This is a genomic window from Streptomyces sp. V3I7, assembly GCF_030817495.1.
GTDB lineage: Bacteria > Actinomycetota > Actinomycetes > Streptomycetales > Streptomycetaceae > Streptomyces.
The window spans coordinates 6,072,242-6,298,635 of record NZ_JAUSZK010000001.1; the positions used below are offsets into that span (position 1 = coordinate 6,072,242).

Consider the following 226,394-nt stretch of genomic DNA (forward strand, 5'->3'; position numbering starts at 1 on the left):
GAGCAGGAACACCTCGTTCAGGCTGTCCGCGACGGAATGCGCGGCCTCCGAGAGCAGCGCGGGGGACCCGGCGACGAGTCCGGCGACCGCCTTGGCCGCGGCGATCAGCAGATTGGCGCCCAGTGCGACCAGGACGGTCACCCGGGTCCGTACGTCCCGGCCCCGGGAGTCCTGCCCATCCTCCTGCCCCTGCCTCCGGTCTTTCCGCTCGGCGCCGTGCGTCGTCACGATCGCGGCCCTCCAGCCTTCGGTCCGTCTACGCCCTCTGCGAGGTCCCGGCGGCCGCGCCGGGCCCGGGGACGATGTCCACCTCGAACCAGACCGTCTTCCCCTCGTGCCCGCCGGGTACGCAGCCCCAGCGCGCCGCTAGCCGCTGGACGAGGTACAGCCCGTGCCCCGAGGAGCGGGTGACGCGATGGCGGGCGGGTGGCCGGGGCGCCGCGGGGCTGGTGTCGCTCACCTCCACCCACAGGGCCCGTTCGGTCCCGGTGAGCCGCAGCCCGGACGGAACGCCGCCGTGCGTGCAGGCATTGGTGACCACCTCGGACACCAGCAGGACCGCGTCGTCGGCGGCTTTCCGTCCGGGCTCGCCTGCGGGCCCGAACCACTCGCGCAGCGCCTTCCGCGTCAGGGTGCGGCACAGCGCGATCACGCCATGTCCCCCGGGCAGTTCGTAGCGCACCGAGCGGTCACGGGTCGGCGGCTCCTCGGGCATGGCCATGCGCACCGGTTTACCGTGGTCGTACCGTGTCAAACCACCCTGAAGCGGGAATATGACCCGTGGATGCTTGACCGACGGACCCACCGCGTCCGGCGCGGTGCCGGCCCACCGCCTCCGTCGAAGGGGCCCTATGCCCAACCCTGAGAAGACCCTCACTGCCGGCCATGACACGGGCGCCGCCCTGCGTCACGAGGCCCTCGCCGGGCTGCCCGAGATCGCGCGGCCCGCCGAGGTCTCCACGGCCGACGCCCGGTCCCTGTCCACGGCGCTCTTCGCCCGCCTGCGGGAACTGGAGGAGGGCACGCCGGAGCACGCCTACGTGCGCAACACCCTGGTCGAGCTGAACCTCAGCCTGGTCAAGTTCGCCGCCCGGCGTTTCAAGGACCAGGGCGAGCCGCCGGAGGACACCGTCCAGGTCGGCACGATCGGGCTCATCAAGGCGATCAACCGCTTCGACCCCGACCGTGGGATCGAGTTCTCGGCCTTCGCCCTGCCGACGATCGTCGGCGAGATGAAGCGGTTCTTCCGGGACGCCACCTGGGCCGTCAGGGTGCCGCGCCGGCTCCAGGAACTGCGGATCGAGATCGCCAAGGCCGCCGACGGACTGGAGCAGCGCCTCGGCCGCCGGCCCAGCCGCGGCGAGCTCGCCGCCCAGCTGAACGTCACCGAGGAGTGCGTGGCCGAGGGCGAACGCGCCGCCAACGGCTACGTCTCCCGCTCCCTGGACATGCCGGTCGAGGACGACGACCCCGACTCGCTGCCGCTCGCGGCGCGCTGCGTGGCGACGGTGGAGGCGTCGTACGAACTCGTCGAGGACTTCGAGTCGTTGAAGCCGCTGATCGCCGCACTGGACGAGCGGGACCGGCTCATCCTGGCGCTGCGCTTCGGCGAGGAGCTCACCCAGACAGAGATCGGCGAACGGCTCGGGCTGTCGCAGATGCACATCTCGCGCCTGCTGAAGCGGATCCTGGGCGAACTCAGAGCGGGTTTGCTCGACGACGGTCCGCCGCCGTCCGAAGAGGGTCCGGCCCCGGCGGGCGCGTGATCTCCAGCCAGACGACCTTTCCGGGGGTGCCGTCCGGCTTGGCCTCGGACCCCCACGCGCCGGCCAGCCGGTCGAGCACCATCAGGCCGTGACCGCCGGGCAGCGCGGGGGAGCGGCGCGGCTGGGCATGCGGATGCTCGGGACTGGTGTCGGACACCTCGACGCGCAGCAGCGCGTCGGCGTACCGCAGGACCAGTTCCTCGGGGCCTCCGGCGTGCAGACAGGCGTTGGTGACCACCTCGGACACCAGCAGCAGTACGTCCTCCACGCGCTCGCGTCCCTCGGGAGTGGCAGCCGCTGGGAGCCAGCCCCAGTCCGCCAGCGCCGTCGCGGTGAAGTCCCGGCAGCGCGTCACCGGTCCGCTGATGCCGCGCAGAACGAGCCGCCTGACCTGCTCGCGGTCGGCGCCCTTCGTCGTCATGATGCCTCCGCCGGCTCCGGTCACCCGCGTGTCACGCATGCGCGTGCTCGTCCGTGAGCGCCGTCTCGACGTCCCTGTAGACCCGGAAGACCCGATCGGCGCCGGTGATCTCGAACATGCGGTCCACCGGTGGGCGCAGCCCGGCGAGGTCCAGGTGCCCGCCGCGGTCCAGCATCCGCAGCCGGGCCTTGAGCAGGACGTTCAGTCCGGTCGAGTCGCAGAACCGCAGTCCGGAGCAGTCGGCGACGACCCGTACCGCGTCTTTGACCCCCTCGCGCAGGGCATCCTTCAGGGGGTCCGCCGAGTCGTGGTCCACCTCTCCGGTGAGCGTCACCACGACCGTGTCCCTCCGGGCCTGGGGCCGCACCTCCACGACGAGCCGCTCCTGCCGGGCCGGGCCCGTCGCCTCATGCCCCGTCGCCTGCTCTTCAGCGTCCACGGAAAGTGCACCTCTTCCCCGCACCCGAGAGCCCCCGTGCTGAAAACGCGTCGATATGAGACGTATGCCCATATTGATCTCCCCTACCCCTTCCACGACATCAGACCGCGGCCGCGTGCCACCGCGCGGACCCCGAGGGCCGCGGCCGCCAACGCGCCTGCGGCCACCACGGGGTGCCGGGCGACCGCGGTGTACGGCGAGCGTCGGGCCGCCTCGGCATCGAAATCCCCGTGGGCACCGTGGTCGCGTCCTCCGGCGCCGTCCACGGGCTGCCACAGGTTGTACGGCGTCCCGGGCCGTGCGGGCGCGTCGGTCAGCTGGGACTCGTAGCCGGTCCGGGCCAGATACCGGTCCAGTACGGCGGGCGCGATCCGGTGCGCCAGGACGGAAGCCGTCGTCGAGAAGCCCACGAGGTACTCCCGGCGCCGCGGACGCAGGGCCGCGTGCAGCACGGCGCGGGCCGCCACCTCGGGCTGGTAGACCGGCGCCACGGGCCGCGGCCGGCGCGGCAGCCGGGACAGCACCCAGGAGAACTGCGGGGTGTTGACGGCCGGCATCTGGACGACGGTGACCGCCACCCGGCTGCGCTCGTGCAGCAGTTCCTGGCGGACGGAGGCGGTGAAGCCGTTGAGGGCGTGCTTGGCCCCGCAGTACGCCGCCTGGAGCGGCACGGACACCTCGCCGAGCGCCGAGCCGACCTGGACGACCGTCCCGCAGTCCCGCGGCACCATGCGCTTCAGCGCGGCGCGGGTGCCGTTGACGAACCCGAGGTACGTCACGGAGGTGACCCGCGCGAACTCGTCGGGCGTGACGTCGAGGAACGGGGCGAAGACCGAGGTGAACGCCACGTTCACCCACACGTCGACCGGCCCCAGTTCGCGCTCCACCCGGTCCGCGGCCTCCTCCACCCGCTCGGGGACGGCCATGTCCACGGGCACGACGAGCGCGCGGCCGCCCGCGCCCTCGACCTCCGCGGCCGCCGCCTCCAGACCGGTCGTCCCCCGCGCCAGCAGCGCCACCCGCGCCCCGCGCTCCCCGAAGGCCCGCGCCACGGCCCGCCCCACGCCGGCACTCGCACCCGTGACGACCACGGTCCGGCCGGCGAACGGCGACCCGGTGACGCGCCGCGCGCTCAGCGGCAGCCGTCCTTCCAGGCAGGAGACGACATCAGATGTCCTGGTCATGGTCATCCTCCTCGTCCTTGCGCGGTTGCCCCCTCGCGCCGCGAACATGCGCCCCGCGCCCGTACCGGGGCCCGCATGCCGGGACCGGAACCGGGCACTCGCGCGGTGACGCCGTCGACACGAGGGGAGCACACGGCATGCGTACCTCGGGCGAGAGGCCCTTGGGCGGGCGCGGATCACCGCCGTCGGGCGAAGTCCCGCGCGTCACGCCGGTGCCGGGCGGCCCGGTGCTGATCGAGGGACCCGTGGAGATCGTGCTGCCCGACGGGACGCTGCTGCGCTGCGAGCGCCCCGTCGTCGCCCTGTGCACCTGCCGCCGTACCCGCAGGCCGCCCTTCTGCGACACCAGCCATCGCGGGGGACGCTCCTCGTGCCGGCGCGATCACGGGACGGAGGGCCGGTCATGACACCGCACGCGCAGGCCGTCGCCGAGCGGCGCCCGCGGGAGCCGGAAACGCCCCCGCCACGCGGCGAGTTGTCCTCCGCGATCACGGCCTACCTGCACGGTGCCGCGCACACGCTCCCCGGCCGACGGACCGCCGCCCGGGCCGATCCTCTCGGCGAGGACGTGCAACTCGCGCTGCACCTCTGCTACGAACTCCACTACCGGGGCTTCGCCGGCGTACCGGACACCATGGAATGGGACCCCGGACTGCTGCGCCTGCGGGCGGAGCTGGAGGCGCGGTTCGAGGACACGCTGCGCGAGCGCCGCGGGCGGGCACGCGGCGTGGACGAGGCGTTCGAGGCGCTGCTCGCCGAACCGCCGGACGGGGACGGCACCGGGATCTCCCACTTCCTGTTCCGCCGCGGGGAGTTGTCGCACCTGCGCGAACACTCGGTCCTGCGGTCGGTCTACCAGCTCCGCGAGGCCGACCCCCATCTGTGGGTGGTCCCGCGGCTGGTCGGCCGGGCCAAGGCGGCGATGATGTCGGTGGAGTACGACGAGTTCGGCTGCGGCCGCGCCGAACGCGTCCACGCGCGCCTCTTCGCCGACCACATGCGCGACCTCGGCCTCGACCCGGCCTACGGCCACCACCTTCCCGCGGTCGGCGCCCCGGCCCTCGCCGCCGTCAACCTGATGTCGCTGCTCGGCCTGCACCGGCTGCGCCGGGGCGCCCTGGTCGGGCACTTCGCGACCCTGGAGGTCGTCTCCTCGCCCGCCTCCCGCCGGCTCGTGGCGGCACTGCGCCGACTCGGCGCCGGAGAGGCCGCGGTGCGCTTCTACGACGAACACGTCGAGGCGGACGCCGTGCACGAACAGGTCGTACGGCGTGAGGTCGTCGGCGGACTCCTCGCGGACGAACCCGGCCTGGCGGACGACGTCGTGTTCGGGATCGAGGCGACCATGCTCCTGGAGGACCTGCTCGCCGCGCAGGCGACCGGAGCCTGGGAGGCGGGCCGGACCGCGCTGCGCGTACCGCTCGACGCGCTCGGTGAGGTCACCGCGGCGGCGAGGTGAAGTCGACCTCCTTCGCCGTGACGATCCGAGCGCTCATGTTGCGCTCCATCATTTCGAGCGCCGCCCTCTCCAGATGGGGGTGGATGGAGGCGACGCCGTCCCTCGGCACGATGACGTCGAAGTGGCGGATGTGCGCGTCCAGCGCCGAGTACAGGACGCACTGTTCGGTGACCTGACCGCACAGCACCATGGCCCGGACGCCCAGCTGCCAGAGCAGGTAGGACATGGGCGTCTCGTAGAAGATGGAATGGCGAGCCTTCAGCACGAACAGCGAGTCCTCGTCGGGCCTGATCGGCTCGATCAGGTCGGCGTGCGGCCCGGCCAGCGCCGTCTCGACGAGCTCCCCGTGGTGGGAGCGCCACAGCCCCAGGTTGTCGTTCGCGTAGACCACCGGCACCTCCGCGGCGCGGGCGCGGCCGATCAGGTCCGCGACGACGGGCACGACCCGTGCGGCGGAGACGACGAGCGACTCGGCGTCCTCGTGGTCGTACCGGTTGATCATGTCGATCACGACGAGCGCCTTACCCGTCCGCCTGCCGGGGCCGTGTCCGGTTCCTCCGGGGTCGCTCACCATGTGCCGTCAACCGCGCAGCAGCGGCAGGACCTTGGTGCGGTAGAAGTCGAAGAAGCCCTGCTGGTCCTTGCCGATCTGGTTGACGTACACGGCGTCGAACCCGGCGTCCACGAAGGCCGCGAGGGCCTCGGCGTGCGCCTCGGGCTCGTCGCCGCACGGCACGGCCGCCGCCACCTGGTCCTCCGTGACCAGCTCCGAGGCCTGCTCGAAGTGGGCGGGCGTCGGCAGGACCTGCGGGAGTTCGCCGGGGAGCTGCTCGTTGGGCCACAGACGGTGCACGGTGCGCACGGCCTCGTCCCGGTCGGCGCTCCAGCAGACCTTGAGGCCGCCGGCGACCGGCTTGGTGCCGCCGCCCGCGCGCCGGAACCGCTCGACCATGTCGGCGTCCGGCGACATCGTGATCAGCCCGTCGCCGATACGCGCGGCCGACTCGACGGCCTGCGGGCCGAAGGCGGAGACGTCGACCGGGACGGGTTCGTCGGGCACCGTGTACAGGCGGGCGTTCTCGACCGTGTAGTGCTTGCCGCGATGGCTGGTCTGCTCCCCGGTGAGCAGCTTCCGGATGATCTGGACGGCCTCCTCCAGCATCTCCAGGCGTACCGAGGTCTCCGGCCACGCGTCGCCGAGGATGTGCTCGTTGAGCGCCTCGCCCGTCCCCACGCCCAGCCGGAACCGGCCGTCCAGCTGGACGGCACTGGTGGCGGCCGCCTGGGCGACGACGGCGGGATGGGTTCGCACCGTCGGGCAGGTCACGGCCGTCTCCACCGGCAGCGAGACGGCCTGGGACAGCGCGCCGATCACCGACCACACGAAGGGGCTCTGGCCCTGCTGGTCGTTCCACGGGTGAAAGTGATCAGAGATCCACAGGCGGTCGAAACCGGCCTGCTCGGCCATGCGGGCCTGTTCGACGAGCTCGGCCGGTCCGTGCTCCTCGCTCGACAGAAAGTATCCGAAGCTGGCCATGGGGTTTCCTCCTGGTCGCGTGTGCTTCCGGCGCGGTGTTCTGCCGCCGAGTACCCGGCGGGGCCCAGGTTTGCCCGCGGTGAGTCGCCCGGCCTTGGGTACCCGGCAGGGGAGCGCGATGACAGCGCCTTACCCGTGTGTGGAAGGGGTCGACATGACCAAGAACGTGCGCGACATCATGACCGGCGCGCCGACGGCCGTGGACGCCGGCGAGTCTGTGGCCTCGGTGGCCCGCACGATGCGCGACCAGAACATCGGCGTCGTCCTGGTGATGGACGAGGACGACGCGCTGGGACTGGTCAGCGACCGGGATCTGGCGGGTGCCGTCGCCGACGGTGCGGACCCGGGACTGATGACCGTGGCCCAGCTGGTCCGGGGCGATCTGCTCACCGTCGAGGCGGACGACGACGTCACGCACGCCGCCGGCACGATGCGTGAGCACGAGACCCGGCAGGTCGCGGTGGTCGAGAACGGCGAGCTGGTGGGCCTGCTCTTCCTCGACGATCCGGCCGTCCAGGGGCAGATCGGCAGCATCACGACGTCGACGCCGGACCCGCACGGAAGCCCCGGCCCCCGCCCCTGACCGCGCGGGACCGTGCTCACGACACCGAACCGTACGCACGACACCGGAGAGGAGAGTCGAGCGATCATGCGCATCGCCTTTCTGACCGCGCCCGAGGGCGTCGAACAGGTGGAACTCACCGAGCCCTGGCAGGCGGCCGTGAAGGCCGGGCACGAACCCGTCCTGGTGTCGACGAAGTCCGGCGAGGTGCAGGGCTTCGACCACCTCGACAAGGCGGACACCTTCCCGGTGGACGAGGTCGTCGGCGACACGTCCGCCGAATCCTTCGACGGCCTGGTGCTGCCGGGCGGTGTCGCCAATCCGGACTTCCTGCGGATGGACGACGAGGCCGTCGCCTTCGTCAAGGAGTTCTTCGAGCGGGGGCGCCCGGTGGCCGCGATCTGCCACGCGCCGTGGACGCTCGTCGAGGCGGACGTGGTGCGCGGCCGTGAGCTGACCTCGTGGCCGAGTCTGCGGACCGACATCCGCAACGCGGGCGGCACCTGGGTCGACGAGCAGGTCAAGGTCTGCGACCACGGAACCAACAAGCTGGTCACCAGCCGCAAGCCGGACGACCTGAAGGCGTTCTGCGAAACGTATCTCGACGTGTTCCAGGAGGAGGCGGCAGGCCGATGACCACGCCCGACCCCAAGGACGAACAGCTCGAGACGTACCGTGCGCCGGACCCCGCCTCGGGCCCCCTCACCACCGACCAGGCCGTCGACGTCGACCACACCGACGACTCGCTGACCGCCGGCGACCGCGGGCCGACGCTGATGGAGGACTTCCACGCCCGCGAGAAGATCACCCACTTCGACCACGAACGCATCCCGGAGCGCGTCGTGCACGCGCGCGGCTCGGGCGCGTACGGCTACTTCGAACCGTACGAGTCCTGCGCCGACTTCACCCGCGCCGCCTTCCTCCAGGAACCCGGCAAGCGGACACCGGTCTTCGTGCGGTTCTCGACCGTGCAGGGCCCGCGCGGCTCGGCCGACACCGTACGGGACGTACGCGGCTTCGCCACCAAGTTCTACACCGAGGACGGCAATTACGACCTCGTCGGCAACAACTTCCCCGTCTTCTTCATCCAGGACGGCATCAAGTTCCCCGACTTCGTCCACGCGGTGAAGCCGGAGCCGCAGAACGAGATCCCGACCGGCGCCTCCGCGCACGACACCTTCTGGGACTTCGTCTCCCTCCAGCCCGAGACGCTGCACGCCGTCATGTGGCTCATGTCGGACCGCGCGATCCCGCGCAGCTTCCGCATGATGCAGGGCTTCGGCGTGCACACCTTCCGGTTCGTGGACGCGGACGGGAAGGGCACCTTCGTGAAGTTCCACTGGAAGCCCAAGCTCGGCGTGCACTCGATGGTGTGGGACGAGGCGCAGGAGTGCCAGGGCCGCGACCCGGACTTCAACCGGCGCGACCTGTGGGACGCCATCGAGGCCGGCGACTACCCGGAGTGGGAGCTGGGCGTCCAACTCGTGCCGGAGGAGGACGAGTTCGCCTTCGCCTTCGACCTGTTGGACCCCACGAAGATCATCCCGGAGGAACAGGTCCCGGTCCGGCCGATCGGCCGGATGGTCCTCGACCGCAACCCGGAGAACTTCTTCGCCGAGACCGAGCAGGTCGCCTTCCACACCGCCAACATCGTGCCCGGCGTCGACTTCACCAACGACCCGCTGCTCCAGGCCCGCAACTTCTCCTACCTGGACACCCAGTTGATCCGCCTCGGCGGCCCCAACTTCAGCGAGATCCCGGTGAACCGCCCGGTGGCCGACGTACGCAACAACCAGCGCGACGGCTACCACCAGAGCACGATCCACCGGGGCACGAACTACTTCCCCAACTCCCTCGGCGGCGGCTGCCCCGCCCCGGCGGGCGCCGACTCCGAGGCGTTCACCCACTACGCCGAGCGCGTCGACGGCGCCAAGATCCGCCGCCGCAGCGAGAGTTTCAAGGACTACTACAGCCAGCCCGCGCTGTTCTGGAACAGCATGTCCGACTGGGAGAAGCAGCACATCGTGGCAGCCTTCCGGTTCGAACTCGGCAAGGTCGAGACCCCGGAGGTGCGGGCCCGCACGATCGAGCAACTCGCCCACGTGGACGGCCAACTCGCGCGTGAGGTGGCCGAGGGCATCGGCGTCCCCGCGCCGCCCGACGGGACGCAGACCGCGTCCAAGCAGTCCTCGCCCGCTCTCAGCCTTCAATCACTGACCGGCGACGGATCGATCCGCACCCGGAAGATCGCGGTGCCGGTCGCCGACGGGGCGGACGCCCGCCAGGTCGCCTCGATCCGCGAGGCACTGGAACCGGAGGGCGCGATCGTGGAGGTGCTGGCAGCGACGGACGGCACCGTAGCGTCGGCCGACGGCGAACCGCTGGAGGTCGACCGCGCGCTCCCGACCGTCGCGTCCGTCCTGTACGACGCCGTCGTCCTCCCCGGCAACACCGCGGACACCTCGCCGCTCACCGTCGACCCGGACGCCCTGCGCTTCGTCCGCGACGCCTACCGGCACGGCAAGCCCGTGGCGGCGCTCGGCAACGGCGTCGACGTCCTCGCGGCCCTGGAACCGGAGGGCATCCATCTGTCCATGGAGCCGCACCGCACGGTGACCGACCAGGGCGTGATCACGGACGTCGCCCCGGGCCCCGCGAGCGCGGAGTTCGCGAGGGCACTCGCGGCGGCCGTCGCGGCGCACCGCCACTGGGGCCGCCCGGCACCCCGCTGCTGAACATCCCCCGTCTCGAACCCAGTTGGAGGAACCATGACCCAGCACGTGCGCGACATCATGACCACGGACCTCGTCACGGTCGAACCGCTGACGTCGGTGACCGACGTCGCCCAGCTCATGCGGAACGAGGACGTCGGCGACGTCCTGGTCGTCGAGGAGGGGCATCTGCGCGGCGTGGTGACCGACCGCGACCTGGTCATCCGCGTCATGGCCGAGGGCGGCGACGCCGGCGAGCGCACCGTGGCCAACGCGTGCAGCGAGGAACTGGTCACCGTCACGCCCGACGACGACGTCGACCAGGTCATCGGCCTGATGAGGGAGAAGGCGGTGCGCCGGGTGCCGGTCGTCGAGGGCGACCACGCCGTCGGCATCGTCTCCCTGGGCGACCTGGCCATCGCCCGCGACCCCGGCTCGGCGCTCGGCGGCATCAGCGCGGCACGCGGCAACGAGTGAACACAACACCAACCCCCGACACCAACCCCCGACCCAAGGCGGGCCGTCCGGTGCGGACGGCCCGCCACTTGTGACCCCGGCGAGATCCTGCCCCAGGCCGAACGGCACCCTGCCCTTCCCGCGGCAGGTCGGCGGCGCCCGCACGGGTCGGGAGCCCCGTTTGACGGGGGCCGTTCAGTCGGCCTTGCCGCGTCCGCTCAGCCGGGGCCGTTCAGTCGGCCTTGCCGCGTCCGCTCAGCGCGTCGCGCAGCCGGTCGACCAGGCCCGCGCCCGGCGCCAGCAGCTTGTTGGCCGGCGGCTCGTCGGGGGCCGAGGGGTGGGGCCGCGTCGGTGCCACCTTCTTCGCCCGGCGCACCTTGTCACCCAGCTCGTCGAGTGCCTCGGGCGAGCAGACCTCGCGCAGCTTGGGGAAGAGAAACCCCTCCTCCTCGGCGATGTGCTCCCGGACCTCGGCGATGAGACTGCCGACCAGCCGGTCGAAATCGGCGTCGTCGGCGTCGAGCCCTTCGAGGTCCTTCATCAGCCGCTCGGCCGTGGAGTGGTCCTGGATCTCCCGGTCGGCGATGGCGTTCCCGTCCGGTACGTGCTCGCGCACGGCCGGGTACAGATACGCCTCCTCGGCGACGGAGTGGCGTACCAGCTCCATCGTGACCTGGTCCGTGTACAGCTTGCGATCCTTGTGACCGGGCGGCGACGCCTCGATCTTGCCGAAGAGTTCCTCGACCTCGCGGTGATCGGTCTCCAGCTCGTCGATGACATTCCCACCGTGTCCCATGGTGTCCTCCTCGCAGCCTCTCTTCGAACGTCGGCCATGTCGTGATGTACCGGTCTGCGATTACCCGAAGCGGTGGCGCTCAGTCGTCGGCCCGGGCGCCGATCGGCAGCCGTCGGCACCGGCGTCACCCGTCGACCGAGGCATCCGCGCTCCCACGTGGCATGCTCGGAGGATGGAGAGCGATCCCGCGCTCCAGGACGACGACGGCGTCGCCCCCGAGGTGCTGGCCCTGGCGAGGGTCGTGGCCCGGTTGCGCGCCGAGGTCGTGGAGCTGGAAGGCGTGACCGCCATGTCGGCGGTCGTGGAGCGTGCCAAGGGCGTCGTCATGGCCCGGGAAGGCGTGCCGGCGGACGAGGCCTGCGAGTTGCTGCGCGCACGGGCCGGGCAGGGCCGGCGCAGCCTGCTGGAGGAGTGCTGGATCACCCTGGGCCGCACCGGCAGCGGCCCGCTCCACACGCCGGCGACCGCGACGGAACCCCTCGGTGAGCGGCCCGGCGTCGCCTCGACGGCGTTCGGTTCCGGTCCTGATCCGGCCGGCGTCGCGCCGACGGTGTTCGGTTCCGGGCCTGACCCGGCCGGCGTCCCGCCAACGGCGTTCGGTTCCGGTCCGGACCCGGCCGCCGTCCCCCCGACGGCGTTCCGTTCCGGGCCTGACCCGGCCGGCGTCGCGCCGACGGCGTTCGGTTCTGGGCCTGACCCGGCCGGCGGCACGGCGGACAGTGGCCGGCCGGCCCTCCTGGCCGCGCTCGCCGCGGCCCTCGCCGGTGCGCGTACCCCCGACGACGTGGCCGAAGTGCTCCGGGCGACGCTCGCCGGCACCGAGGACGTGGACGCCGTCATGATCTACGCCGGTGCGGTCGACGGACACCTTGAACTGGTCGGGCACGCCGGGACCGGCGACGCCCTGGCCGAGCAGTGGAGTCATATCCCGCCGGTCAGCGGTGTCGCGCCACGTGAGGCCGTCACCGACGGCAAGGCGCTCTGGCTCGACGATCCGGAGCGGGACGCCTCCCGCCATCCGCTCATCGGCGACGGGCCCGAGCGCTGGCCCTCAAGCGCCTGGATCCCCGTACCGGGGAAGTGGCCGCCGGTGGTCGTCGGACTCTTCAGGACCCGGCACGCCCCGTTCGACGCCGGAACACGGCTCCTGCTGCGCCGGGCCGTCCGGCTGTGCGGCGGGCCCCTCGACGCGAGCGCGGGCCGCCGCCCTCCCCGGGCCGGCCAGGCGGACGAGGCCGTGGTCCAGCGGATCTTCGACGCCCTGCCCGGACCCGCGGCGCTCCTCACTCCGCTGCGGTCGCCGACGGGCGAGGTCGAGGACTTCCGCATCGACGCGGCGGCACCGGAGTCGGTCGACGTGGCCGGCCGCCGGGGCAAGGAACTGGTGGGCCGAAGGCTCCTGGAGACCTACCCGACCATGGCGGGCACCCCCGTCTGGGACGGATACCTGAAGACGCTCGCGACCGGCACGGCCTCCGAGAGCGGACCGTTCACCTACGAGCAGGTGAGCGCCGGGGCTCCCCGGCGCTCCACGTACTCCGTACGGGCGTCCCGGCTGGCGGACCGCCTGGTCGTCTCCTGGATCTGCCACGACACGGCCGAGCGCGAGGCCCGCCGCCTGGCCGACATGCAGCGGCTGGGCAACCTCGGCTGGGTGAGCTGGAACCTGGTCACCGACCGCGTCACCTGGTCGGACCAGGTCTACACGATCCTCGGCCGCGCCCGCGCCCACGGGCCGATGCCTTTGGACGAACTGCCCGGGCTCGTGGTGCCGGACGACCTGCCGCGCCTGGGGACGGCCGTACGACGGCTGCTCGACGACGGCGCCTCCATCGACGAGCCGTTCCGCGTCACCGTCGGGCACGGGCGCGGGGTGGTACGCCACCTGCGGATCGTCGCGGAGGCGCAGACGGACGCCGACGGCACCCCCGTCGAAGTCCACGGCTTCGTCCAGGACCTCACCGCGCAGCGCGATGCAGAGATCGCCCGAAGGGAGAGCGAACGCGCCGTCCTCGTGCAGCGCGGCATGCTCCAGGCCGAACGCACGCTCGCCGCCCGGCTCCAGGAGACCCTCCTGCCGATCCCGGAGCAGTCGCTGGAACTGGCCGGGGTGTGCGTGAGCGTCGCCTATGTGGCCGCCGACAGCGGGCTGAACGTCGGCGGCGACTGGTACAGCGCCATCGAACTGCCCGACGGCAACGCCCTGTTCGTCGTCGGCGACGTCGCGGGCCACAGCCTCGCCGCCGTCGGCACGATGGCCCAGCTCAGGTTCACCACGAAGGGCATGACCATCACCGGATCGGCGCTCCCCGACGTCCTGCGGCGCCTCAACGCCCTGCTGCTCCACACCCCGACGGGCTCACGCCGGTCCACCGCCACCATGGTCATGGGCCGCTACGACCCCCGCGACCGCCGTCTGACCTGGGTCAGAGCGGGGCATCTGCCGCCCCTGCTGGTCCGCCACGACGAGGCGAGGTTCCTGCCGCAGCCCGAGGGCATCCTCCTCGGCGCCGCCCGCGACTCCTTCTACGAGCAGGCCGAGATCGAACTGCTGCCGGACGACCACCTGCTGCTCTACACCGACGGCCTGATCGAGGACCCGGGCGAGGACATCGCCGAAGGCCTCGCGCGCCTCGCCGACACCGCGCTCCGGTTCGCACGGGACGGCCAGGGCGAGAACCTGGCCCCGGCCCTGGCCGCGTGGCGGCCGCACAACCGCGACGACATCTGTGTGCTGGACGTCCATGTGCCGGACAGCGCGTCCTGATCGCCCCGCGACACGGCACCGGGCGCGGGTCGTGGTTTCACATGCTGCAATTGTTCACATGCTGCAATGAAATATGTGCAGTAGATTGCTGACTTCTGCGGGCGAAGGCGGTCAGATATGACGGTAATGGTGCAGAGTCCGGTCATTCCGGCGTGGGGTCGTTCCTGATGTCGTCGCCCCTGGTCCCCGGTGCCCACGCCCCGGAGCCCCTCGTCCCGCCGGTCAGCTCGCACAACGAGTGGGACCCGCTGGAGGAGATCATCGTCGGGCGTCTGGACGGCGCGACGATCCCCTCCGGCCACCCGGTCGTGACCTGCAACCTGCCGCCCTGGGCCGCACGCATCCAGAAGCTCGTCGCCGGCTTCCGGTACCCGCGGACGCTGATCGAACGGGCCCAGCAGGAGCTCGACGAGTTCGTCACCCTCCTGGAGTCCCTCGACATCACCGTCCGACGCCCGGACAAGGCCGACCACCGGCACCGCTTCGCCGCCCCCGACTGGTCCTCACGCGGCTTCTGCAACGCCTGCCCGCGCGACAGCATGCTCGTGATCGGCGACGAGATCATCGAGACCCCGATGGCCTGGCCGTGCCGGTACTTCGAGACCCACCCCTACCGCGCCATCCTCAAGGACTACTTCCGGCGCGGCGCCCGCTGGACGGCGGCCCCGAAGCCGACGCTGACCGACGAGCTGTTCGAGAAGGACTTCCGTCCCCCCGCCGCCGACGAGCCCATGCGCTACGTCCTCACCGAGTTCGAGCCCGTCTTCGACGCGGCGGACTTCGTCCGCGCCGGGCGGGACCTCTTCGTGACGCGCAGCAACGTCACCAACCGTATGGGCATCGAGTGGCTGCGCCGCCATCTCGGCCCCGGCTACCGCATCCACGAGATCGAGAGCCGCTGCCGTACGCCCATGCACATCGACACGACCTTCGTCCCGCTCGCGCCCGGCAGGGCCCTGGTCAACCCCGAGTACATCGACGTCGACCGGCTGCCCGAGGTGCTGCGCTCGTGGGACATCCTGATCGCCCCCGAACCCGAGCCGATCGACGACCGCCTGCTCAGGATCACCTCGCTCTGCGGCAGATGGCTCAGCATGAACGTCCTGGTGATCGACGAGACGCGGGTCATCGCGGAGCGGCACCATGTCGACATGCTGCGCGCGCTGGAGAAGTGGGGCTTCGAGCCGATTCCCTGCGACCTGCTGCACTACGCCCCGTTCGGCGGCTCGTTCCACTGCGCGACGCTCGACATCCGGCGCCGCGGCACGCTCGAGTCGTACGTCGGCTGAGCGCCGTGCGGCGTTGAACCGGTGACCGCCATGACGAACAAGTCCGACAGCCCGTCCGACGAAGCGGTGGTGCGCGCCCTGCTCGACCGGCAGCGGCACACCTACCCGCAGCAGGCCGGCATCCGGCTGCGCGACACCCCCGCGCCGCTCTACCAGACCCTCGTGCTCGCGAACCTCCTCAGCGCCCGGATCAGGGCCGACACCGCGGTGGCGGCGGCCCGGGAGCTGTTCGACGCGGGGCTGCGCGACCCGCGGTCGATGGCGGACGCTTCCTGGCAGGCCCGCGTCGACGCCCTCGGCCGGGGCGGCTACCGCCGCTACGACGAGCGCACCTCCACCCTGCTCGGCAAGGGCGCCGAACTGCTCCTCGAACGGTACGGCGGCGATCTGCGCCGGCTGCGCGAGGAACCCGACCCGAGGAAGGCCCTGTTGGACGTGCCGGGGATCGGGCCGACGGGCGCCGACATCTTCCTGCGCAGCGTCCAGGGAGTGTGGCCGGAGTTCGCCCCGCACATCGACCGCAAGGCCCAGGAGGGAGCCGAGCGGCTCGGACTGCCGACCTCGCCCGACCGGTTGAGCGAACTCGTCGACGACCACGACCTGCCCCTCCTGGCGGACGGCCTCGTCCACGCGGCCCTCGACAAGCCACTGGCCGACGAGGTGCTCGCCGCGGCCGAGTCGGCGTGACGCCGGCGGCACCCGGCGCGCCGATGTTCTGACCGCCCGTCTCCCGGGGCCGGTGCGCTCCGCCAGTCGGGCTGTCCTGTGTGGGCCATCCGCAGGAGAGAACGTGAGAGCGGGATCCGGCGTGTGAAGGACTGGGTGCGAACGGCCGTGTGCCTCTCGCTGAACTGTGCGGACCGACCAGCCATGGCGGGCGGACGCCCATGCGTGGCCACGTGGCCACCGTCCCCTGTCTCAAGGAGTTCCCCACGTGAACATCAGACTCGCCTCGACCGCGGTCGCCGCCGCGGCCGGTGCCGTTCTGCTCGCCGTCGCCCCGACCGCCACCGCCGCCGCGCCGACGCTCACCACCCAGGTGGCGCCGGCCGCGCACAACCACCAGGTGGTCGACTTCCCGGTGACCGTCAAGGGCGCTCAGATCAACTACCGCGGCCAGGTGCTCAACCTCGACCTCACCGGCAAGGCCACGCTCACCGTCGACGCGCCGGCCCCTGGTTCGCTCAAGGCCGCGGCTTCCGGCACCCTCGAGGTCAGCGCCCAGCACCCCGACCTGGGCAAGATCACCGTGAAGAGCGAGGCCAAGGGCACCGCGTCCCTCAACAGCGTCCTGACGCCGCTGCCGGCCGACCTCAGCCTCACCACCACGGGCACCCTGACCATCGAGAACCCCGGCACCGCCCCGCGTGGCGCGGCCGTGGAGCCGCTGGTGCTCACGACCAAGAACCCGGCGCAGCTCGTCGGCAAGCTGACCCAGTTCCCGCCGAAGGGTGACCTCACCACGCTGGCGTCCCCGGTGGACCTGGTCGACGCCAACAACCAGGTCGGCGCGACCATCACCTCGTTCCCCGTCACTGTCGACCAGGTCTGACACGTCCTGATCGAGCAGTGAACGACGTGGCCGGCGGATGGAGTTCTCCCCCCGTCGGCCACGGCTATGGCGCCGGCTCGGCCACCTGACCGGCCCGACCCGTTGCCACCTGCCGGGCCGCGAGGCCGGTGAGCGTGGCCCGGCAGATCTTCCCCGTCGGCCCGAGCGGCATCCGGTCCACCAGGAGCAGCAGTTCGGGCAACTTACGTCGCTCCAGGCCTCGTTCGGCCTCCAGGAACTCGGTGAGCTCCGCGAGCGTGACCGCAGGGGACGTGGCCGGCTGGCGTACACAGGCACACATGCGTTCCCCGAGGTCCGCGTCGGGCACCGCCACGCAGCACACCTCCGCCACCGCGGGGTGGGCGCCCAGCTCGCGTTCCACCTCCGCCGGGCTGATGTTGAAGCCGCCGCGCACCACGATCTCCTTGATCCGCCCGAGGACGTGCAGGCGGCCGTGCGCGTCCAGCATGCCGCGGTCACCGGTCCGCACCCAGCCGCCGGACGCGGTCCGGTAGCGGGCGTCCAGCTCCGGGCTCGCGACGTAGCACAGCGGTGTCATCGGGCCCCGGGCGAGGATCTCGCCGGGCTCGCCGTCCGGCACCGGCCGTCCGGACGCGTCCGCGATCCTGATCCGCGCCACCGCCGGGTCGGGCAGTCCCGTGCCGGTCTCCGGGCCGAGTCCCGTGGCGGCGGTGTGGCAGTTCACGCCGTCGGACGAGCCGTACACGGTGACGACGGGGCACCCGAAGCGGGCCCGGCACGTACGCGCCGTCGCCTCCGGCAGCTCCGCGCCGCTGGAGACGAGGGCTCGCAGGAAGCTGAAGTCCTCGTCGGGCAGCGGTGGTTGCTCCGTCAGCCGGCGCAGCATGGTGGGCACCCCGAAGACGTGAGTCGGGCGGTGTTCGGCGCACATGCGCAGCGCGGTGGCCGGGTCGAAGGCACCCGGCAGGACGAGCGTGCCCCCGAGGGCGGCCACCGTCACCGACGTACCGAGCGAGCCGAACGACGATCCCAGTGGCACGAGCACCAGGTTCCGCATCGGCTCCGAGCCGTCGTGCAGGGCGCGTACGTAGGCGGCGCGGCCGCCGGCCATGGCGTTGTGCGCGTACGCGACCATCTTCGGCTCCGCCTCGGAACCGGAGGAGACGAGGATGCGGGCGGGGGCCTCGGGATCGACGGGGCGCGGTACGAAGCGGTGCGCGGTCGGCGTCGCGAGCGAGCGTTCCGGGTCGCTGTTCTCGCCGGTGGTGAGGATCTTCTCCAGGTGGGGGAGCGGCCGCGGGAACTCGGCGTCGCACGGCTCGGCGACGACGAGCGCGCGGGCCCGGGAGCGGCGGAGCAGACGGGTCGGCCCGCTGTGCCCGTGCCCCGGCGGGTAGGGCAGCGCCACGGCTCCGACGGCCGCCACGGCAAGCTCCACCGCCACGGCCTCACGCCCGTCGGGCAGCCGCACCGCGATGATGTCCCGCTCGCCGAGGCCGAGTTCGGCCAGCCGGGCCGCGTGGTGCCGGGCCGTGCGGTCCAGTGCGGCGTAGTCCACCGTGCCCGCGCGGTCGATCACCGCCGCTCGGTGCGGGTGGGCCCGGACCTGGTCCCGGAAGAGGGAGTACAGGTCACGGCCCGGGCAGAGGCCCTGGCGCACCCACTCGTGCCGCAGGACGGCGGGCACCAGGTCGTGGATGCGGATTCCGGCGTTCGAGGTCCAGACGGGCGTCACGTGAAGGTCCACGGTGAGAGGGGGCGGGTGTACATGTCGGTGGTCAACGCACCGGTGAAACAAGGGTCCTTGGCGAGTGCGGCGAGGTCGGTGCACACGGGCGTCGCCGTCAGACCGGCCTCGGCGAAGCGCGAACTCCAGAGTGCGGACGGCTTGTTGAGGAGACGGGACTCGACGGACGCGGCGCTGCCGAGCCCGGTCACCTGAGCGGTCCGGTGCGGATGCTCCCGGGCATCGGCACCCAGCAGCAGGTAACCGTCGGCCGTGGCCAGCGGCTTGTCCCACCGCTTCCAGGTCACGCGCCGCTGCGGCCGCGGAACGACACCGGCCGCGGAGAACAGGGAGGAGTCGACGCGGCGGCCCACTCTGCCCCGGGCCACGGCGAGCAGTGCCGCGAGGACGGCCTGGGCGCTCACCAGGCCGCCCAGAACATCGGTCAGCGTCATCAGCGACGGCGCCGGCCGCTCCTGCGCGGGCCGCAGCGCGGCGGCGAGTCCGCTGTGCGCCTGCACGAGGAAGTCGGTTCCCACGGGCGGTGTGGGTCCGAGCGCGTCGCCCCAGCCGGACGCCCAGGCGTGGACGAGCCCCGGACGGACGGCGGCCAAGTCATCGGCGTCCAGACAGAGTTGGGCGGCCTTGCCGGGAGCCCAGTTGTGCAGGAAGACGTGGGCGTCCGCGACCAGTTCGCGCACCGCGGCTCTGCCCGCCGTGGTGGTGATGTCGGCCTCGACGACGTCCTTGCCGTCGTTGAGCGCCCGGAACCGGGCCGAACAGGCCCCGGCCAGCGGCGGGATGCCGCGCATCGGGTCACCCCCCGGCGGCTCGACCCGCACCACCGACGCGCCCAGCAGGCGCAACAGATGCCCGGCAAGGGGGCCTTGGACGCGTCGCGTCGACTCGACGACCCGCACTCCTGCGAGGGGCCCCGACCGCGACGGCGTACCGTCATGCCGTGCGGGGGCCGCCGGTCCGGGCAGCGGGGTGAGTGACCAAGGGGGCGGGCAGGCAGGCGAGTTGGGCTCCTCCCGTACGGGGAGCACGTCGGCCCCCGCCTCTCGGGCAGCCGCCTTCACCACGTCGTACGACGCGGCCCGCGAGGCCCGGTGCAGTGCGGGAGGCAGCGCGCAGACGGCGGTCCCGAACCGCTCCTGAAAGGGACGCCACCCGCGCTGGATGTCGGCAGGCGGAGCCCCGAGCCGGCGCCAGAAGCCCAACCACCGTTCCGCGTCCAGGGCTTCCAGCTCGTAGCGCACCCCGTCGCCGGAGACCAGCGTGCCGCCGCCGCTGCCCGGCGCGGGCGCCTCCTCGCCCTCCGCCGTGGCCGCCGCGAGGTGCTGGGTCAGGCTGAGCAGCGCCGCCTGTGCGACCGAGGTCTGGACGGCTTCGTGTTCGGCGGTTCCGCGCGTGCGGGCGAGCAGCGCCGCGCACACGCCCTGGGCCGCCAGGACACCCGCCACCGTGGAGGCGTAGTCCACGGCGAGCGGGACGGGCTGCCCCGCCGCCCGCCCGTGCACCGCCATGATCCCGCAGGCCGCCTGCACCGCCGCCTCGTCCGGGAGCGGCAGGCCCACTGGTCCTGACCAGTCGATCCGGTACGGCACCGTGGCGGTGCGCGGGTCGTTTACGAGGTCGAGCATGCGGGACGCCACCTGCCCGGCCGTCGTGGGCGGTGCCGCGAGGTCGGGGGCGAGATCAGGGGCGGCGAGGCTCACCGCGTACCGTCCTGGAGCGGCCTGCGTCCCCGCACCGAGTACATGACGCTGGAGGCGGCGAGGAAGGACGGGTCGTCCATCAGCCGCCGGACTCCTTCGAGTTGGGCGTCCGTCATGCCGGCGGCGGTCAGCCGGTCGCGCAGGTGACGCGAGTGGTTGCGTTGCAGCAGGAGGCTGGGGGAGCCCGCGGAGCGCGATTCGATGTGCATGCGGACGTCGATGTCGACGAGACCGGCGGCACGCAGGGCGGCCGGGCTCTTGCGCCCCCACTCCGGGTCCGCGCCGGCATCGCGCAGCGCGGTGAGCTTGGCGTCGAAGAAGGTCCGGTAGAGGCGCTCCGACTCGGCGTCGGGGGTCAGCAGCGGCGGCTCGTACGACGCGTCGAACTCCTCGGACAGCAGCAGCCCGCCCGGCTTGAGGGACTGCACGAGCTTGCCGAGCACCGACTCGCGCTCGGGGAGGTGCTGGAGCACCAGCCGCTGCACGATGAGGTCGTAGGCCGCCGCGGGCAGCGGGTCCGCCACCACGTCGTGCCGCAGGACCGTCAGACAGGGCTGCTCGCCGATGTGGCGCGGGTCGAGGTCGGTCGCGGTGACATGGCCGTCCGGGGCGACGCGCTCGGCGAGCCAGCCGGAGACGGTGCCGCCGCCCGCGCCGACCTCCAGACAGCGCCACCCGGGGCCCACCCCCGACTCCGCCAGCCGGGCGCAGGTCCGGGCGTCGTACGCCGCGGACAGACACCGGTACTGCTCGCCGACGTGCGCGGTGGCGTCGGCGAAGGCGTAGTGGCCCTCGGCGGCCTCGGTGCGGTGCATGTCACTCCCTTGTCAGTCGTGCGGGGCGGGATCGGCGGGGCGGGGCGAGGCGGCCAGCCGCCGGAGCAGCTCCCGGCGGCGCACCTTGCCGGTGGCGGTGCGGGGCACCTCGTCCCAGGTGAGGATGATCGGCGGGTTCAGCGGGGGCAGGCCGCGCACCGCCATCTGCCAGTCACCGTCGTCCAGTGGGGCCTTCCCCGCGAGGACGATCACCGGCTGGGGGCCGTCCGGGGCGGCGAGGACGACGCACTCGACGACCTGCGGCAGCCGCTCCTCCAGCAGGTCCTCGGTCCGCAGGCAGCTCATCCGCGGCACCAGGTCGACCGCCCGGTCGAGCAGGTCGACGCTTCCGTCCGGGCGGCGCACGCCGACGTCACCGGTGTCCCACCAGCCGTCGGCACTGGTCTGCGCGGCCCACCGGTCCGATTCGCCGACGTAGTCCAGGGCGAGGGCCTCGGTCCTGGCGAGGATGACTCCCGCCCGCCCGCGCGGCACCGCCCGGCGCGTGCGCGGATCGACGACGCGCAGCCGTGTCCTGAAGGGAACCGGCCGTCCGACGTTCCGGCTGCCGGACCGGCCGGGGCCGGCCGAGGCGCGGGTGTGGACGCGGAAGGTGAGCGGCCCCGTCTCGGTCTGCCCCCAGCCCTGGAGCCACAGCGGGCTGCGGTGCCCGCTCGCCGTGAGGTAGGCGCGGATGGTCGGCGGGTGCATGGCGTCGTAGGTGCTGACGTACGTCCGCACGCGGTGGAAGGGATGGTCCAGGCGGCCGGTCAGCGGCAGGAGCCGTACGTACGAGGCGGGGGTCGCCTCCATGACGGTCGGCGGGTGGGCCCGGAGGAAGGGGTCCGCGAGCGCCGCGTCCTCGGCGGTGACGAACGTGACCTCGGCGGGACCCAGGCACAGGGTGCTCGCCGTCCAGCAGAACGTCCGGCCGTGCGCGTACGCGCTCATGTTGACCAGCGAGTCGTCCCGGCGCAGCCCGATGCGCGGCACGCGGACGGACTCGAACCGGGCCAGCTTGCCGATGATCGAGCGGGTGGAGTGGGCCACCAGCTTCGGCACTCCCGTGGTCCCGGAGGTGTGCGTGATGACCAGCGGTTCGGTGTCGTGCCGCCGCCAGGGGGCGGGCACCGGCGCGTTCCGTACGTCGTCCATGCTCAGCGCGCCGGGGGCGGACCCGTCCAGGAGCAGCGTCCTGCGCGCGCCGCCGCCCGAACTGCCCGTCTCCGCCAGGCCTTTCCATGTCGCCGAGGTGGTGACCAGCAGGGCCGGGGAGAGCCGGTCCAGCAGGATCCGGAGCACGTCCGGCGGCAGGCCGCCGGACAGCTTCGCCGGGACCGCACCGATCCGTACGGCCGCGCAGGCGAGCAGGTCGTAGTCCCAGTGGTTGTCCTTGACGAGGGCGATCCGCTCGCCCGGCCCGGCGCCCACCGCCGCGAACCAGGCCGCGGCCTGCCGCACCAGTTCCGCCAACTCCGGTACGCCGTAAGGGGTGGTGCGGGCGGGGTCGATGTCCAGGGGCCGGTCGACATGCACGCGGGTGCCGATGCCGTGCGCGGCGCATTCGTCGAAGAGCACTCCCATGTCGTACGGCTTCATCGCGCCTCCACTGCTCTGTGCGGGGTCGTGGCCATGTCCTGCCGTGCCGGGGCGCCGCGTCCGGACAGCGGCGCGCGCGGCAGGGGACGGGGACGCAGCCGGGCCAGTACGCGGGAGGCCGCGAGCGCGCCCGCGCGGACGGCGGCCTCGCTCGCGGGCCTGAGGGTGAGCCAGTCCCCGGCGTACTCCACCGGCCGCAGCGGTCGGTCCATGAACTGCCGCCGGTGCAGCAGGGCTTGAGGGGTGGCCTCGGGAAGGCCGTGGGTGAAGGAGTGCACGAAGGCCGCCGTGCAGGCCTGCCGCAGACCCGGGACGTACCGGGACGCGGCGGCGACGAGGCGGTCACGGACCTCGCCGTCCGGTGCCTGGAGGAACGCGCCGATGCGCTCGGGGGACGCCACCAGGGTCAGCAGGCCCTTGCCGACGGGCGCCCGGCCGGGATGCTTGGCGTGGTCGACGATGATCGCGGAGAGGGTGTCGTCCTCGGTACGGGGCGTCAGCAGGACGTACAGCGGCTTCGCCGACGGGGGCGCCAGCGGGCGGTCCAGCAGGCAGCTGACCTTCAGGACGGGGGTGAAGGTGCAGGCCGACAGGAACGGCGACTCGTCGGCCGGAGCGCCCGGGTGGAGGCGTGCCGCCACGGGAGCGGGCGCGCACAGGACCGCCGACCGGGCGGTGACCTCGCGGCCGGCGAGCCGCACCCGTACGCCGCCACCGCTGTCGGCGACGACCTCCCGCACCTCACTGCACAGGTCCACGTCGACCCCGGCGGCCAGCCGGCGGGCGAGCAGGTCCATGCCGTCGTGGTACGTGCGCCAGCCGGACACCGGGCCGACCGACAGCAGCAGGCTGAGCAGCGGGGCGACGGTGGAGCGCGCGGTGTCCCAGCCGAAGAAGCTGCCGGCCACCGGTTGCAGCAGATAGTCGTGCAGGTCCGGGTGGTAGCGCCGGGCGAAGTCCCGTACCGTCGCCGCCTTCGCGGCGGTGCGCTCCGGGTGGTCGCCGTCGAACGAGCGGCGGTGCCAGGCCGTCCACGCCGTCATCCGGGCCATGCTCGGCAGGGCGCGCGGCGACAGCCCCGGGCCGGTCAGGGGGGCGAAACGGCCCGCCAGGCCGGGATGGGCCCGGCCGTCCCGCCAGACGGCCAGCGCCTTGCCGATACGCGGCACCTCCTCGGGCGTCACCCCGAGCCGATCCAGTAGCTGCCATGTCGCGCGGTACCCCTGCTCCGGGAGCTGTTCGGCGCCTCTGTCCACCGTGAAGCCGCCGTGACGGAAGCTGCTCATACGCCCGCCGACATGGTCCTGTGCCTCGAACACGCGCACCTGGAGTCCAGCGCGCCGCAGCTCATGAGCCGCCGTCAGCCCGGCCACGCCCGCGCCGACCACCGCCACGTCGAGATCGCGATCCGTGCTCATGCGGACGCCGTTCCCGCGAGCAGGCCCGCCGCGATCAGCAGCACCGTGCTCAGACGGTGCACGGCGAAGCCCAGCTTGCGGGCCCGCATGACGTCGTGCTGCCGGAAGCCGAGCAGGAACTGCCGGGCGCGCAGCACGGTGACCGGCAGCATCAGCGGCACGAACCACCACGGAGCCACGCCGGCCGCGGCGGCGACCGCACCGATGAGGAACTCCGACAGGGAGAGCAGGCCGATGAAGACCGCGTTGCCCTTCGGACCCACCAGACAGGCCACGGTCGGCCGCCCCACCGCCTTGTCGCCCGGGATGTCGTTGGTGTTGGAGTAGACCCCGAACAGCAGCGGACCCATGCCGAACAGCACGGCGAGGACGAGCAGGTACGCCGAGAAGCGCCCCGTGGCGAGCCCGTACGGCGCCAGGACCAGGGCCACGCCGAGTCCCGCGATGAACGCCTCCTGGAAGCCGTGGTAGCTGATCCGCAGGCCGGTCGAGTACTGGAGCGCGACCACGAACAGCACCGCGACCAGCAGCACCGTCCACAGCGGCCGGTGCGGAGCGAGCGCCACCGCCGCCGTCCACAGCGCGGCGCCCACGGTGGCGGTCACCGCCGCGAAGCCGAGCGCCTCGGGGACCGTCAGGGTCCCGGCGACCAGCGGCTTGCGCAGCCGGCGGCGCAGGGGGTCGTTCGGCCCGTAGTTCGCCACGTCGCTGCCGTCGCGGAAACCGCCGATGTCGTCGAGCGCGCACATGGCCATGAGCACGAAGAACTCGCCGACGAGGAACAGCGCCAGCGCCCCGCCCGTCGCCCCGCCCAGCCCCGAGAGGGGGAGGGCGAAGGGGGCGGCCGCGACGAGGATGCTCGGGTAGTAGTCGTACACGTCGAGCTTGCCCAGGCGGGCGTAGCTGCGCAGCTTGCTCTCCGGACGGGCGCCCTGGATGACCCGGCGTCCGAGCCGCACCTCGCTGGTCATGGGCTCACTCCTCGGGCGGGCGCCGGGTGTGCCGCGCGGCCGACGGGCCGGCGCCGGCGTACGAAGTCGCACACCGTGTCGGCGATGTGCTCGACCTGCGCGTCGGTGAGATGGGCGTAGACGGGAAGGGCCAGGATCCGGCGGCTCGCCTCCTCAGCGTGCGGCCACCTGTCGCCAGGCCGTACGTAGGGCGCGAAGGCGGGCTGCCGGGGCAGGGGCCGGGGGTAGTAGACGTGAGTGTCCACGCCGTGCGCCGCCAGGTGCTCGCGGAGGGCGTCGCGCTCGGTGGCGAGCAGCGAGTAGACGTAGTAGCAGCGCCCTTCGCGGCCGCGCGGCGGCGGCACCACCCCGGCGTCCGCGAGCGGCTCGAAGCGCTCGGTGTAGTAGTCGGCGATGGCGGCCCGCCGTTCGAGCCGTCCGGCCAGACCCGGCAGCCGGTGGAGCTGGAAGGCGGCCTGGATCTCGTCGAACCGGCTGTTGTGGCCGATCACATGGTGGAGGAAGCGGCGCCGCCCGTCCTGACCGTGGTTGCGCAGCATGCGCACGCGCCGGCCGATCTCCGCGTCGCGCGTCACCACCACGCCGCCCTCGCCGGGCATGCCGAACGACTTGACCTGGACGAAGGAGTAGATGCCCGCCTCGCCCCACAGCCCGGCCGGAATGCCCTTGAGTACGGCGCCCTGCGCGACCGCCGAGTCCTCCAGCAGGCGCAGGCCGTGCCGCTCGGCCAGGGCGACGAAGGCCGGCATGTCGGCCATCACGGAGAACATGTGGGCGGGCATGAGCACCCGAGTGCGGGCGGTGATGTGCCGCTCGGCCTCGGCCGGGTCGGCGACCATCGTCCACGGGTCGATGTCGGCGAAGACCGGCGTCGCGCCCAGGTGGACCACCGAGGCGGCGAGCGGGGCGCAGCCGAACGCGGGCGCCACCACCTCGTCCCCGGCACCGACACCCATGGCGGTCAGCGTCAGCACCAGCGCCGAGGTGCCGCTGCCGCACGCGACCACGTCCTCGGCGCCGAGCGAGCGCCGCAGGGTCCGCTCGAACTCCCCGGTGCGGTCCCCGAGGATGAACCGCTGGCCGGCGCTGCCGCCGACCTCGCGGATGATGTCGAGCAGGGTGGCGCGGTCGCCGTCGAAGACGTCCGGCTGGAAGAAGGTGATGCGCCTTTCGGCGGTCGTCGTTCCGGTCGCCTGGCTGGTCATTCCGGCCTCCCGGTGTAGAACTCGCGGACGGCGGCGCAGACCCGTTCCATGTGGTCGGGTTTCAGGTCCGGGTACAGCGGCAGGGCGACGGCGCGCTCGCTCGCCGCCTCGGCGTGCGGGAAATCGCCCCGGGAATGCCCCAAGGAGGCGAAACAGGGCTGGAGATGGAGAGGCGTCGGATAGTAGACCTCGGTTCCGACGCCGCGTCGCTCCAGGTGTTCCACGAGCCGGTCGCGGTCCTCGACCTCGATCAGATAGACGTAGAACACGCCCCGCGCGTCACCGGGACGCTCGACCGTTCTCGGAAGCCGGACGATTCCCGGAACGTCCCGGAGAGCGCGGTCGTAATCCGCGGCCAGTTCCGCGCGCCGCACGATGTCCTGCTCCAGGCGGGTCAGCTTCGCGGAAAGGACGGCCGCCTGGATGTCGTCCATCTTGCTGTTGTATCCGGCGACACCGGTCTCCGTGGAGATGGTCGGGAAATCCGCCAGCGTCGCCCCGAAACGGCCGTGATGGCGCAGCGCGCACACCGTCTGTGCGACCTGCTCGTCGTCGGTGATGACCGCGCCCGCGTCGCCGAGCGCCCCGAGGGTCTTGCTCGGGAAGAACGAGAGAACTCCGCCCCGGCCGAACAGCCCGGCGTGCCGCCCGTCCTGCCGCATCCCGATCGCCTCGGCGCTGTCCTCCACCAGCGTCAGCCCACGCCCCGCCGCCACAGCGGCCAGCGCCCGCATGTCCGCCATCTGGTGGAACAGGTGCGCCGGCATCACCAACCGGCTCTCCGGCGTCACCGCCGACTCCAGCGCCGCCGCGTCCATCGCGTACGTCGTCGGGTCGATGTCGACGAACTGCGGGCGCCCACCGGCCAGCACCACCGAGGAGGCCGTGGCCACGAAGGAGTACACGGGCACCAGCACCCCCTCGTCGCGCCGCAGCCCGCAGGCGCGCAGGAGCAGCACGAGCGCGTCCGTCCCGCTGTTCACCCCGATCGCGAAACGGGCCCCCGTGTAGGCGACCAGTTCCTTTTCCCAGCGGGCCACTTGAGGCCCGTGGGAGAACTTGCCGCCCTCGAAAACCTCGTTCACGCGCTCCTCGATCAGCGGCCACAGCGCGTCGAAGGATTCCGCCTGGGAGAAGAACGGAACCGCTTCGGAAACGGGCGTATCGGAAATCTGCGTGGCCACTGGGGAACCCCCGCACAAAGACACCACAACTCCATGCATGCGAAAGAGGCGGCGATGTGCCGCCCTGGCCCGCCAGGAATACCTCCGCGTTCTGACGGCCAATCAGGTCGACGCGTCAATTCACCCTTTGCGGTGGGTAGGGCGAGGCGGTCATTGACCGCTCTGTGTACGGCGGTAAAAGTCCTGTCCCGGTACACCACAGGGCCTGCTCAAGGTCCGCGACGGCGTCGGACCCGGCCGTCCTCGTGCATGCTCGGGCGGAGGAGAATGCTGCAACCCCTTGTCGTGGGACTGGGACGTTCCGGCGCCGGTCTCCATCTGACGGCGCTGGCCCGGGCCACCGCTCAGGCCGAGCACCCCCTGACCATCCGGCCACCCGTCGCCTGCGACCCACGCCCCGAGGCGGGGGCCGGCCTGACGGGCGTGACCGTCACCAGGGCCCTCTCCGAAGCCGCCCGGCTCACCCCGCCCGAGACCACGGTGGTCCACGTCTGCACCCCACCGGCCGACCGCGTCATGGTGCTCACCGAACTCGCCGGACTCGGCTACACCCGGATGATCGTCGAGAAGCCGCTCGCCTCCGGGCTCGACCAGCTCGACCGACTCGACGCGCTGCGCCGCCGTCACGCGCTCGACCTCACGGTCGTCTCCCACTGGCTGTCCGCACGGCTCACCGAGGAGCTGCGCCTGCTGCTCGCCGGCCGCCGCCTCGGCTCCCTTCGCGCCATCGACGTCGCCCAGCACAAGCCCCGCTTCCACCGCTCGCTCACCAACCGCGACCACGCCACGGCCCTCGACGTCGAACTGCCGCACGCGCTGGGCGTGGTGCTCGACCTCGCCGGTCCCGCGTACGTCCTGGACGCCCGGTGCGGCGACATGGTCTGCGAGGACACCGTCCTGCCCCGCATGGGACAGGCGGTCGTACGGCTCCGGCACCGGTCCGGCGTACGCACCCGCCTGGTCTCCGACCTGACCTCGCCGATGCGCAGGCGCAGCATCACCCTCCGCTTCACCCACGGCACCGCCATCGCGCACTACCCCATCAGCGAGAGTGACGACCACGCACAGCTCGTCCTCACGGGGGCCCTGCGCGGCCGTCGCGTGTTCCGCGACGACGCCCTGACCGCCTTCATGTGCCGCACCTACCGGCGGTTCGCCGAGGGGCGGACGGCCGACTTCGCGCTGCATCTCGCGGCCGCCCGGCTGCTGTGCGACGCCAAGAGAGTGTGCGGGGCCGACGACATGGCCGCCGCAGCGGTGGAGGGCACGGCCGGCACCGAGAGGGGAGCCCAGGTCCATGCGGTGTGAGGGAAGCCGGCCCGAGGACAGGTGCGCCGGCATCGGCGACGAGGCCGCCGAGAGCATCACCGACCAGATCGCGGCGATCCGCGCCCTCGGCTGGCAGCGGATCGAGTTGCGCGACATCGGCGGGAAGGCGCTGGCCGACCTCGGTGACGCCCAGGTGACGGACGTCGCCGACGAACTCCGGGACACCGGGCTGAGCGTGGTGTGCCTCGCCTCCCGGATCGGGAACTGGGGCCGCCCCGTCACCGCCCCCTTCGAGCACGACCTCGCCGAGCTGGAGACGCTCCTCGACCGGTGCGCGGTGCTGAACTGCCGCCGCGTGCGCGTGATGTCGTACCCCAACGACGGTCTCCCGCCCGACGAGTGGGCCGCGCGCGTCCTCGACCGGCTCACCCGTCTCGCCCGCCGCGCCGAGCGGGCCGGAGTCATCCTCGTGCACGAGAACTGCGCGGGCTGGGCGGGCGAGGACCCGGCCCGGATGCTGCGCCTGGTCGAGCAAGTCGCCAGTCCCGCCCTGCGGTTGCTCTTCGACATGGGCAACGGAGTGCCGTACGGCTACGACGCCTACGCCGTGCTGGAGCGGATCCTGCCCCACGTGGAACACGTCCACGTCAAGGACGCCCGCAGGACGCCCGACGGGGTCCGGTACGTCCTGCCGGGGGAGGGCGAGGCGCGGGTGACCGACTGCCTGGAACTGCTGGTGCGCTCCGGCTACCCCGGCACCTTCTCCCTCGAACCCCACCTGGCCGTTCGGCCGCACACCGGGCTGTACGCGTACGAGGACGCGGCGGACCGCTTCGTCAGCGCCGGGCGCCGGTTGCATGAACTGGTGGCGGAATGCGGGGCGGAGACCGTCGCCCACCCGCAGCCGCAGCCGCAGCCGCAGCCGCAGCCGCACGGCGCCCTCCGGTGACCGCGGGCGGCGCGGGCCGGCTGCTGGGCGAGGACGACCACGCCCTGTTGCTGCGGCTGCTGCGGATGCCCACCGCGGGGCCGCTGGAGACCGGTGACGGTGACGCCCCGCTCCAGCTGTGGCAGGCCCAGCACGCCTACGCCGAGGCGGCGCGCGAAGTCGGCATGCGGGTCGTCCATCACGCTGCGCCCGATCCCGCGGTGCTGCTGCGACCGGATGTGCCGGCCATCGTGCGCGCGGCGGCCGGTCCCGTCTTTCTCGCCCAACAGCCCAGCCTGGTACTGCGGTTGGGGGCGCCTGCGCTTCCCGTCCGGGACACCGTCATGTTCAACGTCCACCTCGACACAGTCTCCGGAACCGAACCCGTGGGCTTCGACGGGGAGCGGTTCACCGGGCGGGGAGCCGTCGACGCGAAGGGGCCGGCCGTCGCCCTGCTGGCCGGGGTGCGCGCCGCGGCCGCCGCGCACCCGGGCATCGGACGCGACACGGCCGTCGTGATCCAGGCTGTCTCCGGCGAAGAGGGCGGCGCCATGGGCACGTTCGGAACCCGCCCGCTGATCGAGGCGGGACACGTCGGACGGCTGAACGTCTTCTGCGAGCCGACCGGGCTGCGCCACATGCCCCGTGCCACCGCGTCCATGACGGCCCGCATCACGGTAGAGGGCGAGGACGCGATCGACGACCGCCCCGGTGCCGGCCACAACGCCACCGTCCTGCTCGGCTTCCTCGCCCAGCACCTCGCCGCCGCCGGAGGCTCCCTGTGCATCGCCGGGCTGCACACCGGCCACGCCCACAACCGCGTGTACGGAACAGGACAGTTACTGGTCAACATCCCCTACGCGACACCGGCGAAGGGCGCGGCGGCCGAACGGCTGGTGGAGGACGCCTTCACTGCCGGCCTCAAGGACTTCACCGACCGCTTCGACAAAGTCCCCGGCTTCGCCCGTACCGCCGCGGACGCCGTCGCCGTCACGCGGCTGCGCTGGGACAAGCGGGGCCTGCCCTGCCTCGCTCGTACGGAGGACCCATGGGGCGAAGACCTCCTTGCCGCCGGCGGCGTTCCGCGGCAGCCGGACAGCGAGCCCGCGTTCACCTGCGACGCCATCTGGATGCAGGACGTCCCCGGCACCTTCACCACCGTCCTCGGCCCGGGGTCCCTTGACGCCAACCACGCCCACGCCTCAGGCGAGTTCGTCGACCTCGCCGACCTGGAGGAGTTCGCCGACACCGTACGGCGGCTGCTCCTCGCCTTCGCCGACCAAAGGGAGACCACCACATGACGCTCCAGGCCACCGGCGCCCCACCCTGCGCACGCCGCCCCGACGTGCTGGTCGACCACGGCGAGCTGCTCGCCGCCGTGACCGCGGCGTTCACCGCGCACGGGCTCCCGGACCGGCGCGCGCACGCCGCGGCGGCCGCGCTGTGTCACGGCGACCTGGTCGGCTTCGGCTCGCACGGCGTGTTCAACCTGTCCCGGCTCTATCTGCCGCTCCTGCGAAGCGGCCGCGCCGACGCCACCGCGGAGCCGCGCGTCATCACCGACCTGGGCGCGTGTGTCCTCCTCGACGCCCGCCGCGCGCTCGGCCTCTGGTCCGCCTCCGAGGCGATGGACCTGGCCGTGGAACGCGCCCGCCGCCACGGGGTGGGGCTCGTGTCCGTGCGGAACGGGACCCACTTCGGGTGCGCGGGGCACCACACGGCGCGTGCGGCGGAGCAGGGCCTGATCGGTGTGCTCGCGTCCAACTGCGGCGGTCAGCGCATCGCCCGGCCCCCGCACGCCCAGCTCGCCATGCTCGGCACCAACCCCCTCAGCGTCGCCGCGCCCGCCCTCGACGGGCACCCGTTCGTCCTGGACATGAGCACCACCGTCGTCCCCACCGGCCGCATCCGCGCCGCCGCGCGCGGCGGGTCGTCCATCCCGCCCGGGTGGCTGGAGGACGCCGAGGGGGCGCCGGTCACCGACCCCGGGGCGTTCGACCGCGGCGAGGCGTATCTGCGCTGGCTGGGCGGCACCGACGAGAACGGCGCGTACAAGGGGTACGGCCTCGGGCTCGCGGTCGAGGTTCTGGCCGCCCTGCTGCCGGGGGCCCAACTCGGCCCCGCCGCCGACGTTTTGGAGGGCGACGGACGTCCGCACGGCCGTGACGACGACATCGGCTTCCTCGTCCTCGCCATCGCCCCCGAGGCACTGCGCCCGCCCGGTGAGGACTTCCGCGGCGACGCGCGGGACCTCTTCACCACGCTCACCCAGTGCCCGCCCACCGAGGGCCACGGCCCCGTGCGCTACCCCGGCTGGTGGGAGGCCGAACGCGCACTCACCCGCACCCGGGACGGCGTACCGCTTCCCGCGCACCTCCACGACGAGCTCACCGAACTGGGCCTGCTCCCCGCGGCCCTACCCGCGGCTCTCCCCACGGCGGAGGACGTCCGATGAGCCCCCGCCGCATCGGCGTCGCCGGGCTCGGCGTCATCTCGGCGTACTACCTCGCCGCCGTCCAGCGATCCGCGCACTGGGAACTGGCCGCCGTCTGCGACCTGAACGACGCGGTGCTGCGGCCCCACCGCGACCGCGTGCCCTGCTTCACCGACCCTCGCACGATGCTGCGCGAGGCCGGACTGGACGCCGTCGTCGTCGCCGTCCCCAACGACGCCCACGCCGAGGTGTGCCGGGAAGCGCTGCGCGCCGGGGTCCCGGTGTGCGTCGAGAAACCCCTGGCCGTCTCGCTGGAGCACGGGCGCGAACTGACCGCGCTGGCTCGCGCGCACGCGACCCCGCTGTTCACCGCCTTCCACCGCCGCTACAACGAGTCCGTGACCCGCCTGCGCGCCCGACTGCCCGGCCGGGACCGCATCGCGTCGGTACGGGTGCGCTACCTGGAACGCATCGAGGAGCACATCGGCACCGACACCTGGTACCTCGACGCCGAGCGCTGCGGCGGCGGTTGCGTCGCCGACAACGGGCCGAACGCCTTCGACGTGGTGCGGCTGCTGCTCGGCGACGTCACGGTGACGCGGGCAGCGGTCGAGCGCGACGCGGCCGGCACCGATCGCCGGGCCGTCGTGGACCTGCGCGACCCGCGGGGCGCCGAGGCGCGCGTCGAGCTGGACTGGAGCCACCCGGGCGAGACGAAGGACGTCGAGGTGCGCCTGACCGACGGTTCGGTGCTGACGGCGGACATGCTCGCCGGCCACCCGGGGTTCAAGGCCTCCCTGTGGCACGAGTACGACGGTATCCTCGACGACTTCGCCGGCGTGGTCACCATGGGGGAGTGGACCGACGGGGGACTCGCGGCGCTGGAGCTGGTGGCGGCGGCGTACCGCAGCGAAGAGGCCCCCGCCGCCGTGACGGGAGCACGCGGGTGATCGCGGGAGAGGTCCCCGCCTCGACGGAGAACGGGGCGAAGCGGCAGCTCCACGGCCATCTCGTCAAGGTGCTGCTGCACCGCAGGACGGAACGCGGCATGGCGCTGGAGCCGCACGCGAGCCGGTGCGTGCGGCGCGGCGAGGTGCACGAACTCGTCACCACCGACCACCGGGAGACGACCGAGGGCGCGCGCATCGACCGGGTGGGCTTCCTCGGCTTCGTGGAACTGGCGTGCGGCGGCGTGCTCGACCGCGGTGACGAGGTCCGTATCGGCGACCGGCTCGTCGGCACCGTCCTCGGGTTCGACGCCTGCCACTTCCCCAACCACTACAACATCCTCATCACCTGCGACCGGCTGCTCACCGGCGAGGACCTGCGGCTCCACCCGGAGCTGCCCGTCTCCTTCACGCAGCCGAGCCGGCGCCTCGCACCCACGGGGACGCCGGCGGAGGTCACAGCCGGCTGACCCGCTCGCCCTCGGTCGACCCGCGCGTGTCGAGGACAGCGCAGCGCGCCTGCGCCGGCAGCCCCGCTTCGTAACAGGCGTGATCCTGGAGCAGTACGGCGAGATCGGCGCTCGCCAGAGCCTCGGCGAGCGACTCCTCGCGCGGCAGCGGGACGCCGTCCGCGGAGAAGCGGGGCACGTACGGATCGTGGTACGAGACGGACGCGCCCCGCGCCCGCAGCCCCCTGGCCACCTGCGTGGCAGGCGTCTCGCGCACGTCCGCGACGTCCGGCTTGTAGCTCACCCCGAGCAGCAACACCCGGGCGCCGTTCAGGCTTCTGCCCTCCTCGCGCAGCAGACCGGCCGCGCGCCGCACCACATGCGCGGGCATCTGCGCCACCACGCCGCGCGCGGCCGACAGCATCCGGAAGGAGAACCCCTCGCTCTCGGCCTTCGCCTCGAGATAGCGGGGGTCGACCGGGATGCAGTGGCCCCCGATGCCCGGGCCGGGGCTGAAGGCGCTGAACCCGAAGGGCTTGGTGCCCGCGCACCGCAGCACGTCCCAGACGTCGATCCCCACCTTGTCGCAGTACAGCGCGACTTCGTCCACCAGCGCGATGTTGACGTACCGGTACGTGTTCTCCAGCAGCTTGGCCATCTCCGCCTCCCGCGTCCCCCGGGCCACCACGACGGTGTCGACCAGGCGCCCGTAGAAGGCGACGGCGTACTTGGTGCAGAGCGGAGTGCAGCCGCTCACGACGCGCGGTGTGTTCCGGATGCCGTGCGCCGCGTTTCCGGGGTCGATGCGTTCGGGCGAGTAGGCGAGGTGGAAGTCGTCGCCCACGCGCAGCCCGCTGCTCCGCTCCAGCAGCGGCCGTACGAGTTCCTCGGTCGTGCCGGGGTGGCTGGTGGACTCCACGACCACCAGCGTCCCTGGCCGCAGTCCCGCGCCGACACTGCGGCACGCCGCCCGGAGCGCCGCCAGGTCCGGATCGCCGTCCGGCGTCAGCCCGGTCGGCACGCAGACGACGACCGTGTCCGCGCCCCCGGCGACGCGGGGATCGGTGGTGGCCCGGAACCCCGCGGCGCGCATCGCGGTGATGTCGGCGTCGCTCAGATCGTCGATGTGGGAGCGCCCGTCGGACAGGTGGGACACCACCTGCTCGGAGATGTCGTAACCGACGGTCGACAGGCCGGCTTCGCACGCGCGGCGCGCGAGCGGCAGTCCGACGTATCCGAGTCCGACGACGACCAGATCACATGCCATCCGGGACCTCCATGGATAGGTTCGAGGAGTTTCCCTCCAATAAGGCTGAAATGCACGTGCCTTGTGACCAGCGCGGACGTGCCCTTCGGCCAGGTGGGCGAATTTCGAGCGTTCGATCCACGTGAGTTCGATGGGAAATGCACGGACTGTTAGCCTCGCCGAGGATGATCCCGGTTCGGCGCCTTTTCGTCTTTCCCTGAGGCCGTCGGGGAATTCGAAGCACCGGACGCTCCATTCGCGATTCACGTTCACGGCGCCGCTCGCCGACGAAAACCGACACACCCCGCGTCATGCGCAGCGCGCGCACGCCCTGGCACCGACGTCACCGCCACGCCCGTCCCCTTTGCCGGTCCGCCAGCCCTTGTGAAAGGACATCACATGACCACCCTGGTCAACGAGGAGAACGAGGTCGTACGCAGCGAGTACGAGCGCGCCTTGAAGGAACACTGGGACGCCAAGACGGCCGACGAGGTCAATCTGCTGCTCGGGGCCGAGGACGGGCTCTACCACCACCACTACGGCATCGGCGACTTCGACCCGGCCGTGCTGACCGCCGCGCCTCAGGAGCGCGAGGAGCGCATTCTGCGGGAGCTGCACCGTATGGAGACCGCCCAAGTCGGGCTGATCCTGGACGAGTTGAGCGATCTCCCGGCCGGTGCGCGGGGCATGGACGCCGGTTCGGGGCGCGGCGGTACGTCCTTCATGATCGCCGACCGGCTCGGGCACCGTATGGACGGCGTGAACTTCTGCGGCCACCACATCGCCTTCGCCGAGCGGGTCGCCAAGGAGCGCGGCTGGGACGACAAGGTGGGCTTCCACTTCGCCAACATGGTGCAGACGCCGTTCGCCGACGGGACGTTCGACTTCGTCGTCTCCAACGAGACCACCATGTACGTCGATCTCGCCGAGCTGTTCCGCGAGATCACCCGCGTCCTGCGTCCCGGGGGCCGCTACCTCGCCACGACCTGGTGCCGCAACGACACCGTCGAGGACCGCTCGACGGCCTCGCGGGAGATCGACGAACACTACGTGTGCGGGATGCACAAGCGCAGCGCGTACTTCGAGGCGCTGGCGGCGGCCGGCCTCGTCCCGTACCGGGTGACCCGGCACACCGAGGAAGCGCTCCCGTACTGGGAGCTGCGCAACCACTCGCGTCTGCGGACCGGCGTCGAGGAGCCGTTCCTCCAGGGGTATCGCGAGAAGAGCCTCGACTACCTCCTCATCGCCACCGAACGCATCTGACCCCGACCCATTCAGCAGGCAACAGCGCACATAGGAGAAACCGGATGACCACCCAAACCGATCTCAGCCGGGACGACCTCGCGGTGCTCGGCCGGCACGACGGCGAGCAGCGCGGGTACTGGGACGCCAAGACGGCCGACGAGGTCAATCTGCTGCTCGGGGCCGAGGACGGGCTCTACCACCACCACTACGGCATCGGCGACTTCGACCCGGCCGTGCTGACCGCCGCGCCTCAGGAGCGCGAGGAGCGCATTCTGCGGGAGCTGCACCGTATGGAGACCGCCCAAGTCGGGCTGATCCTGGACGAGTTGAGCGATCTCCCGGCCGGTGCGCGGGGCATGGACGCCGGTTCGGGGCGCGGCGGTACGTCCTTCATGATCGCCGACCGGCTCGGGCACCGTATGGACGGCGTGAACTTCTGCGGCCACCACATCGCCTTCGCCGAGCGGGTCGCCAAGGAGCGCGGCTGGGACGACAAGGTCGGCTTCCACTTCGCCAACATGGTGCAGACGCCGTTCGCCGACGGCACGTTCGACTTCGTCGTCTCCAACGAGACCACCATGTGCGTCGACATCCACGACGCCTTCCGCGAGTTCGCCCGCGTGATCCGCCCCGGCGGCCGCTACGTGGCGATCACCTGGTGCCGCAACGACACCGTCGAGGACCGCTCCGAGGCCTCGCGCGAGATCGACGAGCACTACCTGTGCGGGATGCACAAGCGCAGCACCTACTTCGAGGCGCTGGCCGCCAACGGCCTCGTCCCGTACCGGGTGACCCGGCACACCGAGGAGGCCCTCCCCTACTGGGAGCTGCGCGACCAGTCCCGGCTGCGCACGGGCGTCGAGGAGCCGTTCCTCAAGGGGTACCGCGAGAAGAGCATCGACTACCTGCTCATCGCCGCCGAACGCGTCTGAGCGGCAGCCGGCAGGGTCCGTACGACAGGCACCGCGAGGTCCGCCGGGACCCGCGGTGCCTGTAGCCGTCTCAGGCGTGCGCCTTCCGCCCCTTGCGCAGGAAGTGCCGCAGGCGGGTCTCCGGCCAGGTGTTGATCACGTCGTCCTTGGTGAGCCAGCCGCGCTGGGCCGTGCCCACGCCGTAGCGCGTGTTGGCCAGATGGGGGACGGCGTGGGCGTCGCTGTCGACGGCGAACTTCACGCCGTGCCGCCGGGCCCGCAGGATGTCCTCGTCGCGCAGGTCCAGCCGGTCGGGGTGGGCGTTGATCTCCAGGGCCGTGCCCGTGCGCGCGCACGCGGCGAAGATCTCGTCCAGGTCGGCGTCGAGCGGCGGCCGCTTGCCGAGGAGGCGGGTGGTGGGGTGGCCGATGATGTTGACGTACGGGTTCTCGCAGGCGCGCACGATCCGGCGGGTCAGCGCCTCGCGGCCCTGGTTGAAGTGCGAGTGCACCGAGGCCACGCACACGTCGAAGCCGGCCAGGAACTCCTCCGGCCAGTCGACGTCGCCGTCCGGGCCGATGTTCAGCTCCACGCCGTGCAGCAGCCGCAGGCCGCCTCCCCTGCCGCGCGTACGGAAGGTGCCGTCGAGCTCGCGGATCCGCTCGCGCTGGGCCAGGATCCGGTCCTCGGTCATCTGCTGCATGTACAGGTCCGGACCGTGATCGGTGATCGCGTAGTAGGCGTAGCCGCGCTCGGCGGCCGCCCGCGCCATCTCCTCCAGCGGCGCGAGCCCGTCGGTCAGGTCGGTGTGCGTGTGCAGGTCGCCCCGGAGGTCCGACTCCACGACCAGGTCGGGCAGCTCGCCCCGCAGGCCGGCCTCGATCTCCCCGCGGTCCTCCCGCAGCGGCGGCGGGATCCAGGGCAGCCCGAGCCGGGCGTAGACCTCCTCCTCGGTCTCGGAGACGATCTTCTCGCCGGTCTCGGCGTCGAACAGTCCGTACTCGGACAGCTTCAGCCCCTGGTGGACGGCCAGCTCGCGGGTGCGGATGTTGTGCGCCTTGGAGCCGGTGAAGTACTGCAGCGCCGCGCCCCAGGAATCCGGCGGGACGACCCGCAGATCGACGGACAGCCCCTTGACCGTGCGTACCGAGGTCTTCGACGGGCCGTGCGCGATGACCTCGCTGACGTACGGCAGCTCGGTGAAGGCCTTCATCAGCGGTTCCGAGTCCTCGGCGGCGACCAGGACGTCGATGTCGCCGATGGTCTCCCGCGCGCGGCGCAGCGATCCGGCGTAGGCGCAGCGCAGACAGCCGGGCACGCGGGACAGCGTGGCGACGATGTCGTCGGCGACATCGGTGGCCACGTCCAGCAGGACCCGGTCGCCGGAGGACTGGAGGAGTTCGACGCCGTGGAGGATGTTCTCCTCGGTTCTGGGCCCGAAGCCCTTCAGATCGCGCAGTTTCTCGGCGTGGATCGCGTCGACCAGTTCGTCCACGGAGGAGATGCCGAGCTCCTCGTACACGGTCAGTGCCTTCTTCGGGCCGAGCGTGGGGATGGCCGTGAGCCGCCGGACACCGGCCGGGATCCGCGCGCGCAGCTCGTCGACCGCGCAGACGCTGCCGGTGCGGAAGTACTCGGTGACCTTGTCCGCGATCGACCTGCCGACCCCGGGGATCTCCCGCAGCCCCTTGGCGTCGAGCGTGGAGACGTCGGCGTGGTAGCCGCCGATCGCGCGGGCGGCCTTCTCGTAGACGCGCGCCTTGAACGCGTCACCGCCGGTGATCGAGATCAGGTCCGCGTACTCCTGGAACAGCGCCGCGACCTCGTCGTTGGAACGGGCCATGCCCGCCGAGTAGGCAGGGAACGCCGCGTTCAACCCTCCCCGGGGGCGACGGCGTACCCGCTACTTCAGGCCGCTGAGCATGACACCGCGGATGTAGTACTTCTGCAGCAGCAGGAAGAGGACCAGGACCGGCAGGACGCTCAGGACGAGGCCGGCCATGACGATGGGCATCGTGCGGGTCGGGTCGACGTAGTCCTGGAGCAGCTGGATGCCGACGGGCAGCGTCATGACGTCCGGGTTGGCGGTCGAGACGAGCAGCGCCCAGATGTACTCGTTCCAGGCACTGACGAAGGTCAGCAGCCCGAGCGTCACCAGGACCGGCTTGGTCTGGGGGACGACGATCCGCCACCACACGGCGAACTCGCCGGCGCCGTCGATGCGCGCGGCCTCCAGCACCTCGTCCGGCAGCGAGACCAGGAACTGGCGCATCAGGAAGATCCCGAAGCCGTTGACGAGGAACGGCATGGCCAGCGCCAGGATGCTGACGGTCAGGCCCGCGCCGCCGCGCCCCAGCAGGTCGTTGCCGCCCGCCAGCGGCCAGTGCACCAGGATCAGGAAGTGCGGGATGAAGAACAGGAACGGCGGGAACATCATCGTCGACAGCACCAGCCGGAAGACGAAGTCCCGGCCGGGGAAACGGAGTTTGGCGAGCGCGTAGCCCGCGAGCGACGAGGTGAGCAGCACCGAGCCGGTGATCACGGCGGTCGCGACGACGCTGTTGCGGAAGAGGACCGGCAGGTCCAACTGGTCGATCGCCGCCCGGTAGTTGGACAGGTCGAACGCCTTGGGCAGGAAGCGGTACGGCAGCGTGCCGGCCTCGCCGGGGCCCTTGAAGGACGTCATCACCATGTCGAGGAACGGCACCACCGTGAGCACGGCGCCGGTCACGACCACCAGGTACGACAGCCACGGGAAACGGCGGCGGATCATGCGTCCCCTCCCTTCGGGTTCATGCGTCCTCCCCCTTGCGCCGGAAGATCCACAACTGCGCCAGGGTGACCACGAGGACCACCACGAACAGCACGAAGGCGGCGGCGCTCGCCGTGCCCCAGTCACCGTGGCTGAAGGCCTGCCAGTACATCTCCAGCGCGGCCACGTTGGTCGCGTCGCCCGGGCCGCCCCTGGTCATCACGATGATCAGCGCGAACGACTGCAGGCCGGTGAGGAACTGGGTGACGCACACGAACAGCAGGGACGGCCGCAGCAGCGGCAGCGTGATCCGCCAGAAGACGGTGACGGGCCCCGCGCCGTCGAGCGCGGCGGCCTCGTAGTACGACTCGGGGATGGACTTCAGCCCGGCGGTGAGGATGAGGATCGCCGAGCCGAGCGAGGCCCACGCCTGCACGACCACGACCGAGGGCAGCGCGGTGTCCGGGTCCTGGAGGAACGCCACCGAGCCGAGCCCGAGCGTGTTGAGGACGCCGTTGACCAGGCCGCCCGGCTCGTACATGTACTTCCACACGTTGCCGACGGCGACGACGGTCGTCACGATCGGCAGGAAGTACAGGGTCCGCCACAGCCCCTGGAACCGCAGCCTGTCGATGCAGTTGGCGACGAGCACCGAGCCTGAGAGCGCGAGAGCCACGGTGCCCACGGCGAACAGCAGCGTGTTGGTGAGGATCGGCGTGAGGAACGTCGACCCGTCCGCGAACAGGCTCGCGAAGTTGTCCAGGCCCACCGGATCGATGTCGGCGAGGTCGAACCCGGCCCAGCGGGACATCGACAGCAGCAGCGCGAAGCCGAGCGGCAGGACCAGGAAGACCGCGAAGAACAGCAGCGTCGGCGCCAGGAAGAGATAGGCGACGCCGACCTGGCGGCGACGGGCCCGGCCGCGGACGTCGACGGCCGCCCCGGCGGACCGCGCGCCGTGCGCCGCCCGCCCGGTCGTGTCCGGCGCCAGAGCGTTCACCATGAGCGCGACACCTCCTGATCGACCTGACGGCGCGTGACGCGCAGCGCCTCGTCCACCGACCGCTGACCGGTCCACAGCGCCTCGATGTTCTTGCGCAGCAGCGACTTGGCCTGCTGCGCGCCCGGCACGTTCGGCTCCGGCACCGCGTACGCCAGCGCGTCCAGGAACGGGCGCAGATTCGGATCCCCGCGATTTCCCAGCAGCGTCAGCATGTCGTCGGCGCGGCCGGTCAGCGAGCCGACCGACACCTGGAGCGAACTCATCCGGGTCGCCGTCGCACCCTTCCCGGCGTCCTTCACCGGCACCTTCTCGGTGTTGAGCCAGCGCAGGAACTCCCAGGCCTCGCGCGGGTGTCTGCTGGCCGCGTTGACCCCCAGCATGAAGCCGGTCGCGAGCGTGGCGCGCTTGCCGTCCGCCTCGGGCAGCGGCACCGGCGCGACGCCGACCTCGCGGTAGTCCTTGCCCATCACGGGCTTCAGACTCCCCGTCCACCAGCCTGCGTTGATCACCATGGCCACCTGCCCGGACGGGAACGCCTTGTAGACGTTGACGCCGGGCGCGCTCGCCCCTCGCGCGACCAGGCGGTGCTCCAGGTCGAACACGGACCGGCCGACGGGGGAGTCGATGGCGGTGGTCCTGCCGTCCGCGGAGACGAAGCTGCCGCCGGCGGCGTTGAGCAGTGCGAGCGTCTGGCCGACGGTGCTCGCGTCGTCGTACGTCGACAGGCCGAACCCCTGGACCAGCGTGTTGCCGTACCGGTCCCGCTTCGCGGTGCGGTACGCCGCCTGCTCCAGCTCCCGCCAGGTGCGCGGCGGGCCGTCGATCCCGGCCTCGCGCAGCAGGCGCTTGTTGTAGTAGAGGGCGTACGTCTGGGCCTCGGTTGGATAGCCGTAGACCCTGCCGCCGACCGAAGCGGCGCCGACCGCGGCCTCGCTGTAGCCGCGCGCGATCTCCTCGGCGTACTTGCGAGGGGCGGGCCGCAGGACGCCGGCCTGGACGAGCTGGCCGTTCCACAGGCAGTACGGCTGGAGGATGTCGGCGCCCTGTCCCGCCGCCTGCCGGACCATGAACGTGGTCAGCAGCTGGCTGAACTCGACGGCCTTCATTTGCACCTTGACCCGGTCGTGCCTGGCGTTCCACTCGTCGACGGGGCCGCGCAGGGCCTCCTTGAGCTCGCCGCTCGCGTAGTGCGTGAGCAGGGTGAGGACGATGGGGTCCCCGGGGCGCCCGGTGCCCTGGTGCGGGGCGGCGCACGCGGAGGCGAGCAGCGTCGAGGGGAGCGCCAGCGCGAAGTGACGGCGGCTCAGTCCGCCGGAGCGGCGGCGGGCGGGCCTCATCGGGCGGCCTCCCGGCGCAGCACCCGGAACACCCGGGTCGTGGTGAACCCGGCCTTGCGGTACAGGTGCCCGGCCGGGGACTGCTCACCGGTCCACAGGAACCACGCCGAGTGCGCGCCGCGCGCCCGCATCCGCTCCAGGACCAGATGGAGCAGCACCTTGCCGAGCCCGGTGCCGCGCATCTCCTCCAGCACCCCGAACGGCCCGAACCGCTCGTCCACCGCCTCGTACGCCCCGTGCATCGCCCAGCCCACCAGGCGGCCCGACGGGTCCCGGGCGACGACGATCCGGTCGAGCGGCGTGCCCGCGGCCAGGCACTCCCGGATGGCGCGCGCCCAGTCCGGCGTGAAGTGCCTCCCGGCGAGCGCGACCAGGTCCACCAGGTCGTCGTCGGACGGGGTGGTGAACCGCCAACCGCGCGCGGTCAGTTCGTCCAGCCGGAGCGCGACGTCCTCCGGGAAGCGGTAGCCGACCAGCCCCCGGTCCATCGCCGCCGCCTCGTACAGCGTGCGGAAACCCAGGGACTGAAGGAGCCCGGCGGCTTCCGGGTACGCCTCGGCGTCCAGGCCCGGGACGACGTAGTTCGGGGTGTACGAGGCGAAGTCCACGCGGGTGCGGCCGTGGCCGTGGAGCCAGTCGAGGGCGTCGGTCAGCAGCCGGCGGCCGAGGCCGTGCCCGCGGGCCGCCGGATCGACGAAGAAGAACGGGATCCAGCCCTGCTCCGGCCCCAGGTCGGCGCCCGTCATCGCCGTCAGACGGCGCACCGCGTAGGCCGCGCCGACGACTCGTCCCCCCGCGACGGCGACCCGCAGCCCCTGCGGATCGAAGTTCGGGTCGAGCAGCACCAGGGTGCGGAAACGGTCCGGCGTGAGGGGATCGGCCGGTGCGCTGCGGCGCCACACCTCCACCAGCTGCGGTCCGTCACCCACGCGGAAACCACGGATCTCGGTCCGGGGCGGCGTTGACGTGCGATCGGTCATCGGCGGGGGTGTCCTTCCGTACGCGGGGCGCGGATGGCTCTCAGGTGGCTCTCAGACATGGAGCAGCACGTCCTCGCCGGCCCACCGGCCGGGCGGTGCCGGCGGATCGCACAACGGCAGCGGGTCCTCGCCCGCGTCGACGGCGCGACGCAGCCGGTCGGACCCCCACAGCAGGTCGACGAAGTACCGGTGACCGGTCCCCTCCGCGCCGCCGTCCTCGGTGTGCCAGGCGAAGTCGCCCGGGTACAGCCGCCGCAGCGTGGCGAGCATGACGACGGCGGTGCGTACGGGAGCGAACGCCGTGCGGTCGGTGACATGGAGCTGGACTCCGCGCAGGGCCCGTCCGGCGTGCTTGTGGAAGGCCGGGACGTACCGCAGCTCACGGAAACGCACGCCCGGCAGGGCGAGTTCGTCGAGCGCGGGCACGAGGCGCGCGTCGACGTACGGGGCGCCGACGATCTCGAAGGGCTGCGTGGTGCCACGGCCCTCCGAGAGGTTCGTCCCCTCGAACAGGCAGGTACCGGGATAGACGACGGCGGTGGCGGGCGTCGGCATGTTCGGCGAGGGCGCCACCCAGGGCAGCCCGGTCGCCTCGGCGTCCATGGCGCGCCGCCAGCCGACGGCTTCGATCACCGTCAAGTCGACGGACTCTCCCGCCAGTTCGGGCACCGCCGAGGCATTGAGGTACCGGGCGAACTCACCGCAGGTGAGACCGTGCCGGACGGGCATCGGGACGCGCCCGACGAAGCTGGACCACGCCGGGTCGAGCAGCGGGCCCTCGCTGACGAGCCCGCCGAGGGGGTTCGGCCGGTCGGCGACCACGAACCGTACGCCCGTCCGCGCCGCCGAGACCATCAGGTCGAACATGGTCCACACGTAGGTGTAGAACCTGGCCCCGACGTCCTGGAGGTCGTACACCAGGGCGTCGACGCCGCTGTCGATCAGCAGTTTGTCGAGCCGCTCGCCGCTGCGACCGTAGGTGTCGTACACCGGCAGACCGGTGGCGGTGTCCGTCCCGGCCGTCCGCGCGGCCTCGCCCTCACCGGCCTGGCCGGTCCCGTGCAGCCCGTGCTCGGGACTGAAGAGCGCGACCAGCCGCGCCCCGGCGTCGAGCAGCGCGGGCGCGGCGGGGCGCAGGTCGGGGAGGACGCCGGAGTGGTTGGTCACGAGCCCGAGCCGACCGGGCCCGGCGAGCCCGGGCGACGCGTGCAGTCGCGCGATCCCGGTCGTCACCGTGGCGCGGTCGTCCGTGCTCATCCTCTGCCCCCGTCGGCCTCTGCCGCGTATGTCTCGAAGCGATTGCCCGAAATGTACTTGCATGGGTGGGAATCTGGCAATGGTTCAGGGACGGGTCGCGCGGGCGCAGTTCCGCACCGCGCGCACCAGGGCGGTCATCTCCTCGTCCGTGTTGTAGTAGTGCACCGACGCCCTGACGACCTCTTCCAGGCCGCGCTCCTCCATGTCCAGCCGCGTCGAGGAGACCCCTGACACGCTGACATTGAGGCCCTGCGCGGCCAGGTCCGACGCGACCCGCTCCGCCGCGACGCCGTCCACGGTGAACGTGGTGATGCCGCAGCGCCGTACGCCCCGATCGTGAACGCGGACGCCGGGGATCTCGCCGAGTCGCTCCCGGAGCGTCGCGGCGAGCGAGGTCACCTGGTCCTGGATCTTCGGCAGGCCCCAGGAGAGCGCGTGGTCGAGGGCGGCACCGAAGCCGAGCCGGGCCGCGTAGTTGGCCTCCCAGGTCTCGAACCGCCGTGCGTCCGGCCGGACTTCGTACCGGTCGGGCGCGGTCCAGGTCGCGGCGTGCAGATCGAGGACCTGGGGGACGAGCCGGTCGAGTGCCTCTCTGCGGACGTGGAGCAGCCCGGTGCCGCGTGGGGCACGCAGATACTTGCGGCCCGTCGTGGAGAGCATGTCGCAGCCGATCTCCCTTACGTCCACGGCGAGTTGGCCCACGGACTGGCAGGCGTCGAGGAGATACAGCGCACCGGCCTCGCGGGCGACCTTGCCGACCTCGGCGGCGGGGTTCACCAGGCCGCCGTTGGTGGGGACGTGGGTCAGCGAGACGAGCCGTACCCGCTCGTCCATCGCCGCGCGCAGGGCGTCCACCGAGATCTGGCCGTGCTCGTCGTTGGGAACGACCTCGACCCGGACGCCGTGCCGCTCGGCGGCCTGGAGGTAGGCGATGAAGTTGCTGGCGTACTCGGCCATGCTGGTCAGGACGCGGTCCCCCGGGCGGAAGGGGACGCTGAAGAAGGCCAGGTCCCAGGCTCGCGTCGCGCTGTCCATCAGGGCGATCTCGTCGCGGTCGCAGTTCAGCAGCCGTGCCGCCGAGTCGTACACGCCCTCGATGTCCTCGGCCGCCCGCGCCGCCGCCTCGTACCCGCCCATCTCGGCCTCCAGACGCAGGTGGCGTACGGACGCGTCGAGGACCTGGCGGGGCATCAGGGCGGCGCCCGCGTTGTTGAAGTGGGCGACCTTGGCGCATCCCGGGGTGTCGGCGCGGGCCCGGGCGACCTCCTCGGGGGTGAAGCTCGGTTGCGGGGTGGACTGTTGGGCGTTCGGGGACGGGATCGGGGTCGGGGTCACTTGTCCTCTTCCTCGTGTGGAGCCGGTGGGATCGGGGGCGGAGTGTTCATTGTCGACGCCGTACGCTCCCTCTCCCGCTCGACCGGCTCGTCGCCCTGGTCAGCCCCGGCCGCCCGCGCCGACGTACGTGCGGGCATCGCCCCACCGAGAGCCCCGACGCTCCAGGTGGCCGGCCCGCGCCGCCCTGCGCCTGCCACCACCCCGCGCCGACCGGTCGCTCCGTGAATCCCGTTACGGCGGCTTCTCCCGGGTACTCGAACACGACAGGACCGGGGCGGTACCGATCGTGAGCAGAGCCCCGTGCAAGGACGTGCAAGGACATGACGACGACAGCGGCGACACGGTGGCCACCCCCGCCGGGACTCCTGCTGACCCCGCCGGGCGTATACGCCCCGCAGCGCGACACGGAGCTGCTGACGCGGGCCCTGTACCGCGAGGACATCGACCCGACGACCGATGTGCTCGACCTCGGGACCGGCAGCGGTGTGATCGCCCTGCAGGCGGCGCGGCTGGGTGCGCGGGTGACGGCCGTGGACATCTCCTGGCCGGCCGTGCTGACCGCACGCCTCAACGCGATGCTGGCCGGCTGCCGCCTCCGCGTGCGCCACGGCGACCTGACCGCGGCCGTCACGGGCCAGGCGTACGACCTCGTCGTCAGCAACCCGCCCTACGTCCCCTCACCGGCTTCCCGGCTGCCGTGGCGCGGCCGGGCACGGGCGTGGGAGGCGGGCCAGGACGGGCGGGCCTTCGTGGACCGCATCTGTGATGCCGCGCCCGCGCTGCTGCGTCCCCGGGGAGTGCTCCTGATCGTGCACTCCGCCCTGTGCGACACCGAGGCCACGCTGCGGCGGCTCGCGGGCACCGGTCTGCGTGCCTCGGTCACCGATCACGCCTGGGTGCCGTACGGGCCCGTCCTGCGTTCCCGGCAGGCGTGGCTGGTCCGCCGGGGCCTGGGGGCGGAGGGCGCCGACCGGGAGGAGCTGGTGGTCATTCGTGCGGAACGGCCCTGAAGACCACGGTCGGACCGAGGTCTCAGGTGTACTTACCGTTTCCCCCGCCCCGGACCGGCCACGCGTGATCGGGCCCAGGTCAGAAGCTCGGGAGTGTGCAGCGCCGGTACCCACAGGTCGGCCCGTACCGCGCCCTCGTCGTGCGGCCGGGGGCCGACCCCCAGCACCCGCAGTCCGGCGCGGTGGGCCGATTCCACGCCGGCCAGGGAGTCCTCGACGGCCAGCGTCAGCCGCGGCCGGACGCCGCACAGCCGGGCCGCCGTGGCATAGACGTCCGGCCACGGTTTGGGGCGCACCGTCTCGAGTGCCTGCCCTCCCGCCGGCTCCCGGTTGTCCGGCCGGCGCGACGGTGTGAACGGCACGACGACGTGCTGGAAGCAGCCACGGATCCCCGCCCGCTCCAGGCTCCGCTCCACCACCTCCGACGGGCAGTTGCTGGCCACCGCCAGCGGGAGCCGGCCGGAGAGCAGCCGTACGAGCTGGACGGCGCCCGGCATCGTCACCGGGGCGTCGGTGACGAGTGCCAGGAAGTTGTCGAGGAGCGCCGCCGTCAGCTCGGCCGTCAGCTCGGGCTTGTGCGCGGCCTCCGCCATCAGCCGCCCGCAGTCGGCGTAGTGCACGCCCTTGGTCTGTTCCGCGAATCCCGGCGGAGGCTGGAGACCGAAGTCCCGGAAGGCCCGACGACGGGCTTCCTGCCAGTGGCGTTCGCTGTCCATCAGCGTGCCGTCGCAGTCGAAGACGACGGCCTGCGGGGACCAGTCGAGCAGATGGTGGGCCGAGGGGGTCACGGGGCCTCCTGTGGAGGGCTGGAGAAGACGGTCGCGCGCGGCGTGAGCGCGGCTTCGGGCAGGCCGGCGGTGCTGCGTGTGCCGGCTGCGCACCGGGCGCATCACCCGCGCGGAAGAATTGCGACATTCCCGACCATTGACGGCAAAGGGAAACATCGCGACGGCTACGTTATTTCCGCCCGGAAAGTCGTGCAATAACTACATGGGGTGAATCGACGGCGGAGGGTGTCCGGGTGTATAGGGCCCTTGCGGCGACGGAAAGTCAATCGACGGCCTCTTCGGTCAACCCGGCTGTATGTCAAGTCAGTTGATGCATATTCGTGGGGCAACCCGCGTCCGTGGAAAACCGCTCGTCAACGGCATCCGGGTGCCAGAATGGTCGTGGGACGAGTGCGACATCACTCGTCCGTGTCGACTGTCGAAAGAAATGCGCAATTGTCGTGCGGGCCTTGTTTTCTCAACGCTCCCGGCGTGCGCGGGCGCATTACATTTCCGGCTGTCGGGAAAATCGAGCGAGGGTGGACGGGACGTTGCAGGAACGGGCCAAGGCAACCCGCAGAGCACTCCTGGAAGCGGCCGCCTGCCTCTTCGCCGAACGCGGATACGCCGGCACCAGCGTCAACGACATAAGCACCAGGTCGGGCCGGACCAGCGGTGCCGTCTACTTCCACTACGCCAGCAAGGAGGGCATCGCTCTCGCCGTGGTCCAGGACCGGTTCGCCAGCTGGCCGCAGCTGAGCACACGGTACGCGGACGAGGGGGTCCCTCCGATGGAGCGCCTCGTCGCCCTGAGCTACGACATCGCCCAGGCGCTCGCCGAGGACCCGATGACCCGCGCGGGCGCCCGCCTGTGGGCCGAACGCGACGCCATCGACGCCCCACTTCCCGACCCCTTCGCCCTCTGGACCGCCGCGGCCACACGCCTCCTCGCCCAGGCCCGGCTCGCCGGCCATCTGGCGTCGCACGTCCGCCCCGCCCGTACCGCCCGCACGTTGGTGCGCGCGTTCTTCGGCCTGTGCTCCCTCACCGAGGCGCTCGAAGGCACGGCCACCGTCACCGACCGCCTCGCCGACTGGTGGCACCTGACGCTGCCCTCGCTCCAGCCCGCGTCGCGAGCCGGCGTCGAGAGGCTGAACGCGGCGGCAGAGGTGGGCGGTGACGCTGAAGCCGTAGCAGAAAGCGCAGTTGACAAGGTCTCAAACGTTTCCCCGGCCCGTGTTCGCGGCGATACAGTCCGGCAGAGGCCGGATCGGTGACAGGGGAGGGGCCGACGTGCTGGAGGTCGTCGCGCTGAGCGCGCTGACTGCCTTTCTCACCGCCGCCGGGAACGGCGCCGCGGGGGAGATGGGCAAGCAACTGCTGCTGTCGACCGGGGCGTTGGCGCGAAGAACGCTCGGGCGGGAGACGACGCTGCCGGCCGGCCCGGAAGAGTGGCGGACACTGGCGGACCAGATGCACGCACGGCTGGCCCGCGACCCCCGGCGGGCAGGCGAGTGGGCGCTCCTCCTGCGCAGCCTGCCCGAGCAGGCCATGGCTCTGACACCGGATGGTGGACTGCCGCCCGCGTCAAGGGACTTCACCAACCGGCAGAAGGTCTTGAAGCAGCTGAAGCGCGAGGCGACCCGCCCCGCCGCGGGGCGGCCACGCGTCGCACTGCTCCACGGCCCGCCCGGGATCGGCACCACCGCCGTGGCGCTGCACATGGGGGCGGCCCTCTTCGCGCACTTCCCCGACGGCCGCTTCTACGTCGACCTGCGCGATCCGTCGGGCGGCCCCGGGCCGGACCCTGCCACCGTTCTCCTGCGCCTGCTGCGGCAGATGGGCGTCCCGCAGGACCGGATGCCGCCCACCGCCGCGGGCCGCGAAGACCTCTACCGGCAGCTCACCGCGGGGCGCCGGGTCCTGGTGGTGGTCGACCACGCCGCGTCGGCCGCCCAGGTCCGTCCCCTGGTCCCTGCCACGCCCGACGTCTTCCTGCTGGTGGTCGTGTCCGGACCTCCCTTCGCGCTGGAAGCCGAACGCGTTCCCGTTCCTCCCCTGAGCGACCGGTACGCGGTGCGGATGGTCCGAAAGGTGGCCGGCCCCGACGAGTACGCGCGAGTCAAGTCCCGGATGCCGTTTGTCCTGGAGCACTGCCGGGGCAACGCCTTCGCATTGAAGGCACAGGCCACGCGCCTGCTGGCCGAGGAGGCCGAGGAGACCGCCCCAGAGCCGAGGGCCGGAGGGGCGGCGGGGCACGACCCGGTGAGCAGAGCGGCCCGTAGCGCCTGCGATCGCCTCCGGCCGGAGACGGCGCGACTCGTCCGGCTGACGGCACTGGGCGGCTGGCCCTCCGTCGACGTGCACCTCGCCGCCGCCGTCGCCGGCGTTCCGCCCGAAGAAGCGCACCGGATGCTCGTCGAGGCCGCGGAAGCCCACCTGCTGGACGCCATGGGCGACGACCGCTACCGGTTCCGCCCCGCGGTCGGCCGCTCTCTGGCGGACGCCGCGGCCCCGGCGTACGGCATCCCCGCATGTTCCGGCGCCGTGGAGCGCGCGCTCGACGCCCTCCTGGACCGCGCCCTGCACGCGGCCCACGCCGCCCTGCCGCAGAGCTGGCGGACCGAGCCCGCGCCGGGGGACGGCGGGGTGTACGAGGGCGAGGCCCGGGGAGTGGCGGTACTGGCCGCGGAGGTCGCCAATCTGGTCCGAGCGGTGTCGGTGGCCGTGGAGTACCAGCACGTCACGACGGCACTGCGGCTGGCCCGCACGCTCTGGCCGCTTCAGCTGAAGGCCGGCCACTGGGACGAGGTGCTGCCCGCCCTGCACCTCGCGGCCCGGTGCGCCGACGAACACCGGCCGGGTTCGCGTACGGCGGCGGGCCTGCACTTCCAGCTCGGTCACTGTCTGGGCGAACTCGAGCGCTGGGAGGAAGCCGAGCGCGCCGCGCACGCCGCCGTCGCGTGCGAGCGGGCGGCCGGTCATCTGAGGGGCGAGGCATCGTCGGTCGAGCTGCTGGGACTGCTGTCCCTCCGCCAGTGGCGGTACGAGGCCGCCTACGAGCGGTTCGTGGAAGCCGAGCGCGTGTACCGGCGGATCTCCTCCGGCCAGGAGGGGGCGCAGGACGTGGCCCGCGCCCTCGCCCTGGCCGAACGCCACCAGGGGCGTGCCCTGCGCGGCATGGGACGTCTCGTGGATTCGCGTCAACTCCTCGAATCCGCGGCGGACTTCTTCAAGGAGCACGGCGAGAGCTACAACCAGGCACGCGCTCTCACCGACCTGGCCGAGACACTCCACGACGCGGGCGAGAACGCCGAGGCACTTGCCAAGATCACCCTGGCCGAGGGCCTGCTCACCCCGGCGGCCGCTCCGCACCTGCGGTATCTCGCCGGCCTGAGGCTGCGCTGCGAGACAGGCGGCTGAGGCGTCTCCTCCGGACCGGGCCGACTGCGACCGGCCTCGCCGGCCCCGCTCGTGCGGGGCCGAGCGTGGGGGAGTCAGGGACCGACCGCCACCGGGTGCACACCGCCCGCGGCATGCACCCGGAGCGTGATGCCCCCGGACGGCACACTGTTGCCGTCCGCCAGCCACGCGTGGAACGCAGAGGCGTACGCCGCCGGATCGGCGTCCGCTTCCGGGCTCGCGGACAGCCGGAACAGGCCGTGCTCACGGCTGCGGACGGTACAGCGGTCCGGGCCGCTCACATACGCGGCGACCGCGCAGTGCACGTGCCGGCCCAGGATCTCGGCCGTCCACTCTTCCGGGCCACCCAGGCGCGGGTCGCCCAGCGGTCCCTCGCGCACGATCACGTCGGCCAGCTCCAGATGGCCCGGATCCCGCGTGTCCTCATGCACCGCGAGGTGCGCGTCGCCGTCCGCGCCGTAGGGATGCTCGGTGGACCGCTCGATCTCGATGTCGGTCTCCTTGACGCGTGTGAGGACGCGCAGCGGAACCGTTCGCCGCGGCGGATCGTAGGGAGGCAGGGGCAATGGTTCCAACAGAGCGGGGGCGACGGGCTCGGGAAGGTCCATCAGTCCGTAGAAGTGGCGCCGCAGGAGCGCTGCCGAGGTGCCTGGGGCCGAAGTGACGAACTCGGCGGGATCGGCGGCCGGCCGGTGACCGGCCAGCAGTCCTTCCACCTGAACGCGCAACGGGCCGTACGGATCGAGCCTCGGCGCGCCCCGGACGAACGCGGCGAGCGGTGCCTCGGGATCCAGGCGATCCTCGCCGGGGGCGGCCAGCAACACCGGTGTGCCCAGAGCGGATGCGTAGTAGGTGACCGCGCCGAAGTCACCGATCACGGCGTCGGCCGCCAGCAGGGCCTGCCGCCAGGCATGAGCAGGGTCGATCAGAGTCAGCCCGCTGCGCAGGGCCCGGTCCAGCCACGCACGGACCTGGCCGGGGCCGTGCCCGTACCAGATGTTCGGATGCAGCACGGCGGCCAGCCGGTAGTCGTCGGCGGGCAACTCCGCGGTGAGCCGGGGGAGCAGCCCCGGAAATACGTCAGGCCCACCGCCGCTGCCGAAGAAACCCTCAGGATTCCAGGTGGAGTTGAGCACGACGAGCCGCTGACCTCGTCGTACCCCCAGGGCGCGCCGGAAGCGCTCGCGGTACGGGCGTGCGGCGAGCATCCGGTCGAAGCAGGGGTCGCCGGCGAGTACGGAGACGCCCACGGCCTGCGGACACACCCGGTGCAGCCGCTCCAACTGCTCCGGATGCGACAGCACGAGGCCGTCCATGAACGGCCGGCCGTCCGCCAGGAGCCACTCCGGCGACAGACCGAACGTCGGCTCCCGGCTCCCGGCTCCCGGCTCCCGGCTCCCGGCTCCCGGCTCCCGGCTCCCGGCTCCCGGCAGCGTCAGTCTCTTAGTATACCCGACACCGTGTGAAATAACAGACAATTTACCCTGAAGGGAAGAGAGTTGGCCACCGAAGCTCGCGGAGATCGCGAGATCGACCGGAGTTGAGAGCGCTTGACTCCACGGCAGCGCGGGGAGGCCCAAGTCGGCGAAAAGTTCGGCGACTCCGGCCTGGAAGGCAGAAGATCCCGTCGACGTGACGAGCAACTGCACGCGGAAGTCGTCGTGGAAGAGCGACCGGACGTCCAGCAGCCGGCCGGCCGACGTGACGTTGTGGATCACCAGCAGGACCCGGCGCTGCGCCGTACGGCTGGCCCATCGTTCCGAGTCCGGCCCGACCGGCACGCGTATCGGCAGGGGCTCGGCCCGCACGTGGTCCCTCCTGGGTGCATGGAGTGCTGTCGCGCGCTCACCTTAGCGAGCGCTCGCCGTGACGGAGGCAGACCCTAGGCGTTGATCGACCCCGAGCCCTCGCGCAGCACCCGCGCCTCCCGGCCGTCCAGCGCCGCCAGCACCTCGGCGCAGATGGCCAGCGCGGTCTCGGCGGCGGTGCGGGCGCCGAGGTCGAGGCCGATCGGGCCGTGGACGCGCCCGAGCTGGACCTCGTCGAAACCCGCCTCGGTGAGGCTCGCGGCCCGGCGGGCCTGAGTGCGCCGGGAGCCGAGCGCGCCGACGTACGCGACGCCCGTGGTCAGCGCGCTGGACAGGACCGGGACGTCGACCTCCGGGTCATGGCTGAGCATGATCAGGCAGGCGCCGCCCGGCCGCTCGGACAGCAGACGTACGGCCTCCTGCGCCTCGGACGTCACGACCGCCGGCCAGCCCAGCAGAGCGGCCTGCGCGACCAGGAGGCCGGCCAGTTCGCCCTCTCCGACGATGACCAGATGGGGCAGCGCCGGGAACGTCTCGATGAGGACGAGCCCGCCGTGCGTGGGCTGGAGGTCGCGTCCGGTCCGGCGGCGGGCGAGCAACTCCCGGGCTCGCTCGACGACTTCGGCAGATACGTCCGTACCCGCGTCGTCCTGCCGCGGCGCCGACGTCACGACGGTGCTGGCCGCCCGGGTCCCGCTCGCGTCGAGCCGGGTGACCAGGGCCGCGTCGGAGCCGTCGGCCAGCAGGTCCCACCAGGCCGTGGGCAGGGTGTGCAGCGGTTGCAGCAGTACGTCGGCCTGCCCGCCGCAGGTCAGCCCCGCCCGCTTCACCTCCTCCTCGTGGACGGCCACCTCGCGCACGCACGCCGTGTCGCCCTCGGGAAGAGCGGCGGCCTGCGCGGCCAGGTAGTCGTCGAACGTGCCGCGGTAGAGCGAGCCGTGGCAGTGGCCGTCCGCGTCGATCAGGACCGCCTCGCCGAGGTTTCGGGGGCCGAACCCCGTCTCGGTGATGGGGCGGGCGAGAACGCCCGGACGGCCCTCGGCCGCCCACCTCCGTGCCGCGTCCGCCAACTCACGCATGATCGCGGCCCTCCTCGGTCCGGTGCCTCGCCGCCGGGAAACCACCTGGTCAGCGCGGCCCCGTGAGCCGAATTCTAGTGACGCGCCGCACGGCACCGCACCCCGCAGACGGATGGCGAACGCCGGGATTCGGTCCGGTCCGGTAGCCGTACCGGTAGCCGTACCGACGGCCACCACCGGCGCTCACCTGCGGCGCGCGACGTCCGATCCGGGCGGTCCTCCGGCGCGGAGCCGTCGCGACGACACGCCCGCCTGCTCCATTCGTGTGTGAGCGTCATCCGTTCGGCCGTGTGTCGAGCACTCAGGCAGGCGATCAACGGCCGGGGCCCGCGAGGATGGCCGCGCTCTGTTCCGAGCGAATCGTGAACCATCAGGAGACACGGGATCTGTGAGCATCGTCAACGAACCCCAGGGTGCCGGGGAAGCCGAGGACGCCTACGAGAACGAGCTGCCGGTCAGGCGCAGGCGGCCCGGCAACGTCGTGGTCAGGTGGATGACGACCACCGACCACAAGACGATCGGCACGCTGTACCTCTCGACGTCGTTCATCCTGTTCCTGGTCGGCGGCGTGATGGCGCTGCTCATGCGCGCCGAGCTGGCCCGGCCGGGCCTGCAGATCATGTCCAACGAGCAGTACAACCAGGCGTTCACGATGCACGGCACCGTGATGCTCCTGATGTTCGCGACGCCGCTGTTCGCCGGCTTCGCGAACTGGATCATGCCGCTCCAGATCGGCGCCCCTGACGTGGCGTTCCCGCGCCTGAACATGCTCGCCTACTGGCTCTACCTGTTCGGTTCGCTCATCGCCCTGGCCGGCTTCCTCACCCCCCAAGGCGCCGCCGCCTTCGGCTGGTTCGCCTACTCGCCGCTCACGGACGCCATCCGCTCACCCGGCCTCGGCGGCGACCTGTGGATCATGGGCCTGGCCTTCTCCGGCTTCGGCACCATCCTCGGCGCGGTCAACTTCATCACCACGATCATCTGCATGCGCGCGCCCGGCATGACCATGTTCCGCATGCCGATCTTCGTGTGGAACGTGCTGCTGACCGGTGTCCTGGTCCTGCTGGCCTTCCCGGTGCTCGCGGGCGCGCTGCTCGCGCTGGAGGCGGACCGCAAGTTCGGCGCCCACGTCTTCGACGCCGCGAACGGCGGAGCGCTGCTGTGGCAACACCTCTTCTGGTTCTTCGGCCACCCCGAGGTCTACATCATCGCCATCCCGTTCTTCGGCATCGTCACCGAGATCATCCCGGTCTTCTCCCGCAAGCCGATCTTCGGTTACATGGGCCTGGTCGCCGCGACGATCTCGATCGCCGGTCTGTCCGTCACGGTGTGGGCGCACCACATGTACGTCACCGGCGGTGTGCTGCTGCCGTTCTTCTCCTTCATGACCTTCCTGATCGCGGTCCCGACCGGTGTGAAGTTCTTCAACTGGATCGGCACCATGTGGAAGGGCTCGGTGTCGTTCGAGACCCCGATGCTCTGGGCCGTCGGCTTCCTCGTCACGTTCCTCTTCGGCGGCCTGACCGGCGTCATCCTCGCCTCGCCGCCGATGGACTTCCACGTCTCCGACTCGTACTTCGTGGTGGCCCACTTCCACTACGTCGTCTTCGGTACGGTCGTGTTCGCCATGTTCGCCGGATTCCACTTCTGGTGGCCGAAGTTCACCGGCAAGATGCTCGACGAGCGCCTCGGCCAGATCACCTTCTGGACGCTGTTCATCGGCTTCCACGGCACCTTCCTGGTCCAGCACTGGCTGGGCGCCGAGGGCATGCCGCGCCGGTACGCGGACTACCTCGCCGCCGACGGCTTCACGACCCTGAACACCGTCTCCTCGATCGGGTCGTTCCTGCTCGGCCTGTCGATGCTGCCCTTCCTCTACAACGTCTGGAAGACCTCCCGGTACGGCAAGCCGGTCGCCGTCGACGACCCCTGGGGCTACGGCCGTTCGCTGGAGTGGGCCACCTCCTGCCCGCCCCCGCGGCACAACTTCACCACGCTGCCCCGGATCCGCAGCGAGTCCCCGGCGTTCGACCTGCACCACCCCGAGGTGGCCGAGCTCGAATACGAGGCGCACGGAACGCGCCGCGCGAGCGAACCAGAAGGCGGCCGGCCGTGACACCGGCGGACCGTCCCGGCCCGCTGCCTCCGCCGCACCCGTCGCAGGGCCGCTCGGTCGCCAACGAGGTCGAGGGCTACCTCCTCCTGCACGCCGAGCGCGAGCAGGCCGAGCGCGAGGCCGCGGCCCTCTGCGCCCGCCTGCCCTGGCTCACCACCGGGCAGGCGGAGGACCTCACCCGCCACTACACCGAACAGCGCCTCGGCCTGACACGCCAGGCCCTCCAGGCCACCGCCGACCGCGCCAAACGCCTGCGCGGCGAGTACGAGGCCCGGTACGCCGAACTGCGCCGCGCCCTGCTCAAGCGGCACGCCGCCTGCGCCTCCGTCCTGCTCGCCTGCTCCGTGGCCACGAGCTCTTTCGCCCTGGCGGCCCGCTGACCCGGGGAACCGCCGGAGGAACGAACGGGCAGCTCGGTGCCGCCGTTCGTCAGCGCAGGACGACGCTGATGCCCCGCTCGCGGAAGATCTCCAGGATCAGCTCGAACAGCGGTACTTCGCGGTTGCCCGAGGCCACGTGTCTCGCCAGTTCCGACCTGGCCCGGTCCGAGTGCTCCCATCGCACGGTGAAGCAGTCCCGCCACCTCGGGGTGGTCGACCTGGGCCGCGAGCTGCCGGGTGAGCCGGATGGCCTCGGCGGCGAGGTCGACGTCGCCGGAGTAGCCCTCGTTGAAGACGAGGTAGAGGACGCGCAGCACGGTGGCGACGTCGCCGAGCTGGTCGAAGCTTCCCCGAGCTCTCGGCTTCGCTCGAGCAGGGGAGACCCCAACGCCGGAGACGGTGCGCTTGGCCCGGCTGATCCGCTGGGCCATGGTCGCCTCGGGCACGAGGTAGGCCTGGGCGATCTGGCGGGTGGTCAGCCCGCCGACGGCGCGCAGCGTGAGCGCCACTGCGGACGACGGCGTCAGCGACGGGTGGGCGCACAGGAAGTAGAGCTGGAGCTGCCGTCCACCGCGGGCGCGGGCCCGGCCGCCGCCGGCTCCTCGAAGAAGAGGTCCTCACGCCGGCGGCGGGCGGTGTCCGCCCGGGCCTGGTCGAGGAACTTGCGCCAGGCCACCGTGACCAGCCAGCTCTTCGCGTCCCGCACGGGGTATCCCGTGCTCGAAGAGCCTGGGGAGGGGGCGGCGGGCCAGACGCGGACCGCCTCGACCAGCGCGTCCTGCACGGCGTCCTCGGCCGCCGCGAAGTCGGCTCCGCGACGGACGAGGATGGCGAGCACGCTCGGCGTAAGACTCCTCAGCAGGGTCGTCCATCGACGAGTTCACTCCGTGATGGTGGGCGGCGCGGTCAGGAACGGGCGCACCTCCAGCCACTCGTGGATCGGCTTCCCGCCGCCCCGGGGGCGGCGGACAGCTCCCCGGCCAGCTCGACAGCGCGCTCGTGGCTGTCGACGTCGATGATCATCCATCCGGCGATGAGGTCCTTGGTCTCGGCGAACGGCCCGTCGGTGACCGGCGGGCGCCCCTCGCCCTCGTAGCGGACCCACTCCCCCTCGGGGGCGAGCGCCTGACCGTCGACGAACTCGCCGGTCCTCTCGAGCCGGGCCGCGAAGTCGTTCATGTACCGCACATGCGCCGAGATCTCCTCCGGCGTCCACTGGTCCATCGGCACGTCATTCACCGCTGCCGGGGCGCCACGGTAGTGCTTGAGCAGCAGGTACTTGGCCATGGTGTTCTCCTCGGTGCTGGTGCGACCCATTGTGGTCGCGTTCACCCCGGGGACGGAGCGGGCCACGGGTTCTCGACATCTCCGGCCGAGATTTTTTTGGGATCTCGTGGATGAGCCCGAGTGAGCCGGGTGAGCCGGAGGTCGGTCGTGGGTGATCCCTCCCGGTCTCAGTGTCCGAGCACCGAGCCGAAGGACTTGTCGCGGTAGGTCAGGCCGAACGCCTTCTCGTTGAAGGCCACCGCACCGGAGGTCGTCAGGCCCGAACCGCCGCCCCGCAGAACCCAGTTCGCGCCGTCGGCGTCGTGGGCGCCGTCGTCGAAGACGTCCTCGCCGGAGGCGGCGGTGGTGAGGTCGGCGTGGCCGTCGCGGTTCAGGTCCTGAAGACGTACGGCGCTGCCGAACCGGTCCCAGTCCTCGGTTACACCGGCGACTCCGGCGGTGTCCTGCGTGAAGGACTTGGCCCCGGTGCCGGTGAGGCCGGAGGCCGAGCCCTTGAGCAGCCAGACCGCTCCCGCGTCGACGACGGTGCCGACGTCCTCGCCGGGCGCGCCCACCGCGACGTCCGGGTAGCCGTCACCCGTGACGTCGCCGACACTGACGCCTGCGCCGAAGGCGTCGCCCGACTCGCCGACCCCCGCAACGCCCGCCGTGTCCTGGTCGATCAGGGTGCTGCGGGAGCTGCCGGGTATGCCGCCGGGGCCGCCGTAGTGGACGGCGACGGTGCCCGCCTCGGAGGGACCGGAACCGTAGGTGATCAGGTCGTCGTGACCGTCCCGGTCGAGGTCGCCCGCCGCGCGCACGTGCGCGGCGCTCAGGGGCACGGAGGCGGGGTTCTCGGTGAACGTCATGGCGCCACCGGCGGCCCCGCCCGCGTAGTAGCCGAGCCACACGCCGGGCTCGTCGTTCTCGATGTCGCTGTCTCCGGACACGGCGAGGTCGTCGGCGCCGTCCCCGTCGAAGTCACCCGCCGCGACCGACGCGGTCCCCCGGTACACGGAGGAGGAGGGCGCGGCCGTCGGTAGCTCGGTCCGGGCCGGAGCCGCCGTCCGCGTGAACCCGTCGCCGAACACCGACACCCCGGCGAAGCCCGTCACGGCGAGCTGGTCGCGGCCGTCACCGTCGAAGTCGCCGACCGCGAGCGCGGTTCCGTACCGGTAGGCGGAGTTCGCGCCCGAGGCCCCGTACAGGGTCAGCGCGCCGTGGACGAGCCCCTTGGGGCCGCCCCACAGGATCTGGACGATGCCGAAGTCGGCTCCGTCCGACTTCTCGGCCGGTACGCCCACCGCCAGATCGGTGAAGCCGTCGCCGTTCAGGTCGCCCGTGGCGTAGGACGAGCCGAACGTGTCGTACGCCTCCGGCGCGCCGGGCACTCCCGGCGTGTTCTGGCTGATCGCGGCGGAACGGCTCGGCGAGACGCCGGAGGCGGAGCCGTACAGCACGGTCAACTGCCCTGCCTGCGTCCGCCCGTTCACCGTCGCCTTGGGGGTGGCGACCACCAGGTCCGCGAACCCGTCGCCGTCGAAGTCGTCGGCTGTGGCGCTCTTGCCCGTGACGGCAGCGGCGGCGGGCGTAGCGAGGGGCAGGGCCGGGCCGCCGACACCGAGCACGGTAGCCATGGCCGTGGCTGCCAGAAGTCTCTTTCGCAAGTGGGATCTCCGGTTCGAAGGTGTTGTGCAGAGTTGACCTGCGAGGCCGCCAAATGGTTGCCCCGCTCGCGCCAATCTCGGTTGCGGGTGGGGCCCGTTCCGGAGGACTGTCTCGGCGTGATCGAACTGAGGAACCTGGAACCGGACGACTGGCAGCTCTGGCGCGCGCTGCGACTGGCCGCACTCGCCGAGGCGCCGTACGCCTACGGCACGAGGTTGGCGGACTGGCAGGGGGAGGGGGACCGGGAGGAACGTTGGCGGGACCGCCTGGCCATCCCCGGATCGCTCAACCTGGTTGCGGTCCGCGCGGGCGAGCCGGTCGGGATGGCCAGTGGGGTCCCGGCCGAGCGGCGGCCGGATGCCGTGGAGCTGATCTCGATGTGGGTCAGTCCCGCGGCCCGGGGCCAGGGGGCGGGCGGCCTCCTCATCAGAGAGGTCGCCCGCTGGGCCGCTGCGGAGAAGGGCGCGACGACGTTGCTGCTGTCGGTGATGCCGGACAACCGCGCGGCCCTCGCGCTGTACGAGCGTCACGGCTTCAAGGACACCGGAGAACCAGGTGACTTGCTGCCGGACGGCGTACGCAGGGACGTGGTGATGGCGAAGGACCTCAGCCCGGCGTGATCACCGGGTCAGACCACGACGCGGTAGTGCGTCGTCAGGCGTCGGTCGTCGCCCAGGATGTGGAAGGCGAGACCGGGCGGCTGCTCGCGGTCGGCGGCGTCGTCGCCCTCCCAGGGCATGCGCAGCGTCCAGGTGACGGCTGGTCCGACGATCAGGGGACGGCCTGCGAAGGTCGTGGCGGCCGCGGTGTGGGCGTGCCCGGTCAGGACGGCGACGACCTGGGGGTACGCGTCGAGCAACGCGGCCAGTTGCTCGGGCTGTTCGAGCAACGAGGAGTCCGGCAGGGGGTGGTGCAACTCGACCGGGGGCTGGTGGAAGGCGATCAACACCGTGGTGTCCCGGGGCAGTTCGGCGAGTCGGGTCTCGATCCAGTCGAGCGTCTCGGCGTCGAGGCGCCCCTCGTCGTGGCCGGGGATCGTGGAGTCGCACATCAGGACGGCGGTCCCGGCGACGTGGTGGATCCGGTTGACGGGAGCCGGGTCCGGGGTCTCGCCGAGCAGGGCCTTGCGGTAGGCCGGACGGCTGTCGTGGTTGCCGGGGCAGGTGAGCACCGGGAAGGGCGCGTCGAGCAGGCGCGCCGCCTCCTCGTACTCCGCCTCCGCGCCGTGGTCGGCGATGTCCCCGGTGACCAGCAGGGCGTCGACCGGGCCCGGCAGGGCTCGCAGGTAGTCCATGACGCGGCGCGCGCGTCGGGTGGCCCGCTCGCTGCCGTCCAAGTGCAGATCGCTGATCTGGGCAAGCAGCAGTGTCATGATCCATCCCCTCCCAGGGCGGCCGGGCGGCCCGGGCCGCTGTTCTCGCGGACCGACGGTCTAACGGAAGTTCTTGTTTTTCCGTTAGAGACTCTAGGGTGGGCGCGCGCAGGTGATCAAGTAGTCGACGGTCGGCAACGGAAGGAGGCGTCGATGGAGCGCTGGCTGGCATTGGAGTTGGCGAGCACGATCCGCTACGACGGGGACGGCGGCGTAACGGACGACCTCGCCACCGTGCAGGGAACGACCCAGTGGATCCGGGCACAGTCCGGCCTGCTGGCCGCCCACGTCTCGTCCGCCGCGGACATCGAGGCGGGGGAGGGGCTCAGGAGCGAGATCGTCGAGCTGCGGCGCGCGGTCCGCACGCTGTTCGCACGAGCGGTCAGCCCGGCGCCCCCGAGCCCGGCGGACGCCCATCGGCTGATGCCGGCCGACGAGGCGATGGCCCGCGTCAACGCCGTAGCCGCCCGTGAATCGGTCGTTCCGCAGCTGCACTGGCCGTCCGGCACGCACCCCACCACCCTCCTGCGATCGACGGAGGACGATCCGGAGATCCGGCTCATGGCGGCCCTGGCCCGCGCGGCTGTCGACTTCCTGAGCGGACCGCAGCGCGAGCGGCTGCGCGCCTGCACCGCTCCGCGCTGCGTGCGCTACTTCGTCAAGGCCCACGGACGCCAGGGATGGTGCAAGCCGTCCTGCGGAAACCGCGCCCGGGCGGCTCGTCACTACCAGCGTCACAGGTCCCCGTGTCCGGAACAGCCGCCCGCCCCGGACACGGGGACCGCGCACGATGCGTGACGGACGGGCGGCAGCGCGTCCCGGTTCGGCCGCGTGGCGGGGGTACGTCGGCCAGTCGGCAGGGCGGCTTCGGTCACTTGCCGGATGTCGCGGTGCCCGGCCACCGGGGACCCTGAGGTACATGCGTCACGACACAGCGTGAGCCGTGAGACAGGACAGCCGTTCAGCAGGACAGCAGGGGAGCCGCGGGCAGAACGCCCGGCCTTCGGTACCCGCCCTTCACGGCCCCACGCTCCCGGATTCGTTCCGGGTCCGGAAGGAGGCAGGCTTATGACGATCCGCCTGACGTTGCTGTGTGCGCCCGGTGGTGACGCCACCCTCGATCCCTTCCTCGGCGGCGATGCTCCGCTGAGCCGGCGCAGCCTGCACGAGGCAGCCGTCGTGGGAGCCGCGCTTCCTCCCCATGGACTGGCCGTCCGCGCCCCCTCCAACCGGTGCGCCCAGACCGCCGAAGCCGTCGGCCTCGTCGCCGCGTCCGAGCCCGCGCTGCGCGACATCGACCTGGGCGAGTGGTCCGGGCGTACCGTCCCTGATCTCGTGGCGACCGACCCCGTCGCGTTCAGCAACTGGCTCACGGATCCGGATGCCGCCCCGCCCGGCGGCGACTCCGTACGCGAGCTCTGCCGCCGGACCGCGAACTGGCTGAACATCGTGGCCTCCGACACGGGCCACGCGGTGGCCATCACCGAGGCCGCCGTCGTCCGAGCCGCGCTGGTCCACGCCCTGGGCGTACCCGCGAGGGCCTTCTGGCATCTTCCCGTGGCGCCCTTGTCCGTCGTCTCGCTCGCCTGGCGACACGGCTCCTGGGGCGTCCGCCTCGGCTGCGGCGTCCGCGAGCAGTTCGCTCACGAGGGACGCCCGTACGCACCGATCGTGGTCAGCCCGCGCCGAGCCGCCTGGGCCGCGGGGAGCGGCCGGGTTCAGCAGCCCGGGAAGTGAGTCCCGGGCGACGGGACCGGCGGCGTAACAGGTCGAGGACTGCGGGCGGATCGGCGAGACCGGGCCTTCCGGAGCGCACCCAGCCGACGATGTGGGCGGTCGCGTCCGGATGGCGGCACCAACGTCATGAAGTGGTGGCGGCGCAAGCCCGCACGGACCGTGGACACCGACCCCGAACCCGCTCACCCTCGGCAGGCGTTGGGTGTCACGCCGGCGGCAGGACGAGTTTGGCGGCCACGGCGTCGAGGACCCAGTCCAGGCCGGTCGCGAAGGATGCCTCGGCGTCCACGTCCGTGCCGTCGTACACGGCCTTGGCCAGCGCCGGGAAGCGGCCCGTGGCCAGCATTCTCGTCACATGCGGGCCGGAGACGCGCTGCCAGTCGAGCTTGGACAGGCGTGTGGCGCGCTCGGCCCGCAGGTTCGCGATCTCGCGCCTGATCGCGCCGGTGAAGTAGGCGCTGACAGTCTCCACGGCGCGCATGACGGTGTCGACGTCGGCGACGCCGTCGAGGGCGGCCAGCGTGGCCTCGGTCACAAGGAGAGGAACACCGTCGAGCGCCTGATCAACAAGCTCAAGGCGTGGCGGGGCATCGCGGCCCGCTAAGACAAGACCCCTGACAGCTACCTCGCCGGACTTCAACTGCGTGCCTCGGTATCGGCCGACGGGCTCAGATGAGGGCGGCGACCAGCAGGGCGAAGGCGGCGATGATGACGGCGACGCGGACGTAGTGGAAGCGGTCCCAGCGGTTCATCTGCTCCTTCCAGTCCTCGGGCCGGTTCTCGGGGGTCCAGTTCTTGCCCCGGTTGTTGATCGGGACGAGCAGCAGGAGCGACATGATCACGCTGAGGATCAGCAGCGCGCCGGCGGTGACGACGAGGCCGGTGCCGTGGTGGTTCCATCCGGCGAGGGCCCAGACCGCGACGAGGATGAGCGAGGTGATGTACCAGACCGGCATCACGGCGCCGAGCATCCGGCCGCCGTGGGTGCGGCCGAGTTGGTCACTGTCGCCGGGGAGTGCGTCGAGGATCGGGTTGATGACGAAGGCGACGGAGAACTCCACCCCCACCATCAGGCCGACGGCCACGATGGTGAAGACCTCGAGTGCGTTGAGCATGGTGCCCCCTCCTGGGATCTAGCGCCGCTAGCCGATGAGGCAACGCTAGTGCTGCTGCCGCTCGATTGTCTAGCGATGCTAGGATCCAGTCATGTCGGTACAGGAACGCAAGCAGCGCGAACGGGCGGACCGCGAGCGCCTCATCGTGGCGACAGCCCGCGAACTCGCCGAGCAGCAGGGCTGGGACGCGGTCACCACCCGCCGGCTCGCCGAGCGCATCGAATACAGCCAGCCCGTCCTCTACAGCCATTTCCGCGGCAAGCGCGAGATCATCGGCGCCGCCGCCCTCGAGGGTGCCGCCGAGATGGCCGCGGCGCTGCGGGCCGCGACCTCCGCCGCGGACGGACCTCGCACCCGGGTCACCGCCCTCGCCCGCACCTACCTCGACTTCGCCGAGCGCAACCCGGCGGTCTACGACGCCATGTTCGAGCTCGACGGCGGCCTGGCGTTCGCGCACGCGGACACTCCGGAGCCGCTGAAGGACGCCTTCGCCGCCCTGCTGGAAAGCCTCGGCGAGGTCGCCGGGGACGGCGTCCACCCGGCACTGTTCACCGAGGTGTTCTGGGCGGCCCTGCACGGGCTGGCCACTCTGACCCGAGCGGGACGGCTGCCGCGGGAGGACACCGAGCGGAGGGTGGAGCTGCTGGTGGACCGGCTCGCCATGCTCTGACACACCATCCCGGCGGGCACGCAGCCGGGGCCCTCGGGCACCGCCGCTGCCTGCCTGCGGCATCGTTTCCGGTCACTCGCGCCCACACGGCGCAGCCGCAGCTCGCCGGGCCCGTACCCCATACGGGCACCCGCCCCGGAAGCTGCGGTGCATGTCGTCAAAGGATCGAATGACGACACGGAGGACGGCCAGGGCGTCCAATGAACCCGCCGTCGTCGACCTCATGCCCGAGCCCACCACCCCGGCCACCAGTACGTCCCGGCCCCCGAGCTACCGGTCACCCTCGACATGCCGGGCAAGGTCGCCGACGTCCTCCGCGCCACCGAGCTGGAACCCGCCGAGCGCGCCGCCCTCGGCCAGGGCGTCACCGTATGGCATGGCCAGGGCTGCACCCTGCGCGTCAGCGCCATCCCGGCGGTACACCGCCAACTCCTCGACCGCTGCCGGCCGCTCGACAACGCCGCAGCGATCCCGGCGCAGCGCAAGGCCCGTCGCGAGTACGCGAACCGCGTCAACAGCCTCGCGGCTCACACCGGGGCGATGAGCGGCCCCGTCAAGATCAAGTACTGGCGGCTTTTCGGCTGACCTCGGCCGTGACGGCCGGAGCCACCCGCGGGGCGGCGCGCGCCGACGCCGTCGGCTGAATCGCTCGCGTCTCCTGCGTCCCGGGCGCGAGGATCGGCCCATGCAGCCGATCTTCGTTCTGGTGCACAGCCCGTCCGTCGGTCCCTCGACCTGGCACCCTGTCGCCGACCACCTCAGAGCGGCGGGACACGAGGTGCGGGTGCCGTCCCTGCTGCACGTGGGCGAGGGAGCTCCGCCGTTCTGGCCCCGTGTCGTGGACGCCGTACGCGACGACCTGCGGCCGGTCGGGCCCGACAGCCCCGTCATCCTGGTGGCCCACAGCAACGCGGGCCTGTTCCTTCCGGCGATCCGCGCGGGCCTCGACCGGCCCGTGACCGGCTCCGTCTTCGTCGACGCCGCGCTGCCGGCCCGCCGGGGACCGACTCCGGTCGCCCCGCCCGAGCTGCTGGAGTTCCTCCGGCCGATGGCGGTGAACGGCAGGCTGCCGCGCTGGACCGACTGGTGGGACGAGGCGGACGTCGCCCCGATGTTCACCGATCCGGCGGTGCGGCGGACGGTCGTCGAGGAGCAGCCGAGCCTGCCGCTCTCGTACTACGAGCAGCATGTCCCGGTCCCCGACGGCTGGGACGACCACCCCTGTTCCTACGTGCTGTTCGGCCCGCCGTACGACGACCTCGCCGCCGACGCCCGCGAACGCGGCTGGCGGGTGGCCCATCTGCCCGGCGCGCACCTCCACCAGACCGTCGATCCCGCCGGTACGGCCCGGAAGCTGATCGAGCTCGTCGTGCCTGCCTGATCCGCTTCCGTACGTGGTCTGCGGCGCGGCCGCGCGTGCCAATCGGCTGGGACCGGCCCGCCAACCGGAGGGAATCGGGAGCCGCCCGCCGGGCGGGCGGCTCCCTCAGTGGTACGGATCCTCCGGAAACCTGCGACGAGTGGAGCGCGCGTGATCCGGGTCCTGGTGGTCGACGACGAAGCGCTGGTCCGCATGGGGTTCTCGCACATCCTCAGCGCGGCGGACGGCATCGAGGTCGTGGGCGCGGTCTCGGGCGGCGAGGCCATCCGGACGGTACGCGAGCTCCGGCCGGACGTCGTCCTGCTGGACATCCGGATGCCGGACGTGGACGGCCTCACCGTCCTCGCCGACCTGCGCCGCATGCCGGACGCGCCGGTCGTGGCCATGCTCACCACCTTCGACACCGACGAGTACGTCGCCACCGCCCTGCGCTCGGGCGCCGCCGGGTTCCTGCTCAAGGACACCGACCCCGAGCAGCTGCCGCACCTCGTACGGTCGCTGGCCGAGGGCGGCCCGGTGCTGTCGTCCAAGGTCGCCCGCACGGTGGTGGACGGCTACCTCGACGCCGGTCTGCGCGAGCCGTCCGCCGTGCGCCTCACGGACCGGCTGACCGAGCGTGAGCGGGCCGTCCTGGTGCTGATGGCCGAGGGTCTTGCCAACAACGACATCGGGGACCGGCTGCACCTCGGGACCGGCACGGTCAAGGGCCATGTCAGCGCCGTGCTCGGCAAGCTGGAGGTCGGCAGCCGGGTCCAGGCGGCGCTCATCGCCGAGCGCGCGGGACTGCTCACCCCGTCCCAGGGCGACGGCGAGGACGCCCGGTGACGTCCCGGAGGGCGAAGGCCCTGCTGGTCGACCTGGTCCTGGTCGGGATCTCGCTGGCGGACACGCTGGTGCACATCGACCTCGGGGACGAGCCGGCCCTGTCGATCTCGCTGGTCGCCGCCTGCGCCCTGCTGCTGCGCCACCGGCTGCCGCTCACGACCTTCGTCCTGACCCTGCCGACCGCCCTGATCTCCGACGCGGTGATCGCGACCACCGCCGCGCTGTACTCCCTGGCCTCGCTCAGCCGCAACCGCTTCCTGCTGGCCGGCTGCGCGCTCGTCTTCGCGGCCGGCGACTTCCTGCCCTGGCCGTGGTCGAACGTGAAGTCCGTCCAGTTCACCCGGAGCGACAACCTCTTCCACCTCAGCTACACGGTGGCGACGGCGGCGGCCCCGGTCTTCCTGGGCCAGCTCGTACAGGCCCGGCGCGACCTGTCCCTGCGGCTCACCGAGATCTCCGAGGCGCGCGAGCACGAGAGGTCGCTGATTGCACAGAGCGTCCTCGCGAAGGAACGCGCGCAGCTCGCCCGGGAGATGCACGACGTCGTCTCGCACCAGGTCAGCCTCATCGCCGTGCAGGCGGGGGCGCTTCAGGTGAGCAGTCAGGACGCCGAGGTGCGGGAGGCCGCGGGCACGATCCGCCGGCTCAGCGTGCAGACGCTCGACGAACTGCGGCACATGGTCAACGTGCTGCGCGCCTCCGGCAGCCGCCCCACGGAGCTGACCCCGCAGCCCTTGCTCGCAGACCTGCGAGGCCTGGTCGCGAACAGCGGCATCGAGGCGAAACTGGAGACGGACCTCCTGGAGGATCTCCCGCCCACCGTCCAGCGGGCGGTCTACCGGACCGTCCAGGAGGCCCTGACCAACGTGCGCAAGCACGCCCCGGGCGCGACGGCCACCATCCGCATCCAGAAGCGGGGCGGCTCCGTCCACACGGTCGTCACCAACACCGCCCCGACCCGCGTCGCGCTCCCGCTGCCCAGCGCCCACCACGGTCTGGTGGGTCTGCGGCAGCGGGCCGAACTCCTCGGCGGCGCCGTCACGTCCGGCCCCACGGCCGACGGCGGATACGAACTGCGGCTGAAACTGCCCGCCGACCACCAGGGAGTCCACTGACCCCGCCACGCCCTCCGACGGCGGCCGAGTTCGGTCGGGCGACGGCCGGTCCAGTCGGGCGACGGCCGGGTCCGAGGGCGCGACGGCAATGGGTCCGGTGCTCAGGCCCGCGGGGCGGCCGTACCGGCAGCCACGCGCTTGCGGGCCGCTTCCGCCGCGTCCGGCTTGAAGGCCCACTCCATCTTGGGTTCCATCACGAAGCGGAAGACCCGCTGCACCGGTGCGGTGCACAGCACGGTGATCAGGGTGGCGGCGAACACGGTCACGATGATGGCGCCGTACGGCGTCCGGATCCAGGCGTAGTCGTCGTACCAGCCCCAGAAACGGGCGCCCTTGGCGATGAAGCCGTGCAGCAGGTAGCCGTACAGGGTCCCGGCGCCGAGGGCGGTGAACCACGCCTTCCGCCCCGGCACCCAGGCGAAGAAGCAGGCGACGAGGACCAGCGAGCAGCCGAACATCGCGAGCGTCATCACGCCGCCGGTCCACCAGGGGGCGCCCAGCTCCTGGGCACTGTCACGGCGGTAGAACCAGGCGGCGTTCATGCGCGGGGCGGCCCAGTAGGCGAAGACGAGCGCGGCGGCGAAGACCGGCAGCGCGATGACGCGCATCCGCCAGGTGCGGACGATCTGGAAGTGCTCCGGCTTCAGGCACAGGCCGAGCACGAAGAACGGCAGGAACTGCAGTACGCGCTGGAGGTCGAGGTCGTTGCCGACCTCGGGCGACGCCGCCGCCATCGCCGCGATGGCCAGGGCGACCGGCACGGGCCAGCGGACGACCTTCCACAGCGGCGTCGTCAGCCGCCAGACGAAGAGCGCGATCAGGAACCAGGTGAGGTACCAGGGGTTGAGCAGGGTGATCTTCTGGCCCGGGTCGTCGTCGGCCCAGCGCTTGAAGAAGGTGTACGCGATCTCGAAGACCACGTACGGCACGGCTATGCCCGTGATCAGCCGCTTCACCCGGTCCGGGCGGAAGTCGAAGCTGCGCGAGAAGTAGCCGGATATGACGATGAACGCCGGCATGTGGAACGTGTAGACCAGCATGTAGAGCGCCGCGGCCGCCCGGCTGGTGTCGCGCAGGGGCTCCCAGCTGTGGCCGCACGCGACGAGCACGATCGCCAGGTACTTGGCGTTGTCGAAGAACGAGTCCCGCTGCTTCGGCTGCTTCGATGGCTTCGGCGCGTCACCTGGCCCGGCCTGTGGGGGCTTCGCCGGATCGGCCACGCCGTTCGCGTCCGCACTGCGTTGATCCGGCAGCGTGCTCCGCTGTCGGCCGTTTACCTGGGTGGTGCGTGCCACTGAGTGCCCCTCCGGCAGCTCGGGGACTGGATTATGGGCCCATCGCATCCCGTCGTACCTCTTGCGGGACGCGGGGCGGGCAACGCGGAACCCTAGCCGCCCGCCCTCGACGGCGTAAAACTCCGGGACGGATACTGACGTACCGTCATAGACGCTGGGTTTCGGGCATCACGGCGAGCGCCGCCGCCGTCGGCGTTTCAGAGGGCCCGTGTCATGAACGTACTGTTGGGGTCGCTGCGGTAGTCCGCGAACGGTTCGCAGGGAGTGAAGCCGAACTTCTCGTACAGCCTCCTGGCGGGCAGAAAGAACGCGTCCGTTCCGGTTTCCAGGCTCAGCCTGATGAAACCCATGCACTGGGCTTGCGTGATGATGTGCGCCAGTAGCCGCGAGGCGATTCCGCTTCGTTCCCGTGTCGGGGCGGTGCGCATCGATTTGAGTTCGGCGTGGTCCGGGTCCAGCCGTTTGATCGCGCCGCAGCCCACCACGGTGCCGCCGTCTCTGACAGCCCAGAAGGTGACCTCGGGCTTGCGGAGCGCGTCGAGGCCGAGGGCGTGCTTGCTCTCCGGGGGTGAGAGGGCGCGCAGTTGCTGCACGTGTTCATCGAGGAATCTGGCGATCTCGGGTCCGGAGAGATCGTCTGCCGCTATCTCCACTGTGCTCGTCCTTTGCTCGTGCTTCTTCTCGGGTGGTGCCCGCAGTGCTCTTCTGCCCTTGTTTTCAGGCCGCGGTCAGGAGGGCCGGGAGTTTGCGCATGTCGTCGAAGACGACGGTGGCGGGTCCTTCGAGCCACGGTGCGGGGGTCAGACCGCCGGCGTACCCGAAGGCCCGCATCCCTGCCGCGCGCGCTGCCTGTACGCCGTACTGACTGTCCTCGACCACCGCGCACCGGTCGGGTGCGACGCCCATCCGGCGCGCCGCGTGGAGGAACAGATCGGGGGCCGGCTTGCCCCGCTCCACCTCGGTCGCGCTGAACAGGCGGCCTTCGAAGCGCGAGTAAAGATCGGTGAGTCCGAGGGTGAACCGCATCTTCTCGTGGGTTCCGCTGGAGGCGATGCAGGTGGGTACGTGATGGAGGGCGTCCAGAGCCTCGGCGATACCGTCGACGGGCTTCAACTCGGTGCGGAATGCCTCGCGATGGCGGGCCTCGACCGAGTCCGCCCAGCCGGGCGGCAGGCTGCGGCCGAGGTGGGCCTCGATCTCCTTGGTCATCGACGCCGTGCTCCGCCCGACGAACCGGTCGACAATCTCTGCCTCGGTGAGCTTCCAGCCGAGTTCGGCGAGGGCGGCCGCTTCGACGCGTACGGCTACGGGTTCGCTGTCGACGAGGATGCCGTCGCAGTCGAAGATCACGAGGTCAATGGGTTTGATCACGAGCGCACGATACGAGGTGCGGTTGGTTTTGTCGCCGATCCCTGCCCGATTCCGGGCAGGGATGGGAAGTTGGGGGTGCTGGAGTGTTGGGGGAGGGGGTTAGGGGAGGGGGCTGGGGGCGTGGCTGGTGGTCGCGGACCACGGGAACGAGCGTGATCACGCCCCACTCGGCCGCAGGCCCGCGAAACGCTTGAATTGCGAGGTCCCGCGATCGGCGGGACGCTGGTCGCATCAGGCTTGCGGCGTTCGGCGTGCGCCTTTCGGAGCGGTGGGCGTTCGCGAGCGGCAGGTGTCGGTGCCCGATCGGTCAGCGGCGGCCGGGGCGACCGAGGGCTGGACGGCGGCACCGGGGATCCGGACGTGGGGCCGGATGACGTGCGAAAGACCTCGGCGAGAACCTCTCACCCGGCGGCCGGCGGTGGACCCGGGTTCGTCGTCGTCTCCTAGGAGATCACCATGGAGAGCGCGATCCTGGACCTGATGCGGGCTGAGCTGCGCGGACCGGTCATCGGGCCGCACGACCCCGACTACACCGAGGCACGCAAGGTGTACAACGCGATGATCGACAAGCGTCCCGCCGCTCTCATCGAGTGCCGGGACGCCGGTGACGTCATGGCGGCGCTCGCCTTCATCCGGGACAACGGCCTGGAACTCGCCGTGCGCGGCGGCGGGCACAGCGGTCCCGGGCTGTGCCTGGTGGACGGCGGCGTCACCATCGACCTGGCGCCGATGCGCTGGGTGCATGTCGACCCCGACGCGCGGACCGCCCAGGTGGGCGCCGGCAGTCGGCTCGGCGACCTCGACCACGCCACGCACGCCTTCGGGCTGGCCACCCCCGCGGGCATCGTCTCGATGACGGGCGTGGGAGGTCTGACCCTCGGCGGCGGCCATGGCTACCTCACCCGCAAGTACGGCCTGACCGTGGACAACCTGCTGGCCGCGGACGTCGTCCTGGCCGACGGCAGCTACATCACCGCGAGCGAGACCGAGCACCCGGACCTGTTCTGGGCCCTGCGCGGTGGCGGCGGCAACTTCGGCGTCGTCACCTCCTTCACGTACCAGCTCCACCCGGTGGACACCGTCGGCGTCGGGATCACCGTCTGGCCCGTCGAGAAGACCCGCGACGTGCTGGCGTGGTACCGCGAGTACCTGCCCCAGGCCCCCGAGGACGTGTACGGCTTCTTCATGCTGCTCACGATCCCGCCCGGCCCGCCGTTCCCCGAGGAACTCCACGGCAAGAAGATGTGCGGCATCGTCTGGTGCCACACCGGGGACCTGGACGGCTTCGAGGAAGACCTCACCGTGGTCGACGAGCCGGGAACGCCGGACTTCCACTTCACGGCGCCCATGCCCTATCCCATCCTGCAGAGCCTCTTCGACGAGCTGATCCCCACCGGCTACCAGTGGTACTGGCGCGGCGACTTCTTCGACCGCATCCCCGACCCGGCCATGGGCGTCCACCTCGAGTACGGCGAGAAGCTGCCGACCCCCCTCTCGCTGATGCACCTCTACCCGGTCGACGCGGCCGCCCACCGCCCGGGCCCCGACGACACCGCCTGGAGCTACCGCGACGCCGTCTGGTCCGGCGTCTTCGCAGGCATCGACCCCGATCCGGCCAACGCCGGTGCCATCAAGGAGTGGTGCGTCGACTACTGGCGGGACATACACCCGTACTCGATGGGCGGTTCGTACGTGAACTTCATGGGTGAGGGCGAGGGCCAGGAACGGGTCCGGGCCACCTACGGCGACCATTACGACCGGCTTGCGCAGGTCAAGCGGACGTACGACCCGTACAACCTCTTCCACGCCAACCAGAACATCGACCCGGCGCCCTGAAGCGGGGACGCTCGGACCTCAACGCCGGGCCAGCGCCAGCACGCTCAGGCCGAACATCAGGACGCCCAGGGGGAGATGGACCGACGGGACGTGTGCGATGCCGAGGACGACCTGGATCGAGGCGAGCGCGAGGAAACCGGTGGCGTGCCAGACAGGGCGGGGCGAGCCGCCGCCCGGCTTCCACGCCAGCACCGCCGCGAGGACGTACAGCATCGACGCCCCGTACATCACGCGCGCTCCGACGCTGTGCAGCGTCTCTCCGTAGTGCGCGGTCAGCAACAGCCCGGCGGAGACCGCCTGGAGGAAGATGGTCAGGGTCTGCAGGGCGATGGCGATCCGCAGGAACGAGGAACCACCGCGCTGTGCGTTCGCCGTCGCCGTCGTCATCTGAGTGGCCATGTCGCCGCCCCCGTTTCCGCCTCTCGGGCAGTAGGTCTGCCTCTCGGGCAGTAGATCGATAAGGTCTCACCAGCCCGACGACGCGGGCCTGCGAAAGGTAAGGCGAGGGGGCGGCCGGAAGCATGGGAAGTGTCGGGACCAGCACGGATGAGATAGCCGGCGAGCGGGGCCAACTCATCAACGTTGCCTACCGGTTGCTCGGTTCGGTGACTGAGGCCGAGGACGCCGTACAGGATGCGTACGCACGCTGGTACGGGCTGCCACGAAGCCGCCGGGAGGAGATCATCTCGCCCGGAGCCTGGCTGACGACGGTGACCGGCCGTATCTGCCTGGACCTGCTCGGCTCGGCACGAGCCCGCCGCGAACGCTACGTCGGCGCATGGCTGCCCGAACCGCTGCCCGACCGCACGGAGTTGGAACACGCGGACGGCACCGACCTGGCCGGCCCCGGGGACCCCGCCGACCAGATCGTCCTGGACGAGTCCGTGGCCATGGCCTTCCTCGTCGTCCTGGAGTCGATGACGCCCGCCGAGCGGGTGGCGTTCGTCCTGCACGACGTCTTCCGGTACCCGTTCGCCGAGATCGCCGGCGTTCTCGGCCGGACCCCGGCGGCCTGCAAGCAACTGGCGTCCTCCGCGCGGCGGCGAGTGAGTGCCGCGCGTGCTCCGGTGACGACGCCGGCGCCGTCACCGGTGACTGGCCGGGCCGACGTCGTGAAGCACGTCAAAGAGGCCTGGGAGACCAAGGACATCGCGGCTCTCGTCGGTCTCCTCGACCCGGCCGCCGTGATGACCGCCGACGGGGGCGGAATGGCCGGCGCCGCCCTGCGCCCGGTCGAGGGCGGCGCGCGCATCGCCCGGTACATGGTCGCCATCGCCGACAAGGCGCCGGGACTCGAACTCCTGGAGCGGTCGGTCAACGGCGTGCCGGGCCTGGTGGCCCAGCGCGCCGGCGTCGTCGCGACCGTAGCCGCGTTCGACGTCTCCGACGGGCGCGTCACCCGTATCTGGGCAGTCCGCAACCCGGAGAAGCTGAGGGCGTGGGGGCGGGAGGACTAGGGCCTGTCTGGCGTTGTGATCAGTGGTTGGGTTGGAGGCTGCGGATCCAGAGGAGTGCGGCGCGGAGTTCGAGTCCGGCCTGGTAGTTGGCGGGGTCTTCGTCGTAGCGGGTGGCGAGGCCCCACCATGCTTTGATCTTGTTGATGCCGCGTTCGACGGTGTTCTGCTCGCGGTAGAGGTCGGGATCGCAGGTGACCGGTCGGCCGCCTGACCGGCCCTTTTCTCCCGTTTCGCGGCCTGGTCCCGCGGCTCGGAGATCACGGCTTTGATTCCGCGTCTGCGCAGGTAGGCTCGGTTTTTCGGGATGAGTAGGCCTCGTCCCCGGCGACCGTCGCCGGGCCGGGTGCGGCGCCTGCCGACCGGCTGGCGGATCCGGATCCGTTCCAGGACAGGAACGAATTGAGGGCTGTCGCCGGCCTGCCCGGCCGTGACCAGGATGGCCATTGGGCGGCAGTCTCAAATCCGTGGCACTTCCTCGCGAGGGCGAGGGCGAGATCAGGCGGCTTGCCCGTGTCGGCCGAGTGCACCACGCTGAGCCCCGAGCACGAGGACTACCGGCGAGCCCAGATCGCGCACCGATGAGTTTCCCACGCCGCGCTGGTCTATACGCCGGACGCCCACGGACGGAAGGCTGGGCCATGCGGAAACTGATCTACGGCATGAACCTGACCCTGGACGGCTACATCGCCGCGGCCGGCGACGACATCGGCTGGAGCGGCCCGCCAAGCGACGAGCTGTTCCAGTGGTGGCTCGATCACGAACAGGCGAGTGGCCTGTCGCTGTATGGGCGCAAGCTATGGGAGACGATGAGCTCCTACTGGCCGACCGGCGACCAGCAGCCCAACGCCACCCCTGCGGAGATCGAGTTCGCGCGGAACTGGCGGGACACGCCGAAGGTGGTGTTCTCCTCGACGATCGACAAGGTCGACTGGAACACCCGCCTGGTCACCGGCGACGCGATCGCCGAGATCACCCGGCTCAAGGCCGAGGACGGCGGACCAATGAACATCGGCGGCGCAACGCTCGCCGGGTCGGCCATGCGCGCCGGGCTGATCGACGAGTACGCGATCGCCACCTATCCGGTCCTGGTGGGCGGCGGCACGCCGTTCTTCACCGCGCTGGACAGCTGGGTGAACCTGAACCTGGTGGAGACGCGGACGTTTCCCGGCGGCGTGGTCCTGACCAGGTACGAGACGAGGCGCTGAGCAGCAGCACCCCACGCGCCAGGGACTGTCTCAAGGTGATTTGGGTAGCGGTGCGGATAGCAGAACCTCAGTGCTCCCACCACGTCGTCGCTGTCCTCACCACGAACACGCCGAGAACCTGCCGTGGTGCCAGCTGACGTCCCCACGGCAAGTGACTCCGTCACTTCGAAACACCACCTAGTCTCACGGTGATGTCGTATACGACATCGGTACGACACAGCCCGTGAGATTACGACATCAGCCGCGAGACCCTGCAATAGAGATCACAACTCCAGACACCCCCCAGGCCTGCCCGGCGAGGGGGTGCCTTCACGTCTCGGCGCGGCGGAACTTACGGTTTGTGGGTTACCCAGATCAGTTCCGCCGGCCAGCGGTGTGCCCAGTCGGGTGGGTCGGTTTCGTTGTAGCCGTTGGGTGTTCCGAGTTCGGGCCGCGGCTCGATGAGGTCGTCGATGATGAGACCCGCGCCGCGCAGGACCTTGACCCAGTCGCCGTAGGTGAGCTGATAGCTGGTCGCGCCGTCGTCTTCGGCGATGGTGTTCAGCCCGAAGTAGTCCTGCTGCAGCGTCGTGGTCACGCGGCTGGCGGCTTCGTCGTAGCAAGCTTCGAACCATGGGCTGGCGACGTTGAACACCAGGCGCCCGCCTCGGCCCAAGACGCGTGCGGCCTGCGGGACGGCCAGGTGTGGGGGCGCCCAGCTGAGCCCACCGAAGTCGCAGAACACCAAGTCGAAGCTGTCGGCGGCGAAGGGGAGTTGTTCGGCGGCGCCTTGCACTAGCGGGTAGCGGGCCGCTCCCATCGCGCGGGCCGCTGCGGCGAGTTGGGCTTCGGACAGGTCGAGCCCGACCATGGTGGCGCCCTCGGCGGCGAGCGCCCTGGACCACTGGCCGGCGCCGCAGCCGAGTTCGAGGACGCGCTTGCCAGTGACGTCGCCCAGGGCGTGCAGGTGCGCGTCGGGGATGGAGTACATGCCCCACAGCCGGGGTGTGGCGCCGATTTGCGGGTCGTGCTCGTGCTGGTAGGCGCTGTTGATCTGGTTCCAGAGCCGCCGGTTGGCGGGGATGCTGTCCACGTGCCGACTCCAGCACTGCCTGCCGGGGGCGGTCAACACGATTAGGGCACTGGCCGGCCCTCGCCTCGGTCCGGCCCTGGCTCGGCCCATGATCCGCCGGACGAGCCCTAGTAGTGCTTCGTTACGTCGGGTGATCTCGTCTGGTGGTGGGCAGCCTTTCCGGTATGAGGTTGAGGGAAGTGGAACGGCTCCGGGGTGAGTTAGCGGAGTTCGTCGCCGATGTGTTCGGGTCGGTGCCGCGGCGGGATCAACGCCGCTGGGGCGAGTGTTATCTGCGGGGTCTGATGCTGGACGGCCGCCGGAAGTCGGTCCAGCCGATGGCGGAACGGCTGCCGGACGGGAACATGCAGGCCCTGCAGCAGTTCGTGAACCAATCGCCGTGGGAGTGGTCGCCGGTGCGGCGGCGGATCGCCGAGCGGCTGTGCAAGGTGATCGCTCCCGATGTGTGGGTGGTCGACGACGTGTCGTTTCCCAAGTGCGGCACCGCGTCGGTCGGGGTGGCCCGGCAGTACTGCGGAGCGTTGGGCAAGCGGGCCAACTGCCAGGTCGCGGTCAGTGTCCACGCGGCCACCGACACCGCCTCGTGCCCGCTGGAGTGGGAGTTGTTCCTGCCCGAGGAATGGGCGGGGGACCAGCTGCGGCGCCGACGGGCCGGGGTGCCCGACGAGGTCGAGCACGCGTCCAAGACACGTCTGGCACTCGGCCTGCTGGACCGGCTCGCCGGCCAGGGGCTGGTGGTGCCGGTGATCGTGGCGGACGCAGGCTATGGCCGCAGCGTCTCCTTCCGGCTCGCGCTGGAGGAACGCGGCTGGTCCTACGTGATGGCGGTGGATCCCAAGGAGATCGCTCGGCCTGCGACGGCTGAGCCGTCTCAGCCTGCCTATGGCGGGCTGGGGCCGCCCACCCTGCCCCGTTACCGCGGGCCTGCCCGGCCCCTGCCCGACCTCATCGACGCCGGTACCCGCTTCGAGGAGGTCACATGGCGGCAGGGCAGCAAAGGCGCGATGACCTCGCGTTTCGCCATGCTGAAAGTGCGGCCGTCGGGAAAGGAAGCCACCCGCACCGCGCAGGAACAGGCTGGCGGACGCAGCCGCTGGGACGGAGTGCTGCCGCTGCGGACCCTGCTTGTCGAGCAGCCCGAAGACGCGTCGGAGCCGACCGGCTACTGGATGAGCAACCTGCCCGCCAGCACCCCGATCGCCGACCTGGTGCGGTGGGCGAAGATGCGCTGGCGGATCGAGCACGACTACCGCGAACTCAAGCATGGCCTGGGCCTGGACCACTTCGAGGGCCGCACCTGGCGCGGCTGGCACCACCACGTCACCCTCGTCACCGCAGCCCAGGCCTTCCTCACCCTCAGGCGGCTCGACCCAAAAGCCCAGACGCCGGCCTGACCCTCTACCAGGTCCTCGACACACTCCAGGACCTGCTGAAGTGCTGGACCGGCACCTGCACCACCTGCGGCCGAACCCTGCCAAGAAACAGCCGCAGAGACAGAAGCAGAACCTAACGAAGCACTACTAGGGCCTGTCCGGCGGATCAGGTCGCGGGAAAGCTACGGCGCCTGATCAGTGCAGGTGAGCGGGGTCTGGTGAATCCAGCTGCAAGGCGGAGGAGGGCGTCGACGCGATGGGGGGCCCGCCCGCGCGAACGGAGCCGAGCCGCCGACGCGGCACCACCGGAGTACGACAGCGCCAGCACCAGCTCAGACTCCCGCCGAGCTGTGCATGGAGAGCCACGGTGATGCCGTCGGCTCTCAGGGAGAGAAGCCCGTTCACGAAGTGGGTCACACCGAAGCAGAGCGCGGAAGTCAGGGCCAGCGTCTCACCCGCGGGCGATCCCCGCGGGCAGCGGCTGCCCTTCCCTCGGTGGTGCGGCGTCGACAGGACACAGACATCCCGAGGGGCTTACCCGGGATTGTCGTGCTGATGGCCACCGCCCGGGCGCCGGTCACGCGCCGCACCTCAGACGGACTGTGCCGGAACAGGCCCTGAGGCTCTTCGCGCGAGCGGGGCGAACCCTCGGAGGGCACGCCGCTGTCCTCCCCCCCGGCCCGCATTCAGGGCTATTCCTTGACCGGATCGGAGCCTGCCCGCTGGACGATCCGATCGCCGACCGCGATCGAATTCCAGAGACGGCGGCTGATACGGACCTTGGCTGATTCACCGTCGGTAAGGCGGACCTCGACGAAGTGGTACATGTTCGAGCCGTCGAGCATGCCCCGTGATTTGTCGGTGACGACGCCTTCCCAGGCATCATTTCGTTCTGCTTTGCGCGAATTGAACATGATGGCGAGTCTACGAGGACGGGTTGCCGGCCTTGGAGTGCCTCGGGGCACATCCTGGGGGTGACACCTGTCATGCCGCTTGCGCTGTTTCCTCACTCCGAGGCCCTTTTTCTGCGCACGTCCAGTGCGATCCGGTCAGGACGTGGGCGCGTCCAGCTTCGGCTTCCGCTTTACATCAGTCACGTTCACGCCCTCCGTCTCCGGAGCCTCCAACGCGTTGGCGATTACCCCGCTGCTGGTGCTGGTGACCTCCAAAGCCAGATGGCTGCCTATCATGCGCAAGTCCAGCCTTGCCCGGGGCACGCCCGCTTGGTTCGGCATCTGGGCGCGCCGTCGTGATCTCGCGTCGCATGCCAGGAGCAGGCGTGTGCGGGTGTGGTTTCGGGGCGTCGGGCGGAGGAGTTCGGCGTGCGGTGTGTGCGGCGCCGGGCGAGGCTGGACGCATGCCCACCCGTCGCGTCGTCGTCTCACCGCCCAGCGAGGTAGGGGGCCCGTCGCGTGTACGTCGACGGCCTGGTGTTGCGAGACGTCATCTCATTTGGCTCCGAGGAAAGTGCCCGTCATGGAAGTAACGTTCACTGCCTCGGCGTATCCTCCGCTGGCTCTAGGCTTCTTCGGACTCGGCACCGGCTATCTCATCTGGGGCCCGCAGGAGCTGTTCGGCTGGCCACGCCGGGACGAGCGGGTGGATCGGGCCCTTGGCGTCTGGGGAATCTGGATGCCGGGTTTCTGTCAGTTTCTCAGCGGCGTGATCCTCCTCGTGGGCCTGACCTGGTTCCAGGTGTTCAAGGACCCGCCCCTGTACATGGCCGCACTGGCGTTCTCCGCATATGGCATCCACTGGTTCGCCATCGGCTGGGACCGCTACCGCGGCAACGACCCGCGGGTCAACGCCGGACTGGCTGTGGCGTACACGATCCTGTCGGCCCTTGGCGCCACGGTGTTCTTCTCAGCGAATGCCTGGCCCGTCGGGCTGCTCTTCATCGGCCTCTTCGGTGTCTATCTGAGCAAGTTCCTCACCGCTGTCGGCGTCGGCGTCGCCGAGCGCGTCATGGGAGGCTTCCGTATCCTCACGGCTTTCTGGACCATGTACCTGACCTTCGCCGTCGTACTCGACTTCACGCTCGGCTACCACTGGCCCGCGTAGTCCGGGGATCTGACGGGCCCGAATCCGTCGACCGGAGCAAGTACGGCTCGAAGATCCACCTGATCACCGAGCGGACCGGGCCGTCTGCGCCTGTCCCTCGGAATCTCGGTGCCAACGCCCACGCCAGCCAGGCCCTGATCCCGTTCGTGAAAGGCATACCGCCGGTCAGGTCCGGCCCGACGCGAACCTGACTACTTGTCAGTATATTCGGCATTGGGGCGGCATCAGCCCGACCGAAGCTGACTAGGCCTGGCGAAACCTGTATCTCGAGGTGGGGTGGAACGGGTGGTGTGAGGGGTGTTTGCTTGCGCGGATCAAGCGAACCAGGCGGTGTGTGCTTCGCGGCGCCCGGCTGATTGTGCGTCGGACCAGGGGCCCCAGCCCATCGCCCGCCCCGGAGGCTTCGACGGCACCCCCGGCAACTGAGGCGCGCAGAGGGGATCCGTTGTACCCCTTCACCATGAGTGGGCCGAGGTTGGTGTGGGAGGAGGTCAGCCGTCACGGAGGCGGTTTCGGCGTTCCTGGAGGAGAGCTTCCGTCCTGGCCGCCAATCGTGAGCGCCGCCGAGCGCGGCTTCGCGGTCCCCGGCCGGCCCGGACTGCGCCTGCCTGCGAACGTTGGCCGATGTGTTCGCGTACGTCGATGCGGAGGGCGTGACCTTGCGGATCGACGGGACCGGGACCAGGCCCGCCGCCCGAAGGCCCACCGGCCCGGCCGCTGCGCGTTCGTCTCCAGCAAGAAGACATGGAACACCATGAAGACCGCCGTGATCAGCGACGGCCAGAGCCGCACCCTGGTCCGGGGCCGGGGCCTGCCGCGTAGGTCCGGCTGCCTGCATCGCTGTGCAGCGGTCAGTCAGGGGTGGTGGCCGCCGGATTGGCGGAGTTCGTGAGGGCGTCGAGTCGGGCGGCTAGGTCGGGGTGGGTGTTTGTCAGGTGGGGGCGGGTGGCGTTCAGGGGGTGGATGAGGGCGGCGGGGTCGTCCTGGGCGAGGGCCGCGTCGAGTTGGCTGATCGGAATGTGAGCGGCGGTGGGGAGGCCGGTGAGGCCGGTGATCTGGCCGGCTATCCGGCGCAGGTCGGCGGCGTTGCGGCGGGCCCAGGTGGCGAGGGTGCGGTCCGCGGCGCGACGTTCGCGGGCGGCCTGGACGCGTTGTTCGGCGGTGGTTCCGGCAGGGCCGGGCCGGTTGCGCAGGTAGCGGCGTTCGGCGGCCTGGCGGCTGGCGACGCCGAGAGGGTGAGCGAGATCGGCCCAGCTGGCACCCGCGCGGCGGGCTGTTTCGATCAGGCCCGTTTCCCATCCGGCGAGCTGCTCGCGAACCTGCCGCAGCAGCAGGAGGGAGGCCAGCGCCTGCTCCGGGTCGGAGCCCCGGGCCGTCGGGTCGTCCGGGGGTTCGTGCTCGGCGGCGCGCAGGGCGTTGCCGATGGTTTCCAGTGCCGCTGCGGCGGCGAGGAACGAAGCCGGGCTCTGGGCGCTGGTGCCGGAAGGGACCGGCTGGTCGGCCGCTGCCATGGGCACCTCCTTCCGGCCCTTCCGGGCCGTCATCCTTTCGACGACATCATGTTTGTCATCCATTGGATGACATGGTACAACGTTTTCAGTAAGCGCATTGGCAGGTCCTGTCCGATACCTTCTGGAGGTGTTCTGCGATGTTGATGCGCACCGACCCCTTCCGTGAGCTCGACCGGCTGGCTCAGCAGCTGATGGGCCCGGGCACCTGGTCGCGGCCGTCCGCGATGGCGATGGACGCCTACCGCGAGGGTGACGAGTACGTGGTGGCGTTCGACCTTCCCGGGGTCAGCCCGGAGGCGATCGACATCGACGTCGAGCGGAACATGCTCACCGTCAGCGCCGAACGTCGGCCCGTGACGAAGGGCGACGACGTGCAGATGGAACTGTCGGAGCGGCCGCTGGGTGTCTTCTCCCGGCAGATCGTGCTGGCCGACACGCTGGATACCGAGCGTATCCATGCCGACTACGACGCCGGGGTGCTCACCCTGCGCATCCCGATCGCCGAGCGCGCCAAGCCCCGCAAGATCACCATCGGCGGGGAATCCTCCCGCAAGGAAATCTCCGGCTCCGGCTGAACCTGGCGCCCTGAGCCGATCAGCGGCGGGGGACGGGGGACGGGCACCTGATCTCCCCTCGCCCGTCCCCCGCGCCGGTACTGAAGAGAAGCTGAAGAGAAGCTGAAGAGAAGAAGGGTGGCGGCCGACGTGACCCTGCGACAAGAAGCGTTCCTCGACGATGTGAAGGAACGCGGCGAGTACAGAAGCCGGCTGGAGGCAGAACGCGCGGCCCGCGTGGTGCTCGCCCTGCTGGGCGCACACCTGGTCGGCGAGGTGCGTGCCCAGCTGGCGGCACACCTGCCGGAAGAATTCGCCCTGATCCTGCTCAACCCGTTGCAGAGTGCCGAACCGCTGTCACCGGAGCGGTTCGTGCGGGCGACCGCGGCCTGGATCGAGGGAGCCACCGAGCAGACCGCGGCCTGGGACGTCAGCGCCGTCCTCAGCACGGTGGCCGACGCCGTCGGCGACGACCTGCTCAAGCAGATCCTGCTCCAGCTTCCCGCAGGCTACGACCTGCTCTTCGGTCGCCCCCAGCTCGCCTGACCATCCTCACTCCCGGTGTCCGTGCCCCCCGGCCGGGCACCGTCACCATCACCTCGCCGAGAGAAAGGCAACGACCGCAGTGATGTCCGACCGGCGTGCATCGCTCCACCACCCGTCCGCGATGACCTTCGAGCAGATGCTGGAGAAGGTCCGTTACGAAGGCGCCTACCCCACCCGTGAGCGGGCCGAGGAGGTCGTCCGGCTGGTCCTCTCGGGGCCTGGACGCCAGCTGACGGGCGACGAACGCGTCGAACTGGCTGCCCACCTGCCCCTGGAAGCCGCACGCATCCTCACCCAACAGATCCCCGACCCCCAGCCCCTCACCGGCTGGGCCTTCGTCAAAGACCTCGCCGCACGCACCGGCGCCACTCCTGCCACCACCCGCTGGGACACCGGCTCCGTCCTCACCACCGTCGCCGCCCTGGCCGGCCCCGAGCTGCTCACCCGCATCCTGCGTCAGCTCCCCTCCGGCTACGCGCTCATGTTCGGCCGCGCCGAACTCACCCAAGCCGCCTAGGCCGTCTCCACAGAGTCAGGGGAGCCGGAGTCGTAGGCAGACGATGGTGACCAGGGCTTGGTAGTGGCGGGCGCGTTTGTCGTGGCGGGTGGCGGGTGGCGAGGGTTTTGGGCAGCGCGCGGTGCGGCAGCGCGTAGCGCGACCCGTACGCGGGCAGGGGCCTGCGGCCGAGATCGACGATGTCGGTGCTCTCCGCCGCGATGAGATGACGCCCCCGCGCTTCGGGCAGAAACGCGGCGACCAGGTGGGCGTAGGCGGCCTCGCGCACGTCGACGACGGTCAGCGCGATGCTGGCGCACCTAGGCGCATCCGGCCGCTCGCCATCCGCTTGGCGATGGTGAAGCTCTCCCTGGTTGGGGCGGCGTTCAGGGACGGCCCGATGACCAGGCCCGGGTTGACGTTGACGAGACGCCAGCGGTCCTGCGCCCTGGCGGTCCGTCATGCAGCTCGCGCAGGCGCTCGCGGCGGGTGGTGCCCGCCTGACCGGCCTCCTTCTCGGCCAGGGCCTTGGAGTAGCTGTAGGGCTCGCAGTCAGCGACGAGGTCGTGTTCCAGGACTCTTCGCTCACGATTCGACCCGGGACGTCGAGGATGTCCTCCGCGTCACCGATCATCGCGGCGAACGAACTGGTCAGCACCACCCGCTCGACGCTGCCGACCCCGTTGGCGGTGCGCAGCCTCTATTCCTTTGCCTGCTCGGAGGGCGCGGCGGCCGCCTGTGACAACGCCGGTGAAGCGGTGAACAGTGCGTGGACGGCGGAGCCAGCCCGTCCACGGCACGGCCCACCGGCTCGATCGGCGGTCTCAGGCCGGGCGGTGGGCGCCTTTGGGTATGCGGGGCGGGGGCCTTGTTCCCGGCTGGGCGGGGATTTCACGTCCGCGGAGCGAAGGGTGATCGGCTGGCAACCGGGTTCTCGTGAACAAAGCCAGGCCGTTGCTGTTCGCCGTCATTCAATCGAGGCGTTTGACAGCGAACCCAGTCGTTCAGGCCTCCTTGTCAGCGAACCTGGTCGCCCTTCGGCCCGATCCCTTTGATCCTGGTCGGAGTTCCGTCCGGGGCGAACGAGTGGTGGAAGGTGAAGGCGTGCGGCGCGGAGCCGTGGTCGTGGAGGTGCTCCAGCCTGGAAACCCCGTCCCGCCAGGTGGGTATCACGCCGTCGGAGACCCACCAGAACACGTAATTTGGGTGCCCTGTCCTCTCGAACCAGTCGTAACGCCTGTTCAGCGCCTCACGGTGCATACCGGTGTAGACGGCGTCGAAGGCGGGGCGCAGGTCGGTCCAGAGTGAGAGGGTCGCGGCCAGGGCGGTGGTTTCCGGCGTACGGCCCTTGCCGTACCAAGTCGGTACGGCGAACTCTCCCCATGCACCCCAGTCCGCCTCGAAGAGCGCGCCCCGGTCACCGTCTGCCGCTTCAGCATGCGCGAGGTATCCGGGGTGCTGACTGATCTTCCGGTAGACGGCCTCACCAATGTCGTAGAACTCGCGCGTGAGAGGTGCGGGATCGGCGAGAGGTGACTTCAGGACGCCGAATGTGTACAGAGCAAGATGGGGCATGCGTCTCTCCCTGGTTGGGGCTGCCTGGCGTGGACCCGGTTCGGTGGCTTACGCATGGGGGGGCGAGGGTTCGTGGGGCAGGGCATGGCCGACTCATCCCGTCGCGGCTGGCCCAGCCTGAAGGAACTCCTGTGCGACCGTGGGCGACCACCGAAGACCAGGTGAAGGTAGCTGCCTCTGCGAGCCATGGCGAAGTTGCGATTTCCCTGTCCAAGTGGCCTCTTGCACAGGTCCTTGCGGGAGCTGGGGCGGTGGCGCTGCCTGCTGCCGTGGAAGTCCGCATCGGCTCAGCAACTGCGGAGGAGCAGCATCGACAGCTCCGCTCTGCATTCGTCTTGGCGTCGGGGTCCGGGTGGCTACTCCACCCAGGTGCCCGACGCGGGTAGGGCGGTGATCCGGTCCTGGCGCCGGCTGGTGTCCTTCTTCTTCAGTTCGAGGTTCTCGTAGTCGAGGTTCGCGGTCACCGTGGTGAGCGCGTCGAGCTTGCCCTGCAGTTCAGGAGGTCGTGGTCTTCGGCAGGATGCCCCGCTGGGAGGCGGTCGTCGGCCTGCTGGGAACGGAGGCCTCGTGCCGCGGGGCGACGGTGGTGTGTGCGGGTGCGGTCGGCGCGTCCACGGGATGCCTGAGAGGGTCCGCCATGCGCCCCGGCGTCCAGTACGTGTGTATCTGGGCGTCGGTCCGCTCGACCTCGTGGCTGTCCACGCCGGTGGCAGCCTGTTCGACGAGGTCGAGGTGGCGGCGGCCGCCTGGGCCGCGGTGGGGCGGACGGCGATGACGAGTGTCGCAGCGGCAGCGGCTGCGAGGCGCACCTCGGATAGGAGGTTCCTGCGGCTCGGAGATGCGCGGCTGTGGACAGCGCCCCGCCTGGCCCGACTTCTTCACCAGCTCGCCGCGGCACCTGGCCAGCGCTCCGCTCTCTCCCGTCGCCTGGCTAACCAGACTCCGTAGCACTTCCCCGGCGAGTTGCCCGGCCACCCTCTCAGCCGCAAGGCGTTCAACGACCAACTCGTGCGCCACGGCATCAGGACAGGCCAGCTCGGACAGCAGCCCTCATCGCACTCGCAGCCGGACTGCCCCGCCAGTCCTGGCCGAGCTGCTCGATGTCCATATCCACACCGCAATCAAGTGGGCCCACCACCACGCTCAGCGCGACTGGAGCGCCTACCTCACTGCACCCGCATCACCGACCGTGAGGGGGGTGGATGAACCTCCATCTCAGCTACCAGAAACGGACCAAAGTCGCCCCATGAAGCGGTACATCCTCACAGGCGCACCCGGCGCAGGAAAAACAACGATCCTCCGACAACTGCAAGAACTCGGGTTCGACGTCATTGACGAGGCGGCGACCGCGGTCATCACACGCGAGCAAGCCGAGGGGGATCTTGAGCCCTGGACGCAGGCCACCTTCGTCGGCATGGTCGCGGAGCTCACTCGGCCGCCGGAAGGTCGCCGTACAGTCGCTCGGCATGGTCGCGGAGCTCATCCGGCCGAAGCTGACTACACCTGGGGAAACCTGCACTCCGAGGTGGGGTGGAGGGTGATGGCGCTCGCACACGCTGCCGTTCTCGGTCGTCGCCGTGCTCCATCTGCTCTGCGTGGCCATGCCGTTGGCGCTGACCAACGTCTTCGCGGGCCGGCTCTTCCCCACCGCGGTGCGCGCGGTCGGCATCGGCGTCCCCAGCGCCCTGGCCATCGGTCGTCGAAGGCCGCACCTGGCAGGTCCTCTACCACCCGGCCCTGGACTGCTACGACGCCTACCCGGTCTGAGCGGGCCACGGGTCGAGCACAGCGACTCGGTCAACCTGCCTCCAGAGCCTTCGTGACCTCGCTGCGGTCCAGGCGCCGGGCACCGAGCCCGCGAGTGTCGCTGAGTGGGGGTGGCCGCCGGGGCCGGGGCCGCTGGGGCATCGCAACGGCCACCGGCCCCACGGCATCCGAGTGGCCGTCAGTTCCGCTCTCGTGGACGGGGTCAGGGTGGCGTGGACCTACGCCCGTGATCTCACGCGATGTCGACCATCCCGGAGGCCCAGTCGTCCAGAACCCTGGAGGGGTCCAGCGCGACGCGCAGTTCGGTCAGGCCGCGGAACGCGGGGAAGGGCACGGTCAGCCACTTGGCCTCGTCGGCCGGCATGGCCAGCGAGAGCTTCGGGAAGCGGCGGAAGAGCGAGGCCAGGGCGATCTGCATCTCCATCCTCGCCAGCGGTGCGCCGAGGCAGAAGTGCGGACCCGTACCGAATCCCAGGTGGTTGCTCTGCACGCCCGGCCGGGCGATGTCGAAGACGTCGGGGCTCTCGAACGCGGCGGCGTCCCGGTTGGCCGAGGTGACCGCGATCTGCACCAGCGAGCCCTTGGGAATGAGCGTCCCCGCGATGGTGATGTCCTCGAGCGCGTGACGGAAGGTCGCGTTCTCGACCGAGCCCTCGAAGCGGATGATCTCCTCGATGGCGTTCTGGAGGAGATCGGGCGAGTCGATCACCTGCTTGAGCTGCTCGGGATGCGTGAGCAGGGTGTAGACGGCGTTACCGATGAGGTAGGCGGTCGTCTTGTGGCCGGCGAACAGCAGCACCCACAGCGTGGACAGCAGCTCGCCGTCCGTCAGCGACTCCTGCTCGTCGCTCGTCTGGATGAGGAGGCTCAGCAGGTCGTCCTCGGGGTTCTTCCGCTTACGGGCGATCAGGACCTCGAAGTACTCCTTGAGCGCGGTCTCCGCCTCGGCCAGCCGGACCTTGTCCTTCTTGCTGAATCCGGTCCGCGCGACGACGCTGCACCGCTGCTGGACGTCCTGCCTCTCCTCCTCGGGGACGCCGATCAGCTCGCAGATCACCTGGAGGGGCAGCGGGAAGGCGAAGGCCGACAGGAGGTCGACGGGCGCCAGGGTGGAGCACGTGTCGAGCAGCGTGTCGGTGATCTCCTGGATCCGCGGGCGCAGGGCCTCGATACGGCGGGGAACGAAGGCCTTGCTGACGATCCGGCGCAGCCGCGTGTGCTTCGGCGGGTCGGCGAACAGCATGTTGTCGTCCAGGGCGATGGAGGAGTCGCCGAAGATGGAACGGTAGGCGTCGATGGCCGCGTACATGTCCTTGCTGATCCGCGGGTCGGCCAGAGCCGCCTTCGCGTCCTCGAACCGCGTGATGAGGTACGAGTCCACACCGTGCGGCGGGGTCAGACGGGACACGGGCGCGTTCTCGCGCAGATGCTGATAGAGGGGGTGCGGGTTGGACCGGTATACGGGGCAACCCCGGGATGCCGCGTCCACTGCCCGGGCTGTCTCGTCTGCGGTCTCCTGCTCTTGCATCTGAGTCATTGACGGCCCTTCTTCTCTTCCCGCAGTGGCACGAGTCGGCTGAACACCGGAACGCAGCAATGCATTGACGCCACGCGGAACGGGAAAACGCGATTCACCCTGACGCTGACCGATCTCTTCGGCACGGTACGGGCGCGAAAACGAGGAGTGCGCCGTCCGAGGGAAGGCTCGATTGCCGACCCGGGTGCCGTATGACAGGTTCGAAACCAGGGCCGCCAGGAGTTCGAATTGCTGCCCGAACCACCGCTGGGTCACTGGAGGAGGACGGGCCGTGGACAAGCGCGCCAATGAAGACGAAGAAATGGTGCCGGTATTGATCGTGGGCGGTTCGCTTGTCGGACTGTCCGCGTCGGTGTTTCTGGGAAGACTGGGCGTCAGCCATATGGTCGCCGAACGCCGGGCCGCCACTTCCGAACACCCCCGGGGCCGGGGGAACAACATGCGGACCATGGAGTTGTTCCGCACCGCCGGCGTGGAACCGGACATCAGAAAGGCCGCGGCCAACCTGTCCGGCAATCACGGCATCATGCAGACGGACAAACTGTCGGGCGGTCAGAGCAGATGGCTCTCGGCCCGGCTCACCGGCGGGAAGCCCCCCGAGAAGGACGTGTGCTCCGCCATGCGGTGCGCGTGCAGCCAGAACGACCTGGAGCCGGTCCTGCTGACCCATGCCCGCCGGCTGGGCGGGGACGTGCGCTTCGGTACGGAGCTGGTCTCCTTCACCGAGGACCGGGACGGCGTGACGTGCGAACTGCGCGACCGGGAGAGCGGTCTGATGTACACCAAGCGCACGGCCTACCTCCTGGCGGCCGACGGGCCGCGCAGCCCCGTGCGCGAGCGCCTGGGCATCGGGCAGAGCGGAGGGGGCGACCTGTTCCACAACGTCAGCGTCACCTTCCGCAGCAAGCTCCTTAGCGAGGTGGTGGGCGAACAGCGGTTCCTCGTCTGCTACCTGAACGGGACAGAGGGCGACGGGGTCCTGCTGCCCGTCGACAACGAGGAGAACTGGGTCTTCCACATCCCGTGGTTCCCCGAGCGCGGCCAGACGCTGGAGCACTTCACCGACACGCGCATCGCGGACCACATCAGGGCCGCCGCGGGCGTACGGGACCTGGACGTCGAGGTCACCGGGCGTGCCCCGTGGCACGCGGCGGACCGGGTCGCCGACCGCTACCGGCAGGGACGCGTCTTCCTCATCGGTGACTCGGCCCACGAGATGCCCCCCACCGGCGCGTTCGGATCCAACACGGGCATCCAGGACGCTCACAACCTGGCCTGGAAGATCACCGCGGTGCTGCGCGGCTGGGCGGGAGAGGGCCTGCTGGACACCTACGAGAACGAACGGCGCCCGGTCGCCCTGGCCACGATCGCGCGGGCCATCGAGCAGGCGGCACGTGAGGAACACCCCGGCTACGCCGCCGCGCAGGGCCCGGGCCAGAGCACGGACCTGATGACCGTGTCCCTCGGCTACCGCTACCTCTCCACGGCCGTGTCCGGCGCGGACACCGAAGCGCCGACCATCCCGGAGACACTCCGCCTGCAGGCGGACCCCGGTACCCGGGCCCCGCACATGACCGTCGTGCACGACGGGGACACCAAGTCGACCGTCGATCTGTACGAGCGGAGCTTCGTCCTGCTCTCCGGCGTTCCTGACGGGCCGTGGCCGTCGGCCGCCCAGACCGCGGCGGCCGAGCTCGGCGTCCCCCTGGTGTCCTACCGCGTCGGCGCCGGCCCGGACTTCGACCTCGACACCACGGCCGCCCACGGCACCGACGGCGGTGGCGCGGACTGGGCCGCCGTCCACGGCGTCACCCCTCAGGGCGCGGTACTCGTCCGCCCCGACGGGATCGTCGCCTGGCGCTCCGCGGACCTCCCCGCGAACCCCGCGCACGAGTTGACGCACGTCCTCGAAGGTCTCCTCAGCCGCTGATCCCCTCTCACACGCACCCGGACCCATTCACCGTAGGGAGCCCTTCCATGACGACCGACCTGCAAGCTCCGGGCGACATAGGTCACCGCACCGCACCGAGCGGCGACGACGCCCGACGCGAACGAATAGACGTCCACCACCACTACACCGCCCCCGAATGGGTGCGGTGGGCCGAGAAGAACGGGTTCGCGGACCGGGACAGCCTGCCGCCGTGGACCCGGTGGGACGAAACCGCCGCCCTGGACCTGATGGACCGGACCGGCACGCGCACCAGCGTCCTCACCGTCGCCATGCTGGGACGCTTCAAGGAGGCGGCGGCACGCAAGGAGAGCACGCGTGTCGCCCTCGACGCCGCCGGCGCCCTGGCGACCAGACACTCCGGCCGCTTCGCCTTCTTCACACCCGTCTTCCTCGACGACGCCGAACTCTCCCGCTGGTCCGTCTCCCACGGGATGGACCAGCTCGGGGCCGTGGGCGTCAGCGCGCGCACCAGCACGGGCAACACGTACCTGGGCGACCCCGCACTCGACCCGATCATGGCGGAACTGGACGAACGCGCCGCCGTGATCAGCACGCATCCCATGCAGGTGGACCCCTCCGGCGCGCTCCCGGGCGTACCGCCGTTCGTGTGCGACTTCCTCATGGACACCACGCGCGCCGCTCTGAGTCTGATCATGAACGGCACTCTGGACCGCTTCCCGCGGCTCACCTTCATCCTCCCGCACGGCGGCGGTTACCTCCCCTACATCGCGGGCCGGATCGAGGTCTTCGGCCGCCAGCTCGTCCCCGCCGTCGATCCCGGCCGCGTCCGCGACTACCTGCACCGCTTCTACTACGACACGGCCGCGCCCATGTCCCCGTCGGCCACCCCCACGCTGCTGGCCGCCGCGGGTTCCTCCCGGATCCTCTACGGAAGCGACTGGCCGCCCACTCCCACGCGCGTGGTCACCGAGGTGACCACGCCCGCTCTGGACGGGGATCCCGCACTCGGTGACCGGGAACGCGGCCACATCAACCGCGGGAACGCCCTGCGTCTGCTGCCCACGCTCGCTCCCGCCTGAGCGCGCCGGGGACCGCCACGCGGGACACCCTCACCAACCGGTGAAACAGCAGTGTCCCTTCGTACCGCTCTCGGGGAGCGACGCGAAGGGACACTGTCCTGTTCACGGAACCGAACGGCTTCACGGAACCGAACGGCTTCACGGAGCCGAACGGCCGACGGGCCGGCTCAGCTCAGCTCAGCACAGTCCGGCCGGGACCGAGACGCGGCAGAAGTTGCCGCGGAAGAGGTTGCCGGCCTTCGTGGCGTTCTGATCGACCAGGTCGGCCGGGGCGTTGCCGGAGAACCAGTTCTCGTCGACGCGGTTCTTCGTGTTGGCCGCGCCGACCATGCTCTTGGACAGCACGATCCCACCCGACAGCGACGACCGGCCGCTGTTGCCCGCGACCATGTTGTGCTTCAGCGACACGCTCTCCGCACCGGACAGTACGATCCCGGCGCCCTGCACGAACGGCAGCCGGGCCGTCTTGGCGCAGTACTTGTTGTTGCGCAGCACGATGTTCTCGGTGACGGTGAACGCGCCGGCCCGGGGCTTGTTCTCGTCCCCGATCACGATCATCCCGGTGCAGTTCCCGGTCAGGTAGTTCCGATGGACCCTGAGGTTGCGCAGGCGCAGAACCGTCAGGCCGTTGCGGTTGCCCTCCAGGGTGTTCCCCTCCACGACCAGGCCCCGGCTGTCCGTGGCCCCCTTCTCCGACATCGTCGTGTTGGCGAGGTACAGGCCGGCGTCACCGTTGTCGCGGGCGACGTTGTTCCTGAACACACCGCGCGTGGAGTGCTCCTGCGAGATGCCCCACTGGCCGTTCTTCTCAGCCTTCACCCGCTGGACGGTCAGGTGGTCGGTGGCCATGGACCACAGACCGACGCGGGAGAAGCCCGTCAGCTTCAGGTCGGAGACGGTCACGTTCGTGACGGGCTTGTTCCTGAGTCCGATCACGCAGATGCCCTTGCCGCCCTCCACGCAGCCGACCGCTGCCTTGGGGCTGGGGACGGCCTTCTTTTTCTTGGGAGGCACGATCACCGTGCGCGGGCCGACGCCGCGAAGGGTCACTCCGGAGGTCTTGATGGTGACGCTCTCGTGGTAGGTGCCGGCCTTCACCAGGACCGTGTCACCGGCGTGGGCGGCGTTCACCGCCTTCTGGATCGACTGGCCCGGGTGCACGGTCAGGGTCCGCGTGGTCGCCGAGGCCGGGAAGGCACCCGGACTCGCGGCGAGAAGTACGGCGACGAACGCGGCGCAGCGAACATGGTTCCGTTTCATGTCCGGAACGTAGGACCGGATCGGCGGATGCCCGCGCGGCACGCGCCCACATGCCTCCGAACGGGCGTAGAGGTTCATATGACCGGCCGCGTACGGACGGTGTCGGAGTAGCAGCGGTGGCAGCCCCGTTGGGCCCTGCCTAGGCTCGCTAGCGGAAACGAGCCCGTGGGAAGGAAAGAGAATGCCGCAAGTCGACGAAGAAGAGATCCGCGTTGACGCGATCGATACGGTGGCTCAGCCTCGGACACTCACCGGTGTTGTGCGTTCCGCGGTCGGGCAGACCAACCTGCTCCCGGTTCTCCTGGTCCTCACGGCCATGATGGTGGCACTGTGGCTCATGGGAATGCCCTTCGTGCAGGCCTTGACCATTTCGACCGCGCTGAAGATTTCGATGGTTCTTTTCGCAGCGCGTCGGCTGCCTTGCGCCTCGAAGGGCTGACGCACGGCGGTCATTTCTGTTCCCCTGGCTGAGGACCGCCCGGCCTGAGGCCCCGTCCGGCTTCGGGCCGAGGCCGTCCTCAGGCTCCGCGGCCCGCCTTCTGGCCGGCCCCGGCCCCGCTGTCCCCCACGCCCCGCCGCGGCGTCGCCGCGAGGTCGTCGTCGCCCGGATGCGCCCGGCGCTCCCGGAGATCGGCCACGGCCAGGACCAGGGCGACGAGGATGATGGCCGTGGCGGTGAGCAGCCCGAGCTGAAGGGCCGTCGTGGCACGGCCGTGGTCGGCGAGGTGCGCGAAATACACGGCGCCGACCACGGCGATACCCACGGCCGAGCCGATGCGCTGGCCGGTCTGCATCACCCCGCCGGCCGCACCGGCCCGACGTACCGGCACGAGCGTGAGGGTGAGGGTCGTGTTGGGCGAGACCGTGAGACCGGACCCGATCCCGCCGATGACCAGCGGCAGCGCCATGGCCCAGCCCAAGCCCTCGCCGGGCACCAGCTGAACGGCCACCACGACGCCGAGCAGCCCGAGAATCACTCCGCTCAAGCCGATGACGACCAGGCTGCGGCCGTAACGCGTCACCAGCCGTCCCCCGAAGGCCGCACCGACCGCCGAGGCCACCGCGAACGGCAGGATCGTCATGCCGGCGTCAAGGGCGCTGTATCCCACGGAGTTCTGCAGGAACAGGGACAGGACGAAGAAGATGGTGGTGAGCCCACCGAAGAACGTGAGGCTGACCAGGGTGCCGAGCGTGAAGGAGCGCAGGGAGAAGAGCCCGAGGTCGACCAGCGGCGCCTTGCCCAGGCGGCTTTGGATCCTTTCCCACATCCAGAAGGCCCCCAGCAGCAGTGCGCCCACCGGGAGCAGTGCCCACTTCGCCCGCCCCTGCCACTGCTGTTCCTGGACCAGGGGGAGCAACAGCGCGAGCACACCCGTGCCGAGGAGCAGTACGCCGAACGGATCGAACTTCTCCCGTTTGTCGCTCGGCACCGGAAGGCGGGGCAGCAGTCGGTGCCCCGCGACGAGGGCGGCCACCCCGATGGGCACGTTGACGAAGAACACCCAGCGCCAGCCGTCGTCCGTGCCGAACGCCTGGATCAGCAGTCCGCCCGCGAGCGGGCCCACCGCGGTGGACACGGCGACGACGCTGCCGTGGAAACCGAAGGCCCGAGCCCGCTCGGCGCCCTGGAACATCTGCTGGATCAACCCCGAGGTCTGGGGGGCGACCACACCGGCGGCCGCGCCCTGGACCAGCCGGAACACCACCAACCAGGTGGGGCTGGCAGCGAGGCCGCACCCCACCGACGCGGCCGTGAACAGGCCGAGGCCGAACAACAGCGCCTGGCGGCGCCCCCGCAGGTCACCCAGCCGTCCGGCCGGCGCCAGCGCGAGCCCGAAGGCGAGGGCGTACCCGGACACCACCCAGGACTGGGTGGCCTCGGAGGCACCGAGCCCGCGCTCCATGGAAGGCAGAGCCACGTTCACGATCGAGACGTCGAGCAGCGAGATGAAGCCCGCGGTCAGACAGACCCCGAGCGCTTTCCACCGCCGGTCGTCGAGAGCGGGCCGGCCCGTTTCTGTGGTCATGTGATCACGCTATGCAGGCATGACCCGCCGCACCAGCGGGGAACGGGAGCCGGGATACCGGTCGGCGACACGGAGCAGGACATCGACGATCCCGGCGATCACCTGCTCGTGCCGACGCTGTCGTCCGCGTCGCTGAAGCCACGGGGGCACGGATCTCGCAGATCTGACAGAGCGTAAATGTAAATCGCTGACACAAGCCAGCCATAGGATCATAATGAGCTTGCGATCGTCAGTGTTGGCCTAGATAAAAGCGTCAAGAATCTTCCTGATATCGGCTTGCCCGGTTTATTTCGCGAACCGTCCGAGATAGCATATAAAACTATGGGAAACGCCGGTCGAGGCGGAGTTGTTTCTGTCGGCGTCGGTCGTCATCGGGCAGCCGTGTCGCCATGATCTGGGAAATCCTGGTCCTGGGTTTCGTGCTCAGTCTCGATAATTTCCGGGTATCGATCGCGCTCGGCACCGTCCCGTTCGGTCTGAGGCGCGCGGTGCAGGTCGCGCTGACCTTCGGGCTGTGGGACGCGGTCATGCCCCTGGTCGGGATGTTGATCGGTCGGCAGATCGGGGAGTTCGTCGGGGACGTCGCCGAACTGGTGGGCGCGGCCACGCTCGGCGGCTACGGTCTCTACCTCGTCATCTCAGCCCTGCGGAACCCCGAGCCGGACGAATTGGACCACTCGTGGGCGCTGTTCGGCATCCCGTTGACGCTGAGCCTGGACAACTTGTTCGCCGGGGCGAGCCTGGGGGTCCTCGGGCTCTCGCCCTGGTTCTCGGCACCCGTATTCGGCGCCATGACGGCGGTGATGTCGCTGGTCGGACTGCGGCTCGGGCGGGCCGCGGCACGCCTCATGCCGATCCGCTCGGACCTGCTGAGCGGGGTCACCTTGATCATCGCCGCTGTGGCACTGCCGTTGTGGTCCGGTGGCTAGCCACCGCCACCACGTCGTGACCGGGCGACCGGTGGCAGACCGGGTCGGTGCGGGCGAGGGACCAGTGGAAGATCGTCCGGCCGCGCGCCGGCGTTGGCGGCCTCGACCGCAGCAGCGACCAGGTCGTGGTCGGGCGACAGGCAGCAGACCGGGTCGGTCCGGGCGGCGTCACCGGTGAGCAGGAACGCCTGGCAGCGGCACCCGCCGTAGTCCAGCTCCCGCCGGTAGCAGCTCCGGCAGGGCTCCGGCATCCAGTCGGTCCCCCGGAACGCGTTCATCACCGGGGACTCGGCCCAGATCCACTCCAGCGGGTCCTCGCGCACGCTGGCCCGTGGCAACGGCAGGGAGTGGGCGGCCGGACAGGGCAGAACGTCGCCGTTCGGCGTCACGGTCAGCTGTCGTGAGGCCCAGCCGCCCATGCAGGGCTTCGGGTAGCGGCTGTAGTAGTCCGGGATGACGTAGATGACGTCCATGCGGTCCCGCAGTCGCTCGCGGGCGGCCCGCACGACGACCTCGGCTGCCTCCAGTTGGGCCCGGCTGGGCAGCAGCGCGTCACGGTTCCGCCAGGCCCAGCCGTAGTACTGGGTGTTGGCCAGCTCCACCCGGTCGGCGCCCACCTCCTCGGCCAGAGCGAGCACTTCGGCGACGCGGTCGATGTTGTACCGGTGCAGCACCACGTTCATGGTGAGCGGCCAGCCCAGCTCCTTGGCCACGCCCATCGCCTCGATCTTGCGACGGAAGGACGGGGTCCCCGCGATCCGTTCGGACACGGTCGGTTCGTCGGCCTGGATGCTGATCTGCACGTGGTCCAGGCCGGCGGCCCGCAACTGCTCGGCCCTCGTATGGGAGAACCCGAGGCCGCTGGTGATGAGGTTGGTGTAGAGGCCCAGGTCGTGGGCGTGGGACACGATCTCCACCAGGTCTCGCCGCAGCAGCGGTTCCCCGCCGGACAGGTGGCACTGCAGAACCCCCAGTTCGCCGGCCTCCGCCAGCACCCGACGCCACTCGTCGGTGGCCAGCTCGTCCTGATAGTCGGCCATGTTCAGCGGGTTGGAGCAGTACGAGCAGGCCAGCGGGCAACGGTAGGTGAGCTCGGCGAGCAAACCGAACGGGCTATCCATCGGTGAACTCCACCCAGCGCCGGGCGACGAGCCGGGTCAGGAACTGCCGCACCTCGTCCTCGGGGACGCTCTGGTAGCGGGCGCCCAGCTCGGTCACGATCTCGGCCACGGTGTGCCGCCCGTCGCACAGTTCGAGGATCGCCGCGCCGCTGCCGTTCAGAACCACCACCGTCTCGGGGTGCAGCAGGACCTTGCGCTGCCTGGTCCGGCAGAAGGTCATCCGCACATGGCTCGCCAACCGGGGCCGGTCCGAGCCGGACACCCCGGCGCCGGGTCGCGTCCTGGTGCTGGTCCGGGTCGTTCCGGTACGGGTCGGGTCCATGGTGGTCACTCCGGGTAGGCCTGGTCGATGGCGTCCATCAGGCTCCACAGGACGTCGCACTTGAACGACAGGGCGTCGACGGCGCGCGCCTGGGACTCGGCGGAGAGGCAGTGCGCGGTGACGACTTCGAGGGCGTGCTCGCAGTCGCGGGGAGCCTGCTCCAGGCGGGCACGGAAGTAGGCGAGGCCCTCGGGGTCGATCCACGGGTACCACCGCTCGAACGCGGCCAGCCGCGCGGCCATCAGGTCGGGCGCGAACAACTCGGTGAGCGAGGACGCCACCGCCTCCGGCCACGGCCGGGTGCGGGCGAAGTTCACGTAGGCGTCGACGGCGAACCGCACCCCAGGCACCAGGTGCCGGTGGTCCAGGACCTCCTCACGGGTCAGCCCGGCGGCCTCGCCGAGGCTCAGCCACGCCTCGATGCCACCCTCGCCGGCGGCGGTGCCGTCGTGGTCGGTGATCCGTCGGACCCAGCGGCGGCGGACCTCGAGGTCGGGACAGTTGGCAAGGATCGCGGCGTCCTTGCGGGGGATGTTCTCCTGGTAGTAGAAGCGATTGGCCACCCAGCCCTGGATCTGCCGGCGGTTCAGCCGGCCGGCGTTCATCCGGACGTGGAACGGGTGCTGGTCGTGGTATCGCCGCGAGTGGGCCCGCAACGTCTCGACGAAACCGTCGGCGCCGGTTCTGGTGGTCGTTGTCGTCACGGCTCTACACCTGGACCTCAAGGCCGTCCATGGCCACTTCGATGCCGCTCTCCTCCAACGTACGCCGCTCGGGCGCGTCCTCCAGGAGGATCGGATTGGTGTTGTTCATGTGTACGAAGATCGTCCGTCCCACGCCCAGCGAGGGGAGCCACGCCAGACTGCCGTCCGGGCCGTCGATGGGCAGGTGACCCATCTCCCGGGACGTCCTGTCGGCCAGGCCGAGCCGCACGAGCTCGTCGTCACGCCAGCAGGTCCCGTCGATCAGCAGGCATGCACAGCCCTCGATCTCCGCGCGCAGCGCCGGTGTCAGCGATTGCACCCCCGGCAGGTACACCAGCGTCCCCCCGCTGCGCTCGTCGGTCAGCCGGTAGCCCACGACGCGGCCGTGGTCCACCCCGGCCCCGAACCGGTCACGCTTGGTGGTGGGCGCGTCGAACGCCCGGCAGGACAGTCCGTCCGCCAGGACCAAGTCGGCGCCAGGGACCACCGCACGCCACTCGACCGGGCAGTAGCGCTCGAGCGTACGCAGAATCCCCGAGCCGTCGGCCAGGGTCTTGCGCACCGCCGGCGTGGCGTACAGCCGCAGGGCGCCGGCCTCGCGCAACAGAAGCAGGCCCAGCGTGTGGTCCAGCTCGGCGTCGGTGAGCAGCACCGCCTCCAACGGCGTCGTCCGGTCGTCGTACGGGTGCAGGCCGTGGAAGGCCTCGATCTGGGTGCGGACGTCGGGCGAGGCGTTGACGAGGAACCACCGGCGGCGGTCGGCGCTGACCGCGACCGACGACTGGGTGCGCGCGTGGCCGGCCCGGGAACGGACCGCGGCGCACACCGGGCAGCCGCAGTTCCACTGCGGGGATCCGCCCCCCGCCGCCGAGCCCAGCACTCGCAGCAACACGCCGGCACTCCGTTCGTCGAAGATCCTTCTCCGTCGCGGCCCGGCCGTCGCCGGCCCGGCCGTCTGCGGCCGCACCGGGCCGCCGGAGGGCGCCGGACCAGGTCCGGCGCCGGTCCTACGTCCGCTAGTCCTCCAACCGATCGAGATACATAGTCACTTCGGCCGCGACTGTGATTTCGTCGAACTCGGGCGTTTCCCACTCATCGAGCTGAGACTCCATGGATCCACCTCCTCTCTGCCCCGATTGCGGCAGGCTCCGGGTCACGCGTCACGACGCTTCCGGGAGGGCGAAGACGATCAGGGCGCTTCCGTGCCCCGCGCCGAGCATGCCGGGGAGGAACCCCTCGGCCCATCCGCCCCAACCGACGGGTACGGCGATGTACTGCCTGCCGTCGACCATGTAGGTGGTCGGGCTGCTGTGGTGGCCGCTTCCGCACTGGAACTGCCACAGCAGCTCCCCGGTGCGGGCGTCCAGCGCGTTGAACTCCCCGGAGGGCTCACCGGCGAACACCAGGTCCCCGCCGGTGGCCAGCACCGAGGCGCACATCGGCAGTTCGTTACGCCAGCGCCACTTCTCCTCGCCGGTGGCGTCGAACGCGCTGATGGACCCAGCCATGTCCTCGATGTCCACCTGAACGCCCGCGCCCCAGTACGGAATGCTCTCCCTGAACTCCCGGCGCCGCCGGGTGGCCGTGGCTCCGGTGTCCTGGACCGGGACGTAGAAGAGCTCGGTCTTCGGGCTGTAGGCCGCGTGGGTCCATTCCTTGGCGCCGGCCGGACCGGGGTAGAAGTGGACCGGTTCTCCTTCCTTGTCCGGGTACACCTTGACGGTCACCCTGCCGTCCCTCGTGATGGCCCCCCACGTGATCCGGTCGACGAACGGGGTGATCTGGACCCTCTCGCCGTTCGTGCGGTCGAGGACGAAGAAGTAGCCGTTCTTGTCGAAGTGCCCGAGCAGTTTGCGCCCGCCCTGCTCGAACAGGATGCACTCGGCGATGCTGTCGTAGTCCCACACGTCGTGCGGGGTGCACTGGTAGTGCCAGCGGATCTGACCGCTGTCGACGTCGACGGCGATGATGCTGTCGGTGAAGAGGTTGTCGCCCTCGCGGACGGCTCCGTCGAAGTCGGGCGCCGGGTTGCCGGTGCCGACGTACAGCAGGTTCGTCTCCGGGTCGAAGGTGCCGGTGACCCAGCAGTTCGCCCCGCCCCGTGCCCAGGCCTCGCCCTCGGCGGGCCAGGTCTCCGAGCCGGGCTCCCCGGGCTTGGGCACCGTGTAGAGGCGCCACTGGTGCTCACCGGTTTCGAGGTCGAACGCGTCGAGGTGACCGCGCACGCCGAACTCGCCGCCGGAACTCCCGACGATGACCATGTTCTTCACGACCAGGGGGGCGAGCGTGGCGCTCTCCCCGGCCCGGACGTCTCCGTAGGTCCTGTCCCAGACCCGCTTGCCGGTGGTGGCGTCGAGCGCGAGCACTCGGGCGTTCGCCGTGACGAAGAAGACCTTCCCCTGCGCCACGGCGACCCCACGGTTCACGTTCCCGCAGCACAAGGACACGTCGAAGGGGACCGCATGCTTGTACCGCCAGATCTCCACACCCGTCTTCGCGTCGAGGGCCCAGAGCCAGCCGTCCCAGCCGGAGAGGTACATGACCCCGTCGACGACGAGCGGGGCGGCCTCGAACGAGTAGGTCGACGCGCCCGCGATCAGACCGGTCGTGCCGGCCTGGAAGATCCATGCGGGGCCGATGCGTTTGACGTTCTCCGTGTTGATCTGGTCCAGCGGGCTGTACCGCTGCCCGTTGTAGGCGCCGTAATAGGTCAGCCAGTTCTGTGGTTCCTCGCGGGCAGCGAGTAGGCGCTCGTAGTTGACGCCGGCCACTACCGGTGGCGCGACGTCCCCGCCCGCGACCTTGCCGCTCAGGGATCCCTGGTCGACGGCCTCACCCGCGTCCACGTAGTCGACGGTGGCCATGTGCTCCTCCTTCTTCCTACGGTCGCGGCTGTTCGGGACGGTCGAGGCGAGCCTCAGGCGGAGCGTCCCCCAGGACGACGATGGCGCCGGTCAGTCCCCGGCCCTCGTCATTGCCCGTGGGCGAGCTGAACCAGTAGTAGCCAGGCCCGTCGAGGTTGAGGGTCGCCCGTCCTCGCGAGTGGTTCACCAGCCAGATGAACTTCCGGTCGCCATTGCTCGGCAGGAGCGCGCAGTGCGTGTTCATGTCGTCGTTGACGAGTTCGAGATCGAGATCGCCTCCATGAGGCAGGACCAGAATGGAGGGGTCCCAGGTCAACTCGTCCGGATTGATGCGGATCGTGGCCTGCATGCGGCCGTCCGGTCCCTCGGTGGCCTGCCCGACGCTTCCGGTTCCCAGCACTTGTCCCAGCGTTGCCTTGTTCTGTGCGGCCAGCCCGATCTTGTCCAGCAGGTCGGCTCGCTCCTGCGCGGTCGTCATCCGGGCTTCACTCCCCTCGTTCCAAATCCATATGTACTCCGCATCGGCCGCACTCCGACGGCGGCACGTCGCAGCCGATTACACGCCGCCACCCCGCGAGAAATTTCTCCGGAATTATTTCGGAGTTCCCTTTTTCGCGTCGCCCAATACTCAACTGTTACTGGTGGTCAAGGAGCTCGCCGAAAAGGGTCAGAATTCAGTAGTCAATAAGCACGCTACGCTGGATGAATCACACCGACAAGGGTGGGCGCCGATCGAGGTCCGCTCATGCCATTCATCCGCGGCCGGCTACCGCTCGTACCGGATATGCCACCGTTGAAAGGGGCGGGTCCCGACGGGTGTCAGGCCAGGTCGTATCGGTCGAGGTTCATGACCTTGTCCTACGCGGCGACGAAGTCCCGCACGAACTTCTCACGTGCGTCGTCGCTCGCGTAGACCTCCGCGACGGCCCGCAGCTCGGAGTTCGAGCCGAAGACGAGGTCGACGCGACTGCCGGTCCACTTGACCTCGCCGGTGGCGCGATCGCGGCCCTCGAAGGTCTCGGCGGTCTCGGACGTCGGCTGCCATTCCGTTCCCGGGTCGAGCAGATTCACGAAGAAGTCGTTGGTCAGCGACCCGGGCGCCGAGGTGAAGACGCCCAGCGGCGACTGCTGGTGGTTGGCGCCCAGCACTCGCAGGCCACCCACGAGGACGGTCATCTCGGGCGCGCTCAGGTTCAGCAGGTTCGCGCGGTCGACCAGCAGGTGCTCCGGCCAGAACCGGTTGCCCTTGCCGCGGTAGTAGTTGCGGAACCCGTCCGCCGCCGGCTCCAGCGGGGCGAAGGACTCCGCGTCGGTCCACTCCTGCGCGGCGTCCGTGCGCCCTGGAGCGAAGGGGGCCTGGACGTCGTGGCCGGCGGTCCTCGCGGCCTGCTCGACGGCTGCGGCCCCGCCGAGGACGATGAGGTCGGCGAGCGAGATCCTCACATCGCGGTTCCGGGAGCTGTTGAGGGTGTTGAAGGACTTCTTGATCGCCTCCAGGGTGCGCAGCACCTGAGCCAGCGTGTCGGGGCCGTTGACCTCCCACCCGCGCTGCGGGTCGAGGCGGATGCGCGCGCCGTTCGCCCCGCCGCGCCTGTCGCTGGCGCGGAACGTCGAGGCCGACGCCCACGCGGTCGAGACGAGCTGGGAGACCGACAGCCCGGAGGAGAGGATCCGGCTCTTGAGCGCGGCGATGTCCGCCGCCCCGACGAGCTCGTGGTCCACGGCGGGGACCGGGTCCTGCCAGATCAACGTCTCCCGGGGGACCAGCGGTCCGAGGTAGCGCTGGATCGGGCCCATGTCGAGGTGCGTCAGCTTGAACCAGGCCCGGGCGAACGCGTCCGCGAGCTGGTCGGGGTTCTCCAGGAAGCGCCGCGAAACCGGCGCGTAGACCGGGTCCAGCCGCAGGGCCAGGTCCGTCGTCAGAATCGTCGGGGCGTGTCTCGTCGACGGGTCGTGGGCGTCTGGGACGGTACCGGCCCCGCCGCCGTCCCTCGGGATCCACTGCCACAGACCCGCGGGGCTCAGCTCCAGATCCCACTCATAGCCGAACAGGGTTTCGAGGAAGCTGTTGTCCCATCTCGTCGGGGTGGGTGTCCACGTGCCCTCGAGCCCGCTGGAGATGGCGTCCGCGCCCTTCCCGGTGCCGTAGCCGCTCTTCCATCCCAGGCCCTGCTCCGCGAGGGGGGCGCCCTCGGGTTCGGGGCCGAGATGGACGTCCGGGGCGGAGGCACCATGGGTCTTTCCGAACGTGTGTCCGCCCGCGATCAGTGCGACGGTCTCCTCGTCGTTCATCCCCATGCGCCGGAATGTCTCGCGGATGTCCCGGGCCGCGGTGAGCGGGTCCGGGACGGTGTTCGGTCCCTCCGGGTTGACGTAGATGAGGCCCATCTGCACGGCGGCCAGAGGGTGCTCCAACTCCCGGACGCCGCCGTAGCGTTCGTCACCGAGCCAGGCATGCTCGGGCCCCCAGTAGACGTCCTCGTCGGACTCCCAGACGTCCCGCCGCCCACCGGCGAAGCCGAAGGTCGTGAAGCCCATCGTCTCCAGGGCGCGGTTGCCCGCGAAGACCATCAGGTCGGCCCACGAAATCCTGCGGCCGTACTTCTTCTTCACCCGCCAGAGCAGTCGGCGCGCCTTGTCGAGGTTGCGATTGTCCGGCCAGCTGTTCAGCGGTGCGAAACGCTGCATGCCCGTGCTCGCGCCACCGCGGCCGTCGTCGACGCGGTACGTCCCGGAGCAGTGCCACACCATCCGGATCACCAGCGGCCCGTAGTGGCCGAAGTCGGCCGGCCACCACTCCTGCGACGTCGTCAGCACCTCGTCGACGTCCCGTGCCAGGGCGTCGAGGTCGAGCGTCCGGAACTCCGCGGCGTAGTCGAAGTCCTCGCCCATGGGGTCGGCCGTGACCGGGTGTTTGCGGAGGATCGTCAGGTCGAGCCGGATCGGCCACCAGTCGCGGTTGCTCGCACCGGCGATCGGGTGGCTGCGGTGCCCGGCCGGGGCAGAGAGGCCGAGGCCGCCCGCGCTCACCTCGTTGCTCTCGCCGACGACGGCGTCCGGGCTGTCAGACACGGGATCTTCCTTCCGGGAACAATGGTCGTTCCGGGGAACTCAGATGTCCAGGGCGCGCCGCACGGCCGGTGCGTTCCGCCGGGAGACAGGGACCATCTCGTGCGACCGGTCGTCCATGACCAGGGACAGCTCGCCCTTGGGCCCGCGTTCGATCTCCCGGACGCGGCTGAGGTTCACCACATACCGGCGGTGCACCCGCAGGAAGCCGGCATCCGCCAGCTCGCTGTCGAGCCTGTCCAGGCTCGGAGAGGCGGCTCGCAGTCGCCCCTGATCGGTGGAGAGCCACACGTCGTTTCCCCGCGACTCGGCGAAGGAGACCTCCGGCAGCCGCAGCAGCACCATCCGGTTGTCGCGCACCGCGACCACTCGGCGCGGCCGCATCCGGGGGTGCGCGGGCCCGTCCGCCTGGGGCAACCGCGCCCCGTCGGAGGTCCCGAACGAGACCAGGTTCCCGATCAGGCGTCCGGACGAGAAGACGGGCCGGATGCTGATCGACGTCGGTTCGTCGGCGAGGTGGGCGAAGATCTGCGTCGAGCCGACCCAGTCAGGATTGTGGGCCGCCTGCCTGGTGGCATACCGGGCGGCTGCGATCAGTTCCGGCATCCCGGGGTTCCAGCGCAGCGTGGGGTCGACCGCGGGGGTGCGTGCCGGAACGCCCAGGAGCACGCTTGCCATGTCGTCGGCGATCACCACCTTGCCCGCGGCGTCCACCGCGGCGAGCGTCGCACTGGAGTGCGCCCTGGCCTGGGTGTACGCCGCGACCAGCTCGGCGCCGCTGTCCCGGGCGCGCCTCTTCAGCGGGTACTGGGTCATGGTGGCCGCGTTCGCCAGCCAGCTCTCCGCGGACGCGGGAAGCCGGCTGCGCCAGCAGCAGAGGTTCAGGACCGCGATCGGCTCCCTGGTCACCACGTCACGCACCGCGATGCCCGCGCAGACCCAGTTGTGCAACGCCTTGCACCAGTGCTCCGCTCCTCTGATCGGGACGGGCCCGTGCGCCTCTAGCGCCGTGCCCATGCCGTTCGTGCCGACCGCGCACTCGGACCAGCAGAACCAGGGCGCCAGATTCGAGTCGCCGGCTCTGGCGAGCGTGGCTTGATCGCCCCACTCGGCGAGGATCCGGCCGGTGGCATCGGTGACGGTGACGACGCCACCGAGGTTGCTCACTTCATGTGCCATGGAGGCGGCACGGAAACCCAGCTCGGCGAGTACGACGTCGTGCTCGGGCGTGTGGTCGGGCTCCACGACGGCCACCGGAGCCTCCGTGAGGTGGGGATCGACCCGGTATTGCTCTCGGCAGCGATGCCAGGAGATCGCCACCAGGGGCCGGACACCCGGGACGTGGTCCTCGCCCTGCACGAACCGCTCCCACGCCGCGAGCACGGTGCCGCTGCCCAGGTTCGCCGAGACGGGCTCAAGCCGATGTACGTCCCTCATGGATCAGAACCGCCCTTGGTACCTCCCCTGACGCCCGACGGCGTGCGCGCGGTCCGCGTCGGTCGCCGCTCGCCGCGACTGGCCCCACAGTGGGCCGGGCACCGCGTCGCGCGTCGTCGTGCTTGGTCACTCGTTCCAGGCTGGGTCTGTGTCACAGACCCGCACTCCCCACCCTAGGTACCGTCGTCGGGCTGCGCATGTCCCTCTCCGGGCTTCCAGGCGAGCGGATCTCGGTGAGGCCGCCGCCCACGGCGTCCGACTACGGGTGCTGGATCGTCCCGTCCGCCGAGATGTCGGCGGCGTGCGAGCCGAAGTCCTCCTCCGACCAGCTGGAGACGAGGTCGATCGCTTCGCCGCCCGGCTCGGGCGTGCCGGGCGGCACGATGTCCCAGGTCAGCGCACTCGGCCTCGTGGTTTCAGTGGCCCAGGCGGGAGCTCGGGTGCGAGCAACGGATCACCGTCGTACCCCTTCACCTCACCGAACCTCGACCCGCTCCTCCAGTCCTCCCGCGCCCGCTCGATCTCCTCGTGCGAACGGCCTACGAAGTTCCACCACATGACCAGCTCCTCAGCGAACGGCTCGCCGCCCAGGAGCATCAGCTTCGCGTCGGACTCCGCGCGCAGGGGGAGTTCGGGGCGGCCGCAGCCCAGGTAGAGCATGGAGCCCGGGGGGAGTGGGACGCCGTCCACGTGGACCTTGCCCGACATTGTCAGGACGCCGTACTCGAAGTCCGGTTCCAGGGGGAGGCGGACTTCGGCGCCCTCGGTGAGGGTGAGGTCGGCGCCCAGGAGCGGGGTGTACGTCGTGCCGGGGGACGTCGAGCCGTCCAGGTCGCCCAGGATCACCGTCGCCGTGAGGCCGGGGGCCGTGACCGTGGGCAGGTCCGGGTGGTGCTCGAAGTGGGGGTCCGTGTGGCGGTGGGCGTCGGGCAGGGCGACCCAGAGCTGGGCGCCGTGCAGGAAGCGGGCGTGGGACTTCGGGCTCTCCTCGGAGTGGCTGATCGCCCGGCCCGAGGTCATCAGGCCGAGTTCCCTCGGGCGGATCGTCTGGAGGCTGCCGGTCGAGTCGCGGTGCAGCACCTCGCCCTCGTGCAGCCAGCTCACCGTCTGGAGCCCCATGTGCGGATGCGGCGGGACCTGCATGCCCGGCTCGTCCGCGATGTCGTCGGGGCCGTAGTGGTCGACGAAGGCCCAGGCTCCGATCATGCGGCGCCCCAGGTTCGGCAGCAGCCGGCGTACCTCCGTCGACTCGCCGAGCTTGACGTGACGGGGGCTCAGCAGCTCGCGGACGGGTTCGGCGACGACGAATCCGCGGCCGCCGCACACGCTCGGCTCGGGTGCACGATCCAGGTTGCTCATGCCGGCCAACCTACCGACCGGCCTAGGGCCTGTCGTTTGGATCATCCCGGTGTCGCGGGGTCTGGCACGCACATCTGCCGCGTTGTCGTCGGTTGCCAACTCCCCCACGCTCGGCTCCGCTCGCGCGGGGGGACCCCCATCGCGTTGACGCCCTCCTCCGCCTTGCAGCTGCACGCACCAGACCCCGCTCGGGTCGGTCGAGAAGTACCGCACCTCACAGCCGGCCTGATCCAAACGACAGACCCTAGCGGCCCGTCTGCGCTCACACCGGTAGCAGCCGCGCGATCAACGCGCTCAGCTGGCGCGCTGTGCGGCACTCGTGCATGTCCAGCAGCTCCGCGTAGGCCGGGGCCGCCGAGTCTCCCGTGCCCCACTGGGCGCGTGGCTCGGGGTTCAGCCAGTAGACACGGCGGGCCCGTTCGGTGAGCCGGCGTACGGCGTTCAGGTTGGGGTCGCTCATGTTCGTACGGGCGTCGCCGAGGACGAAGACGGTCGTGCGGGGGCCGACCGCGTCGGCGTACCGTTCCGCGAACTCGCCCAGCGCGACGCCGTAGTCACTGCTGTCGTGCCAGCCGGTGAGGATCGCCTCGGCGCGGATACGGGCACCGAGGCCCTCCGGGTCGGCCCGGCCGTGGTCCAGGAGCCGGGTCACCTCGTCGATGCGGTTGACGAAGGCGAACACCCGCACCTTGCTGAACTGGTCGTGCAGCGCCTGCACCAGGAGCATCGTGAAGTCCGAGAAGCCTGACACCGACCCCGAGACGTCGCACAGGAGGACCAGTTCGGGGCGGACGGGGCGGCGCCGGCGCAGCACCGGGCGCATCGGCACGCCGCCCGTCGACAGGGAGCCGCGCAGGGTGCGGCGCAGGTCGATCGTGCCGCGTGCGGCACGGCGGCGGCGGGCGGCGAGGCGGGTGGCCAGCTTGCGGGCGAGGGGCTGGACCGTCCGGCGCAGTTCGGCCAGTTGGGCCCGGCCCGCGGCCAGGAAGTCCACCCGGTCCGGGGTTCGGGGCGACCGCCCGCCGCGCGATCTCGTCCCGGTCGCGCCGCTCGGCCACCCGGCGCCGCGCCTCCGCCGCCACCAGCCGGCGGAACACCTCGATACGGCGCCGGATCTCGTCGTCGAGCAGCCGGTCCGCGAAGTCCGCGTCCCCGTCGCGCTCACGGATGCCCGTACGCACCCGGGCCAGCAGCGTCTGCGGACGCAGCCGGTCCAGCGTCTGGTACGACGACCAGCCGTCCGACTCCGGTGATCTCCCGTACCCGCCGAAGCCGTCGACGGCCTCCGCGGCCAGCGCCGCCATCAGGGCCCCGTCGTTCTCCGCGAGTGCCGCTGCCAGGCGGTCGCGCAGGTCGTCCCGGTCGGCGGGGCCCACCTCGGGCGCGCCCACGCCACGCGGAAAGTACAGGTCGAAGACCTGGTCGAACACCGGGCGCTGGCCGGTGCCGTGCAGCAGCGTGGCCGCCAGCCCCTCTCGCAAGCGCTCCCGCTCCGCGAGGCCGAGGGCCTCCATCGCGCGGGCCGCGTCCACTGTCTCGCCGGTGCCGACCCGCACCCCGTGCGCGCGCAGCGCCCCGACCAGGCCGGTCAGCCGATCGGCGACACCGGCCGAGGCGCTCACAGGTTGTCCAGGTCGAGCTTCGCGGCCGCCTTCAGGACGTCGTCCTGGTGCTTGAGGATCACGCCCAGGGTGTCGCGTACGACCGTCTCGTCGAGCGAGTCGGCGCCCAGGGCCAGCAGGGTGCGCGCCCAGTCGATCGTCTCGGCGACCGACGGCACCTTGCGCAGGTCCATCGCCCGCAGCGCGCCGATCACCCGCACCACCGACTCGGCCAGCGCCTCGCCGAGCCCCGGCACCTTCAGCCGTACGATCCGCCGCTCCAGCTCCTCCTCGGGGAAGCCGATGTGCAGGAACAGGCAGCGGCGGCGCAGCGCCTCGGACAGTTCGCGGCTGGCGTTCGAGGTGAGCACGACGAAGGGGTGGCGGGTCGCGGTGACCGTGCCCAGCTCGGGGACCGTGACCTGGAAGTCGCTGAGCACCTCGAGCAGCAGCCCCTCCACCTCGACGTCGGCCTTGTCGGTCTCGTCGATCAGCAGCACCTTGGCGTCGTCGCCGCGGATGGCGGTCAGCAGGGGGCGGGGGAGGAGGAACTCCTCGCTGAAGATGTCCGTGCGCGTCTCGTCCCACGACTCGTCGCGGCCCGCGCTGATGCGCAGCAGCTGCTTGGCGTGGTTCCACTCGTACAGCGCCCGGGACTCGTCCACGCCCTCGTAGCACTGGAGCCGGATCAGCCGCGCCCCGGCGACCTGGGCGACGGCCTTCGCCAGCTCCGTCTTGCCGACGCCCGCCGGGCCCTCCACGAGGAGTGGCTTGCCGAGGCGGTCGGCCAGGAAGACGGTCGTGGCGACCGCGGGCGAGGCGAGGTAGCCGGTCTCGGCGAGGCGTGCGGAGACGTCGTCGACGGAAGTGAACAACGGGGCCTCCAGGGGCCGGTGTCGGGGGCGGGGGCGGGGAGTTCGGTGTTCCGACTCCCTGGTCGCTCTGGTCGCTCTGGTCGCTCTGGTTTGGGCTGGTTGGTCTGGTCTGATCGCTGGTCTCTCTGGTCCGATCCCGCCTATCTAAGCGCTTGTTCAGCGTTGCTGTCACGTGTTCGCCACCGCAGCGGCCACCCCCGTACGGGTCACCCCAGCAAGCCCTGCCGCGGCCCAGCCGCTGCAATGGACCCGTGACCGCGGCCCCGGACGACTGCCTCGCGCGCAACGAGTGGATCTGCGGTGCGTATCTGAGCACGCGCCGCCAGATCCTGCTCGACTCGGTCGGCCAGCACCTCCAGCTCACGGCGGTCTCCGTGGTCATCGGCCTCGCCGTCGCGCTGCCGCTCGCCGTGCTCGCGCGCCGCTGGCGCTGGGCGGCCGCTCCGGTCCTCGGGGGCACGACGATCCTCTACACCATCCCGTCCCTGGCGATGTTCTCCCTGCTCCTGCCCCTGTACGGGCTCTCCGCCACCCTCGTCGTCGCCGGACTGGTGCTGTACTCGCTCACCCTGCTCGTCCGGAACATCCTCGCGGGCCTGCGCGCCGTCCCCGAGGAGACCCGGCAGGCCGCCCGCGGCCTCGGATACGGCCCCGTCCGCCTCCTGCTCACCGTCGAACTGCCCCTCGCGCTCCCCGCCGCCATGGCCGGGCTGCGCATCGCCACCGTCTCCGCGGTCTCCCTCGTCACGGTCGGCGCGATCGTCGGCTTCGGCGGGCTCGGCAACCTCATCTACGCGGGCATGAACACGTACTTCAAGGCGCAGGTGCTCACCGCGTCCGTGCTGTGCGTGCTGATCGCCATCGCCGCCGACCTGCTCCTGCTCGGCGTGCAGTGGCTGATCACGCCCTGGGCGAGGGCGGGACGGCGATGACGGTCCTGGCCGGCACCTGGGACTGGCTCACCGACCCCGCGCACTGGTCGGGCGACGACGGGGTCTGGCACCGGCTGCTGCAACACCTCCTCCTGACCGTCGTCTGCCTGGTCGTCAGCTGCCTCATCGCCCTGCCCGTCGCCCTTGTCCTCGGCCATCTCGGCAAGGGCGGCGCGCTCGCCGTCAACCTCTCCAACATCGGCCGGGCCGTGCCCACCTTCGCCGTGCTGGTCCTGCTGCTCCTCACCCCGGTCGGGCGCTGGGGCGAGGGGCCGACGGTGGTCGCGCTCGTGCTGTTCGCCGTACCGCCGTTGCTCACCAACGCGTACGTCGGCATGCGCGAGGTCGACCGGAACATCGTGCGGGCCGCGCGTGGGATGGGGATGACCGGGTGGCAGATGCTGAGCCGGGTGGAGGTGCCGCTCGCGCTGCCGATGATCCTCAACGGGGTGCGGATCGCGGCCGTCCAGCTCGTCGCGACCGCCACCATCGCCGCGCTGGCCGGCGGCGGAGGGCTCGGACGGATCATCACGGCGGGCTTCAGCCTGGCCAGCACGCCCCAGGTGGTGGCCGGTGCGGTGCTCGTCGCCGCGTTCGCGCTGGTCGTCGAGGCCGTCTTCGAGGTCGTCGAGCGGACGGCGCCCCGGTGGGCCAGGGGCGTGCGATGAGACGGCGTACGACGGCGCTCGCGGCGCTCCTGCTCGCCCTCGCCGGCTGCGCCTGCGGGCCCTCCCTGGAGAACCGCGGCGCGGTCACCGCCCCGCCCGGCGACCGCCACCACCTCACCATCGGCTCGGCCGGATTCACCGAGAGCGACCTGCTCGCCCAGATGTACGCGCTGCTGCTGAACCAGGCCGGCTACCGGACGTCCCTCATCACCGTCTCCAACCGCGAGCTGTACGAACCGGCCCTGGAATCCGGCCAGATCGACGTCGTACCGGAGTACGCGGCCACTTTCGCCGACTGGCTGGCCGCCAAGGCCCACGGTGCCGACGCGCCCCCGGCCGGCTCACCCGACCTCCACGCCACGATGACCGCCCTCGACCGGCTCGCCGCGCCCCGCGGACTCACCGTCCTTCCGGCCGGGAAGGCCGTCGACCAGAACGCCTTCGCCGTCACCCGGGACTATGCCCGACGGCACCGCCTCAGGACGCTCGGCGACCTCGGCGCGTCGGGACTGAAGGTGCGGCTCGCCGCGGGCGACGAGTGCGTCGAGCGGCCGTACTGCGAGCCCGGGCTGAGGAAGACGTACGGCATCGACGTCACCGGCGTCGACCCCAAGGGCGTCGGCACCACCCAGGCCAAGCGGGCCGTGCAGAGCGGCCGGGACCAGATGGTGCTCACCACGACCACCGACGCCACGCTCGACGAGTTCGGGCTCGTGCTCCTCGCCGACGACAAGCACCTGCAGAACGCCGACTACGTCGTCCCGGTCGTCAACCGCGCCCGCGCGGGCGGCCCGCGCGTCACCGAGGTGCTCGGCAAGCTCAACCAGGTGCTCACCACCGGCGACCTCGCCTCGCTCAACCGGCAGGTGGACAGCTGGCGCCGGCTGCCGCAGGACGTGGCGCGGACCTATCTGGAGGACGAGGGTCTGCTGAAGAAGTGATCTGGTGAAGAGGTGATCTGGTGATGAAGTGACCGTCAGGCATCGGCCACCGACTCGAACGGCACCTGACCGCGCGGCACTCCGCGCGCGTCCGCGTCCACCGAGCGGCGCAGCGCCTCGTGCAGCTTCGCCGGGGTCAGCACACCGAGGAAACGCGCGCCGTCCAGCACCGCGACCCACCCGGCGTCGTACTGCAGCATCACCCCGAACGCCTGCTTGAGCGGCGCGCCCACCGGGACCCAGGCCGTCATCCGGTGGACGAGGTCCCCGAGCGCCCCGCCGGCGGCCGTGAGGTCGTCGATGCCGACCCAGCCGTGCAGGTCGCCGTGCGCGTCCAGGACGACGGCCCAGCGGGCACCCTCCGCGCGCAGCCGCTCCCGCGCGCGGGCGGCGGGCTCGGACACGTGGGCGAGCGACGGCTGCTCCAGGTCGTCCGGCTCGATCGTGGTGACCGACAGGCGCTTCAGTCCGCGGTCGGCGCCCACGAACCCGGCGACGTACGGCGTCGCGGGCGTGCCCAGCACCGCCCCGGGTGTGTCGAACTGCTCGATCCGGCCCTGCCCGTACACCGCGATCCGGTCGCCGAGCCGCACGGCCTCCTCGATGTCGTGGGTGACCAGCAGCACCGTCTTGCGCACCGCCGCCTGCATCCGCAGGAACTCGTCCTGCAACTGCTCGCGCACGACCGGGTCGACCGCGCCGAACGGCTCGTCCATCAGCAGCACCGGCGGGTCGGCCGCCAGCGCCCGCGCCACACCGACGCGCTGCCGCTGTCCGCCGGAGAGCTGCTCCGGGTAGCGCGGGCCGTACGTCGTCGGGTCCAGCCCCACCAGGTCCAGCAGTTCGGCCGCCCGGGCCCGGGCCTTCGCCCGCTTCCAGCCGACGAGGGCCGGGACGGTCGCCGTGTTGTCGAGCACCGTGCGGTGGGGGAAGAGGCCCACCTGCTGGATGACGTAGCCGATGCGGCGGCGCAGTCGGACGGGGTCGACCGCGGCGATGTCCTCGCCGTTCACGAGGATCCGGCCGGAGGTGGGCTCGATGAGCCGGTTGACCATCATCATGGTCGTCGTCTTGCCGCATCCGGAGGGGCCCACGAGCGTGACGAGCTCTCCCTCGGCCACCTCGAAGGACAGCCCGTCCACGGCCGTGGTCCCGTCCGGATACCGCTTGGTGACCTGCTCGAACCGGATCATTCCCTCAAGCTAGCCGCAGCGGTTACCCCGCGCTCACCAGGACGACCTCCAGGGTGCGCGGCCCGTGCACCCCCTCCACCCGGTCCAGCTCGATGTCGCTGGTCGCCGACGGGCCGGAGATCCAGGTCAACGGGCGGGCGGGATCGAGGCGTTCGAGGGCCTGCGGGACGGAGGAGACGACCTGGTCGGGTACGCGGACCACGCAGATGTGGTGGTCCGGGACCAGGGTGATGCGGCGGCGGCCCTGGTCGGGGGCGGCGTCCAGGACGAGGGTGCCGGTCTCGGCGACGGCGACCGCGCAGGCCGTCACCACGCTGCCGACCCGGTCGAGCTCCTCCGGTGTGCTCTCCGCGCGGTCGGCGATCCGCGGGACGTCCGTGGCCGCCAGCCGGCCCTCGTCCAGTCCGGGCGGCACGAGCACGGAGGCGGACCCTCGCTCGGCCAGCAACCGGGCGATCACGGCGGGCAGTTCGGGCGCCGTGCAGCGATGCACGATCGCCCGGTAGTCCGCCAGGTTCTCCGCCAGCAGCTCCACGGTCTGCTCGACACTCCGGTCCCCGTGCTCGCGCAGATACTCCCGGGGAACGGCCTGCTCGTACGGGGTATCGTCCCCGCGTACGTCCGCCAGCGCGCGGCGCACCCGCCCCAGGATCCGCTCCCTGCTGCTCACTTCGAGCCCTCCTTCGAGCCGCCGCGCGTCCGCGTCCGCTGCCACCAGTCGCGGAACGGTTCCTTCGGTAGGGCGGGCAGATCCCGCGTACCGCTCCAGGCCCGGCCGGGGCCGGGCAGCGTACGGGGCTGCAGCCGGCGGGTGCGGGAGGCGAGCCGCTGGCCGGTGCGCAGGGCTGCCGGGTGCGTGAACGCCCAGCGCGCCGCCCGCATCGCCGCGCGCTCGGCGGCATGCCCCTTCGCGGGCCGTAGCACCACCTTGTTGCCCTGCCGGATCACTTCGCCGCCCTCGACGACCCGCTCCCGCAGATGCACCAGCACCTCCGGGATGTCGATGGCCACCGGGCACACCTCGTAGCAGGCGCCGCACAGGCTGGAGGCGTACGGAAGTGAGGCGTCGATCTCGCTCTGCGTGCCCCGGAGTTGGGGGCTGAGGATGGCGCCGATCGGACCCGGGTACACCGAGCCGTAGGCGTGGCCGCCCGCGCGCTCGTACACCGGGCAGACGTTCAGGCACGCCGAGCAGCGGATGCAGCGTAGGGCCTGGCGGCCGACCTCGTCGGCGAGTGTGTCGGTGCGGCCGTTGTCGAGCAGGACGAGGTGGAAGGCGCGTGGACCGTCCTCGTCGGTGGTGCCCGTCCACATCGACGTGTACGGGTTCATGCGCTCGGCCGTCGAGGAGCGGGGGAGGGTCTGCAGGAACACCTCCAGGTCGCGCCAGGTCGGCACGATCTTCTCGATGCCGACGACCGAGATCAGCGTCTCGGGGAGGGTGAGGCACATCCGGCCGTTGCCCTCGGACTCGACGACCACCAGGGTGCCTGTCTCGGCGACCATGAAGTTGGCTCCGGAGACACCGACCTTGGCCCGCAGGAACTTCTCCCGCAGGTGCAGCCGGGCCGCCTCGGCGAGTTCGGCCGGGGTGTCGGTCAGGCCCTCGGGGGCCGGGCGGCCCCAACTTCCCATCTCGGAGCGGAAGATGTCACGGATCTCGCTGCGGTTTCGGTGGATCGCGGGCACGAGGATGTGCGAGGGCCGGTCCTTGCCCAACTGCACGATCAGCTCGGCGAGATCGGTCTCGTAGGCGTGGATGCCCTCGGCGAGGAGCGCCTCGTTGAGCCCGATCTCCTGCGTGGCCATCGACTTGACCTTGACGACCTCCGACTCGCCGGTCTCCTTGACCAGTTGGGCCACGATCCGGTTCGCCTCGTCGGCGTCGGCGGCCCAGTGGACGGTGCCGCCCGCCGCGGTGACCGACTCCTCCAACTGCTCCAGATAACGGTCGAGATGGCGCAGCGTGTGGTCCTTGATCCGCTTGCCCGCGTCCCGCAGCGCGGCCCAGTCGGAGACCTCGGCGACGGCCTTCGCGCGCTTGGCGCGGATGGTGTGCGTCGCGTGGCGCAGATTTCCGCGCAGGGTCTGGTCGTTGACGGCGTCGTGCGCGGCCCGGGGGAAGGCCGGCATGCCCACGAACGTCCCGGTCCCGGTCCCGTTCCCGCTCTCGTTCCCGCTCTCGCTCCCGCTCATACGGCCGGTTCCTCCTCCGCGCTCGCCAGGATCTCCGCGATGTGCACCGGGCGCATGTCCGTGCCCAGCCGGGTCATCGTGCCGCCGAGGTGCATCAGACAGGAGTTGTCGGCCGCGCACAGCACCTCGGCGCCGGTCGACTCGGCGTTGCGTACCTTGTCCGCACCCATCGCCGCCGACACGTCCGGGTTCTTCAGCGCGAACGTGCCGCCGAAGCCGCAGCACTCCTCCGCCCCCGGCAGCTCCACCAACTCCAGCCCCTTCACGGCCTGAAGCAGCCGCCGGGGCCGCTCGCCGAGCCCGAGCGAGCGCAGTCCGTGGCAGGTCGGGTGGTACGTCACCGTGTGCGGGTAGTACGCCCCGACGTCCGTCACCCCCAGCACGTCCACCAGGAACTCCGTGAGCTCGTACGTCCTCGGGACCACCGGCGCCAGCGCGGTGGCGAGGGACTCGCCGCGCCCCTCGGCCCGGGCCCGCTCGCCCATGCGCGGATACAGCTCCCGCACCATCGCCCCGCACGACCCGGACGGCGTGACGATCGCCTCGTACTCCCCGAAGACGTCGGCGAACCGCCGCGCCAGGGGCTCCGCCTCGTGCCGGTAGCCGGTGTTGTAGTGCGCCTGCCCGCAGCAGGTCTGGTCCACGGGGAAGTCGACGTCCACGCCCAGTCTGCTCAGCAGTCTCACCACGGCACGGCCCGTGTTCGGATAGAGCGTGTCGTTGACGCAGGTCAGGAACAGGGCGACACGCATCGCGGCTCCTTGTCGTCGATCATCGATCATCGGCTGAGCGCAGCGTAGGCGGTCGGGCGGGATGAGGGGAGGCCCCCGCTCAGGCGGCGTCGCCCGGCGGCGCGACCTCTCCCACGCCCGAGCCGCCCAACTCCCGTACATCAGCCCGCCGTTCGTACCGCAGCGCCAGCCCCGTCGCGACCGCCCCGAGCCCCTCCCACACTCCGACGCCGAGGAAGGCGTCCGGCGCCCGTCCGCCGATCACGGCCACCGTGAACACCGCGCACGTCAGCACCCGGAACGGTACCGTCCACCGGAAGAAGGCCCGCCAGTCGGCGAGGGCGGCCAGGACGTAGTACGCGCCCATGTTGAGGGCCGCCATGGACGACGCCGTGACGAAGGCGGGCGTGAGGTCACCGGTGCCGCGACGGCCCGGCGACGGCAGACCGAGCATCGCCAGCTGCGCGGGAGGCGAGAGCAGACCCACCGCCCCGAGACCGGCGGCGAGCACCCCGAAGACGGCCATGGTCCAACCCGAGACGGAGCGAGGCAGGCGCACGCCACGATCGTAGCGACGACCGCGGCACCGGACCGCCGGAACCGTGGCGACGGCGGAGCGGCGATGAAGCGCCGCGCCGGACATGGCGTCATAGTCTGCGCCCATGACCGTGCCGACCCCCGCCCCGCCGCTCCAGCCCATGCCCGGTGACTGGCGGCGGGCGCTGGCCGTGGTGGCTCATCCGGATGATCTCGAGTACGGCTGCTCGGCCGCGGTGGCCGGGTGGACCGATGCCGGACGGGAGGTGGCGTACGTCCTCGCTACGCGTGGGGAGGCGGGGATCGACGGGCTGGAGCCCGAGCGGTGCGGGCCGCTGCGTGAGCGGGAGCAGCGGGCGAGTGCGGCGGCCGTGGGGGTCGGGGTCGTGGAGTTCCTCGGGCACCGGGACGGGGTCGTCGAGTACGGCACCGGGCTGCGCCGCGACATCGCCGCCGCGATCCGCCGCCACCGGCCCGAACTCGTCGTCACCCTCAACCACCGGGACACGTGGGACGGTGGCGCCTGGAACACCCCCGACCATGTCGCCGTGGGCCGCGCCACCCTGGACGCCGCCGCCGACGCCGGGAACCGCTGGATCTTCCCCGAACTCGCCGCCCAGGGGCTTCAGCCGTGGAACGGGGTGCGCTGGGTCGCCGTGGCCGGCTCGTCCACCCCGACCCACGCGGTGGACGCGACGCCCGGCCTGGAGAGGGCGGTGCGCTCCCTCCTGGAACACCGCACGTACCTGCGGGCGTTGACGGACGAGGACCTTGAGACGTACGTACGGAACTTCCTCACCACGACCGCCGCGGCCGCCGGTGAACGCTTCGGCGTCAGGCTCGCGGTCGCCTTCGAACTCTTCGGCAGATAGGCCACCATGACCGACAGCGACACCCTCGCCGCCCGCTTCGAGGAGCATCGCGGACACATGCGCGCGGTGGCGTACCGGATGCTCGGCTCGCTCGCCGAGGCGGACGACGCCGTCCAGGAGGCCTGGCTGAGGCTCAGCCGCAGCGACGCGGACGCCATCGAGAACCTCGGCGGCTGGCTGACCACGGTGGTCGGGCGGGTCTGCCTGGACATGCTGCGGGCGCGCACGGCGCGGCGCGAGGACCCGATGGACGACACGTTCATCCCGGACCCGGTGATCCGCCCGCTGTCCCAGGTCGACCCCGAACAGGAGGTCCTCCAGGCCGACTCGGTCGGGCTCGCCCTGCTCGTCGTCCTGGAGACGCTGGAGCCTGCCGAACGGCTGGCGTTCGTGCTGCACGACATGTTCGCGGTGCCCTTCGACGACATCGCGCCGATCGTCGAGCGGACGTCCGCGGCCACCCGCCAACTGGCCAGCCGGGCCCGCCGCCGGGTCCAGGGCGCCACCCCGTCGGCCGAACCCGACCTCGGCCGCCAGCGCGAGGTCCTCGAAGCCTTCTTCGCCGCCTCCCGCGGCGGCGACTTCGAGGCGCTGGTCTCCCTGCTCCACCCGGACGTGGTGCAACGCGTCGACGCGGGCGCGCTCGCCAAGGGCGCCGCCGCCTCCAAGCTGGTGCGGGGCGCTCGGCCGGTCGCCGAACAGGCCTTCATGTACCGGCAGTACGCCCGTTTCGCCCGCCTGGTGCTGGTCAACGGCACCGTCGGCGCGATCACCGCCCCCGAGGGGCAGCCCCTGTCGGTCATGGCGGTCACCGTCGCCGACGGTCTGATCACCGGGATGTACATCCTGGCGGACCCGGAGCGGCTCGCCCGTCTCGCTCCGCCCTCGCTGGAGGACTGAGAGTGCTGAGAGGGCTGACGCCCCGGCGCCCGGGCGGCCTTTAGGGTGGTGGCATGCCTGAACACATAGCCGGGACGTCGGATCTGCGAGGTGACTGCTCGCGCTGCTTCGGGCTGTGCTGCGTCGCACTGCCCTTCGCGGCCTCGGCGGACTTCGCGTTCGACAAGTCGGCTGGGAAACCCTGCGTGAACCTCCGGGGCGACCACCGGTGCGGAATCCACGCCGAGTTGAGGCCCAAGGGGTTCACCGGGTGCACGGTGTACGACTGCTTCGGCGCCGGACAGAAGGTCTCGCAGATCACCTTCGGCGGGCGGGACTGGCGTACCGGCTCCAAGGCGGACGCCCGCCGGATGTTCGAGGTCTTCCCCGTCGTACGCCAACTGCACGAGTTGCTGCGGTACATGGCCGAGGCGCTGACGCTGCCCGCGGTGCGGCCCCTGCGGGGCGAGTTGCGGGCGCTGCGGGAGGAGACGGAGCGGCTGACCCGGCTGGCTCCCGAGGAGCTGGCCACGCTGGACGTGGCGGCGCACCGCGAGGACGTGAGCCAACTGCTGCTGCGGGCCAGCGAGTCGGCACGCGCCGGTGTACGCGGCAAGCGGAAGGACCGGCGGGGCGCCGACCTGCTCGGCGCCCGGCTCAAGGGGGCCGACCTGCGGGGGATCAGTCTGCGCGGCGCCTGTCTCATCGCCGCCGATCTGACCGGGGCCGACCTGCGGGGCGCGGATCTGATCGGCGCCGACCTGCGCGACGCCGATCTCACCGACGCCGACCTGACCGGCGCCTTCTTCCTGACCCAGCCGCAGGTCGACGCGGCGCGGGGGAGTGCCGGTACGCGGCTGCCGGGGTCAGTCACCCGTCCCGTGCACTGGGCAGCCGGGCGCTGACGCGGAGGCGGTGGTGTCGGGGGCCTCGTCCGACGTGGTCGGCGCCGGGCGGCGTTCCAGTCGCAGGCGCAGGCCCTCCGGCATGAAGGTGAGGCGCTCGGCGACGCGGAGCCGGTAGGCCGGGTCGGGGACGAGGTCGTAGCGGCGCAGGAGCAGGCCGAGGACCAGGGTCGCCTCGTGCAGGGCGAACTGGCGGCCGATGCAGGCGCGGGCGCCGGTGCCGAACGGCTTGAAGCTGTGCGGTGCACGGCCCCGGACCGCCTTCGCCTCGAAGCGGTCCGGATCGAACCGGTCGGCGTCCGGGCCCCACACCTCGGGGTCGCGGTGCAGCATCGGCGTGAGGATCAGCGCCCACGCGCCCCGGCGCATCGGGTGGTCCCCGGCCAGCACCGTGTCCCGTGTCGCCTCACGGGCGAAGGCGGGCGCCGTCGGCCACAGCCGCAGGGACTCGTCGAGGACGCGGCGGACGTAGCGGAGCTTGGCGATCTGGTCGTAGCCGGGGACCGGGGTGTCGCCCCAGACGCGGTCCACCTCGGCGCGGGCGCGGGCCGCCACCTCGGGGTGCCGGGCCAGGTAGTGCAGGGCGAAGGACAGGGCGCCCGAGGTGGTCTCGTGGCCGGCGACCAGGAAGGTGATCACCTGGCGGCGGACGTTCTGCGGCGACAGCCGCTCACCCGTCTGAGGGTGGGCCGTCTCCAGCATGCGGTCGAGCAGGTCGCCGTCCCCGCCGCCCGAGCGGCGGCGGGCCTCGACGACCTCGTCCACCGTGCGGTTGAGCAGGGCGATGTCGGCGGCGTTGCGCCGGGTGGCCGCGCGCAGCAGCAGCGGCGCCAGGGCCGAGGGCACGGTGTTGAGCCGCTGGGCGTAGCTCAGGGTGCCGACCATCGCGGTCACGAACGGATGCGGCCGGCCGCGCTCGAACGACCCGAAGTCGTACCCGAACCCGGTGCGGGCGATCGTCTCAAGGGTCAATTTGGTCATGTCCCCGGGCACGTCGACGGAGTGACCGGCGGTCAGCTTCCGGTCCCAGCGGTCGGTCAGCCGCTCCGCCACCGCCAGCATCATGCCGTGGTAGCCCTCCATGGCCTCGCGGTTGAAGCCGGGGGCCAGCACGTCGTGCGCCAGCTGCCAGTTAGGCTCGTGGTTGTACGCCGTGAACAGCCCGTCCCCGACGACCGGCCGCAGGTTGGCCACCCCGAGGCCCACGTGCTTGGCGAACCGGGACTCGTCCGCCATGTCGCCCGCGAGCCGCGCGCCCGACACGAACACGAACTCGTGGCCGAACAGCCTGCGCCGGAAGATCGGCCCGAGCCGGCGCGCGGTGCGCAGCGAGTCCTGAAGCGGTGTGCGCGGGCCGACGCCGAACAGGTCGCCGGCGAAGGGGATCCGGTACGGCGGATGTGGGATGCGATGCAGTTCGGGCCAGCCCTGCTCGGCCCCGCGGAACCCCTTCGGCAGCCCGTCCGGGGCCGTCGTGCTCGTGGCCGTGGTCCCGGTGGGGGTCTCCGCCATGACGCGATCTCCCTTGATCCGGCGGGCTGTTGAACGGGCAGCACGCACGCGTTGTACATGGGTTCAATAACGTGTTCCAGTCTGGTCCGCTTGTTGAATCCCCGTCAAGTAAGGTGCGGGCATGGCCGCGAACGAGGGGGAGCGCACCCGCCGCAGACTGAGCACCGCCGAGCGCCGGGAGCAGCTTCTGTCGGTCGGCGCCCGGCTGTTCTCGGAGAGCCCGTACGACGAGGTGTGGATCGAGCAGGTCGCCGAGATCGCCGGCGTCTCCCGCGGGCTGCTGTACCACTACTTCCCGGCCAAGCGGGACTTCTTCGCGGCCGTCGTCGAGCGCGAGAGCGAGCGGATGCTGCGCATGACGGCCGCCGTCCCCGGCGTTCCGGTGCGCGAGCAGCTCACCTCCGGGCTCGACACGTACCTGGAGTACGTCGAGACCCACGCCCACGGCTACCGCGCCTTCCATCGCGCCGACGCGGCGGGTGACCAGACAGTGCGCCGGGTCTACCGGCAGGCCCTGGCCGCGCAGGAGCGTCAGGTCCTGGCCGCCCTCGCCGCGGACCCCGAGTTCGGCCCGGTCGTCGAGGAGCGCCCCGACGTCCGGCTGGCCGTGCGCGGCTGGCTGGCCTTCACCACCGCGGTCTGCCTGGAGTGGCTGCGCGGCCCGGACCTGACCCGGGAACAGGTGCGGGACCTGTGCGCGCGGGCGCTCCTCGGCGCCATCGCGTAGTCGCACGCATCTCGCATCGGCGGACCACCCCCGTGGTTGGCGCGCGCCCCGGTCTCCGATAGGTTAGGCAAGGCTTACCTAAGGAGGTTTCGGGATGGGTGACAGGACGGGTGACAGGATGGGTGACCGTCAGCCCTGGACGGCCGTGCCCGGCGCGGCCCAGCGGGCCCGTACGGTGCTCGACGCCGCGTGGTCCTGCACGGTGAGCGCGGCCGGCACGCGCGAGGAGTTCGTCGGCGCGCACAGCGTGAGCGAGGACGGCCGGGTGCTTGTGCGCGTGCCCGAGGAGAGCGGCCTGCTCGCGGCGGCGGTCTGCGCGCCGCGCGGGGAGCCGTCCGCCGTGCTGGAGTTCGCCGACGTCGCGCCCGTACCCGTACGGAACCGGATCCGCGCCCGGGTCTGGCTCGCCGGCTGGTTCGTCCCCGAGGGTGACCGGCTCGCCTTCCGGGTGACCCGCGTGGTGCTGCGCGAGCCGTCCGGCACCGTGGTCGTCCCCGGCGACGACTTCGCCGCCGCCGAGCCCGATCCGCTGGCCGGCGCCGAGGCGCGGCTGCTGACCCACCTCGCCGACGCCCACCCCGACGCCGTCGACCGGCTCACCCGCCTCGTCGCGGCCGCCGACCTGCACGGCGCCGTGCGGGTCCAGCCACTCGCCGTGGACCGGCACGGGCTGACCCTGCGCATCGAGCGCACCCGCGTGGACGGCGACGTACGGCTGCCCTTCCACGCACCCGCCGCAGACGTGCCCCAGCTGACCGAGCGCATGCACGCCCTGCTGACGCGGGCGGGCTCCGCCTGCCCGCGCGTCCTCCACCGGCAGCGCGCGGACGGCGACCGCTGAGCGCACCGTCATGCGGGCGGCGGTGGCCGCTCGGACGCTTCGCCGTTGCGCCGGAGCCGTTCTGGTACGCCCAGATGCTCGCGGACCCAGCTGAGGCGCGGGATGCGGACGCGCTGGGCGCGGGCGACCCGGTCGAGTTCCTCCAGCAGGCGGCGGGAGCGGTGCTCGATGGCCAGTTCGTCGATGACGCGGTTGACCTCGGTCAGCACGGCCCCGAGCAGCTGCCAGTAGCGGGGGTCGTGCTGGGCCTCCTCGCGCAGCAGCACGGCCAGCTTGTCCCGGGTGGCCGCCGCCGTGTGCAGCTCGGCGGTCAGCCGCGTCTCCGCCGAGTCGGCGTCGCTGCTCAGGTCGGTGGTGACCAGCACCGCGAAGCTGACCACCGCGTCGCCGAGCTCCGACAGCAGCTGCTCCAGGCATCCGCCCGCCTCGGGAGGAAACAGGGGGTCGGGCTCGCGGGCCTTGGCCAGGTCGGTGAAGGTGCGGGCCAGCACCCGCAGGACCACCGTGCAGATCTCCAGCGTGTCCAGGCCCGTCCGCAGCACCACCCGGCGCAGCAGACCCTCGCGGACGCGCGGGTTGAGCCGCAGGCTGTCCTCCGCCTGCCGCAGCGCCGCGTCCACCTGGACGATGGCGTGGTCGAGCCGGCGCGCCTCGTGCAACCGCTCGGCCGCCACCTGCCACGGCGTGCGCCCCGCGGCCTGCTCGCCCAGGCGCAGCAGCAGCTGGCGCACCCGCCGCGCCAGCCCCTCGATCGACTGCCCGGCCTCGTCAACCCACACGGGGGCGGGCAGCAGCAGGTTGCAGGCCATCCCGACGATCGCGCCGATCAGCGTCTCCACGATCCGGGCCCAGGCCGTGCTGCCGATGGTGGTGACCCCGAGCACCAGCATCGCGCTGATCGCCACCTCGGCCGTGTACTCCTCGACGCGCACCAGACGCCCCACGGCCAGCGCCGCCACGATCAGCAGGGCCAGACTCCACCAGGTCAGACCCACCAGCTGGCTGAAGGCGATGGCGACGAGGACGCCGGCGACCACCGCGTTCACCCGGCGGAAGCTGTTGGTGAGGGTGGCGTAGAGGGTGACCTGGACGACGAGCAGGGCCGTCAGGGGTGCGGTGAGCGGCGCGGGCTCCGGACTCAGGCGCAGGGCGATGACGTACGCGATCGTCGCCGCGACGGCCGACCGCAGCGTCTGGTCGACCACGGGCCCATGAGGGACCTTGGGGAACCGCTTCAGCAGCTCGGCCCACTTCCGTACATCTGGCACCCTTCGGCTGTTCCCTTCGCGCGGACGCGTCGAACGTACCCGTTCCTGCCCCTCGCGGACCTTGACCGTCCGCGAAAGGGGCCGCTCTGTCCCGACCTTAGCCGCATGTCATCGGCCGTACCGTTCGCCGGCCGTCCGTTCGTCGGACAGGAGCCGTGCCAGCCTGCGTTTGGGAATGCCGCCGAACTTCCCCCGTACGCTCAACAGGTGATTGCGGGCCGTGCCCAGGGAGATGCCCAGGGTGTCCGCTATCTCCTGCGCGGTGAGGCCCCGGGCGGCCAGTACCGCCACCTCGTGCTCGCGCGGAGTCAGCCCGGCGTGGAGCTGGTGCCGCTGGCTCTCGGGCACCCGCACCCGGTCGGGCCCGCGGTGCAGCCGCCGGTCCCGGACCACCGCGGCGAGTGACCGCTCCGCGCCGGCGGACTCCAGGAGCTCGATCGCCCGGACGCGCAGCGCGTTCCCCTCGGCCACCGTGGGCGCCTGGCGGGCCGCGGCGTGGAACGCGCGGCCGGCGGTGATCGGCTCGGGCAGCGCGGCCAGCCGCTCGGCCGCCTGTCGCAGCGGCTCGTGACCTCCGCGCCGGGTGGTCAGTCCGGTCACGAACAGCCGGATCGCCCGGCCGCGCGGGCCGGCGGGCCACAGCTTGGCCATCGCCGCGGCCTCGGGTGCGGCGAGGTGTGGATCGATCTCGGCGAGGGCCAGCAGGACGTCCTCCCAGCCGAACCGCAGCCGCTTGCGGCGCACCTCGGCGAGCGCGGGCAGCAGATCCCGGCACGGCGAGGGTTCGGCGCGCGCCGCGCGGATGCGGGCGCCGAGCGCCAGCCACCAGTGCCCCAGCTCATGGCAGCCCGCGGCCGCCACCAGCGCGAGCGCGTCGTCCCCGGCCACCGCGGGCAGTCGTCCGGACCGCTCGAACGCGCACGCCACCGCAACCATCTCGGCAACGGCGGACGCCCACTGCCGCGGTCCGGCGCCGATCAGAGCGGCCTGTGCGGCCGCGCGGTCCAGTTCACCGGCGCGCACCAGAGCCCAGGCCTGGATCGCGTCGAAGGTGCGGATCCACGAGGACGCGTACGCCGTCGAGCGGCCCTCGCGCAGCGCCCGTTGCGCCTGCTCGTAGTCGCCGAACGCCGCCGCCGTGATGGCCCAGTTGATGTGATGCGTCGCAGCCATCTCCGCCGTCGAGGCGTCGAGCCCCAGGGGCAGCAGCGCGACCACCTCCCGCCACCTGCGCAGTGCGCCCTTCCTGCCCAAGTACGTCTCGCAGACCGCGAGATGACCGGCGCACAGGGCGATGACATAGGAGTCGCCGGTCCGCAGGGCCAGTTCCAGGCCCTCCCGGCCCAGACGGGCCCGGTGCTCGTTGGCCGGGTCCTCGGCGCTGTCGGTGGGAAAGGCCATCCTGCCGAGCGCGAGCGCGCGGCCCCGCGCGTCACCGGCCGCCGTGAACTCGCCGAGCGCCCGCACCTGGAACCGCTCCGCCTCCCCGCTCTCGGAGGCCCGCGCGCGGGCGAGCAGCAGCTTCGCCCGTACGGCGGGTTCGGTGGCCCTCTCGATCGCCCGGTCGCAGATGCGCCGGGCGAGTGCGCCGTCGCCGCCCCACCGCATCAGCAGGGCCGCCAGATCGGCGACGGCGACCAGGTCCTGCTCCCGCTCGCCGGATCCGTCCACCGGCAGGGCCGTCAGCCGCCGCAGTGCCCCGTCGGGGTCACCCCGCAGACCGATCGCCTCGGCGTGCCGCAGGCTCTCGCGGATCTCGGCCGACACGTGCGGAGCCGTCGAGGCCAGATAGGTCCCGGCCGTCTGCCGCCCGTCTGCATGACCAGTCACGTGACAAACATATGTGCAGTTACTGCAGTTAACACCCCCTGTGCAGTGCACTTTCCTGGGGATAGGCCTCCCCGGCCTCCCTCCCCATCCCGCTCGGTGCCCCCGCGCTGTTGGAAGGACACCACCTTGCGCCGACTTCAGATCATCGCGATAGCGCTGACCGTCGCCTGCATCGGCGCGGCGCCGGCCGTCGCTGACGCCCGCTCAGCCGGAACGTCCTCGCCGCTGTCCTCGACCACCAGACCCGGCGTGGCCCCCGCCGGTGACTCCCCGTCCGAGGAGTTCGACTCCCGCCGGGGCCTTAACACCCTCGTCCAGCCGACCAAGAACCAACTCGACGCGCTCTCGGCGCTGTTCACCGCGAGCGGCTCCGCCGCCGACGCGCCCCGCGTCACCTGGAACCACCTGACCGGCACCCCGCGCTCACTCCGCGTCCCCGGCGGATATCTGAGCGGCCCGAAGCCGGGTACGGCCGCCGCCGTCGCCCGCGGCTGGCTCGACGACCGGCGTGCCCTGTTCGCACTGACCGGCGCGGAGGTCGCGGCCCTCGACGTCACCCGCGACCACGCACTGCCCGGAACCGGCGCGCGTGTCATCACCTTCGCGCAGACCTTCGGCGGCGTACGGGCCGTGCACGGCGGCACGTTGATCGTCGCCGTCGACAAGGACGGCCAGGTGCTGTCCTACGCCGGTGACCCGGTGCGCGGCGGCGGCCTGCTGGCCGGCTTCACCAAGTCGGCGACGGACGCCCTCACCAAGGTCGTCGGCGACCTGGCGCCCGGCGTCGACTACGTGGCGAAGGCGACCGGAGACGTCCAGGCCGGCTACACCGTCTTCGGAGCCGGGCCGTTCGGTGACGTCCAGCGCGTCATGAAGATCGCCTTCCCGACGGTGGACGGCGCCCGCCCCGCCTACAGCGTGCTGCTCGTCAAGAGCCCGTCGGAGGCGTACGACGTCGTGATCGACGCCGCCACCGGCGAAAAGCTGCTCCAGCACAGCCTCGTGGACCACGAGAGCGGCCCCGAAGGCACCGTGTACGAGAACTTCCCCGGCGCCGCCAAGGGCGGCACTCCCGTGGTCAAGAGCTTCGGTCCGACCGCCGAGTCACCCGCCGGCTGGGTCGACCCGACCGGCATCGCCGCACTCCCAGGCCCCACGACGCTCGGCAACAACGCCAACACGTTCGCCCAGTACACGGCACCGCTCGCGCCCACCGACCAGCTCAACCGCCCCGTCAGCCCGACCTCCCAGTTCAACTACACCTACACCGACAACTGGGGCCGTACCAAAGGAACCACGCTCCCGCCCTCCTACGTCCTCGACCGCGACCCCGCGGTGACCAACCTCTTCTACCAGCACAACCGGATCCACGATCAGTACTACAAGCTCGGCTTCACCGAGACCGCGGGCAACTTCCAGGTCAGCAACAACGGCAAGGGCGGCAACGGCGGCGACCCGGTCAGCGGCCTGGTGCACTCCGGTGCGCTCAGCGGCGGCTCACCGACCTACCTCGGGCGCGACAACGCCAACATGCTCACCCTGCCCGACGGCATCCCCTCGTTCAGCAGCATGTACTTGTGGGAGCCGATCAACGACACCTTCGAAGGGCCGTACGCGGACGGCGACTTCGACGCGACCGTCATCCAGCACGAGTACTCGCACGGCCTCACCAACCGCTACACCGGCGGCGGTGGTCTCGGCTCGCTCGGCGGGCAGCAGTCCGGCTCGATGGGGGAGGGGTGGGGCGACTGGTACGCCATGGACCACCTCCACCGGGAGGGCATGAGCGACAAGGCGGTCGTCGGCGCGTACGCCACCGGCAACGCCGAACGCGGCATCCGCAACTGGGACTACGACCACAACCCGCTGACCTACGGCGACTTCGGCTATGACCTGACCGGCCCCGAGGTGCACGCCGACGGCGAGTTCTGGACCGCCACCCTGTGGGACCTGCGCAAGGCGCTCGTCGCCCGCTACGGCGAGCAGGGCGGCAGCGACGCGGCCGAGCACCTGGTCACCGACGCCCTGCCGCTGTCGCCGCCGTCGCCGTCGGTGCTCGACATGCGCGACGCCATCCTGGCCGCCGACGCCCTGCGCTACCACGGCGACAACACCGACACCATCTGGTCCGTCTTCGCGAGGCGCGGCGCGGGCCGGTCCGCGTCCACCGTCGACAGCGACGACACGAACCCGGTGCCGGCCTTCGACCACGCCTCGCCGTCCCGCAACGGCACCCTGACCGGCGCCGTCGTCAACGCCGCCACCGGCAAGCCGATCGAGGGCGCACGGGTCATCGTGGGCGAGTTCGAGGCGCGGGTGACCCCGCTCGCCAGGACCTCCGCGCAGGGCGGCTTCACCGCCCCGATGACCGGCGGCACGTACACCCTCACCATGCAGGCCCCCGGGTACGGCATCCAGACCTTCCGCGATGTCGACGTGACCGCGGGACAGACCACCGCGCGCACCTTCAAGCTCGCCCCGAACCTGGCGTCCAGCGCCAACGGCGCCTCCGTCGAGGCCACTTCGAGCCAGGACGATGCGCTGCCCGCCAAGTTCCTGCTCGACGACACCGAGAACAGCTCCTGGAAGACCAAGGACACGGGAACGCCGTACAACTCCGGCGGCAACCAGTACACGACGGTCAAGCTCGCGCGGCAGGCGGACATCAGCTCCATCAAGATCAGCGCGCTCAAGCCGACGTCGCTGCCGAGGTTCAACGCCGCCAAGGACTTCACGGTGCAGACGTCGACCGACGGCGTCCAGTGGAAGACGGTCAAGACCGGCACCTTCGCCGCCCAGGCCCCGCGGCCGGTGGCGCCCGACCTCAACATCCGGACGCTGAGGCTGGACTCGCCGGTGAACGCCACGTACGTCCGGGTGTACGTCGATTCGGTGCAGGGCGAGTCCAAGACGTACGCCACTCTCGCGGAGTTGGAGGTCTTCGCCGAGGACGCGGCCGTCGAACCGCTGCCGAGCACCCCGGAGGAGCCGTTCACCGTCAAGGGCGGCGTGAAGGCGGGCAACCCGGCGGCCGGCGTCCTGCTCCTGCCCGGCACCGAGCCCTACCGTCCCGGTGTCACCACCGCCGAGTTCACCACCACGTGCAACGCCGAACCGACGACGCAGGGCGCGGACGCCTGGGTCGCCAAGCTCCCCTCCGGCTTCGCCGACGGCCTGCACACCGTGAGCTACTCCTCGGACGCGGGCCTGGACTTCTACTTCTTCGACTCGTCCTGCAAGTACCTCGCCGGGAGGCAGGAGTTCGCCCAGGGCCCGTCGGTCAAGGCCATCCCGCCGGGTGCCGCGTACGTGGTCCTGCAGGCGTGGTACGCCGCGGACTCACCGTTCACGCTCACCGCACAGCGCGCCGACTGACGGCCGCCGAGCGGCAGCGGGGGCCGAGCCGTCCACGGCTCGGCCCCTTCCTCATCCCGGGTCGGCGGGTTCCGTGGCGCCGGCGGCCAGGGCCGGGGGCCATACGCCGGGGGAGAGGACGCCCAACGCGTAGGCGTGAGCGACCAGTTCCGTACGGTTCGCCGCCTGCCAGCGGGCCGACAGGCGGCGCAGGTGGTAGGTGACGCCGTCCCTGGTGAGGCCCAGTTCGCGCGCGGCCTGAGCCGTGGTGGCTCCCCGGGCGAGCAGCACCAGTACCTGGCCCTCGCTCTCCGACACCCGCACGGGCGCCCCGCCGCGCTGCTCGTGCTCGCCCAGCACGCGCAGCATCACCAGCAGGGAGGGCAGCTCCTCCACGGTGTCGCTCACCGGGTCGGCGGTCAGCTCCCCGTATCGCTCGGCTCCGCCGGGGGCCTGCCAGCGCACGGACACCTCGTAGCGCGACCGGTGGCGCAGCCGCAGCGCCTCGACGATGCGCTCCACCTGGGTCGCCTCCTGCGGCCGGAACAGCTCCAGCACCTGCCGGCCGCGCAGCCGGCCCGGCGTCGTACCGGACTCGGCGGCCATCGCCGGATTCGCCAGCACCACCATGCCCCGCGCGTCGCAGACGGCGGCGGGCACCGCGACCCGGTCGAACAGCGTCAGCGCGCGATTGCGCCACAGCACGGCCTCCAGCCGCCCCGCCTCCTCGGGCAGGTCCCATCGCACCGGTCCACCGCCTCCCTCGACGCCAAGCCCCGAACTCGCAGGTCAGAGCCTACTGTGAAGGTCACGTGGCGACATAGTGGGGGGAGCAGGCAGTGCGGGTGTGCGCAAGACCTCCGGCGGATTTTCGACTACACGATCGTGTAGTGGTGCGGTACGGCCCGAGGGCTCGAGTCGACCACGCTGGATCGCAGTACTCCCGTACCGCGTACCACTCCCCGTACCGCGTACCGCGAAAGGCCGTCACAGCGCCATGTCCCCCACGCCGCAGCACCCCGAAGCCGCCGAGAGCCCCTTCGGCGTCCCCGTCGTCGACATCACCGCCACCGGACCCGGTCGCACCCCGATCCAGCAGGTCATGGGGCTGATGCGGGAGCACGGCCCGGCACTCGTGCGCCGGCTGCACGGCTGGGACACGCTGTTCGTCGCCGAGCAGGACCTGGTCACCGACCTCGCCGACGAGAAGCGCTTCGCCAAGCACATCTCGCCGGCGCTGGAGAACGTGCGCGCCTTCGCCGCCGACGGCCTCTTCACCGCGTACAACGAAGAGCCCAACTGGGCCAAGGCGCACGACATCCTCATGCCCGCCTTCGCGCTCGGCTCGATGCGCACCTACCACCCGGTGATGCTCAAGGTCGCCCGCCGGCTCATCGACTCCTGGGACCGGGCCGCCAAGGACGGCCTGGCGGTCGACGTCCCCGACGACATGACCCGCATGACGCTCGACACCATCGGCCTCGCCGGCTTCGACTACGACTTCGCCTCCTTCGACCGCGACGAGCCGCACCCCTTCGTCGAGTCGATGGTCCGCTGCCTCGAGTGGAGCATGATGCGGCTCGCCCGCATCCCCGGCAAGGACTACGCGCAGATCGACGCGGCCTTCCAGAAGGACGCCGACTACCTGGCCGGCGTCGTCGACGACGTCATCGCCTCCCGCGCCGGCACCGACCAGAGCGACGCCGAGGACCTCCTCGGCCTCATGCTCACCGCCGAGCACCCGGCCGACGGCACCACGCTCGACACCGCCAACATCCGCAACCAGGTCATCACCTTCCTGATCGCGGGCCACGAGACCACCTCCAGCGCCATGTCCTTCGCGCTGTACTACCTCGCCAAGAACCCGGCCGCGCTCCAGCTCGTGCAGCGCGAGGCCGACGCGCTGTGGGGCGACGAGTCCGACCCCGAGCCGACGTACGACGAGGTCGGCCGGCTCACGTACACCCGGCAGGTCCTCAACGAGGCGCTGCGGCTGTGGCCGACCGCGCCCGCCTTCACCCGGCGCGCCCTGGAGGACACCCTGCTCGGCGGGCGCATCCCGCTGAAGGCGGGGCAGCCGGTCACCGTGATGACCCCGATGCTGCACCGGCAGCCGGTGTGGGGCGACAACCCCGAGCTGTTCGACCCCTCCCGGTTCACCGCCGAGGCGGAGGCCGCGCGCCCCGTGCACGCCTTCAAGCCGTTCGGCACCGGTGAACGTGCCTGCATCGGACGGCAGTTCGCGCTGCACGAGGCGACCATGCTGCTGGCGATGCTCGTCCACCGCTTCCGGCTGCACGACCACGCCGACTACGCGCTGAACGTCAAGGAGACCCTCACTCTCAAGCCCGAGGGCTTCACCCTGACCCTCACCCCGCGCACGGCCGCCGACCGCGCGCACACGCCGCTGCCGGGCCAGACCCTCCAGGCGGCCGCCGCCGCGGCGGACACGGCGGCCCTGCCCGCCCGCGTCCTGCCCGGCACCGGCGCCCTGTTCCTGCACGGCAGCAACTACGGCACCTGCCGCGAGTTCGCCGCCCAGCTCGCCGACACCGCCGCCGAACTCGGCTGCGGGACCGAGGTGGCACCCCTCGACGCCTACGTCGACGCCCTGCCCACCGACCGGCCCGTCATCATCACAGCGGCCTCCTACAACGGCCGCCCCACCGACGACGCCACCGCCTTCCACGCCTGGCTCGACGGCACCCCCGACCTGACCGGCGTGACCTACGCCGTCCTCGGCGTCGGCGACCGCAACTGGGCCGCCACCTACCAGCACGTCCCGACCCGCATCGACGCCCGCCTCGCCGAGCTGGGCGCCACCCGGCTCACCGAGCGCGCCGCCGCCGACGCCTCCGGCGATCTCACCGGCACCGTCCGGGAGTTCACCGAGCGCATGCGCACGACGCTGCTGGAGCACCACGGCGACCCGGCCGCCACCGCCGTCCCCGTCGCCGAGCCCGGCACGGCCTACGAGGTGCGCACCCTCACCGGCGGCCCGCTGGACGCCCTCGCCGAGCGCCACGAGCTCGTGCCCATGACGGTCACCGAGGCCTACGACCTCACGGCTCCCGGCTACCCGCGCGTCAAGCGGTTCCTGCGTCTCGCGCTGCCCGACGGTGTCACCTACCGCACCGCCGACCACATCGCCTTGCTGCCCGCCAACGACCCGGTGCTGGTCGAGCGCGCCGCCGCCGCGTTCGGCGTCGACCTCGACACGCTCCTGGACATCCGCTCCGCCCGCCCGCGCCGCGACGGCCTCGCCGTGGACCGGCCGCTGACGGTACGCCAACTGTTCACGCACCACGTCGAGTTGCACGGCCGCCCCACCGCGGACCAGCTGGCCGTGCTCGCCGACGCCAACCCGTGCCCGCCGGAGAAGGCCGCCCTCGCCGCCCTCACCGACGATCCGCGCACGCTCGTCGAGCTGATCGAGGACCACCCCGCCCTGCGCGGCGCCCTCGACTGGGCGCAGCTCCTCGATCTGCTCAGCCCACTGCGCCCGCGCCACTACTCGATCTCCTCGTCGCCCGCGGTAGCCCCGCGCCACGCGGACCTCATGGTGTCGCTGCTCCAGGCGCCCGCCCGCTCGGGCAAGGGCGTCTACCGCGGGACCGGCTCCGGTCACCTCGTCGCGCTCCAGCCCGGCGACACCGTGCTGGCGCGCGTCCAGCCCTGCCGCGAGGTGTTCCGGATCGACCCCGCCGCCCCGGAGCCGGTGATCATGATCGGGGCGGGCACCGGTCTCGCCCCCTTCCGCGGCGTCATCGCCGACCGTACGGCGGCCCGCGCCGCCGGTGCCGAACTCGCCCCCGCCCTCTGCTACTTCGGCTGCGACGCTCCCGACGCCGACTTCCTGCACGCCGGGGAGCTCTGCGCCGCCGTGGCCGCCGGGTCGGTCTCGATGCGCCCGGCCTTCAGCGAGGCGCCCGAGGGTCCGGTGCGGTTCGTCCAGCACCGCATCGCCGCCGAGGCCGACGAGGTCTGGGAGCTGCTGAGCGCCGGCGCCCGGGTGTACGTCTGCGGCGACGGCTCGCGGATGGCGCCCGGCGTGCGCGAGGCGCTGCGCACCCTGTACCGCGAGCGCACCCCCGGCGCCGACGAGACGACGGCCGGACAGTGGCTCGACACGCTGGTCGCGGACGGGCGTTACGTCGAGGACGTGTACGCCGCCGGCTGACAGCACGTACCGAACGAACCGAGGGGCCGCACGCAGCCGCGTACGGCCCCTCGGGGCTTCAGGAGGTGCAAGTCCCCTAGGGGGTGTCCGGCGGCGTTGTCGTCGGTTGCCGACTCCTCCACGCCCGGCTCCGCTCGCGCGGGGGACCCCCATCGCGTCGACGCCCTCCTCCGCCGTGCAGTTGCACGCACCAGACCCCGCTCACCGGCGCTGATCAGGCGCCGTAGCTTTCCCGCGACCTGATCCGCCGGAAGGCCCTAGCCGGCGAACGCGTTCACGCCCGTCAGCTCGGCCGACAGTGCCCACAGGCGGGCCGCCTGCTCGGGGTCGGTCGCCCAGTCCTTCACCCCGCCCCATGTGCCGTCCGCGGGCGCGGGCTCGGCGACGTCGCAGTCCTCCAGGTACAGGCCGCCCAGGCCGTCGAGCTGCGGCGAGGTGGCCGCCCAGACCTGGGTGGCGGCGCCCTGCTCCGGGGTCTTGAAGCCCGCGGGGTTCAGTACGTTGCCCTGCTCGTCGATCCAGCCGCGCTCGACCATCTCCTCCTTGGGCAGGTGCCGCTGGAGCGGGGTGATGATGCCGCCCGGGTGGAGCGAGAAGGCCCGGACACCGAAGTCCCGGCCCAGCTCGTCGAGGTGGAGGGCGAACAGCGCGTTCGCCGTCTTGGACTGGCCGTACGCCGCCCACTTGTCGTAGCCCTCGCGCCACTGGACGTCGTCCCACCGGATGGGGGAGAGGTGGTGACCGCGGGAGGACACGGAGACGACGCGGGCGCCGCCGGGCGCGAGCGCCGGCCACAGCCGGTTGACGAGGGCGAAGTGGCCGAGGTGGTTGGTGGCGAACTGGGTCTCCCAGCCGGGCCCGACCCGGGTCTCCGGGCAGGCCATGATCCCGGCGTTGTCGATCAGGACGTCGATGGTGCGCCCGGAGGTCAGGAACCGCTCGGCGAAGCCGCGCACGCTCTCCAGGTCGCCGAGGTCGAGCTCGTCCACCTCGACGTCGTCGAGGCCGGCCAGCGCCTCCCGGGCCGCGTCGGGCCGCCGGGCGGGGACGACGACGTGGGCGCCCGCCCTGGTCAGCGCACGGGTGGTCTCCAGACCGAGGCCCGAGTAGCCGCCGGTGACGATCGCGAGCCTGCCGGTGAGGGCGATGCCCCGCAGGACGTCGTCGGCGGTGCTGTCGGCGCCGAATCCCGAACTGATCTTGTGCTGTGCAGGAGTGCTCATACCCGGAACGCTACGAATTCGAGTGCTCTCGAAGTCAAGCGGAATTCCGGGGCCGTTCCCGGCGGAGTCACTCCGGTGTCCGGCCCTCCCGTGTCCAGGCCAGCAGCTCGGGCGCGGACCAGGTGTTCACCACCCGCTCGGCGGGCACCCTGCACTCCTCCGCCCGTGCGCAGCCGAGGATCTGCCAGTCGAGCTGGCCGGGCGCGTGGGCGTCGCTGTCGATCGAGAACAGCACCCCGGCGTCCACGGCCCGGCGCAGCAGCCGCCGCGGCGGGTCGAGCCGCTCGGGACGGCTGTTGATCTCCACCGCCGTCCCCGACTCGGCGCACGCCGCGAACACCGCGTCCGCGTCGAACACCGACTCCGGCCGGTCCCGCCCGCCCCGCAGCCGCCCCGTGCAATGGCCGAGGACGTCGGCGTGCGGACTGCGGACGGCGGCGATCATCCGCCGGGTCATCGAGCGCGCGTCCATCCGCAGCTTGGAGTGCACCGACACCACGACCAGATCGACCCGCTCGAGCAGCTCCGGTTCCTGGTCCAGCGAGCCGTCCTCGAGGATGTCGCACTCGATCCCGGTGAGCAGCCGGAACGGCGCCCACCGCTCGTTCAGCCGGGCCACCACCTCCAGCTGCTCACGCAGCCGCTCCGGCGACAGCCCGCGGGCCACGGTCAGACGCGGAGAGTGATCGGTGAGCACGGCCCACTCGTGCCCGAGCCCGGCGGCCGTGCGGCCCATCTCCTCGATCGGGCTGCCCCCGTCGGACCAGTCGGAGTGCAGATGGCAGTCCCCGCGCAGCAGCGCCCGCAGTCCGGCCCCGGCCGCGTCCTCGGACAGCGGGGCGCCCGCCTCCTCCTCCAGGGCCCGCAGATAGCCGGGCACCTTCCCGTCCAGGGCCTCGCGCACCACCTGCGCGGTCCTCGGCCCGACGCCCTTGAGCGACTCCAGCGTCCCGGCGGACGCGCGCTCGGCGACCTCGGTGGCGGGCAGGGCGTCCAGGACCCGGGCGGCGGTGCGGAAGGCACGTACGCGGTACGTCGGCGCCAGGGACCGCTCCAGCAGGAAGGCGATCCGGTCCAGTGCCTCGACGGGCTCCATCGTCACCGCGCACCTCCGCCGTCGCCGCCGCTCCCAGGTCCAGGGTTGCCCAGCCTCCGGCGGCCCGCACGACGGATCGTGACGGGTGGATCACACCGCTCATTTCCGGGCATTGCGTTCTACGCTCTATTGCATGACCGAAATCGACAGCCCCCACATCTCCCACCCGCGGGTCATGGTCCTGAAGGTCATGGCGAAGAAGCCAGGTGCCCCGCCCTTCCGCATCGTGGAGATCGACGGTGAGGTGGTCGGCGAGGCGACCGCCATCACCGACGTGCTGGAGACCGCCGCCGCGTACGGCATCGTCATCCACGACCTGGACGACCCGGACGTGGTCCGCTGGGTGGGCGGCGACAAGTTCACCTGGCAGCTCCGCTAGACGTGTGCACCGCCCGCCCGAGCCGGCGGCCCACGAGCAGGTAGCCGAGCAGCGCTCCGGTCGTGTTGAGGATGACGTCGTCGACGTCGAACGCGCGTCCCGTCACGAGCGCGCCCTGCGCCAGCTCCACCAGCAGCATCACGGCCGCGGTGATCAGCGGCACGCGGACGATCCCGCGCGCCCCCGGCGCCAGCACCGGCACCAGGATGCCGAAGGGGACGCCCAGCAGGACGTTCCCGCCGATCTGCTTGACGGCGTCGCGCAGTTCCGGCTGGTCCAGATAGGCCTTCAGCGAGCGGCCGGGGTGCAGATTGGTGTGGGTGAGGGCCACCGACGCGGGGGACGGCTCCAGGGTGAGCCGCGCGAGCACGACGGCGAACGCCACCATGAACGCGAAGGCGACCAGCATCACCAGCGCGCGGACCAGGACGGAGACCAGGCCGCGGCCGCCCCAGGTGGGCCACCTGACGCGGGCCGCCCAGCCTGTGCGGCTCTTCTTGGGGGACTTGCCCTTCCTGGCGGTGCGGCCCTTCTTGCGGGCCTTGCTCTTCCTGGTGGTGCGCGACTGCGCCGCGGTACGGGCCATACCGTCCTCCTCCGGTCTCAACTTCCGTTCGAATCAGTGCAGTTACCCGGAGGCGTCACGTCGACCCGTACGAGATGTGCACCTCCTTGAAGCCCAGGGAGCGCAGCAGGCCCTCCAGCATCCCCGTGGTGTTCTGCTCGGCCCGCTTGGTCAGACCGCTGTCCTCGGCGGCCTTGCCGATGTGGCGTAGGGCCAGGCGCTGCACGGCCCGTTCACCGTTCGGATTGTCCGAGAACAGGTCCCCGAGCCGGTCGAGCAGCCCGCGCTGCTTGGACACGGCGTACGAGTGGTCGACGTCGAGGGCGGGGCTGCCGAGCCGCGCGTGCGGCAGCCGGAGCGTGGCCTCGGTGCGGGCGTCGTTGACCGACACGTCCTTCTCGCGCACCTTGCCGAGGTCGACGTAGGCGTCGACGGTGCCGGCGCCGACGTACAGGGTACGGGTGCCGCGGATCGCGTCGGGCAGGTACGCGGAGTCCCGCTCCAGGTCCACGACCACCTGGAAGTTGCCCGAAGCGGCGTCGTAACGGCTCATGTCCGTGATGGACTTGAGGAGGGTGGGTCCGGAGCGGTCGTGGGTCTCGGTGCCGAACAGGTCCTTGAATCCCGGCAGTACGGCCAGCCGGATGCCGGCCAGCAGCACCACGAGCACGAGCACGACCGCGCCCACCGCCTTGGCCCAGCCCGGCAGACGCGTGGACCCGTGCCTGAGGGAAGTCGTCATGTCGACGGTCCTCCTTTCCCTCTCACGGATGCCCACCCCGTGCCCCGCCAGACCTTCCCGTGGGCAGAGCCTCACGGACGGTGCATCACATCGAGCCGTGCCCGCTGCCGCTCACAGCGAGCCGGACGTGGCCTCGCTCTGCCCCAGGGCCGCCTCCAGCGTCGGCTGCGGGGGCAGCAGCCGCGACAGGCCGGTGGCGCGGAACAGCCGCAGGGTCAGCGGGTGGGCGCAGACCAGTCGTAACTGGCCGCCCCCGTCGAGCACCCGGGTGCGGGCCCGGTAGAGCAGGCGCAGCCCCGAGCAGTCGAAGAACTCGATGTGTCCGAGGTCGATGACCACCCGGGCGCCGGGCCTGCCCGTCACCCGGTCCAGATACGGCGCCATCTCCGTGGCCGCCGCGATGTCGATCTCACCGCGGAACTCCAGGACCGTGTGCCCGCGGCTGCGATGGACGCGCAGCTGTCCTGGAAGCGGTACCGGCTCCTGTCGCACGACGGCATCACCTTCCACCCTGCCGGCCGGCCACGCCGGTCCCCGCACAGCAACGTACCCCCGATGGAAGGAATTTGAGCATGTTCGATTGACATATGTCGGCGAGCTTCGGACAACCGTGTCCCGGGCACCGGTTGTTCCCCCGTCAGTCCATCGTCAGCACCAACTTGCCCTGCGTCCGCCCGGTCTCGCCCGCTTGGTGGGCCCTGGCCGCCTCCGCCAGCGGGAAGGTGTCCGCGATGGTGGCCCGCAACTGGCCCGACTCGATCAGTTCCGTGATCGCCCGCATTCCGGCGCGGTCGGCGTCCACCAGCATGCGGACCGCCCGTACGCCCCGGCGCTCCGCCTCCTCGTAGAACTCGTCCGAGCCGACCGGGAGGATCGACACCGCGATGCCGCCCGGGCGCAGCACGCTCAGGGACCGCACCGCCGTGTCGCCGCCGATCGTGTCCAGGACGACGTCGACGTCCTGGACGGCCTCGGTGAAGTCGGTGCTGCGGTAGTCGACGACCTCGTCGGCGCCGAGTTCCCGCAGGAAGTCGTGCTTGCCGGCGCTGGCCGTGCCGATGACGTACGCGCCGCGCGCCTTGGCGATCTGTACGGCCACATGGCCGACACCGCCGGCCGCGGCGTGGATCAGCACCCGCTGACCGCGCCGCAGGCCCGCCGTCTCCACCAGGGCCTGCCACGCGGTCAGCGACACGAGCGGCAGCGCGCCCGCCTGCGTGTGGTCGATCCCGGCCGGCTTGTGCACCAGGGCGCGGGCCGGGACGGTGACGTACTCGGCGTGCGAGCCGTGGCCGAACGGGTACGGGACCATCCCGAAGACCTCGTCCCCGGGCTCGAAGGCGGCGACGCCGATGCCGGTCTCCTCGACCACCCCGGAGACGTCCCAGCCCAGCACGAAGGGCGGTTCGCCGAGGAAGCCGCCGTTCGCGCGGTGCTTCCAGTCGGTGGGATTGACCCCGGCGGCACGCATCCGTACGAGCACCTCGTTCGGACGCGGCACGGGCCGCTCCACCTCGACCTCGTCGAGCACCTCGGGGCCGCCGAGGACGTTCTGGCTGATCGCGCGCATGGTGGTCACGCCCCCATCCTCACCCAGACACCGGCACCGGCGCGACCCGGCGTACGTCGGCCGGGGGGGAGGGGCTGAAACTGTACGTCGACGGCGGGACGTGGACCGGGTGCTGTGCTGCGGCTGACGGGTAATCAGCGAAAGGCGTGCGCCCGCACCTTCCCCGGAGCGTGCCGCAGAGGGCAAGTCCCCTGGTCCACAAGGGGTTTTGTGGCCATGTCGGTCCCGATCGGGAGTGATGGAACCCTCACCTCCGGGAGCCCGGGGCGGTTGATCGTTTCGGGTTCGAACCCGATAAGCTCCAGTCGGTCACGGCGAGTTGACGCGACTGTCAACGAGTCGGCTCGTCATGTGTACGCATGAGTGCGGCCTTTGCACACCCCCCCGATTCGAGTTGTCTTCGAAGGATGCAGATGGAACTCGCCACTCCGCCCCCGGCGGCGCGGCCCCCTGCCACCTGGTACAGCTGGTGGCTGATGCCTCTGGGCCTAGCAGGTGGGACGGTTGCCGCCACCTTCATGAGCTCGGAACACATCACCGCCGCCGTCACCGGAGCGGCGGCGACCGCGGCCGGCTCCGTGTGTGTACGGCTCCTGATCCGCTCGCAGAAGCAACTGCGCAGCGCCCAGGACGGCTTCGGCGCCGCGCAGGCCGAGCACGCGCAGCAGTGGCAGCAGCATGTCGTCGGTCTGGAACGGAAGTTCAGCTCCGAGCGGGCCGCCCTCGACGAGCAGCTGACCGAGCAGGTCACCCTCCACGAGCACCACTTGGACGAGCAGGCCGCCGCCTACGACAGCCAGCTCTCCGACCAGGCCCGGGCGTACGAGGAGCGGCTGCACGCACAGACCGTGTCGTACGAGAAGCAGCTCGCCGGGCAGGCCGAGGCCTGGCAGGAGCAGGTCGCCCAGCAGCAGGCCCTGGTCGCGCTGCTCGCCGACGAGCAGCTGCCCGACGCGCTGAAGCGGCTGCGGGCCGGCGACGCCGTCGACGACCTGCTGCCCGTGCCGGACAAGAACTCCAAGGCCGCGCCGGAGCTCCAGGCCGATCTGCGCCGCATCCTGCGGACCTCGCTCATGGGCATCGAGGAGGAGTTCAACCGCTCCACCTCCGCCGAGCAGGCCGTGATCAGCCTCGGTAACCGGATCCACGTGCTCACCAGCAAGCTCCGTGGCCGGCTGCACGAGATGCAGGGCGAGCACGGACGGCTGCCGTCCGTGGCCCGCGGTCTGATGGAGCTCGACCAGGCGCTCGGCCCGGCCGACTCGCTCGCCGCGAGCATCGGCGTGCTGGGCGGCTCGGACCGCCCCGGACGGCAGTGGCAGGAGCCGCAGCGTCTGCTGAGCGTGGTCCGCGGCGGCATCGGCCGGATCAAGGACTTCCACCGGGTCGAGGTGCACCACCTGCCCGAACTCGGCGTCGACGGCGGACTGGTGGACCACCTCACGCTGATCTTCGCCCACCTGCTGGACAACGCGGCCCGCTACTCGCCGCCCACCGAGCCGGTCACCATCTCCGGCAAGGAGGTCCCGAACGGCGTCGGCATCGAGATCCAGGACTCGGGCAAGGGCCTGAACGAGGAGAAGAAGCGCGAGGCGGAGCACGCCCTCGTCGGCACCGGCGCCGGACCCGGCATCGGCGGCATCTCCGAGGACGCCAACATCGGCCTGCGCGTCGTCGGCATCCTCGCCCGCCGCTACGGCATCCGCGTCACCTTCGCCGACTCGCCCTGGCTCGGCACCTCGGTGGTCGTCGTGGTCCCGCACAAGTACTTCAGCCCGCTGCCCGCGACCACGACCGGCACGGCGGCGGCACCCGGGACCACGCCCACCGTCCCCGCCCAGGCGAGCGCCCCCGCGGTCCGCGCCCGACGCGCCCCCGAGCCCACCGCGGACGACGCCGCCAACATCACGGAGACCACCCCCGGCGGACTGCCCCGCCGCCGGAGCCGGCGCACCGAGCCGGACCAGGACCAGGCGGCCCGCGGCGGACGCGGCGCCGGCGCGGACTCCGGCTCCGTGTCGGCCGTACCGCCGGACGCCTCGTTCGCGGGTCTGGCCGCCTTCGCCACCGCGGGGTCCCCCGAGGGCCCGGCGTCCGAACCCGACGCACCTCCCGCGACGACCGACGGACGCGAGCAGACCGAGCACCGTACTGAAGAGAGCGACTAGTCCATGACGCAACAGGGAACCGACGTGAGCTGGGCGCTCCGTGATCTGGTGGAGAGCATCCCGGAGATCCGCTTCGCGCTTGTGGCCTCCAGTGACGGCAAGGCCATCACCTCCTTCGGGGCGGAGGACCCCGACGACGTGGACCGCTTCGCGGCCGTGGTGGCGGGCCTGCAGGCCCTCGCCCAGCCGGTCGCCGAGCAGTTCCCCACGTACGCGGGCCAGTTGCGGCTCGCGATGATCGAGGTCGACGGGGGCCACCTCTTCGTCGTCCGGGCCGGTGTGGAGACGTACCTCGGTGTGCTCGCCCGTGAGGGTCTCGACCAGGGTCTGCTGGGGCACCAGATGAGGGACCTCGCCCGCAGGATGGGCGAACTCCTCGGCACCACCCCGCGCCTGGAGGAGCACTCTGGATGAGTGCTTCCCGCCGGCCCACGGACCCTCCCCCGAGTTCTCGACCTCGCTCGAACAGGGGGGACCCCCAAGGCCTTGAGCGCTACTACGTCCTCACCGGAGGTCGCAGCCGCCCGGACGGGCCGGCGTCGACCCTCGACGTCGCGACCCTCATCGTCTCCCGCAGCGCTCCTGCGGCGGGCATGCAGCACGAGCACGAGGAAATTGTCCGGCGGTGCCGGGAACCGCTGTCGGTGGCCGAACTCGGCGCCCACCTCGGCTTGCCCTTCAACATTCTCGCGGTGCTGCTGGCGGATCTGCTGGACGCAGGCCGCGTCGAAGCCCGTGACCCCATTCCGGCGCGCGATGCCGGGGACGGGCTCGACCTCGCGCTCCTTCAGGAGGTACTCAGTGGACTTGAACGGCTTTGACCACCCCGGCGACTCCGGTGCCGGCGGCACCCGCTCGGTCAAGGTGATGATCGCCGGCGGGTTCGGCACCGGAAAGACCACCATGGTCCGCTCCGTCAGCGACATCAAGCCGCTCACCACCGAGGAGACCCTGACGCAGGCCAGCGTCGGCAGTGACCAGCTCATCGGTGTCGCCGACAAGACCCAGACCACCGTCAGCCTGGACTTCGGCAAGATCAGCCTGAACGACAGCCTGATGCTCTACCTGTTCGGCACCCCGGGACAGGAGCGGTTCTGGTTCCTGTGGAACGGGCTGTTCAAGGGCGCGCTCGGCGCGATCGTCCTGGTGGACACCCGCCGGCTGGCGTCGAGCTTCCGGGCGATCGAGGAGATGGAGCGGCAGAACGTGCCGTTCGTCATCGCCCTGAACGTCTTCCCCGACTCCACGGAGCATCCGGTCGACGAGATCCGGGACGCGCTCGACATCTCCCCGGACACCCCCGTCGTGGTCTGCGACGCGCGGGACCGCAACTCCAGCCGCGATGTCCTCGTCGCGCTGATACGTCATCTGCAGGAACGCTCGGCCGTCGCACTGGAGGCACGATGAACGACCAGTCCGTCGAGGCCCCTTCAGGGTGCCCGGTCGCCCACGGCGCCGGCATCACGCGGCTGTACGGCCCCGAGTCGGAGACCGACCCGCACGGCATCTACGAACGGCTGCGCAAGCGGTACGGCACCGTCGCCCCCATCTTGCTGGAGGGCGACGTCCCCGCCTGGCTGGTGCTCGGCTACCGCGAGGTCCGCCGGGTCCTGGACAACCCGCTCCAGTTCAGCCGGGACTCACGGATCTGGCGGGACTGGACGGACGGGCGGATCGAGGAAACCTCCCCGCTCGTGCAGATGCTCGGCTGGCGTCCCGACTGCGTCTCCCAGGACGGCGAGCCGCACCGCAGGCTGCGCACCGCGGTCACCGACAACCTCCACGCGGTGACCGGGCGCGGCATCCGGCGCCACATCACGCACTTCGCCAACAAGCAGATCGACGCCTTCGCCGACGCCGGCCGCGCCGACCTGGTCACGGACTTCGCCGAGTATCTGCCGATGCTCGTCCTCACCCGGGTCTTCGGGCTCGCGGAGAGCGAGGGGCGCAGCCTCGCCGAGTCCAGCAACCTGCTGATGAAGGGCGGCGCGGACGCCCTGGCGCACAACGAGCGGATCATGCGGACGCTCGGTGAACTGGCGGAGCGCAAGCGCACGGAGCCGGGCTCCGACTTCGCCTCCGGCCTCATCGACCACCACGCGGGCCTCGACGAGGACGAACTCGTCAACCACCTGCGTCTGGTGCTCATCACCGCCCACTCGATGACCAGCAACCTGCTGGCCCGAGCGCTGCAGTCGATCCTCACCGACCCCGCCCGGCGCTCCGGGCTGGTGAGCGGTCAGCTGAACATGTCCACCGTGGTGGAGGAGGTGATGTGGAACACCCCGCCGCTCGCCGTGCTGCCGGGCCGTTTCGCCACCTCCGACCTCGAACTCGGCGGCTGTGCGATCAAGGAGGGCGATCTGCTGGTCCTCGGCCTCGCGGCCGGCAACACCGACCCGCAGATCCGCCCGGACACCGATGTCTCGGTCGCCGGCAACCAGTCCCATCTGGCGTTCAGCGCCGGGCCGCACGAGTGCCCGGGGCAGAACCTGGGCCAGGCCATCATCGAGACGGCCGTCGACGTCCTGCTGCACCGGCTTCCGGACCTGCGGCTGGCCGTTCCCGCGGAGGAGCTCACCTCCACGGCCACCACCTGGGAGTTCCGACTGGACAGCCTGCCGGTCGAGTTCGCCGTCTGAGCCGTGGCGCGCTCCGGCCTTGGGCCGGGAACGCCGAGGGCCGCCGTCCGATCCGGACGGCGGCCCTCGGCGTGTGTCGTCACACCGCCAGCAGGTCGTCCACCGAGCCCCGGCCGGCCAGTTCGGCGGAGGCCGCCGGACCCTCCTTGGCCGCCGCGTAGCGGCCGGTGATCAGCGCCCACTCGTAGTTGCCGTTGATCCAGTGCTGGATGGCCTCCACGCCCATCCGCACCCCGGCGCGCTCGTCCTGGTCCAGCCCGAGTTCGTCACACATCTGCGGGATGCGCGCCTGAAGTTCGACGTACTCGTCCAGGCACGCTTGCGTCATCCGGTTCGCCTCGTCGATGGCGTCCTGCCAGGAACCGGCCCGCTCCCGCTGGAGCACGCAGATCAGGTTGTGGCCGTCGCCCCGGCGCAGCTCGCGCTCGAAGGAGTGGATGTCGTTCATGAACCCGATGGTGTCCGCGGCCAGATCACGCATCCGCTCCATCAGCGGGTGCGCCATCGCCTGCGGGGGCACCTCGAAGCGGCGGCTGCGCTCGCCCGCGTCGATGCTGTGGTGGATGCCGACCGTACGGCGGCGGAAGAGCGCGTACTCGTCGATCCCGAGCGTGCCGGCCAGGCCGCGGGCCGCCAGGTCGACCTCCTCGCAGTGCGCCACCAGGAACCGGCCCCAGGAGGCCGCGAAGCGCGTCTGCCAGGTCAGGGACATGCCCTCCGCGAGCTGCCCCCAGACCTCCGCCCACGCCAGGGTGATCGGGCACACCACCCGGGGACGGCTGCCCGCCGGGCGCAGCGGCGTGACGATGAGCTCGCGCGCGACCTCGGCTATCTTGTCGGCTCGGTCCGGCTGGTTGGCGTCGAACTGGTCGTCGAAGAGGAACGCCAGGGAGAACCAGTTCATCAGGACGACCAGGTCGTCCGCGGAAGCGTGCGGATAGGTGCGCGCGGCGGCCTGCGGCAGGTCCCAGGACTGGTACTCCTCGAACCCGGCCTGGCTGCGCACCAGGCCCATGTCCCAGATCCAGCGCAGATGGCGCGCGCGGGCGTACTCCAGGTGCTGGCTGACGGGGGTGTCGAAGGGCAGGTCGAACCTGACGTCCTGAGGCATGTGTGTCCTTTCGGGAGACGGAACGCAGAGTCCCCCCGCCCCTGCGTCCGGGCGGCGGTGCGACCGCGCGCACTCGAACTGCGTCTCCTGGTCCGAACATTGGACCGAGGAGCGCTACGAGAACTGCCCAGCCCCTAAATGATCTACACCGCGAACAGTCGTGACGTGGGTTACTGACGATGCCTCAGGTGTCTCGTACACTCCCTCGCTTCCCGCGGGCTGCGAGCCGCGGGAAGCGGGCACAAAAAAGGGCCCCGCCGCGACGGGGGAACGCGGCGGGGCCTGACGCACGGGTGCCCGTGCCGGAGGCGGTTCATGCCTCCCTGGAGCAGTTGTTTCTGAAACGCGGTGACCCCCGGCCGGTTTCAGCTTCCGTCGGCCGGTTCGAGGACGAAGACCGGGATCTCCCGGGCGGTCTTCTTCTGGTAGTCGGCGTACGGCGGGTAGGCGGCGACGGCCCGGTCCCACCACTCGTCCTTCTCCGGGCCGGCGATCTCACGGGCCGTCATGTCGCGCTTGACCGGGCCGTCCTGGAGTTCGAGGCGGGGGTCGGCCTTGAGGTTGTGGTACCAGACCGGGTGCTGGGGCGCCCCGCCGAGCGAGGCGACCGCGGCGTACCGCCCGTCGTGCTCCACCCGCATCACCGGGGTCTTGCGGAGCTTGCCGCTCTTGGCGCCCCGGGTCGTCATCAGGACGACGGGCATCCCCGTGTCCCGCAGTGTCGTGCCCTGCTTGCCGCCGGAGCTCTCGTACAACTCGACCTGCTCGCGCACCCAGTCGGTCGGGCTGGGCTCGTACTCGCCCTCAAGAGGCATGGTGGTCGTCCCCTCGTCGGAACCACGGATGAACTGACACCGCGATTGTGAACTGACACCGCGATTGAAACACCGGCGGCCGCGTGTTTCATCCATACCCGTGTTTCATCCGTACCGCGCCGTCACAGGGGTGCCTGCGCCATCCGGACGGCCAGGGCCAGGATCACGCCACTCGACAGCAACGCCGTCGTGAGCCGTCCGCGCCGCCCGGTCAGCGCCCGGCCGAGCAGGGCGCCGCCACCGGCCAGGAACAGCTGCCAGCTCGCCGAGGCCGTGAACGCGGCGAGGACGAACACGCCCTGCTCCAGGGGGAGGGGGGCGTGGGCGGCACGCGTGCCGAGCACCAGCGCGGCGAAGTAGATCACGGTGGTGGGGTTGAGGAGGGTCAGCCCCAGGAGGCCGAGATACGCCCGCAAGGGGCTCGGAACCGGCCGCTTGGGACCGGCGTCGGCCAGCCGTTGCTCGTGATACCCGCGCAAGGCGGTGACCGCGCCCCGTACCGCCAGTGCGGCCAGGGCGAGGGCCGAGGCCCAGCGCAGCGGGGTGAGTGCCGGCCGCAGCGTCGCCGCGAGGGCGGAGCCGCCGGCCGTGGCCAGCAGGGCGTACAGGCCGTCGGCGCTGGCGACGCCGAGCGCGGCGCAGGCGCCGGTCCTGAGCGACGTACGCGCGGTGAGCGAGACCAGATAGGTCGCGACCGCGCCGACGGGCACCGCGATGCCGTAGCCGGCGACCAGGCCGGCGACGAGCGCGCCCGTCACGAGCGCGCGGAATCGGGCCTCCGGGGGCGGCAGGGCTGCTGCTGGACCCGCGCCGGACGGACGGCGGCGGGGGTCGGCGGCAGGTACGCTGCAATCGAGGTCATGCGCCGAATCGTGCGGTGCGCGGCCGGGCTCAGGCAACCGAATATCTCCGGCACCGGACCCGCACACCGGCGCGCCGCTCGCACCCGGGCGCACCGCGAGGTCCGGCCGGATACCGTGCCACCGATCTGGCCGAACTTGTCGTCGCCCCTTTAGGTGCCTGGGGCATCTAATGATGATCGGTACGACGAAAGATCGGTACGACGAAAGATCGGCCCGACCGAGATCGGCACGAACCCCCTCGTCTGCGAGGCCTTCCATGACGGAACTGACCGAACCGATGGAACCCACGGAACCGGACGACCCGGCGGGTGCGGGGCAACCCGTCGCCTTCCCGCAGGACCGCAGTTGCCCCTACCACCCGCCCACCGCCTACGACCCGCTGCGCGAACGGCGCCCGCTGGGCCGCGTCACCCTCTTCGACGGCCGCACGGCCTGGCTGGTCACCGGCCACGCCACCGCCCGCAGCCTGCTGTCCGACCAGCGGCTGTCCAGCGACCGCACCCACCCCGACTTTCCCATGCCGACGGAGCGCTTCGCCGAGATCCGCCGCGACCGCCGCGCCGCCCTCCTGGGCGTCGACGACCCCGAGCACCGCGCCCAGCGCAAGATGATGATCCCGTCCTTCACGCTCAAGCGCGCCGCCGAACTGCGGCCCGCGATCCAGCGGATCGTCGACGAGCAGCTCGACGCGATGATCACCGAGGGCGCGCCCGCCGAGCTGGTGAGCGCCTTCGCGCTGCCCGTGCCCTCCATGGTGATCTGCGCCCTGCTCGGCGTCCCGTACGCCGACCACCACTTCTTCGAGGAGCAGTCGCGCCGGCTGCTGCGCGGGCCGACGGCCGCCGACACCCGGGACGCGCGCGACCGGCTGGAGGCGTATCTGGGCGACCTGATCGACCGCAAGAGCGCACTGCCCGAGCCCGGTGACGGCATCCTCGACGACCTCGTCCACCACCAGCTGCGCGACGGCTCGCTGGACCGGCCGGAGCTCATCGCCCTGGCGATCATCCTGCTCGTCGCGGGCCACGAGACGACGGCCAACATGATCTCGCTGGGCACCTTCACGCTGCTCCAGCACCCGGAACGGCTCGCCGAACTGCGCGCAAACCCCGACCTGATGCCCGCCGCCGTCGAGGAACTGATGCGGATGCTGTCCATCGCGGACGGCATGCTGCGCCTGGCAACCGAGGACATCGAGATCGACGGCACCACCATCCGGGCCGGCGACGGGGTGATCTTCTCGACGTCGGTGATCAACCGCGACGACGCGGTCTATCCCGACCCCGATGTCCTCGACTGGCACCGCTCGGCCCGCCACCACGTCGGCTTCGGCTTCGGCATCCACCAGTGCCTGGGCCAGAACCTGGCCCGCGCCGAGATGGAGATCGCCCTGCGGACCCTGATCGAGCGGCTGCCCGGACTGCGTCTGGCGGCCCCGCCAAAGGAGATCCCCTTCAAACCCGGCGACACGATCCAGGGGATGCTGGAACTTCCCGTGACCTGGTAAGAGGCTTCTGTCATGCACCTCGACATCCACATCGACAAGGACCGCTGCATCGGCGCGGGCCAGTGCGCGATGGCCGCGCCGCGCGTCTTCACCCAGGACGACGACGGCTACAGCATGGTGATCCCCGGCGCCGAGAAGGACGCCGCCGACGACCCGATGGTCCGCGAGGCGGCCCGGGCCTGCCCCGTCAGCGCCATCACCGTGGCCGAGGTCGTCGGCTGACGGCGGCCGGGAGCGGCGCCTGAGCGCCTGAACGGGACATCCGACGTGCGTTCTCCTACGGTGGCAGCCACCGGGAGAACGCACGTTCCCCGGACCGCCGCGCGTGGAGTGCGATCGTCCGCGCGCGGAGTCCGATCGTCGAGGAGGAGACCATGACCGCCGACCGCCCGCCCCTGCCGCCCTTCACCCGCGAGACCGCCGCGCAGAAGGTCCAGGCGGCCGAGGACGCCTGGAACACCCGCGACCCGCACAAGGTCGCGCAGGCCTACTCGCAGGACTCGGTCTGGCGCAACCGCGACACCTTCGTCACCGGCCGCGACGGGATCGAGAAGTTCCTCGCCGCCAAGTGGGCGCGCGAAGAGGAGTACGCCCTGCGCAAGGACCTGTGGTCCTTCGACGGCGACCGCATCGCGGTGCGCTTCCAGTACGAGTCCAAGGACGCCGACGGGCAGTGGTGGCGGTCGTACGGCAACGAGCTCTGGGAGTTCGACGAGCACGGGCTGATGGCCCGGCGCGAGGCCAGCATCAACGACGTACCGATCGAGGAGAAGGACCGCAGGATCTTCGGCCCGCGTCCCGATTCCGAGCGGGGACAGACCTTCCCGTTGCGGTAGCGCCGTGTGCCTGCGGCCTCAACCCCGTCTCACGTATGTATCCCGGGTTCCCCGGCGTGGAGAGGGCGACGTCGCGGCGGACGATGCCCAGGCGGTCGCCGAAGCCCGCGAGGGCCTTGCGCAGGCCGTCGGCCGAGTACTCGACGACGAGGACACGGTCGTCGAAGGCGTCGGCGTACGCCCCGCACTCGTCGAACTCCGCGCACTCCTCGGCCACCGCGAAGTCCAGGCCGGTGCGCGCCCGTTTCCCGGCCAGCTCCGGGGTGTTCTTCTGCGCTGTCGCCAGGTGCCGGGTGTGCGCGTGCCGGGAGAGCAGGGTGACGAACGCGGTCGCGTCGGTGGCGGTCAGCAGGTGCCGGGAGCGGGTGTAGCTGTCGTAGTTGTCCGGCTCGACGGCGTCGAAGCCACGGTCGGCGCAGCCGTCGATCCAGCCGTTGACGCGCTCGGCCACGCGCTCGCGCTTGGCCGGGGTGCCGATGTCGAGCAGGGCCTCACCCCAGTCCTCGTCGACGACGACCTTGCCGTGCGCGTCGCGCAGCAGCAGGTCGGCGGGCCAGGCGCCGCTCTCCTGCGGCTGCGCCTGGAAGGCGTTGACGTAGCAGATGTTGTACAGCCCGGACGCCGGGGACGCCGTACGGTCACGGCCGACGACTCGGACTCCCGAGGGCGGGGGATAGGCGCCGCCGAGCTGGTAATCCCAGTCGGCGTGACGGGGCGGCAGCCGGACCTCGGTGGCGGTGCGGACGGGCTCGGGCTTCGGGGAGGTTGGCTCGCCAGGGGTGTCGCATCCCGTGAGCAGCGCGGTGGCGAGGACGAGCGCGACGAGGCTGCCTGTCCATGCAGGTCGCACCCGCCGATTGGCCGTTTTCTTCCGCACCCCGTCCACGCTCATCCCCCCGCAGTGACGAACCCCCGAACCCCTCACCACACTCAACGATCCGATCCCGCCAAGGTCACGCATTCGGCCGACGAACTTCCGTTCGAGGCCCGTCGGCCTCCTTGGCGAACTCGGCACGGGCGGCGGCGGGGACCTATTTCCGGCGGCCCGCTGGAACTGACCTGGGCCCTGCTGGTGGGGCTCGCCCGCGGCATCGCCCAGGAGAACGACGCCCTTTGCACCGGCGGGCCTTGGCCGCTCACCGCTCGCGCCGCCGCCAGGCCGTACGCTCCTGGGTCAACCGACCGGCAACCGACCCCGAAGGCAGGAGCAGCAACGATGCAGTACGTGAAGCTCGGTTCGACGGGACTGGACGTGTCGCGGATCTGTCTGGGCTGCATGACCTACGGCGACCCGGAGCGCGGCGTCCACGAGTGGACCCTCGACGAGGAGGCGTCGCGCCCGCTGATCCGGCAGGCGCTGGACGCGGGCGTCAACTTCTTCGACACGGCCAATGTGTACTCCGACGGCAGCAGCGAGGAGATCGTGGGCAGGGCGCTGCGCGACTTCGCGAACCGCGACGAGATCGTGCTCGCCACCAAGGTGCACGGGCGGATGCGTCCCGGGCCCAACGGGGGCGGCCTGTCCCGCAAGGCGATCACGTCCGAGATCGACCACAGCCTCCGCCGTCTCGGCACCGACTACGTCGACCTCTACCAGATCCACCGCTACGACCACGAGACTCCCGTCGAGGAGACGATGGAGGCGCTGCACGACCTGGTCAAGGCGGGCAAGGTGCGCTACATCGGGGCCAGTTCGATGTACGCCTGGGAGTTCTCCAAGGCCCAGTACACGGCCCTGCTGAACGGCTGGACCCGGTTCGTGTCCATGCAGAACCACTACAACCTCCTCTACCGCGAGGAGGAGCGCGAGATGCTGCCGCTGTGCGCGGACCAGGGCGTCGCCGTCCTGCCCTGGTCCCCGCTCGCCCGCGGCCGCCTCACCCGGGACTGGGGCACCGTCACCACGCGCAGCGCGGTGGACGACTTCGGTAGCCGGCTCTATCTGGACAGCGACCGGGCGATCGTCGAGGCCGTCACCCGGATCGCTCACGAGCGGGGCGTGCCGCGCGCCCAGGTGGCCCTCGCCTGGCTGCTGCACCAGGACACCGTGGCCGCCCCGATCGTCGGCGTCGCCAAGCCGCAGCACCTGGAGGACGCGGTCGCGGCCGTCGAACTCCAGCTCAGCGAGAAGGAGATCGAGGAACTGGAGCGGGCCTACACCCCGCGCGACATCAGCGGTCACTGATACGGCTGACCGGTCGTCGGACGCAGTCAGCCAGGTCGGCGAGGTCAGTGCGGTCCGTGCGGCGCGTCCTCCGTGCCGCACGGACCGGCGCCCTCGCTCTCCGGGAGCCGGATCCGCGCGCCGGACAGGGACAGCGTCCGGTAGTGGGCGCCGATGCGCTCCGCGGAACGGCCGGCGTAGTGCCCGATGAAGGAGCGGCGGAAGCGGTCGGCCGTGCGGTTGGGCCGGGAGCCGTGCACCAGGCTGCCGTTGAAGAACAGCACGTCGCCCGGCGCCATGTCCACGGGCACGGCCGTCAGCCCGGGCGGCGGGGGCACGTACTCGCGGGCGAACGACAGCCCGGCGTCCGCCTCCTCGGGGCAGAACAGGCCCATCCGGTGCGTGCCGGGGACGACTTCGAGGCCGCCGTTGTCGCGGTCGATCACGTCGCAGGCGACCCACGCCGCCACGCATGTGCCCGGCTCGACCCGCAGATAGAAGTTGTCCTGGTGCAGCGCCTGGCCGCGGGCGCCGGGCGGCTTGAAGTAGAACATGCTCTGCGCGGCCAGCACTTCCTCCCCGAACAGCGACTCCAGGACCGTCCGCAGCCGTGCGTCCAGCAGGAACTCCCGCGCGAGCGTGCTGATCTCGTGCGGGTGCATCACCCGCGGATAGACGCGGAGCGGGTCCGCTGGACCGCTCCCGTCCGGCGGCCTGGGCTCGAAGTGCCCGGGCACCGGCCCAGCGGCGTGCAGCGCCGCGAACTCGGCGCACAGGCGGTCGATCTCGTCGTAACCGAACAGCCCCCGTACGACCGCGAATCCACGCTCCACGAACTCCTCCTTCAGCCGTCCCAGTGTCTCGGGCACGATGGGGCTGTCGGCGGCTCCGATGTCCCTGGCTGTCATGCGGCCGCTCCTTCGAGTCGACATGTCCTCTCGCACCGCCACGCTAGGCCGACGCACGCGCCCGGAGGATGCCCATGACCGCCGCGGGACTGCCCGGAACTGCTGCCGCGCGCGGCGCCCCCTCGCCGCCGCCCGGTGTCGTGGTGGTCGGCCGTTTCGACCGGCCCATGGGCTACAGCGTCAACCGACCGGGCGGGTCGGCCAGTTGGCTGTTCACCTGGACGACCGGCGGGCGCGGCATGCTCCGCCAGGGAGCGGCCGGGACGTACGCCGAGCCAGGCGATCTGGTGGTGCTCGCCCCCGGCGTCCGGCACCGGTACGCGGTCGCGCCCGGCGCCCGGAACTGGCGGTTCTGGTGGGTGCACTGCCAGGCCCGGCCGACCTGGACGGCGTGGCTGCGGCCGTACGCCGTCCAGGACGGGATGTACGTCGTCACGCGCACCCTCCACGCCCCCGGCGCCCGCGTCGACGCGGCCTTCGGGCGCATGCTCGCCGACGCCCGCCGCAGGGGCGGGGGTGCGCCGCCCGCGGACGACGAGGTGGACGACGAGCCCGTCGCGGTCGCGGACGCCGGTGCGGCACGGGAGTTGGCGCTGTGCGCGCTGGAGGAGGTCGTTCTGCTCACGGCCGCCCGTGGGCGCGAGCCGTCGTCCGCGCCCGGCGTCGACGCACGCGTGCGCCGGACGGAGGAACTGATCGCCGCCGACCCGGGCGCCCCGCACACCGTCACCTCGCTCGCGCGGAGCGTCGCCCTGTCGCCGTCCCGGTTCGCGCACCTCTTCGCCCGGCAGACCGGCCGCTCGCCCATGCGCGCCCTGCGTGAGGCACGCCTGCGCCATGCGGCCCTGCTGCTGGAGAGCACCGATCTGACCGTGGAGCGGGTGGCGGCGGCGTCGGGGTTCGCCGGCCCGTCCCACTTCCACCGGGTGTTCCGCGAGTGCTACGGAACTCCGCCGGGCGCCTATCGGTCTGGACGCAGTGGTAGTTGACGGTTCGTCAAATTCGTCGTGCACCGACCGTGCTGAATGGCTCTGGTTCTCTTGTTCGAGCATGTGCCCTTGTGCAAAGGTGTGGTTCGTCGGCGCGCGGAAACCCATGTGAGACTCCGCGCGCGAGGCCGCTCCCGTACGCCCCCACGCTTCACAAGAGCTGCCGCAGGCGCACGTTCGAGATGCCGCTTCCTGTACGGGGTCACCCCTCCCAGGGCGTCGGCCGGGTCACTCACCCACGGGTACGTAATCCCGCGTTGCGTCTGGAAGGAATGCCGCCGTGAACGACGCAGGCCTGCCGTACACCCCGGGCCCCGCCCGACCGTCCGGCGTCACGGACGACCAGCTGAGCTCCGAGGTGAAGAAGTGGACGGGGACGGCCCCCGCGCAGCACCCCATGGGTCAACTCCTCGACCGGCACTGGGAGTCGGCGTTCACCTACGCCCGGCTGTGCGCCGACGGGCCCCGAGCGGCCGGCATGCTCACCACGGCCGCCTTCACCCGGCTCTTCGGCGAACTGATCCGCCACACCGGTCCCGTGCCCGCCTGGCGGCCCCAACTCCTCGTCACCGTACGGCGTCTCGCGGCCGAGTGGGACAACGACGAACGCCGGGACATGCTCCATGCGGACCTGCGCTCCGGCGCCGCGGAGGCCGGAGGTGCGGCGGCCCGGATGCTGCCGCCGCCGGACCGGCGCCTGCTGGCGCGGGCGTTCCAGCGGCTGCCCCAGGTCAGCCGTGCGGTGCTCTGGCACACCGAGGTCGAAGGTGAGCCGCTCGCGCTCCCGGCCGGGCTGCTGGGCCTGGACGTGGAGGAGGCCGGCGTCGAGTTCCGGCGGGCGCGCGAGCGGCTGCGCGAGGAGCTCCTCCAGGTCCACCGCGAACTCGCCCCGCACGACGAGTGCCTGCGCTATCTGCGCATGCTGGACGTGACGTACCGCCGCGACGGTGTCGACGTCGACCCGGACCTCCAGCGGCACCTCGACGGCTGCCGGCACTGCCTGCACACCGCCGACCAGCTCTACCGGTTCAATGGCGGCCTGGGTCTGGCGCTGGCGGAGGGGGTGCTGGGATGGGGCGCCCGTGCCTTCCTCGATTCCAGGGCGGCGGAGCCCGATTGGGTGCCGTCGGCGATCGGCGGGCCGGCCGGAGAGGACGACGCCGGTGCCGTCCGGCGCCCGGTGTCCCGAGTGGCGCGGCGGGCGGCCCGGCGGGTGCGGCGCCGCAACCTCGCCGCCGCAGTGGCACTGGTGAGCGGCATGATCGTGCTGCCCCTGGCCCTGTGGGGCGCGCTCGGTTCCGGCGACAGCAGTGGTAGTACCGCCGCTGCCGGAAAGCCGACGCGGACGTCCGGGGCCGGCTCCCCGACGCCGGAGCCGACCTGGGCCGGATCCGCCGGAGGGACCGCCGAGGAGACGACCCTGCGCGGGAGGCTGCGCAACACCGCGTCCGGGCTGTGCGTGGGCGTCGTCGGCGAGCAGGCCGTCCAGGGCGCCGAGACCGCGCTCGTCCCCTGCACCTCCACCGCCAGCCAGCAGTGGACGTACGCCACCGACGGACTCCTGCGCAACGCCGCCGCCCCGCGGCTGTGCCTGGACTCGCACCTGGGCTACTCGGTCCAGCTGGCCCCGTGCGACGCCGCCTCCCGGCACGGCGACGACAAGCTCGGCTACGACTTCACCCTGCGGGGCGCCCTCGTCCCCCGGGGCGACCAGGACCTGGCCCTCGTCCCCGCCGCCACCGACGGCGCGGGCGCCCTCGTCCTCAAGAACCGTACGAACACCTCGGTGCAGCGCTGGGCCATCGACGCCTCCCGGCCCGACCTCCAGATGCGGGTCGTCACCTGGGACAAGGCCACCGTCCCCGCCACCGGCTGAGCGCCGCTCAGGGGGCGGTGCCCGGGCTCAGGACCGTCAGCGAGACGGTCGAGGCGTTGCCGGACACCGGCACCGCGCCCGCCTTCCACGCCACCCTCAGCGAGTCCCGCTCGTCCGGCGGGGTCACCAGCAGCGCCGCGGGCGTCGCCTTCTTCGCCCCGCTGACCTCGGGGTTGGAGAAGGACAGCCCCGCCCAGGCACTCTGGCCAGGCTTGAGCGTGACCCTCTTCGCGGAGCCGGGGGCCCGCTTGGGGTCCGGGCCGAGCTGACCGCCGGAGGCGTTCACGAACGCGGCGCCGGGATAGCCGTACACCGTGCAGGTGCGGCCCGAGGCGTTGGTGAGCACGACGGGGAAGTTCTCCTGCCCGGCCCCCGGGTCGTTGCGGCCCACCGAGGCCCGCAGCTCGGAGGTGTGGCAGCGGGCGCCGCCGCCGGTCGGGGCGGTCCTGTCGCCGCTGACGTGGCCGGTCGACACCGGTGCGGACGACTTGGCGGCCTGGCCCGGCGGCGACGCCGCGGGCGAGGCGGGCGGGCTGTCGTCGGTCGTACGGGGGGCCGTCGCACCGCCGGTCGCCGGTGCGGGCTTGCCCGTGATCTTCTGCGGGGCGCTCTGGGCGCCGGATTGGGTGCCGCAGCCGGCCACCAGGCCCAGAACGGCGAGCGAGCCCACGAGCAGGGCCGCGCGATGCGAGGACGGGGACGTGTACGTCATGTCAGTCAGCACTCCTGGTCTCACGGCACGCGGCGGGCGCGTGCCTGCGGCGCCTCGTGCGCCGTCATGACACTCCGATGCGCGAGCCGCCGGAAAAGTTCGCGGCCTGTCGAGAACCTTCCCCGCGGACCGGGTTCCTGCGCCGACGAGTACCCCGTGTCGACCGGTCAGGTGACCCGCAGCGAGCGCAGCGCGCGCCGCGTGGGCTCGCCCGCGTCGCCGTGCCGGCGGACCTGCACGTACACCTCGGGACCGGAGGCGCGGCCCGCGGGGCGGAGCGCCGTCTCCGTGAGCGAGCCGCCGCCGGGACAGTCGCTCCAGGCCCGCGTGCGGCCCTGCCAGCGGGTGCTCGTGAAGGCGCGGGTGCCGTCGTCGTGGCAGCCCGGGTGGGTCAGGGAGGTGACCTCGGGAGTGAGGTCGCCGTGGCCGCTCAGGCCGATGAACACGCCGTTGACCGGAGCCGTGAGGTCCTGCCAGCGCCGCAGGTCGTCGGCGACCGCCAGCCCCGGCTCGTGCCCCGGCTCCAGGCCGAGCGCCCGCGGATCCCAGCCGGAATCGCGCAGCTGGCGGCCCCACCCGGCGGGCACCTCGACCGAGATCCGGCCCGTGGCGTCCGTGACCCGCAGGTCGGCGGCGGGGGAGTGCCGGTCGCTCAGCACCAGCGTGACCGCGACGGCGGCGAGCGCGGCGGACCCGGCCGCGGCGAGCGCGAGCCACTTCCGGAAGCCGTCGGACCGGGGCGGCCGGGGAGGGGCAGCGGACGGGGGCGACGAAGGGGGCGACGGCGGGGTCGAGGACGCGGCCGGGAGCGTGACCGCGGGCGGGCTCCAGGACACGGGCGGGCTCCAGGACACGGGCGGGCTCCAGGACACGGGCGGAGCCCAGGACGCGGCCGGGGGCGAGGACGCGGCCGGGGACGCGGCCGGGGGCGGGTTCGAGGACACGGGCGGGGGCGACGACGCGGCCGGAGGTGAGGACGCGGCCGGGGGCGGGTTCCATGACACGGGCGGAGCCCAGGACACGGGCGGGGGCGAGGACGCGGCCGGGGGCGGGTTCCAGGACACGGGCGGGGTCGAGGGTGCGGTCGGGGGCGTGACCGCGGGCGGAGGCGCGGACGTGGCCGAGGAAGGGGCCGAGGCCGACAGCCCGGCGGCCAGCCGCTCCAGCTCCTCCGCGAACCCCCCCGCACCCGGCCAGCGCCGCTCCCGGTCCGGTTCCAGGGCGCGCATCAGGGCCTGTTGGACGTCCTCGCCGACGTCAGGCCGCAGCCGTTCCGGAGGTACGACCTTGCCCGGCGCCGCCGGAACGCTGCCGGTGACCAGCTCGTAGCCGACCGCGCCGAGACTGTAGACGTCGGCCCGCGCGTCGATGCCCGCGCCGGGCTCGGCCTGCTCGGGCGGCTGGTACCCGGCCGAACCGGCGGCCAGGGTGAGCACGGACGCCTGCGCCAGGCTCTTCGCGAGCCCCAGGTCGGCCAGCAGCACCCGGCGCGAGCCGTCCGGCGCCGTGCGCAGCAGCACGTTCGTCGGCTTGATGTCGCGGTGCACGATCCCGGCGTCGTGCAGCGCCGCCGCGCCGCGGGCGGCCAGCGCGGTCAGACGCAGCGCCTCGGAAACCGGGAGCGGGCCGTGCGCCAGCAGGTCGGCGAGGGTGCCGCCGTCGGCGTACTCCATCACGAAGTACGGCCTGCCGTCGGGCAGTTCACCGATGTCGTAGACCTGGACGACCCGGTCGGAGCCCGCCTTGCGCAGCAGTCGCGCCTCGGACAGGAAGCGGTCGCGCACGTCGAGGCGGTGCGACCAGTTCTCGGCGAGGACCTTCACCGCCACCGGGGCGTCGAGCTGCTCGTCGTACGCCAGCCAGACCGTGCCGAAGGCGCCGGTGCCCAGGGGCCGTTCCAGGCGGTAGCGGCCGATCCGCTCGCGGGACTGCATACGACTATCATGCCTGCCCTGAGATCGGCTCCGAGGGGGAAACTCGCGTGCACGACGCGGCGTTGACCGAAGAACTCGCCCGGCGTGCCGCCGCGGGCGATCCGGTGGCCCTGGACCGGCTGCTGACCGAGGTGCGGCCCGAGATCGTCCGCCGCTGCGGGCGCTTCCTGCCCTGCCGGGAGGACGCGGAGGAGGCGGCTCAGGACGTGCTGCTCCAACTCGCCCGGAAGATCTCGACGTTCGAGGGCCGCAGCCGGTTCAGCACCTGGCTGTACGCCGTCGTCGCCAACTGCGCCCGCCAGAAGTACCGCGAACTGAAGCGCCGCGCCGTCGAACAGCCCGCCCCCATCGAGCCCGCCCAGTACGTGGACCCCCGCACCACCAGCGTCATCGCGGGCTCGCGCGTGGACCTCCTGGAGGCGCTGGACCGGCTGGAGCGGGAGCACCCCCACCTGGTCGCCCCGCTCGTCTACCGCGACATCTGCCAGCTGGAGTACGCCGAGGCCGCCGAACGCGTCGGCATCCCCCTCGGTACCCTCAAGTCCCGCCTGCACGAGGCCCGCAGGCTGGTGCGGCCCTGGCTGACCACCGGCTGACGGGTGCCCTGCCGGGGGCACCGCTCGAGAAGGGCGGCGCCCGGGACTCTCCGGGCGCCCCCCTTCTTGCATGTATGGAGCCTTGTACCGCCTCCTACGAGGCGGGAAGCGCCTCAGCCGGCGTAGTCGCGGATGACGGTGCGGGCCAGTCGGTTGCGGGCGTCCGCCTTGCCGGCCCGCGTCCGCATCGACGCCCCCACGACAGCCGTGATCGCCGCGGAACGCCGGGGCCGGGACGGCGAGGTAGGGTCCGGGTTCAACACTGGCGGGGTCGTTGAGGTGTGGGGCAAAGGTGAACCGGTTCAAGAGGATGTTCTGGGCGCTCGACGCGCACTCCGGCGGAGCCACGCGACCCACGGAGGCCCGCATACGGGCCGTCCGGCACCCTGTGCCCTTCGGGGCCGCAGCCACGGTGTTCTGCGGTGGCATGTGTGCGCTGACCCTCGGCCGACTGGACTGGCAGGTCGCGCTCATTGGACTGGTGGGGGGCGTGCTGTTCGGTCTCCTCATCGTCTTTGAGCGCAAGCGGCTGGCACACTACGGGTTCCGCCCGGAGGAGGATTCGAACGGCCGGGAGCACGACGACGGCTGTGTGCGTGAGTAATGGGCGACGACGGACGTGTACGGGGCCGCCGACCGGCTGCGCTCCTGGCGGCGGTGAGTCAGCCGGACTGCTCCGACCCGGCGAGGTCGTCCGCGCTCACCGTGCCCGGCGTCGCATGCCCCGACAGGGCCAGGGTGAGGTCGAACTCGCCGAGCAGACAACGGATCACGTGCTCGACGCCTGGCTGCCCGTCCAGGCCGAGCCCGTAGACGTACGGCCGTCCCAGCAGGACCGCGCGGGCGCCGAGGGCGAGGGCCTTGAAGACGTCGGCGCCGGTGCGTATCCCGCTGTCGAACAGCACGGTGAGGCGGTCGCCGACCGCCTGGGCGACGCGGGGCAGCGCGTCGGCCGCCGCGACGGAGCCGGCCACCTGGCGGCCGCCGTGGTTGGACACCACCACCCCGTCCACCCCGGCGTCGGCGGCGAGCCGCGCGTCGTCGGGGTGCAGGATGCCCTTGAGGACGATCGGGCCGTCCCAGTGCTCCCGGATGAAGGCGAGGTCCGGCCACGTGTGGCTGGCATCCCCGAAGAGGCCGAGGAAGTGCAGGACGGCCGCGTTCGGGTCCTCGTGGACGGGCTTGGCGAGGCCCGCCTGGAACGCCGGGTCGGTGAAGTAGTTCGCGGTGCCCACGCCGTTGACGAACGGGAGGTACGCCTGGTCCAGGTCGCGCGGCCGCCACGCCAGCAGCGGGGTGTCCAGGGTGAGGACCAGCACCGTGAACCCGGCCGCCCTGGCGCGGGCGAGGAAACTCCGCGTCACCTCACGGTCCTTGCCCCAGTACAGCTGGAACCACCGCTCGGCGTCGCCCATCGCCTCCGCGACCTGCTCCATGGGCGTGCTGGAGGCGGAGGAGAGGGTGTACGGCACGCCCTGCGCGGCGGCGGCACGGGCGGCGGCCAGTTCGGCCTCCGGGTGCATGATCGACAGCACGCCCACGGGAGCCAGCGCCAGCGGCGCGGACAGCGAACGCCCCAACACCTCGACGGACAGATCCCGTTCGCTCACGTCCCGCAGCATGCGCGGCACGATCCGCCGCCGCTCCAGGGCGGCCCGGTTGGCGCGCGCGGTGCTGCCGTCACCGGCACTGCCCGCGACGTACCCCACGGGACCGGGACCGAGCCGGTGTTCGGTCAGCTCTTCCAGCCGGGTGAGATCGGTGGGCAGCCGCGGTACGGCACCCGTCATCCCGTTGAGGTAGATCTCGTACTGGAAGTCCGCCCAGTGCTTCGCCATCCGTACCTACAGCCTCTCGTCGCCGAGCCGCGTCGTCCGCACATACTTGCGGGTCAGCGCCGGTCCGTCCACCAGGAGGCGGTTGCGACCCAGCCTTTGCTGTTTCTCGCCTGCTGTCGCCCCCTCCGTCGCCGCTCAGCCCACGCGGGCGACCGCGCGGACCGGGGCGCCGTCCGAGCCCGGCAGGTGCAGCGGGAAGAGGAACACCTCGACCTCGCGCGCGCCGATCAACTCCACGACACCGGTGAGGTTCTCGGCGATCACCCCGCCCGCCCCGCACAGCACGCGGTGGGCGGGCAGGCCGAAGCCGGCGTGGAGATCTCCGGGTCGAGGCGTCGGGTCGACGCTCAGCGCGTCGACGGCCACCGTGCGGACGCCCGCCCGCACCACGGCCTCGGCCGCCTCCGGGGTGGCCGTCACCACCGCGGGGGTTGCGCGGCGCGGACTCGGGCCGTCCAGGAAGGTCAGCCGAACCTACGGCCTCGGTCGAGGCCCCGGCCAGGGGGTATTTCATCCATCTTCCGTGCCGTCGGTGGACGGATCCGACACTCCCTCCGCGTCGGGGCCCTGTGCCCGGACCCGTTGGACATGGGCGAGGGACTCGCGCAGTTCGGCGAGCCAGTCGTCGGTGTGACGCTGCACCAGACGTACGCACCAGGCGAGCGCCTCGCTGCGGCTGCGGGCCACGCCCGCGGCGATCAGGGTGTCGAGCACCTGCCGCTCGGGCTGGCGCAGCCGGGTCATCACGGGCGCGGCGACATGCGTGAACAGGGCGCGCTCGCCGCCGCACTCCACGCCCCACGACACCTTCCGCCGGTACTGGTGCTCGGCCTCTCGGGCCACGGCGATCCGGGCGTCCCGGCTGCGTTCCCGGAACTCCTGGATCCGGCTGTGCGCCGCGGCCTCCCGCTCGGCCTCGGGGGCGCCCCCGGCGAGCCGGGGCTCGGGGATGCGGCCGATCACGGTGATCTCCTCGCGGTCGGCGGTCACCTCGACCAGCTCCTCGAAGAGATCGTCGGGCAGCCGGCCGGCGAACCAGCCGAGCAGCTTCTCGTGCTGTTCTGGAGTAATCATGTAATGACGATTACTCCGCGATCTCATGAACACAAGGTTTCGAGGAGAGGTGCGCCGACAGCGGAACCGGAATGTTTCAGGCCTATTGCCGAGGTGATGAAATCCGGCCAACGGGCTGCTTTGATGGATCAAGAACCATGCGCTTCCGGGGCCAAAAGGCACGCGTTCCGTGACTTCGCGCCACTGATTCAACACACAAGGTTACCCAAAACCGTGCGCCGGAGATGAGTTTCGGCGGCGGACTCGGCAGACTCGCGCTCGCCGCTCCGGCACCCGACCGGGCCAGGAGCCGGCATCCCAGTCGGATCGAGCGGAAGGATGCACACGATGCGGAACACCGCGCGCTGGACGGCAGCCCTCGGCCTCACGAGCGCCCTGGTCTGCGGTCCCCTGGCGGCCGACGCCGCCGCCTCCCCGTCCTCGCTCTACGCCCCCTCGGCCCTGGTGCTCACCGTCGCCCATGGCGACAGCGCCACCGCCACCGTGCAGCGCGCGGTCACCCTCAGCTGCGCTCCGACTCCGTCCGGCACGCACCCGGACGCGGCCGGCGCCTGCGCCGAACTGCGCCACGCCGGTGGCGATTTCGGAGCGCTGGCGAGCGGCGGCGGCGTGGTCTGCACCAAGGAGTACAACCCGATGGTCGTGACCGCCGTGGGCGTCTGGCAGGGCAAGCGCGTCACCTACGAGCACACCTTCGCCAACGCGTGCGTGAAGAACGCCTACGGAGCAGGCGTCTTCGCGTTCTGAGGACCGGGGTCGCCACCTCCTCGTCCACGCCGGAGGCCCGTAACTGGGGAGTACGGGCCTTCGCCGCGGGGACCGGCGATCTCGCAGTGGGGCCGGACGGGCGATGTGGGGTCGCCTGTCCGGCCCCCGGCGTTTATGGTCTGGTGTCGCTGGGACGGCGCCTCGACGCGACGTCGGACGACAGCACCGCACCCGCCACCGCGAAGGACTGATCCGCCATGTCCGCCGAACCCGCCGGCATCTCCGGCACCTACCGGCCGCTCGACGACGGCCGCCCCGCCGTCCGCTTCACCCGCGTCTACGCCCATCCCGTTGACCGCGTCTGGCACTTCGTGACCGACCCCGGCGAACTGGCCCAGTGGTTCCCCTCCCGCGCCGAGATCGAGCTGCGTCCCGGCGGCACCATCCGGTTCAGCGGCGATCCGAACATGCCCGAGTCGACCGGCCGGGTCCTCGCCGTCGACCCGCCCCGGCATCTGTCCTTCGCGTGGGGCGGCGACGAACTGCGCTTCGACCTCGAAGCGGTGGACGACACCAGCACCCGCTTCACCCTCACCGACGTCCTGAGCGCCGAGAACACCGCCGCGCGCAACGGCGCCGGCTGGGAGGTGTGCCTCGGTGCCCTCGACGCCAAGGCACGCGGGGAGAAAGCCGAGGGGCCGCACTCGGGGGCGAGTGCGGCCTGGAAGGCGTTCTACGAGGGGTACGTCGAGGCCGGGGTGCCGTCGGGCGCGCCGGTGCCCGGCCTCGACTGAGCCCTCACGCCATCTGCCGGCGGACCAGCTCGTGCAGGCGGCCGCTCGTGTCCGCCAGGAGCTCGGCGGGCGGGCCCTGCTGGGCCACCTTGCCGTCCTGCATCACGATGACGCGGTCCGCGTCCAGCACGGTCGACAGCCGGTGGGCGATGACGATGCGCGTGGCGTTCAGCTTGCGCGTGCTCTCGATGACCGTGCGCTGGGTGTCGTTGTCCAGCGCACTGGTCGCCTCGTCGAAGAACAGGATGCGCGGACGGCGGATCAACGCCTGGGCGATCATCAGACGCTGACGCTGGCCGCCCGAGATCGCGCCGCTGCCGGCGACGATCGTGTGCAGCCCCATCGGCATGCGCTTGATGTCCTCGGCCAGACCGGCCAGTTCGGCCGCCGCCATCGCCTCCTCCGGCGTGTACGGCTCGGTGCCGCAGATGACGTCCAGGATCGAGCCGTTGAACGGCTGCGCGTGCTGGAGCACCACACCGCACTGCCGGCGCACCGCCGACTGGTCGAGCGCCGCCAGGTCCTGGCCGTCGTACAGCACGCTGCCCGAGACCGGCTTGTCGAAGCCGATCAGCAGCCGCAGCAGCGTGGACTTGCCACAGCCGCTCGGGCCGACGATCGCCACGAACTCGCCCTGACGCACCTGGAAGGACACGTCGTCGAGCACGAGCGGACCGTCGTCGGCGTACCGGAAGGAGAGGCGGCGGGCCTCGATGGCGCCCGAGAGGAGGCCGGGGCGGGTGCTCGCCGTACGGACCTCGGGGGTCGCCTCCAGTACCGGGCGGATCTCCTCGAACAGCGGCAGCGCCGCCACCGCCGAGACGAACGAGCCCGTCAGCTGGGTGACCGCGGTGAGCACCATCGTCACCGACGTGCTGAAGGTGAGGAACGCGGACGCCGACATCGAGCCCCTCGCCGGACCGGCCAGCAGCATGAACATCACCAGGGTGACCATCGGCAGGTACACCGAACCCAGCACCGTGGTGAGGTTCTTGATGCGGCCGACCTTCTGCTGGAGCTCACGGCTGCGCGCGAACTCGCTCGCCCACGCCGCGTACGCGTAGTTCTCCGCCGCCGCGACCCGCAGCTTCGGCAGCCCGCGCAGCGTCTGGAAGGCCTGGTTGTTCAGCTTGTTGCTGAGTACCACCAGGCGCCGCTGCCAGCGCACCTGCCACAGGCCGAGGCCCAGGAACACCGCCGCGATGACCACGAGCATGCCGGTCGCGGCCAGCGCCATCGGCACGCTGTACCAGTACAGCAGGAGCAGGTTCATCGCGCCGATGGTCACCGACTGGGCGATGGTCGGGGCGAGGCCCGCCAGCAGCCGCCGGATCGAGCTGATGCCCATGGCCGCGCTGGCCAGTTCACCGGTGGAGCGCTGCGTGAAGAACTTCGTCGGCAGCCGCAGCAGCCGGTCCCACACGGCCGGCTGGAGAGCCGCCTCGATCCGGCCCTCCAGCCGGAGCATGGTCAGGTTCTCCAGCAGCATGAACGCCGCCGCCACGACCCCGCTGATCATCACCGCCACACAGACCTGCGCGATCAGCCCCGTCTGCGCCTTCGGCACGTACTGGCCGAGGATCTTGCCGGTCGCGATCGGCACCAGCGCGCCGATCACCACCGTCACCAGTCCGGCGAGCAGCAGGTTGAACAGGTCGCCGCGGTTGCCCTGCATGCTGAACCGCAGCAGGCCGAACGGGCTGAGCTCCTTGTCCGGCAGCGGGCGGTAGAACATCACCGCGCGCGGCTCGAACTCCTCCGCGTTCGCCTTCTCGATCGGCGTCTCACGACCGGTCGACGGATGCACGGCCACATAGCCGCCGCGCCGCCACAGCAGCGCGACCGGCGCCCCCGACAGGGCCCGTTGACCGACCAGCGGCCCGGCGTTGTCCCGCCACCAGGTGCCCATCAGACGGACGGACCTGGTGCGCACCCGCGAGGCGACGGCGACCCGCTCGACCGGGTCGATGCGTTCGCTCTCGGTGCCGCTCTGCGCGGGCTCGGACAGCTCGATCCCGGCCGCCTGGGCGACCAGCCGGCACGCCGCGTACGTGGCGTCGGCGTCCGCGGCGGTGGCAGGCCGCGACGAGCGCTTGCCGATGGAGGCGAGCAGCGTCTGGTCGGCCTGGACACGGACGGCCTCACCGGCCTTGATACCGGCCGCCGTTCGCGTCTCGTGCGTGCGCTCCAGCTGCTCGATCCAGCGGTCCAGCGTGGTCAGCAGCCGGTACTGCTGGTCGACCAGGCTCTGCCACAGCGCCGGGTCCATCAGCAGGTCGGCGGCCGCCTCGGCGCCGTACATCGAGCCGTACTGGACGCTGCCCGGGGGCACCTGCATCCAGAAGACGTCGTCGTCCGTGACGTCGGCTGCGCCCTCGGTGGCCATCGGCGCCTGGAAGAGGACCGCCAGTCCGCGGCCGACGCCCAGGGCGAGGGCGTACTCCAGCGGGCTCGACGCCGGCGGGACGTACTGCGGGTTGCCGTACGCGTCGTACGACCAGGTCTGGGTGCTCGGCTCCTGGTACAGCTCGCGCAGGTTGATGCGGCGCACCGCGCAGTCCCGCAGCGGGCGGGCCACCAGCGTGTGCTCGGGGCCGGCCACCGGGCCGAGCAGCAGCGAGCCCGCCTCCAGCCGGCCGAGGTGGTGCCAGTGGCCCTGCTGCACGGCGTCCACCGCGAACAGGTCCAGGGCGCCGGCCGTGACCAGCCACAGCACCTGCGGGCCCTCGAGGTCGAGGCGGTTGAAGCCGCCGCAGTCGATCGGGGTGCCCAGCGTGCCGAGCGCGCCGATGACGAGGTCGCCGCCGTACCCCTCCTGGTAGCCCTCCTGAACAGTGGTCATCTCATCGCTCCCTGACCAGCGCGGCGTACGCACCGCCGCGCGCCACCAGCTCGTCGTGCCGTCCGCGTTCCACGATCGTGCCGTGCTGGAGCACGACGATCTCGTCGCTGTCGCGGACGGTGCTCAGCCGGTGGGCGATCACCACGCAGGCGCAGCCGCGTCGGCGCAGGTTGTCCATCACGACCAGCTCGGTCTCGGCGTCGAGCGCGCTGGTCACCTCGTCCAGGACGAGAATGCTCGGCCGGCGCACCAGCGCCCGCGCGATCTCCAGGCGCTGGCGCTGCCCGCCCGAGAAGTTCCGGCCGTCCTGCTCGACCTTGCTCTGGATGCCGCCGGGGCGGCGCATCACCACGTCGTACAGGGCGGCGTCGCGCAGCGCGTCCACCACGGCCTCGTCCGGGATCGAGGGGTCCCACAGCGCCACGTTGTCGCGCACCGAGCCCTCGAACAGGAAGACCTCCTGGTCGACGAAGGACACCGACGACGCGAGCGCGCCGCGCGGGATGTCCTCCAGACGCTGCCCGTCGATGCGGATCACGCCCTCCCAGGGCGCGTACAGACCCGAGATCAGCCGGGAGACCGTCGACTTGCCGCTGCCGGAACCGCCGACCAGCGCCACCTGCTGACCGGGTCCGACCGTCAGGTCGAAGTTGGTCAGCAGCGGCTTGTCGAGCGGGCTGTAGCCGAAGGAGATGTTCTCCAGCTCGACGTGCCCGTGCAGCCGGCGCGTGGAGTCGCCCGAGCCGGAGCCCGCGCGGCTGTAGAGCGGGTCGGCCTGGAAGTTCTCGACGTCCTTCAGGCGGGCCACGTCGGCCGCGAAGTCCTGGATGCGCCCGGCCACGCCGTTGAGGCGGGTGATCGGCGCGGTGAAGCGGACCACCAGCGCCTGGAAGGCGACCAGCAGACCGACCGAGATGTGGCCCTCCACCGCGCGCAGACCGCCGATCCACAGGATCAGCGCGCTGTTGAACGTGGCCAGCGTCGGCGCCACCACACCCAGCCAGGCGCTCGGCACCCCGAGGCGCTGCTGCTCCTCCAGCGTGGCGGCGTGCTGCCCGGCCCACTTGCGGAAGTAGCCGTCCTCACCGCCGGTCGCCTTCATCGTCTCGATGAGCTGCAGACCGGTGTACGAGGTGTTGGTGAGCCGTGCGGTGTCCGCGCGCAGCTTCGCCGTCCGCGTCGCGCGCAGCCGGATGACGAAGCGCATCGCCACGACGTTCAGCAGCGCCACGCCGATGCCGATGGCCGTCAGCTGGGGGTCGTAGGTGTACAGCAGCACCGCGTACAGCACGACCACGATCGCGTCCACGCCGGCCGCCGCGAGGTCGCGGGCCAGGGTCTCGGCGACCGCGTCGTTGGACTGGAGCCGCTGCACCAGGTCGGCCGGGCTGCGCTGGCTGAAGAACGTGACCGGCAGCCGCAGCAGATGGCGCAGGAAGCGGGCGCTGGAGAGGGTGGAGGAGATGAGGCGGCCGCGCAGCAGGTTGGCCTGTTGCAGCCAGGTCAGCACCAGGGTGAGCGCGACGCAGGTGCCCATCGACGCGAACAGCACGCTCAGCAGCGAGGTCTGTCCGCCGATGAGGAACATGTCGATGTAGGTGCGGCTGAGCGCGGGCAGCGCCGCGCCGACCGCCACCAGCAGCAGGCTGGCCAGGACGGCGGCGGGCATGGTGCCCGCGGTGCCGCGCAGCCGGGCCGGCATCGCGCCGAGGACACCGGGCCTGCGGCCGCCGCGCTCGAAGTTCTCGCCCGGCTCCAGCGTCAGGACGACGCCGGTGAAGCTGCCGTCGAACTCCTCGATCGGCACGAAGCGGCGGCCCTTGGCGGGGTCGTTGATGTACACCCCGCGGCGGCCGAAGCGGCGCCCCATGCCGTCGTAGACGACGTAGTGGTTGAACTCCCAGAACAGGATCGCCGGCGAGGTGACCTCGGCCAGCGCGGCCAGGTCCATCTGCATGCCCTTGGCCGTCAGACCGTAACTGCGGGCCGCCTTCAGCAGGTTGCTCGCGCGCGAGCCGTCACGGGAGACGCCGCACGCGATGCGCAGCTCCTCCAGCGGGACATGGCGGCCGTAGTGGCCGAGGACCATGGAGAGGGAGGCCGCGCCGCACTCGACGGCCTCCATCTGGAGCACGGTGGGCGTGCGCACGGTCTTCGCCTTGCCGACGGGGACGGGCCGCTTGGGCGGTGCGGCGCGGCGCCTGCCGCGGGTTTCCTGTGCGGTGCTCACGGCAGCAGCCAATCGACGGGACGCTGGTCGGCCAGCCGGATCGAACCCGTGGCCATGGTCATGGACTCCAGCTTGTACGGCGGCCCCTCCGCGGAGGACCACGCGTAGCCGCTCTTGGTGTCGGACGCCTTGTCGAGCCTGACGAGGACGGCGACGGGCCGGCCCTTCTCGGTGAACTGCTTGCCCAGCTGCTCGTCCCCGAGGAACGCGGCGATGGACTGCGGCGACTGGGCCGTGCGGTCCACCGACTTCACGTGGCCGCGCAGCACGCCGTACTCCTGCGTCGACACCGAGGCGACGGTCAGGTCGACGGAGGCGTGCGCCGGGACGGAGGCGGCGTTCACGGCCGGGACGTACACGGTCGCGTACAGAGGGTCCGTGGGACGGGCGACCTTCTCCACGGCGGCGACGTTCGCGCCGGTCTGGATGATCTGCCCGATGGTGGCGGACAGTCCGGTGATCCGGCCCGCGGCGACGGTGCGCACGATGGAGTCGCCGTCGCTCGTACGGACCTGGAGGACGGGGGAGTTGGCCGGGAGCCGCTCGCCCGGCTTCGCGAGCACGGCGGTGACCTGTCCGGAGACGGGGCTCTGCAGGATGTAACTGCCCTGGCCGTGGGTCAGGATGGCGGGCGCGGAGACGGTGGAGGCCACCGAGCCGGTCACCGCCCACACGGATGCCGTCGCCATGACGACCACCGTGATCGACAGCGCGAGCCAGCCCTGGGGGCGGGCGAGGCGCACCGGAAGGTCGAGCTCCTCCGGCGACTGGAGCTTGGCGAGGGCCTGTTGGCGGAACTGCACGGGACTTCCCTCACCTGTGGGAGAGATGGCGTTACGACGTGGTTCTGGACGGCCGAGAGTCCCGGAGCCGGCGTGCGGCTCCGGGACTCAAGGTCAACGCTCTGGGAATCAGAGGCCGGAGACCAGGCCGGTGACCGGGGCGGTGCTCACACCGGTGACACCCTCGACCGTGCCGACGACCTGGCCGACGACGGGCGTCACGCCGGGGGCAACGCCGTCCACCAGGCCGGTGACGGTGCCGACGGCGTTCAGGGACAGACCGCCGGAGACGTTGTCGAGCTCGGCGTCGGAGATCTCGACGGTCTCAACCTGGGGGGTGGAGTTCATGATGGAACTTCCCTTCGTATGGATATGTCACAAGGAAAGAGCAGCCACCTGTGGATCAGACGGACCGCCGACCGCAGGGGCCGGGAGCCAGGAACCGTTTCCGGATGCCCGGCGGGGTCCCTGTGGTGCGAAGGATCAAAGCACGCACGCGCCTCGCGCTTCCAATCAATCACCCGTCTCACCTGGGCACTTGATCTCAGGGACGGGGTATCCGTGCAGGCGTCCGCACGGCTTGTCGGCAACTTCTTCACATTCGACGGGGCCTCGACCCTCGCGGGCGCTTGCCCACCGGGAGGCGAATCCGGCACTCCGCCGTCAAAGGTGCGCGGTGGCGGGTGGGGCGGCGGGTGCCCTGGGGGCTCGGTGACTTGCTTGGGTACGGGATGTGCAGATTCCCTGAAGTCGGAATTCCGCTCGCCGATCGGAACAGACCGTTACTGAACGATCGCTGAACGTGTCAGCCCAGGAGGGCGTACACCGTGCTCGCCCGCGCCGCGAGCCCACCTGACTCCTCGTCGGTCATCGTGATGTCCGCGAACGCCATCCGGCGGCCCAGTTTGGTGAGCACCGCCTCGATCAGTACGTCCGAGCCCGTGACCGACCGCTGGAAGGACGTCGACTGCTGCACCGTCGTCATCGGCACGAACCCGTCGCGCGCGGCGGCGACGGCGATCACGGTGGCGGTGTCGGCGGCGGCCATCAACGCCTGCCCCGACAGCCCGCCACCCTCCCGCGCCAACCGCTCCGACCAGGGCAACCGCAACACGACCCGCCCCTCCCCGACCACCTCGGCCACCAGCCCGAGCTCGAGCACCCAGGGAGCGAAGTTGGCGGCGAGGATCTTGTCGGCCTCGGCGGGCGTCAGCGTCATGGGGCGGATTGTTCCCTGCCGAGAGCTGCGCCACACGGGGAGCCGGCCGAATGGGGCCCGGTCCCTTTGCGCGGCAGCGCCGTCGTGTCGCTCTGCAAACACCCGTCGCCAACTCACCTGAACGCATTCGCTGTTGCGTCCGTACCTTCTGCCACCAGGCGCCCCGACCGGCTGCCGTACGGCGGCAGCGACCCCGTCCTCAGGAGGGCGAGAAGTTTGAGTCACAAGCGAATTCCGAAGCGCAAGGCCGCGATAGCCGTGGGCGGTGTCGCCGCACTCGGTGCGGCCGCGCTGCTGCTGCCGAACGCCAACGCGTCCCAGGACGACGCGGCAGGCGACGCCGGTGCCCCCAGGACCCTGAAGGCGGGCGACGCCTCGAATCTCGCCGCACAGCTGCAGAACCTGCTCGGCGACTCCCTGGCCGGTACGTACTACGACAGCGCCAGGCAGCGGCTGGTCGTCAACGTGGCGAACGGCGACGCCGACGCGATGGCTCAGGCGACGAAGGCGGGCGCGGCCGTCCGCCAGGTCGACAACAGCACCTCCGAACTCGCGGCCGCCGCCAGGACCCTGCGCACCAAGGCGGCCATCCCCGGCACCTCCTGGGCCGTCGACCCCCGCACCGACAAGGTCCTCGTCACCGCCGACCGCACGGTCACCGGCGCCGACTGGAACCGGCTGGAGTCGACCGTGCGGAGCCTCGGCTCCGGCATGGCGACCCTCAAGAAGTCCTCCGGCACCTTCAAGACCTTCGTGTCGGGAGGCGATGCCATCTTCGCCCAGGCCGGCGGCGGCACCGCCCGCTGCTCCCTCGGCTTCAACGTCACCGCGTCCGACGGCAGCCCCGCCTTCCTGACGGCGGGTCACTGCGGCGTCGCGGCCAAGGAGTGGGCCGACTCCGAGTCCGGACAGCCCATCGCCACCGTCGACCAGGCCACCTTCCCCGGCGAGGGCGACTTCTCCCTCGTCAAGTACGACGACCCGGCCACCGAGGCGCCGAGCGAGATCAACGCGGGGAACGGGCAGAGCGTCGCGATCAACCAGGCCGCGGAGGCCACCGTCGGCGCGACCGTCCTGCGGATGGGCTCCACGACCGGCCTGCACGACGGCACGGTCACCGGCCTCGACGCCACCGTCAACTTCCAGAGCGAGACCGACCCGAGCGGCGTCGACACCGTCACCGGCCTCATCCAGACCGACGTCTGCGCCGAACCCGGCGACAGCGGCGGCCCGTTGTTCACCCAGGACGGCAACGCGATCGGCCTCACCTCCGGCGGCAGCGGCGACTGCACCAGCGGAGGCGAGACCTTCTTCCAGCCGGTGACGGCCGCCCTGGAGGCGACCGGCGCGACCCTCGGCGCCGACGCGGGCGGCAACGGCGGCGCAGCGGGCGACGACGGTGCCGGGGTCGGCGACGGGGCGGGAGCGGGCGATGAGCAGGCCGGCGGTGACCAGGCCGGCGGCGCCGAGGACCCGGCAGCTCCGGGCGACGACGGCCAGGCCGGCGCCGGCGCCGGCGAGCAGAGCGGCGCGGGCGACGACGCGTCCGGCACCGGCATGGACGACGGCCCCGCGCTCACCGGAACCCGCTGAGACCGGGCGGCGCGGCGCTCACTCCTCCTCCATCGCCCGCAGCAGCAGGAGAGCCACGTCGTCGGCCCGCTGACCGTCCACCGCCGCGCCGTGCAGGACGAGTTGGTCGGCCAGTTCCTCCAGGGGCAGGTCCCCGGCCTCGGCGAGCACCTCGCCGAGGCCGGCCACGGCTTCCTCGATGTCCACGCCGGGGGACTCGACCAGGCCGTCGGTGTAGAGCGTGAGCAGCGAGCCGGGGGCGAAGCCGATGTCCGTCGTCGGGTACGTCGCCTCCGGGTCGATGCCGAGCAGCGGGCCGCCGGCCAGGTCCAGGACCCGTACCCGCCCGTCCGGCCGGCGCAGCAGCGGCGGCGGATGCCCCGCGCGCGCCATCACGGCCCGCTCCCGCGACGGGTCGAACCGCAGATACAGACAGCTCGCGAACAGATCGACATCGAGGTCGACGAGCAGCCGGTTGGTGTTGTTCATGACCTCCCCCGGCGCCTGCCCGCCGGTCGTGAAGGCCCGTACCCCGGTACGGATCTGCCCCATCAGCCCGGCCGCGGTCACGTTGTGCCCCTGGACGTCCCCGATCACCGCCGCGGGCCGCGGCCGGGTCGGCACCAGGTCGTAGAAGTCGCCGCCGATCTCCATGCCCTGAGTGGCCGGCAGATAGCGCGCGGCCGCCTCGATGCCGGGCAGCCGGGGCAGCGAGCGCGGCAGCAGCGCCTGCTGGAGGCCGTGCGCCACCTGGTGCTTGGCGTCGTAGAGTCGCGCCCGCTCCAGAGCCAGCGCGATCATCCCGCCCAGGCTCGTCAGCACGGCCCGCTCGTCCGCAGGGAAGGAGCGGGGCTGTTCGTAGGCGAGCACCCAGGTCCCCACCGGCCGCCCCGACGCCACCAGCGGCAGATAAGCCCAGGCCGCGAACCCGTCCTCGGGCCGCTGCTTCACGTGCGGATACAGCCGCTCCAGCTGCTGCCGTGAGTCGAAGAACGCCGGTACGCCGGTGCTCAGCACCTGGGTGCCCGGGGTCCGGTCGGTCAGCGCGATGCCGTGGAACCACTCGATGACCCGGCGGTCCTCGTACCCCCGGTGCCCGAGCACGTGCAGCCGGCCGCCCTGCGACCCGAGGAGCATCAGGGCCTGGCTGCCCACCGAGGGCGCGATCTCGTCGGCGATCAGCTGCACCACGTCGTCCACCCCGACCGCCTCGGTCAGCGATCCGGCCAGGCTCAGCAGCTGCGTGATGGTGACCAGCCGGGACGGCCCCGAGGCGGCGGGCCGTGCCGCCTCCCGCGCCATGTCCGTCACCGCGCGGGCCCGGCTGACGCGCACGGTCAGCCCGGTCGTGTCCGGGTACAGCCGGAACGACAGCCAGTCGCCCGGCGGACGCAGCGCCACGAACGACGTGACGTGCTGGCTGATCAGCGCGGCCCGGTAACGGTCCTCGTACATCGGGTCGTTGAGCCAGGGCACAGCGGCCCACACATGGGTGCCGAGCAGCTCGCCGAGCGTGGTGCCGAGCAGTTCGGCGGCCGCGGCGTTGGCGAAGCCGACCCGGCCGTGCAGGTCGAGCGAGATCACCCCGTACGGCAGCCGGGCCACCAGCCGCGCCGCCTCCAGCGAGCCGACCGTGCCCATGACCCTGGGCGCCCCCGCCGACGCGGGCGCCGAGAGCAGGTCCGGCTCGGGAAGCATCGGGTGGCGTTCGCCCGCGGTCCGCTCCAGCCGGAGCGCGAGCCGGTCGCAGGCCGCTTTCAGCTGGCGGCGTTCGCGTTCGGACAGCTCCGGCGGGTGCGAGCCGGGCCAGGTGACGAAGACCGCGCCGTGCACCGTCTCCTCGGTCATCACCGGCAGCGCGGCCAGCGAGAAGGGGTACGGCAGGACCATCGCCACGCGCGGGAAGCGCCGCGCCATGTCCTCCTGGCCGCTCACCCACACCAGCCGCCGCCGGCGCACCGCCTCGGCCACCGGGATCGGCGTGCTCAGCCCCACCCGCTCCCACGGCGCGGCGAACACCCGGGGGAGTCCCGCCATCACCGCCATCTCCAGCACCCGCTCGCCGGGCGACAGCAGATACACGGCACCGGAGTGGGCGTGGACGTCCTCCATCATCGCCGCCAGTGCCAGGGACAGCAGCGGACGGCCCGTCCGCGCCCCTGCGGCGGCCGACGTCCGCGCGGACGTCTGCCCCTCGGACACGCCGACCACCTCCTCGCCCGGCCGCGCGTCACAGCTCCAGGGGTCAAGACTCCCTCGGGGCGGCTCCCGGCGCACGGCGAGCACGAGCCCCGGTGTGGCGTGGGCGGGCCGTGCAATCCGGCGTGTCGGTGCCTTTCGGGCGCGTTCCGCGGTGTCGGGCCCGTCCCGGTCTTCACAAGTCGCCGTCACAGGGGCTGCGCAGTCGGCTCTCAAGCGCTGTAATGGCGGTCGTGGCCAGTGAGGGCGCTGCGATACGCAGAACGAGAGCTGAGCGCGCCGCATGCGCCCTCAAGAGGCTCATCGGCGAGCCGCCCGCGCCCGAGCGGTCGCGCCGCGTCCTCGAACAGGCACTGGTCCTCGCACGCGCCTCCTTTGCCGGCCTGTACACGGCCGGCGATGAACGGCTCCGGCTCACCAAGTCCGCGGGACTGCCGCGCACCCTGTACGGGCTGCGCGACGGCTACGCCGCGTCGGGCCGGTCCGCGCCCGCCGAGGCCCACCGCACCGCAAAGCCTGTCTGGCACGGCCCCGAGGAACTCGCCTCCTGCCCCGACGCGTGGCGCACCCCGCTGCCCGACTTCTTCGTGGCCGCCCTCCCGGTGCGCACCGGCAACGGCTGCCTCGTCGCCGTGTCCGAGGAGCCCGGCGGCTTCGACCCCGAGGACCGCGCGTGCCTCGCGCTGATCGCCGACGCCCTCACCCCGCCCGCCCCCGCCCCCGCCCGCGCCGCCGACCTCGGGGAGCTGCCCGCCGACGCCTTCAGCCTGGCCATGGACACCGGCCGGGTCGCGGTCGGCGCCGGCATCCTCGGCCTGTTCGGCATCGGCCGCGCCGCGTTCGACGGCGACGTCGAGACCCTGCTCCGCCTCACCGTGCCCGAGGACCTGCCCGCGCTGATGTCCGTCGTCGAGCCCGACCACACGTCGCTCGGCGAGCGCGAGCTGGAGTTCCGCGTGCTCCAGCCCTCCGGGGCGCCCAAGTGGCTGAGGCTGCGCGGACGGCTGCTGCCCGGCGACGAGGGCGCGCCCGCCCGCCTCGTCGGCACCGTCGCCGACGCCGCCACGCTGCGCTCCGACGTCACCGACGTGGCCCGCGTCCAGCGCCTGGCCGCGCCTCCCTCGCCACCGCGGGCACCGTCAAGGACGTCGGCCACGCCGTCGTCACCGCCCTGCGCGGGCCGCTCCGGGCCGACCGGATCGCGCTGGCCGAGCTGGAAGGGGACCGGCTCGTCGTCACCGTCCTCGACCCGCCCGAACCCGAGACCTGGCCCGAGGTGTGGCGCACCGAGTGGCGCACCGAATGGCCCGACGCCCCCGTGCGCGCCATGCCCACCCTCGCCGCCGCCCTGAACGAGGGCCGCGCCCGGATATGGCCGCCGGCGCCACCCTGGAACCCGCCCTCGCCGAGGTCGGCCCCGGCGGCCTCGCCGTCCTGCCGCTGCCCGCCGCGGGCCGCATGGCCGGCGCCTGCCTCATCGGCTGGGACCGCCCGCACGACTTCGGCCCCGACGAACGCGCCCTGCTCACCGCCTGCGCGGGCCTCGCCGGACAGGCCCTCATGCGCGCCCGCGCCTTCGACGCCGAGCATGAGCTGGTCGCCATGCTCCAGCGCACCCTCCTGCCGCGCCGCCTGCCCGAACTGCCCGGAGCGGAGGCCGTCGCCCGCTATCTGCCCACCACCTCGGGACTGGAGGTCGGCGGCGACTGGTACGACGTCATCCCGCTGTCCGACAACCACGTCGCCCTGGTCATCGGCGACGTCCAGGGCCACAACGCCGGCGCCGCCACGCTCATGGGCCAGATGCGCACCGCACTGCGCGCCTACGCCGCCGAGGGGCACCCGCCGGACGTCGTCGTCTCCCACGCCAACCGCCTCCTCGTCGAGATGGAGACCGGCCTCTTCGCCACCTGCGCGTACGTCGACGTCGACATGGAGGAGGGCTCCGCCTGGTGCGTGCGCGCCGGACACCTGCCGCCGGTGCTGCGCCACGCTGACGGCCGTACGGAGATCGTCGCCGCGGAGGGCGGGCCGCCGCTCGGCGTTCTCGCCCAGGCCGACTTCCCCATGACCCCGCTGCGGCTCCAGCCCGGCACCGTGATCGCGCTGACCACGGACGGCCTGGTGGAGTCGCCCGAGGACGACATCGACACCGGCATGGACCGGCTCGCCCGCGACCTGTCCGGCGGCGACCCCGCCCAGCTCAGCCTGGTCGCCGACGCCGTGCTCGGCCAGGCCCGCCGCGGCGACGACGTCGCCCTGCTGCTGATGCGCTACGACGGCATGGCCGTACGTCCCCTGCGCGAGAGCTGGACGGTGTGGCGCGTCCCGGAGGCCGTCGCCCACGCCCGCCGCTTCACCCGCCGTGCCCTGCGCGCCTGGGACGTGCCCGAGGACCAGGCCGACTCCGTCCTCCTCGTCGTCTCCGAGCTGGTCACCAACGCCCTCGTGCACGCCGCCGGTGAGGTCCGCCTCGACCTCACCCGGGTCAACCACCGGCTGCGCGTGGCCGTCGCCGACGGCTCGCCCCGCACCCCCGTCAGGCCCACCACCATCTGCTGGGAGGCCACCGGCGGCCGGGGCATCCTCCTCGTGGAGGCCATGTCGGCGGCCTGGGGCACGGTCCCGGTGAGCGGCGGCAAACAGGTGTGGGCCGACATCGTGGACGACGGCTGACCGCCACACGGGTACGGGTGCCGGCCGTCCTGGCAGGTCGTGACGGCTGCCGGCGACCACCGCGCCTAGGGTCCTTGCCGTGTCACACACCTTCGAAGAACTCGTGGCGAAGCAACGCGCGACCGACGCGGCCCACGAGCTGGTCCAGCAGCTGAGGGACACGTACGGCCCCCCGGCCCAGGGGGATCTGACGGGCACCCAGGCGGAGACGTACGAGACCGCCCTGCGCGCTTGGCGCGACCTGGCCCGCGACCTCCAGACCGCGGTGAGCGACTACGCGAGAGACCAGAGCCGCCCCCGCCCCGAGGTCGAGGCCGAGGTGGAACGGGCGGCGACGGAACCGGACGAGACGTGACCCGACGGGTACCGTGACCCCATGGGGGTTTCTCTCCTGCTGATGTCCGACACCCACGTCCCGCAGCGTGCCAAAGGGCTGCCAGAGCAGCTTCTGGCCGAACTCCCGGGCGCCGACGTGGTGATCCACGCCGGGGACTGGGTCGACACCGCCACCCTCGACCTGCTGGAGAGCCGCAGCCGGCGGCTCATCGGGGTGTACGGCAACAACGACGGTCCTGATCTGCGCGCCCGGCTTCCCGAGGTCGCCCGTGCCGAACTGGGCGGGCTGCGCTTCGGGGTCGTCCACGAGACCGGACCGGCCGAGGGGCGCGAGGCGCGCTGCGCCGACCGCTTTCCCGACCTCGACGTCCTGGTCTTCGGGCACAGCCACATCCCGTGGGACACCACCACGCCCACCGGACTGCGGCTGCTCAACCCCGGCTCACCGACCGACCGCCGACGCCAGCCCCACCGCACGTACATGACCGCCACGGTCGCGGGCGGCGCGCTCACGGACGTCGTGCTGACGGCGCTGCCGACGCGCTGACCCCGCTCAGCGGATCCCCGTGTCGCCGTTGAGGAGGGCCTCTCCCAGGGGGCTGAGCGCGTGCAGGACGGCACTGCCGGTGCGGGTGGTCGTGATCAGGCCGGCGTTGCGCAGAACGGTGGTGTGCTGGCTGGCGGACGGCAGGGAGACGCCGACGCGCTCGGCGACCGTGGTGGTGGTGGCCGGGTGACGTAGGGCGGCCAGGACGGTCGCGCGGGTACGGCCGAGCAGCGGGCCGAGGGCGTCCGCGCCCCCGGCGGACGGATCTCCGGCGTGCATGGGGTAGATCAGCACGGCCGGCTCCTCGGTCCGGTACATCAGCCCGGGACCGCCGAAGTACGAGGGCAGGAGCACCAGGCCCCGGCCGCAGAGCGGCACCTCGATGTCGTGCGGGCCGGGCCACGGTATGTGCAGGACGGGCGGCTCCCAGCGCCAGCGGGTGCCGAGCGTGGCCAGGAGGCCGTCGACGCCGCCGCGCAGCAGCGTCTCGGCCCGCAGCGCCCGGTCCGCCGCGGCGCCGGCCAGGACCTGCGGCCACAACTCGGCCAGACAGGAGTCGAAGTAGCGCCGCAGGTCCGCGGCCAGCCCCTGACGTGCCCCCGACGTACCCTCGGCCAGTTCCCGCACCCGCCGGTTGGGGCGCAGATGAGCGGCCAACTCGCCGATGTCCGCCGCAAGTTGCTCGGTGGGCGTCTGTACGGCCCGTTCCACGCCGGTGTCGAAGGCGTCCGCCAGCTGGAACAGGAAGTCGGGCAGGAACTTCTCCTGCGGGACCAGGTCCAGGAGGATGCCGGCCCGGTCCCTCGCGCCGGCGCGGGTTCGCCGGTGCCACTGTTCCAGGCCGTGGCGCGTCCCGTGCCCGCTGGTCGGCCGGGCGCGCAGGCGGCGCACGCTGAGCGTGACCTCCTGTAACGCGTCGGGGGCGATGAGCGTGACCCTGCGCAGGTCGGCCGGGGTGAAATGGAGGCGCATCACAGCGACCGATCCTGGCCCCGCCAGGCCCTTTTGGCCAGAGCTGAAAGGCATGGCGCCACGAATATTCCCCGCCCCACACTGTCCGTCGGCAGTCCGGCTCAGCCCGGACCGACGGACCGAAAGGGAGGGGCGACGTTGAAGCTCTGGAAGAAGACGGCAACCGCCGTCGCCATGGTGGGTGTGATCGCGGGACTCGCCGTCACGGGCTCCGGGCCCGCCTCGGCCGAGGCGCAGCGGGCCGCGTACACGAGACAGGCGCTCGGGGCCGGACTGACCCGGACGCAGGCGGACCGGCTCCAGCGCAGTGTCGACGCCTACCGGGCGGGCAACCTGGACGCCCGTCAGGTCTCGGCCAACAAGCTCACGATCCCGGGCGGTTCGCTGACGCTGCCCGCACCGGGCCAGAAGACGGCGCGTGACCTGGCCGCCGCGACCTCCGCGCCGTCGTGCAGCAGCGGCCACCTGTGCATCGTGGACGGCCGGGGCTACCGCTACGACTACTACTACTGCGGCGAGGCGTACCCCTTCGACGGTATCGGGGCCGGGACGTTCAACAACAACCAGACCTGGTTCACCAAGGCCAAGTTCCTCAACTCCAACCTCACCACCCGCTGGACGAACACCGCGAAGGACACCGGTACCGCCGACTGGACGCCGGTCTACTACGTCATCGCATGCGACGGCTGAGGCAGGAGGCCGCTGTGAGACCGAGAATCACTGCGATGATCGCGGCCGGCGCCACCGCCGTGGCGCTCGCCCTGGCCGGATCGGGACCGGTATCAGCCGCGCCCGCCACCGCTGCCGCCAAGAAGGGAAGCGGCGAGATGACCACGCTCGCGAGCGAGACGTACCGGAACCAGAAGTACGGCGCCTACATGAGCGTCGGGTTCAGCGGCGGCCTCTACTTCCCGAACCTCTCCTACAAGGCCAACTACTGGAACGTACGCGTGTGGAACGACGGGACGCGGCGCCTGCAGAACGTCTACACGCTCAAGTGCCTGTACGGATACTCCGACACCGTGTGGCTGACCGACACGTGCGACTCCAGCACCAACGAGAGCTGGTGGGTCAAGCGCTGGGCCGACGGAACCATCAGGTTCCAGAACCAGGCCACCGGGCTGTGCATGAAGGGGACCGCCGACTACGGGGTCGACATGGCCACGTGCGACTCCAGCATGGAACAGAGCTGGTACTGAGCCGGGCCTGAACCGGTACGGAGCCAGGGTATGCCGGCTACCGGCGCCACGGCGCGCGACGGGCCCGGGGCCGCCTGAGACGCCGTACGAACCAGAACACCACGGCCGGCACAGCCAGCGCCGCGGCCACCCCCGCGGCGCGCTTGGCCAGGGGAACCGCGGCCGCCCGCAGGAGGTCGACCGGCTGCGGTTCCTCCCCGGCGAAGGCGTCCGGCTCTTCCCAGGCGAACGGCTGGGGTTCCTCCGCCCCGATCGGGCCGAGGGCCTCGTCCGTCGGGGCGGGGGCTTCGGCTGACGGGGCGGGGGATGGCGCCGGCGGGGCGGCCGGCTCGGCGGGGCGTTCGCTCAGCTGCCGGGCCAGGCAGTCCGCGAACCGCCCCACCAGCCGGTCGCCCGCCTCCGACATGTCCCCGCGCCCGAACCGCGCCGGACGGCTGGTCACCGTCAGGTCGGTGTGCACCGACACCGCCGTCGCGCCGTCGCGTTCGGTGAGGGTGCTGGTGACCGTCGCGCGCGCCGTGTCCTGGCCCCGTGTCTCCCGGGCGCCGGCGACCAGCACCATCCGGTGCGCGGAGTCGTCCTGCTCCTGGAAGACGGCGGCGCCCCGGTAGTTCACGGTGATCGGGCCCACCTCGACCTCCACGGAGGCCGTCACGGTCTCGCCGTCGTACTCCTCCACCGTCGCCCCCGGCAGGCACCGCACGACGCGCTCGATGTCGAGGAGCGCCCGCCAGGCGTCCTCGACCGGCACGGGGACGGTGAACTCGTGGTGCAGCTCCATGACAACCTCCTCGTGCTCACAGGGGCCGGTGGATGGCCCCGGCGGTCGCGGAGAGCGGCGCTCCGGTGCCGCCCCAGCGCAGCGCGACGATCTCGGCGGCGACGGACACGGCGACCTCCTCGGGCGTACGGGCGCCCAGGTCGAGCCCGACCGGTGAGCGCAGCCGGGACAGCTCGGCGTCCGTGATCCCGGCCTCGGCGAGCCGCTTGTACCGCTCGTCGTGCGTACGGCGGCTGCCCATCGCCCCGATGTAGGCGGCCGGGCGGCGCAGCGCCTCCTCCAGCAGCGGCACGTCGAACTTCGGGTCGTGGGTGAGCACGCAGATCACCGCGCGCTCGTCGGTGTCCGTGCCCCGCAGATAGCGGTGCGGCCAGTCGACGACGACCTCGACCCCCGGCGGGAAGCGCTTGGCGGTGGCGAAGACCGGGCGCGCGTCGCACACGGTGACCCGGTATCCGAGGAAGTCGCCGATCCGGGCGACCGCGGCCGCGTAGTCGATGGCGCCGAAGACCAGCATCCGCGGGGGCGGCGCGAAGGAGTGGAAGAAGACCGTGACAGCGTCCTCGCGGCGCTCACCGCGCGGGCCGTAGTGCCTGAGCCCCGTGGCGCCGAGGGCCAGTTCGCCGCGCGCGTCAGCGGTGGCCGCGACGTCCAGGCCGGTCGTGCCCAGCGTGCCGGACACCTTCTCCGGCCAGACGGCCAGCGTGGCCCCCCGCGGCGCCGGTCCCTCGACCACGGTGGCCACGGTCACCGGCTCGCCCCGCGCGACCGATGCGGCCACCGCGCCGAACGCGGGATCGGACTCGGGCGTCACCGGCCGTACCAGCAACGTGAGTTCACCCCCGCACGTGAGGCCCACCGCGAACGCGTCCTCGTCGCTGTAGCCGAAGGTCTCCAGCGTCGCCTCGCCGCTCGCCACGACCTCGTGCGCGAGCTCGAACACCGCCCCCTCCACACAGCCCCCGGACACACTCCCCACGACCTCGTCGTCCGGACCGACCGCCATGGCCGCCCCGGGACCGCGCGGCGCGCTGCGGCTGACGGCGACGACCGTGGCGAGCCCGAACGGCACGCCGGCCGCGTACCAGCGGTTCAGCGCCGGCAGAATCTCACGCACGTTCCACTCCTCTCGGCAAGGAGTCCGGGAAAGCCCCCGGTCAGACAGGTCACCCGGCACCCCGGCCGCTACGTCACTCTATGGCGGCTGCCCGGTCGCGGCGAATGCTGCGGCGCCCTTTCGTTGAACGTTGATTCATCGCCTGGGAACGAGCCGCGTCCAGCTCCACCGCACGATCGAGACGTACCGCGAGATGTGAATCTGACGATACGTCAACTCGCTGACTGGACTGCTCGGGTGGACCACGTCCGACGCGGCGCCCCGGAGGCGGTCGTGAGCTCCTCGTGCCCTCGACCATGAGCGGCATGCTCAGCAGATTCGCAGCGGTAGGCGACCCCCGTCGACGGGGCGTGGTGGGTGCACTCCTGACGGTATGTCTGCTCGTGGGCGGCGTGCCGGGCGCCGAGCCCGCGGCGGCCGGCACGCCGCGGCCCCGCGCCGATCAGTCCACGATCTCGCAGGACAACTACCGCACCGGCTGGGACGCCAACGAGCCGGGCCTCGCCCCCGGCCAGGTCTCCAGCTCCGACTTCGGGCAGCAGTTCTCCACCACCGTGGACGGACAGGTCTACGCCCAGCCGCTGGTCGTCGGCAGGACGGTCGTCGTGGCCACCGAGAACAACAAGGTGTACGGGCTGAACTCGGCGAGCGGCGCGATCAACTGGACCAGGAACATGGGCGCCCCCTGGCCCGCCTCGGCCATCGGCTGCGGTGACCTGACCCCCAACATCGGCGTCACCTCGACCCCGGTGCACGACCCGGCCACCGGCACCGTCTACCTGGTCGCGAAGGTCAACGACGGCGCCGACACCCAGCACCCCAACTGGTACGTCCACGCCCTCGACGCCACCACCGGCGCCGAGCGCAGCGGCTGGCCGGTGAAGGTGGCGGGCGCACCGGTGAACGACCCGAGCCACCCCTTCAACGCGTTCACCGCGAACCAGCGCCCCGGCCTGCTCCTCATGGGCGGCTCGGTCTACGTCGGCTTCGCCTCCCACTGCGACCGCAACCCGTACGTCGGCTACGTCCTGGGCGTCGACACCGCCACCCGCAGGACCACCCTGTGGGCCACCGAGGACTCCGCCGCCAACGGGATGGCCGGCATCTGGCAGAGCGGCGGCGGCCTGGTCTCCGACGGGCCGGGACGGATCCTGTTCACCACCGGCAACGGCATCTCCCCGGCCCCGGGCCCCGGTTCGCGGCCGCCGGGCCAGCTGGCCGAGTCCGTCGTCCGCCTCGGTGTCAACAGCGACGGCACGATGTCCGCGCAGGACTTCTTCAGCCCCTCCAACGCCCCCGTCCTCGACCAGAACGACACCGACCTGGGCTCCGGCGGCCCGGTCGCCCTGCCCGGCCCGCCCTTCGGCACCGGCGCGCACCCCCACCTGCTGGTGCAGATCGGCAAGGACGGCCGGCTGTTCCTGCTGGACCGCGACGACCTCGGCGGCCGCAGCCAGGGCAGCGGCGGCACCGACAAGGTCCTGGGCACCTTCGGACCGTACGAGGGCGTCTGGGGACACCCCGGGGCGTACGGCGGCGAGGGCGGCTACGTCTACACCATCGGCAGCGGCGGCCCGCTGCGTGCCTTCAAGTACGGCGTCTCCGGCACCGGACTGCCCGCGCTCAGCAACACCGGGTCCAGCACCGCGCGGTTCGGCTACACCTCCGGCTCGCCCGTCATCACCTCCACCGGCACCACACCAGGCTCCGCCGTCGTCTGGGCGGTCGCCGCCGACGGCTCCAACGGCGCGAACGGGCAGTTGCGCGCGTACGACGCCGTACCGGCGAACGGCACGCTCAAGATGCTGTGGTCCGCGCCGATCGGTACCGCCGCCAAGTTCTCGGTGCCGGCCACCGACGGCGGTCGCGTCTACGTCGGTACCCGCGACGGGCACGTCCTGGCCTTCGGCCGGCCCTCCAACGCCGCGCTGATCGGCGACACGGTGGACTTCGGCCAGGTCGCCGTGGGCGACACCGGCCGGGCCACGGCCACGGTGACGGCGACCCGGGACGTGACGATCGACGCGGTGCGCACCCCGGCGGGCGGCCCGTTCTCCGCCGCGCCCACCGGACTGCCCCGCACCCTGCACACCGGCGACAGCTACTCGGTGCCGGTCTCCTTCGCGCCGACCGCGCCCGGACCGGTCAACTCCGTCCTCACCTTCGCCACGAACGCCGGCGACAGCAACCTCGGACTGACCGGGTACGGCACCGCCGCGGGCCTGGTCGCCACCCCGTCCGACCTCGCCTTCGGCACGGTGGCCACCCGCACCACCAAGACCCTCGGCGTCAGCTTCACCAACACCGGCACCGAGCCGGAGACCATCACGGCGAGCGCGGCGCCGGGCGCCCCCTTCAGCGCCTCCGGACTGCCCGCCGACGGCACCGTGATCCAGCCCCAGCAGTCCGTGACCGTGCAGGTGACGTACGCCCCGACAGCCGCCGGCGACCATACCGGGACCCTGTCGGTCACCGGGAGCGGCAAAACCACCACCGTGCGGCTCACCGGCACCGCGGTGACCGGCGAGGCACGGCTGACCATCACCCCGGCCTCGACCGACTTCGGTCCGGTGCAGGTCGGTCACTCGGTCACGAAGACCTTCGACATCAGCAACAGCGGCAACATCCCGCTGACCATCACCAAGGCCAAGGCGCCCGCGGCCCCCTTCCAGGTCAGCAACCCGATCAACGAGGGCCAGGTCATCGGCCCCGACGACGTGGTGCACCAGTCGGTCACCTTCTCGCCGACCGCCGTCGGCGCGGCGAGCGGCCTCTACGAGCTCACCTCCGACGACGGACACGGCCCGCGGAACGAGACCCTCACCGGCACCGGGACCGCGGGCACCGGGGTCTCCCTCCCGGCACCCGGCGCCGGCGGCTGGAAGCTCAACGGATCGGCCCGGCTGTCCGGCGGCGACCTCCAGCTCACCCAGGCGTCCGCGAACCAGGCGGGCTCCGCGGTCTTCCCGGTCCCCGTGCTCACCGACGGTCTCAACGCCGCCTTCACCACGGTCATCGGCGGCGGCACCGGCGCCGACGGACTGACCTTCAGCCTGCTGGACCCGGCCAGGGCCACGCCGAGCGCGCTGGGCGCCGCCGGCGGCGGGCTCGGCTGGAGCGGGCAGCCCGGGGTGGCGGTCACCCTCGACACCTACCGCAACCCGGGCGACCCGTCCGCGAACTTCGTGGGCATCGCCACCGCGGGGACCGGCGCGTCGCTGACGTACGCCTCGACCACGACCGCCGTGCCGAACCTGCGCTCCGGCCCGCACGCGGTCGGCGTCTCGGTCAGCGGGACCACCCTCACCGTCTCGATGGACGGCATCCGGCTGCTCAGGACGACGGTGCCGTCGCTGCCCCCGACGGCCTACGTCGCCTTCACCGGCGGTACGGGCGGCGCGACCGACATCCACACCGTGCGGAACGTGAACGTCACCGCCCCCTCGTACGCCGTGCCGCCGCCTGGGCCCAACGGCTGGACGTACAACGGCACCGCCGCCCTGTCCGGCACCAGCCTGGTGCTCACCCCGGCCGTGTCGGCCGTGACGTCCGCGAGGGGAACGGGCGTCCAGGGCACCGCGGTGCCCTCGGCCCGGCTGCGGGCCCGCTTCAGGGCCACCATCGGCGGCGGCACCGGCGCCGACGGGCTCGCCCTCCTGCTGCTCGACGCGTCCCGGGCGACCCCGACCTCGCTGGGCGCGGGCGGCGGCGGTCTCGGCTACGCGGGGCTGCCGGGCGTGGCCGTCACCCTGGACACCCACAGGAACGGCAGTGAACCGTCGGGCAACTTCGTCGGGGTGGCCACGGGCGGCACGACGCTGCCGACCTATACGGCCACCTCGACCGCCGTGCCCGACCTGCGCTCCGGCACGCACGCCCTCGACGTGTCCGTGACCACTGCCGGGCACCTGGTGGTGCGCATCGACGGCACACAGGTCATCGACAAGGCGGTGGCCCTGCCCCGGAACGTGCTGGTCGGATTCGGCGGTGCCACCGGGAGCGCGACGGACAAGCACACCGTCGACGGCGTCCGCGTCACCTACTGAGAACCCAGGGGAGAGCCCATGCGTATCCGTGCACTGACCGGCCGCCCGTTCGGCGCCGCCGCGGCCGTAGCGGCCGTCGTCGCGTGCCTCGGCGCCGCCCCCGCGGCGGCGCCGCAACCCCCGCCCCTCACGCTCATGGTCGCGGAGAGCGCCACCATGGGCCCGGTCTACACGGACCCCGACGGGCACACCGTCTACCGCTACGACCCGGAGGAAGCCACGGGAACCGTCGCCTGCCTCGGCGCCTGCACGGACACCCGCAGGCCGCTGTACGCCCGGCCCGGCACCGAACTGCGGCTGCCGCCCGGGCTCACGGGAGCCCTGGGCACCGTCACCCGGCCCGACGGGAGCGGTGAGCAGGTGACGTACGACGGCTCACCGCTCTACACCTTCACCGGCGACGGCCAGCCCGCCGACACCCGGGGTGTTGACCTGGACTGGCACGTCATCCGGCCGTAGCGACGCGCGCGCGGACGGCATCGCTCGCGAGGTCGTCCGCTACGCGTTCTCGTCCCAGGCCTGGATCATGATCTGCTCGTCGATCCTCCCGTTGCGGAGCGTGATCATCGACTCGGCGACGACGCGGGTGCCGTCCGGGTACTGGCAGGACTCGCTGTACGCGGCGCGGTCGCCCTCGACGATGCACTGGTCGAGGTGGTGCGTCATCTCGCGGCTGTAGACGTCGTCCAGCATCTCGCGGATCTCGTCGCGCCCGTGCACCACCTTGGGATGGCTCGGCTGACTGGTGTGATCGATGATCCGTATCTCCGCGTCGTCGTTGTAGAGCGACAGAAGATCCGCCGACGTGTCGCCTTCGATGCCCCGGCGCAGGGTCTCGGTGTCGAAGCTGGTGCCGTGTGCCGTGCCCATGGTGACCTCCTTGGAGGGCCCACGGCCCGATGAGGTACGGGCCGCACGAAGACCCCCTTCCTCCGAGGCTCTCCCGGCCCGGCGGCCCCGGCAAGCGCAGCCCGGCGGGTCCGCCTGACGAGTGAGCGCGGCCCGGCGCCCGTGTCCGGCCGGGGCGCGGCGGCGTTGCTGAGGACATGATCTCAACTCGACGCATCGTCGCCGCCGTCGGTCTCGCCGCGGGTGTCACGGGCTTTGCCGCACCCCTGGCGAGCGCGGCCCCCGCCGGCCCCGTGGACACCGGCAGGATCAGCCCGATCGCCACGCTCGACTCGCTGGCCGCGAGCGAACTCCCCGCGGAGCACCGGGACGAGGTCCCGCGGGTCTCCGAGCAACTGCACGGGCTGGACCGCCTCAACGAGCTGAACCAGCTGCACCAGCTGACCGACCTGGCCGCGCCGGTGACCGGGCTGCTGCCCGCCGTCACCACCTGAGCACCGCCCCAGGCACCGCGCGGTAACGGCACGACGGAGGGCCGCCCCGACCGGGCGGCCCTCCGTCGTGCCGTTACCGATCAGTCGCGCGTAGGGTCGGAGTGCAGATACACCGAGGAAGGGGCCAGGTTATGGCGCAGGAAGTACGCGGCGTGATCGCACCGGGCAAGGACGAGCCCGTACGGGTGGAGACGATCATCGTGCCGGATCCGGGACCGGGCGAAGCGGTCGTGAAGATCCAGGCCTGCGGCGTCTGCCACACCGACCTGCACTACAAACAGGGCGGTATCACCGACGAGTTCCCCTTCCTGCTCGGCCATGAGGCCGCCGGTGTCGTGGAGTCGGTCGGCGAGGGCGTCACCGAGGTCGAGCCGGGCGACTTCGTGATCCTCAACTGGCGTGCCGTGTGCGGCGACTGCCGGGCCTGCCGGCGCGGCCGCCCGTGGTACTGCTTCGACACGCACAACGCGAAGCAGAAGATGACCCTGACCGACGGCACCGAACTCACCCCGGCCCTCGGCATCGGCGCCTTCGCCGAGAAGACCCTGGTCGCCGCCGGACAGTGCACCAAGGTCGACCCGGCCGTCTCCCCGGCGGTCGCCGGTCTGCTCGGCTGCGGTGTGATGGCGGGCCTCGGTGCCGCGATCAACACCGGCAACGTCGGCCGCGGTGACACGGTCGCCGTCATCGGCTGCGGCGGTGTCGGCGACGCGGCCATCGCCGGCGCGAACCTCGCCGGGGCCGCGAAGATCATCGCCGTCGACATCGACGACCGGAAGCTGGAGACCGCCCGGAAGATGGGCGCCACCGACACGGTCAACTCCCGCGAGACCGACCCCGTCGAGGCGATCCGCTCGCTGACCGGCGGCTTCGGCGCCGACGTCGTCATCGACGCGGTCGGCCGCCCGGAGACGTACAAGCAGGCCTTCTACGCCCGTGACCTGGCCGGCACCGTCGTCCTGGTCGGCGTGCCCACTCCCGAGATGAAGCTCGAACTCCCGCTCCTGGACGTCTTCGGACGCGGCGGCGCGCTCAAGTCCTCCTGGTACGGCGACTGCCTGCCCTCCCGGGACTTCCCGATGCTGATCGACCTGCATCTGCAAGGGCGCCTGGACCTGGGGGCGTTCGTCTCCGAGACGGTCGACATCGACGAGGTGGAGGAGGCGTTCGAGCGCATGGAGAAGGGCGACGTCCTGCGATCGGTGGTGGTGCTGTGATGACCGCCCGCATCGAACGCGTCGTCACCGAGGGGCAGTTCTGCCTCGACGGCGGCACCTGGGACGTGGAGAACAACGTGTGGCTCGTCGGCGACGACGAGGAGGTGATCGTCATCGACGCCGCCCATGACGCCGACGCCATCATCGAGGCCGTCGGCGACCGGCAGCTGAAGGCGATCGTGTGCACGCACGCCCACAACGACCACATCAACGCCGTGGCCGAACTCGCCGACCGCACCGGCGCCACGATCTGGCTGCACCCGGACGACCTGCCGCTGTGGAAGCAGACACACCCCCACCGCGAACCCGACGAGCACCTCGTCGACGGCCAGGTCATCGAGGCGGCCGGCGCGGACCTGACCGTGCTGCACACGCCCGGTCACAGCCCCGGCTCGGTCTGCCTGTACGACCCCGCTCTGGAGACCGTGTTCACCGGCGACACCCTGTTCCAGGGCGGCCCCGGCGCCACCGGCCGCTCCTTCTCCCACTTCCCGACGATCATCGACTCGATCCGGGACCGGCTGCTCACCCTGCCGCCCGCGACGAAGGTGCTCACCGGCCACGGCGGCTCCACGACCATCGGCGCCGAGGCCCCGCACCTGCAGGAGTGGATCGAGCGCGGCCACTGAGACCGGGCCCGACGGTACGGGTGTGACCCGGCCGACGCACGTGCCGCCGTAAAGGCGACAGAAGATGTCCGGTTTCCCCGCCAGCCTGGAACGCGACAGCAGTCGACACCAGAAGACGCAGGTCGGGAGGCCGGACATGGCAGGACCGCTCAAGGGCCAGATCAAGGGCCAGCTCAAGGGCAAGGTCGCACTGGTCGCGGGAGCGACGCGCGGCGCGGGACGCGGCATCGCGGTGGAACTGGGCGCGGCGGGCGCGACCGTCTACGTCACGGGCCGAACCACCCGCGCCCGCCGCTCCGAGTACGACCGCCCCGAGACCATCGAGGACACCGCCGACCTGGTCACGGCGGCGGGTGGCGAGGGCATCGCCGTACCCGTCGACCACCTGGACGCCTCCGCGGTGCGAGCGCTCGTGGACCGCGTCGCGGAGGAACAGGGCCGCCTGGACGTCCTGGTGAACGACATCTGGGGCGGCGATCCCCTCGCCGAGTGGGACACCCCGATGTGGGAGCACGACCTCGACAAGGGCCTCCGGCTGCTCCGGCTCGCGGTCGAGACCCACGCGATCACCAGCCACCACGCCCTGCCGCTCCTGCTGCGCAACGCCGGCGGCCTGGTCGTCGAGGTCACCGACGGCACCGCCGAGTACAACCGCGACACCTACCGCGTGAACTTCTTCTACGACCTCGCCAAGGCGTCCGTGCTGCGCATGGGCTTCGCCCTCGGCCACGAACTGGGCCCGCGCGGCGCCACGGCCGTCGTCCTGACCCCGGGCTGGCTGCGCTCGGAGATGATGCTCGACCACTTCGGCGTGCGGGAGGACACCTGGCGGGACGGCATCGCCCGCGACCCGCACTTCGCCATCTCGGAGTCCCCGCACTACGTCGGCCGAGCCGTCGCCGCCCTGGCCGCCGACCCCGACGTGGCGCGCTTCAACGGCCAGTCCCTCTCCAGCGGCGGCCTCGCCCAGGTCTACGGCTTCACGGACCTGGACGGCAGCCGCCCCGACGCCTGGCGGTACATCGTCGAGGTACAGGGCGCGGACAAACCGGCGGACGTGACGGGCTACCGGTGACTGGCTACCGGTCACCGGTAGCCAGTCACCGGATGAGCCTCGTTGACCTCAACCAAACTTGAGCTTCTAGGTTCCTTCCAGAGCCGCGGGAACCCACCGGCGGCGCCCGTCGAAGGAGGTTCGCCGTGCCCGAGAGCACAGCCGGCATCGAGATCCCCGAGCGCTACCGCCATGCGGTGATCCCGCACATCATGGTCGACGACGCAGCCGCGGCGATCGACTTCTACCAGCGGGCGTTCGGTGCCCGGGAGAGCTTCAGGATCGACGCTCCGGGCGGCGGCGTGCTGCACGCCGAGATCACCATCGCGGGCTCGACCCTGATGCTCGGCGACACGAGCGTGGCGGAGGCGGAGGCCGCTTCCTTCGCCGCGCCGGCCGCGCTCGGCGGAGGCACGTCCGTCACCCTGCATGTCTTCGTGGCGGACGTCGACAGCCTGGCGGAGCGCGCGGAAGCCGCCGGTGCCGAGATCCTCCAGCCGCCGAAGGACATGTTCCACGGCGACCGCACTGTCATTCTCAAGGACCCCTCGGGCCACATGTGGGTGTTCCTGACCCACGTCGAGGACGTCACGCAGGAGGAACTCCGGCGCCGCCTCGCCGCCGTACGCCCCCTGCCGAGTTGATCGCCGCCGATCTACTGTCGCTCGCATGACTGACCTCAAGCGCTTCGACGGACACGGAGTTCTCGTCACGGGGGCCGCGCGCGGCATCGGCGCGGCCGTCGCGCGGCGGCTCGCCGAGGAGGGCGGGCGGGTCCTGGTCACCGACCGGGACCTGCTCCAGGCGGAGCGGACCGCGGCCGCGCTGCGCGAACAGAGGCTCGCGGCAACGGCGTTCGCGTGCGACGTCGCCGACCGGGGGTCCGTCGAGGCCGCCGTCGCGCGGGCGCTCGCGCTCTTCGGCTCGCTCGACGTGCTCGTGAACTGCGCGGCGCACTGCACCCCCGACGTCCCGCTCTTCGAGGAGAGTTCGGACGACGCCTGGGAGCGCGACCTCGACGTCACCCTCACCGGCGCCTACCGCTGCTGCCGCGCTGCCCTCCCGCACCTTTCCGCCTCCGGCCGGGGCGCCGTCGTCCTGATCGGCTCCGTCAACGGCCTCCAGGACTACGGCAACCACGGCTACAGCGCCGCCAAGGCGGGACTCGGCTCGCTGACCCGGACCCTCGCCGGGCACGCGGGTCCGCGCGGCGTCCGGGTCAACCTGGTGGCGCCGGGCACGGTGCGCACCTCGGCCTGGGAGGGGCGCGACGCCGACCTCGACGCCGTACGCCCGCTCTATCCGCTCGGCCGCGTCGGGGAACCCGAGGACATCGCCGCCGCCGTCGCCTTCCTCGCCTCCCGCGACGCCGCGTGGATCACCGGCACCGTCCTGCCCGTCGACGGCGGGATCACCGCCGTCAACCGGGCGTTCCGCACGGCGCTGAGAGGAGGAGCTGGCAGCGCGTGAAGCATGAGGGATCGGCACCCCAGGGAGAAGTTCACCCGGTTCTGGCGAGGATGCCCCGGCGTCACGCCGGGGAGGAATCGCCTCCTGTGCCTGCGACGCGGAGCGTCGCCGCATCTGCCGTTGCCAGGCGCGGAGCGTCCGCACGATTGCCGGCGGGGCCGGAGAATGCGAACAGTTGTCGTACGAGTCACCGGTCTTGGTGATCGCGAGGCATTGGGCGGTCGGGTGTGCGGTTTTCGTACTACGGTCCTGGGCTGTGAAGTTGGTCGTGCGAGTGAAGCTGCTGGCGACGCCGGTGCAGGCGTCGGCACTGGAGGCGACCTTGCGCGCCTGTAACCGGGCTGCCACCCACGCGTCCGCCGTGGCCTTCGCCAAGGGGTTGAAGGACCGCAATGGTCTGCAGAAGGAGGTGTATGTGGACCTGAAGGCGGCCTTCGGGCTGTCTGCGCAGCCGGTGGTGCGGGCGGTGAAGAAGGTCGTCGACGCCTACGCGGCTCTGAGGGCCAATCTGCAGGCCGGGAACCTGGGTCCCTCCACCTCCCGGCGGTACCGGAAGGCGGTCGGTACCCCGATCGTGTTCCGCCCGGAGGCGGCCCAGCCGTTCGACGACCGCTGCCTGTCGTGGCAGTACGACGCGCGTACCGTCTCCGTCTGGACCGTGGACGGTCGGATGAAGGGGATCCGTTACACCGGCTCGCCCGACCAGCTCAAGACGCTGCACCAGTACCGCAAGGGGGAGAGCGATCTTGTGTGCCGGGGCGGGAAGTGGTTTCTGGTCGCCACCTGCGAGGTCCCCGACCCGCAGGTGTACGAGCCGGCGGACTGGGTGGGCGTGGACCGGGGCATCGTCAACCTGGCCACCACCAGCGACGGCACCAACTACCAGGGCCGGCGTCTTGCCCGCTACCGGCGCTGGCAGGCCCGCAAGCGGTCCGAACTGCAGAAGAAGAACACCCGCTCGGCCCGACGGCGGCTGGCCCGCCGGGCACACAAGGAGCAGCGTCACGCCACGCATGTGAATCACCGGATCAGCAAGGAGATCGTGCGCGTCGCGCAACGCACCGGTCGCGGGGTCGCCGTCGAGCAACTGGGCGGGATCCGCGAGCGGGTACGGCTTCGCCGCGACCAGCGGGGCACGCTCTCCTCTTGGCCGTTCCACCAGCTCGGACAGCACCTTGCCTACAAGGCCCGCAAGGCAGGGGTGCCCTTCCTGGAGGTGGACGCGGCCTACACGTCGCAGCGCTGTCCGCGCTGCGGGCACACCGAGAGGGCCAACCGGTCTGCTCGGGACCATTTCCGCTGTCGTCGGTGTGGCCTCGCTGGGCCTGCCGACCACGTCGCCGGGGTCAACGTGCGCGACCGCGCACGCTCGGCGTGGGCATTCGTCACCATGCCCGTCCCACCACCGGCACAGCCGGAAAGTGGGAGATGCGACCCGTGACCGTCCCGTCGTAGGGGGCAGTCGGGAGCGCGACAAGGTGTGAACGACCGAGTACACAAACTCGGCCGTTCACGGCCGAGAAGGTGACAGTGTGAGCCGCCGTACAACTCACCCGGCCCCTTGCCTGTCAAGCTCTCGTAGACCACGCGACGGCAAGGGGAGGGTCCGTCATGGCAGACATACGCAGGCGAGGCGTCGCCGTGCTCGGCGTCACCGGACTGGTGGCGCCGCTCACGCTCGCGCTCGGCACGGCACCGGCGCAGGCCGCGAGTTGCACCACGCAGACGGGGCCGTACCAGAAGCAGGTCGAGAAGTTCCTCGGCCGGCCGGTCGACGGACGGCAGTCCTCCGGCGACTGCCAGGCCATCCAGGCCTTCCAGAAGAAGCACGGCATCACGCCCACCATCGGCTACGCCGGCCCCGTGACCTGGGGCGTGATGGACCTCATGACCAGGCAGCGGGCCGTCGGGAGCAATCCCAACAAGGACGGCAAGTGTCCGGTGAACAAGGGCCGTATCGCCTGTGTGAACCTCACGCTCCAGTTGAGCTGGATCCAGGACGGCAAGAAGCTCGTCTACGGCCCGGTCCCGGTGCGCACCGGGCGGAACGGGTACGAGACCCGCACCGGCGCGAAGAAGATCTACTGGCGGCACATCGACCACGTCTCCACCATCTACGACGTGCCGATGCCCTACAGCCAGTTCTTCGGCGGCGGCCAGGCCTTCCACTCCGTCGGTCTCAGCATGTGGAACCCGCCGGGCTCGCACGGCTGCGTCAACATGACCACGACGACCGCCAAGAAGTACTGGTCCCTGCTGAAGACCGGTGACGACGTCTTCGTCTACGGCCGCAAGCCGGGGACCTGAGGATGTGGGCAACTCCCCTGTGATCGCTGAGGGATTGACGTGACGAGCAACACGGTCCGAAATGTCCGGTTCGATGAAGCTTGCTCACGTCGCCTTCACGCGTGTCGGCATATGCTTCACAGCATGTCCACCACTGTTGCAGCCGCCCCCGAGCGATCGGCCGCGGAGGTCAACGAGGAGATCCGCGCCCTGTGGATCCGGTCGGGCGGGACACTCAGCGTCGAGCAGCGTGAGGAGTACCAGCGGCTCGTCCTCGAGTGGGCCGCCGTCACCCCCGCACCCCTCGAAGGCGGCCTGAGCGCCGCCTCCCTTCCTCCGCCGGCATCGCCCGGGGTCCATCAGCCCCACGTCGCCGAGTAGTAGCGCTGGTACGCCCTGCGATCCCGCTCCGTGCGGATGTAGCGCGTGGCGACCAGCGCGATCAGGCTGCCCGCGATGATCAGCAGCCCCGGGGCGACATTGCGGGTGTCGGTGAGGCGTGACAGCAGCGTCGCGCCCGCCGTCGTGTCCGGCACCGGTGCCGAGGACCCGGGCGAGGCCGCGCCGGGAGCGATCGCCGCCCGCGTCGGTGCGGGGGAGGGGCTCTGCCGGGTGCCGCCGTCCGCCCCCTGGCGCGGGGCGGTGATCAGCCGGACGCCGAGCGCGGACAGCGCCTTCGTCACCGGCTGGAAGAACGTCGTCCCGCCCTTGGCGCAGTCCCCGTTGCCGCCCGAGGTCACGCCGAGCGCGATCCCCTCGGAGAACAACGGCCCGCCGCTGTCGCCCGGTTCGGCGCACACGTTCGTCTGTACGAGCCCGGTGACGGTGCCCTCCGGGTAGTTGACGGTCACGTCCAGCCCCGTCACCTGACCGTCGTGCAGCCCGCTCGTGCTGCCGCTGCGGAACACCCGCTGCCCGACCGTCGGATCGGCCGCGCCGGTGATCCGCACCCCCTTGCCGTCGCCGACCGCGATCACGTCGGGGGCGGTGACATCGGTCTTGCCGGAGCTGTACTCGATGAGCGAGAAGTCGCTGCCGGGGAAGTCGCTGCCGACCGTCGTCCCGAGCTGCCGGCCGGTGTCACCGCCCGCGAACCACAGTGAGTTGACGGGCCCGCAGTGCCCGGCCGTGAGGATGAAGTCCCGTTTCCCGTCGGTCACGTTGAAGCCGGCCGAGCAGCGGCCGCCGCTCGACAGGATCGGCTGCGCGCCGCCCAGCCGGGTGGTGAAGCCGCCCTCGGTCCGCTCCATGCGCACGAAGCTCCCGACGCGGGCGGCCACTTGGGACAGGCGGGACCAGTCGGCGGTCGAGACGCTCCGGTCGGCCTGCACCACCACCTGGTTGGTCCGGTAGTCCACCGACCAGGCGGTGCCCGCCACTCGCGGCGCCGAACGCAGGGCGGCCGTCGCCGACTTGAGCTCGTTCATGCTGTGCCGCACGACCTTGGCGTCGGCTCCGGCCCGCCGCACCGTCTGTGCGGACTGCCGGTCGGTCACCGCGACGACCGGGCGCCCGTCGGCCCCGATCCAGCTGCCCGCCGTACGCCCGGTGCCGAGCCGGGACACCAGCGCGGCCCCGGTCCCGGCGGCGTCCCGGGCCGAACTGAGCGGGGTGGCGGCGGAGTTGACGGGCGCCTCGTCGGCCATGGCCCGCGTGACCATGGTGCCGCCCAGGACGAGTCCGCCGACCGCCGCCAGTCGTGCCACCCGCTGGACCATGCGCCGTCGTGCGTGCCTCATGCCTGGCTCCTGAACCCCGAACGCGCGGTGTCGACACCGCGGGGGCCTCCGGTCGTCGAGCGCCCCACGGTCCATACGTGGCGCGGCCGGGCGGCGTTCACCGTCCGGGGCTCAGGAACGGGCCACGCGAGGTCAGGGCTTGCGTGCCACCCCGCCGAACATGGCGACCTCCTCAGGCTCGGGACCGTCGGCCGCCTCCGGGCGCCATCGCGAGCAGGACACCACGCCCGGCTCCAGCAGCTCCAGCCCGTCGAAGAAGCGGGTGACGGCCTCCGGGGTGCGCTGGGTGAGCTTGGGCGTGCCGTGCTCGTTCCAGAACCGGACCGCCTCGTCCACGTCCGGCATCGACGGGCTGGTGATGGTGTGCGACAGCACCAGATGACTGCCCGACGGCAGCCGGTCCATCAGCCGGCGTACGAGATGGCCGGGGTCCTCGTCGTCGCCGACGAAGATGACCACGCCGAGCAGCATCAGCGCGACCGGCTTGCCGAAGTCCAGCGTCTTCCCCGCGTGTTCGAGGATCGCGTCGACGTTGCGCAGGTCCTCGTCGAGGTAGTCGGTACGTCCCTCGGGCGTGCTGGTGAGCAGGGCGCGCGCGTGGGCGAGGACCAGCGGGTCGTTGTCGACGTAGACGATGCGGGCGTCGGGCGCGACGCGCTGGGCGACCTCGTGGGTGTTGTCGGCGGTCGGCAGCCCGGTGCCGATGTCGAGGAACTGGCGGATCCCCAGGTCGCCGGCGAGGTGGCGCACGGCGCGCCCGAGGAAGAGCCGGTCGGCGCGGGCGTAGTCGCCGATGCCCGGGTGGAGTTGGCGGATCTGATCGCCGGCGGCGCGGTCGACCTCGTAGTTGTCCCGGCCGCCGAGCCAGTAGTTCCAGATCCGGGCCGTGTGCGGCTGGCTGGTGTCGATGCGCTGCTGCGCGGACACGGGGACGTCGTGCGAGGCTGCCTGGTGGTCGTTCACGGTGCATCTCCTTGGGGCCTGAGGAGAGGTACGGGACTCATCAGGCAATCTAGACGCCCCGGTTGATCTCCGCCGGTGGTCCGGGGTTTTCCGTCGCGGGGGAGAGCGGCGACCAGCCGGGCGCGTCGCCCCACACCGACTCCTAGACTGCCGGGCATGAACGACACGACGCTCGACCGGCTCGGCGCGGGCAAGTACCTGCTGGTCACCAGTTACCGCAAGGACGGCACCCCGGTCCCGACCCCGGTGTGGGTGGTGCGGGACGGCGACGGCCTCGGTGTCTGGACGGCCGTCGATTCCTGGAAGGTCAAGCGGATCCGCCGCCGCCCCGACGTCCTGGTCGGCCCCTGCGACCTGCGCGGCCGCCCGACCGGCGAGGCGGTCCCGGCCACCGCCGAGGTCTGCGGCCCCGCCGCCACCGCCCGCTACCGCACCCTCATCGCCCGCAAGTACGGCATCACGGGCCGCCTCACGCTCCTCGGCAGCCGGCTGCGCCGCGGCCTGGACGGCACCGTGGGGATCCGGGTGACCCTCAAGCCCTGAGCCGGCCGCGTCACCCGGGCCGCGTCACCCGGGCCGCGTCACCCCGGAGGCCGCGTCAGCTCCAGGCTCGCAGCGGCTCTTCGAGCAGCTGGAAGACGGGCTCGCCGCGCACCGGGTCCTTGGTCGTGGACAGCCGGACCCGGTCCCCGCTGTGGATGCCGATGGGCGGGCCCATGACCCGGCCGCGCACGACGAACCCCTCGGCCATCTCGACCATGGAGACGTTGCGCGCGGCGGGGGTGTTGCGATGCACCACCGTGGAATGGCGGATCGTGCCCGTGCCCTCGCTGCGCTCCGTGCGCAGATCGCTGCCCTGACACACCGGACACAGCAGCCGGTGGTACATGGCGGTGCCGCACCAGGTGCAGCGCTGGAAGAGGATGGTGTCCCTGGAGTCCGGGAACCCGGGGTCGAGGACACCGGTGGCGCTGCCGCCCGCCGGATGCACGGCGCTTCCTGAGTCGTGGTACACGCTGCTCAACTCCCTGCGCTTCGGCCGGAAAACCCGTGTCCGCGGCCCGAGCCGCGCACACCCGTGCGCGGTTCACCGTGCCACGCGCACGCCGACAGGTTATGGCACTCAGTGCCACCCGTAAAGGCACTCCGTATCACAGGTTTACCTTCGGTAGATCGTGATCGAATACCCGACGTCGTCGACGGGACGGCTGCCGCCGATCAACTCGGCCAGGTTTCCCCGCGCCTTGGCGGCCGCCGAGTCCGACACCACCAGCAGCCCGTGCACCTCGCCCACCGGCACCGCGCGCGGATCGCAGGCGTGGACGCCGTACGCCGACGGCACCCCGCTGCCCTTGTAGACCAGCCAGATCCGCTCGCCCCGGTACCGCGTCCGGAGCCGCTCGGCGAGCCGCCCGAGGTCCTGACCCCAGTCCACGTTGGAGTCGTGCAGCACCCGATGGGTCCCGGCCGGACCGCCGAACGCCTCGTTGGAGTACGGCAGGTAGTACGGGAACGTCCGCAGCGAACCGACCGCCACCCACAGCACCAGCACCGCCGTCACCGCCCGCGCCCACCGGCAGCGCAGCGCGAGCACACCCCCCGCCGCGACCGCCAGGAACATCGGCACGAACACGGCGTACCGTGTACCGAAGTCCCGCGACCCGCACATCGCGGCGGCCAGCAGCACCACGGGCGCCACCATCAGATACGGCGCCGCGCTCCGCAACCGGCGCACGGCGACGAACGCGACGGCCCCCGCCAGGCCCAGCGCGAGCAGCCCCAGCGGGGTCTTCACCAGCAGGGCGGCCGGCAGGTAGTACCAGAGCGAGCCCGTGTACAGACGCCCGAACAGATAGCCCTGCCAGGGGTGTTCCTCCAGTCCGAACTGCATGCGCATCCCGTCGCGGTACGCCCGCGGGAACGGCAGCAGGTCCACCAGGCGTCCGAGCGGCCCGTGCACGACCGGCACCGGCCCGGCGGGCGTGAACCGCAGCCGCGGGTCGACCGCGAGATACGCCGCCCAGACCACGGCGACCGCGGCCACCACCACGACGGCCGCCGCCGCGAGCCCGCGCAACATCGCCCTGCGGCGGTCGGCCTGCCCCCTCGACACCGACACGACGGCCAGCAGCATCAGCACCGGGATCGCGGGCAGGGCGCTCATCTTCGTCGCGACGGCGGCGCCGAGTGCCGCTCCGGCGAGCGGCAGACACAGCCGCGGCCGGCGCCGCGCCCGCCACACCAGCCACACCGACGTCAGCACGAACCCGGCCGCCGGGACGTCCAGCGTGGCCAGCGAGCCGTGCGCGATGACGTCGGGGGAGAAGGCGTACAGCGTGAGGGCCGTCAACCCGCCCGCGGTGCCCGTGACTTCACGCGCGAAGGCGAACGCGACCAGCCCGAACAGGAGCGTCAGGACGATCACCGGCAGCCGCGCCCACAGCATCAGCCGCCAGGGGTCGTTGCCGGACTCGTACAGCAGATGCCGGCCGGTCGCGCCCTGGTCGCCGGTGAAGGAGGCGTCGTAGCGCGGGTCGGCGACCGCGACCCCGGCCAGCACGACGAGCTTGCCGAGCGGCGGATGCTCGGGATTGAGGCGCAGCCGGTGCTCATGGAGGTACTGGGCGGCCGTGGCGACGTACACGGGCTCGTCGATGGTGGGTGTCTGCCGGACGGCGGTGGTCACCATCGCGACGGCCATCTGCCCGAGCAGCAGCACCACGACGAGCGGGACGAGCCAGGGGCGGCCGCGGCGCAGGGCGGCGTGCACCCGGGAGCGGGCGGTGACGGGGGCCGGGCGCGGTGTGCTCCCCTCGCCGTCTGGGACCTGGGGGTCGAGAACCGGGTGCTGTTCGCGCGCCATCATCCGCCCTGCGGTGCCGGAGGCCGAGCGGTGACGGGAGCCGTCGGGGGCCGCGTCATGGCCCCACTGTGGCACCGCCCCTGCCGCGGAGCGTGTCACCGCCGCACGAGTCGTACCGGCAGACCTTCTGCCGTACCCGGTCGTACGGCCCGGAAGGCGGCGGTGTTCACGGTGAGGCGGGGGAGTGGGTGCCGTCCGGCGCGGGCATCGCGGACGCCGGGACCACCAGGTCGGCCCGGTCCCGGGTCGCCGCGATCAGCTCGGCGTTGCGCTGGTCCGTGCCCAGGACCCAGGCGAGTGCAGTCGCGTGGTCCTTGCCGAACTCCTCGTGCCGCGCGACGAGTCGGCGGATCCGCTCCGGTTCGCCGGTCTCGCAGAACCACACCTCGTCCAACTGCCGCCGCACCCGCACCCACGAACCCGACTCCAGCAGCAGGTAGTTGCCCTCGGTCACCACGAGCCGGATCGCCGGCGGCACCGGGATGGCCCCCGCGATCGGCTGCTCCAGCACCCGCTCGAAGCCAGGGGCGTACACGGTCTCCGTCAAGTCCCCGGCGGAGTACGGGCTTTCGCGCAGGCGTCGCAGCAGCGCCGCGTACCCAGCCGCGTCGAAGGTGTCGGGCGCGCCCTTGCGGTCACGGCGGCCGAGCCGGTCCAGTTCGACGTCGGCGAGATGGAAGCCGTCCATGGGGACGTGCGTGACCCACGGCTCGCCCGGACCGTTCAGCTCGCGGACCAGGCGCTCGGCCAGGGTCGTCTTGCCCGCCCCGGGGCAGCCGGCGATGCCGAGGAGCGCGCGCCGGCCGCCCGTGGCGAGGGCGCGGGCACGGGTGAGGAGGTCGTCGAAGGTCAGCGGCACAAAAACGAGTGTGGCACCCGGAGCCCACACCGGTTCACGCGTACGCCGGTTCATGAGTGCGGCCGTTCACGCGTGCGGCTTTTCACGCCGGCCGCCGTTCACGCGCCGCCGTCGCCGAGCAGGCGGCGCAGGGCGCGCTCCTCCTCCGGGGTCAGGCCCGAGACGAAGTGCCGCAGGGCCGTGATCGGGTCCGGCGCGCGGTCCAGGGCACGCCGCATGGCCTCGGCGGTCAGCTCGCCCGCGTTCTTCGCGGGCAGGTACGCGCCGCGGCGCCCGTCGGCGTCCCGCAGCACGAGCCCCTTGTCGTACAGCCGCTTGAGGATGGTGTGCACCGTGTTGTAGGCGAGGCCGCCGCCGATGCCCGCCTGGACCTCGGCCGGAGTCAGCGGCCGCTCGGTGGCCCACAGGACGGCCAGTACCTCGCTCTCCAGTTTCCCGGCGCCGCGTCGCTCCGCCCTGCCCCGGGAATCTGTGCCAGCCATGCCCTCAACCTTACAGCGCGTAGGGCCGCCCGGCCCTGGCCGGACTCGTCCTGCATGTCCGCCCGATACGGGATAATCTGACCGCGTTTTCCCGAATCCCGCCCTCGACGGCACGCACCGTGGGGCGTCCGAAGCCCTACCGGCCGTAGGGGTGTGGAGGGGTGGAGGATGCCCGGCAGCGCGACAGCCCACGCCGATGTGCGACGCGCCCAGGCGGGACGCGGCGCCCGGCGCGCCCGAGCCGACCTCCCACTCGCCGCGGTGGCGCTGCTCTTCACCATCGCCCAACTGGTCCTCGTCCCCCCGGCCATGGGCCTCGGCTGGGACGAGACCGTGTACGTCAGCCAGATCAGCTCACACGCCCCGGCGGCCTTCTTCAGCGCACCCCGCGCGCGGGGCATCACGCTGCTCGTGGCACCGGTCACCGCCTGGTCGTCGTCCACCCCGCTGCTGCGGATCTACCTCGCCGTGCTCTCCGGCCTCGCCCTGTTCCTGGCGCTGCGCGCCTGGCGGGGCCTGTTCCCGGTGCGCGTCCTGGCCGTCGCGGGCGCCCTGTTCGCCTCCCTGTGGATCACGCTCTTCTACGGACCGCAGGTCATGCCCAACTACTGGGTCGCCGTCGGCGCACTGACCGCCGTCGCCTGCTTCCTGCGCGTCCGCGCCGGCCCGCGCGACCGGACCGCCCTGTGGGGACTGGCCGGCAGCGCCGCCCTGATGGCGTGGATGCGGCCCACCGACGCGGTCTGGGCGACCCTCCCGCTCCTCGCCCTCGCGCTCTTCCGCCGCCACTGGCGCACCCTCGGCGTACTCGTCGCCGGTCTGGTGGCCGGGGCCCTGGAATGGGTCGTCGAGGCGTACGTCGGCTACGGCGGCCTGGCGCGGCGGCTGTCCGACGGCTCCGAGATCCAGGGCGGCCTCGGCTGGAACGTCGCCGTCGCCGACCAACTGCGCGGCCTGGAAGGGCGCACCCTGTGCCGGCCGTGCACCGGATCGCTGCCCGACCCGCTGGTCTACGCGTGGTGGTTCGCGGTGCCCATGCTCGCCGTGGCCGGGCTGATGATCGCACTCCGGGCGCGGCGTGCGGCGGTCACGCTGCTGCCGCTGGCCTGCGGGCTGACCGCCGCGTTCCCGTATCTGTTGCTGATCGGATACGCGGCACCCCGCTTCCTGCTCCCCGCCTATGCCCTGCTCGCCCTCCCCGTGGCCGACGCCCTCGTCCACCTGGTGACCGCGCCCTCACGCGCCTGGCGGTTCGCCGCCGTGACCCTGGTGGCCCTCGGCCTCGCCGGGCATCTGGCCGTGCAGCTCGCCGTACTGGACCGCACCGTCGACCGCACCACCGCCTCCCACCGGGGCTGGTCACGCACCGCCGCCGAGCTGCACCGCCTAGGGGTGCGGCCGCCCTGCCTGCTCACCGGGCACAACGCCATCCCGATCGCGTTCTACGCGGGCTGCGCCTCGGCGGCGACCTCCGGCAACAACGCCAACACGACCCGGGCGGAGATCGAACGCACCGCCCGCCTCATCCCCGTCGCCGCACTGGTCGCCCACGGCGCCCGCCCGCCCGCGTACGCCCGCGACTGGCCGTCCACCCCCTTCGGCGGACTCCGGCTCTACCACGCCGGACCGGCGCCGGCGGCGGCGCCGTGAGTCAGCGAACTGGCAACTGACCGGCGAGAGTCGAACCGCGTCCCGGTCCCGCCTACCGGCTGCGGCGGCAGCCCGCCGTCGAGGGCGAGCCGGTCACCCGTATCGCGCCGCGCGCCCTGCTGGTGCCGCCCGGCTTCCCGGACTTCATGTCCCGGACCCGGGTGGTGCGGCCGGCCGGACCCGGGTGGTGCGGCCGGGGCCGGTGACGCTGGAGGGGCGCGCCTGGTCCGGGCAGGCCCCGGTGACCGCGGTGGAGGTCAGCACGGACGACGGCGCGACCTGGCGCCCGGCCGAACTCGACCCCGTGGACGGACACCGCTGGGCCTGGCGCCGCTGGCACCTCACCTGGGACGCGGGGCCCGGCTCCCACGTCCTCGCCGTGCGGGCCACCGACGCCGACGGGCACACCCAGCCGGCCATCCCGCACTGGAACCGGGGCGGTTTCGCCAACAACGCGATCCACACCGTCCCGGTCCTGTGTCAGGGCTGACGTCCCGACCCGGCCGCCGGCCTTCGGCGTCCCTGCCTCCGCAGAGCCCTCACGGGCTTACGGCAGGATCCGCTCGATGGCCGACGGGCCCTCGGTCTCCAGCTTGCGCTTGGCCCACTCCATGTTCGCCGGCGTGATGTCCCTGCCCGTGGCCAGCACCAGGTCCTCCGGTGCCACATCGGTGCCGGTACGGGCGTGGAGCAGGTCGTCCGGAGTGGCGCGCTCGCCGGACGACCAGGACGTTTCGGGTTGTGACGTCGACATGATGTCTCCTCCTCGGGTCCGCTTGACGCATCGGTACCCGTGCCGTGAGGCCGTGGCACACTCTCACGATTCACCGATTCGGCCCACCCTGCATCCGGAGCCGCTCGCGGCAGCCACCCGTGCCGCTGAGCGCCCTTCGCTCCTAAGCTGGAGACACCCGCACGCGCCCGCAGCACCGGGAGGCCGCCGCGATGACCGAGACGCCGTTCCGCCCGGACGCACCCCCGGACTCCCGTTACCTGCCGATCGCCGAGCACGGACTGATCGGCGACCTGCGCAGCGTCGCCCTGGTCGGCAGCAACGGCACGATCGACTGGTACTGCTGCCCGTCCTTCGACGCCCCGAGCGTCTTCGCGGCGATCCTGGACGCCGACCGCGGCGGCTGCTTCGAACTCGCCGCCGCCGTACCGGCCCGCACCAAGCAGTTCTACTTCCCCGACACCAACGTGCTGATCACCCGGTTCTTCACCGAGGACGGCGTCGGCGAGATCCAGGACTTCATGCCGGTCAGCTCGGACACCGACGACCCGCACCACCCCGTCCCGCCCCGCGGCGACACCGCCCGCCACCGCCTGATCCGGCGCGTCCTGTGCGTCCGCGGCACCGTCCCCTTCCATGCCCTCGTCGCCCCGCGCTTCAACTACGGCGCCGACCGGCACACACTGCGGATCACCGACGGCACCGCCTTCTTCGAGTCCCCGGACCGGTCCCTCGCCCTCACCTCCACCGCGAGCCTGGAGAGCGACGGCACGGACGCCCGCGCCGACTTCAAGCTCTCCGAGGGCGAGTCCGCGGTGTTCGCCCTCGACCAGGTCGGCGAGCGCATCGCCCCGCGCGACTGCGCCCACGCGGAGGCCGAGCAGCAGTTCGGCGCCACGGTCGCCTACTGGCGCCGCTGGCTCGCCCAGTCCCGCTACCGGGGCCGCTGGCGGGAGATGGTGCACCGCTCCGCCCTGACCCTCAAGCTCCTCACCTACGCACCGACCGGCGCCATCGTCGCCGCCCCGACCACCAGCCTCCCCGAACAACTCGGCGGCGAACGCAACTGGGACTACCGCTACGTGTGGATCCGCGACGCCGCCTTCTGCGTGTACGCCCTGCTGCGCCTCGGCTTCGCCGGCGAGGCCGAGGCGTTCATGCGGTACGTCACCACCCACATCAGCTCTGGCGACGGCTGCCCCTCGGGCCCGCTGCAGATCATGTACGGCATCGACGGCCGCCGCGAGCTGCCCGAGCGGATCCTCGACCACCTGGAGGGCCACCACGGCTCCGCCCCTGTCCGTATCGGCAACGACGCCGCCGGCCAGCTCCAGCTCGACATCTACGGCGCCCTCATCGACTCGATCTACCTCTACGACAAGTGGGCCCAGCCCATCTCCAGCGGCCAGTGGGACGACGTCAGCCACCTCGTGGAATGGGTCTGCGACCACTGGGACCAGCCCGACGAGGGCGTGTGGGAGACCCGCGGCGGCCGCAAGAACTTCCTGTACTCGCGCGTGATGTGCTGGGTGGCCATCGAACGCGCCATCCGCCTCGCCACCCACCGCGGCCTGCCCGCCGACCTGGCCCGCTGGCGTCAGGTCCGGGACACCATCTACCGGCGCATCATGGACCGCGGCTGGTCCGAGCGGCGCCACGCCTTCGTCCAGTCCGAGGACGGCGACGTCCTCGACGCGGCCGTCCTGATGATGCCGCTGGCCAAGTTCATCGCGCCCACCGACCCCAAATGGCTGTCCACCCTGGACGCGCTCACCGAGGACCTGGTCTCCGACTCGCTCGTCTACCGCTACGACCCCCAGGCCAGCCCCGACGGCCTGCGCGGCGACGAAGGCACGTTCTCCATCTGCTCGTTCTGGTACGTCGAGGCGCTGGTCCGCGCCGGACGCCTGGAGGAGGCCCGCCTCGCCTTCGAGAAGATGCTCACCTACGCCAACCATCTCGGCCTGTACGCCGAGGAGATCGGCCGCACCGGGGAGCAACAGGGCAACTTCCCGCAGGCGTTCACCCATCTGTCCCTGATCAGCGCCGCCTTCAACCTGGACCGCGCCCTCGGCTGACGCCCGATCAGGGCAGCGCCTGCTCCGCCCAGATGACCTTGCCGGTCGGCGTGTACCGGGTGCCCCAGCGGTCGGCGAGCTGGGCGACCAGGAACAGACCGCGGCCGCCCTCGTCCGTGCTCGCCGCGTAGCGCAGGTGCGGGGAGGTCGTACTGCCGTCGGAGACCTCGCAGATGAGGGCGCGGTCGCGCAGCAGGCGTACGGAGACGGGCGGACGGCCGTAGCGGATGGCGTTGGTGACCAGCTCGCTCAGGATCAGCTCCGTGGTGAAGCAGAGCTCCTCCAGCCCCCACTCGGCCAACTGCCGGGTCACCGACGCCCGGATCTCCGAGACGGCCGCCGGGTCGGACGGCACCTCCCACTCGGCGACCTGCTCCGGGCCGAGAGCGCGGGTGGCCGCGACGATCAGGGCGACGTCGTCGCTGGGCCGCGCCGGCAGCCGCTGAAGCACCGACCGGCAGGTGTCCTCGGCCGAGGGGCCCGCCTCCTCCAGCGCGTCACGCAGCATCTCCAGACCTACGTCGATGTCCCACTCCCGGTCCTCGATCAGGCCGTCGGTGTACAGCACCAGCCGGCTGCCCTCCGGCAGCTCCAGCACGGCCGTCTCGAACGGCAGCCCGCCCAGACCGAGCGGCGGCCCCGCGGGCACGTCCGGGAACTCGACCCGGCCGTCCGGCAGCACCAGCGCCGGCGGCGGATGGCCGGCCCGGGCGACGGCGCAGCGCCGCGACACCGGGTCGTAGATGGCGTACAGGCAGGTCGCCCCGGTGACCGGGGCACGGCTGTCCACCGCCGACTCGTCCTGGTCGATCCGGTTCACCAGCTCGTCCAGCAGGACGAGCAGCTCGTCGGGCGGCAGGTCCAGCGAGGAGAAGTTGTGCACCGCCGTACGCAGCCGGCCCATCGTCGCCGCGGCGTGCAGCCCGTGCCCCACCACGTCCCCGACCACCAGTGCCACCCGCGCACCGGACAGCGGCAGCACGTCGAACCAGTCGCCGCCCACCCCGGCCTGCGCGGGCAGATAGCGGTAGGCGATCTCCAGCGCGTCCTGCTCCGGCAGCGTGCGCGGCAGCAGGCTGCGCTGGAGCGTCACCGCCATGCTGTGCTCGCGGGTGTAGCGGCGGGCGTTGTCGATGGACACCGCGGCCCGCGCGACCAGCTCCTCGGCCAGGGCCAGTTCCTCCTGGTCGAACGGCTCGGGCTGCTCCGAGCGCCAGAAGTTGGCCACCCCCAGGACCAGGCTGCCCGCCCGCAGCGGCACGGTGATCAGCGAGTGGATGCCGTACTTCACCACCCAGCTGGTGCGCTCCGGCTCCTGGGCCAGCCAGCCCGGCGCCTTGGCCAGCCGCGGCTCCACGACCGCCTCGCCCGTCGCCAGGCTGCGCCCCTGCGGCGAGGACGGTACGAACCGGATGCGCCGGCCCATCGGGTAGAGCGGGGCGTCGGGCCGGATGCCGCAGAAGGCCGCGCGGACCAGTCCCGACCCCGGCCGCGGCTCCTCGCCGTGCAGGACGGCGTCGTACAGGTCGACGGTGGCGAAGTCCGCGAACCGGGGCACCGCCAGCTCCGCCAGTTCCTCGGCGGTCCGGGTCACGTCCAGGCTGGTGCCGATGCCGACCCCGGCGTCGTACAGCATGTCGAGCCGCTCGCGGGTGACCTCGGCCCGGCCCGACAGGGCGCGCAGCTCCGTGGAGTCGCGCAGCGTGGTGACGCTGCCCGGCGGGCCGCCGCGCAGGTCCGTGGGCCGCTGGTTGATCGCCAGCAGCCGGTCCTTCACCAGGTGCACCTCGTCCGTCGCGACGCGCCCCGACGCGAGCAGCGCGGCCGTGTCGGCGTCCAGGCCGAGGTCGAGCACGGAGCGCTGCTCGGCGTCCGGGGGCAGGTCCAACAGGCGCTGCGCCTCGTCGTTGGCGAGCAGCAGCCGGCCGTCGCCGCCGACGATCAGCACCCCCTCGCGGACGGCATGCAGCACCGCGTCGTGGTGCTCGTACATCCGCGTCATCTCGTACGGGCCCAGGCCGTGCGTCTGCCGCAGCAGCCGCCGGCTCACCAGGGCCGTGCCGCCGGTGGCCAGGGCGACGGCCACGGCCGCGGCCGCCAGCAGGAGGGGCAACTGCTGATCGGTGGCGCCGCCGACGTGCTCAGTGGTGATGCCGGCCGCCACGAGCCCGACGACCTTGCCGTCGGCCGCCCTCACCGGCACCACGGCCTGCACCAGCCGCCCGAGGGTGCCGTCGATCTCCTCGATGACGGTCCGGCCCGCCAGCGCGGGGCCGATCGTCCCGACGAACTTCTTGCCGATCCGGGCCGGATTGGGATGGGTGTAGCGGATCCCGTCGGTGTTCATCACCACGAGGAAGTCCACCCCGGCCGCCTTGCGTGTCGCCTCGGCGCGCGGCTGGAGCGCGGCCGTCGGGTCGGGGCCCCGCAACGCGGCGGCGGTGCCGGGCGCGTTGGCGAAGGCCTCGGCGGTGGCGAGTGAGCGTTTGCCGGCCTCCACGCCGCTGTCGTGCTGCACCTGGAGCACCTGGGCCACCACGGCCGCCACGACCAGCAGCAGCACGATCACCACCTGCAGCACGAAGACCTGCCCGGCGACGCTGCGTCCGCTCAGCGCCGACCACAGCCGCCTGACAGGCGTGGGGCGCGGCCCGGTTCCCCCCTGCCGTCGCCGGTCCGGCGACGGGTACGGATCCCCGGGACGGCGGGGCTGCCGAGTCCTGGTCTTGGACCGGCCGGGCAGTCGGACCATGTGCCCATATCTACACTGCCCCGCCACATGAGGCGAGGGGCGTCATGTGAGGCGACCGACGCCGGTCCGCACACTCCGGTGGCGGAGACTCATCCGCCGGGCCCCCGCGACCGGGACCGGCGGCCGTGCGTCCGCCGCCCGTGGACGCCGGTCATGTCCCGGCCGCCGCGTCGTCCGGACGGGTGAGACCCGGCGGGAGGACGCCGAACCGGTCCCGCGTCCGGGCGGCGCGGACGCCGAGGGCGCCGCCGGCGTCGGGAGGAGCGCCGTGGTCGCACCCGTGCGTCACACGTCCGCCGGGAGCGTCCGCGCGGCGCGCAGGCTGCGCAGGGCGAGCAGCAGGACGCCGATGTCGTCGAGGTACACCGGGTCGGGCAGCAGGTCGGTCGGCAGGACCAGGTACAGCACGGCCCCCCAGAACACCCAGCGTGGCCCGGTCGGCAGCCCCGCCCGGCGCAGGGACCGGCGGGTGCGGACCAGCCGCACCAGCAGCACGACGGCCGCGGCGAGCAGCGCCGCCGCGAGCACGCCGGCGACCACGAGCACGATCGTGGTGGTGTCCATGGGGCCTCCTGCTCTCGGGCGTACCGGCGGTCCCGGCGTACCGTCGTACCCGGACGACCGTACCGCCTCGCCGCGGGGCCGGTCAGGGCGTGCGCCTGGAGGCGCCCTTCAGCCGTTCGAAGGTCCGGGTCAGCTGCTGGAGCGGGGACGTCGCCGGGCGCGACGCGTCCCGCGGCTCGGCGGCCGGGAGCGGCGTGTCACGGTAGGCGGCCAGCGCCTCGTGGGCGCTCTCGGCGGCCTCCCGGTACAGGTCCCGGGACCTGGTCATCGCCTCCAGCGCCTCGGCGTACTGAGCCACCAGCCGTCGCTCGTGGGCCAGCTCCTCCTCGATGGTCATCAGGGTCCACTGCTCGCGCAGAGCGTTCAGCGCGTCCTCGGCGCCCTCGGGCATCGGCGTCGACAGCGCGGTGAACCGCCGTAGTACGTCGATGAGTTCGGCCGGCTCGGAGCCGTCCAGGAAGACGCTGCGTACCGAGTGGGCCCAGCTGTCGTAGCCGGACGGGGTCGGCCGCGGGGGCAGGATCACCGCTCCGCCGCGCGGCACCTCCACATCGAGGTCCCGCAGCGCCCAGTTGACCGCCCTCAGCTGCTGGGGCGTGGCCCGGTGCTCGACCACCCGGTGCCGCAGGCCGACCGGGAGCAGCCGGGCCAGGGGCCGCCGCCCGTGCTCGTCGGGCGTCATGGCCTCGTGCACCACGACGTTGACGGCCCACGACTCACGCGTGGCGTCACGGAACAGCCGCCGCAGGACCTTCTCGTCGTCGGGCAGCCGGTTGACGTCCCCGAGCCGCAGACCGGCGACGGCGGGATGGTGGTTCCAGGCGGCCTCGTCGTCCGCGGGCCAGAACATGGTGGCGGGGGAGGGCCACTCGTCGTTCCAGGGCCGCTCCGCCTCCGCCACGAGCAGCCACTCGTGGCCTTTCTCTTGCTCCTGCGGGGCTACGAGCGTCAGCCGGGCCCGCACGGTGACGTCCTCCGCGTCACCGCCGACCCGCCAGCGCGCCTCGAAGACCCGGGACTGGTCGTCGCCGAGCTCGGCGAAGTCGTCAAGGGTCCCGTCGTCCTTGAGTCGTCGCAGGTTCTTTCTGAGGACGTCGGTGGGGTCGGGGCCGAGATGGCGGCCGCGGGCCGGCCAGACGGTGCCGGGGAGCATGGGGCGGTCGGTGGCGGAGTTCGACATGAGCCAATCTGCAGCTGGGTGCGGCGCGGGCCTTCCAGTATCACCCCTGGCCGGGGTGCACGTCAGCCAGGGGCACGTCGGGCCCGGAGTGCAGGGCCGTGATCGGGTTGACGAACAGTTCGCCGCCCCGGGTCCGCTCCGTGCACCGTACCTCGCCGAAAACCAACGATGTGCGTGAGGGGGACCGGCGCACCGCGCGGGCCCCTCACTTCGCGGCAGAGTTACGCGCCGCTCTCCCGGAGCATGTCCTCGCGCTCGACGAGCTTCACGCGCGCGCGGCCCTGCGGCTCGCCCAGCGCCCTCTCGGCGGCGTCGAGCCGGTACCAGCCCTCCCACGTGGTGAAGCGGACGCCGCGGTCGGCGAGGAAGGTGTCCACGGACTCCGGCTCGGGGGAGCCGGGGGTGTGCAGACGGCCGTTCGCGTAGTCGTCCAGGAGGTTCGACACCGTCTCGTTGGCGTCGCCCTTGGTGTGGCCGATGAGGCCGACGGGGCCGCGGCGGATCCAGCCCGTGACGTACGTCGACCGCAGGTGCTCGCCGCCCTCCTCGATGACGCGGCCCCCCTCGTCCGGGACGGTGCCGGAGCCGGCGTCCCACGGGAGCTTGGGCAGCTCGTCGGACAGGTAGCCGACGGCACGGTAGACCGCGGTGACGTCCCAGTCCTTGAAGGTGCCGGTGCCCTTGACGTTGCCGGTGCCGTCGAGGGCGGTGCGCTCGGTGCGCAGGCCGGTGACCCGGCCGTCCTCGCCGAGGATCTCGGCCGGCGACTCGAAGAAGTGCAGGAACAGCTTGTGCGGGCGGTCACCGGTGTCGCGGATCGCCCAGTTCTCCAGGGCCTTGGCGACCATGTCGGCCTGCTTGTTGTTGCGCCGGGTCGCGATCGAGCCCTCGTCGTAGTCGATGTCCTCGGGGTCGACGATGACCTCGATGTTGGGGGAGTGGTCCAGCTCGCGCAGCTCCATCGGGCTGAACTTCGCCTGCGCCGGGCCGCGGCGGCCGAAGACGTGGATCTCCAGCGCCTTGTTGGCCTTCAGACCGTCGTAGACGTTCGGCGGGATCTCGGTCGGCAGCAGCTCGTCCGCCGTCTTGGCGAGGATGCGGGCCACGTCCAGCGCCACGTTGCCGACGCCGAGCACCGCGACCTTCTCGGCCTGAAGCGGCCAGGTGCGCGGCACGTCCGGGTGGCCGTCGTACCAGGAGACGAAGTCGGCGGCGCCGTACGAGCCGTCGAGCTCGATGCCGGGTATGCGCAGCGCCCGGTCGGCCGTCGCGCCGGTCGAGAAGACGACCGCGTCGTAGAAGTCGCGCAGATCGTCGAGGCTGATGTCCTTCGGGTAGTCGACGTTGCCGAACAGACGGATCTGCGGCTTGTCGAGCACCTGGTGCAGGGCCGTGATGATGCCCTTGATGCGGGGGTGGTCGGGCGCGACGCCGTAGCGGATCAGGCCGAACGGGGCGGGCATCCGCTCGAAGAGGTCGATGGACACACCGGGCTCGGCGGCCACCTCGGACTTGAGCAGGGCGTCGGCGGCGTAGATCCCGGCGGGGCCGGCTCCGACGATGGCTACCCGCAGGGGGCGCGGCATGATCAGGTTCCCTTCGAGCGACGACAGGCGACTCGAGGGTGAAGCCTAAACTAAGGCAGCCCTAACTTCGTACGCGGGGTCCGTCCGGTGACGCCCTGAGCTGCCCTTATGGCCCGCTGTGACGCACGATGTCCGGGCTTTCAGGCCGGCCGCACCACCCGGTGGATCGCCGACGCGCCCGCGCCGAAGATCGACTCCTCGCGGATGAGGGCGCCGGGGCCCGGTGCGTGGATCATCAGGCCGTCGCCCACGTAGAGACCGACGTGGCTGTCGTCCTCGAAGAAGAGGACGAGGTCGCCCTCGCGGATCGCGCTCAGCTCGACCGGCGTGCCCGCGGCCGCCTGCCCCTGGGTGGAGCGCGGCAGGACGACACCGGCGGCCCTCCACGCGGCCTGCATGAGGCCGACGTGGTCGTAGGAACCGGGCCCCGAGGCGCCCCAGACACACGGCAGACCGACCTGCGCACGGGCGAAGGCGACGGCCGTCATGGCCTTGTCGTGGTACGTCGGGAGGGTGCCGGCGGTGGTCACGACCACGGGGGCGGGGGCGGGAGCGGCCCCGGGGACGGTTTCCAGGAGATTCGGGACGGTTCCCGGGAGCGGCGGGAACTCGATCGCTGCCGGGTCCGGGTCCGGGTCCGGGACCGGCGGAAGCGGCGGGAGCGGCGGAATCTGCGGTACGGCATACCGGGACAGCAGCTCTCGGGCGGCGGTGAGCTTCCCCCGGTTCCGCTCCTTCGACGTCGCGGGAGAGGCGCGGGCCGGTTCGGGAGCGGCGGGCAGCTCCGGAACCGGGCGCGCGGGCAGCTCGGCCACCGGTCGGTCGCTCGCGCCCGCCGGAAGCTCGAGCATGGGGCGTGGCGCGGGCAACTCCAGTTCGACCGGACCGACTTCGGGTCGCCCCGGAGCCGGAGGGCGGCTGACGGCGGCGCGCCGGGGCATGCGGTCGGCCGGGAGCACGGCGGCGACGATCGGACCCCGCGTGGCCCGCGCCGCGTCGAACCACTTGCGGGTCAGGTCGTCCAGGGCCGGGTCCCCGGCGCCGCGGCCGTCGCCGCGCGGCGCACCCCGGGTCCGCGAGCGCGAGGCCTTCACCCGGGTCGCGTTGTAGTTCCCCGTGTCGCTCTCGGCCCGGTCGTAGAGGGCGTCGACCCGCTGCCGGACCTCGTCATGACTCTCCGGTGCCATGGGAGACCTGATCCTTCCGTGCGAGCCCCGGCCGTACGGCCTGATCGCCAACTTAGCCAACGTGTGTGCCCCGTGTGAAGGTTGAAGCGAGAACCCCCAGGTCGCCGGTGACGTTTGCGACGGGCCGGGCGGCCACGGCAGGGTTCGGGGTGTGGCTACCTTGCTGATCGTTCATCACACGCCGTCGCCCCACTGCCAGGCGATGTTCGAGGCCGTCGTGTCCGGCGCCACCACGCCCGAGATCGAGGGCGTACAGGTCGTACGGCGCGCCGCGCTGTCCGCCACCGCCTCCGACGTGCTCGCCGCCGACGGATACCTGCTCGGCACCCCGGCGAACCTCGGCTACATGTCGGGCGCCCTGAAGCACTTCTTCGACCAGGTCTACTACCCCTGCCTGGACGAGACGCGGGGCCGGCCCTTCGGCTACTACGTGCACGGCGGCAACGACGTCACCGGCGCGGTGCGCGGGATCGAGGCGGTCACCACGGGCCTCGGCTGGCGCCGTACGGCCGACGCCGTCACCGTCACCGGTGAACCCGGCAAGGACGACACCGAGGCGTGCTGGAACCTGGGCGCCACGGTCGCCGCCGGACTGATGGGCTGACTGCGCCCCCTACCCGCTCGACCCCCGAATCCCGTGCCGACACGGCCGCACGGGGTGTGTTGGTAACCCGCCTGGGCGGCTCGGATGGTGCGAGAGGTGGGTGTGACTGACGGTGGTTCATGTCGGGGGCCGGGTCGTCTCAGCTGATGGAGTGTCGGCAGCCCGGGCCGCGGCGGAAGGACTCCCAGATGCGTTCTGCCCGCATGATCCTGGCTACGGCGGCCGCGACGGCCGCGCTCGCCTTCGCCACTCCCGGGGCCTTCGCCTCAGGCGGTGACAACAACAGCCACGACGACTCCTCCTACAGCGACGACTCCTCCCACGGCGGCGACTCTTCCCACAGCGACGACTCCTACGGCGACGACTCCTCGTACAGCAAGGAATCCGGCGACGACGGCGGCGGCCGCGACGAGCCCCGTGGCGGCATGCACACCGGCGGCGGAGCCCTCGCCGCCGTGATGAGCGGGGACGACTGGAGCAGCGACAGCGGCAGCGGCGACGGCTCGGACAGCAGCAGGTTCGACCCGGAGACGTACAAGGACAAGAACAACGAGGACAGCGGCAGCGGGGGCCGCGACAAGGGCGGCTCCGGTGACGACGAGGAGGACTCCCCCCGCGGCGGCATGCACACCGGCGGCGGCGCGCTCTCCTCGCCCGGTGTGACCACAGGCGGGCTGGCCGTCCTCGCGGTGGGCGCCACCGGTGTCTACGCGCTGCGCCGCAAGAACACCGCCGGGGCGTCCTGACCGGCGCGAGGTGTTCGCAGGGACTGCGGCCGCCGCCGCGCGCCTCGTGTCGGCGGCCGGCTTCCCCCGCACCGTGACCCGACGGCGACCCGACCGCTGCGCCCCGCTGCCGTACCCGAGTGACCCGAGTGAGGTGGTGCCCGATGGCAGCCCGTTCGTCCTCCCCGACCCCCGCCACGCAGGGACCACGTTGCGGCGGGCAGATGGCGGTGTGGGGTTTCGTGCTGCTGTTGCTGGCCGTCGGGCTGCTGGGTGGCAAGCCGCCGGCCGGCGCCTCCGAGCCACCGCGCACCAAAGGCGCCGCCGCCCTCGCGCACCCGGCCGGAAAGCACCTGCCCCGCTCCCGGCCGACCCGTCTGCTCATCCCGAAGATCGGCGTGGACGCCCCCTTCACCGACCTCACGCTCGGCCCCTCGGGCCAGCTCCTGCCGCCGCCCGCAGGTGACGTCAACCTCGTCGGCTGGTACTCCAAGGGCGCCTCGCCCGGGGAGCCCGGCACCTCGATCATCGCCGGGCACGTCGACACGACCACCTCCGCGGCGGTCTTCGCGGGCCTGGAGGAACTGGACGCCGGCGACACCTTCACCGTCCTCAGGGCGGACGGACGCAAGGCCACCTTCAAGGTGGACACCGCCGAGACGTACGAGAAGGACGCCTTCCCCAGCCGTCAGGTCTACGCCGACACCCCCCGCGCCGAGGCCCGCCTGATCACCTGCGCCGGGGACTACGACCACACCGCCCGGGACTACACGGAGAACCTGGTGGTGTACGCCCACCTCGTCTGACCGCGGCACGCGCGAACACCCGGCACACTGGGACGGGCAGGCAGCGGTGAGGAGGGGCCACCGGACATGTACACCACTCGGACCACGAGACGGGTGCGGGCGTCCGCCGCCTCGGTCTACCGGGCGCTCGTCGACCCGGATGCCGTCGCCGCCTGGCGCGTGCCCGACGGCATGACGGCGCACGTGCACGCGTTCGACGCGCGGACGGGAGGCGCGTTCCGTGTCTCCCTCGTCTACGACGACCCGGACCGCCCCGGCAAGTCCGGCGGGCGCACGGACACCTACCGCGGGCACTTCGTGCGGCTGGTGCCGGACCAACTGGTCGTCGAGGAGATCGAGTTCGAGACGGACGACGACGCGCTGCGCGGGACGACGACCATGACGACGTCGCTCGTCGAGACCCACGGCGGCACGGAGGTCGTCATCGTGCACGACGGGCTGCCCGACGAAATCCCGCGTGCGGACAACGAGTTGGGAACCCGTATGGCGCTCGGGAAGCTCGCCCGGCTGGTGGAAGGGGCCGGGCCCGCATAGCCGAGCGGCCGAGCCCGCAGGCTCGGCCGCTCGTTCACCGCGAGTGGTGTGCGCTTCAGACCGCGGGCGCCGGGTACGTCGGGTACTCGACCCCGGAGACGTACTGGACGACGCGTATGACCTGGCACGAGTAGCCGAACTCGTTGTCGTACCAGAGGTAGAGGATGGCGTTGTCGCCGTCGACCTTGGTGGCGCCGGCGTCGACGATCGAGGCGTGGCGCGAGCCGATGAAGTCGTTGGAGACCGCGTCGGGCGCACTGGTGAAGTCGATCTGGCGGCGCAGCGGCGACGTCAGCGAGACCTCGCGGAGGTACTCCAGGACGTCCTCGCGGGTGGTCTCGCGCGCGAGCTGGAGGTTGAGGATCGCGATCGAGACGTCCGGCACCGGGACCCGGATCGAGCTGCCGGTGATCTTCGCCTGGAGGTCGGGCAGCGCCTTGGCGACCGCGGAGGCGGCACCGGTCTCGGTGATGACCATGTTGAGCGGCGCGGACCGGCCGCGGCGCTCGGACTTGTGGTAATTGTCCAGCAGGTTCTGGTCGTTGGTGAACGAGTGGACGGTCTCCACGTGCCCGCGCAGCACACCGTACTCGTCGTCCATGGCCTTCAGCGGCGGCACGATCGCGTTGGTGGTGCAGGACGCGCAGGACAGGATCCGCTCGTCCGGCTTGATCATGTCGTGGTTGACGCCGTGGACGATGTTCGGCACGTCACCCTTGCCCGGCGCGGTCAGCACGACCTTGTCGATGCCGGGACGCAGGTGCTTCGACAGCCCCTCACGGTCGCGCCACTTGCCCGTGTTGTCGATGAGGATGGCGTCCTTGATGCCGTACGCCGTGTAGTCGACCTCGCTCGGGTCGTTCGCGTAGATCACCTTGATGACGTTGCCGTTGGCGACGATCGTGCTGTTCGCCTCGTCAACGGTGATCGTGCCCTGGAACTGGCCGTGGATCGAGTCCCGGCGCAGCAGCGAGGCCCGCTTCACGAGATCCTCGGAGGCCTGCCCACCGCCCCCGCGCACGACGATGGCCCGCAGCCGCAGGCCGTTGCCGGATCCCGCCTTCTCGATGAGCAGCCGGGCGACCAGGCGGCCGATGCGGCCGAAGCCGTAGAGGACGACGTCACGGCCGTCACGGCACTCCAGCTTGTTCGCGCCCGTGGCACCGGCGACGGCGTCGGCGGTGAAGTCCTCGACGGACAGCCCGCGGTCGTCGGCGCGGTAGGTCGCGGCCAGCATGCCGATGTCGATCTGGGAGGGGCCGAGATCCAGCCTGGCCAGAGCCTGGAGGAAGGGCATCGTCTCGGTGACCGACAGTTCCTCGCCGGCGATCTGCCGGGCGAACCGATGGGTCTTGAGGATGCTGACCACCGACTTGTTCACCAGGGAGCGGCTGTGCAGCAGGACCGTGACGTCCCGCTCGCGGTGCAGCTTCCCGATGACCGGGATCATCGACTCCGCGATCTCCTCGCGGTGCTTCCAGTTTGTGAACGAGTCCTCATTGACAGTCACAGATCTATCTTTCGAGCTAGGCGGCGCTCATATGCAGAGCACACCCTACTTTGATCACGTGAGGAGGCGTGAGATGGGGGTACGTGATAGCGCGCACAGACAGGCCGAGCGCCGCCCTGGTATCGAAAGAAGGCCCGGAAGGCCCCGAAAAGCCCCCGGGATGGCCCCGGATCAGAGGTTCACGGACCGCATCCCGGACTCGTCGTAGCGCTGCCCGGCAGCCCGCGGAAGCTCCGCGTCGATACGCGCCAGATCCTCCTTGGTCAGCTCGATGCCGACCGCGGCCGCGTTCTGCTCCAGGTACGAGCGGCGCTTCGTGCCCGGGATCGGGACCAGGTCGTCGCCCTGGGCCAGTACCCACGCGATCGCCAGCTGCGCCGGGGTCACGCCCTTCTCCGCGGCGATCTCCTTCACCTTCGCCGCCAGCCGGAGGTTCGCCTCCAGGTTGTCGCCGGTGAAGCGGGGGCCGTGGCGGCGGTAGTCGCCCTCGTCGAGCTCCTCGGGCGAGGAGAACCGGCCCGCGAGGAAGCCGCGGCCCAGCGGCGAGTACGGGACGAACCCGATCCCCAGCTCCCGGCACGTGGGCAGCACGCCCTCCTCCGGGTCCCGCGACCACAGCGAGTACTCGGTCTGCACCGCCGTGACCGGGTGCACGGCATGGGCCCGGCGGATGGTCTCCGGCGCCGCCTCGCTCAGCCCGATGTGCCGCACCTTGCCCTCCGCGACCAGCTCCGCCAGGGCGCCGACGGTCTCCTCGATCGGCACGTCCGGGTCGACGCGGTGCTGGTAGTAGAGGTCGATGTAGTCGGTGCCGAGCCGCTGGAGCGAGCCGTGCACCGAGCTGCGCACGTGCTCCGCCGAACCGTCCTGCCGCCCGATGGTGCTCATGTCGCCCGGAACGGCGTCGTCCATGCGGTAGTTGAACTTCGTGGCGACCACGTACGCGTCACGGTTCCCCTTGATCGCACGCCCGACGAGCGTCTCGTTCGTCAGCGGGCCGTAGAGCTGCGCGGTGTCGAGGAAGTCGATGCCGAGGTCGAGGGCGCGCCGGATGGTCCGGATGCCCTCCTCCTCGTCGGCGGTGCCGTAGAAGGCGGACATCCCCATGCAGCCGAGGCCGATGGCGGACACCCGGAGGTCTCGCAGACTGCGCTGTTCCATGTCGAGCTCCAGCCCTTTCCGCTTTCCGTGGATGGTCCTGCGGCGGGCCCCTGGGGGCCGTCCGCGTCTCGGACGCTACGACTTCGCGTGCGCTCGAAGTCAAGAACGCGCCGGTACGCCCGCGTCCGGCGCCGGTTGGCGTGAAGTCGACGTTCCTCTTCCGGAACGACCAGCGCTGTCTATGAACGATCCAACAGCGCGTCTAACGATCCGAACACGCTGGTCCGAGGGGTTGACTGGCCGGAAATGGGACGCCATCTTGAACGATCAAATAGGGCAGTGGGGCAAGGAGGACATGGTGAGTTCGGAGCAGACAGTGGTCCGTACGGGTACCGGCAGAGCACGGACGGTGCGATGGGGCGCGGTGGCGGCGACGTCCGCGATATGCGCGTCGCTCCTCGTCGGCTGCGGCAGCTCGGACTCCGACTCCAAGGGCGGGGGCGCCCCGGAGGCCTCCAAGGAGCGCGGGCCGATCACCCTGGCCATGGGCAAGGACACCACCGGCACCGTCCAGGGCCAGTTGGACCGCTGGAACAAGAAGCACCCCGACCAGAAGGTCACCCTCGTCGAGCTCCCGGAGAGCGCCGACCAGCAGCGCCAGCAGTTCATCCAGAACGCGCAGACCAAGTCCGACGCGTACACGGTCCTCAACCTGGACGTCGTGTGGACGGCCGAGTTCGCGGCCAACCAGTGGATCGACCAGCTGCCCGCCGGCAAGTTCCCGCTCGACCAGATGCTGCCCTCCGTGGTGAAGACGGGGACGTACTTCGGCAAGCAGTACGCCATCCCGTACAACACCAACGCCGGTCTGCTCTTCTACCGCAAGGACCTGCTCGACAAGATCAAGGCCCAACCCCCGCAGACCTGGGCCGAGATGGAGCAGGACTGCGCGAAGGTCAGCAAGCTCCCCGAGGGCGAGGGCATCGACTGCTACGCTGGCCAGTTCGACAAGTACGAGGGCCTGACCGTCAACTTCTCCGAGGCCGTGGCCTCCGCCGGCGGCTCCGTCGTCGACGCCAAGGGCAAGGCCACCGTCGACACGGACGCCGCGAAGAAGGGCCTGCACTTCCTGGCCGACGGGTTCAAGGAGGGCCGTATCGACAAGAAGGCCGCCACCTACCAGGAGGAGGACGGCCGCCGCGCCTTCCAGTCCGGCAAGCTGCTCTTCCACCGCCAGTGGCCGTACCAGTGGGCCCTGGCAGGCGCCAAGGACGGCTCCAGCAAGGTCGCCGGCAAGTTCGGCGTCGCCCCGCTGCCCGGTCTCGACGGACCCGGCAAGTCGACCCTCGGCGGACTGAACCTGGCCATCAGCAAGTTCGCCAAGAACAAGGCCACCGCGCTGGACTTCATCAAGTTCTTCTCCAACACGGCGAACGCGCGGGCCAACCTCCAGGTCAACTCCTCCGCCCCGCCGTACACCGCGCTCTACGACGACCCGGCGCTGAACAAGAAGTTCCCCTACCTGGCGACCCTCAAGCAGTCCCTCGCCACGGCGACGCCCCGCCCCGCCGTCGTCCACTACGGCGACGCGACGGCCGCCATCCAGGAGAGCGCCGCGGCCGCGCTGAGCGGCGACAAGTCCGTCGACGCCGCGCTGGCGGACATGCAGAAGAACCTCTCCGCCGCCATCGCCGAGAAGTAGGCGACGGCAGAGATCGGAAAGGCCTTCTGATGTCCGTCCTGACATCGAGAGAGGCCTCCGGCACCGGTACCCGGCCCGCGCGCACCACGCGCCGGGCCGGCACCGGCCGGCTGGCGGCCGCACTGCTCTCACCGACCCTCCTGGTGGTCGGGCTCGTCATCGGCTACCCGGTGGTGGCCGCCCTGCGCCTGTCGTTCCAGGTGTCGCACCAGTCCATCGACCCGCACACCGGGTTCAACGTCACCACGACCACGTTCGGACTGGACAACTACGCCAGGGTCTTCGGCGACGACCGGATCCTGCGACCGTGGTGGAACACCACGTCGTTCGCGCTGGCATCGGTGACGCTGGAGGTCTTCATCGGCATGGCCATGGCCCTGGTGATGCACCGCGCCTTCCAGGGCCGCGCGCTCGTGCGCGCCGCCGTCCTGGTGCCGTGGGCCATCCCGACCGCCATGTCCGGCCTCCTCTGGAAGTGGATCTTCAACAGCCAGGGCATCGCCAACGACATCCTCGGCGCCCAGATCCTGTGGAACCGCGACGGGTTCCAGGCCTGGCTGTCCGTCGTCGTCGCCGACACCTGGAAGACCGCGCCGTTCATCGGCCTGCTCGTCCTGGCCGGACTCCAGGTCATCCCCGGCGAGTTGTACGAGGCGGCCAGGGTCGACGGCGCTTCGCCGTGGCGCACCTTCTGGCGGATCACGCTGCCCCTGGTCCGCCCGGCCCTCGTGGTGGCGGTGCTCTTCCGGCTGCTGGACGTGCTGCGCATGTTCGACCTGCCGTACGTCCTGGTCGGCCCGCGCAAGCACTCCGTCGAGACGCTCTCGATGATCGCCTTCGAGGAGATGACCAATCTGCGCTTCGGCACCGCCGCCGCGTACGCGACCGTCCTGTTCGCCTACGTGGCCGTGGTCGCCTTCGCGTTCGTCAGGCTGTTCGGAGCCGACCTGATCGGCCGGGGTACAGGGAGCGAACGATGAGCACGACACGTGTACGAGGGCGCAGGGGAGCGGCGTGGGCCCGGCGCCTGGGCACCGGCCTGATCGTCGCCTACTGCCTGGTGCCCTTCTACTGGATGGTGGTCTCCAGCCTGCGCCGGCCCACCGACCAGTTCTCCAACGCGCCGATCCCCGCGCCCCTTTCGTTCGAGAACTACTCCAGCGCCTTCGACCCGAAGAACGGCTTCGGCCGCGCTCTGGTGAACAGCGCGGTGGTCGCCGGCGTCACGACCGCGCTCACGCTCGTCGTCGCCGTGTTCGCCGGATACGCCCTGGCGCGGCTGCGGTTCCGGGGCAAGACGCTGATCCTCACCCTGATCATCGCGGCGTCGATGTTCCCGCCGATCATCCTGGTGGTGCCGCTGCTGCGGCTGTTCACCGACATCGGCTGGATCAACACGTACCAGGCGATGATCGTGCCGAGCATGAGCTTCACGCTGCCGCTCGCGGTGTGGAACCTGACCGCCTTCTTCCGCCAGATGCCGGCCGAACTGGAGAAGGCCGCCCAGGTCGACGGCTGCACCCCCGGGCAGGCGTTCCGCAAGGTCGTCCTACCACTGGCCGCGCCCGGCGTCTTCACGACGGCCATCCTCGTCTTCATCTGCGCCTGGAACGAGTTCCTCATCGCGGTCAGCGTGGTGAACCGGCGCGACATGATGACGGCGAACGTGATCGTGTCCCTGTTCACCGGCGCGTACAAGTACGACCAGCCGTTCGGCACCCAGATGGCGGCCGGCGTCGTGGTGACGCTCCCGCTCGTCGTCGCCGTGCTCCTCTTCCAGCGACGCATCGTGGACGGCCTCACGGCAGGAGGACTCAAGTAGATGTCTGCCCCGAGCAGCGAACCGGTGCCGGACGACTGGGTGCTGGCCACCGACGACCCGCTGACCGACTACCACCCGGCCTTCACGGGCAACGGCTACCTCGCCGCGCGGGTCCCGGCCGCCGGCAACGGCTTCGCCGAGGCCCCGATCCGCACCCAGTTCCACGTCGCCGGGCTCTACACCGGCGCCGAGGGGGAGTGGGCCCGCAAGGCCTCGCTGCCGGCGTGGACGACGCTGGACGTCGGCGACGGCAGCGGCACCTTCAACACGGCCTTCGCTCCCGAGCCCGGCCAGGACGAGGCACCCGCGGTCGGCGGCGACTGGGCGCCGGTGGACAGCCCCCTGACCACGGTGGCCCGCGGCATCGCCGGCTACCGCCAGACCCTGGACCTGCGCACCGGCGTCATCGCCACCGCCGCACGCTGGACCTCCCCTGCCGGGCGGGTGACCGACGTGCGCTACGAGATCCTCACCGCCCGGCACCGCACCCACACGGCCGCCGTCACGGTCACGGTGACCCCGCACTGGGACGGAACCCTGGAGGTCACCGACGCCCTCGACGAACGGGGCGCCCTGCGCACCCGCGACACCCGACAGGGCGCGACGGGGGGCCCTGAGGATCTGATCTGGCTGACGACGGCGGCCCGGGGCAGCTCGGTCACCGCCGCCGTCGCGGCAGCCCTGCACGCTCCGGCCGACGCGCGCGCCGAGACGGCCGAGGGGACCGCGGTCCGCCGGATCGGCCTCCCGGTGCGGGCCGGTACGTCGTACACCTTCACCAAGTACGTCGGCCTCGCCACCAGCCACGACACGGCCGACCCGCTCGCGCTCGCCCGCGAGGCCGCGCTGGAGGCGGCGGCGTGCGGCTACGAGCGGCTGGCCGAGGACAGCCGGGCCGCCTGGGCGCGCGAGTGGCAAGGCGACATCACCGTCCACGGCGACGAACGGCTGCGACGCCAGGTGCGGGCCGCCAAGTTCTACCTGCTCACCAGCGCCCGCGCCGGGCTGCCGTGGTCGCCGTCCCCGGCGGGGCTGTCCAGCGACGGGTACAACGGACACGTCTTCTGGGACACCGAGACCTGGATCTGGCCCAGCCTCCTCGCCCAGCACCCGGACATCGCCGAGAGCGTCCTGGACTACCGCCTGGACCGGCTCGACGCCGCGTACGCCAACGCCGCGCGCGGCGGTGACACGGGCGCCCGCTTCCCGTGGGAGAGCAGCCTCGACGGCAGCGAGGACACGCCCTCCTGGGCCCCGTTCGGCGACTACGAACTGCACGTCACCTCCGACGTGGCCCTCGCCTTCTGGCAGTACTGGCTCGCCACCGGCGACGAGACGTGGCTGCGGGCCAAGGGGTGGCCCGTGCTGCGCGGCGCCGCCGACTTCTGGGCGAGCCGGGCGGTCCTCGGCGCGGACGGCCGGTACCACCTGAGCGGCGTGATCCCGCCGGACGAGTACGCGATCGAGCCCCACGACGACTCCGCGTACACCAACGCCTCCGCCGCCGCGGTCCTGCGCTTCGCCACCGAGGCCGCCGCCGTCCTCGGCGAACCGGCCGATCCCGCGTGGTACGAGGCCGCGCGGGGCCTCGTCGTCCCCTTCGACGAACGGCTCGGTGTGCACCCGGAGTTCGCCGGATACGAGGGCGAGCAGATCAAGCAGGCCGACGTCGTGATGCTCGCCTACCCCTGGGAGCACCCACAGGACGAGGCGGTCACCCGGGCCGACCTGGAGTACTACCTGCCCCGCACGCACGAGGACGGCCCATCGATGACGGACTCGGTCCACGCGATCGTGTACGCCCAACTCGGGGAAGCGGAAGCGGCGTTGGACCGCACCCGGCACAGCGTGGACCCGTTCGTGCGGGCCCCCTTCGAGCAGTTCGCGGAGGCCCGTAAGGGAGGCGCCTTCACCTTCCTCACCGGGCACGGCGGCTTCCTCCAGGTGTTCCTGTACGGCTACTCGGGACTGCGCTGGCGCCCCGACCGCGTCGTCCTTGCCCCGATCCTGCCCGCCGCGCTGGACGGCATCACCCTCAGCCGACTCCACTGGCGGGGCCGCGTCTTCGACGTCGACATCCGGCACGAGGGAACGACGGTCCGGCTGCGCTCGGGCCCGGAACTCCCGGTGGAGGCCGAGGGGCACGTCTACCGGGTCCGGCCCGGGGAGCCGCTCACCCTGCGCACGCGCGGCTGAACCACCGTCGTATCAGAGCGAGTTGGGGCGGCCGGTCCAGTCGGCCGCCCTACCGCCGTACGGGATCTTCCGCCGCCCCGGGCGCCGAGCTGGTGCGGATCACCAGTTCCGGGGCGAGGAGTTGACGCATGCGACCGCTCTCGTCCGCCTCCCCCTCGCTCGCGCCGGTGAGCCGCAGCAGCTCGGCCATGATCAGCCGGCCGACCTCCTCTATCGGCTGGCGCACGCTGGTCAGGCCGAGGGCGGCGGCCGCCGGGGTGTCGTCGAAGCCGACCACGGCGACGTCCTCGCCGGGGCGCCGGCCCCGGTGCGGCAGGGCGTGCAGGGCGCCGACCGCGAGCGTGTCCGTCGCCGCGACGACGGCGGTGGGCGGCTCCGGACGGTTCAGCAGCTCCGTCATGAGCGCGGTGCCGCCGGCCATGGTGTCGGGCCCCCGGACATCCAGCCGGTGGCTCCGCCTCAGCACACCGTGCCGGTCCATGGCGCTGAGCCAGCCCCGCGCGCGGGCGTCGCCGAGCCGGCTGCCCTCCGGCCAGCCGAGGAAGCCGATGCGGCGGTGTCCGGCGGCCACCAGATGATCGACCGCGGCGGCCGTCCCCGCCTCGTTGTCGACGTCGGCCCAGCTGTAGCCGTCAGTTTCAGCAGCGGTCCGGCCGAACGCGACGAACGGCACGCCCGCCACGGTGAGTTCGCGCGGCCGCGGATCGTCGTGGGTGAGGTCGTAGAGCACGACGCCGCGCACCGCTCCCGCCCGCCACAGGGCGATGCTCCGCTCGGTCTCCGACACCCCCGCCCCGTCCGGCGCGTCGCTCTCGGACGCGGTGAACAGCAGGACGTGACAGTCGCTGCGCTGCCCCGCCTCGGCGAGCGCGTGCAGGAACCGGTCCTGGATGGAGGCGACCGTCCCCGCGCTCACGGGCAGGATCCGGCACCCGACCATCCCCGGTGAACTGGCCCGCAGCGAGCGGGCCATGCGGTTGGGGTGGTAGCCCAGCTCGGCGATGGCGCGTTCGACGCGCTCGCGGGTCTCGGCCCGCACACGATGCGGGGCGTTGAGCACGTTGGACACCGTCTGCCGCGACACCCCGGCGGCCTCGGCCACGTCCGTGATGGTCGCGGATCCTGCCCCGCCGGAGCGGCCCCGTGCGGAGCTGAGCGGCATTCTCTCCCCCGAAGTCCGACCGGGCGCGCGTCGCCCGGTGAACGGATTTTATCGTTCAACCGGCGACTGTCGACGCCCGGCCTGCGGCCTCAGTTCCACAGCGGGTAGGTCATCACCTGCGAGTAGCCCTCCGGCGCGCCGCCGGAGTAGGTCAGGCTCATCCGCGTGAAGTGCGTCAGACCCGGGTCCTTCTTCCATGTGTCCGGGCGGTCGAGGCGGACCGTGACGGGGTACGAGCGGAAGGTGCCCGCCGCGCAGTACGGCTTGCAGTCGTTGACCACGTTCACGCCCTGCGCCGTCGCTCCGGCCGGGCCCCACTGCGACCAGTGCAGACCGGCCAGGCGGCTGTTGCCGTCGCCGCAGGCCAGGACGAAGTCGTTAGGGCGTACGTTCGAGCGCCAGAAGCAGTCGACGAGCACCGGTCCGGACGCCGGCTGCCCGGCCGGAGCCGAGTCCGGCCGGGCCGCGGACGCGGTCGTGACACCGCCCGCGAACAACACGGCCGCCCAGAACATGATCGCTGTACTCCGCACTGGTTTGCGCATCTTCCCTCCCGCCCAATTCGACTGCACTTCCGCCCACAGGGGACCGCTGTAACGACGCTACGACCGTCCGGGGAGATGCACCACTCGCACGGAGCAACGCGCCCCGGACGGGGGCGGGCCAGGGGCGGGCCAGGGGCGGGCTACGCGCGGTAGCCGAGGATCGTCATCATCCCGGACTCCGAGTGGTACTGGTTGTGACAGTGCAGCATCCACAGCCCGGGGTTGTCGGCGTCGAACTCGACGACGAGTTTGCGGTGGGGGAGCACGATGGAGGTGTCCTTGCGCGCCCCGAGCCCGTCGAGCCCGTAGATGGCGAAGGTGTGGCCGTGCAGATGGATGGGGTGCCACATGTCGGTCGCGTTGATGACGGTGAGGCGGACGCGCTCCCCCTGGCGCACGGGGTGGCGCTGGGTGACCTCGTAGGGCCGGTGGTCGAAGGCCCAGTCGTAGTTCTTCATGCCGCCCGTGAGCCGGACGCGGAAGTCGCGGTCCGGCTTGCGGTCGCTCAGGACCACCGACTCGTGGGGCCGCAGCCGGCGGGCCGGCACGATCTGCCCGTCGAGCTCGTCGGGGCGGGCGCCCGACGGGGGAGCGGCGCCGCGGGCCGCGGTGCGCAGCACGGCCATGGCCCGCGCGTTCTTGCCCTCCGCGAGGGCGACGAGCGGGAAGACGCCGTCCTTGGCGGTGACCAGCACGTCGTAGCGCTCGGCCATGCCGATGAGCAGGCCGTCCGTCGTCTTGTGCTCCACGGGGTAGCCGTCGGTGTGGGTGACGGTCATGGCGTGACCGGCGAGCGCGACACGGAACGCGGTCTCCGCCCCGGCGTTGATGATGCGGAGCCGGATGCGGTCGCCCGGGCGGGCCCGGAACACCGACGGGTCGGTGGGCAGGCGGCCGTTGGCGAGGAAGTACGGGTGGGCGACATTGCCGCCCTCGCTGTGCAGCAGCCGGCTGTGGGAGCCGTGGAGCACGCGCGAGGGGCCCTTCGACCCGGCGGAGCGGCCCATCCCCTTGTGGCCGCCGTGGCCGTCCATCGCCATCCCGCGGCCGTGCGTGAGCTCGGAGAGGACCTGGTCGGGGGTGGAGCCGTCCACGCCGTCGAGCCAGTCGTCGAGGACGAGGATCCACTCCTTGTCGTAGGAGAGGGGCTCCTTGGGGTCGTCGACGATGAGCGGCGCGTACAGGCCACGGTCGGGCTGGAGCCCCGAGTGGGAGTGCACGAAATAGGTACCGGGGTTGGTGACGGCGAACCGGTAGGTGAAGCCGGTGCCCGGGCGGATCGGCGCCTGCGTCAGATCGGGCACCCCGTCCATGTCGCACCGCAGACGCACCCCGTGGGAGTGCAGCGTCGTGCCGGTGGGCAGACGGTTGGCGAGATGGACGCTCAGGACCTCACCGGCGTTCAGCCGCAACTGCGGCCCTGGCAGCGTGTCGCCGTACGCCCAGGTGCGGACCTTCCGGCCGTGCAGGTCGAGGGTGGTCTCCTCGGCGGTGAGCTTGAACTCGCGCACGCGGCCGGAGCCCCGTTTGCGTTCAGCGGCGCGGACCTCGGGCCCGGAGGGGCTCACATACCCCTTGGGCCCCGGAGGAACGAACGGGCCGCCGTCGGCGCCGGCCCCCGATGCGGGACGGGAGCCGGAGTGCGGTTGCGAGCCGGATTCGGTACAGGCGGCCAGCAGTCCCGAGCCGAAGGCCGCGAAAGAGGCGGAGAGCAAGGTACGCCGCGAAGGTTTGCGCATGACTGAATAACACACGTTTTATGACGATATGTGCGGTAACTGGGGCGGCGCGTCTCATGATGTCCGGACGGTTGCCGTACCGGGCCCCGGAACGAGCGCAGGCCCCCCGCCCCGCGTGCCGGACGGCACGACGCGGGGCGGGGGGCCTGCGCTGCTGCGGTGGTGTCAGACCGTGCCGCTGTCCGAGACCTTGATGGTGGCGGAGGTGGCGCCGCTCTGGCTGCCCAGGCCCTCGATCTTGTCGACCAGCTCCTTGCCCTCGACGACCTCGCCGAAGACGACGTGCTTGCCGTCCAGCCACGGGGTCTTGACCGTGGTGACGAAGAACTGCGAGCCGTTGGTGTTCGGGCCCGCGTTCGCCATGCTCAGCAGGTAGGGGCGGTCGTGCTTCAGGTTGAAGTTCTCGTCCGCGAACTTCTCGCCGTAGATGCTCTTGCCGCCGGTGCCGTTGCCCCGGGTGAAGTCGCCGCCCTGCAGCATGAACTGCGGGATGACGCGGTGGAAGGGCGAACCGGCGTAGCCGAAGCCGTGCTCACCGGTGGCCAGTTCACGGAAGTTCTTGGTGGTACGCGGCACCACGTCATCGAACAGCTTGAACACGATCCGGCCGGCCGGCTCGTCGTTGATGGTGATGTCGAAGTAGACGTTCTCGCTCATGGAGACCAATTTATCGCCAAGCGGCGGGTGAATCCGACTCGGGCGCGTCATCCGCGCGGTGTCCGAGTGGTGCGCGGCCGTCGGGCGCACTCGCGCGGCGCGCCCGCGACGAGGAAAGATGAGACCCCCAGCGACACCCCACCGATGCGGAGGAAGGCACCCATGCCCCACGAGCGAGCGGGCACGCCGGCCGGTCCCGGCGACCTCGTCGACGTGGCCCGACTGGTCACCGCGTACTACACCCTGCACCCCGACCCGGCCGAACCCGGGCAGCGCGTGGCGTTCGGTACGTCAGGACACCGCGGATCCTCACTGGCAGCCGCGTTCAACGAGGACCACATCGCCGCCACCAGCCAGGCGATCTGCGACTACCGGGCCGCCCAGGGCATCGACGGCCCCCTGTTCCTCGGGGCCGACACCCACGCCCTGTCGGAGCCCGCGAAGGTCACCGCGCTGGAGGTGTTCGCCGCGAACGGCGTCACCGTCCTGGTCGACAGCGCGGACGGCTACACCCCCACCCCGGCGGTCTCGCACGCCATCCTCGCGTACAACCGCGGCCGCACCACGGGCCTCGCGGACGGCGTCGTGGTGACGCCGTCGCACAACCCGCCCGCCGACGGCGGCTTCAAGTACAACCCGCCGAACGCGGGCCCCGCCGCCTCCGACGCCACCTCCTGGATCCAGGACCGCGCCAACCAGCTCGTCGCGGGCGGCCTGAAGGACGTACGGCGCATCCCCTACGCCCGCGCCCTCGCGGCGCCCACCACACGGCCGTACGACTACCTGGGGACGTACGTCTCCGACCTGCCGAACGTGCTGGACCTGGACGCGATCCGGGCGGCCGGTGTGCGCATCGGCGCCGACCCGCTGGGCGGGGCGTCGGTCGCCTACTGGGGCCGCATCGCCGAACAGCACGGCCTCGACCTGACCGTGGTCAATCCGCACACCGACCCGACCTGGCGCTTCATGACGCTGGACTGGGACGGCCGGATCCGGATGGACTGCTCGTCGCCGTACGCGATGGCCTCGCTCATCGAGCAGCGCGACCGCTTCGACATCGCCACGGGCAACGACGCCGACGCCGACCGGCACGGCATCGTCACCCCGGACGCGGGCCTGATGAACCCCAACCACTACCTCGCCGTCGCCATCGACCACCTCTACCGCCACCGCGAGCAGTGGCCGGCGGGCACCGGCATCGGCAAGACGCTCGTGTCGTCGTCGATGATCGACCGGGTCGCCGCCGACCTCGGCCGGGAACTGGTCGAGGTACCGGTCGGGTTCAAGTGGTTCGTGGACGGACTGGCCTCCGGGACCATCGGGTTCGGCGGCGAGGAGTCGGCCGGCGCGTCCTTCCTGCGCCGGGACGGCTCGGTGTGGACCACGGACAAGGACGGCATCCTGCTCGCCCTCCTCGCCTCCGAGATCACGGCCGTCACCGGGAAGACCCCGTCCGAGCACTACGCCGGACTGACCGCCCGCTTCGGGGAACCGGCCTACGCCCGCATCGACGCCCCGGCCACCCGCGAGGAGAAGGCCCTGCTCGCGAAGCTCTCGCCCGCCCAGGTCACCGCCGAGACCCTGGCCGGCGAGCCGGTCACCGCCGTCCTCACCGAGGCCCCCGGCAACGGCGCCGCCATCGGCGGCATCAAGGTGACCACGGAGAACGCCTGGTTCGCGGCCCGGCCCTCGGGCACCGAGGACGTGTACAAGGTCTACGCCGAGTCCTTCCTCGGTCCCGACCACCTGGCCCGGGTGCAGGAGGAGGCCAAGGCGGTGGTGCTGGCGGCGCTCAAGGGGTGACGCGCGCCGCCGCTCGCGTCGGCTGGCCTGTGCCGGTCGTCCGCAGGGGTTGGCCCGTG

The 226,394-nt window shown here is 71.8% G+C and carries 209 protein-coding genes and 8 pseudogenes (1 of these 217 cut by a window edge); 103 read left to right on the forward strand and 114 right to left on the reverse strand.

All coding sequences use genetic code 11. The annotated features are described in order from the left end of the window. Together QFZ74_RS28080 and QFZ74_RS28085 are read right to left on the reverse strand one after the other, a co-directional pair. Positions 1-228, reverse strand: partial view of a cation diffusion facilitator family transporter gene (locus QFZ74_RS28080; RefSeq protein WP_373462444.1) — the 5' end (the start) only. It extends 801 nt beyond the left edge of the window; 228 of the gene's 1,029 nt are visible here — the first part of the coding sequence; it begins with the start codon at positions 226-228; its stop codon lies beyond the left edge, outside the window. A gap of 28 nt (positions 229-256) precedes the next feature. Next, entirely contained in the window at positions 257-721 is a 465-nt protein-coding gene (locus QFZ74_RS28085; protein ID WP_307623634.1) for an ATP-binding protein, read from the reverse strand. A gap of 130 nt (positions 722-851) precedes the next feature. Here QFZ74_RS28085 and QFZ74_RS28090 point away from each other — a divergent pair, with 130 nt between their 5' ends. Beyond that, complete coding sequence (locus QFZ74_RS28090) at positions 852-1,766, forward strand: SigB/SigF/SigG family RNA polymerase sigma factor (RefSeq protein ID WP_307623635.1); 915 nt, start codon at positions 852-854, stop codon at positions 1,764-1,766. Here QFZ74_RS28090 and QFZ74_RS28095 read toward each other — a convergent pair. From QFZ74_RS28095 to QFZ74_RS28105, 3 genes are all read right to left on the reverse strand, one after another. Next, entirely contained in the window at positions 1,699-2,187 is a 489-nt protein-coding gene (locus tag QFZ74_RS28095; RefSeq protein ID WP_307623636.1) for an ATP-binding protein, read from the reverse strand. The genes QFZ74_RS28090 and QFZ74_RS28095 overlap by 68 nt on opposite strands. 31 nt (positions 2,188-2,218) lie before the next feature. Next, complete coding sequence (locus tag QFZ74_RS28100) at positions 2,219-2,626, reverse strand: STAS domain-containing protein (RefSeq protein WP_307623637.1); 408 nt, start codon at positions 2,624-2,626, stop codon at positions 2,219-2,221. Between the two features lie 83 nt (positions 2,627-2,709). Continuing rightward, on the reverse strand, positions 2,710-3,810 hold the full coding sequence (locus tag QFZ74_RS28105) for an SDR family oxidoreductase (protein WP_307623638.1): 1,101 nt from the start codon (positions 3,808-3,810) through the stop codon (positions 2,710-2,712). A gap of 137 nt (positions 3,811-3,947) precedes the next feature. On the opposite strand from QFZ74_RS28105, the gene QFZ74_RS28110 reads away from it, so the two are divergent. Continuing rightward, complete coding sequence (locus tag QFZ74_RS28110; protein ID WP_307623639.1) at positions 3,948-4,217, forward strand: CDGSH iron-sulfur domain-containing protein; 270 nt, start codon at positions 3,948-3,950, stop codon at positions 4,215-4,217. After that, positions 4,214-5,269: an iron-containing redox enzyme family protein gene (locus tag QFZ74_RS28115; protein ID WP_307623640.1), complete on the forward strand. Its 1,056-nt coding sequence runs from the start codon at positions 4,214-4,216 to the stop codon at positions 5,267-5,269. Before QFZ74_RS28110 ends, QFZ74_RS28115 begins: the two co-directional genes overlap by 4 nt. Here the strand turns inward: QFZ74_RS28115 and QFZ74_RS28120 are convergent. Together QFZ74_RS28120 and QFZ74_RS28125 are read right to left on the reverse strand one after the other, a co-directional pair. Then, positions 5,250-5,843, reverse strand: a complete 594-nt coding sequence (locus QFZ74_RS28120; protein ID WP_307623641.1) for a cysteine hydrolase family protein — start codon at positions 5,841-5,843, stop codon at positions 5,250-5,252. The genes QFZ74_RS28115 and QFZ74_RS28120 overlap by 20 nt on opposite strands. 6 nt (positions 5,844-5,849) lie before the next feature. Then, on the reverse strand, positions 5,850-6,806 hold the full coding sequence (locus QFZ74_RS28125) for an LLM class F420-dependent oxidoreductase (protein ID WP_307623642.1): 957 nt from the start codon (positions 6,804-6,806) through the stop codon (positions 5,850-5,852). Positions 6,807-6,960: 154 nt separating this feature from the next. On the opposite strand from QFZ74_RS28125, the gene QFZ74_RS28130 reads away from it, so the two are divergent. The 4 genes from QFZ74_RS28130 (at position 6,961) to QFZ74_RS28145 (ending at position 10,556) form a co-directional block, all read left to right on the forward strand. Next, positions 6,961-7,389, forward strand: coding sequence for a CBS domain-containing protein (locus QFZ74_RS28130; protein WP_307623643.1), 429 nt, complete (start codon positions 6,961-6,963; stop codon positions 7,387-7,389). Positions 7,390-7,455: 66 nt separating this feature from the next. Continuing rightward, positions 7,456-8,004, forward strand: coding sequence for a type 1 glutamine amidotransferase domain-containing protein (locus QFZ74_RS28135; RefSeq protein WP_307623644.1), 549 nt, complete (start codon positions 7,456-7,458; stop codon positions 8,002-8,004). Next, positions 8,001-10,103, forward strand: coding sequence for a catalase (locus QFZ74_RS28140; RefSeq protein WP_307623645.1), 2,103 nt, complete (start codon positions 8,001-8,003; stop codon positions 10,101-10,103). The genes QFZ74_RS28135 and QFZ74_RS28140 overlap by 4 nt, the downstream gene beginning before the upstream one ends. Before the next feature lie 33 nt (positions 10,104-10,136). Further along, on the forward strand, positions 10,137-10,556 hold the full coding sequence (locus tag QFZ74_RS28145; protein WP_307623646.1) for a CBS domain-containing protein: 420 nt from the start codon (positions 10,137-10,139) through the stop codon (positions 10,554-10,556). A gap of 211 nt (positions 10,557-10,767) precedes the next feature. On the opposite strand, the gene QFZ74_RS28150 is transcribed toward QFZ74_RS28145, so the two are convergent. Then, on the reverse strand, positions 10,768-11,331 hold the full coding sequence (locus QFZ74_RS28150; protein ID WP_307623647.1) for a hemerythrin domain-containing protein: 564 nt from the start codon (positions 11,329-11,331) through the stop codon (positions 10,768-10,770). A gap of 172 nt (positions 11,332-11,503) precedes the next feature. On the opposite strand from QFZ74_RS28150, the gene QFZ74_RS28155 reads away from it, so the two are divergent. The 4 genes from QFZ74_RS28155 (at position 11,504) to QFZ74_RS28170 (ending at position 16,939) form a co-directional block, all read left to right on the forward strand. Then, positions 11,504-14,098 carry a SpoIIE family protein phosphatase gene (locus QFZ74_RS28155; protein ID WP_307623648.1) on the forward strand — a complete coding sequence of 865 codons (2,595 nt, stop codon included), beginning with the start codon at positions 11,504-11,506 and terminating at the stop codon, positions 14,096-14,098. A gap of 167 nt (positions 14,099-14,265) precedes the next feature. Then, positions 14,266-15,387, forward strand: coding sequence for an amidinotransferase (locus QFZ74_RS28160; protein WP_307624306.1), 1,122 nt, complete (start codon positions 14,266-14,268; stop codon positions 15,385-15,387). Between the two features lie 30 nt (positions 15,388-15,417). Beyond that, complete coding sequence (locus QFZ74_RS28165; RefSeq protein WP_307623649.1) at positions 15,418-16,074, forward strand: endonuclease; 657 nt, start codon at positions 15,418-15,420, stop codon at positions 16,072-16,074. Positions 16,075-16,321: 247 nt separating this feature from the next. Then, the gene (locus tag QFZ74_RS28170) at positions 16,322-16,939 is read left to right on the forward strand and encodes a hypothetical protein (RefSeq protein ID WP_307623650.1); all 618 of its coding nucleotides are present in this window, start codon (positions 16,322-16,324) and stop codon (positions 16,937-16,939) included. A 64-nt stretch (positions 16,940-17,003) separates the two neighbouring features. On the opposite strand, the gene QFZ74_RS28175 is transcribed toward QFZ74_RS28170, so the two are convergent. Genes QFZ74_RS28175 through QFZ74_RS28210 form a run of 8 tightly spaced genes read right to left on the reverse strand, consistent with a single transcriptional unit; the run spans position 17,004 to position 27,560 of the window. Continuing rightward, positions 17,004-18,656, reverse strand: a complete 1,653-nt coding sequence (locus tag QFZ74_RS28175; RefSeq protein ID WP_307623651.1) for a class I adenylate-forming enzyme family protein — start codon at positions 18,654-18,656, stop codon at positions 17,004-17,006. Continuing rightward, positions 18,653-20,368 carry a CoA transferase gene (locus QFZ74_RS28180; RefSeq protein WP_307623652.1) on the reverse strand — a complete coding sequence of 572 codons (1,716 nt, stop codon included), beginning with the start codon at positions 20,366-20,368 and terminating at the stop codon, positions 18,653-18,655. The genes QFZ74_RS28175 and QFZ74_RS28180 overlap by 4 nt, the downstream gene beginning before the upstream one ends. Continuing rightward, positions 20,365-21,183, reverse strand: a complete 819-nt coding sequence (locus tag QFZ74_RS28185) for a methyltransferase (RefSeq protein ID WP_307623653.1) — start codon at positions 21,181-21,183, stop codon at positions 20,365-20,367. The genes QFZ74_RS28180 and QFZ74_RS28185 overlap by 4 nt, the downstream gene beginning before the upstream one ends. Before the next feature lie 12 nt (positions 21,184-21,195). After that, positions 21,196-22,782 carry a class I adenylate-forming enzyme family protein gene (locus QFZ74_RS28190; RefSeq protein ID WP_307623654.1) on the reverse strand — a complete coding sequence of 529 codons (1,587 nt, stop codon included), beginning with the start codon at positions 22,780-22,782 and terminating at the stop codon, positions 21,196-21,198. Continuing rightward, entirely contained in the window at positions 22,779-24,200 is a 1,422-nt protein-coding gene (locus QFZ74_RS28195; protein WP_307623655.1) for an NAD(P)/FAD-dependent oxidoreductase, read from the reverse strand. Before QFZ74_RS28195 ends, QFZ74_RS28190 begins: the two co-directional genes overlap by 4 nt. Further along, entirely contained in the window at positions 24,197-25,171 is a 975-nt protein-coding gene (locus QFZ74_RS28200; protein ID WP_307623657.1) for a UbiA family prenyltransferase, read from the reverse strand. Before QFZ74_RS28200 ends, QFZ74_RS28195 begins: the two co-directional genes overlap by 4 nt. Then, positions 25,168-26,376, reverse strand: a complete 1,209-nt coding sequence (locus tag QFZ74_RS28205) for a DegT/DnrJ/EryC1/StrS aminotransferase family protein (protein ID WP_307623658.1) — start codon at positions 26,374-26,376, stop codon at positions 25,168-25,170. The genes QFZ74_RS28200 and QFZ74_RS28205 overlap by 4 nt, the downstream gene beginning before the upstream one ends. Next, on the reverse strand, positions 26,373-27,560 hold the full coding sequence (locus tag QFZ74_RS28210; protein WP_307623659.1) for a DegT/DnrJ/EryC1/StrS aminotransferase family protein: 1,188 nt from the start codon (positions 27,558-27,560) through the stop codon (positions 26,373-26,375). The genes QFZ74_RS28205 and QFZ74_RS28210 overlap by 4 nt, the downstream gene beginning before the upstream one ends. A 267-nt stretch (positions 27,561-27,827) precedes the next feature. Here QFZ74_RS28210 and QFZ74_RS28215 point away from each other — a divergent pair, with 267 nt between their 5' ends. Genes QFZ74_RS28215 through QFZ74_RS28240 form a run of 6 tightly spaced genes read left to right on the forward strand, consistent with a single transcriptional unit; the run spans position 27,828 to position 33,608 of the window. Continuing rightward, entirely contained in the window at positions 27,828-28,868 is a 1,041-nt protein-coding gene (locus QFZ74_RS28215; RefSeq protein ID WP_307623660.1) for a hypothetical protein, read from the forward strand. After that, positions 28,858-29,778: a sugar phosphate isomerase/epimerase gene (locus tag QFZ74_RS28220; protein WP_307623661.1), complete on the forward strand. Its 921-nt coding sequence runs from the start codon at positions 28,858-28,860 to the stop codon at positions 29,776-29,778. The genes QFZ74_RS28215 and QFZ74_RS28220 overlap by 11 nt, the downstream gene beginning before the upstream one ends. Further along, on the forward strand, positions 29,775-31,058 hold the full coding sequence (locus QFZ74_RS28225) for a M20/M25/M40 family metallo-hydrolase (RefSeq protein ID WP_307623662.1): 1,284 nt from the start codon (positions 29,775-29,777) through the stop codon (positions 31,056-31,058). Before QFZ74_RS28220 ends, QFZ74_RS28225 begins: the two co-directional genes overlap by 4 nt. Further along, a complete protein-coding gene (locus QFZ74_RS28230) occupies positions 31,055-32,212 on the forward strand; it encodes an Ldh family oxidoreductase (RefSeq protein WP_307623663.1) in 1,158 nt (385 codons plus the stop codon). Before QFZ74_RS28225 ends, QFZ74_RS28230 begins: the two co-directional genes overlap by 4 nt. Continuing rightward, on the forward strand, positions 32,209-33,141 hold the full coding sequence (locus tag QFZ74_RS28235; RefSeq protein WP_307623664.1) for a Gfo/Idh/MocA family protein: 933 nt from the start codon (positions 32,209-32,211) through the stop codon (positions 33,139-33,141). Before QFZ74_RS28230 ends, QFZ74_RS28235 begins: the two co-directional genes overlap by 4 nt. Then, entirely contained in the window at positions 33,138-33,608 is a 471-nt protein-coding gene (locus QFZ74_RS28240) for a hypothetical protein (RefSeq protein ID WP_307623666.1), read from the forward strand. Before QFZ74_RS28235 ends, QFZ74_RS28240 begins: the two co-directional genes overlap by 4 nt. On the opposite strand, the gene QFZ74_RS28245 is transcribed toward QFZ74_RS28240, so the two are convergent. Beyond that, positions 33,595-34,854 (reverse strand): nucleotide sugar dehydrogenase, encoded by a 1,260-nt coding sequence (locus QFZ74_RS28245; RefSeq protein ID WP_307623667.1) that lies wholly within the window; start codon positions 34,852-34,854, stop codon positions 33,595-33,597. The two genes, QFZ74_RS28240 and QFZ74_RS28245, sit on opposite strands and share 14 nt — an antisense overlap. A 378-nt stretch (positions 34,855-35,232) precedes the next feature. On the opposite strand from QFZ74_RS28245, the gene QFZ74_RS28250 reads away from it, so the two are divergent. Then, a complete protein-coding gene (locus QFZ74_RS28250; protein ID WP_307623668.1) occupies positions 35,233-36,096 on the forward strand; it encodes a cyclopropane-fatty-acyl-phospholipid synthase family protein in 864 nt (287 codons plus the stop codon). A gap of 44 nt (positions 36,097-36,140) precedes the next feature. Further along, on the forward strand, positions 36,141-37,010 hold the full coding sequence (locus tag QFZ74_RS28255; RefSeq protein WP_307623669.1) for a cyclopropane-fatty-acyl-phospholipid synthase family protein: 870 nt from the start codon (positions 36,141-36,143) through the stop codon (positions 37,008-37,010). A gap of 70 nt (positions 37,011-37,080) precedes the next feature. Here the strand turns inward: QFZ74_RS28255 and polX are convergent, their stop codons facing one another. From polX to QFZ74_RS28290, 7 genes are all read right to left on the reverse strand, one after another. Beyond that, a complete protein-coding gene (gene polX, locus QFZ74_RS28260) occupies positions 37,081-38,832 on the reverse strand; it encodes a DNA polymerase/3'-5' exonuclease PolX (protein ID WP_307623670.1) in 1,752 nt (583 codons plus the stop codon). A 60-nt stretch (positions 38,833-38,892) separates the two neighbouring features. Continuing rightward, positions 38,893-39,762, reverse strand: a complete 870-nt coding sequence (locus QFZ74_RS28265) for a carbohydrate ABC transporter permease (RefSeq protein ID WP_307623671.1) — start codon at positions 39,760-39,762, stop codon at positions 38,893-38,895. A gap of 19 nt (positions 39,763-39,781) precedes the next feature. Further along, entirely contained in the window at positions 39,782-40,744 is a 963-nt protein-coding gene (locus tag QFZ74_RS28270) for a carbohydrate ABC transporter permease (RefSeq protein WP_307623672.1), read from the reverse strand. Beyond that, the gene (locus QFZ74_RS28275) at positions 40,738-42,081 is read right to left on the reverse strand and encodes an ABC transporter substrate-binding protein (protein ID WP_307623673.1); all 1,344 of its coding nucleotides are present in this window, start codon (positions 42,079-42,081) and stop codon (positions 40,738-40,740) included. The genes QFZ74_RS28270 and QFZ74_RS28275 overlap by 7 nt, the downstream gene beginning before the upstream one ends. Beyond that, positions 42,078-43,061: a GNAT family N-acetyltransferase gene (locus tag QFZ74_RS28280; protein ID WP_307623674.1), complete on the reverse strand. Its 984-nt coding sequence runs from the start codon at positions 43,059-43,061 to the stop codon at positions 42,078-42,080. The genes QFZ74_RS28275 and QFZ74_RS28280 overlap by 4 nt, the downstream gene beginning before the upstream one ends. 51 nt (positions 43,062-43,112) lie before the next feature. Then, positions 43,113-44,318: a DUF1343 domain-containing protein gene (locus tag QFZ74_RS28285; protein WP_307623675.1), complete on the reverse strand. Its 1,206-nt coding sequence runs from the start codon at positions 44,316-44,318 to the stop codon at positions 43,113-43,115. Positions 44,319-44,402: 84 nt separating this feature from the next. Continuing rightward, positions 44,403-45,653 carry an aminotransferase class V-fold PLP-dependent enzyme gene (locus QFZ74_RS28290; RefSeq protein ID WP_307623676.1) on the reverse strand — a complete coding sequence of 417 codons (1,251 nt, stop codon included), beginning with the start codon at positions 45,651-45,653 and terminating at the stop codon, positions 44,403-44,405. 320 nt (positions 45,654-45,973) lie between these two features. Between QFZ74_RS28290 and QFZ74_RS28295 the strand changes: the two genes are divergently transcribed. Then, on the forward strand, positions 45,974-46,663 hold the full coding sequence (locus QFZ74_RS28295; protein ID WP_307623677.1) for a HemK2/MTQ2 family protein methyltransferase: 690 nt from the start codon (positions 45,974-45,976) through the stop codon (positions 46,661-46,663). A 32-nt stretch (positions 46,664-46,695) separates the two neighbouring features. Here the strand turns inward: QFZ74_RS28295 and QFZ74_RS28300 are convergent, their stop codons facing one another. Then, positions 46,696-47,451 (reverse strand): HAD family phosphatase, encoded by a 756-nt coding sequence (locus QFZ74_RS28300; protein WP_307623678.1) that lies wholly within the window; start codon positions 47,449-47,451, stop codon positions 46,696-46,698. A gap of 530 nt (positions 47,452-47,981) precedes the next feature. Between QFZ74_RS28300 and QFZ74_RS28305 the strand changes: the two genes are divergently transcribed. Together QFZ74_RS28305 and QFZ74_RS28310 are read left to right on the forward strand one after the other, a co-directional pair. Then, positions 47,982-48,707, forward strand: coding sequence for a ScbR family autoregulator-binding transcription factor (locus tag QFZ74_RS28305; protein ID WP_373462503.1), 726 nt, complete (start codon positions 47,982-47,984; stop codon positions 48,705-48,707). Positions 48,708-48,723: 16 nt separating this feature from the next. Further along, the gene (locus tag QFZ74_RS28310; RefSeq protein WP_307623680.1) at positions 48,724-50,853 is read left to right on the forward strand and encodes an ATP-binding protein; all 2,130 of its coding nucleotides are present in this window, start codon (positions 48,724-48,726) and stop codon (positions 50,851-50,853) included. 74 nt (positions 50,854-50,927) lie between these two features. Here the strand turns inward: QFZ74_RS28310 and QFZ74_RS28315 are convergent, their stop codons facing one another. Beyond that, positions 50,928-52,661, reverse strand: coding sequence for a hypothetical protein (locus QFZ74_RS28315; protein ID WP_307623681.1), 1,734 nt, complete (start codon positions 52,659-52,661; stop codon positions 50,928-50,930). 74 nt (positions 52,662-52,735) lie between these two features. Continuing rightward, complete coding sequence (locus QFZ74_RS28320; protein ID WP_307623682.1) at positions 52,736-53,740, reverse strand: XdhC family protein; 1,005 nt, start codon at positions 53,738-53,740, stop codon at positions 52,736-52,738. Between the two features lie 388 nt (positions 53,741-54,128). Between QFZ74_RS28320 and ctaD the strand changes: the two genes are divergently transcribed. Both ctaD and QFZ74_RS28330 read left to right on the forward strand, forming a co-directional pair. Further along, positions 54,129-55,856, forward strand: a complete 1,728-nt coding sequence (gene ctaD, locus QFZ74_RS28325; protein ID WP_307623683.1) for a cytochrome c oxidase subunit I — start codon at positions 54,129-54,131, stop codon at positions 55,854-55,856. Next, positions 55,853-56,236: a hypothetical protein gene (locus tag QFZ74_RS28330; protein ID WP_307623684.1), complete on the forward strand. Its 384-nt coding sequence runs from the start codon at positions 55,853-55,855 to the stop codon at positions 56,234-56,236. The genes ctaD and QFZ74_RS28330 overlap by 4 nt, the downstream gene beginning before the upstream one ends. Before the next feature lie 49 nt (positions 56,237-56,285). On the opposite strand, the gene QFZ74_RS28335 is transcribed toward QFZ74_RS28330, so the two are convergent. From QFZ74_RS28335 to QFZ74_RS28350, 4 genes and pseudogenes are all read right to left on the reverse strand, one after another. Beyond that, on the reverse strand, positions 56,286-56,420 hold the full coding sequence (locus QFZ74_RS28335; RefSeq protein ID WP_307623685.1) for a hypothetical protein: 135 nt from the start codon (positions 56,418-56,420) through the stop codon (positions 56,286-56,288). Positions 56,421-56,424: 4 nt separating this feature from the next. Then, positions 56,425-57,098 (reverse strand): annotated as a pseudogene (locus QFZ74_RS28340) (sigma factor-like helix-turn-helix DNA-binding protein); the annotation flags it as partial. 18 nt (positions 57,099-57,116) lie between these two features. Continuing rightward, a pseudogene (locus QFZ74_RS28345) lies at positions 57,117-57,523 on the reverse strand (YciI family protein). A 167-nt stretch (positions 57,524-57,690) separates the two neighbouring features. Continuing rightward, positions 57,691-59,139 carry an FG-GAP repeat protein gene (locus tag QFZ74_RS28350; RefSeq protein ID WP_307623686.1) on the reverse strand — a complete coding sequence of 483 codons (1,449 nt, stop codon included), beginning with the start codon at positions 59,137-59,139 and terminating at the stop codon, positions 57,691-57,693. Between the two features lie 147 nt (positions 59,140-59,286). Between QFZ74_RS28350 and QFZ74_RS28355 the strand changes: the two genes are divergently transcribed. Further along, positions 59,287-59,790 (forward strand): GNAT family N-acetyltransferase, encoded by a 504-nt coding sequence (locus tag QFZ74_RS28355; protein WP_307623687.1) that lies wholly within the window; start codon positions 59,287-59,289, stop codon positions 59,788-59,790. 8 nt (positions 59,791-59,798) lie between these two features. Here QFZ74_RS28355 and QFZ74_RS28360 read toward each other — a convergent pair whose 3' ends face one another. After that, positions 59,799-60,542, reverse strand: a complete 744-nt coding sequence (locus QFZ74_RS28360) for a metallophosphoesterase (protein WP_307623688.1) — start codon at positions 60,540-60,542, stop codon at positions 59,799-59,801. Between the two features lie 153 nt (positions 60,543-60,695). Here QFZ74_RS28360 and QFZ74_RS28365 point away from each other — a divergent pair, with 153 nt between their 5' ends. Together QFZ74_RS28365 and QFZ74_RS28370 are read left to right on the forward strand one after the other, a co-directional pair. Continuing rightward, positions 60,696-61,340, forward strand: a complete 645-nt coding sequence (locus tag QFZ74_RS28365; protein WP_307623689.1) for an ABATE domain-containing protein — start codon at positions 60,696-60,698, stop codon at positions 61,338-61,340. 270 nt (positions 61,341-61,610) lie between these two features. Continuing rightward, on the forward strand, positions 61,611-62,279 hold the full coding sequence (locus QFZ74_RS28370) for a histidine phosphatase family protein (protein ID WP_307623690.1): 669 nt from the start codon (positions 61,611-61,613) through the stop codon (positions 62,277-62,279). Between the two features lie 205 nt (positions 62,280-62,484). On the opposite strand, the gene QFZ74_RS28375 is transcribed toward QFZ74_RS28370, so the two are convergent. Together QFZ74_RS28375 and QFZ74_RS28380 are read right to left on the reverse strand one after the other, a co-directional pair. Continuing rightward, complete coding sequence (locus tag QFZ74_RS28375) at positions 62,485-62,814, reverse strand: TetR/AcrR family transcriptional regulator C-terminal domain-containing protein (protein WP_373462445.1); 330 nt, start codon at positions 62,812-62,814, stop codon at positions 62,485-62,487. 133 nt (positions 62,815-62,947) lie between these two features. After that, positions 62,948-63,394 carry a DUF1772 domain-containing protein gene (locus QFZ74_RS28380; protein ID WP_307623691.1) on the reverse strand — a complete coding sequence of 149 codons (447 nt, stop codon included), beginning with the start codon at positions 63,392-63,394 and terminating at the stop codon, positions 62,948-62,950. A 91-nt stretch (positions 63,395-63,485) separates the two neighbouring features. Here QFZ74_RS28380 and QFZ74_RS28385 point away from each other — a divergent pair, with 91 nt between their 5' ends. From QFZ74_RS28385 to QFZ74_RS28405, 5 genes are all read left to right on the forward strand, one after another. Then, a complete protein-coding gene (locus tag QFZ74_RS28385) occupies positions 63,486-64,064 on the forward strand; it encodes a TetR/AcrR family transcriptional regulator (protein WP_307623692.1) in 579 nt (192 codons plus the stop codon). A 288-nt stretch (positions 64,065-64,352) separates the two neighbouring features. After that, positions 64,353-64,649, forward strand: coding sequence for a hypothetical protein (locus QFZ74_RS28390; RefSeq protein WP_307623693.1), 297 nt, complete (start codon positions 64,353-64,355; stop codon positions 64,647-64,649). Between the two features lie 100 nt (positions 64,650-64,749). Further along, positions 64,750-65,445, forward strand: coding sequence for an alpha/beta hydrolase (locus tag QFZ74_RS28395; RefSeq protein ID WP_307623694.1), 696 nt, complete (start codon positions 64,750-64,752; stop codon positions 65,443-65,445). Between the two features lie 150 nt (positions 65,446-65,595). Further along, complete coding sequence (locus QFZ74_RS28400; RefSeq protein ID WP_307623695.1) at positions 65,596-66,270, forward strand: response regulator transcription factor; 675 nt, start codon at positions 65,596-65,598, stop codon at positions 66,268-66,270. Then, on the forward strand, positions 66,267-67,385 hold the full coding sequence (locus QFZ74_RS28405) for a sensor histidine kinase (protein WP_307623696.1): 1,119 nt from the start codon (positions 66,267-66,269) through the stop codon (positions 67,383-67,385). Before QFZ74_RS28400 ends, QFZ74_RS28405 begins: the two co-directional genes overlap by 4 nt. 101 nt (positions 67,386-67,486) lie before the next feature. On the opposite strand, the gene QFZ74_RS28410 is transcribed toward QFZ74_RS28405, so the two are convergent. The 3 genes from QFZ74_RS28410 to QFZ74_RS28420 all read right to left on the reverse strand — a co-directional run bounded on the left by QFZ74_RS28410 (position 67,487) and on the right by QFZ74_RS28420 (position 70,051). After that, a complete protein-coding gene (locus tag QFZ74_RS28410) occupies positions 67,487-68,680 on the reverse strand; it encodes an acyltransferase family protein (protein WP_307623697.1) in 1,194 nt (397 codons plus the stop codon). 197 nt (positions 68,681-68,877) lie between these two features. Continuing rightward, a complete protein-coding gene (locus QFZ74_RS28415; protein WP_307623698.1) occupies positions 68,878-69,333 on the reverse strand; it encodes a GNAT family N-acetyltransferase in 456 nt (151 codons plus the stop codon). 64 nt (positions 69,334-69,397) lie between these two features. Further along, positions 69,398-70,051 carry an HAD family phosphatase gene (locus tag QFZ74_RS28420; RefSeq protein WP_307623699.1) on the reverse strand — a complete coding sequence of 218 codons (654 nt, stop codon included), beginning with the start codon at positions 70,049-70,051 and terminating at the stop codon, positions 69,398-69,400. 456 nt (positions 70,052-70,507) lie between these two features. On the opposite strand from QFZ74_RS28420, the gene QFZ74_RS28425 reads away from it, so the two are divergent. Then, positions 70,508-71,887: an FAD-binding oxidoreductase gene (locus tag QFZ74_RS28425; RefSeq protein WP_307623700.1), complete on the forward strand. Its 1,380-nt coding sequence runs from the start codon at positions 70,508-70,510 to the stop codon at positions 71,885-71,887. Between the two features lie 18 nt (positions 71,888-71,905). Here the strand turns inward: QFZ74_RS28425 and QFZ74_RS28430 are convergent, their stop codons facing one another. After that, the gene (locus QFZ74_RS28430; RefSeq protein ID WP_307623701.1) at positions 71,906-72,286 is read right to left on the reverse strand and encodes a hypothetical protein; all 381 of its coding nucleotides are present in this window, start codon (positions 72,284-72,286) and stop codon (positions 71,906-71,908) included. Between the two features lie 122 nt (positions 72,287-72,408). Between QFZ74_RS28430 and sigJ (QFZ74_RS28435) the strand changes: the two genes are divergently transcribed. Next, complete coding sequence (gene sigJ / locus QFZ74_RS28435) at positions 72,409-73,344, forward strand: RNA polymerase sigma factor SigJ (protein ID WP_307623702.1); 936 nt, start codon at positions 72,409-72,411, stop codon at positions 73,342-73,344. Positions 73,345-73,363: 19 nt separating this feature from the next. Here sigJ (QFZ74_RS28435) and QFZ74_RS28440 read toward each other — a convergent pair. Further along, positions 73,364-73,797 (reverse strand): annotated as a pseudogene (locus QFZ74_RS28440) (transposase); the annotation flags it as partial. Positions 73,798-73,982: 185 nt separating this feature from the next. Here QFZ74_RS28440 and QFZ74_RS28445 point away from each other — a divergent pair. Continuing rightward, complete coding sequence (locus QFZ74_RS28445) at positions 73,983-74,549, forward strand: dihydrofolate reductase family protein (RefSeq protein ID WP_307623703.1); 567 nt, start codon at positions 73,983-73,985, stop codon at positions 74,547-74,549. 331 nt (positions 74,550-74,880) lie between these two features. Here the strand turns inward: QFZ74_RS28445 and QFZ74_RS28450 are convergent, their stop codons facing one another. Continuing rightward, a complete protein-coding gene (locus QFZ74_RS28450; RefSeq protein WP_307623704.1) occupies positions 74,881-75,621 on the reverse strand; it encodes a class I SAM-dependent methyltransferase in 741 nt (246 codons plus the stop codon). Positions 75,622-75,785: 164 nt separating this feature from the next. On the opposite strand from QFZ74_RS28450, the gene QFZ74_RS28455 reads away from it, so the two are divergent. Beyond that, positions 75,786-77,015, forward strand: coding sequence for an IS701 family transposase (locus QFZ74_RS28455; protein WP_307619560.1), 1,230 nt, complete (start codon positions 75,786-75,788; stop codon positions 77,013-77,015). A gap of 671 nt (positions 77,016-77,686) precedes the next feature. On the opposite strand, the gene QFZ74_RS28460 is transcribed toward QFZ74_RS28455, so the two are convergent. Next, positions 77,687-77,908 carry a hypothetical protein gene (locus QFZ74_RS28460; RefSeq protein WP_307623705.1) on the reverse strand — a complete coding sequence of 74 codons (222 nt, stop codon included), beginning with the start codon at positions 77,906-77,908 and terminating at the stop codon, positions 77,687-77,689. Positions 77,909-78,470: 562 nt separating this feature from the next. Between QFZ74_RS28460 and QFZ74_RS28465 the strand changes: the two genes are divergently transcribed. The 3 genes and pseudogenes from QFZ74_RS28465 to QFZ74_RS28475 all read left to right on the forward strand — a co-directional run. Further along, on the forward strand, positions 78,471-79,055 hold the full coding sequence (locus QFZ74_RS28465; RefSeq protein ID WP_307623706.1) for a hypothetical protein: 585 nt from the start codon (positions 78,471-78,473) through the stop codon (positions 79,053-79,055). A gap of 3 nt (positions 79,056-79,058) precedes the next feature. Beyond that, positions 79,059-79,240: pseudogene (locus QFZ74_RS28470) on the forward strand (IS5/IS1182 family transposase); the annotation flags it as partial. Positions 79,241-79,617: 377 nt separating this feature from the next. Beyond that, positions 79,618-79,851: pseudogene (locus tag QFZ74_RS28475) on the forward strand (IS5/IS1182 family transposase); the annotation flags it as partial. A 55-nt stretch (positions 79,852-79,906) separates the two neighbouring features. Here QFZ74_RS28475 and QFZ74_RS28480 read toward each other — a convergent pair. Beyond that, a complete protein-coding gene (locus QFZ74_RS28480) occupies positions 79,907-80,566 on the reverse strand; it encodes a type III effector protein (RefSeq protein WP_307623707.1) in 660 nt (219 codons plus the stop codon). Between the two features lie 137 nt (positions 80,567-80,703). Here QFZ74_RS28480 and QFZ74_RS28485 point away from each other — a divergent pair, with 137 nt between their 5' ends. The 3 genes from QFZ74_RS28485 (at position 80,704) to QFZ74_RS28495 (ending at position 82,183) form a co-directional block, all read left to right on the forward strand. Beyond that, a complete protein-coding gene (locus tag QFZ74_RS28485; protein WP_307623708.1) occupies positions 80,704-81,141 on the forward strand; it encodes an Hsp20/alpha crystallin family protein in 438 nt (145 codons plus the stop codon). A gap of 129 nt (positions 81,142-81,270) precedes the next feature. After that, entirely contained in the window at positions 81,271-81,666 is a 396-nt protein-coding gene (locus QFZ74_RS28490; protein ID WP_307623709.1) for a DUF2267 domain-containing protein, read from the forward strand. An 82-nt stretch (positions 81,667-81,748) separates the two neighbouring features. After that, the gene (locus QFZ74_RS28495) at positions 81,749-82,183 is read left to right on the forward strand and encodes a DUF2267 domain-containing protein (protein WP_307623710.1); all 435 of its coding nucleotides are present in this window, start codon (positions 81,749-81,751) and stop codon (positions 82,181-82,183) included. A gap of 996 nt (positions 82,184-83,179) precedes the next feature. Here QFZ74_RS28495 and QFZ74_RS28500 read toward each other — a convergent pair. After that, the gene (locus tag QFZ74_RS28500) at positions 83,180-83,737 is read right to left on the reverse strand and encodes a DUF3291 domain-containing protein (RefSeq protein WP_307623711.1); all 558 of its coding nucleotides are present in this window, start codon (positions 83,735-83,737) and stop codon (positions 83,180-83,182) included. Between the two features lie 495 nt (positions 83,738-84,232). Further along, on the reverse strand, positions 84,233-84,439 hold the full coding sequence (locus tag QFZ74_RS28505) for a hypothetical protein (RefSeq protein ID WP_307623712.1): 207 nt from the start codon (positions 84,437-84,439) through the stop codon (positions 84,233-84,235). A gap of 544 nt (positions 84,440-84,983) precedes the next feature. Between QFZ74_RS28505 and QFZ74_RS28510 the strand changes: the two are divergent. After that, positions 84,984-85,121: pseudogene (locus QFZ74_RS28510) on the forward strand (AAA family ATPase); the annotation flags it as partial. Between the two features lie 615 nt (positions 85,122-85,736). Here the strand turns inward: QFZ74_RS28510 and QFZ74_RS28515 are convergent. After that, positions 85,737-87,041: a cytochrome P450 gene (locus QFZ74_RS28515; protein WP_307623713.1), complete on the reverse strand. Its 1,305-nt coding sequence runs from the start codon at positions 87,039-87,041 to the stop codon at positions 85,737-85,739. 301 nt (positions 87,042-87,342) lie between these two features. On the opposite strand from QFZ74_RS28515, the gene QFZ74_RS28520 reads away from it, so the two are divergent. Then, complete coding sequence (locus tag QFZ74_RS28520; protein WP_307624307.1) at positions 87,343-88,971, forward strand: FAD-dependent monooxygenase; 1,629 nt, start codon at positions 87,343-87,345, stop codon at positions 88,969-88,971. Between the two features lie 47 nt (positions 88,972-89,018). Then, positions 89,019-90,032, forward strand: a complete 1,014-nt coding sequence (locus tag QFZ74_RS28525) for an amidohydrolase family protein (protein WP_307623714.1) — start codon at positions 89,019-89,021, stop codon at positions 90,030-90,032. Between the two features lie 177 nt (positions 90,033-90,209). On the opposite strand, the gene QFZ74_RS28530 is transcribed toward QFZ74_RS28525, so the two are convergent. Next, positions 90,210-91,292 (reverse strand): nitrous oxide reductase family maturation protein NosD, encoded by a 1,083-nt coding sequence (locus QFZ74_RS28530; protein ID WP_307623715.1) that lies wholly within the window; start codon positions 91,290-91,292, stop codon positions 90,210-90,212. A gap of 181 nt (positions 91,293-91,473) precedes the next feature. Between QFZ74_RS28530 and QFZ74_RS28535 the strand changes: the two genes are divergently transcribed. Beyond that, positions 91,474-91,731, forward strand: coding sequence for a hypothetical protein (locus tag QFZ74_RS28535; RefSeq protein ID WP_307623716.1), 258 nt, complete (start codon positions 91,474-91,476; stop codon positions 91,729-91,731). Between the two features lie 79 nt (positions 91,732-91,810). Here QFZ74_RS28535 and QFZ74_RS28540 read toward each other — a convergent pair whose 3' ends face one another. Beyond that, the gene (locus tag QFZ74_RS28540; protein WP_307623717.1) at positions 91,811-93,319 is read right to left on the reverse strand and encodes an MFS transporter; all 1,509 of its coding nucleotides are present in this window, start codon (positions 93,317-93,319) and stop codon (positions 91,811-91,813) included. A gap of 389 nt (positions 93,320-93,708) precedes the next feature. Between QFZ74_RS28540 and QFZ74_RS28545 the strand changes: the two genes are divergently transcribed. Further along, positions 93,709-94,248, forward strand: coding sequence for a manganese efflux pump (locus tag QFZ74_RS28545; RefSeq protein ID WP_307623718.1), 540 nt, complete (start codon positions 93,709-93,711; stop codon positions 94,246-94,248). Here the strand turns inward: QFZ74_RS28545 and pqqE are convergent. The 13 genes and pseudogenes from pqqE to QFZ74_RS28605 form a co-directional block, all read right to left on the reverse strand. After that, a complete protein-coding gene (gene pqqE, locus QFZ74_RS28550) occupies positions 94,245-95,369 on the reverse strand; it encodes a pyrroloquinoline quinone biosynthesis protein PqqE (RefSeq protein ID WP_307623719.1) in 1,125 nt (374 codons plus the stop codon). The genes QFZ74_RS28545 and pqqE overlap by 4 nt on opposite strands. Then, entirely contained in the window at positions 95,362-95,691 is a 330-nt protein-coding gene (gene pqqD, locus QFZ74_RS28555) for a pyrroloquinoline quinone biosynthesis peptide chaperone PqqD (protein WP_307623720.1), read from the reverse strand. The genes pqqE and pqqD overlap by 8 nt, the downstream gene beginning before the upstream one ends. 5 nt (positions 95,692-95,696) lie before the next feature. Next, positions 95,697-96,395: a pyrroloquinoline-quinone synthase PqqC gene (pqqC, locus tag QFZ74_RS28560; protein ID WP_307623721.1), complete on the reverse strand. Its 699-nt coding sequence runs from the start codon at positions 96,393-96,395 to the stop codon at positions 95,697-95,699. Positions 96,396-96,399: 4 nt separating this feature from the next. Further along, positions 96,400-97,287 carry a pyrroloquinoline quinone biosynthesis protein PqqB gene (gene pqqB, locus QFZ74_RS28565; RefSeq protein ID WP_307623722.1) on the reverse strand — a complete coding sequence of 296 codons (888 nt, stop codon included), beginning with the start codon at positions 97,285-97,287 and terminating at the stop codon, positions 96,400-96,402. Positions 97,288-97,411: 124 nt separating this feature from the next. Beyond that, positions 97,412-97,507: a pyrroloquinoline quinone precursor peptide PqqA gene (pqqA, locus tag QFZ74_RS30510; protein ID WP_373462446.1), complete on the reverse strand. Its 96-nt coding sequence runs from the start codon at positions 97,505-97,507 to the stop codon at positions 97,412-97,414. A 48-nt stretch (positions 97,508-97,555) separates the two neighbouring features. Beyond that, positions 97,556-99,259 carry a PQQ-dependent dehydrogenase, methanol/ethanol family gene (locus QFZ74_RS28570; RefSeq protein ID WP_307623723.1) on the reverse strand — a complete coding sequence of 568 codons (1,704 nt, stop codon included), beginning with the start codon at positions 99,257-99,259 and terminating at the stop codon, positions 97,556-97,558. 16 nt (positions 99,260-99,275) lie between these two features. Beyond that, a complete protein-coding gene (locus QFZ74_RS28575; RefSeq protein WP_307623724.1) occupies positions 99,276-99,737 on the reverse strand; it encodes an MSMEG_3727 family PQQ-associated protein in 462 nt (153 codons plus the stop codon). Between the two features lie 380 nt (positions 99,738-100,117). Continuing rightward, positions 100,118-102,289: a catalase/peroxidase HPI gene (gene katG / locus QFZ74_RS28580; RefSeq protein ID WP_373462504.1), complete on the reverse strand. Its 2,172-nt coding sequence runs from the start codon at positions 102,287-102,289 to the stop codon at positions 100,118-100,120. Between the two features lie 81 nt (positions 102,290-102,370). After that, a complete protein-coding gene (locus QFZ74_RS28585; RefSeq protein WP_307623725.1) occupies positions 102,371-103,765 on the reverse strand; it encodes a DNA-binding protein in 1,395 nt (464 codons plus the stop codon). 259 nt (positions 103,766-104,024) lie between these two features. Further along, positions 104,025-104,147 carry a hypothetical protein gene (locus tag QFZ74_RS28590; RefSeq protein WP_307623726.1) on the reverse strand — a complete coding sequence of 41 codons (123 nt, stop codon included), beginning with the start codon at positions 104,145-104,147 and terminating at the stop codon, positions 104,025-104,027. An 11-nt stretch (positions 104,148-104,158) separates the two neighbouring features. Next, positions 104,159-105,124: a pirin family protein gene (locus QFZ74_RS28595; RefSeq protein ID WP_307623727.1), complete on the reverse strand. Its 966-nt coding sequence runs from the start codon at positions 105,122-105,124 to the stop codon at positions 104,159-104,161. A gap of 262 nt (positions 105,125-105,386) precedes the next feature. Then, positions 105,387-106,746, reverse strand: a pseudogene (locus QFZ74_RS28600) (VWA domain-containing protein). After that, a complete protein-coding gene (locus tag QFZ74_RS28605; protein ID WP_307623728.1) occupies positions 106,743-107,600 on the reverse strand; it encodes a MoxR family ATPase in 858 nt (285 codons plus the stop codon). Before QFZ74_RS28605 ends, QFZ74_RS28600 begins: the two are co-directional and overlap by 4 nt. 251 nt (positions 107,601-107,851) lie before the next feature. Here QFZ74_RS28605 and QFZ74_RS28610 point away from each other — a divergent pair, with 251 nt between their 5' ends. From QFZ74_RS28610 to QFZ74_RS28620, 3 genes are read left to right on the forward strand one after another with little or no spacing between them, the layout of a single operon-like run. Beyond that, on the forward strand, positions 107,852-108,532 hold the full coding sequence (locus QFZ74_RS28610) for an ABC transporter permease (protein WP_307623729.1): 681 nt from the start codon (positions 107,852-107,854) through the stop codon (positions 108,530-108,532). Then, positions 108,529-109,200, forward strand: a complete 672-nt coding sequence (locus QFZ74_RS28615) for an ABC transporter permease (protein WP_307624309.1) — start codon at positions 108,529-108,531, stop codon at positions 109,198-109,200. Before QFZ74_RS28610 ends, QFZ74_RS28615 begins: the two co-directional genes overlap by 4 nt. Further along, entirely contained in the window at positions 109,197-110,141 is a 945-nt protein-coding gene (locus tag QFZ74_RS28620) for an ABC transporter substrate-binding protein (RefSeq protein WP_307623730.1), read from the forward strand. The genes QFZ74_RS28615 and QFZ74_RS28620 overlap by 4 nt, the downstream gene beginning before the upstream one ends. Positions 110,142-110,176: 35 nt before the next feature. Here the strand turns inward: QFZ74_RS28620 and QFZ74_RS28625 are convergent, their stop codons facing one another. From QFZ74_RS28625 to QFZ74_RS28645, 5 genes are all read right to left on the reverse strand, one after another. Continuing rightward, positions 110,177-111,334, reverse strand: a complete 1,158-nt coding sequence (locus QFZ74_RS28625; protein ID WP_307623732.1) for an ABC transporter ATP-binding protein — start codon at positions 111,332-111,334, stop codon at positions 110,177-110,179. Positions 111,335-111,356: 22 nt separating this feature from the next. Continuing rightward, entirely contained in the window at positions 111,357-112,004 is a 648-nt protein-coding gene (locus QFZ74_RS28630) for an LUD domain-containing protein (RefSeq protein ID WP_307623733.1), read from the reverse strand. After that, the gene (locus QFZ74_RS28635; protein ID WP_307623734.1) at positions 112,001-113,530 is read right to left on the reverse strand and encodes a LutB/LldF family L-lactate oxidation iron-sulfur protein; all 1,530 of its coding nucleotides are present in this window, start codon (positions 113,528-113,530) and stop codon (positions 112,001-112,003) included. Before QFZ74_RS28635 ends, QFZ74_RS28630 begins: the two co-directional genes overlap by 4 nt. Beyond that, positions 113,527-114,282, reverse strand: coding sequence for a (Fe-S)-binding protein (locus QFZ74_RS28640; protein ID WP_307623735.1), 756 nt, complete (start codon positions 114,280-114,282; stop codon positions 113,527-113,529). The genes QFZ74_RS28635 and QFZ74_RS28640 overlap by 4 nt, the downstream gene beginning before the upstream one ends. 79 nt (positions 114,283-114,361) lie before the next feature. Further along, positions 114,362-114,787, reverse strand: a complete 426-nt coding sequence (locus tag QFZ74_RS28645; protein ID WP_307624310.1) for a hypothetical protein — start codon at positions 114,785-114,787, stop codon at positions 114,362-114,364. A 136-nt stretch (positions 114,788-114,923) separates the two neighbouring features. On the opposite strand from QFZ74_RS28645, the gene QFZ74_RS28650 reads away from it, so the two are divergent. Genes QFZ74_RS28650 through QFZ74_RS28660 form a run of 3 tightly spaced genes read left to right on the forward strand, consistent with a single transcriptional unit; the run spans position 114,924 to position 117,454 of the window. After that, positions 114,924-115,670: a PIG-L deacetylase family protein gene (locus QFZ74_RS28650; protein ID WP_307623736.1), complete on the forward strand. Its 747-nt coding sequence runs from the start codon at positions 114,924-114,926 to the stop codon at positions 115,668-115,670. 6 nt (positions 115,671-115,676) lie between these two features. After that, a complete protein-coding gene (gene sigJ / locus QFZ74_RS28655) occupies positions 115,677-116,570 on the forward strand; it encodes an RNA polymerase sigma factor SigJ (protein WP_307623737.1) in 894 nt (297 codons plus the stop codon). Positions 116,571-116,623: 53 nt separating this feature from the next. Then, positions 116,624-117,454 (forward strand): pentapeptide repeat-containing protein, encoded by an 831-nt coding sequence (locus QFZ74_RS28660; protein ID WP_307623738.1) that lies wholly within the window; start codon positions 116,624-116,626, stop codon positions 117,452-117,454. Here the strand turns inward: QFZ74_RS28660 and QFZ74_RS28665 are convergent. Then, positions 117,416-118,966: a cytochrome P450 gene (locus QFZ74_RS28665; RefSeq protein ID WP_307623739.1), complete on the reverse strand. Its 1,551-nt coding sequence runs from the start codon at positions 118,964-118,966 to the stop codon at positions 117,416-117,418. The genes QFZ74_RS28660 and QFZ74_RS28665 overlap by 39 nt on opposite strands. Before the next feature lie 121 nt (positions 118,967-119,087). Between QFZ74_RS28665 and QFZ74_RS28670 the strand changes: the two genes are divergently transcribed. After that, positions 119,088-119,693, forward strand: coding sequence for a TetR/AcrR family transcriptional regulator (locus tag QFZ74_RS28670; protein ID WP_307623740.1), 606 nt, complete (start codon positions 119,088-119,090; stop codon positions 119,691-119,693). A 118-nt stretch (positions 119,694-119,811) separates the two neighbouring features. Further along, positions 119,812-120,534, forward strand: coding sequence for a DUF2470 domain-containing protein (locus QFZ74_RS28675; RefSeq protein WP_307624311.1), 723 nt, complete (start codon positions 119,812-119,814; stop codon positions 120,532-120,534). Positions 120,535-120,542: 8 nt separating this feature from the next. Here QFZ74_RS28675 and QFZ74_RS28680 read toward each other — a convergent pair whose 3' ends face one another. Continuing rightward, the gene (locus QFZ74_RS28680; RefSeq protein WP_307623741.1) at positions 120,543-121,802 is read right to left on the reverse strand and encodes an aromatic acid exporter family protein; all 1,260 of its coding nucleotides are present in this window, start codon (positions 121,800-121,802) and stop codon (positions 120,543-120,545) included. Between the two features lie 108 nt (positions 121,803-121,910). Next, on the reverse strand, positions 121,911-123,632 hold the full coding sequence (locus QFZ74_RS28685; RefSeq protein ID WP_307623742.1) for a LuxR C-terminal-related transcriptional regulator: 1,722 nt from the start codon (positions 123,630-123,632) through the stop codon (positions 121,911-121,913). A 126-nt stretch (positions 123,633-123,758) separates the two neighbouring features. Here QFZ74_RS28685 and QFZ74_RS28690 point away from each other — a divergent pair, with 126 nt between their 5' ends. Continuing rightward, positions 123,759-127,007: a M36 family metallopeptidase gene (locus QFZ74_RS28690; RefSeq protein WP_307623743.1), complete on the forward strand. Its 3,249-nt coding sequence runs from the start codon at positions 123,759-123,761 to the stop codon at positions 127,005-127,007. Between the two features lie 51 nt (positions 127,008-127,058). Here QFZ74_RS28690 and QFZ74_RS28695 read toward each other — a convergent pair whose 3' ends face one another. Next, positions 127,059-127,733 (reverse strand): PAS domain S-box protein, encoded by a 675-nt coding sequence (locus QFZ74_RS28695; protein WP_307623744.1) that lies wholly within the window; start codon positions 127,731-127,733, stop codon positions 127,059-127,061. 250 nt (positions 127,734-127,983) lie between these two features. Here QFZ74_RS28695 and QFZ74_RS28700 point away from each other — a divergent pair, with 250 nt between their 5' ends. Beyond that, positions 127,984-131,166, forward strand: a complete 3,183-nt coding sequence (locus tag QFZ74_RS28700; RefSeq protein ID WP_307623745.1) for a bifunctional cytochrome P450/NADPH--P450 reductase — start codon at positions 127,984-127,986, stop codon at positions 131,164-131,166. A gap of 257 nt (positions 131,167-131,423) precedes the next feature. Here QFZ74_RS28700 and QFZ74_RS28705 read toward each other — a convergent pair whose 3' ends face one another. After that, entirely contained in the window at positions 131,424-132,389 is a 966-nt protein-coding gene (locus QFZ74_RS28705; protein ID WP_307623746.1) for an SDR family NAD(P)-dependent oxidoreductase, read from the reverse strand. Between the two features lie 67 nt (positions 132,390-132,456). After that, on the reverse strand, positions 132,457-133,485 hold the full coding sequence (locus QFZ74_RS28710; RefSeq protein ID WP_307624312.1) for a PHP domain-containing protein: 1,029 nt from the start codon (positions 133,483-133,485) through the stop codon (positions 132,457-132,459). 133 nt (positions 133,486-133,618) lie between these two features. Here QFZ74_RS28710 and QFZ74_RS28715 point away from each other — a divergent pair, with 133 nt between their 5' ends. After that, a complete protein-coding gene (locus QFZ74_RS28715) occupies positions 133,619-133,864 on the forward strand; it encodes a hypothetical protein (RefSeq protein ID WP_307623747.1) in 246 nt (81 codons plus the stop codon). Here the strand turns inward: QFZ74_RS28715 and QFZ74_RS28720 are convergent. The 4 genes from QFZ74_RS28720 to QFZ74_RS28735 all read right to left on the reverse strand — a co-directional run bounded on the left by QFZ74_RS28720 (position 133,845) and on the right by QFZ74_RS28735 (position 136,741). Continuing rightward, positions 133,845-134,450 (reverse strand): VanZ family protein, encoded by a 606-nt coding sequence (locus QFZ74_RS28720; protein ID WP_307623748.1) that lies wholly within the window; start codon positions 134,448-134,450, stop codon positions 133,845-133,847. The genes QFZ74_RS28715 and QFZ74_RS28720 overlap by 20 nt on opposite strands. Positions 134,451-134,505: 55 nt before the next feature. Continuing rightward, a complete protein-coding gene (locus QFZ74_RS28725; RefSeq protein WP_307623749.1) occupies positions 134,506-135,171 on the reverse strand; it encodes a DUF4230 domain-containing protein in 666 nt (221 codons plus the stop codon). A gap of 111 nt (positions 135,172-135,282) precedes the next feature. Then, the gene (locus QFZ74_RS28730) at positions 135,283-135,663 is read right to left on the reverse strand and encodes an anti-sigma factor antagonist (RefSeq protein ID WP_307623750.1); all 381 of its coding nucleotides are present in this window, start codon (positions 135,661-135,663) and stop codon (positions 135,283-135,285) included. Between the two features lie 145 nt (positions 135,664-135,808). After that, a complete protein-coding gene (locus QFZ74_RS28735) occupies positions 135,809-136,741 on the reverse strand; it encodes an NADP-dependent oxidoreductase (protein ID WP_307624313.1) in 933 nt (310 codons plus the stop codon). 413 nt (positions 136,742-137,154) lie between these two features. Between QFZ74_RS28735 and QFZ74_RS28740 the strand changes: the two genes are divergently transcribed. The 5 genes from QFZ74_RS28740 to QFZ74_RS28760 are packed head-to-tail and all read left to right on the forward strand — an operon-like array spanning position 137,155 to position 141,551. Beyond that, a complete protein-coding gene (locus QFZ74_RS28740) occupies positions 137,155-138,909 on the forward strand; it encodes an ATP-binding protein (protein ID WP_307623752.1) in 1,755 nt (584 codons plus the stop codon). Between the two features lie 3 nt (positions 138,910-138,912). Further along, complete coding sequence (locus QFZ74_RS28745) at positions 138,913-139,323, forward strand: roadblock/LC7 domain-containing protein (protein WP_307623753.1); 411 nt, start codon at positions 138,913-138,915, stop codon at positions 139,321-139,323. Further along, positions 139,320-139,730, forward strand: a complete 411-nt coding sequence (locus QFZ74_RS28750; RefSeq protein WP_307623754.1) for a DUF742 domain-containing protein — start codon at positions 139,320-139,322, stop codon at positions 139,728-139,730. The genes QFZ74_RS28745 and QFZ74_RS28750 overlap by 4 nt, the downstream gene beginning before the upstream one ends. After that, positions 139,711-140,316 (forward strand): ATP/GTP-binding protein, encoded by a 606-nt coding sequence (locus QFZ74_RS28755; protein ID WP_307623755.1) that lies wholly within the window; start codon positions 139,711-139,713, stop codon positions 140,314-140,316. The genes QFZ74_RS28750 and QFZ74_RS28755 overlap by 20 nt, the downstream gene beginning before the upstream one ends. Continuing rightward, entirely contained in the window at positions 140,313-141,551 is a 1,239-nt protein-coding gene (locus QFZ74_RS28760; protein ID WP_307623756.1) for a cytochrome P450, read from the forward strand. The genes QFZ74_RS28755 and QFZ74_RS28760 overlap by 4 nt, the downstream gene beginning before the upstream one ends. A 79-nt stretch (positions 141,552-141,630) precedes the next feature. On the opposite strand, the gene QFZ74_RS28765 is transcribed toward QFZ74_RS28760, so the two are convergent. The 3 genes from QFZ74_RS28765 to QFZ74_RS28775 form a co-directional block, all read right to left on the reverse strand. Further along, positions 141,631-142,662, reverse strand: coding sequence for a 7-epi-alpha-eudesmol synthase (locus QFZ74_RS28765; RefSeq protein ID WP_307623757.1), 1,032 nt, complete (start codon positions 142,660-142,662; stop codon positions 141,631-141,633). Positions 142,663-143,027: 365 nt separating this feature from the next. After that, entirely contained in the window at positions 143,028-143,477 is a 450-nt protein-coding gene (locus QFZ74_RS28770) for a nitroreductase family deazaflavin-dependent oxidoreductase (RefSeq protein ID WP_307623758.1), read from the reverse strand. A 122-nt stretch (positions 143,478-143,599) separates the two neighbouring features. Then, the gene (locus QFZ74_RS28775; RefSeq protein ID WP_307623759.1) at positions 143,600-144,235 is read right to left on the reverse strand and encodes a LysE family transporter; all 636 of its coding nucleotides are present in this window, start codon (positions 144,233-144,235) and stop codon (positions 143,600-143,602) included. A 361-nt stretch (positions 144,236-144,596) separates the two neighbouring features. Here QFZ74_RS28775 and QFZ74_RS28780 point away from each other — a divergent pair, with 361 nt between their 5' ends. The 3 genes from QFZ74_RS28780 to QFZ74_RS28790 all read left to right on the forward strand — a co-directional run bounded on the left by QFZ74_RS28780 (position 144,597) and on the right by QFZ74_RS28790 (position 146,683). Then, positions 144,597-145,847, forward strand: coding sequence for a cytochrome P450 (locus QFZ74_RS28780; RefSeq protein ID WP_373462447.1), 1,251 nt, complete (start codon positions 144,597-144,599; stop codon positions 145,845-145,847). Positions 145,848-145,859: 12 nt separating this feature from the next. Further along, a complete protein-coding gene (locus QFZ74_RS28785) occupies positions 145,860-146,069 on the forward strand; it encodes a ferredoxin (protein ID WP_307623761.1) in 210 nt (69 codons plus the stop codon). A 152-nt stretch (positions 146,070-146,221) separates the two neighbouring features. Beyond that, the gene (locus QFZ74_RS28790; RefSeq protein ID WP_307623762.1) at positions 146,222-146,683 is read left to right on the forward strand and encodes a nuclear transport factor 2 family protein; all 462 of its coding nucleotides are present in this window, start codon (positions 146,222-146,224) and stop codon (positions 146,681-146,683) included. Here QFZ74_RS28790 and QFZ74_RS28795 read toward each other — a convergent pair. After that, positions 146,595-147,575 carry an endo alpha-1,4 polygalactosaminidase gene (locus QFZ74_RS28795; RefSeq protein WP_373462448.1) on the reverse strand — a complete coding sequence of 327 codons (981 nt, stop codon included), beginning with the start codon at positions 147,573-147,575 and terminating at the stop codon, positions 146,595-146,597. The genes QFZ74_RS28790 and QFZ74_RS28795 overlap by 89 nt on opposite strands. Positions 147,576-147,899: 324 nt before the next feature. Here QFZ74_RS28795 and QFZ74_RS28800 point away from each other — a divergent pair, with 324 nt between their 5' ends. Continuing rightward, on the forward strand, positions 147,900-148,868 hold the full coding sequence (locus QFZ74_RS28800; protein ID WP_307623764.1) for an aldo/keto reductase: 969 nt from the start codon (positions 147,900-147,902) through the stop codon (positions 148,866-148,868). Positions 148,869-148,912: 44 nt separating this feature from the next. Here QFZ74_RS28800 and QFZ74_RS28805 read toward each other — a convergent pair whose 3' ends face one another. Beyond that, on the reverse strand, positions 148,913-149,755 hold the full coding sequence (locus tag QFZ74_RS28805) for a phytanoyl-CoA dioxygenase family protein (RefSeq protein ID WP_307623765.1): 843 nt from the start codon (positions 149,753-149,755) through the stop codon (positions 148,913-148,915). A gap of 74 nt (positions 149,756-149,829) precedes the next feature. On the opposite strand from QFZ74_RS28805, the gene QFZ74_RS28810 reads away from it, so the two are divergent. Then, entirely contained in the window at positions 149,830-150,744 is a 915-nt protein-coding gene (locus QFZ74_RS28810; RefSeq protein ID WP_373462449.1) for a helix-turn-helix domain-containing protein, read from the forward strand. A gap of 280 nt (positions 150,745-151,024) precedes the next feature. Continuing rightward, positions 151,025-152,620, forward strand: a complete 1,596-nt coding sequence (locus QFZ74_RS28815) for an RICIN domain-containing protein (RefSeq protein ID WP_307623767.1) — start codon at positions 151,025-151,027, stop codon at positions 152,618-152,620. A gap of 7 nt (positions 152,621-152,627) precedes the next feature. Here QFZ74_RS28815 and QFZ74_RS28820 read toward each other — a convergent pair whose 3' ends face one another. Continuing rightward, positions 152,628-153,332, reverse strand: coding sequence for a DUF4232 domain-containing protein (locus tag QFZ74_RS28820; protein WP_307623768.1), 705 nt, complete (start codon positions 153,330-153,332; stop codon positions 152,628-152,630). 167 nt (positions 153,333-153,499) lie between these two features. Beyond that, positions 153,500-155,266 (reverse strand): serine/threonine-protein kinase, encoded by a 1,767-nt coding sequence (locus QFZ74_RS30515; RefSeq protein WP_373462450.1) that lies wholly within the window; start codon positions 155,264-155,266, stop codon positions 153,500-153,502. Positions 155,267-155,313: 47 nt separating this feature from the next. Here QFZ74_RS30515 and QFZ74_RS28830 point away from each other — a divergent pair, with 47 nt between their 5' ends. After that, positions 155,314-155,862, forward strand: coding sequence for an RNA polymerase sigma factor (locus QFZ74_RS28830; protein WP_307623769.1), 549 nt, complete (start codon positions 155,314-155,316; stop codon positions 155,860-155,862). A 113-nt stretch (positions 155,863-155,975) separates the two neighbouring features. On the opposite strand, the gene QFZ74_RS28835 is transcribed toward QFZ74_RS28830, so the two are convergent. Beyond that, complete coding sequence (locus QFZ74_RS28835; protein ID WP_307623770.1) at positions 155,976-156,122, reverse strand: hypothetical protein; 147 nt, start codon at positions 156,120-156,122, stop codon at positions 155,976-155,978. 32 nt (positions 156,123-156,154) lie between these two features. Here QFZ74_RS28835 and QFZ74_RS28840 point away from each other — a divergent pair, with 32 nt between their 5' ends. Then, positions 156,155-156,466 carry a hypothetical protein gene (locus tag QFZ74_RS28840; protein ID WP_307623771.1) on the forward strand — a complete coding sequence of 104 codons (312 nt, stop codon included), beginning with the start codon at positions 156,155-156,157 and terminating at the stop codon, positions 156,464-156,466. 58 nt (positions 156,467-156,524) lie between these two features. On the opposite strand, the gene QFZ74_RS28845 is transcribed toward QFZ74_RS28840, so the two are convergent. The 3 genes from QFZ74_RS28845 to QFZ74_RS28855 form a co-directional block, all read right to left on the reverse strand. Continuing rightward, on the reverse strand, positions 156,525-157,700 hold the full coding sequence (locus QFZ74_RS28845) for a lactate 2-monooxygenase (protein ID WP_307623772.1): 1,176 nt from the start codon (positions 157,698-157,700) through the stop codon (positions 156,525-156,527). Between the two features lie 135 nt (positions 157,701-157,835). Next, positions 157,836-158,120 (reverse strand): hypothetical protein, encoded by a 285-nt coding sequence (locus QFZ74_RS28850; protein WP_307623773.1) that lies wholly within the window; start codon positions 158,118-158,120, stop codon positions 157,836-157,838. A gap of 90 nt (positions 158,121-158,210) precedes the next feature. Beyond that, on the reverse strand, positions 158,211-158,774 hold the full coding sequence (locus tag QFZ74_RS28855; protein ID WP_307623774.1) for a hypothetical protein: 564 nt from the start codon (positions 158,772-158,774) through the stop codon (positions 158,211-158,213). A gap of 327 nt (positions 158,775-159,101) precedes the next feature. Between QFZ74_RS28855 and QFZ74_RS28860 the strand changes: the two genes are divergently transcribed. Together QFZ74_RS28860 and QFZ74_RS28865 are read left to right on the forward strand one after the other, a co-directional pair. Then, entirely contained in the window at positions 159,102-159,521 is a 420-nt protein-coding gene (locus QFZ74_RS28860) for a subtilase-type protease inhibitor (protein ID WP_307623775.1), read from the forward strand. A 218-nt stretch (positions 159,522-159,739) separates the two neighbouring features. Next, on the forward strand, positions 159,740-160,276 hold the full coding sequence (locus tag QFZ74_RS28865) for an SRPBCC family protein (RefSeq protein WP_307623777.1): 537 nt from the start codon (positions 159,740-159,742) through the stop codon (positions 160,274-160,276). A gap of 4 nt (positions 160,277-160,280) precedes the next feature. On the opposite strand, the gene QFZ74_RS28870 is transcribed toward QFZ74_RS28865, so the two are convergent. The 5 genes from QFZ74_RS28870 to QFZ74_RS28890 form a co-directional block, all read right to left on the reverse strand. After that, positions 160,281-163,118, reverse strand: a complete 2,838-nt coding sequence (locus QFZ74_RS28870; RefSeq protein ID WP_307623778.1) for an NHLP bacteriocin export ABC transporter permease/ATPase subunit — start codon at positions 163,116-163,118, stop codon at positions 160,281-160,283. A gap of 1 nt (position 163,119) precedes the next feature. Further along, positions 163,120-165,348 carry an NHLP family bacteriocin export ABC transporter peptidase/permease/ATPase subunit gene (locus QFZ74_RS28875; protein ID WP_307623779.1) on the reverse strand — a complete coding sequence of 743 codons (2,229 nt, stop codon included), beginning with the start codon at positions 165,346-165,348 and terminating at the stop codon, positions 163,120-163,122. Further along, on the reverse strand, positions 165,345-166,151 hold the full coding sequence (locus tag QFZ74_RS28880) for an HlyD family efflux transporter periplasmic adaptor subunit (protein WP_307623780.1): 807 nt from the start codon (positions 166,149-166,151) through the stop codon (positions 165,345-165,347). The genes QFZ74_RS28875 and QFZ74_RS28880 overlap by 4 nt, the downstream gene beginning before the upstream one ends. A gap of 108 nt (positions 166,152-166,259) precedes the next feature. Beyond that, positions 166,260-166,478, reverse strand: coding sequence for a type A2 lantipeptide (locus QFZ74_RS28885; protein WP_307623781.1), 219 nt, complete (start codon positions 166,476-166,478; stop codon positions 166,260-166,262). A gap of 457 nt (positions 166,479-166,935) precedes the next feature. Next, positions 166,936-167,349 (reverse strand): PaaI family thioesterase, encoded by a 414-nt coding sequence (locus tag QFZ74_RS28890; protein WP_307623782.1) that lies wholly within the window; start codon positions 167,347-167,349, stop codon positions 166,936-166,938. Positions 167,350-167,565: 216 nt separating this feature from the next. On the opposite strand from QFZ74_RS28890, the gene QFZ74_RS28895 reads away from it, so the two are divergent. Then, positions 167,566-168,942 (forward strand): S1 family peptidase, encoded by a 1,377-nt coding sequence (locus QFZ74_RS28895; RefSeq protein ID WP_307623783.1) that lies wholly within the window; start codon positions 167,566-167,568, stop codon positions 168,940-168,942. 18 nt (positions 168,943-168,960) lie between these two features. Here the strand turns inward: QFZ74_RS28895 and QFZ74_RS28900 are convergent, their stop codons facing one another. Then, complete coding sequence (locus tag QFZ74_RS28900) at positions 168,961-171,132, reverse strand: GAF domain-containing SpoIIE family protein phosphatase (protein ID WP_307624314.1); 2,172 nt, start codon at positions 171,130-171,132, stop codon at positions 168,961-168,963. A gap of 212 nt (positions 171,133-171,344) precedes the next feature. Between QFZ74_RS28900 and QFZ74_RS28905 the strand changes: the two are divergent. The 3 genes and pseudogenes from QFZ74_RS28905 (at position 171,345) to QFZ74_RS28915 (ending at position 174,679) form a co-directional block, all read left to right on the forward strand. Continuing rightward, positions 171,345-173,796: pseudogene (locus QFZ74_RS28905) on the forward strand (SpoIIE family protein phosphatase). Between the two features lie 79 nt (positions 173,797-173,875). After that, entirely contained in the window at positions 173,876-174,151 is a 276-nt protein-coding gene (locus tag QFZ74_RS28910; RefSeq protein WP_307623784.1) for a hypothetical protein, read from the forward strand. Positions 174,152-174,172: 21 nt separating this feature from the next. Next, positions 174,173-174,679, forward strand: a complete 507-nt coding sequence (locus QFZ74_RS28915) for a metallophosphoesterase (RefSeq protein WP_307623785.1) — start codon at positions 174,173-174,175, stop codon at positions 174,677-174,679. Between the two features lie 6 nt (positions 174,680-174,685). On the opposite strand, the gene QFZ74_RS28920 is transcribed toward QFZ74_RS28915, so the two are convergent. Continuing rightward, positions 174,686-175,651 (reverse strand): helix-turn-helix transcriptional regulator, encoded by a 966-nt coding sequence (locus tag QFZ74_RS28920; RefSeq protein WP_307623786.1) that lies wholly within the window; start codon positions 175,649-175,651, stop codon positions 174,686-174,688. A gap of 138 nt (positions 175,652-175,789) precedes the next feature. Here QFZ74_RS28920 and QFZ74_RS28925 point away from each other — a divergent pair, with 138 nt between their 5' ends. Both QFZ74_RS28925 and QFZ74_RS28930 read left to right on the forward strand, forming a co-directional pair. Continuing rightward, complete coding sequence (locus tag QFZ74_RS28925; protein WP_307623787.1) at positions 175,790-176,341, forward strand: hypothetical protein; 552 nt, start codon at positions 175,790-175,792, stop codon at positions 176,339-176,341. A 14-nt stretch (positions 176,342-176,355) separates the two neighbouring features. After that, positions 176,356-176,850 (forward strand): hypothetical protein, encoded by a 495-nt coding sequence (locus QFZ74_RS28930; RefSeq protein WP_307623788.1) that lies wholly within the window; start codon positions 176,356-176,358, stop codon positions 176,848-176,850. Between the two features lie 37 nt (positions 176,851-176,887). Here QFZ74_RS28930 and QFZ74_RS28935 read toward each other — a convergent pair whose 3' ends face one another. Beyond that, entirely contained in the window at positions 176,888-177,631 is a 744-nt protein-coding gene (locus tag QFZ74_RS28935) for an SRPBCC family protein (protein ID WP_307623789.1), read from the reverse strand. Between the two features lie 16 nt (positions 177,632-177,647). After that, on the reverse strand, positions 177,648-178,748 hold the full coding sequence (locus QFZ74_RS28940) for an XdhC/CoxI family protein (RefSeq protein ID WP_307623790.1): 1,101 nt from the start codon (positions 178,746-178,748) through the stop codon (positions 177,648-177,650). Between the two features lie 305 nt (positions 178,749-179,053). Here QFZ74_RS28940 and QFZ74_RS28945 point away from each other — a divergent pair, with 305 nt between their 5' ends. Next, positions 179,054-182,794, forward strand: coding sequence for a choice-of-anchor D domain-containing protein (locus QFZ74_RS28945; RefSeq protein WP_307623791.1), 3,741 nt, complete (start codon positions 179,054-179,056; stop codon positions 182,792-182,794). 18 nt (positions 182,795-182,812) lie between these two features. Then, positions 182,813-183,253: a hypothetical protein gene (locus tag QFZ74_RS28950; RefSeq protein WP_307623792.1), complete on the forward strand. Its 441-nt coding sequence runs from the start codon at positions 182,813-182,815 to the stop codon at positions 183,251-183,253. Between the two features lie 39 nt (positions 183,254-183,292). Here the strand turns inward: QFZ74_RS28950 and QFZ74_RS28955 are convergent, their stop codons facing one another. After that, complete coding sequence (locus tag QFZ74_RS28955; protein ID WP_307623793.1) at positions 183,293-183,664, reverse strand: nuclear transport factor 2 family protein; 372 nt, start codon at positions 183,662-183,664, stop codon at positions 183,293-183,295. A gap of 176 nt (positions 183,665-183,840) precedes the next feature. Between QFZ74_RS28955 and QFZ74_RS28960 the strand changes: the two genes are divergently transcribed. The 9 genes from QFZ74_RS28960 (at position 183,841) to QFZ74_RS29000 (ending at position 191,174) form a co-directional block, all read left to right on the forward strand. Next, the gene (locus QFZ74_RS28960; RefSeq protein WP_307623794.1) at positions 183,841-184,137 is read left to right on the forward strand and encodes a hypothetical protein; all 297 of its coding nucleotides are present in this window, start codon (positions 183,841-183,843) and stop codon (positions 184,135-184,137) included. A gap of 131 nt (positions 184,138-184,268) precedes the next feature. Then, entirely contained in the window at positions 184,269-185,354 is a 1,086-nt protein-coding gene (locus tag QFZ74_RS28965) for an S-(hydroxymethyl)mycothiol dehydrogenase (RefSeq protein WP_307623795.1), read from the forward strand. After that, positions 185,354-185,983 carry an MBL fold metallo-hydrolase gene (locus QFZ74_RS28970; protein WP_307623796.1) on the forward strand — a complete coding sequence of 210 codons (630 nt, stop codon included), beginning with the start codon at positions 185,354-185,356 and terminating at the stop codon, positions 185,981-185,983. The genes QFZ74_RS28965 and QFZ74_RS28970 overlap by 1 nt, the downstream gene beginning before the upstream one ends. 136 nt (positions 185,984-186,119) lie before the next feature. Next, positions 186,120-187,058, forward strand: coding sequence for an SDR family oxidoreductase (locus QFZ74_RS28975; RefSeq protein WP_373462451.1), 939 nt, complete (start codon positions 186,120-186,122; stop codon positions 187,056-187,058). Positions 187,059-187,183: 125 nt separating this feature from the next. Then, the gene (locus tag QFZ74_RS28980; RefSeq protein ID WP_307623797.1) at positions 187,184-187,681 is read left to right on the forward strand and encodes a glyoxalase/bleomycin resistance/extradiol dioxygenase family protein; all 498 of its coding nucleotides are present in this window, start codon (positions 187,184-187,186) and stop codon (positions 187,679-187,681) included. Positions 187,682-187,706: 25 nt separating this feature from the next. Further along, complete coding sequence (locus QFZ74_RS28985; RefSeq protein WP_307623798.1) at positions 187,707-188,507, forward strand: SDR family NAD(P)-dependent oxidoreductase; 801 nt, start codon at positions 187,707-187,709, stop codon at positions 188,505-188,507. A gap of 268 nt (positions 188,508-188,775) precedes the next feature. Continuing rightward, complete coding sequence (locus tag QFZ74_RS28990; RefSeq protein WP_373462505.1) at positions 188,776-189,948, forward strand: RNA-guided endonuclease InsQ/TnpB family protein; 1,173 nt, start codon at positions 188,776-188,778, stop codon at positions 189,946-189,948. A gap of 170 nt (positions 189,949-190,118) precedes the next feature. Then, entirely contained in the window at positions 190,119-190,814 is a 696-nt protein-coding gene (locus tag QFZ74_RS28995; protein WP_307623800.1) for a L,D-transpeptidase family protein, read from the forward strand. Positions 190,815-190,937: 123 nt separating this feature from the next. After that, positions 190,938-191,174 carry a hypothetical protein gene (locus tag QFZ74_RS29000; RefSeq protein WP_307624334.1) on the forward strand — a complete coding sequence of 79 codons (237 nt, stop codon included), beginning with the start codon at positions 190,938-190,940 and terminating at the stop codon, positions 191,172-191,174. On the opposite strand, the gene QFZ74_RS29005 is transcribed toward QFZ74_RS29000, so the two are convergent. Both QFZ74_RS29005 and QFZ74_RS29010 read right to left on the reverse strand, forming a co-directional pair. Further along, complete coding sequence (locus QFZ74_RS29005; RefSeq protein WP_307623801.1) at positions 191,153-192,532, reverse strand: S1 family peptidase; 1,380 nt, start codon at positions 192,530-192,532, stop codon at positions 191,153-191,155. The two genes, QFZ74_RS29000 and QFZ74_RS29005, sit on opposite strands and share 22 nt — an antisense overlap. Positions 192,533-192,664: 132 nt before the next feature. Beyond that, positions 192,665-193,495: an SAM-dependent methyltransferase gene (locus tag QFZ74_RS29010; protein ID WP_307623802.1), complete on the reverse strand. Its 831-nt coding sequence runs from the start codon at positions 193,493-193,495 to the stop codon at positions 192,665-192,667. Between the two features lie 156 nt (positions 193,496-193,651). Here QFZ74_RS29010 and QFZ74_RS29015 point away from each other — a divergent pair, with 156 nt between their 5' ends. Then, positions 193,652-194,038, forward strand: a complete 387-nt coding sequence (locus QFZ74_RS29015; RefSeq protein ID WP_307623803.1) for a PPOX class F420-dependent oxidoreductase — start codon at positions 193,652-193,654, stop codon at positions 194,036-194,038. 55 nt (positions 194,039-194,093) lie between these two features. Here QFZ74_RS29015 and QFZ74_RS29020 read toward each other — a convergent pair whose 3' ends face one another. The 4 genes from QFZ74_RS29020 to QFZ74_RS29035 all read right to left on the reverse strand — a co-directional run bounded on the left by QFZ74_RS29020 (position 194,094) and on the right by QFZ74_RS29035 (position 197,699). After that, entirely contained in the window at positions 194,094-194,510 is a 417-nt protein-coding gene (locus QFZ74_RS29020) for a Zn-ribbon domain-containing OB-fold protein (RefSeq protein WP_307623804.1), read from the reverse strand. Between the two features lie 144 nt (positions 194,511-194,654). Then, positions 194,655-196,361 carry a phospholipid carrier-dependent glycosyltransferase gene (locus QFZ74_RS29025; protein ID WP_307624316.1) on the reverse strand — a complete coding sequence of 569 codons (1,707 nt, stop codon included), beginning with the start codon at positions 196,359-196,361 and terminating at the stop codon, positions 194,655-194,657. Positions 196,362-196,524: 163 nt separating this feature from the next. Further along, complete coding sequence (locus QFZ74_RS29030) at positions 196,525-197,217, reverse strand: nucleoside/nucleotide kinase family protein (RefSeq protein ID WP_307623805.1); 693 nt, start codon at positions 197,215-197,217, stop codon at positions 196,525-196,527. 98 nt (positions 197,218-197,315) lie between these two features. Next, positions 197,316-197,699 (reverse strand): BlaI/MecI/CopY family transcriptional regulator, encoded by a 384-nt coding sequence (locus QFZ74_RS29035; RefSeq protein ID WP_307623806.1) that lies wholly within the window; start codon positions 197,697-197,699, stop codon positions 197,316-197,318. Between the two features lie 168 nt (positions 197,700-197,867). On the opposite strand from QFZ74_RS29035, the gene QFZ74_RS29040 reads away from it, so the two are divergent. After that, on the forward strand, positions 197,868-199,349 hold the full coding sequence (locus QFZ74_RS29040) for a hypothetical protein (RefSeq protein WP_307623807.1): 1,482 nt from the start codon (positions 197,868-197,870) through the stop codon (positions 199,347-199,349). 202 nt (positions 199,350-199,551) lie between these two features. Further along, on the forward strand, positions 199,552-199,839 hold the full coding sequence (locus tag QFZ74_RS29045) for a hypothetical protein (protein WP_307623808.1): 288 nt from the start codon (positions 199,552-199,554) through the stop codon (positions 199,837-199,839). A 57-nt stretch (positions 199,840-199,896) separates the two neighbouring features. Here the strand turns inward: QFZ74_RS29045 and QFZ74_RS29050 are convergent, their stop codons facing one another. Then, positions 199,897-200,103 (reverse strand): hypothetical protein, encoded by a 207-nt coding sequence (locus QFZ74_RS29050; RefSeq protein WP_307623809.1) that lies wholly within the window; start codon positions 200,101-200,103, stop codon positions 199,897-199,899. A gap of 191 nt (positions 200,104-200,294) precedes the next feature. Between QFZ74_RS29050 and QFZ74_RS29055 the strand changes: the two genes are divergently transcribed. Next, positions 200,295-202,160, forward strand: coding sequence for a glycoside hydrolase family 15 protein (locus QFZ74_RS29055; RefSeq protein WP_307623810.1), 1,866 nt, complete (start codon positions 200,295-200,297; stop codon positions 202,158-202,160). A 7-nt stretch (positions 202,161-202,167) separates the two neighbouring features. Here the strand turns inward: QFZ74_RS29055 and QFZ74_RS29060 are convergent, their stop codons facing one another. From QFZ74_RS29060 to QFZ74_RS29080, 5 genes are all read right to left on the reverse strand, one after another. After that, entirely contained in the window at positions 202,168-204,912 is a 2,745-nt protein-coding gene (locus tag QFZ74_RS29060) for a SpoIIE family protein phosphatase/ATP-binding protein (RefSeq protein ID WP_307623811.1), read from the reverse strand. 285 nt (positions 204,913-205,197) lie between these two features. After that, positions 205,198-205,476: a DUF1232 domain-containing protein gene (locus QFZ74_RS29065; RefSeq protein WP_307623812.1), complete on the reverse strand. Its 279-nt coding sequence runs from the start codon at positions 205,474-205,476 to the stop codon at positions 205,198-205,200. An 82-nt stretch (positions 205,477-205,558) separates the two neighbouring features. Then, positions 205,559-206,656, reverse strand: a complete 1,098-nt coding sequence (locus QFZ74_RS29070) for a hypothetical protein (protein ID WP_307623813.1) — start codon at positions 206,654-206,656, stop codon at positions 205,559-205,561. Positions 206,657-206,877: 221 nt separating this feature from the next. Continuing rightward, positions 206,878-208,242: an FAD-dependent oxidoreductase gene (locus QFZ74_RS29075; protein WP_307623814.1), complete on the reverse strand. Its 1,365-nt coding sequence runs from the start codon at positions 208,240-208,242 to the stop codon at positions 206,878-206,880. 140 nt (positions 208,243-208,382) lie between these two features. Continuing rightward, positions 208,383-209,429 carry a C40 family peptidase gene (locus tag QFZ74_RS29080; RefSeq protein WP_307623815.1) on the reverse strand — a complete coding sequence of 349 codons (1,047 nt, stop codon included), beginning with the start codon at positions 209,427-209,429 and terminating at the stop codon, positions 208,383-208,385. Between the two features lie 151 nt (positions 209,430-209,580). Here QFZ74_RS29080 and QFZ74_RS29085 point away from each other — a divergent pair, with 151 nt between their 5' ends. From QFZ74_RS29085 to QFZ74_RS29100, 4 genes are all read left to right on the forward strand, one after another. Next, complete coding sequence (locus QFZ74_RS29085; RefSeq protein WP_307623816.1) at positions 209,581-210,033, forward strand: flavodoxin family protein; 453 nt, start codon at positions 209,581-209,583, stop codon at positions 210,031-210,033. Positions 210,034-210,221: 188 nt separating this feature from the next. Next, positions 210,222-210,779: a hypothetical protein gene (locus tag QFZ74_RS29090; protein WP_307623817.1), complete on the forward strand. Its 558-nt coding sequence runs from the start codon at positions 210,222-210,224 to the stop codon at positions 210,777-210,779. 143 nt (positions 210,780-210,922) lie between these two features. Continuing rightward, entirely contained in the window at positions 210,923-211,564 is a 642-nt protein-coding gene (locus QFZ74_RS29095; protein WP_307623818.1) for a class F sortase, read from the forward strand. 66 nt (positions 211,565-211,630) lie between these two features. Continuing rightward, positions 211,631-212,098 carry an SRPBCC domain-containing protein gene (locus QFZ74_RS29100; protein ID WP_307623819.1) on the forward strand — a complete coding sequence of 156 codons (468 nt, stop codon included), beginning with the start codon at positions 211,631-211,633 and terminating at the stop codon, positions 212,096-212,098. 55 nt (positions 212,099-212,153) lie between these two features. Here QFZ74_RS29100 and QFZ74_RS29105 read toward each other — a convergent pair whose 3' ends face one another. Beyond that, positions 212,154-213,608 (reverse strand): glyceraldehyde-3-phosphate dehydrogenase, encoded by a 1,455-nt coding sequence (locus QFZ74_RS29105; protein WP_307623820.1) that lies wholly within the window; start codon positions 213,606-213,608, stop codon positions 212,154-212,156. Between the two features lie 171 nt (positions 213,609-213,779). Beyond that, positions 213,780-214,769 (reverse strand): aldo/keto reductase, encoded by a 990-nt coding sequence (locus QFZ74_RS29110; protein ID WP_307623821.1) that lies wholly within the window; start codon positions 214,767-214,769, stop codon positions 213,780-213,782. A 259-nt stretch (positions 214,770-215,028) separates the two neighbouring features. Between QFZ74_RS29110 and QFZ74_RS29115 the strand changes: the two genes are divergently transcribed. Genes QFZ74_RS29115 through QFZ74_RS29130 form a run of 4 tightly spaced genes read left to right on the forward strand, consistent with a single transcriptional unit; the run spans position 215,029 to position 220,429 of the window. Continuing rightward, entirely contained in the window at positions 215,029-216,411 is a 1,383-nt protein-coding gene (locus QFZ74_RS29115) for an ABC transporter substrate-binding protein (RefSeq protein ID WP_307623822.1), read from the forward strand. Between the two features lie 29 nt (positions 216,412-216,440). Then, positions 216,441-217,391, forward strand: coding sequence for a carbohydrate ABC transporter permease (locus QFZ74_RS29120; RefSeq protein WP_307623823.1), 951 nt, complete (start codon positions 216,441-216,443; stop codon positions 217,389-217,391). Further along, on the forward strand, positions 217,388-218,233 hold the full coding sequence (locus tag QFZ74_RS29125; RefSeq protein ID WP_307623824.1) for a carbohydrate ABC transporter permease: 846 nt from the start codon (positions 217,388-217,390) through the stop codon (positions 218,231-218,233). Before QFZ74_RS29120 ends, QFZ74_RS29125 begins: the two co-directional genes overlap by 4 nt. Then, positions 218,234-220,429 carry a glycosyl hydrolase family 65 protein gene (locus QFZ74_RS29130; protein ID WP_307623825.1) on the forward strand — a complete coding sequence of 732 codons (2,196 nt, stop codon included), beginning with the start codon at positions 218,234-218,236 and terminating at the stop codon, positions 220,427-220,429. Positions 220,430-220,478: 49 nt separating this feature from the next. Here QFZ74_RS29130 and QFZ74_RS29135 read toward each other — a convergent pair whose 3' ends face one another. The 4 genes from QFZ74_RS29135 to QFZ74_RS29150 all read right to left on the reverse strand — a co-directional run bounded on the left by QFZ74_RS29135 (position 220,479) and on the right by QFZ74_RS29150 (position 224,532). Continuing rightward, entirely contained in the window at positions 220,479-221,591 is a 1,113-nt protein-coding gene (locus QFZ74_RS29135) for a LacI family DNA-binding transcriptional regulator (RefSeq protein ID WP_307623826.1), read from the reverse strand. 89 nt (positions 221,592-221,680) lie between these two features. Then, positions 221,681-222,136, reverse strand: a complete 456-nt coding sequence (locus QFZ74_RS29140) for a hypothetical protein (RefSeq protein ID WP_307623827.1) — start codon at positions 222,134-222,136, stop codon at positions 221,681-221,683. A 140-nt stretch (positions 222,137-222,276) separates the two neighbouring features. Beyond that, a complete protein-coding gene (locus tag QFZ74_RS29145) occupies positions 222,277-223,875 on the reverse strand; it encodes a multicopper oxidase family protein (protein ID WP_307623828.1) in 1,599 nt (532 codons plus the stop codon). 165 nt (positions 223,876-224,040) lie between these two features. Continuing rightward, positions 224,041-224,532 carry a peptidylprolyl isomerase gene (locus QFZ74_RS29150; protein WP_307623829.1) on the reverse strand — a complete coding sequence of 164 codons (492 nt, stop codon included), beginning with the start codon at positions 224,530-224,532 and terminating at the stop codon, positions 224,041-224,043. Positions 224,533-224,694: 162 nt separating this feature from the next. Between QFZ74_RS29150 and pgm the strand changes: the two genes are divergently transcribed. Further along, positions 224,695-226,335: a phosphoglucomutase (alpha-D-glucose-1,6-bisphosphate-dependent) gene (pgm, locus tag QFZ74_RS29155; protein ID WP_307623830.1), complete on the forward strand. Its 1,641-nt coding sequence runs from the start codon at positions 224,695-224,697 to the stop codon at positions 226,333-226,335. Positions 226,336-226,394 lie beyond the last annotated feature (59 nt).

Bases quoted from the DNA above. Each gene is read 5' to 3' on its own strand.
- QFZ74_RS28750 (WP_307623754.1), top strand. From the start codon at position 139,320: ATGAGTGCTTCCCGCCGGCCCACGGACCCTCCCCCGAGTTCTCGACCT.
- QFZ74_RS28520 (WP_307624307.1), top strand. From the start codon at position 87,343: ATGGTGCCGGTATTGATCGTGGGCGGTTCGCTTGTCGGACTGTCCGCG.
- QFZ74_RS28935 (WP_307623789.1), bottom strand. From the start codon at position 177,631: ATGGAGCTGCACCACGAGTTCACCGTCCCCGTGCCGGTCGAGGACGCC.
- QFZ74_RS28130 (WP_307623643.1), top strand. From the start codon at position 6,961: ATGACCAAGAACGTGCGCGACATCATGACCGGCGCGCCGACGGCCGTG.
- QFZ74_RS28810 (WP_373462449.1), top strand. From the start codon at position 149,830: ATGACCGCCGCGGGACTGCCCGGAACTGCTGCCGCGCGCGGCGCCCCC.
- QFZ74_RS29090 (WP_307623817.1), top strand. From the start codon at position 210,222: ATGCGTTCTGCCCGCATGATCCTGGCTACGGCGGCCGCGACGGCCGCG.
- pqqE (WP_307623719.1), bottom strand. From the start codon at position 95,369: ATGGATAGCCCGTTCGGTTTGCTCGCCGAGCTCACCTACCGTTGCCCG.
- QFZ74_RS28165 (WP_307623649.1), top strand. From the start codon at position 15,418: ATGACGAACAAGTCCGACAGCCCGTCCGACGAAGCGGTGGTGCGCGCC.
- QFZ74_RS28360 (WP_307623688.1), bottom strand. From the start codon at position 60,542: ATGACACTGCTGCTTGCCCAGATCAGCGATCTGCACTTGGACGGCAGC.
- QFZ74_RS28445 (WP_307623703.1), top strand. From the start codon at position 73,983: ATGCGGAAACTGATCTACGGCATGAACCTGACCCTGGACGGCTACATC.
- QFZ74_RS28395 (WP_307623694.1), top strand. From the start codon at position 64,750: ATGCAGCCGATCTTCGTTCTGGTGCACAGCCCGTCCGTCGGTCCCTCG.
- QFZ74_RS28770 (WP_307623758.1), bottom strand. From the start codon at position 143,477: ATGCCTCTTGAGGGCGAGTACGAGCCCAGCCCGACCGACTGGGTGCGC.
- QFZ74_RS28615 (WP_307624309.1), top strand. From the start codon at position 108,529: ATGACGGTCCTGGCCGGCACCTGGGACTGGCTCACCGACCCCGCGCAC.
- QFZ74_RS28270 (WP_307623672.1), bottom strand. From the start codon at position 40,744: ATGGTGAACGCTCTGGCGCCGGACACGACCGGGCGGGCGGCGCACGGC.
- QFZ74_RS28785 (WP_307623761.1), top strand. From the start codon at position 145,860: ATGCACCTCGACATCCACATCGACAAGGACCGCTGCATCGGCGCGGGC.
- QFZ74_RS29060 (WP_307623811.1), bottom strand. From the start codon at position 204,912: ATGGTCCGACTGCCCGGCCGGTCCAAGACCAGGACTCGGCAGCCCCGC.
- sigJ (WP_307623737.1), top strand. From the start codon at position 115,677: ATGACCGACAGCGACACCCTCGCCGCCCGCTTCGAGGAGCATCGCGGA.
- QFZ74_RS28745 (WP_307623753.1), top strand. From the start codon at position 138,913: ATGACGCAACAGGGAACCGACGTGAGCTGGGCGCTCCGTGATCTGGTG.
- QFZ74_RS28185 (WP_307623653.1), bottom strand. From the start codon at position 21,183: ATGCACCGCACCGAGGCCGCCGAGGGCCACTACGCCTTCGCCGACGCC.
- QFZ74_RS28380 (WP_307623691.1), bottom strand. From the start codon at position 63,394: ATGCTCAACGCACTCGAGGTCTTCACCATCGTGGCCGTCGGCCTGATG.
- QFZ74_RS29035 (WP_307623806.1), bottom strand. From the start codon at position 197,699: ATGGCTGGCACAGATTCCCGGGGCAGGGCGGAGCGACGCGGCGCCGGG.
- QFZ74_RS28995 (WP_307623800.1), top strand. From the start codon at position 190,119: ATGGCAGACATACGCAGGCGAGGCGTCGCCGTGCTCGGCGTCACCGGA.
- QFZ74_RS28385 (WP_307623692.1), top strand. From the start codon at position 63,486: ATGTCGGTACAGGAACGCAAGCAGCGCGAACGGGCGGACCGCGAGCGC.
- QFZ74_RS28700 (WP_307623745.1), top strand. From the start codon at position 127,984: ATGTCCCCCACGCCGCAGCACCCCGAAGCCGCCGAGAGCCCCTTCGGC.
- QFZ74_RS28105 (WP_307623638.1), bottom strand. From the start codon at position 3,810: ATGACCAGGACATCTGATGTCGTCTCCTGCCTGGAAGGACGGCTGCCG.
- QFZ74_RS29125 (WP_307623824.1), top strand. From the start codon at position 217,388: ATGAGCACGACACGTGTACGAGGGCGCAGGGGAGCGGCGTGGGCCCGG.
- QFZ74_RS28545 (WP_307623718.1), top strand. From the start codon at position 93,709: ATGATCTGGGAAATCCTGGTCCTGGGTTTCGTGCTCAGTCTCGATAAT.
- QFZ74_RS28235 (WP_307623664.1), top strand. From the start codon at position 32,209: ATGAGCCCCCGCCGCATCGGCGTCGCCGGGCTCGGCGTCATCTCGGCG.
- QFZ74_RS28115 (WP_307623640.1), top strand. From the start codon at position 4,214: ATGACACCGCACGCGCAGGCCGTCGCCGAGCGGCGCCCGCGGGAGCCG.
- QFZ74_RS28670 (WP_307623740.1), top strand. From the start codon at position 119,088: ATGGCCGCGAACGAGGGGGAGCGCACCCGCCGCAGACTGAGCACCGCC.
- QFZ74_RS28110 (WP_307623639.1), top strand. From the start codon at position 3,948: ATGCGTACCTCGGGCGAGAGGCCCTTGGGCGGGCGCGGATCACCGCCG.
- polX (WP_307623670.1), bottom strand. From the start codon at position 38,832: ATGGCCCGTTCCAACGACGAGGTCGCGGCGCTGTTCCAGGAGTACGCG.
- QFZ74_RS28915 (WP_307623785.1), top strand. From the start codon at position 174,173: ATGGGGGTTTCTCTCCTGCTGATGTCCGACACCCACGTCCCGCAGCGT.
- QFZ74_RS29065 (WP_307623812.1), bottom strand. From the start codon at position 205,476: ATGGACACCACCACGATCGTGCTCGTGGTCGCCGGCGTGCTCGCGGCG.
- QFZ74_RS29095 (WP_307623818.1), top strand. From the start codon at position 210,923: ATGGCAGCCCGTTCGTCCTCCCCGACCCCCGCCACGCAGGGACCACGT.
- QFZ74_RS28455 (WP_307619560.1), top strand. From the start codon at position 75,786: ATGAGGTTGAGGGAAGTGGAACGGCTCCGGGGTGAGTTAGCGGAGTTC.
- QFZ74_RS28715 (WP_307623747.1), top strand. From the start codon at position 133,619: ATGACCGAAATCGACAGCCCCCACATCTCCCACCCGCGGGTCATGGTC.
- pgm (WP_307623830.1), top strand. From the start codon at position 224,695: ATGCCCCACGAGCGAGCGGGCACGCCGGCCGGTCCCGGCGACCTCGTC.
- QFZ74_RS28985 (WP_307623798.1), top strand. From the start codon at position 187,707: ATGACTGACCTCAAGCGCTTCGACGGACACGGAGTTCTCGTCACGGGG.
- QFZ74_RS28390 (WP_307623693.1), top strand. From the start codon at position 64,353: ATGCCGGGCAAGGTCGCCGACGTCCTCCGCGCCACCGAGCTGGAACCC.
- QFZ74_RS28650 (WP_307623736.1), top strand. From the start codon at position 114,924: ATGACCGTGCCGACCCCCGCCCCGCCGCTCCAGCCCATGCCCGGTGAC.
- QFZ74_RS28960 (WP_307623794.1), top strand. From the start codon at position 183,841: ATGATCTCAACTCGACGCATCGTCGCCGCCGTCGGTCTCGCCGCGGGT.
- QFZ74_RS28525 (WP_307623714.1), top strand. From the start codon at position 89,019: ATGACGACCGACCTGCAAGCTCCGGGCGACATAGGTCACCGCACCGCA.
- QFZ74_RS28620 (WP_307623730.1), top strand. From the start codon at position 109,197: ATGAGACGGCGTACGACGGCGCTCGCGGCGCTCCTGCTCGCCCTCGCC.
- QFZ74_RS28250 (WP_307623668.1), top strand. From the start codon at position 35,233: ATGACCACCCTGGTCAACGAGGAGAACGAGGTCGTACGCAGCGAGTAC.
- QFZ74_RS28870 (WP_307623778.1), bottom strand. From the start codon at position 163,118: ATGACCACTGTTCAGGAGGGCTACCAGGAGGGGTACGGCGGCGACCTC.
- QFZ74_RS28635 (WP_307623734.1), bottom strand. From the start codon at position 113,530: ATGAGCGGGAGCGAGAGCGGGAACGAGAGCGGGAACGGGACCGGGACC.
- QFZ74_RS28245 (WP_307623667.1), bottom strand. From the start codon at position 34,854: ATGGCATGTGATCTGGTCGTCGTCGGACTCGGATACGTCGGACTGCCG.
- QFZ74_RS28800 (WP_307623764.1), top strand. From the start codon at position 147,900: ATGCAGTACGTGAAGCTCGGTTCGACGGGACTGGACGTGTCGCGGATC.
- QFZ74_RS28970 (WP_307623796.1), top strand. From the start codon at position 185,354: ATGACCGCCCGCATCGAACGCGTCGTCACCGAGGGGCAGTTCTGCCTC.
- QFZ74_RS28975 (WP_373462451.1), top strand. From the start codon at position 186,120: ATGGCAGGACCGCTCAAGGGCCAGATCAAGGGCCAGCTCAAGGGCAAG.
- QFZ74_RS28285 (WP_307623675.1), bottom strand. From the start codon at position 44,318: ATGAGCACGGACGACCGCGCCACGGTGACGACCGGGATCGCGCGACTG.
- pqqD (WP_307623720.1), bottom strand. From the start codon at position 95,691: ATGGACCCGACCCGTACCGGAACGACCCGGACCAGCACCAGGACGCGA.
- sigJ (WP_307623702.1), top strand. From the start codon at position 72,409: ATGGGAAGTGTCGGGACCAGCACGGATGAGATAGCCGGCGAGCGGGGC.
- QFZ74_RS28640 (WP_307623735.1), bottom strand. From the start codon at position 114,282: ATGCGTGTCGCCCTGTTCCTGACCTGCGTCAACGACACGCTCTATCCG.
- QFZ74_RS29100 (WP_307623819.1), top strand. From the start codon at position 211,631: ATGTACACCACTCGGACCACGAGACGGGTGCGGGCGTCCGCCGCCTCG.
- QFZ74_RS28140 (WP_307623645.1), top strand. From the start codon at position 8,001: ATGACCACGCCCGACCCCAAGGACGAACAGCTCGAGACGTACCGTGCG.
- QFZ74_RS28535 (WP_307623716.1), top strand. From the start codon at position 91,474: ATGCCGCAAGTCGACGAAGAAGAGATCCGCGTTGACGCGATCGATACG.
- QFZ74_RS29050 (WP_307623809.1), bottom strand. From the start codon at position 200,103: ATGTCGACGTCACAACCCGAAACGTCCTGGTCGTCCGGCGAGCGCGCC.
- QFZ74_RS28860 (WP_307623775.1), top strand. From the start codon at position 159,102: ATGCGGAACACCGCGCGCTGGACGGCAGCCCTCGGCCTCACGAGCGCC.
- QFZ74_RS28645 (WP_307624310.1), bottom strand. From the start codon at position 114,787: ATGGCCGTCTTCGGGGTGCTCGCCGCCGGTCTCGGGGCGGTGGGTCTG.
- QFZ74_RS28720 (WP_307623748.1), bottom strand. From the start codon at position 134,450: ATGGCCCGTACCGCGGCGCAGTCGCGCACCACCAGGAAGAGCAAGGCC.
- QFZ74_RS28460 (WP_307623705.1), bottom strand. From the start codon at position 77,908: ATGTTCAATTCGCGCAAAGCAGAACGAAATGATGCCTGGGAAGGCGTC.
- QFZ74_RS28215 (WP_307623660.1), top strand. From the start codon at position 27,828: ATGCTGCAACCCCTTGTCGTGGGACTGGGACGTTCCGGCGCCGGTCTC.
- QFZ74_RS28950 (WP_307623792.1), top strand. From the start codon at position 182,813: ATGCGTATCCGTGCACTGACCGGCCGCCCGTTCGGCGCCGCCGCGGCC.
- QFZ74_RS28865 (WP_307623777.1), top strand. From the start codon at position 159,740: ATGTCCGCCGAACCCGCCGGCATCTCCGGCACCTACCGGCCGCTCGAC.
- QFZ74_RS28275 (WP_307623673.1), bottom strand. From the start codon at position 42,081: ATGAGGCCCGCCCGCCGCCGCTCCGGCGGACTGAGCCGCCGTCACTTC.
- QFZ74_RS28500 (WP_307623711.1), bottom strand. From the start codon at position 83,737: ATGCCCCATCTTGCTCTGTACACATTCGGCGTCCTGAAGTCACCTCTC.
- QFZ74_RS29130 (WP_307623825.1), top strand. From the start codon at position 218,234: ATGTCTGCCCCGAGCAGCGAACCGGTGCCGGACGACTGGGTGCTGGCC.
- QFZ74_RS29075 (WP_307623814.1), bottom strand. From the start codon at position 208,242: ATGCCGCGCCCCCTGCGGGTAGCCATCGTCGGAGCCGGCCCCGCCGGG.
- QFZ74_RS29070 (WP_307623813.1), bottom strand. From the start codon at position 206,656: ATGTCGAACTCCGCCACCGACCGCCCCATGCTCCCCGGCACCGTCTGG.
- QFZ74_RS28495 (WP_307623710.1), top strand. From the start codon at position 81,749: ATGTCCGACCGGCGTGCATCGCTCCACCACCCGTCCGCGATGACCTTC.
- pqqA (WP_373462446.1), bottom strand. From the start codon at position 97,507: ATGGAGTCTCAGCTCGATGAGTGGGAAACGCCCGAGTTCGACGAAATC.
- QFZ74_RS29080 (WP_307623815.1), bottom strand. From the start codon at position 209,429: ATGGCACCGGAGAGTCATGACGAGGTCCGGCAGCGGGTCGACGCCCTC.
- QFZ74_RS29110 (WP_307623821.1), bottom strand. From the start codon at position 214,769: ATGGAACAGCGCAGTCTGCGAGACCTCCGGGTGTCCGCCATCGGCCTC.
- QFZ74_RS28625 (WP_307623732.1), bottom strand. From the start codon at position 111,334: ATGATCCGGTTCGAGCAGGTCACCAAGCGGTATCCGGACGGGACCACG.
- QFZ74_RS30515 (WP_373462450.1), bottom strand. From the start codon at position 155,266: ATGCAGTCCCGCGAGCGGATCGGCCGCTACCGCCTGGAACGGCCCCTG.
- QFZ74_RS28085 (WP_307623634.1), bottom strand. From the start codon at position 721: ATGGCCATGCCCGAGGAGCCGCCGACCCGTGACCGCTCGGTGCGCTAC.
- QFZ74_RS28705 (WP_307623746.1), bottom strand. From the start codon at position 132,389: ATGAGCACTCCTGCACAGCACAAGATCAGTTCGGGATTCGGCGCCGAC.
- QFZ74_RS28540 (WP_307623717.1), bottom strand. From the start codon at position 93,319: ATGACCACAGAAACGGGCCGGCCCGCTCTCGACGACCGGCGGTGGAAA.
- QFZ74_RS28890 (WP_307623782.1), bottom strand. From the start codon at position 167,349: ATGACGCTGACGCCCGCCGAGGCCGACAAGATCCTCGCCGCCAACTTC.
- QFZ74_RS28430 (WP_307623701.1), bottom strand. From the start codon at position 72,286: ATGGCCACTCAGATGACGACGGCGACGGCGAACGCACAGCGCGGTGGT.
- QFZ74_RS28160 (WP_307624306.1), top strand. From the start codon at position 14,266: ATGTCGTCGCCCCTGGTCCCCGGTGCCCACGCCCCGGAGCCCCTCGTC.
- QFZ74_RS28945 (WP_307623791.1), top strand. From the start codon at position 179,054: ATGCTCAGCAGATTCGCAGCGGTAGGCGACCCCCGTCGACGGGGCGTG.
- QFZ74_RS29135 (WP_307623826.1), bottom strand. From the start codon at position 221,591: ATGCCGCTCAGCTCCGCACGGGGCCGCTCCGGCGGGGCAGGATCCGCG.
- QFZ74_RS28795 (WP_373462448.1), bottom strand. From the start codon at position 147,575: ATGAGCGTGGACGGGGTGCGGAAGAAAACGGCCAATCGGCGGGTGCGA.
- QFZ74_RS28570 (WP_307623723.1), bottom strand. From the start codon at position 99,259: ATGGCCACCGTCGACTACGTGGACGCGGGTGAGGCCGTCGACCAGGGA.
- QFZ74_RS28145 (WP_307623646.1), top strand. From the start codon at position 10,137: ATGACCCAGCACGTGCGCGACATCATGACCACGGACCTCGTCACGGTC.
- QFZ74_RS28155 (WP_307623648.1), top strand. From the start codon at position 11,504: ATGGAGAGCGATCCCGCGCTCCAGGACGACGACGGCGTCGCCCCCGAG.
- QFZ74_RS28255 (WP_307623669.1), top strand. From the start codon at position 36,141: ATGACCACCCAAACCGATCTCAGCCGGGACGACCTCGCGGTGCTCGGC.
- QFZ74_RS29005 (WP_307623801.1), bottom strand. From the start codon at position 192,532: ATGAGGCACGCACGACGGCGCATGGTCCAGCGGGTGGCACGACTGGCG.
- QFZ74_RS28465 (WP_307623706.1), top strand. From the start codon at position 78,471: ATGGAAGTAACGTTCACTGCCTCGGCGTATCCTCCGCTGGCTCTAGGC.
- QFZ74_RS28195 (WP_307623655.1), bottom strand. From the start codon at position 24,200: ATGAGCACGGATCGCGATCTCGACGTGGCGGTGGTCGGCGCGGGCGTG.
- QFZ74_RS28820 (WP_307623768.1), bottom strand. From the start codon at position 153,332: ATGACGTACACGTCCCCGTCCTCGCATCGCGCGGCCCTGCTCGTGGGC.
- QFZ74_RS28200 (WP_307623657.1), bottom strand. From the start codon at position 25,171: ATGACCAGCGAGGTGCGGCTCGGACGCCGGGTCATCCAGGGCGCCCGT.
- QFZ74_RS28760 (WP_307623756.1), top strand. From the start codon at position 140,313: ATGAACGACCAGTCCGTCGAGGCCCCTTCAGGGTGCCCGGTCGCCCAC.
- QFZ74_RS28765 (WP_307623757.1), bottom strand. From the start codon at position 142,662: ATGCCTCAGGACGTCAGGTTCGACCTGCCCTTCGACACCCCCGTCAGC.
- QFZ74_RS28205 (WP_307623658.1), bottom strand. From the start codon at position 26,376: ATGACCAGCCAGGCGACCGGAACGACGACCGCCGAAAGGCGCATCACC.
- QFZ74_RS29120 (WP_307623823.1), top strand. From the start codon at position 216,441: ATGTCCGTCCTGACATCGAGAGAGGCCTCCGGCACCGGTACCCGGCCC.
- QFZ74_RS28965 (WP_307623795.1), top strand. From the start codon at position 184,269: ATGGCGCAGGAAGTACGCGGCGTGATCGCACCGGGCAAGGACGAGCCC.
- QFZ74_RS28265 (WP_307623671.1), bottom strand. From the start codon at position 39,762: ATGATCCGCCGCCGTTTCCCGTGGCTGTCGTACCTGGTGGTCGTGACC.
- QFZ74_RS28280 (WP_307623674.1), bottom strand. From the start codon at position 43,061: ATGACCGATCGCACGTCAACGCCGCCCCGGACCGAGATCCGTGGTTTC.
- QFZ74_RS28150 (WP_307623647.1), bottom strand. From the start codon at position 11,331: ATGGGACACGGTGGGAATGTCATCGACGAGCTGGAGACCGATCACCGC.
- QFZ74_RS29000 (WP_307624334.1), top strand. From the start codon at position 190,938: ATGTCCACCACTGTTGCAGCCGCCCCCGAGCGATCGGCCGCGGAGGTC.
- QFZ74_RS28120 (WP_307623641.1), bottom strand. From the start codon at position 5,843: ATGGTGAGCGACCCCGGAGGAACCGGACACGGCCCCGGCAGGCGGACG.
- QFZ74_RS28220 (WP_307623661.1), top strand. From the start codon at position 28,858: ATGCGGTGTGAGGGAAGCCGGCCCGAGGACAGGTGCGCCGGCATCGGC.
- QFZ74_RS28365 (WP_307623689.1), top strand. From the start codon at position 60,696: ATGGAGCGCTGGCTGGCATTGGAGTTGGCGAGCACGATCCGCTACGAC.
- QFZ74_RS29025 (WP_307624316.1), bottom strand. From the start codon at position 196,361: ATGATGGCGCGCGAACAGCACCCGGTTCTCGACCCCCAGGTCCCAGAC.
- QFZ74_RS28790 (WP_307623762.1), top strand. From the start codon at position 146,222: ATGACCGCCGACCGCCCGCCCCTGCCGCCCTTCACCCGCGAGACCGCC.
- QFZ74_RS29040 (WP_307623807.1), top strand. From the start codon at position 197,868: ATGCCCGGCAGCGCGACAGCCCACGCCGATGTGCGACGCGCCCAGGCG.
- QFZ74_RS28855 (WP_307623774.1), bottom strand. From the start codon at position 158,774: ATGATTACTCCAGAACAGCACGAGAAGCTGCTCGGCTGGTTCGCCGGC.
- QFZ74_RS28845 (WP_307623772.1), bottom strand. From the start codon at position 157,700: ATGGCGAAGCACTGGGCGGACTTCCAGTACGAGATCTACCTCAACGGG.
- QFZ74_RS29140 (WP_307623827.1), bottom strand. From the start codon at position 222,136: ATGCGCAAACCAGTGCGGAGTACAGCGATCATGTTCTGGGCGGCCGTG.
- QFZ74_RS28575 (WP_307623724.1), bottom strand. From the start codon at position 99,737: ATGACGACCGCGCAGGAGCGAGCCGACCTGCTGGACAAGATCGGGCTG.
- QFZ74_RS29055 (WP_307623810.1), top strand. From the start codon at position 200,295: ATGACCGAGACGCCGTTCCGCCCGGACGCACCCCCGGACTCCCGTTAC.
- QFZ74_RS28955 (WP_307623793.1), bottom strand. From the start codon at position 183,664: ATGGGCACGGCACACGGCACCAGCTTCGACACCGAGACCCTGCGCCGG.
- QFZ74_RS28920 (WP_307623786.1), bottom strand. From the start codon at position 175,651: ATGCGCCTCCATTTCACCCCGGCCGACCTGCGCAGGGTCACGCTCATC.
- QFZ74_RS28805 (WP_307623765.1), bottom strand. From the start codon at position 149,755: ATGACAGCCAGGGACATCGGAGCCGCCGACAGCCCCATCGTGCCCGAG.
- QFZ74_RS28665 (WP_307623739.1), bottom strand. From the start codon at position 118,966: ATGGCGGAGACCCCCACCGGGACCACGGCCACGAGCACGACGGCCCCG.
- QFZ74_RS28295 (WP_307623677.1), top strand. From the start codon at position 45,974: ATGACGACGACAGCGGCGACACGGTGGCCACCCCCGCCGGGACTCCTG.
- QFZ74_RS28595 (WP_307623727.1), bottom strand. From the start codon at position 105,124: ATGAGCAACCTGGATCGTGCACCCGAGCCGAGCGTGTGCGGCGGCCGC.
- QFZ74_RS28710 (WP_307624312.1), bottom strand. From the start codon at position 133,485: ATGGAGCCCGTCGAGGCACTGGACCGGATCGCCTTCCTGCTGGAGCGG.
- QFZ74_RS28190 (WP_307623654.1), bottom strand. From the start codon at position 22,782: ATGAAGCCGTACGACATGGGAGTGCTCTTCGACGAATGCGCCGCGCAC.
- QFZ74_RS29150 (WP_307623829.1), bottom strand. From the start codon at position 224,532: ATGAGCGAGAACGTCTACTTCGACATCACCATCAACGACGAGCCGGCC.
- QFZ74_RS28485 (WP_307623708.1), top strand. From the start codon at position 80,704: ATGTTGATGCGCACCGACCCCTTCCGTGAGCTCGACCGGCTGGCTCAG.
- QFZ74_RS29015 (WP_307623803.1), top strand. From the start codon at position 193,652: ATGAACGACACGACGCTCGACCGGCTCGGCGCGGGCAAGTACCTGCTG.
- QFZ74_RS28125 (WP_307623642.1), bottom strand. From the start codon at position 6,806: ATGGCCAGCTTCGGATACTTTCTGTCGAGCGAGGAGCACGGACCGGCC.
- QFZ74_RS28350 (WP_307623686.1), bottom strand. From the start codon at position 59,139: ATGGCTACCGTGCTCGGTGTCGGCGGCCCGGCCCTGCCCCTCGCTACG.
- QFZ74_RS28320 (WP_307623682.1), bottom strand. From the start codon at position 53,740: ATGCGTGAGTTGGCGGACGCGGCACGGAGGTGGGCGGCCGAGGGCCGT.
- QFZ74_RS28725 (WP_307623749.1), bottom strand. From the start codon at position 135,171: ATGACGACTTCCCTCAGGCACGGGTCCACGCGTCTGCCGGGCTGGGCC.
- QFZ74_RS28370 (WP_307623690.1), top strand. From the start codon at position 61,611: ATGACGATCCGCCTGACGTTGCTGTGTGCGCCCGGTGGTGACGCCACC.
- QFZ74_RS28230 (WP_307623663.1), top strand. From the start codon at position 31,055: ATGACGCTCCAGGCCACCGGCGCCCCACCCTGCGCACGCCGCCCCGAC.
- QFZ74_RS28135 (WP_307623644.1), top strand. From the start codon at position 7,456: ATGCGCATCGCCTTTCTGACCGCGCCCGAGGGCGTCGAACAGGTGGAA.
- QFZ74_RS28480 (WP_307623707.1), bottom strand. From the start codon at position 80,566: ATGGCAGCGGCCGACCAGCCGGTCCCTTCCGGCACCAGCGCCCAGAGC.
- QFZ74_RS28780 (WP_373462447.1), top strand. From the start codon at position 144,597: ATGACGGAACTGACCGAACCGATGGAACCCACGGAACCGGACGACCCG.
- QFZ74_RS28090 (WP_307623635.1), top strand. From the start codon at position 852: ATGCCCAACCCTGAGAAGACCCTCACTGCCGGCCATGACACGGGCGCC.
- QFZ74_RS28675 (WP_307624311.1), top strand. From the start codon at position 119,812: ATGGGTGACCGTCAGCCCTGGACGGCCGTGCCCGGCGCGGCCCAGCGG.
- QFZ74_RS28735 (WP_307624313.1), bottom strand. From the start codon at position 136,741: ATGCGCGCGATCAGCCAGAACGTCCTCGGCGGCCCCGAGGTGCTCGAC.
- QFZ74_RS28885 (WP_307623781.1), bottom strand. From the start codon at position 166,478: ATGAACTCCACCCCCCAGGTTGAGACCGTCGAGATCTCCGACGCCGAG.
- QFZ74_RS29145 (WP_307623828.1), bottom strand. From the start codon at position 223,875: ATGCGCAAACCTTCGCGGCGTACCTTGCTCTCCGCCTCTTTCGCGGCC.
- QFZ74_RS28740 (WP_307623752.1), top strand. From the start codon at position 137,155: ATGGAACTCGCCACTCCGCCCCCGGCGGCGCGGCCCCCTGCCACCTGG.
- QFZ74_RS28515 (WP_307623713.1), bottom strand. From the start codon at position 87,041: ATGACTCAGATGCAAGAGCAGGAGACCGCAGACGAGACAGCCCGGGCA.
- QFZ74_RS28660 (WP_307623738.1), top strand. From the start codon at position 116,624: ATGCCTGAACACATAGCCGGGACGTCGGATCTGCGAGGTGACTGCTCG.
- QFZ74_RS28530 (WP_307623715.1), bottom strand. From the start codon at position 91,292: ATGAAACGGAACCATGTTCGCTGCGCCGCGTTCGTCGCCGTACTTCTC.
- QFZ74_RS28585 (WP_307623725.1), bottom strand. From the start codon at position 103,765: ATGAGGGACGTACATCGGCTTGAGCCCGTCTCGGCGAACCTGGGCAGC.
- QFZ74_RS28425 (WP_307623700.1), top strand. From the start codon at position 70,508: ATGGAGAGCGCGATCCTGGACCTGATGCGGGCTGAGCTGCGCGGACCG.
- QFZ74_RS28095 (WP_307623636.1), bottom strand. From the start codon at position 2,187: ATGACGACGAAGGGCGCCGACCGCGAGCAGGTCAGGCGGCTCGTTCTG.